Consider the following 230,686-nt stretch of genomic DNA (forward strand, 5'->3'; position numbering starts at 1 on the left):
GGCATTATACGGTTTATTTCAGCTTCCAGGATTTGTTCTGCCCTTTCTTTCATCTTTTCGGAACCAAAATAATCCGCAGTTCTTCGCAGGGCTAAGGAAATATCTTCAATTCCGAAGAAACTTGCGTTTAAGTAGGGAATTCCATATTCCGCCTGCATCCATTTTGCAAGATAGGTCATGGACCCACTGCACTGGACAAGGTTAAGGTCAGCTTCAGCTGCTCTTGATATGGCTTTTGTGGTTGAGTCCCCTGTCAGTGAGACTATAACCTCAATTCCCATCTGCTCAAAGAGAGGCTTTACGAGCCAGACATCTCCGGCTACGTTAAAATCCCCTAAAATGTTAATCTTTGGCTTTATGGTTTCAGGAACTCTGGGGCCTTTCTTCTTAATATCCTCTTCTGAAGGCCTTTTGATCAACCTTTTTAAAGCGTCACAGGCAGCTTTGTATCCGTCAGACTTGTTGCCTTTGAAGCCTTCGGATTTTACGGGAATTACAGGAATGTTGTGCTTCTGGCTTGCGGTTTTGCATACGGACTCAAGGTCGTCCCCTATAATTCCGACTATGCACGTGGAATACACAAAAACAACAGGAGGGTGATAGAGCCCTACCAGTTCGTCTATTGCTCTGGAGAGTTTTTTCTCTCCTCCGAATACCACGTCGAGCTCTTTCATATCCGTGCTGAAGCTGGTGCGGTTCGTTTCAATCCCGCTGGATTTTGCACCTCTTATGTCCCATGTATAGCCTGCGCAGCCGATTGGGCCATGGACAAGATGGACAGCATCTGTTACAGGGTTTAAGACAACCCTGGCCCCGGAATAAACACAGGCTCGCTGACTGATAGCTCCAGCAAGAGAATTATTATCGCAGGCAAGAGGAATTCCCTGTCCTTCCTGCCCCTTTTCCTGTTTTCTGGTAATATATGGCTTCCTTTCTTCGAGAGTATCCACTATTCCAATTTTCTCTTTCATTTCCTTCACTCCCCTCTGCTATGGTTTTCAGGTTTGCAGCGGCAGTTATCCAATTAACCTTTTGAAAAAGGGTTTACTCGATGGTCTCAAGTAGCCAGTCTGGAGCATCCCTGTCTTTCCTGTCAAGGAGGGTATTTCCTATACGCTCTACCAGTCTTGCAGCTCCTGCGTATCCCATGATCGGGAAGTAGTGCAGGTTTGCCCTGTCCATAATCGGGAAGCCTACCCTGACCAGGGGAACATCCTCTGCCCTTGCTATGAATTTCCCGTAGGTATTGCCGATAAGGAGATCCACGGGCTTTCTCTTGATTATCTGGTGAAGGGTAAACAGGTCTCCTCCGGAAATTACATCAGCTTCAGGGTACTCCGGACCTATGAGTTCTTCTACCTCTTTTTCGAACTCCGAATTCTGGGTTCCTGTAAGTACTACAGCAGGTTCCATACCCATTTCCATCACAAGACTGGTCAGGCCTGTAAGGATATCCGGATCCCCGTAAATAGCTACCCTTTTTCCGTGGTAGTGTGGGTGAGCATCAGTCATCATATCCACAAGCCTTCCCCTCTCATCTTCAAGTTCGGGGGGAATTGCCACATTAGCAAGTTTTGCCGCATTCATTACAAAACGGTCGGTATTCCTGATCCCTATGGGAGTAGGCCCTATTTTTGCCGGAACTTTGTAGCGGCTTTCAAGAATCTTTGCAGCCGAGCCTCCTGCCATCCTGCAGAGAGCGATTGTCCCAACAGAGTTTGCAGAATCCTCGATGTCTCCTATCGGAGTCCCACCTTTTGGATACATCCCGGGTTCTCCGGTAAGGGGAGCGTCAAAGACGTCAGTCGTGTCGGGAAACACAATACTGGAAATTCCCATTATTGAGAGTATGCGTTTCATTTCCCGTATGTCCCCAGGTTCTACAAAGCCGGGGATGAGATTTAGTTTCCCGTTTGGTTTGCTTTTTTTGGCAAAGGTGGTTACAAAGGCCTTTACCATGTTGTCATAACCGGTAATATGGGTGCCCACATAACTCGGGGTAGAAGCTGCACAGACCTTAATAGAAGGGTCTATGAGTTCTTGATCCTTTACATCTTCTAAGATAACCCCTACGTCGTCACCTATTGTTTCGGCTACGCAGGTGGTGTGAATAGCAATTACTTCGGGGTTGTAGATTTCAGTCAGGTTTACGAGGGCTTCCTTAAGGTTTGAAGCTCCTCCGAATACTGCGGTACCTTCAGAAAAACTACTGGTAGTTGCCATTGCAGCTTCTCGGTAGTGTCTGCTTAAACACATACGCAGATAGGAGAGGCATCCCTGGGACCCGTGACTGTGCGGCATGCAGTTGTGTACACCAAGAGCTGCATAAACTGCACCTATTGGCTGGCAGATTTTTGCAGGGTTGATGGTTACTGCTTCTCTGGTTACTTCTTCACATGGGGTATAGTCAAGCATTTTTATCACCTCTTACTTTTTTGTGCCTCTCAGTCCACTTCTGCAGCTTTCCATGGAGGGCGTATGAACCTCCAGGTTGGACTGTGCAAAGCCATATCAATGTCCCTTGCGAAGTTCAAAACCCCGGAAAAGCCTGTATATCTTCCGCTGTAATCGTACGAATGGATCTGCCTTGAAGGGACTCCAAGCTTCTGAGCCCAGTACTTATCTTTGATCCCGGAGCAGAAGATATCGGGTTTAAGGGTCTTTACAAGGACTTCAGTCTCATGATGGTTAAGATCATCGATAACAATGGTGCCGTCTCTCGCTTCAGGGAAAAGGCCTTCATATTCCATAAGCCCAATTTTCTTTTTCAGCTCTTCAATCCTTTCCGGACTAACCGCAGGTTTAATATTTTCATCTCTCTCGTAATGCACATCTTCAAGAATTGAGCCAAGAGCTTTTTCTTTTATCTGAGGGATAATCTGTCTGCCTTCGTAGTCGTCTCTGTGGGCAAACTGGTAACCTGCAACAACTATTTTCATGCCAAGTTCCTCAAACAGATTTATGTAGTGATGGCTTCTGGAACCGCCGGCATAGATAAAGGCAGTTTTTCCCTGGAGTTTCTTCCTGTACCTCTCGATTTCATCCTTATACTTTGCTTTTTCTTCGGCAATGGTTTCTTCAGTTTTCCTTGTAAGGTCCGGATCGTCAAAGAACTCTGCCATTTTCCGAAGGGATTTTTCAGTACCTTTCGTGCCTATATAATTGACCTTCAGCCAGGGAAGTCCGTATTTTTCTTCCATCATACGGTTCGTGTAGTTGATAGATCGATGACACAGCAAGATACTGAGCTTTGCCCTGTGAGCCTGTGCAATTTTATGGAATGAGCCGTCTCCGGTGAAAGTTGAGACAATCCTGTATCCTATTTTTTCGAGGATTGGTTTGATTTCCCAGAAGTCTCCTCCTATATTGTATTCTCCAAATACGTTAATGTCAAAGGGTGTCGGATTTTCGAGTTCCTCTGTCCCGATCAGGTTTTCCATCAGGGCATTGCTTGCAATGTGGTGTCCGGCTGACTGGCTAACCCCCCTGTATCCTTCACAACGTGAGGGGATGACCTTGATCCCATGCTCTATTTCAGCCTGCTTGGCAACGGACTCTATATCGTCTCCAATAAGCCCTACTGGGCATGTCGCAGAGATGCTGATTGCTTTGGGATTAAAAATCTTTACAACTTCATCAATGGCTTTCTTTAATTTTTTCTCTCCACCAAAGACAATATCAGTTTCCTTCATGTCCGTACAGAAGGAATAGTTAAGGAAGTTGTCTTCACCTTCCTCTGCTTTTGCAAGGTTTCGCCTGGTTCCCCAGGTAAAATACGCACAGCCTATAGGGCCGTGAACGAGATGTACCATATCTTTGATAGGCCCGAAAACCACACCTTTTGAGCCTGCAAAAGCGCATCCGCGATTTGTAAGGATGCCTGGAATTACCTTGTCATCAGCTTCGATATGTTGTTCGGAGGAACAGTCCCTGACAACTATGTGTTTTCTTCTGTTCCTTGCAGCTTTTTCCGGGAGCACTTTTAACATTTCATCGACAAGCTTTTGTTCTTCTTCAATTCTGGATTCTATTTCTGCTCCCATTATACCAGCTCCTTATTTACTGTCGCCTCTCCGCTTTCTCCAGTCCGGATACGGATTGCTTCAGTAACGTTTGACACGAAAATCTTTCCATCTCCTGCATTTCCGGTCTGGTTAACTTCTATGATTTTTTGGACCACTTCACTTACATTTTCGTCATCCACAACGATTGTGAACATTCGTTTTGGGATGAAGCGAATACAGGTCTCAGCTTCCTTTTCCGGATCTGGCAGAGGGGGATTGAATTCATGGCAAAGCCCTCTTTGTTTTCCGCGGCCCATAACCCTTCTTACGGTAAAAGAAGGAAAGCCGCATTCAAGCAGGACATCTTTAGTTCTCTGGGCTTTGTTCATCCTGATTATCGCAGTTATCTCTTTCATAGGATTTTCCTCCGAAAATCCGGCTTTAAAGCCCTGGTTTTCCAGTCCTTATGGTATATGCTTCTTCCACAGGGGTTACGAAGATCCTACCGTCTCCGTATTTTCCAGTCCTGGCGGACTCCATTATAGTCTGTATAGCCCTGTCTTTATGTTCGTCTTCTACTACCATCAGAAGCATGGTCTTCTGCAGTTCGTCATAGTTGATGTCTGCTATATGGATCCCTTTCTGCTTCCCTCTTCCGAAGACTTCCATTTTTGTAAGAGAAATACAACCTTCTTTTTCAAGGCTCTCGATAACTTTGGTTTCCATTCCTGGTCTGATGATTGCACGTATCATCTGCATAATTTTTAACTCCTTTTCACTCAATAATTATATATTTACAGTTCCGAACTCAACCATCAGATCTCAACAATTCCGAATTCAACCATCATGGCCTCTAATTCTTCCATTGGAAGCGGAGTCGGGACAACAAGTTTGGTGTTGTTCTGGACGTTTTCGGCAAGGGTCAGGTACTCTTTTGCCTGGTCGGATTCAGGGTCAAAGTCAATTACAGTCTTTCTGTTAATTTCTGCTCTCTGGACAATGTTGTCCCTGGGCACGAAGTGAATTAGATGACTTCCAAGTTTCTTCGCGAAAGCTTCGAGGAGTTCACGTTCTCCATCTACCTTCCTGCTGTTGCAGATGATGCCTCCCAGACGGGCTCCACCCTTGGCAAACTTAGCAAGTCCTTTACAAATGTTATTTGCAGCATAGATAGCCATCAGTTCTCCACTGGCAACTATGTAAATCTCTTTTGCTTTTCCTTCGCGGATAGGCATTGCAAATCCACCGCATACGACATCACCAAGTACGTCGTAGAATACATAGTCAAGGTCCTCGGTATATGCTCCAAGGTTTTCGAGTAGCCCGATTGAAGTGATAATTCCCCTGCCTGCACATCCGACGCCCGGTTCAGGCCCTCCGGATTCCACACACTTTATGCCACCAAATCCCGGCTGTAAGACAGTCTCAAGGTCAACTCCCTCATCTCCTTCACTTCTAAGTGTATCAAGTACAGTTTTCTGGTTCAGGCCGCCAAGCAGCATTCTGGTGGAATCTGCTTTTGGGTCACATCCTACAAGCAAAATTTTATTGCCCATAGTCGAAAGGGCCGCAGTCAGATTTTGCGTGGTAGTGGACTTTCCTATTCCACCTTTTCCGTAGATTGCTATCTGTCTCATTTTTTCCTTGCTCCTTTATTCTTTCTTCGGCACAGGAAGCCGGTAACCGTTGTACTATGTAATTGTATTTATATCTTTCCCTTTGTGAGATCTCTATTATAACTAATTGACTTTATTTGTGAGTTTCAGGAAAGAATTAATAAACAATTCCCTGTAAATTGCAGAGCTAAAAAGAATAACAGGAAGACCCTTTGATGATCCCTGAAGCCTCTTATGATGTAATCGTTGTTGGCGCAGGCCCTGCAGGTTCTACAGCCGCAATGTATGCTGCAAAGAAAGGCGCCTCGGTGCTTCTTCTTGATAAAAAAAGAGAAATAGGGAGCCCTATTCAGTGTGCCGGCTTCCTCCCCGATGCTTCGGAAGTCCAGGCCCTGATCCGTGAAGCCAGGCTTCCAGACACACTGAAAAACTACCCTGATTCCTGTGTGCTGCAGCGTATTGATACTCAGCGTATTGTCACTCCAAACTGTAATATAAAAGAGTTCGCTGTCAGGGGGACAGTCCTCGACCGGCGCAGGTATGACCAGTTCCTTGCCGAACAGGCAGCAAAAACAGGAGCGGAACTGATGATTAAAACCCGCGTAACGAAAATTGAGGGAACAACTGTTGAAACTTCAGGAGTCTTTGGGAAACACAGAATTAAAGCAAAAGCGATTATTGGAGCTGATGGTCCCAATTCCCTTGTAGCAAAATCAAAAGGTCTTGCCCTTAAGCCCGAATCAAGGGAAACATCGGTTGCTCTCGAATACCAGGTCAGAAATGTGGATATTGATCCCTCTTCCCTGGAAATGTATTTCGGAAAGGATTTTGTGCCTGGTGGCTATGCATGGATTTTTCCCGAAGGTCAGGACCGGGCAAATGTTGGAATCGGTATCCGAAGCGGTATGGCTGAGAAAGGTGTTTCTGCAAAAGAGTACCTGCACCGTTTTATGAGGGACCATCCGCTTGCAGGACCAAAACTGAAAAACTGCATAATTATGAACGTTATTGCAGGAATTATCCCTGTAAATGGCGCTCCTGAAAGAACCGCAACTGAAAACACACTGATTGTAGGGGACGCAGCAGGCCATGTTTTTGCAACAAACGGAGGTGGAATTCCTCCTGCAATGATTGCGGGAAAAGTAGCGGGAGAAACTGCAGCTGAGTTTGCAGCCGGGATGTGCCGGCTTGAAGAATACGACCGCCGCTGGCGAGCTCAGTTCGGACCCGCACTGGAAACATCGGTAAAGGCAAGGAAGCTTATGGATGGGATTATGAAATCCGATACTCTGATGAATGCAGCTTTCAAACTCATTTCTCCTGAACATATGAAAGTCATGCAATGCGGTAAACTCCCAGGGCCCGTAAAAATTGGACTCCAGGCGCTGAACCGCGGAAAGAAATAATCTGGATGGAAATATGGAGAAAAGAATAAGTTGTGTGAAAAACCGGAGAAAGGAATAAGTTGTACGAAAAACCGGAGAAAGGAATAAGTTGTACGAAAAACCGGAGAAAAGAATAAGTTGTATGAAAAACCGGAGAAAAGAATAAGTTGTATGAAAAACGAAGAAAAGAAGAATAGGTGCGCAAAAGAGCGATTATTTAGTCGTGTCTCGCATACACCGTTCCAAGTTTTGCCTGTAGAATAATTTCTCTACAGAACCCCAGACTCAGAGTTCAATAGCAAAGTCAAGCGGCTCTTGTAGCATTTGCAGCTTCCAGAGCAAAACTTGACAATAGAATACAGATTTCTATTGTCAAGTTTATATGATTAAAAACGTCATCAGTAAATGTAATCTGTTGCAGTTGACGGATTTATCCCACCAATAAAGTAGTGGGGATTCTCCTTCGCTGTTTTAAAATTAAGTTACTTCCTTTACATTTCTTTCTCTTCTGTAATTGATTCTCCTCCTCTTTCTCCGGCTTTTGCTTCGGATACCCTCATCTTTCTTAATTCGGTTTCTGCATCTTCTTTATTGTACTTTGCTTCCGGGTAGACAGGCCGTATCTCAAGGGCTTTATCAAAAGAGGCAATAGCTTCTTCGTATCTTCCGAGAATTACATATTCAAGTCCTCTGAGGTTCCAGACTCCTGCAAAATCAGGTTTCAGCTTCAGAACCTTATCAAAATACTCAATCTTTTTTTCGGGATCGGTTTCGCTGGTCGCAAGCCTGTACCATTCCTCTGCGGTCTTGCCCTCAATTTTCTTTTTGAATAAGCTGTCTAGAAAGCCCAATAATATCACTCCCTATTTAGAAGATTGGTCTGGAGGTAGAAATAGATGATTCTTCTTTTAGCCGAAGTAGCAAAAAGAAAATTAAATAAAAAGCTGGAATAAAAATAGTATATATGAAATAAAAGAAGGATGTCAAACCGAAACATTAAGGATGAAATATCTAAACATAAACGGGGTCAGGCACCGGAAAATAGTATTGAAAATGCAAAATGTTAACAAATTAAGGACATTTAAAAATAAGGACATTTAAAAAAGAAAAAATTTAGGAGTTTACTGTGAAAGCATTTCTGTTTCATTAAGTAAGCTTCTAAAGTCGGAAGTAATCATCATTTTGGTAATGTTTCCTGAGGTAGTTACGTTATAGGTTACTCCGCGTTCGGTGGAGTTTGCTTGCAGAGCCTTAATCTCATCAGTGAAGTTGGATTCGGGATTAAGGTAAAGGAACGTCTGACTGTAACTGCCATCATCCAGTTTTTTGATATCCATGTAGCGTTGATCGGCCGGAAGAGTAGAATTATTCGTCTTTACGGTCAATTCCTGGTAGAGGCTTCCTTCAGTATTCGCCTGGCTCAGGAGGTTATTGTATTCGGTTGAAGCAGTTGCGTTTCCTTGCAGCACGTCAATCACATCTTGCACGCTCTGGCGGGAACCAAGGATCACAGGGCTTCCGGCTACATTCCAAATGTCATAGGTATTATTTGTCCTTGCAAGGAGACTGTAGTTATCGTACTGGACTGCTCCCCAGGGCATTATCATTTTACGCTCCGGAATCTGGTGGAGTTCGAACCCATTACCATCAGCATAACGTGCCCCATAGCGTTTGGTTACGTCTGCCCCATATAGAGAATACATAATTGTTTGATTCCCAAAGAACTGTTCAAATGGAGTTCCTGTCGTTCTCTGAAGGTCTACGTATGAAGCGCTTACTACCCCTTCAGGGGACATGTTTAACCCGTCGGCAATGGAGTTGAATTCATGGTGGACCTGTCTGCCAGGAATTTGAGAAAAAGCGATCGTATTATTTTCCTCCAGATTTCCGGAAGAAGAAGCATTATCACTCTTATCTTTATTTGAGTTACCTGAAAAGAAGATCGCACCGGCTGACAAAAGCATTGTTAATGCCAAAAAAACAGCCAGATATCTCTGGTTTTTTGTTACTGGGTCCTTTTGTTTCATCAATGAAACCTCATTACATAAAGTTAATTTTTCGGACAGTAGAAATCATGCATATGATATCTAAACATATTGTCTTAAACATTTGACCATAGAAATCATGCACCTGATATCTAAACATATTGTCTTAAACATTTGACCATAGAAATCATGCACCTGATATCTAAACATATCGGCTTGAACATTCTGACAGTAAAAATCACGTACTTGATATCTAAGCATATCGACTTAAACATACTGGTTTGAGATTTGTTAAGATAAGAACTTTTCCTGATATTTTTCTCATAAAACCGAGTACTGAATCTAAGATCTGGAATTGGGTTTAAACTGGGGTTGTTTGCCACGAATGGATAGACCGACTTTTTCACTCAAGGGTGAGGATTTTAAGCATATTTGTGCCTCCGGGTTTTCCTGAAGACGGGCCCTGGGTGAAAACAACAATGTCTCTGCTTTTAACAAATCCAAGTTCTTTGGCTTTCTCAGTAGTCTCTTTTTCCCAGCTTTCAATATTTTCTTTTACAGCAACAGGATAAACACCATAGGATAAAGAGAGGAAGCCGCAGGTTCTCGGGACGCGGCTGAAAGCAAGGATCCAGGTATCAGGCTTAAAACGCGAGATCCTGCGGGGTGTTGCTCCACTTCGGGTTGGGGTCAGTACGGCTGCAACCGGCAGTTTTTGCAGGGCTTCATGCACCTGGAGGGGTATTACCTCATCCACTGACATCTCTCTTGCTGTTATGCCCTTGAGAATAGTGTCAAGTCCCCATTTTGTCCTGGAACGCCAGTTTTCTGTGGTTTTTGCAATTTTTGCCATCATTTCAACAGCTTCCACAGGATAATTCCCAACTGCTGTCTCTTCCGAAAGCATGACCGCATCCGTGCCATCAAGGATTGCGTTGGCAACATCGGTTGCTTCTGCGCGGGTAGGCCTTATATTATCAGTCATTGAGGCCAGCATTTGAGTGGCTGTAATTACCGGAATTCCAAGAAGTTTTGCGCTATAGATAAGTTCCTTCTGGACTGAAGGAACTTCCTGGATAGGTATTTCGACCCCAAGATCTCCTCTGGCAATCATGAGAGCATCGGTTTCTTTTAGAATTTCCTGGATGTTCTCGACAGCCTGCCTGCGTTCGATTTTAGCAACAATATATACAGACTTTTCTTTAGCTGCAGCAAAATTCTGGACCTTACGAATATCTTCCGCACTTTCTATAAAAGAAATGCTGAAAGTGTCGATCCCCTCGCGAAGGGCAAAATCAAGAATTTCAAGATCCCTTCCCGTTATAGGATCAACTAAGATCTTTGCTCCTGGTAGATTTAGCCCTTTATGAGAATAGAGTGGACCCCCTATAAGGACCTCACAACGCACATCTTTTCCCGAAATTTCCAGGCAGCGAAGCTGGATAAACCCGTCGTTTAAGTAAATAAGGCTCCCTGGAACCACGCTTTCCGGAAGCTGCTTGTAGCTTACAGGAATGCGTGTATCATTTCCGGCAGTCTCGTCAACCGTAAGGGTCACAGAGTTTCCTTTATGGAGCACGATAGGTTCTTTTTCCAATTTGCCTATACGGATCTTAGGGCCTGGCAGGTCGGCGAGAATCGCAACTGTCCTGTCAAGTTCCTCTGCAACCTTGCGGACTCTCCGGATTACTTCGCCATGGCTTTCGAAACTCCCGTGGGAAAAATTGATCCTCGCCACGTTCATGCCAGCAAGCACAAGTTTCCTGATCATTTCCTCGGAAGAGGATGCAGGACCTATGGTGCAGACGATCTTTGTTTTATGGTCCGGAATTTGCATATTTTCACGACCTTTTGTGTTCAACCTATTATCAATGCAGCCTTAAGAATTCGTATTGATATTCTGCAGGCTTCTATATATATTATTATTTGCCCTTATAGATATTAAGGGCATCTGCGACGCTTGCATCTTCAACTGTTATTGCATAGACAGCATTACACATGCGGACAGCTTCATCAAGAGGCTTCTGGTGAATGTTTCTTCCGGTTGCATTTCCCTGTGCTCCGGAAACATGAATCTGGTCATAGAGCTTTTTCAGGAAAGCTTCAGCTTCGTCACTGGAACCGCCTGCGCAAACGACCTTAGTACGCCCTGCAGCTTTGATAGCTTCCTTAAAGACCTCGGCAGACTTTGCCCCTTCTTTTTTCGGGTAATTGACCTTTACAAAGTCCGTACCAAGGCAGGCTCCGACTCCTGTTGCTCCTGCAATAAGGTGTGGGTCTTTTTCATCTTTTACAGCTTCACCGCGTGGGTAGATCCAGAACACGGATAACAGTCCATGCTGGTGAGCATCGTAAATTACCTGAGCGGCCTGAACAAGCATGTCAGCTTCGAATTCGCTGCCAAGATAGATTGTATATCCTACGCCAAGGATATTGAGCCCACTGTTTTCCTTAAACTCAACGACCTGGTCAATGTCATACCAGAGGTTGCTAAAAGGATCAGCCTGTGCAGTCTCGACGAGATTGGTCTTGGAGTTTACCTTTACAAGATATGGCAAGTCCCTATAGTCCATGCCGTAGCGGGCAATAAGTCCGAGCTGGGTTGCAAAAACTCCGATTTTTGCCTGGGACGCTATCCTGAAAAGGTGTTCGGGATCAGCATCATCCACAGGGACCCCTTCTCCGTAAAAATCATCGTTCAGATGCTCTACTTTCTGGTCGCCTGCAAAAAGCATTAATCTACCGGTTCCCCGGGTCATCTCCATATAATTATTCACGTACGTTTCACGCATTGCTTTAGGGACATCCAGAGGTACGGTTACATCCTCTTTATTAATCGAAACCATTGTATAAACCTCAGTTTTATTGAATCGTAATTAGTTGGATGGTAGTAATACTGTTAAAGTGTATTTATGTATTATCTCTAATTCTTCTTACTACCTTATCCCTCTCAGGAAATTTATAATTTTTCCGCTCAGTATTGGCGCATGTCTATTCAGGAGTCGAATTTATTAATATTCTGCTGAAAATTCGGACTCCACAAAGTGATTTATAAAAAAGAATTTGACTATGAACTGGACTCAGAAAATCTAAAATTTAATTAATAGGCAGGCGAAGATAAGATAAAATCTAAAGCCGAGTTTAGAAAAAAATTTTCAACTTCAATTGACAAAAAGCAAAACAGCAAGAGAATAATAATTTGAATTTAATTAAAAACGTAAGAGTCTTACGCCGCTTGCAGGGCTCGAACCTACGACATTCTGGTTAACAGCCAGACACTCTACCAACTGAGTTAAAGCGGCTTTTAGATAGGAAAGTTATTATTTTACTCTCAAACCTTCTTATACAAGAGATTCTTTGGATATATAGTTTATGGGCCTGACCGGATTTGAACCGGTGACCGCTCGGTTATGAGCCGAGCGCTCTAACCTGACTGAGCTACAGGCCCTTATTGATTCTATGATGTTATTAGTAGCTTATAGTATGGCTTAAATAATAAAGTTTTTGCATATGTTATATCTATTCTGGGAAGAATCGTGTAAGAAACAAGAAATGCAAAAATTTACGCCGCTTGCAGGGCTCGAACCTACGACATTCTGGTTAACAGCCAGACACTCTACCAACTGAGTTAAAGCGGCTCATACAATCGGATGTGGTCGTTTTACCCACCTCATCGCGAACACTCCTAAAGCGATAATATTATTTATATATTTCGCTTTGAGAGGGTTCCACAACCATTTATGCGCCGAGAAATCTGATGAAGCAGGTGTTTGTTAACTCAGAATAGTACCATCTGGTTAGAAATATTGTATTCCAGTCCGTTTATTTGGATCATACAGTAGTTCCGATCAGACTGACTTCCGAATGATAAAAACAAATTGAACTTACATTTTATCCATTAATTTTCAAAGTAGACTATATTATTGATCAGATTTTAAAATTCTTAAGCTATAACTTTCACTTACATTTTTCAAAAAATCAGATCACATTGAGTAATTTTATAGCATACGCTATTAGGTTCTTAAATTTTAATTTGAGATGAGTTCATTGGTCATCGGTTAAGGATACATATCCGTTCTCTGTTACTCTTTTTTAACCCAATTCTTTCATTTTTTATTCAAACCATTCATCTCTAAATCTTTCTCTGTTTACATGCGGATCTAATGCTTGACTTTCAAATACACTCATTATCGTTTCAAAAATTCTTTGAATTCCACATATATGCAGAATTACTGTCAATAAATCTGATGCATTCTCTGTAAATATTGTACTCCAACGTAACTGCGTATATCTAGCCATTTTTTCAGGCTGAGTTATTGAGTTTCTGACAAGATAATAAATTCTTCTGCTAACGATTAGTGTCAATATTGCTGTCCAGATTAGAGCTTCAATTACCTGCACATTCTTTGTTTCAAGAACGTCCAGCGCATATTTACTTTTCAATTCCTTAAATAGTAGTTCTATTTCCCATCTTGCCCCATATAAGTTTGCAATGTCTCTTGCATTCAAAATATCTTTTTGAATATTTGTGATATAAATGTGGTACTTTTTATCTTCATCATTGTATACCGCTACAAGACGTACAATCATCTCATCCTGTTTTTGCCTACCTTTGTATGCTCTTCTTTTAAACTTTATTTTCACAACAGCATCAAGATCTTTTCCAGAAAGTTGCTTAATGCATTCACTAACAGTTTTTCCAGCGAACTCCTTACTTTTTGTCTTAGAAAGTCCCTCTTCAACAGAAACAAGAATAGGATCCATACTTTTCTTTATTCTTGAAACAAAATATCCTCCATTTTCCTCAACCCTTGCAAACATATGAGTTTTGTAGAAACCAAGATCAACAAGCAGAATACGATCTTTGATCCAGGGACCTATTTTTAATGTTTTTATCTCAGCTGTTTTTTCAGAATACAGAGCAACTGTTTTAGGTCCGTTAGCAACTGCACTTACCATAACTCCCACTTTTATGCCTGCAGCTACTGTTCTTGCTCTTGCTGCTGGAAACTTATCTGCTAAAGAAGAGTGAAGACGAACAATTGTACTGTCCTGAATGAGAACATCCTAGAAATTTTTGAGTTTTTTACTAAGTTTTCTTCCAGGATCTTTTGCAAGCTCCTCTATGCCGTGAATAACACACTGATGAAGAAACTCAACAAGTTCTGGAGTGAAACGATAGTACCAGCTGCTGTCGCTTAGGGTCTTATTTGCTTCTTTTTCATATTCTCTTTTCAAACTGGCAAGTGTACGCTGCAAGCGTACGCCAAAACTCAGAGTTAAAACCCAAAAGATGATGACAGGGTCAATTTTACGTTCACGTACTATGAGACCAGTTTCTTTGGCAGTTTGCCTTAACCACTCCTCGGAAAACATTTTACAAAGAGACTCTTCAAGAATAGATGGGAAACAAGGAGACATAGATACAGAGATAATAATATTATTATAAAAGCATGTGCAGGAGATGGAATTTAATGCTTAACCGATGACCAATGGAGATGAGTTATATTATAGTTAATCGAGTGCGTAGCACTCGATTTCTTTCTTCATTGACCCATCTCAAACAATCCAGTAACACACTAACAGGAATAAAATTCAGCGACCTTAGTCCATATCTTACAACTTTTTTTATGTCTTCATTTATTAATGATTTTAGCTCATAAGCTGTAATTTCTAGAACTGACTTTAGCATATTTAGCACATTGTACATGATGCATTGAATAATAAAGAACAATACTCTTGCTACTGGAGATTTTGTACATGATCGTATCTTGAACTCGTTTTTCACTCTATACCCAGTTTCTATATTCCATCGTTTTCTATATTCTTCAGGAATCATCTTTTCAAATTTCTCAATTGATTCTGCTTTTTTGTTTGTAGCAAACAGAAGATACTTTTTCTTTTTATCATTATATATTGCCACAACATTGAAAGAAGGTCCTCCTTTCTGGAATCGATATTCAAAAATAGTCGAAGTATTTCCATACTCTTTTTGATGATTTTTAAGTTCTCTATTGATAACCTGAGTCGATTTAGCTGCTATAACAAAATTGCCTTTAAGTTCATCCAACTTTGAAATTACATCTGTGTTAAAAAATTCTTTATCAAGGTATGTTGTTCCTGTTTTTACACCTATCGTTTTAAGTCTTTTGAATAAAGATTCGATTAAAAGAGAATAATTCTTGTTCAAACTATTGATGTCTATTACGTCAAGTGTTAAGTGAGAAGTTCCAATTATATCAAGAGTACAGAACGATTTACCCCATGAACTACCATTCTTTAGTTTTATTCCTCTAATACCAGGAGTATTTTTGTCTCCATAATACGAAATGTCATGAAAATCAATAGCTATATCATGAATATTGTTTTCAAGTTTCATCATCTTGAAAAGCTCAAGATTCATTTTTCTAAAAGAGGAAAGAATATCTTCAATTTTATTTTCTTTGATGTAATTGAAAATAGTATCTGCTGAAGGTATTCTTAAGTCAGGATTTTTTCTTTGCAAATCATTACTTGCAGATTCAAGAGAGTCTGTAGAGGATGTTGCGGCATGCAGCAATATGTTTAAAGTGTCCTGACATTCATAATTTGCAGATTCTGGCAAAGTTATTATATTATATTTGCTAATCAATTCAGAGGATACAGCCAGCAAGCTGGCTGTATCTGTGGTCATGGAATCGTTTTTTGTTGGCATTAAAAATAAATTCCATGATCTAATAAAACTTTTTTTCGGCTAATTCTAATTAGTTACTAATGTTCTAAATTCAGCATTCGGAACTTGGGTTATTCGGAACTACTGTCATATTCAATACATTAATATTCAATAATATTCAATATATTATTTTTTTTCATTTGTATACTTTTCATTTGTATATTTTTCTTTTTTGCTATTTGCAACCGTTAGGTCGTCCTTTATTATTTGGTTGATATTATTCCCAAGATGCTCGTAAAGTAGTTTTTAGGTCATTTTGTTCCGATCCTCAGTGCAACTGAAGCTGACTTGCGTTCCTTGCACAAAAACGCAAGTATTTGTCATTGAATACTTAACCATGGCAATATCAACCATATAACACTGGACGACCGAAATTGCCTATAACTTCTTTTTGTAGAGAATCAATTTTTATCGAATTAATATTATATATCTAAAAATTTATATGGGTCTTCGTCATTCCCTATGGATAAGATGATTTTCAATTCAAGACCGCATTGGTTTTTATGAGAATATTATGAGGATATCCACACAAAACAACGAAGAACCTTATATATTTATACTATTGGGAAACGAGGTCCAAAACCACGATTCATTAACGTTGCTTGTACGAACAAAAACTGCAAACTCTATGGTCTTACTAACCAAGGCAATGTTGTTGGAAATGGAACTTACATAAGTCGTGGAGAAAAAACAAGAAGATATCTTTGCCGCAATTGCAGTAAAGTATTCAACGACCATACAGATACTTTTTATCATAATCTTCGGAAAGCTGAGAAAACTATTGATTTAGCTTTAAAAATGTCTATGAAAGGTATGAGCATTGAAGACATTGCCGATGTTTTAGAGGTAGAATCTGCCAGTGTAAAACGATGGTTAGCTCGTGCAGCTAACCAATGCGATAAAGTAAATGACAGTATGTTGCGGATAAGTTAGTTGAGTCAGTTAAAAACATCTTTCTGATAAAATCCCTCTTTTAGGCAGGATAACAACAGAATTTCAAGAAAAACAATAGGGTTTTCAAAAACGAAAAAATGGTTAGAGTATCAAATGAGGTTATATTGCACGCATTTTACCTTCTGTAGAGGTCATGGAGGATTAAGGTACAAAGATGAAAGAGGGGTTGAATGAAAAAATACACCTGCAAGAGAGGCAGGAATTGTGGACTCAATATGGACTTTAAAGGAACTGCTGACATTCAGGTGTTTTAAAACGCCAATCAAATAAAAATAAACCATCAAAAAGTTCATTGAGTGTAAATTAAAGGATTTCCACTCAATTTGAGAGGATACAAATTTTCTGCCCAGTAACTTCTTGAGATTTGTGATTTTACTGAAAAATCGGCACTTTCTTCCTTACTTATGTAGAAATCGGTATTTTTTTAGCTAAATTCTCAAAATATATATAAAATTATTTTAAATTATTACATAATATTAATTTAAAAAAATTTATATACGGGTATACAAATGTTTACACTATGGCAGATGATAATTAACAGGATAAAAACGATAAAGCTGACATTCTAACTCCCTTCCAAATTGAGATAATAATCACTTGATATTGGTCATTTTGCTAATGGATAACCATCCTAACTATACTTTTGTGATTTAAAATTGTACAAAAGTATTATAAATCGGAATTTGGGATAGAGTTTCGATTTGTCTGCCTGCTTTCCTGCTGGATAAATTCACTTGCAAAACAGGAATATAGTCTATATTGATACCGATGGGAAAATATTATAATGAGACCAAAAATAACTTTTCAGCCTAAATAAAATAATATCAATAGCCTTCAGTAGAAGATTTAGCAAGAACTTCTTTTTGAAAGGATTTTCTTCAATTGTTGGTTATTGATTGCGTTTTTATCTTGATCAGTTATGACTCAAATTACATGTTTCACCAAAATCAGTATCGTTCAACTGATTTATTCAGGCTGAATAGTTACAACTGAAAAAGAAAAATGGAGTGTAAGGCGTTGAACAAAATTATAAAAATCATTCTTGGAATTTTTGTCTTAGTTTGTATAGTTGGTCTTTTAGTATCCGGTGGAAATAATAAGTCCGATGATAGTGCATCAAATCAGGTTCAAGAACCTGCTACAACTTCTGATTCCGCTGCTGCTACAACTTCTAATTCATCTGCTGCCACAACTTCTGAAGCCGCAACTGAACCAACACCTGAAACTTATAAAGTTGGTGACAGAGTTGTTGTCGGCGATAGGGCATATACAGTAACAGATATAAGAACTTCAAGTTCTGTAGGGGATGATTTTACAAAACAAACCGCAACCGGTATTTTTGTCATTGTAACCATGACTGTAGAAAACATTGGAAAAGAATCTGCAACGATGAGCTCTAGCGATGTAAAAATTATAGACTCTGAGGGGAGAACATTTGAAAGCGACACAGAAGCTTGGGCTGCTTTAAATGAAAATATTTTATTGAAACAGATTCAACCAGGACTTCCAGTTGTGGGGCAGACTATATTCGATGTACCAAAAGGAATTACTGCCAATCTGCAAGTATCTGAAGGGGGCTGGGGCACAGATAATAAGTTAATCTCTTTAGGTACAATTCAATAAAATTAAACTGTGAGGGTAAAATTTCCCCTCACTTTTTGGTTAGGGAATGATAAAAATATAATTTCAATTTTTAGTTCAGGAATTGGCCCATAGTTTCATTTTCCCAAATAATGATTCATGGCAACAAACTCCTTGATCCTACTTTCGGCAGCAAGCACATTCTAATATATTAATATATTTTAATTGCCATCTATTATAAGTTTAATTGAAAATCGTGGTCATGCGGATTGAATGTCTAATCCTATTTGTCATTTTTCCTTCTAGTCATAAATATATGATTCTTCGTCATTTCAAATGGGTAGTTTGAAATCTAACTTTCTTAATTTTAGATAGATCCTAATAATAAAATACAAAGTGTTTCGATACCCTCTAGCATTTCTTTTTATCAACTGTACAATACTGTTAATACCTTCCACAATTTCGTTAGTGACTCTGGAATCAAAGTAGTTTAGAATTCCATCCCAATGACTTTTAATGGCTTTAGCAACCTCAATTATTGCCTCTAATCTGCTATGAGAGTTGAATGCATCGCATGAATGTGTTTCTCAGATTTGGCTAAATTCTTAAATTTTCAGCAAATACATAAAATTTACTTTTACTCATACAATTTGAAGAGGATACGAAATCTGGGCCATGGAAAATTATTTTGAGTTTTGGGATCAGCTCAACCAAAAATTAAATATAGAGGAATTTTGTAGTCCCATTTCGATCAGGGAGGGAAAAACGACCTTGCTAAAACAATTTTCAATTATTCTTATCATTTATTTCCTTGGTGACCTGATGCAGAAAGCTTTAGGATTGCCAATTCCGGGCAATGTCCTGGGAATGCTCATTCTTTTCTTTAGCCTGTATACAGGTGTAATTAAACTCAATATGATAGACAAAATAAGTGATTTTTTACTGGAGAACATGGCTTTTTTCTTTCTTCCCGCAGGTGCCAGCTTAATAACCTGTTTTGCCTTGCTTGAAGGAAAAATGACTGATATTCTTGCAGTTTCCCTTATTTCTACCTTTATAATACTGGCTGTAACAGGGCTTACTGTGGAACTTGTTCAAAGGTTTTTCAGGAGAAAGCCGGTAAAAAGGGCCTGTCAAATAGAAAATATAGGCAATAAAGCTAATAATAACGAATCTGGAAGGAATACAAAAAGTGTGCATGCCCGTGAGAATAGAAGAGAGGAGGTGATCTGAAGTTGCAAACCGATTTTTTGAATGAGTTTGTCAATATGCCTCTGTTTGGGATCTTACTCTCTTTAGTAGCTTTCCAGATAGGCACACTATTATATAAAAAGACCCAGTTTTCTATTCTTAACCCTCTGCTTGTGGCTTCTGTACTTGTAATGGTTTTCCTGCTCTTCTTTGGAATCAATTATGAAACTTACAACCTTGGAGGAAATTATATTTCTTTCTTCCTGGGGCCTGCAACTGTGGTTCTTGCAGTACCTCTCTATAAAAAGATCCAGCTATTGAAAAGTAATGCACTTCCTATCCTTGCAGGAATAATTGCAGGCTGCATAGCCGGGATCTCAAGTATTCTTGCTCTTTCCAACCTGTTAGGGCTTGACGATACCATAAGCAGATCTCTTGCTCCCAAGTCCGTAACTACTCCTATAGGAATTGAAATCTCAAAACAGATAGGTGGCCTGCCTGCAATAACAGTAGCTGCAATCGTATTTACCGGAATTATAGGTGCTATTTTGGGCCCGTTTATCTGCCGCTGCTTCCGAATAAAAGATAAAGTTGCAGTTGGTGTCGCAATCGGCACCGCATCCCATGCGCTTGGAACAACAAGGGCAATAGAACTTGGAGAAACCGAAGGGGCAATGAGCGGACTTTCAATAGGAATCGCAGGCTTAATTACGGTTTTTCTGGTTCCCCTGCTGCTTTATGTCTTTGGGCTTATAACTTGAATGGCAAATGGCAGATTTCAAACAGATCAAAATTCATTTTCGGATGCAGATATTAAGTAAAAATTCTAAGTAAAAATTCCGGTTTCAGGGCAAAATATTACACTACAATCAATTTTTCCCGATATTTTAAATGACGTATCCGGGATCATCGGAAATCCGTGTACATTCTCATCTGCCACTGACCGTTCTGTATCTTTTTTCTTATAACCCCTTTTGCCATTTCCACATAGATTCCTCTTATCTGCGGTATGAGCATGGAGAGCCCTATTATATCGGTCAGAAAACCCGGAGTTATAAGGGCAAAGCTTCCAACTAACACAAAGAACCCATGCAGGAGCTCGTTTCCGGGCATATATCCCATGCTTGTTGCTTCCTGTATCTCGCGAAGCACGCGAAGACCCTGGGATTTTGCAAGGTAAGCGCCCAGACTTGCGGTTGTCAGAATAATAAGCACGGTGTTTAAGGCTCCGACCATTCCCCCGATCTTGATGAGCAGATAAAGCTCAATAACGGGGATGATTAGGAAAATCGAGAAGAGTTTAAAAAACATGCTAATCATTTTCAGAATTTTAAATTTATATCTTTATTGTTGATTAAGTACTTATTAACGTTTAATACATGTTAGTAATAGTTAAAATATGCTTTTAAATTTTGGCCTGCCTTATTGATGTTACATTTTCCTGCTTTTTTCGTTCTGAGATTCTATTTTCCTGATTTCTCAATTATTCTCCTCTAAAGTCGATTTACTTCCATTCCCTTTCAGTTTTTCTACTGGAACTTTCTTTTCAATTCCAAACAATAATTATTATATTTTTATAAATTTTCATTTATTTTTCATCTATTCCCTGCCTTAACAGGTCTATTTCTATCATGAAAAGTTCTCTTTGTCAGGAAAGCACTGTTGCTTTAAGAGAGCAACTATTTTATTTAGCGATAAAAAGGGATAGGCTGTTATACGATTGCTATAATATTATGTTCGTGATCTAACGCACTATTTAATGAAATAATATTATACTAAAGATTGTACGCAATACTAGCGCACTAATATATTCTATAAAACGTAAAATATACTCCGGATGTTACAAAGATAGTTTCGCCTATCCCCCTAAAAAGTGTTTGTTTTTCTGAGGTGCCGGATATATGGACTTCGATGCAATTGATGACTTTGTATATAAAGTAATTGGGACTATAGGATCCGATCAGAAGAATCTGTGTTCTGCGATTGATTTTGCCCTGGATCTTGCGGAAGAAAAATCGTTTTCCCCCTATGATTTGCTTGACCTTTCGAATGCCTGTAAGCAGCAGAAAATGGTTATGGAAGAATATGTTTTCGCAAAAGCCTGCTTCATAAGGGCTTCCGGAAAGCTTCGTGAAGAAGCCTGTTTTGCGCTGGGCACTGCAGCGCAAATTCTGGGATTTTCCCTTGAGGCTGAAGCAAGCTATCTGGAGGCTCTAAAAGAAAATCCAGAAAATGGAGATGTAAGGTGTGCCTATGCCGAACTTCTTTTAGAACTTGGAAGGACAGAAGCGGCTGAGACGGAATATAAAATTGTACTTGAAGCTTCTCCAGAACATGTAAAAGCAAATACAGGATATGCTTACCTCCTGACCGAGTACGGGTATGTAAGGGAAGCTGAAGAGTGCTACTCAAGAGCGCTTACGACAGATCCTGACTATGTCCCTGCCAGAGGAGGGTATGCAAACATGCTCTTTGAGCTGGGAAGGCTCAGGGGCGCGGAAAAGGAATACAGGCTTGCAATAGAACTGGACCCTGAAGACCCAAGCCTCCACCACAATTTCGGAGTTTTACTTTCTTTTCTGGGGCGCTCTTCAGAAGCCGAAGTTGAATACAGACAAGCTCTTTCTCTTAACCCGCGACACAGGAGAACTCTTTTTAACTACGGAAATCTCCTTGCAAGAGAAGGCAGGGTTTCAGAAGCCGAAGCACAATACATGGAAGCTCTTTCCCTTGACCAGAACGATGCAAAAGTCCATTCCAATTATGCAAATCTTCTGGCCCGCTTCGGAAGAAGATACGAAGCTGAAATGGAATACAAGAAAGCACTCAGTCTGGACCCCGAGAGTGCCGAAGGACATTACAGTTATGGAAACCTTCTTTCGGAGATCGGGCGCCTTGACGAAGCTAAGAACCAGTATGAACAGGCTCTTGTCCTGAATCCCTATTATCCCCCGATTCACTACAGTTATGGCCTTCTTATGAGAAAGATGGGGCGCTTTGACGAAGCCAAAAAGGAATATACGAAAGCCATGCAGCTCGATCCGGATATCGGAAGCAAAATGACCGAAACCTGGATTATTCTGGACTAAAAAAATGTCTGGAATTTTGTCTGATCTTTCCCTAACTTATTCTGATCAAAATAACATCCAACCCGGCATTTTCTTTTTTACTTTTTATTAATCCTTTGAATATGTGCTGACATATTCGAAACAAATTACAGTAGAGTTTTTTGGTAAGCTTTTTTTTGGTAAGCTTCCTTTCATTCATACTGCTTTCCAAAGACAAAAAGTTTAATCTCTTCTTTTTCAAATAGCGCAAAAGCCGCCGCATTCCCCAGTCCAACATAGTCAGGGCAGGAAAAAAGGGAGAGCAATTTCTCATCAAACCACCATTTGTACCCATTTTCAAGGGCTGTGTGGCCTCTTATAATCCTTTTCAGGTTATTTGTCTGTAAAAAACCATCTACAATATCTGGCCCGAATTCTTTTACAGTCGAACCCCGGGTCGAAGCGGTGATTCCGGGACGTTTTGAAGGATCGTTCCAGAGATAAGAAAAAGCGAAGGCTTCTTCCTTCCTGATGCTATCAATGCTGCCGGTTCCGTTAATTCCGCCGTGTACGCAAAATGTATGCCCCGAAAGTACAGCTGCTATCGGCATTTTATCATATGTCTGGCTGGCCCTTAAAAGAAAACCCTGATCGAAACCGATTTCCTCATAAAAGCCGTAGTAGAGGTTCATATCCACAGTTTCGTGATTTCCCCTGAGTAAGAATATATGCTCAGGCTCTTCAAGCTTCAGTCGAAAAACCCTTGTAAGTACTTCGACACCTTGAGGTCCTCTATCCACATAATCTCCAAGAAAAAGAATGTTCTTACAGTTCATTTCTTGCCTTTTTTCTATTATGAATTCAAGGGCCTGAAGGTCCCCGTGAATATCTCCAATAACCATTATAGGCTCGGCGCCAATTCGAAGCACGGCTGGTTCCGACTCCAAAACTCGGTCTATTTTCGGAAGAATAAGAAGTAGTTCTTCTTTTGCGGTAATTTTTCTGGAGACCTTTCCTGATACCATGGGTTCACCTCTGTTCAAGTTCTTCTTAGAGAGCCGATCTGAAATTTTCTATATGTGCTCTCTTAGGGAAGCTAATCTAAAAGCGTTCTTTAGATACAGGGAATTTTTATGCGATAAACATTTCCAGGCTTCAAGAAGAAGTCCTTCCAGGATTCTTATACCAGCAAATTCTCAATTTTTGTTCGTGAAGGCAGGCTTATAGTGTCAAAGTCTAAAATCAAGTATGTAAACTTAATAGCTTAAGCAGTAAAAGTTCAAGCAGTTAAAAGTTCAAGCAGTTAAAAGTTCAGGCAACTTAAATTTCAGGCAACTAGGTGGACAACAAAAAGTTCAGACAAAGAAGTTCAGACAAAGAAGTTCAGACAAAGAAGTTCAGACAAAGAAGTTCAGACAAAGAAGTTCAAACAAAGAAGTTCAGACGACAAGGCGTTTGGACAATTAAAAATCCATAAATTACATCTATTTATAAAATTCTTTATTCAGCATATACACGGAGGCAGATTTATGGAACTTGATATTAATGAGCAGGGTCCTGAAGATATGGATCTTACAGATGTTGTGCTTGAATACGATGATATTGTCTCTGCAATCTCAGTTCTGGAAAAGCGCAGAGAGGAATTGAGAACTCATATCCTCAACACCTTCAAGGAAAAAGAGATCGATGTATTGAGAGTTGGAGATGTGGAACTCAGGCGGCAGAAGGTTGACTGGAAACTCTGGCATATCAACAGGTTAAAACCCTATCTTACGAAGAAAGGTCTCTGGGACATAGTTGAATCAGTTGACAGGAAAAATCTCAGCAGATTGATAGAAAAAGGAATCCTGACTGAAGAAGAACTTCAGGGTACATATGATGTAGAAACGCGTTACAATTTACGTGTAAAAAGAGCCTGAACAGATCGGAAGAAGTAGTCTGAAGGAGCAGGAACGAATTTTTAGGTGAAGGATCGGGTACTATACAGTGTACACGTAGGCAGGTTCCGAATGAATGAAATTAAGTAAAATCTAAATGAATAGAGAAGCCTTCAGGTGAAAACTCGAGAAAAGTAATTTTTTTCATTTTCTCTTTTTCATTTTCTCTTTTTCATTTTCTCTTTTTCATTTTCTCTTTTTCATTTCTTCTTTTTCATCTCTTCTTTTTCATTTTCTCTTTTTCATTTCTTCTTTTTCATTTCTTCTTTTTCATTTCTTCTTTTTCATTTCTTCTTTTTCATTTTCTCTATTTCATTTTCTCTATTTCATTTTCTCTATTTCATTTTCTCTATTTCATTTTCTCTTTTTCATTTCTTTTTTTTCATTTTCTCTTTTTCATTTTCTCTTTTTCATTTTCTCTTTTCGATTCTCTATTTCTCTGAATTTCGAATATGGCAGCTTTTTTAATATATTATAAAATTGTTTTTTTAATATTTCATCTGTCGTTTTTTATTCAGATAGGGAGACGGCCAACTATATATATCCAGCCGAATAAAATCTCTTTAAAGGTAAATTTCAGGAGGTTTTTAGACATGGAGATTGATGCTGTAGACGAGCTGGTGTTTCATGTAATCGAACAGGTTGCAGCTGATAACTGTGACTTCGATAAGGTCGTTGAGTTTGTCGTTTCTTTCTCAGATGAGCATTCGCTTTCCCAGGAAATCCTGCTGAAACTTTCGTCTATTTTTGAAAAAGATTCAATGTGCAGGGAGAAATATGTAATTACCAGAGCCTGTGCTTTGTTATTCTCAGGAAAAGCCCAGGAAGACGCCCTTATGGAAGCAGGAAAAACAGCTTATTCACTGGGACTTGATGAACTTGCTATACGGGAATTCAAAGAACTCCTCCAGCAGAACCCAAAAAATGTAGAAGCACTTTGCGGGTATGGGACAGTTCTGGTGAGAGAAGGAAAAAACAATGCTGCACGAGTTCAATACGAAAAGGCTCTGGAAGTCAATCCTTCCCACGTAGATACGCTTTGCAATTACGGCTGCCTGCTTTACAGGCTCAAAAAACTGGATGAAGCTGAAGAAGTATATAACCGAGTTTTGATTCTTGACCGAGATAATGTGAGCGCCCACTGTGGATATGGGATTCTACGTTCCAAACGCGGGAAAATGACGGAAGCAAGTTACCACTATACTCGAGCTCTTGAACTTGAACCTGGTCATGTGGAATCCAATTTTCGCTATGCCCGTCTCCTTGAAGAAAAAGGAGAACCCCTTGATGCCGAGAAACATTACATAGTAGCCCTCAAAGCCAATCCTGATGACCCGCGCCCGCACCTTTTCTATGCCCGTTTGCTTGCAGAACACGGGTTTATTCACGGAGCAAGGGTGCACTTCAGGTGTGCTCTTAAACTGAACCCTGAGGATGTTGAAGCTCATTGTGAATATGCCAGCCTGCTTGCCAGATTTGGGCACAGGCACGAAGCTGAGGTGCAGTACAAAAAAGCTCTTGAGCTTGACCCCGGGCACTTCGGAACCCTGAGAGGGTATGCAGATTTGCTAAAAGAAAAAGGGCAGTATACAGCCGCCGAAGAAATTTACAGGCAGGCCGAGTTCTTTAAACGGAGCGCCTGAAAAAGGAATGCCTGACAACCGATTAATATAACTGATAACCGATTAATATAGCCTGATCGGTTCGATTCCCATTTTTTCCATAAGGCAAGCAGGGATGTCGAGTATCTCCAGGGCCGAATCTATAATAATCCCATCGGAAGTTGCCAAAACTATCTTTTTTTCAGAATTTCCTCCCTCATTTTTCAGCTCAAAGTCCGCGATTTTTGAGGTTTTTGCCTCGCCTAAAATTCCGTATTCTTTCATTTTGTGGCGAATGAAACCTGCAAGCTCTCCACTTCGGCTAATCTGGGCGTCAAGGAGAAAAACAACTGATTTTGGACCTGTTTCGGAAAAAAACTTTAGGACTGCATTGATGGCTTTTTCGATATCTTCGGCCTGTTTTGCTTTGCTAAAATAGTAGCGTGTATCTCTTATATACCCGTCATCACAGAACCACATGGGTTCTTTTTTTAGCAGGCTGTCCACACTTAGCAGGACATTGTACCCGTCAAGGAGAAGATCCCTATCTTTTATGTCTGTGCATGATACTTTTTTATTTATTCTGGAAACTATCCTGTCCGGGGGCATGATCACTCTTGTGAGAATGTATCGTTCTTCCAGACTGAGCTGGAAGTGGTCAGCCACAAAGCGGATGGTCGCAAACTTCGGATAGCTCCACCGGAGTATGCTCCGGATATCCCGTGCAGGTTTGAGTAATTTTTCTTTGAGTAATTCCTCTTTCAGACAGGAACCAGAAAGATCGGCTGAACTTACATGCGTATCTCTCATTAATGGTTTTCTCCTTTTGGGAAGGGAGTTCTTTAAATGAGTGAAGATATATGTTATATATACATATTTGCAGAAATAAAAATACTAATGTGATCTCAGGCCATCGGTTTGCCTCTTTGGTTTTTATTTCGGTTCTGTTCAATTTTGTCTTGATTTTCAGCTGTGGGCCAGCTCACGGTTCCAGCTGGAGGGTTTAGTATGGAAATATTATGGCTGGCTCAGGAAGAAGTAACAAGTGTTATAGATATGAGTTCTGATATGCAGGTCGTAGAAAGGGCTTTCAGGCAGCATGGGTTGGGCAGAGTTCAGATGCCTCCCAAGTCCTACCTTTACTATACGGCATATAACGGAGACCTGCGGACAATGCCTGCATATCTTGAGGAGGAGAATATTACTGGCGTGAAAATTGTAAATGTCCATCCCGGAAACCCAGATCGTGGGCTTCCCACGGTAATGGCGCTTATTGTCCTTATTTCTCCGGAAACAGGTGCTCCTATGGCAATTATGGACGGAACCTACCTGACTGATATCCGGACAGGAGCTGCAGGGGGAATTGCTGCAAAATACCTTGCAAGAAAGGATTCAAAGGTTATAGGCCTTGTTGGGGCCGGAAATCAGGCAAAGACCCAGTTAAAAGCTCTCTGCGAGGTTTTTGAGCCCGAACTGGTAAGGGTTACTTCCAGGACAAAGGAGAGCTCTGAACAATTTATCCGGGAAATGGCAAATATTACTCCCTGTGAAATCCGTTATGAAGAAAACATTAAGAAGGTCTGCGACTGCGATATCCTTGTTACGACCACTCCTTCCAGAAAACCTATCGTAAAGGCCCAGTGGATCAATGAAGGCACTCACATAAACGCAATAGGGGCTGATGCAGTAGGAAAAGAAGAACTTGATCCCGAACTTTTAATCAGGTCCAAGATAATTGTGGATGATATTGTCCAGGCCCTTCACTCCGGAGAAGTAAACGTTCCTCTCTCCAAGCACTATATCTCGGAAAACGATGTTCATGCCGAGCTAGGTGAGGTAATTGTCGGCCTGAAACCAGGCAGGACAAGTGATGAAGAAATTACAATCTTTGATTCAACAGGCCTTGCCATTCAGGACGTTGCAAGCGCACACCTGGTTTATGAGAGGGCTGTCAGTAAAGGGCTCGGGAAGCATGTTCTTATGTTCTAACCCCCCGAGTCCCGTCTCGGGAGGACGGGTCCGTTTCGCTCACTTCGTTCGCTCAAGCGGGGCAATTTCTAGAGATATACACGAATTTTGCTTAGGGAGAACTGTCCAAGTTGCACTTTGGGTCACATAATATAGCCTTTTGAAGAAACTGCTTGCCCGCAAGCTTTTTCAAAAAAGGCTTGAGCGAAAACCCGAGAAACGTTTGATTTTGAGGAAACTATTCTCTAACCCTATCGGCGTGATCACAAGCCTTTTGAAAAAAAGCTTGAGCGAAAAAAAACCAAGCAACGAAGTTATCGGCGTGGTCAACTGGCCCAAAGGTTGCAGCCAAACGGTTACGGGTCAACGGTTGCTCTGAAGAGACAATTTTAGTTGAACATTGCTTTCCACCCGGCAAGCGGACTAATTTTTAGAGTTAAGGCTATTCGCGTCTTCGATATATCTGGTCGCTATAGAGGTTGTAGCGGATTAAAACCAGAGCTGTTGCGGGTGAGAAATGGTGAATATAAGAAGGGCGGGATTATTTTTCCCACACTTTATTTCTTTTTCGTGGTTGTAAAGTCCGAATGGGGATTCCCTTACACGATGGTCTGTAGTGTAATTAGTTAGGACCATTGAAAGCTAAAAAAGAAAACAAATAGGTCACAGGTATTCCTTCCTGGTTAGAAGCGAGAGAAGTTTAACATGAATCTTTAAATTCGAAACTATAATAGAACAAATTCACAATGCATAAATAACTAGCAGTAAACCATATATTATTGAGTGGTTTCTGGAGACCGGTTATACCCCCCACGAATACTGTACTTTGTCCCCAAATATTCCAGGTTTTTAGTTCCGACTATTATTAATGTTCTCCTGAAACCACTCAATTCTTTTTTTACGGTCAATACTCTTTTTACGCACAATGCCTTTTCTAAAAAAGTTTAATCAGGTGCTCTACCTTGTACACCTGAATATTCTGGTGCCTGCAGTTTTCAGATCCTTATTTTTCAGATCCTTATTTTTCAGATCCTTGTTTTTCAGATACCTATTATTTCGTAGAGTTTTTCCATTTCAAGGTTCTGCTCAACTACATTTGCAAGTTCTTCGTAGGCATCGTTTTCGGTCATGGCGTTTTCAGGGCTGTACTCAAGTCCTTTTTTCTCGTAGAGGTATTGCATAAGAGCGTCTCTTATATTTTTATTGTCGAAGAGTCCATGCAGGTAAGTTCCGATTACCAGACCTGTCTCATCGATTGCTCCGTCATTTCCGAAGATGTTACGGGAAGAGTCGGTTATGCCCATATGGATTTCATATCCTTTTATTTCCTCTCCGTCTATTGGAGCTAGTATCGGGCCGTAAGCATTCACTTTTTTCGTGACCTGGATTGTCCTCTTTTTGTATTCTCCGAACTTTGTCCCTATGTTCAGAAGCCCCAGGCCTTCGAATTCGGCTTCGACTCCGTTTTCAACTCCGGAATCATAAATTGTCTTTCCGAGCATCTGGTAGCCGCCGCAGACCCCGAAAATTGGGATTTTTCCTTTATATGCCTGGATTTTCTCTGCCATGCCGCTTGCTTTAAGGTCGAGAAGGTCATTAACCGTGTTCTTTGTGCCCGGAATCATGATCGCATCCGGAGTTCCTAGGTCTTCGTCAAGTTCCACATAGCGGATTTTAGCAGATCCTTCCAGGGGTTCGAAGTCCGTAAAGTTCGATATTCTTGGCAGGCGGATGACTGCGATCTCGATTTCTTTTTCGTTTTTCTCGGCTTCTTTATCTTCAAGTGAGACCGAGTCTTCAGAAGGAATGTTAAGCTTAAAATAAGGAAGGACTCCAAGTACTGGAATGCCGGTCTTTTCTTCAAGTTGTTTCAGGCCTGGCTTCAGGATTTCCAGATCGCCTCTGAATTTGTTTATAATAAATCCTTTGACGTTTTTCCGTACATCTTCTGGAAGAAGTGCAATTGTACCGTAGAGGCTTGCAAAAACTCCTCCTCTCTCTATGTCTCCAACAAGGATTATGGGAGCCTGTGTAAGCCTTGCAGTGCCGATATTTACAATATCCCTTTCGTAGAGGTTAATCTCGGCGGCCCCTCCCGCTCCTTCCATGACAATGATATCATGTTCTTTGAAGAGCCTTTCAAGAGCTCCTTCAAGTACTTCATTCATTTCTGCGATGGAATCGTAGTATTGACCTGCGCTCCTGTCGGCGTAAGGTTCTCCCAGCAGGATTATCTGGGAAACGCAGTCTCCTTTGGGTTTTAGAAGAACGGGATTCATATCGGCAGTGGGCTCAGTGCCTGCGGCTTTTGCCTGAATTGCCTGGGCAATGCCTATTTCCTTTCCGTCTTTTGTAATCCAGGAATTCAGGCTCATGTTCTGAGCCTTGAAGGGGGCAACCCTGTATTCTCTTGAAAGGATTCTGCATATGGCAGTCACGACTGAACTTTTCCCAACATGGGAAGCAGTTCCCAGGATCAAGACGCTTTTCTTTTCCATTTTTACCACACCTTCTGCTCGAACGCTTCTTTTTTAAACTTACTTTTATAATTCTTATAAATTGGCTGTTATTTTTCTCCTGAGGATGAAAATCAAGTAAACTTGTTTATTTTAAATATTTCTTTTCTTATACTTCAACTAAAGAATAAATACTTTCGGATTAACTGAAGGTCTTGTTTATCTGCTTTAAAAAACTGACCGGATTTCAGGCTTTTACCTTTTTTGGAGCAAGTTAAGCACATGACAAAAAAACCACAATCTTGCAAAGCACATTCTTGATGCTACCTGGAGTAAACTTGTAACTTATACTTCCTACAAAACTGAAAACGCTGGTAGAAACGTAATACTTGTTAACCCAAAGAATACCTCTCAAATGTGCTCAGTCTGTGGTCAAATAGTCAAAAAAGGGTAGTGGGTTTGAATCATTGAAAACCGAAAGCGCAAGAATCTCTCAATATATTCATTAAATACGTGAGATGTACTCGCTTTTTCGGAATTGATCAATAACTCAGGGACACGACCCAAAAAAGAACTAAGAGAGAACTCATAATTGTCCTTTCTGTGGATTATCTATTGACCGTGATCTTAATGCTGCTATAAAGCTGCTATAAATGTTCTCAGATTGGGATTACAATCTGACCGTAAAATCGGAAGATGCCCGTCACTTCAATGAGAGGAGTAGGCACCTGATGTTTACATAATAAAGCATAGCGAACAAGAGCGAACAAAAACCTTGTGCCGGAATCCTCATTAACTGATCACTGTATTATCGTTCTCTGTTAACTTATTAATTCTACTTAATATCTGAAATAAGCTGCAGGAAAAGGCTCCCATAGGGTACATCTATAACATATTTTAATTCCTAATATTTTTTAATTGAATCCCAATACAAATATTTATATTGATTGGCAGATATTTATAATGTAATGGAAAACAGTAGAGAATATCAGCTTTACCTTGAAGCTCTGGACACTGAAAGATCGGCGTGGGGAAGACGAACGGCAGTAAAGCGGCTCTGTGACTGTAAAACCGAGGAGTCTCTATACTACCTGAATGAGCTCATAGTTGACAGATATTGCATTGTGCCTGATTGGCTCAAGAAGATCGCAAGAGAGTATTACGTATCTCTATGCCTCGAATTTCTCTGAGATTAATCTTTTACGAATTTGGTTTTTTCGGGGCGTTTTTCGGAAAAACACATATAGGAGAAGTAGTAACTTCAGTAATTCACTAAAAATCCTTTCTCTATGTGTTTCGTTTTTTAATAGGAAAGATATCAGTGCATAAAAGTACCTGATAATTGCGTTTTTAGATGAGGTCTCTGGTTTAACTACAATTCTCATCCTGTATGAAGATTCAATAGCAAAATCTTCTTCTGTAAACTGCACTAACCCCCTGGAGACCATTTGACTTCAAAAACGACAAAATTTATATCTGCACATTCTCGTTTTTTCTTTTGCATTTAAGATACTTAACGTCAATCTCACATTCGACCCACTCTCGAAAATGAAACTTATTCATACTGCAAAAAAATTTGAAAATAAGATTTTCTGCTTCGTGAAATCACTATTCAGGAGAAGCCTCACAACATCTAATGTTGTAAGGCTTGATCCCACGTTACTGGTTAGCAGCTAATGGTTTTTCCTTAATTACTCTTTTGTCGGGATTCTCATTCTATAGAATGAACGCCAGACAAAGAACAGACCAATCAACAGGAATATGCCACCTGCATAGGGAGCTATGTTCCGGAAGGACTCGGAAATAGCGATTTCCATGGCTAACAGGCCAAACAGGGTGGTGAACTTGATGATTGGATTGAGGGCAACTGATGAAGTATCTTTGAAAGGATCGCCTACAGTATCACCTACCACAGTGGCTTCATGTAAATCGGTACCTTTCTCCTGAAGGTCTACTTCCACTACTTTTTTTGCATTATCCCAGCATCCTCCGGCATTTGCCATAAACACGGCCTGGAACAGTCCGAATACTGCAATGGAAATCAGATAAGAGATAAAAAGCGCCACCGAATCATTTCTGGATATTGGAGCCGAGAGACAGGAAAATGCCAGAGTAAAGGAGAATATAACGATAAAAATATTGAACATGCCCTGCTGTGCATACTGGGTACAGATTTTTACCACTTCTTTTGACTTTTCCGTGGATGCCTTCTGGCTGGCGTTTTCATCAAGCTGAATATTTCTCTTGATATATTCGACTGCCCGGTAAGCTCCGGTAGTTACGGCCTGGATTGATGCTCCGGTAAACCAGTAAATTACACAGCCGCCTGCTAATAATCCGAGGATGGTATAGGGATTAAGCAGGGTCAGGATTTCTTCAGGTTGTACTCCAAGCACATTTTTAATAACAAGAATCAAGGAGAAGATCATCGTTGTAGCGCCAACCACAGCTGTACCTATTAAGACCGGTTTGGCTGTGGCTTTAAAGGTATTTCCTGCTCCGTCATTTGCTTCCAGATAATGTTTGGCTTTATCAAAATCCGGTTTGAAGTTGAATTCTTTCTGGATCTGTTCCTTTACTTTAGGAATGGTTTCTATAAGCGACAGCTCGTAAATGGATTGAGCATTATCGGTCACAGGTCCGTAACTGTCAACTGCTATGGTAACAGGGCCCATGCCCAGCATCCCGAAAGCCACCAGTCCGAATGCGAATATGGAGGGATAAATCATTATCTCGCTCAAGCCGTATCCACTGACATAATAGGCAACGAACATTAGCAAGAAGAAGACCATACCGATCCAGAATGAACTGAAGTTACCTGCAACCAGTCCGGAAAGAATGTTAAGAGACGGGCCACCTTCTCGGGAAGCTTTGACAACTTCGGCTACGTGCTTGGAATTTGGGCTGGTAAAGACTTTAGTAAATTCGGGAATTAAAGCCGCTCCCAGGGTACCGCAGCTTATTATTATTGAGAGTACAAGCCAGAGATTCTCCAACTCTGCAGGCACTCCGGACCCAGGTCCCAGAATATAATAGCTTACGGCAAAGGTTCCAATTATAGAAAAAATAGAGGTAATCCATATTAGGCTGGTCAGAGGTTGTTCAAAATCAAAATCTTCTTTGCTACTGAATCTTGCCTGGCTGAGTGCCCTGTTGATGTAGAAAGAGGCTACAGAAGTAATAATCATGAGTATACGCATGACAAAGATCCAGGTAAGCAGGATGCCGGTCAGGTCAGACTGTACAGCCAGAACTATGAAGGAAACAAGGGCAACTCCGGTCACACCATAAGTTTCGAATCCATCTGCTGTTGGCCCTACACTGTCACCTGCATTATCTCCAGTACAGTCGGCAATAACACCGGGATTACGCGGGTCATCCTCCTTTATTCCAAAAACTATTTTCATAAGGTCGGAGCCGATGTCGGCGATTTTGGTGAATATCCCGCCTGCAATACGTAAGGCGCTGGCTCCCAGAGATTCTCCGATTGCAAAGCCTATGAAGCTTGCGCCGGCCAATTCTCTGGGAACAAACAGCAGTATAATTAACATCATTATCAGCTCAACGCAGACCAGAAGCACACCTATGCTCATCCCAGCGTCGAGAGCGATGTTTAATAGTTTCAGGGGTTTTTTCTCCAGGGAGACAAATGCGGTTCTGCTGTTAGCCAGGGTATTCATACGAATTCCGTACCAGGCAACAGTGTAAGAACCCAGTATCCCTAAAATGGTCCAGGCCAGGATGAGCAATACTCCACTCAGAGGCATTTTCTGAAGGAAGCCAAAGTAAAAGGCTATACAAAGACCGATAAAAACAAATAATATACACAGCAGTTTACCCTGCTGGATAAGATAGGTTTTACAGGTCTCGTAAATTATGTCGGCCACGTCCAGCATTGACTGATGGGCCCTGATTTTTTTTACCTTCGTAAACTGGTAAAGACCAAACAGCATACCTAATATACAGACTACGATACCCCAGAGCAGCAAATTGTTTTGCTCCTGGCTTAAATTCGGAATTTTAAGATTCGCCTCACTGGCAGCTGCTATTGCCGGTGTTAGCGACATTATGGCCAGGCTAAAAAGGCTTTCTAGTGTTGCCTTGACCGCCTTATTTTTGGTTATAATCTCCATTTAGCCGATCACTTCTCTCATCACATTTTTGACAGATAAATTGGTTAAAGGTTAATCTCAATGAAAGTGTAAGCAATTATCTTTATGATTTTGTGCAGTTTGTGGGGAATTAAGGTCTTTTAAATGCGTTGAACCTATATAACTGCCATTCTCCGGTATACCTTAAAATCCAGAATATTATTTATATCCTGGAAGATGAATTAGGCTAAACTTTCCGGCTTTTTTTTGGTTTGTGTATTATAAGTCAGGGTGCGTATGTCTGCACTACTACGATGCACCTCATAACAAAGCCTTCAAAAATAAGCCTTAAGTCTATTATTTGATGTGCATTATTACTGATGCGCGTCATAATGGAATTACCCCAATCGAAAGGGCAGTACAAGGCGATTCATGACGTACTCCTTGTCGCAAAGAGTATGCTTATGCACATCACAGAAATTATAGTAGTGATAGGTAGTCATGATCAGCAAAGTTAGCTCTAAAACTAACTTATAAACGTTCATGAGTCCTGAATCTATCATTTAATCCGGCTCGCGGTTTTCTGATAATAAATTGTAAAGTAAATTGAATTTTGAATTGTTAAAGCCTGATTTTGACAAAAGCGTAATCAGTTGCTTTTATATAAGTATTTTTACCTTTGTCTGAGCGATAACCTTGAAATTATTTTTACAGTAAGTTGTTTCTTTATCAATAATATAATGTTTCCAATCTAAGAATCCAAACAAGACACAAATATATAGCATGTTGCCTGGACAATATAAAGAAGTGGAACTGTGGCAATAGGAGTTTGCTGGGAGATAAACTCTGAGTATTCTACAATTTAAAGGGTTCGTTCCACGTTTTTTCAGTTATGTCCCGATCTATGTTTTTTCAGTTAAGTTGCTACATATATAAAGATATCGACAAATCTCTGGTAAAAAAAAGCAGTTCTATTTGTAAATTGCATTTTTTAAATATTTATATACCTAGTCAACAAGGTAATAAGTTTCCGAGTTCCTATACAAAACTGCAAAATCAAAATTTTTTACCAGATCATTAGACTGATCGTATTTGAGCAACCCGACTGAAGTGAGCATTCCCCTGCCTGCACATCCGACACCTGGTTCAGGCCCTCAGGATTCCACACATTTTATGTTGCCAAAAACCGGCTGCATGACAGTCTCAAGGTGAACTCCTGCATCTCCTTCACTTTGCAGAGTCTCGCAAAGGTCTTATGGTTTAAGCCACCAGCAGCACTCTGGTGGAATCTGCTTTCGGATCACATCCTGCAAGTAATATTTTGTTGCTCATGGTTGCAAGGACCGCAGTCAGATTTTGCGTGGTAGTACATATTCCAATTTTACCTTTTCTATAGATTGCTATCTGTCTCATCTTTTTACCTTGTTTCGTATTTACCCTATCAGAGTACTCGGAGACCGGTATCCGTTGTACTATTTTATAATATATATAGATTTCCAATATTTGAAATTTATATTATTGGTTCGTTGTCATTCTCTATGGATAATACTATTTTCAATTCAAGACCGCGCTGGATTTTATGAGAATATTATGAGGATATCCACACAAGAAAACGAAGAGCCATATTATTTCATAACCACTTTCCATTTATATGCCTGAAGAAAGCCGTTGTACTATGTGCCCATTTCAAACAATATATTGATAGAAAATAAAATGCTACTTCTAAAGCTAGTTCCAAAACTCAACCTTGCTTCTTCAAACATAATATTCGGAATAATCAAACAAACTTTGGACCTTGAAAATTAAAAATAGGAAGCATGAAAGAGTTAAAAGGACAAAAACTGCTATCCATATTTTTCCGGCCAAACCAGAAAATAGACAGACCAAAGTTAAACAGGTCAGGAGAGGTCAGTTAACTCCCCTTACCTGCAGTAGCTGAAACTCGATCTCATCCGGGACTGTGGCTAAGAATATAAACGTATTGTACCCGAGTTTTTGAACTTCTTTTATTGCATTTGCCTGAGCTTCATTCAAGTCCCTTGTATCGCTTACTATGCAGAAAGACTTCCGGTTTCCTGTATTTACAAGGAAATTAAAGGCATTTCCATGAGTGTTCAGGAAAGCAACAAGATTTTTAAGTTCTTCCCAGGTGCTGCACATGTGAATATACTTGGAGCCCATATTTTCCACGTACCAGTCCCTGCTTACGTATGAGTAGGAGGCATACTGTTCATTCAGCTCATCAAAAGCTTTGAGGATTTTGTTAATATCCTTCCTCAAGTTAACCCATTTCCAGCTCTGTGTTGTGAAATAGCGGGCTGCCACTATCTCAAAAATTGCCTGTTTATCTTCATCTTCGAGTCTCATTCTTTCACTTCTTTGTTTTGTCTGTGTTTTTGCACTCAGAAAGCATCGTCCTGGGCATAACTTCTATTAAACTGCAGGGAAAGTTCGGCTTTCTCCAGTTCCCTTCCCAGATATGCGGCATGGTCCAGACGGGAGACAAGTTCCAGTTCAAGTAGCGTGTCCATAACTTCCCTGGCATTTTTTCCCACGACTGAAGCTTTCTCGTGTTCGGCTACAATCAATCCGCCGTTTCCACTCGTCCTGTCCGGTACTGTACGGATGCGGATAGGACCTGCGGGATCTACACGCCAGCCTTTCGAAAGCCTGGCTTGAATTGCATTTTCCGGAAGCGGAAAATCCGGGCGCCTGCGTTTTTCTTTAATGCAGAGTAGATCAAGCCCGAGGTCTTTTGGTGAGCTTTCTCTTATGCCGGAAAGCAGCATCATCTCGGAAGCCCTTTTCAATTCCATAATTGAACCCTGCGCCTTGTCACTGAACTCGGGGGTGAAAAGGATGCTTGCTCCTACCTCTAATCCAATTCCACATAGTGTGGCATTGACTCCTATGGTATCCACATCCATAAGCTCAGTGACATTACCAGCCCCAAAGAACACGGGGACCTCAGGGTATATCCTGTGAAATTCATGAAAGCGTACAATGGATTCGGTGATATTGTGACCCACAGGATCAAGCACAGGGTCGGCTATAATTTTTTCAATTCCAAGCCTGCAGGCAGCTTCGACATTCCTGATGAGGCTTTCCAGACTTCTGTCCTCGTCCGGAATTATAACAGCTGCAATCCCTGCCCTGGCAACGACCGGACCTGCAGTTTCAAGATTCGTGCTGTTGAGACTCAGGACAAGGTCTACCCCTGCTTCTACTCCTTCTCTTATCAGTTCAGGGTCGAGGGTATCTATGCTTACTGGAGTCTCTGTAATGGTTTTTGCAAGGGATACGGCTCTTTTAGCCTGCTCCGGCAGGGTGTTAAGGGTAGCCCCAAGGTCGATTATATCTGCTCCCCGGGCGATAAAAGCTTCGATTTTCGTCTGGAGGGTAGCAGCGTCCATTTCCAGAGCCCCTACAATTTCTCCCATAACCTTCATGCGAGCCTTTCCTCCGAGTTTTACATCTCTGAGTGTAAAGGGAGAGGAGGCTTCTGCTTCGTTTTTCTTTATTAACTCAAGAGCCATCTCTTTTCGAACATCAGCAAGGAGCTCACATGCAGGGACTTTTTCGGAAAACTCGATTTTTCCGGCAAAGGAAAGCACAAATCCAAGGTCATAGGCGTGCTTTGGCCCAAGCCGGATTTTACACCCCAGTTCTTCAGAAGCTTTTGAAAAATCTCCTGCCACAAGTCCTGGAAGCAGAATAAGGTCATAAACTTTCGAAAACCCAGCTTCCTGAAACGTGTTAATCAGTTTTCGAGGGGTGATGAAGGCAGCAATATCAATGTCGGCTACGAGGATATCTGCTTTTTCCCCGATTGCTTTCCTGACGGTATTTTCCGCAAGCCGCCCTGTTGCAATCAAAATATTCATGTTTTTTAGATAGAAGCGCTAATAAAAAAGAGTATCTGTTTGAAACGCATCGATAAAAAAGTATAAGGGAATGAAAAGCCCGAAGTATTCAGCTTTGATAATCCGGGCTTTTACCTGAGCTTGATTTAATTTATAAAATCAATGATTGACTCATCATGTTTCTTTCTAAAAGACCCTGCAGAATTCTTTAATCGGTCTGCTGTCATTCTTCCAAATCTTCTTTCCTGCATAGGATCAGCTTCGGCTCTGGACTCAAGAATTCCGCCTGCTGCCTGAGGGCCCAGGATCTGTGCAGACTGCACACCTGTCATGATGGCCATTACCCTGACCTTGCCTTCATAATCTTCTCTGATCCTTGCGCCCCATATAACATTTGCACTTGGAGATAGTTCATAGGTGAGCATGGATGCAATTTCCTCAGCTTCCTTGAGGCTCAGGTCAGGCCCGCCGGTTACATGGACAAGACTTCCGGTTGCGCCCTTGTAGTCAACATCAAGCAGGGGATGATTTAGGGCAGTCCGCACAACTTCAGTGCTCTTGTCCTGGTTTTTTGACTCCCCTACAAGCATAACTGCAACCCCGCCGCAGCTCATGATAGTCCTTATGTCGGCGTAGTCAAGGTTTATCAGAGAGGGCACTGTGATGGTCTCTGTAATTCCCTTTACGGTTTCGGCAATTAGCTGGTCCATTACGGAAAAAGCCTGATCTATAGGAAGGTTTGGCACGTAATTAAGCAGCCTGTTATTATCAAGGACAATTACGGTATCCGCTGCCCTGCGCAGATCTTCAAGGCCTTCTTCGGCTTTGTAAATCCGAGCTCTTTCAACTCTGAAGGGACTGGAGACCATTCCTACAACGATTGCTCCCTGCTCTTTTGCTACTTCGGCAACTACAGGTGCAACTCCTGTACCGGTACCTCCGCCTAACCCTGCAGTGATGAAAACCAGGTCAACGTCCTTTAACACTTCTTCAAGTGTGCCCCTTGCAAGTTCTGCAGCTTTCTTTCCTGTCTCGGGGTAACCACCTGCTCCCAGCCCCCGCGTGAGAGTTTTTCCCACCAGGATTTTCTTGTCAGCTCTTACATTGTCAAGGTGCTGCTTATCGGTATTTATACAGACCGTTTCCGCACCTTCGATTCCCATATTATAAAGACGGTTTACAGTGTTGTTTCCGGCACCCCCGCATCCGACAATCATGATTCGCGGTTGCCCGAATTCTTCAAAATCTTCATCAGAGGAAGAATTCTTTCGATATTCTTTCTCTTTTTCGCTGAATTTCATTGCTTCCTGTACTATTGACTGCAATTCTATCCCCTCGACCGGATTTGTGTCTTATTGTTACATTTGACTCCCCACCCTTTACATCGGGGGTCACATATCTTTTCAATACTCTGAGTGGAGTTATGCGATAACCTTCAGAACCTATCAAAGATTTTCATCCGTCATCTTTAATAAGTTGGCACTCTGCCGAACTTAAATGTTTCGGACTTATTTAAATAATACTTTTAAATTGTTTATTAAGTTTAAATATGTCACCCATAACTCTAATATACTCACTCTTTTACTTCCTTTAGTACTTAATTCTCAAAGATGAAGGGTGAGGAACTACCAAAATGTTTATATATATAAGCATAAAATTTTATTGAAAGTCTTATTTCTCTCAGCAAAGCTCTTCTGATTATCCAAGTCAGGGCAATTTTTATATTTTCTTTTATTTATTCTTTTGATGCCATGCTTGACTTCAGAGGCTGACACTGTAGTCCTGATATTCGTTTTGATAAAACTTTCTATCAGAGTCTTGCAATTAAATCAGACTGTTTATATTATTACTTTTAACTAGAATTCCCCTCTTAAAAACTGTTTCGGTATTGTTCTGGGATTTAGAGTCTCTTACTTAATTTTTTGAATTAATGTTTTTAAATTAATGTTTTTAAATTAATATAAATGTTTCCATATTTATAATTCACAGGAAATAAGCTCCAGATTCTCTCCTTAATTTTATTTGCTTAGAAAGCTTCGAATTAATTTCTTCAGTGTGCACGGTTTGGAAATTGCCGATAAGAAGGCACATTAAAAAGTAATAAAGTGACAACATCATAAAAAATATCAAATCAATAAGAAAAGTCAATAACATGTTAAAAGCACATGATATTCTTCGAATAACAGGCACAACGAAATGAAATTACTTTTCACCTTACCCTTCTTTGACTATTGATCTCGTCATTAGAACTTCTTTGAATTAAATTTATAAGATATTTAAATTCACGATAAACTTGTAAATTCATGGAAAAGGTGTTAGAAGATATAAAAAACACTTAAAATCTTTGATATATGGGTTGAAATCATGGTGAACCACCCCTACGCTAAAGACTCAGGAATTTTACGCTTCGTCACATAAACCTTCTAAATTTATAAAAAAATTATTTAATTCATGACACGGGTTTAGAAATATAAAAATGATTTAAAACTAAGGTTCTGCCGGAGATTTTCCGGGAAAACTTTAAAGCCTCAAAGCTATTTTTATCTTAATCCTCAAGGGTCTCAGTTACCTTGTATCTCAGTTACCTTGTATCTCAGTTACCTTGTATCTCAGTTACCTTGTATCTTAGTTACCTTATCCCAGGGATCCTGATTACCTTAATTCCCAGGAATCTTGGTTACTTAATTTCCCTAGAACCTTTATTTTAATCACTAATCTTTAATTCTGGAGTCAGAACTGTGTTAAAGGCATTAATTTTCGATATGGATGGCGTTCTTGTGAACTCTATGCCCTTCCATGCAGCAGCCTGGAAAAAAGCTTTCCTTGATATGGGTATGGAAATCCAGGACCAGGATATTTATGCAATCGAAGGTTCAAATCCCAAAAATGGTCTTCCTTTGCTTATCCGAAAAGCCAGAAAAGAACCAGAAGCATATGATTTCGAAACTATTACCTCAATCTACAGGAAAGAATTCAAAAGGGTATTTAAACTGAAAGCCTTCGACGGAATGAAAGAGTGCCTCGAAGTCCTTAAAACGCGTTTTCTGCTATCAGTAGTCTCGGGCTCTGACCATCTTATTGTTCACGAGATAGTTGACCAGCTTTTCCCCGACATATTTGATATTGTGGTTACAGGAGACGATATCACAAATTCAAAGCCTCATCCCGATCCTTTCCTTAAAGCTGTTGAACTCCTTAATGTGCAGCGGGAAGAATGCATAGTAATAGAAAATGCCATTCTGGGTGTAGAAGCTGCAAAAAAAGCCAAAATCTACTGTATAGGGATTCCCACATATCTGGAACCTTCACAGCTTGGCAGGGCAGACCTTGTGGTAGGAGATCACAAACAGCTAATGCAACATCTTCTAAGCCTTGAGCCAGCTCACGGGTTCGGGGTATGATAAAATTTAGTTACTTCCAAAAAAGAATTGGGCCCCATATGGGGTCACAGTAACCTTACGGTTTCAAGGTTTGTAAGCGCCCTGGTTTCAATTTTCAGTTTCTTATAAATCGAACTTGCCAGGTCAACACAGGCCTTTTCATCTCCATGCTCGGTAAATACCCTTTCCGGACGGGGCTGCATCCTCTTGATGTAATCCATAAGCTGTCTCCTATCGGAGTGACCTGAGAAACCGTCAACTACCTGGACTTCCATGTTTAACTTCAGGATTTCAGTGCTTCCGCCCTTTCCTGCCATAGGGATCTCTTTCCATCCTTTCTGGATTCTGCGCCCGATTGTTCCATCGGCCTGGTACCCTACAAACACCAGAGAATTGCGTGGTTCGTCGGCAAAGGCTTTGAAATAGTCCATAACCGGCCCTCCGTTCATCATGCCTGATGTCGAGATGATTACACAGGGGTGAGGGTTCTGAATTATCTTCTGGCGCATGTCATGGGAATCAACAGGCTTGAAGCATTCGGACAGGAAGGGGTTCTGGCCTTTCTGGAATATCAGTTTCCTCAGATCATTATTCAGGTACTCGGGATGTGTAGCATGAATTGCCGTCGCTTCCCAGATCATTCCGTCCAGATAGACCGGAACTTCAGGAATCAGCCCTTTTCTTATAGACTCTTCAAGTACTATCATAACTTCCTGGCTTCGACCTACTGCAAAGGCCGGGATGATGCAAATTCCTCCCCTTTCCACAGTGTTCTTAACTACCATCTGCAGGTGCCTTTCGGAGTCCTTAAGTGAGGGCTGGAAAGCATTGGAATTCCCATAAGTAGCTTCACTGATAACAGTTTCGACTCTCGGAAACTTATTGACAGCAGGGTCGAAAAGCCGCGTCTTCTCATATTTGTAGTCTCCCGTAAAGACGACATTATGAAGCCCGTCTCCAATATGGAAATGAGAAATAGCCGACCCCAGAATATGGCCTGCATTATGGAAAGTCAGTTTGATATCAGGAGCTATATCCGTTACTTCCTCATAGTCCAGAGGAATTGTGTGTTTGAGAGTCTTTGCTACCATGCCTGACTCATAGGGAATCTTTTTCCCTTCTTTTGCTGCCACGTCGATGTAGTCAAGCTGGAGCAGCACCATTAAATCCCGAGTCGGAGGCGTACAGTAGACCGGTCCTTCATACCCGTATTTAAAAAGCAAAGGAACAAGACCCTGATGATCCAGGTGAGCGTGAGTAACTATCACGGCATCGATCTGGTTTAAAGGAAAAACTTCCGGAACATATAGGTAAGGAGTCATGTTTTCGTCCGAACCTACATTGACTCCGCAATCGATCAGAATTCGAGATTCAGGAGTCGAGAGCAGGAAACAACTCCGCCCTACTTCTTTGCAGCCCCCAAGCGATGTAACCCTTACCCACTGATCTTTAGAAGTACACTCTTTGTGAATCTTCCTCCCCACCGATTTAAGGATCTCTTTTCTTTCCTTGAGGTTGTTTCTCATAAATTCCCTTACATTCTTTACTGTACGGGATTTGATAGGGGGAGTACGCACAACCTTTGGAATCCAGCCAATCTGCTTTGTGATTTCACGGAGAGTAGCGCCGTGCTTTCCGATCACAAGACCAGGCTTTTCAGCTTCAATAATTACTTCTCCGGAATCTGGGTCAAAATAATAGCTTGAGATTACGGATTCTTTTGGAACAACTTCTTCGATTATAGAAATAGAGTCTTCAGGAGTTGCAAGCACCCTGGGGTCAGGGCGCATTGCAATCCGCGTTCGGAGTTCTTTTGCGAGGTTGCGAATAATGTTCCCATCGTCTGCGAATTTGCGAGGCTCTTCGGTATATAGCACAAGCTGAGGCCCTTCAAATTCCACATCGGTAATTGTAACTCCCGCGGGTAGATTTTTCTCAATTTTATGTTTGAGGTCTAATAGTACATCTTCAATAGGCATCAAGAATCTTCCTTTTTGTCAAAAAATGGAAAAGTATATAGATATTGGAAAAACGATAGATTGAAAAAGATGTTAGTTTAGTGTTAGAATAAAAAACCAACAGTTTAAGTTATTTAGGTAATGAAGCTCTTATGGATTTTACTTCTTCAGGGTCCAGTCTCCTGAACGCCTCCTTAGTAATCACAACTACATCGATGTTCTCTCCAGACGCTGAATCCCTTTTAGTTGCATTGTGGATCGCTCGGATAGCAAGGTCAAGACCTTCTTTTATAGTCATGTCTTCCCTGTACTGGTCTTCAAGCACTCCATATGCCATGGGAGAACCGGAACCTGTAGCCGATATCCTTGTCTCTTCGATACTTCCTCCAAGAGCGTCAAGTGAGTAGATCCCAGGCCCATTTTTGTCAACTCCCCCTATAAGGAGCTGGACCATCATGGGATAGTAACGGTTGGCATTTAAGAAGTTTGACATTAAAGTTGCAATACCTTTTATTGTCATCGACTCGTTTCTACGCATCTTATAGAGCTGTGATTCTACATTTACGAGCCTCACAAGCTGCTGGGCATCCCCTACCGAACCGGCAGTGGTCATTGCTACAAGGTCGTCGATCTGGTAAACCTTCTTTGCAGTTTTACTTGCGATGAAATTCCCCATTGTGGCTCTCTGTTCACTTGCGAGCACGATACCATCGGTACAAACTACTCCTACGGTAGTTGTGCCCTTTAGATATTTGTCATTATCCATAAACATACCCTCATAATAAGTTAAAAATGAGAAAATGTCGCTAAAAAAAATGTTTTAGTGAGGTAAGTATTTTTAACTTAAATAGCAGGATTTAGCACTTCATTATCTCATTATTAATATCGCTATATATAAGTTTTCCTTCTCTTTTTTATTGAACGCGTCTAAATTTAAATTCGAAGGAAGATTTGGTAAAATAATTTTTCATTTACAGGAGATTCAAAACTCCTGATATCCCGAAAAATCCAAAATTTAAAGAAAAAGTCTCTCGACCTCTTCAGCAAGTTTATTTACTCTCTGAATCACATTTTCGGGTACCTCTTGCTTACGCATGAGCTCAATTCTCTCAGCTACAGTAATCCTGCTCGTTCCCTTAACAAGGTTATCGGCATGAGCAACTATTTTTTCCTCAAGGCTTCGTGGAAAATAATCGTCCTCCGGAAGCCCTAAAGCCCTTGCCTCTTCTTTTGAGATCCCTGCTCCGATATGTCTTTTTATTATTTCAGAAATCTCAGGCTTGAGTCCCTCGATCCTGGCTAGCCTGTACCCTTCTACTGCATGAGCGATTTTATGTGTTTTACATCTCCCAAGATCGTGAAGAAGAGCCCCGACTTCCACCAGTTCCGGGTTTACATCATGCCCTGCTGCTTTTGCCTTTTTTGCAATTTCAACTGCGAGTAATGCGACTTCCTTACAGTGTTCTATCACATTTGGAGCACATCCGTTTTCCTCAAGCAGGTTTATTGCTTCGGCTCGGGTAGTCAAGGTAGATCACTTACACTGAACTGAGAGCATCTACACGCTTTCTCAGGACATCAATAAAATATGAGTTATCGTAGAAGACCAGGTCTTCTCCACACATGGGGCAGAGAAACTCTGTTTCTGTAGCTTCGTCAAAAAGAAGGCGAACACAACCCTGAGGGCACATATAGAAAACATTGTTTTCTTCGAAATCAAGGCGAGTCTTCAGGTTGCGGAGCAATTTTTTCTTTTCTTTCATGAGCTGGTGCTCTATATCCGAAAAATCCAGGCGCCAGAGATATGTTAACCATCCACTGTTTGAATCTCTCTCCCTACGACATATTGCAAATTTGTTTTCGTTTAATATGAAGAGCGTTCTCCTCACGGTGTTCAACAGAACCTCGGTCTTTGCCGCAATTTCTTCATCCGTAACCTCGCCTTCAGGCATTTTTTCAATCATTTGTAGCCCTTCTTCCCCTACAAGGCTCAGGAGGTATCCTCTAATTACCTTGTCATTTATATCAACCAATATGTTCACCTCGCAAATGCCAGTATGAATTGGATATACCAGTATTAAAATTTACATTCCCCTTTTCCGGAAACATTTCTTAGCCAGAATAAATTGAACATTCTTAACATTCTTAACTTTTAATTTTCATATATTCTCGGCAAATCTCAGGTATCTTCTCTTTTCAGCTGGTTTTCAATAAAAGCCCTTATCCTGTTTGCCCCTTTTTCAAGCGATAGAACTGCCTCTTCTCTTGTAGAGGTACACGCGAAAAGGGAAGTAAGAGGCCCATCAGGCTCTATAACGGTTCCCTGGGAGGGAATGTCAGCGCCTTTTTCCCTCAGAATGAGCTCCATGAGCTTTTGATCTATAAAAAGTTCTCGATCCGAGTAAATAACTCCTCGTGCAGCAAAACCTTTAGCTTCGGGTTTCTCAGGAAGTTCTCCTCTAAAGCAGCCAGCATGAGCCTCAAAAAGGTTAATGTTCATTGCCCTCTCGACAGTATCAAGACTTCCCTGGAACCTTGGGTTTATTTCAAGTACTACAGGCCCTTTTTTTGAAGCCAGAAAATCCACTCCGTTTGAGCCGAGGAGCTTGAACTCAAGCACCAGTTCTTCAGCAAGGGCTTCCATTTCCTCAGCTTGATCGGTCATGAAAGGGGTTATATTTCCACAATAAGCAAAGGGCAGCCACGAAAGCCAGGGTATTCCTATAAGCTGTTCGTTAACAGCCACTGACAGGGCTTCGTTCTTTGTAGAAAGCAAGGAAACACTTGAAGGCGTTCCTTCCAGAAACTCCTGAATAACAATGGTATCTTCCGTAAGCTCTGGATTCAGCCCGTGTAATTTCTCAAGGATGGCTAAAAGCTCCTGTCTGCTCCTGGCAATTCGGTTGAAAATTCCTCCTCCGCCTGAAGCTGGCTTAATCATAACTGGATATTCTATTGCGTCCAGTTCTTCCGAGGAATAACAGCGTGGATGAGGGATTCCAATGGCTTCAAGCTTTTTCGAGAGATAAAGTTTGTCTGAGGCCTTCTGCATCGCATCCGGACTGCTGGCAAGTACAGGGCAGGGAAAATCATTGTGGTCAAGCATTTCCAGTCCCGAACCTGGGACAAGGGCATCAAACTCAAGTCCAAACTCAGCCATCTGAGCCTTAATCCTGGAAGCCTTAAGCTGGTGCAGTTCCTGTATAGTTCTGCACTCAAGAAATGCCGTGGCATGGGCACATTCCCGCAGGTCAAGGTCACAGAAAGCATCTATAGAGCAGACCGTATAGCCAGCCCGGCTTGCAGAACAGACAACATTCCGGGTATCAAATCCGATTACAAGGATATTCTGCATGTTTCCTCTTTCTGGACCATTCATTTCGCTTGCGGAATCTCAGAATGTGCCAGTGCAAAGATTCCATATGGGGTTTTCAGGACAGGAATTTCACTTCCTGCTTCTGCGTTGAATGACATAGGTTTCTTTATGGCAACAGTCTCATAAGTTTCAGGGTCAAGCACCAGAATTGCATTGTCTTCGATTGAGACCAGCACTGCTAAAACCGCATCCCCCATATTGCCTATTTTCTCTGCACCTTTTAATTCTTCAGGAGTTGAAAGAAATCTTGAGCCATCCTCAAGGGAGGTTCCGTTAACTTTTTTTCCTGAACTCTTGATCTGGATAATCTTTCCTCTGAATCGAATCACATCTCCTGGCCCGAATTCGGGAAGACGTACAGCAAAAGTAATCCTGTAAAGGTTCTTTCCATCTTTCATTCCGACAAGAGTAGGAGATTCTGAAAAGCTGCCTCCTAGTTCGGAGGTAATTAACCGGCAGACCTGCCTGCTGGCATTCATAGAACCCATGTAAAGGTCTATTCCTTCCTTTTGCTCCACTTCTTCACTTATAAACGCAAGCCGATCACCCTTTTTTCTCATGCTTGCCATGGCTTCTCTGGCAATGGACATCGAGCGCCTTTTCTCTTCTTCGGTAGGAAACCTGCCTGCTGCCCTGATCTGGATAATAGCTTCAAAGTACCCTCCAGACTCCCTGCTGCACATATCGCAAGCTGTCCGCTGAATCCGTACCTCGGTCTCAGCTTCTGCGTGCACTGGTTCTTCTCTGACCACTGCATCGACTTCAGCTCTTACCATATACATATAAGGCGTAATCTCTCTGGGTTCAAGGTAGACTTCCACATCTCCGGCTTCGTTGTGGATGAAAAGGGCATCTTCTACAGCCTTTAGCACCACATCTTCAATATTACCAACATCTTCCCACCGGCTTCTATGGAAGTGTGCTCCACAAGCTGAACATATCCTTACATGAAGAACATGGGGCAATTCAATCAGTTTGAAAGTCTCAAAAAAGCAGTCCTTGCAAACTGAATCAAAGAGCCTGTAGCATTCTCTGCCGCATCTAGGGCATGTAATAAAATTCATCTGTAATCCTTACTTCATAATGTTCTTATAATAGTAAAATTTTCTTGAACAATAGTCTTCCTGGAATATTAATTTTTGAAAATATCAGAAAGGAAAATTTCTGCGGTATATTTAAGCAATTGACCTGTTAAGCTTACTCATGCTATTTAAAAATAGCTGGATTTTCTAATTTCTTTTTAGCATTCAGACTCCCCAAAGTTATAGAGTGCAAAATTAGCAAAGAGCTCATATCTTTACAATGTAATAAAATTATAATTCAGGTATAAAACGATTTAAAATTATATTTTAGATGTTTAGTAATTAGTATTTGTCTTATATAAATATTTCTTAAATTTAAAAGGTATCAGAAAATACTAGAAATTAATTTTCACAGGTCTCGTTTTTCAGAAAGCTAAAAGCTATTTTATTACAAAACTGTCTCAAAAAATACTAAATATATAATTTCACAATTGTTTAAAAAAGAAATTTCCGTGTCCTTTTGACACGGAATATTAATATTCAAATTTATTTTCTGATTATTTTGGAGGCCAGTTCTTTTCCATAAATCCAGGGAGCCTTCCTGAGTCCATTGGTCCCACAAGAACCTTTGCACCGAGTTTGTCCTCAATGTCACCCTGTAGACGGGCAGCAAGACCCGGAGTAATTACCGTGTTGTGGGTAACATCTTTCTTGAGGTCAAAGCCTGACTTCTCAAAAGCTTCCTTCACTTTATCAGCGGTCAGCTGCCCACCGGCAACAGATGCTTCCACACCGATACCGTCTGTGTTAACTGCAAGCAGCCAGCAGTTGATGCCGTTTGAGGCAAGATCGCTCTCTACTGTGTAGTAGGTAAGAGCAAAGTTTGTTGTGAAGAGAACTGGGGAGTTCTCATCTGGAGTTCCTACCTTGTACATCTTCGAGTCCACAGCGACAGGAGACCTCGGGTCGGTGTAAATTGTCTCGGCCAGGTGCACTTCGGGCATGGTGGCGTATGGTTCCATGCTGTGGAGAAGCATAATGTCTCCGTACCTGATGGTAAAGACCGAGGAAAGAACTGTTTCCCAGTAGGAGGCACTGACAGGGTCCGAAATTCCAGACATCCAGGCAGTAAGCGGCATAGCCATGATTGGATATGCGATCTCGGTATCGCCCATAATGCCTGCTCTCCTAATCTTCAGGAAGTTGGTAAAGGTGTCTTTCAGGCCTTTGCCACTTGGGTAGGTTCCTGGGTCGAGAACAATGTCCTTGATACCTGCTTCTGCAAAGGTTTTTGCGAGGCTCTTAAGGGTATCAAGGTCATTGAAAGCTGAGACTACGACAGGCACCTTATATTCAAGGGCCAGTTCTCCTACTTCCTTCCAATTGTCTTTGTTTGCAGCATAAAGCAGAGGGTTCTTGTCCTTTGCAACCTCAAGTCCTGCCTTCAGGACTGCAGGGTTAAAGGAACAGAGAATCACTGGCAATTCTGTGTTTTCTATAACTTTCTTGACAGCTGCTGCAAACTTTGCAGGGTCATTGGATGCAGCTCTTATTGCTACACCGTCAAGGAGCAGGTTGCGTCCGACGTAGAACTTTTTGTAGTCAGTAATTTTCTTAACTCTTTCAACAAGGGCAGCTTCCTCCATTGTATCAGTAACATCGAAGAACATCTTTGTCTTGTTGAAGAAGGTCAGCTTGTGACGGTAAAGCACATCGTCGCCACCAATCTTGGCTACTCTGTCGCCTACACCTATTGCAACTTCACGAATTTCCGGGGCAAGGAGCTTGTCAAGCTCTGCGAGTTTCTTTGCAAACTTCTTCTCCTTTACGAGGGGTGGGCAGTCTGTTGTCTTCCCGGATCTGTCGATCAGCTTGGAGGCAAATGCCATACAGGTAGGCTCACCACATTCTCCACAGTTGGTCTGAGGAAGGTATTTGTAAGCTTCTAATGGGCTGTTTATTTTCATGTTTTACACCCCCGATCCAATCCAGTTAGCAAGGTCAATAGGCTCTGCCTCAATTGAACCAAATAAAGTCTGGGTAATGTGCTTCAGGACAGCAACCGAGGTTGGGTGCATCATCATGAAGAGGTCGTTTCCTGCAATAGCAAGAGAGAGACCTGTAACGATTTCCCAGATTGGTCCTCTGTATTCTCTGGGGCCCCAATCCGAGTCTTCCTTAAGTGGTGAGCTAACCATCCAGGACTCACGGGCACCCCATGCATTGGTGGTACCGGATGACATTGGGAAGGTCAGTTCTTCGTCACCCATAAGGGCTGCGAGGCGGATACGCTCCATGTTGGTGTAAGCGTAGTCGAGACCATAGCCGAGTGCTGCAGTGGTTGGGTCCATGATGATCCTGTCTCTTGGGACGTTGCACTGCTTCATGAGCTTCCTGTTAAGCTCCTTCTGGGAGTTCATATCCAGCTGAGTCCATGAAAGGACATCATGGTCGTACTTTAATGCAGCCTCTGCAATCTTTGCGTAGTCAAGGTTCAGGCTTGCAGATGCAATCAGGCAGCGCTCGCCTTCTGCAACTTCTGCAGCTCTTGCAAGTACTTCAGGGTCTTTCTGTGGGTTCCCGGAACCGCCTATTGCGATTGGGACATCAACAGCCTGAAGTACTTCTTCTACAGTCTTTGCTGCTTCCTTAGCAGGTGTGTCTTTAACCAGTGGGTCGGTTGAAATCAGGTGGATTGTGATCATGTCTGCGTTGAACTTTTCAACGTTCTTCTTTGCCCATTCTCCTGGGCTGTCCATGACCTCATCATAGTTCTCCTTGACAGCTTTTGCAAGACCGATTCTCATATCGAATACATCAATGGTAACCTGGTTCCTGTTGGGCATTACGGCGTCAGGGAAGAATGGAAGGGCTTTTTCGCCACCAACCAACACTCTCTTTCCACGGCTTCCACCATCTGCAGAGGTGTTACCTATTGGGACTTCCTGAATAGGGGTTGCCCATTCTGCAAAGTTTTCAAAACTGAATTTGGCAGGAATGAGATCCTTAAACTTAGGAGCTGCCAGAGCAGGGGAAATAGCAGGGGCAGCAGGGGCACCAGCCGCAGGGGCACCAATGCCTACAGGAACGCCGAATATGCCAGCAAGTCTTGCGAAGTGCTGTGCAAGTACTGCATTCTCCTGTCCGAGGATAGCAGCAAGCATCGGGTCAAAGCCGCCTCCAAGTCCATCGAGTTCAATCTCAATGTCCCCTTCTATAGTTACACCTTCAAGGGAGAGTATATCTACATCCTTGAACATGTCTGTCATTTCTGATAACTTAGCTTTCTTTGCCATGTAAACCTCACCTTTTCTGTAAGTTTTCCGTTTTGATGAGTGACTGTATAAATAAAGAAATAATACAGATTTTACTTCCAGATTCTTCCCTGATATGGAAAGAAAAATTGAGGCAGAAGTAAACTCTGCCACATATTTCACATGATTTTGAATATCATTTCAAGCCCTTACAAAGGACAAAGGGATCCATATCTCATTTCCGGCACGTTTTTCTGCAATATTACAAATTCAAAAGAAAACCGGGATTAGAATCCCAGTTTTTTCACAATACTTTCGATTTCTATTGCAGCAATTGAGTCGTCCGAAATTTCGAAGAGAGGTATGCCTTTTATATCCATTTCCTCGATTTTAGGGTCGAGTGGAATCATACCTATCATGTTAAGTTTCAGGTCCTCTGCCAGTTTGACAAGCTTGTCGCGGTTAGCATCTGTAACCTTGTTTGCAATAACGTGAATTCTACCAATGTTTGAGTCCAGTTCATCCACAAGTTCATGAATTCTCTCAGCAGTCCGAAAACCCCTTCGAGAAGCGTCTGTTACGACAATAAGGTCATCTATGTCCCGTATAATCTTCCTGCTGAAATGTTCAAGCCCGGCCTCTGCATCAATAATAACTACATCATAATTCATGATCAGCTTGTCCATGATGCCACGGAGAAGATTGTTTACATAACAGTAACATCCTGAACCTTCGGGCCGGCCCATGACCAGGAGGTCATAGCCAGGCATTTCTTCGATGATCTCATAAACCTTGCTTTTTAGTACTGACTCTTTATTCATATCGGGATTGTCAGGCCTTGGTTTTGTGATCTCAGCCTGTAAATACTCCTTTGCATCCCCGATTGTTTTTACGTCTTCACAGCCAAGAGTCTCAGGCAGGTTAGTGTCTGCATCTGCATCAACTGCCAGGAGAAACTGACCTTTTTTGGAAAGGGAGCGGATCAGAAGAGCCGCTACCGCTGTTTTACCAGTCCCACCTTTTCCCGTTATTGCAATTACTTTTGTCACAGAATACCCCATTGGATTGTTTTTCGTCTTAGGCGATTACTTAGTCACCCAACTACGTTTAGTCCTTCTTCTCGCTGATGACCATTCTTTCAATGGAGATCTTTGCCTTCTTGAAGGTGATCTTAATTCCACCAGCCTTACCAGCAGGCATCATTGGCATTGAAGCCATTGCAGGCATCTGGAATCCGGCTGCAGGCATCATCATTGGAGCGGCTGCAACAGCGACTTCCTCTTCTTCTTCCTCTTCCTCTTCTTCCTCTTCTTCCTCTTCTGCAGCTGCCCAGCTAGCAACTACCGGGTGGTTCTTCTCCTGCAGGAAAGCCTTCAAGGAATCAATGTCAGTTGCATCGTTCTCAGTTGCGATCTTATCTTTGATGTCTTCTGGAATAGTTTCGGCAATCTTTTCCTTGAGCATGGATGGGAGCCAGACAACTCTGTTCCAGCCACCATCAGCCTGGATAAACTTGGGGGAATAGAAGTAGGCGACACCGATACCGAGGAAACCTACGATCTGCTTTCCACCGCCTGTCTGACCTGCCATAGAGGAGAAACCAAGACCGTTAGGGGCCATTCCCTGGTATTCTCTGCTAACCCAGCCAATACCGTCAACCTCAGGGATGTAGAATCCGACAACTTCAAAGCAGCCACAGGAGGTGTGTGGGGAGTCGAAGAAGGAGTGGAGTTTAATCTTGCTAAATTCGCCACTTGAAAGCTTTACAGCAATGTCATTGACACCGGAGTATTCCCCGGTATTGGAATCGAGGAGTTCACCCTTCTCGATTGCAAACTGAGGTCCTTCTGGGTCTACCTTTGCTGCTGCACGGCCGTCGAACCAGTTGATTGCACCACAAAGAGAGACTCTGTCAGGGGAAACTACACAGACGTTGGTTGGAGCAAAAGCCTGACAGAGGGTACATCCATAGAAAACGTCAACATCTTCGTCATGGAGGTTCTTTGTCCTGGCATCTCTTATCTTGAAAATTTCCTTTGCTTCTACCAGCTTTTTCTCAACTTCAGCCTGGTCGGTGTAGAAGGTCACCTGCATCTTCTCAATAAAGGGAAGCTCGGTCTTGAAGAGCATCATGACAGCTTTTCCGAAAGAATCAAGGGAGTCCATCTTTGCAGCTGTATCCTTGGAGATTCTCATCCATACATCATATCTCTGGTTCAGGTGCATAATGCCCTGGCAGTAGTTGATGAAATCGTGGATACGCCTCTCGATGACAGATTCAAGGTCAGCCTCTATGAGTTCTCCACCGATGTTGAAGACCATTGCCCAGGGGTAGGTTTTACCCTCTTCCATTTCCTTGAGATCAGGGCCGATAATCGTAACTTTGTCATCTTCGATCTCGTCCATGGGTTTTGCACGGACAAGTTCCAGACCCAGGGACTTTGGGCCACCTAGTTCAACAAACATTCCTTCCTTTCTTACTCTTTCTCCTTCAAACATTGGGGAAATCTCAAATGGGAATTCTGCCATTATATTTCGCCTCCTAAATTAAACTTATAAAAGGTCAATTACCTCATCCAGTGCTGCGATGTGATCTGCTTTGCTAAGGTTTCCAAAGGACATCGTTGCATTCTGGATATAGCTCTTGTCTATCGAAATTGCTTTTACATCACTGAAGTTTTTAGTTGCTGACAATACCTGGTTGATGTAGTACTTCTTGTGGCCCAGGAGTATGATTGTGTCATAGTTACCATTGCCATCAAGTCCTGGCCAGTTAGGATCTGTCAGATAGAAGCCAAGCGCGTGCAGGTTGATGTACTTGGCATTGACACCCTTGTCCACAAAACCAATCATTGAGCTACCGGTTGCTGCAATCGGGATGTTCTTTGCTTTTGAGATCTTCACTGCACGGTCCAGAACCTCGGGGTCGAGAACTCCGGTTCCAACTACAAAAAGTGGCCTCTTAGCCTTTGAAATAAGCTTGGCGGCTATTTCTGTGCTTATAGCTTTTGAGGTCTTTACACCGTAGGTGGTAAACAGTTTTGTATTCTTGGTAGTGTCAACCATCTTCAGGCCTCCTTGCAAAGTCTCTTAAGGTTAGTTGGCTGTGAAGAGACATCGAACTTAATTGCCGGACCGGAAATGATCTTCTTCTTCTTCCAGTCGATTTCCCAACCGCGTTCGGATTCAAGCATCTTCAGGAGCATTTCACGCTTGGCGAGTGGGAGATCAGCTTCGTTCCTGACAAACTTCCACCAGTCATCGGGTAGCACACCAAGATACTTTTCACTGATTTCCAGCCAGTGGGTCAACTTGATGGATCTGCCCATGTTATTGTCAGATACACGGATACAGTTCTTTGCCAGCATTACACAGGCTTCCTGCCAGGTTTCTGCAGTGGTAATCAGGAACTCTGGAGATGGCGGGATTGCCATTTTGGAACCGTTTCTGCTGTCGTAAAGTTCCCATTTGCTGTCGTCGTAGGTCTTTGCGATCAGAGCTCTCCTGTATTTACCGCTGTGGGGACCAAGTACTGCAGGAATACCATACATGTTACACCCGGTACCGATAGCTGCTGCCTTCTGTGAGTAAGCACCCCATGCAAGCCCGACTGCACCGACACGGTTGATTGCGTAGTCAGCAATCTCGGCAAGGTTGCCTGAAAGGTTCCTGCTTGCAAAGATTGCAGCGACCTTGTGGACTGTACCCGATATGTGGGCATTCGAGACGCATGATCCGGTGTTAAGGATGTTACCTTTTTCGAATCTACCTGGGTATCTCTCGTACAGAGTCTTGCCGTCAGCATCCTTGTACATACCGATATCCATTGCAGAACATCCTGAAACTGCAACGATGTAGTTCCTGTTAAGGAATTCTTCTGCGATGCTGTATACGTCTTTGGAGCCTGCAGGATAGTTGGCACATCCGATAATTGCGATGACACCCGGGGTGGTACCCATAACCAGATTCAGGCCTTCTGCCCTGATTTCTGGATCGCTTACCTGACCTCTTCCTGCTCTTACAAAGCCTTTCTCTTCGGCAATGGCCTTCTGGGCAGCCTTCTCGATCAAGCTCAGAATGGGGATTTCCTTGTTACAAACCTGCTCGCACCTGCGACAGCCTACACAAAGGTCATGCAGCTCTTCCAGAGCAGAGTAGTCTTCTCCCTTAGCCACTGCAATTGCTGCAGGGATTCCAAGCTCTTCTGGACATGCCAGTGCACATTCTCCGCATTCCACACACTTGGAAACAAGGGCTTTCATTTCGTCGTCTGTAGGGATGGCTGAGAGCCCTTCGGCTTCGCGAATCGGGGCCATCTTCAGAGCGACCTTGGGCACAAGTTCTCCCAGTTTCTCGTAGTCCAGCATTACACAGCCAGGAATCTTGCCAGTTACCAGGTCTTCTACGATTGCATCCACATCATCATTGGTCCTGTCATCCAGGCCGTACATGATCTTTTCATTGGATGCGATGATCGGGATCTTAAGCTTCTGTCCTTCCATGACGAGGTCAGCTCTTACGCACTGTTCGTCAAGAACGATTACATCAGGAATTCCGGAGCGTACGATCTTCAGTTCCTTTGAAATGGTACCGACAATCTTTGCATAGGGGGCTTTCCGGTCTTCTCTCTTGTACCTGGTCATGTCGAATGCAGTACAGCAGAGACCTCCGATTTCCATCTTGTCAGTCAGACCATTGTCTTCCATGTAGTCCATGATGTAGGTGACACCGGCAACGTTGTGCCCAATGGCAATGATGACTGGCTTGGAAGCATCAATTGTTCCCATACCTACTTCAACAAGAGGAGCCTCAGGATCGGATTTCGGGAAACCGAGTGCAGTAACCTGAGCAATATCGGAAACTTCCATACCTACGTGGTCAAGAACTCCAGCAAACATTGCCTTGTTATCATAGTCAATTGCTGCTGCTTCCTGTCCTGCGTGTACAGTTGCAAGTAACTGGCCTACCTCTTCTTCAACATATTCCATTATTGGTTTGAGTTCGCCGAGGGTCTTCGGCTGCCGACCTGTGACAAGCTGAATATTGGGGGCAATAACATTCGAAGCGCCCATGTTAATCGGCATATCTCCCCCGAAGAGGTCAACAATGTGATTAAGCAGGTGGCGGCCGTGGGCACTGTGACATGCACAACCAGTTAGGCAGCGCAGGAAGAACTCTCTTGCAGCCTGACCTTTCATATCAATACCACAGGCACCTCTCTTGTTTCCTTCCAGGTTACACGGTCCAAAGGTACAGTAGCAACACTGGTCACACATGGGGGTGTAGACCGGCTCGTAGCGGTCAAACAGTGTAAAACTCCAGTCCCTTAATGTGGCGATTGTGGGGAAGGGGGTCGGACCCATCGGGCCAAGTTCTTCTTCTGCTCCTTTTACTTCTTTGGCAACCTCCTTTGCTGCCCCTACAATATTATTGATAGTGATCTGAACGGATTCCAGATCTTCTATAGAAAAACTCCCGGTAGTTAGTTTGCTCATTTGAGCTTTACCTCCTAAATTTGTATAAAGTCGACTTCACCAAGACGATTGCAATTTCTAATTTTTCGGCATATTTGTAATTATCAAACACTCCTTGCCGTCTGCTTAAAGTTACAACCGTGTAAGTAAATGCGCTTCTGGTAAAATGCTATTAGCTACTTTTTTTCAAATAGCAAATATTTCACCAGCGTTTTTTCAGCTAAAGTCGTTTTTAGAGGAAATATTTCCACATAAAAGTCGTTTTTAGGGCTTAACCGCTCTTCAAATCCATTTTTACGCCCTTTATCTCAAAAAAACCGTTTTTGCCAACGATTGAGACCTAAATGATAAGCAGAGGTCGCTACCGATGGATAATAAACACTAATTAAATGTCTTAACGTACCAAATCTATATAATATTTTCTAATTTGTAACACGCATTTCGAGATGGGTAAAGTGGGAATGTTCAAAATCAGTTGACTTTGTGAGTTTATTTTAACTATGTATTCAAAAAAGAAGTTAGTGTCTTTAGACATGGGTTTTTTAGAAAAAACCATTATAACCCTGGTGTTTTATCTCTTTGTGCTATTACTTGTTAACAATTATACTTTTTCCTCATATTTACAACAAGTGATTATGTAAATATTTGTTATCAAATGAGGTAATAATCCTTAGCCAAAACTTATCCTTACGGGAGATATAAATATGAATAAATGTTTTCAATTTTATAAATGTTTGTTGAATAATTAAATCGAAAAATATTTATAGGTTTAGCATTGCCATACTGCTTTACACAGTAAACGCCGTAAACTATTTTTGTATTTTCACAGGCAACATGTAAATATAATATCTATATTAAGATATTAATTTGTTTATTTTTTCATTAAAATATTATATAATCAGATAAAATATAACATAAATTCATTCTCTAATAAGCTACTCTTGAATAGGTTATTCTTGAACATAATGAGAACAACTTTTAAGAAATTGATTTTGAGTTTCCCACGAGCTTTAGCCTCCGATTTATTTCATCTAAAGTTTGGACGAGGAAAAATTGGCTTAGGAATGATTCAAATATAATATCAAAGGTTTTTGTTGCCGAAAATGATTATTTGGGAAAATAGAACTATAGGTCAACTCCCAGACTCAAAAGATGAAGTCAGATTTTTATCATTCCTTAGTTAATAGACCTCTGAAAAACGGAATTTTAAATAAGGTGAACGTCTAAGCCATAGTATTCGAAAATTTACTGGCTTACACATAAAGCAATTAAGCAGACACTCAATTAATTCATGAGCAGTTCTACGAATAAGGAGTCAGTTCTAAATTAAGAGTTTTAAAATGATATAAAATATGTATCCCTCTTCAAATTCAATGGAGAATTTTCCAACTTGAGAAATACACAGTAATTTTATCATCTAGTTGTAAAGTTAATACATCTCTTGGTATTGTTTTTCAGACCTGGTTAAATTCTTAAATTTTCAGCAAATACATGAAATTTACTTTTACCCATACGATTTGGAGAGGATACTAAAATATCAATTACCAGGTCAAAAACGATATTGCCGATATCATTCTAAGCTGAGATTCTTTATCTGAGATACAGGTGAAATACTCTAATAATACTCTAGATACTCTAAATACTCGATACTCTAAATACTCTAATGATACTCTAATCGCCTCAAATTCTATAATTGCTTCAAATTTAAGGTGTGATGAGATTAAATGAGAATAATTAGAATATAAACCGGAGATAATTAGAATACAAACCGGAGAATGATTAGGATATAAACCGGGGAATATAGAATATAAACCAGATAATTATTAGAATACAAACCGGAAATTGATTAGAATATAAACCGGAGATAATTAGAGTACAAACCGGAGAATGATTAGAATATAAACCTGAGATTGATTAGAATATAAACCTGAGATTGATTAGAATATAAACCTGAGATTGATTAGAATATAAACCTGAGATTGATTAGAATATAAACCTGAGATTGATTAGAATATAAACCGGGGAATATAGAATATAAACCGGAGAATAATTAGAATATAAACCGGAGAGTAATTGGAAATATGTTTGACCTTAATGCAGCTTACACCCCTGGAGGCGGAACAGGTGGCAAGTAAAGATTCTGTTTTCGCAAGCCCTTCAATGGTAATCATTGCCCTGTGCACGCTTTCATTCTTCCTGGAAATGATTCCGGGCATAGGTGATGTTTATTATAGCATTTTTTATTTTGACCCCATTTATCTTGTAACAAGGCCCTGGACGCTTGTTACATACATGTTTCTGCACAATGGTTTATTCCATCTTTTATTCAATATGCTCGTCCTGTACTTCTTCGGAACTGCACTTGAGCGGCGGATAGGGAACAGACAGCTTCTGGCAATTTTTTTCACCGCCGGAGTTCTATCGGCAATAGGGTATACGTTTTTAAGCCAGCCAATATTCAATATCTCGCCTGGTCCAATGGTTGGCGCAAGCGGAGCAATCTACGGGGTCTTTGCAGCCCTTACAATACTTGAGCCTGATATTCGTGTTTATGTCTACTTTGTCCCGATGAAGCTAAAACATGCCCTGGTGCTTTTTGCTCTGTTTGATTTTCTGATGGTAAACTCATCTGACATGATAGCCCATACAGCTCACCTTAGCGGTCTCTTTGTCGGTCTTTATATGGGCTTCCGAATAAAGAAAATCGAGGAAAATTTAAGACCGGGATATATCGGCAGGTGGTGACTCTGGAAGGAAATGACCTTCTGGAGGGCACATACTACTATCCAAAACCCGATCCAGGAGAGAAAATTCCTATCCTGATTTTAAATTTCAGGAGACTATTTGCAGCATGGTCTCCGGATTTTAAAAAGACCCTATACTTTGAAAAAAAACCCGAGAATGAAAACCTCAAAAGGGTGAGGGAAATTAATCTTCTCCATGTCTATGACTGGCTTGCGGGCAGAGAAGGAATGATAGAACTTACTGACCCGGAGTTTGAGCAGTTTATGGAAGTTTATGAGGCTTTTCTGGAAAGGCTTGGAGAAATCCAGTACCTCAGGCGTAAAAAAGGAAGAAGAGCGGAAAACATCTTTGAACTCAAAGAATCTCCATACGTTATTCGAGAAGTAAAAAAGGGACCCTTTTCCGACAATTTATAAATAAAATTACTACGTTTTATAGATCTACGATTTTATAGATCTACGATTTTATAGATCTACAATGTTACAGATCTACGATGTTACAGATCTACGATGTTATAGATTTACGATGTTATAGATCTACATATTATAGATCAGGATTTTTGTTTTGCCGGAGTTTCTTCCTTCCTGTTCGCAGGAAGATTCTCAGGGTTTTCAATCCAATCGTTCATAGAAGGATAGAGTTGCAAACGTTGATTGCCTTAATATGCAAATGTTTTACTACAGAAAAGCAGATATAAGGTATCATCGGATTGAATGCAAAATTGTAGTATCAAGATATAAATCTTAGAAATTCGGAACTTTAAACCTCAAATACTGATCGCGGAAGCATAAACTCTGTACCGGCAGATTGGAGGGCTGCTGGTAGTGTAGCTTCCCCCAGAGTTAGTGCTGTATTGCATATGGCGCAAACAAATAAGGTACAGGTTCCGTGAACTGTAAGATCACAGAGGACATTGATAATGAAACCTGTAAAAAGCGGAATCGACTCAATATCAAAATATCTCCGCTCGAAAAAAGAAGTTGGCAGGCGGAAAATAGGGCTTTTAGTGGATGGTCCAAATATTCTCAGGAAAGAATTTGATGTAAATCTTGAGGAGATAAGGGACGTCCTGAAAGATTATGGAAATATCAAAATTGGGCGCGTTTTCCTTAACCAGTACGCCTCTGACAAGCTTGTGGAAGCTATCGAAAATCATGGACTTGAACCTATAATTTGTTCGAGCGATGTTGATGTGCGCCTCGCGGTAGAGGGCATGGAGCTAGTATATAATCCTAACATTGATACTCTTGCAATCGTTACAAGGGATGCGGACTTCAAGCCGCTTTTGAACAAAGCAAATGAGCACGGCAAAGAAACTATTATTTTTGGAGTCGAGCCCGGTTTTTCCACAGCACTAAAGAATTCGGCGGACTATGTTATTCTTATGAAGAAAGACAGAATGAGCAGTTATGATGAGTCCGATGGAATAGGACCAGGTGAAGGAAAAATTGATACATCGGAATATCAGGACAGTATGTATGAAGAATCCATAGAAAAGACCTGATTTATGCCTGTCCTTTTTTGATATTCCTTTCTCACTTTTTTAAGAGTAGTTAACCTCTACGCCAAGGATTTCTTTCTCTCCTGCAAAAACATCCCGTGCGATCTCGGCACAGCCTATTGCAGCATGCCACTTTCCAAGGCACTGACATTCTTGCCCCAGATGTGCATGGATTTTTTTCTGCACATATTCGAATTCGCCTACGGACCCTGCAAGAAAAACCTCTCCGATTGTTCCATAGTCCTTAAGAAGAAGCTGCATTGACGCAATTTCCATGGCTGCAAACAGCGAAATAGTATCAAGGGCCAGGAGGGCAGGCCTTTCTTCTTTTTCGGCTGCAAGGAAGAGTTCTTCCCGATCTTTATATGGAGTCATTTTCAGAGCTCCGGCTTCCATAAAAGCCTGGTTGGCGGTAAAGTGCCCGTAATCCACGTCCCTGATAGCTTGCAGGTCAAGGGGCCCGTGATGAACACCCGGGGCAAATATGCAAGCATCGATTGCCCCAATTACCTTTCTATCGGCAACGGCAAGAGTAACAGTGTTTGAACTTATATCGGAAACCACGAAGTTATTATAACCAAGGCACAGGATATGGTAAGCAATTCCCAGTTTTTCGGGACTTGTAAGATGGGAAAACACCTTCATTCTGGAATCGACTTTGCTCTCCGTATGAAGGCCAGGGATTGCTATTGCCGGGATTCCGGAGTTCCGAATGGCATCAAAAACTCTTGTGCCCCCTCCTGTCTTTTTTCCCGCCCCTTCAATACTCTTGAGCCCTCTTCCTTCAAGGTTTCTAACATCCTTAATTGTGGAAAAACCGTCTCCCATCGAGTACGTCAGTGCAATAAGGTCGATTGTCTCACGCCGAATTCCAAAATGCTCCTCAAGTGAGGTCAAAATCTCATTTTCGGACATGGCTGCTGCCTCAGCCCTCTCAAGCTCAAAGGTAAGGGTATTTTCCCCTTCGATGAGAGCAAAACGCATTGCAGTGGTGCCATGATCAATCCCTATAAAAGCCAATTACCTGTCTCTCCTTTAACGCCTCAGAAGGCAGTTTTCAAGATTTCATTCAGTTCATTCATAATTCTATCTCCCTCTTCAGCGGTCCCAACTGTTGTTACCAGTCTTATTTCCTGAAAACTTCTGCCTTCAGAGAGCAATAGCCTCAAGTTCCCTCTCGCATCCGCACGCAGTACTTTTCCAGTGAGGCTGCCTCCAGCAATGCCTTTTACGGAAATTACGGTTGGGATTACCTTTTTTACTTCAGGGTGCTGGCTCACAAGCTTTACAAGTTTTTTACCAGCCCTTCCCCCAATAATTGTTGTATGAGCTCCACCAAGCTTATTTTTTGAGGAACTTTGTGCATTTTCCTGTAATTTAATTTTATTTTCAGTCATTGTAGTCAAATCGGTAACCTGTTTCTCTGGCACCTTTTTCCTTTTCTTATTTATCGTTTTTATATTTATCACGTATATCTATTTATCTGGTCAGAATCTCAAAGAAGTGGTTCAGACTATAAACCTTCTTATCAAGGTTTTGTCCTGAAGCCAGAAGCTGTAAAAAGAAGATCTCCAGAATTCCAGGAACACAAATACTCCAGATTCTGGATAATTTCGTTTTTCTCTAAAAACGCTTTTTTTGTGAAAGTCCGTTTTTTCGTTAAAATCAGATCTTTTCAAGTTCCTTCATGCTTATGAGCTTGATGCCTTCTTCTTCAAGTGTTTGAATTGCCTTTTCAATGTCGTTGACCCTGACTATTAAAAGGGCTTTCTGATCCCTGGTGACAAAGGCATATGCATAGTCAATGTTGATCTTGACTTTTCCGAACACTTCTGCAATACGGGACATGCTGCCAGGGACATCATCCATTTCGATTCCCAGAACATTGGTTTCGGAAACGGTAAATCCTGCATCATGGAGTATGCTGTGAGCATAGTCGGACCTGTCCACAACCATGCGAATTATTCCGAAATCTCCGGACTCGGCAATGGTAAATGCCCTGATATTTATGCCGGCGCTTTTCAGTTTATTTGCGACGTTTGCAAGTCTGCCAGGTTTATTTTCCGCAAAAAGGGAAATCTGCTTTATAATTTTGTCATCCATTCCAGCACCCATGTCCTTATATTGCTTGTTCTTTGTCCTTATACTGTTTATTCATATTCTCTCTTACTATTTTTTATAGTCTTCTTACCAGAGTATAATATAAGTCTCTATGTCAAGTAACATCTCCATATCAAATATAATATAGTCTCTATGTATACTTTAAGCTTACATACAGTTTTTAAGCTTATAACCAGTTATAATCAATTCAGCAGTAAATCGCCTTATTTAGAGTCCTATTTAGAGTGTTATTTACTGATATTGTTCTTGTATATAATCTAAATCTTTTCTGTACTGGCTATTTTATTCTTCACTGGCTATTTTATATTATATCTGATAACTTTACTTTATTCTGGCTCAGCATGGTAACAGAAACTCGAGAGATTGTCCCCAGAAAAGTGAAACCTGCAGAATAGTAATATTTGCAGGTTTTGTTTTCGCTCTTTGAAGCTTTCAAATCTTTCTCTTGTCGATAACTTTCTTTGATTTTCCTTCAGAACGGGGCAGAGAGCCGTGCTCCACCAGTTCCACCTCGACTGCAAGATTCAGTACGCTTTTAAGTGCGCTCGAAATCTTCTTTTTAAGTGCCATCATGTCTGACATTTTATCACTAAAGGCAGACTCATGCATTTCGATCTGGACTTTCATGGAGTCAAGGGGTCCAATCCTGTCTACAATGATCATGAAATGGTTCCCTACTTCAGGAATCTTCATAAGGACCGATTCTACCTGTCCTGGGAACACATTGATTCCGCGCACGATAATCATATCATCCGAACGCCCACTGATGCGTGTAATCCTTGGATGGGTTCTTCCGCACACACAGGGCTCCGAAAGCTTTCGGGTAAGGTCCCGCACTCTGTAACGGATTAAAGGAAGAGCTTCTTTATTAAGAGTAGTGATTACGAGTTCCCCAATCTCGCCATCAGGAACAGGCTCACCTGTTTCGGGATTAATAATCTCAACAAGGAACTTGTCTGCCCATATATGAATTCCGCACTGTTCCGAGCATTCGGTAAAGAGAGGACCGCTCATTTCTGACGTCCCGTAAATATCAATAGCTTTAATCCCTGATTCGTCTTCTATACGTTTTTTGAGTTCTTCGGACCAGGGCTCGGCCCCGAAAAATCCCATTTTTAATTTAGTATCGTCCCTGATACTAATACCTTCTTTCCTTGCAGTCTCAATCATATAAAGGAAGTAAGAAGGCGTGCAGGCTATAGCAGTGACGTCAAGGTCTCTCATAAGCTCAAGCTGGCGCTCGGTGTTTCCGGAGCTTGTAGGAAGTACGGTTGCGCCCAGTTTTTCGCTTCCGTAATGAGCACCAAGCCCACCTGTAAAAAGTCCGTACCCGTAACTTACCTGAAGGATATCATTTTTTCCCATTCCAACAGAAGTAAATCCTCGTGCAAGGGACTCTGCCCACTCATCAATGTCATTCTGGGTATATCCTACGACTATTGGTTTGCCTGTTGTACCTGAAGAAGCGTGGAAACGGGCGAGTTTTGAGTTCGGGACGCAAAACATACCAGTTGGATAGGTATCTCTGAGATCCTGTTTAACTGTAAAAGGTAACTTCCTGATATCTTCAAGAGTTTTGATGTCTTCCGGCTTAACCCCGTGTTCATCAAACTTTTTTCTATAAAAAGGAGAGTTTTCATACACATAATGTACAAGTTGCTTCAACTTTTCTTCCTGCAGCTTATTCAAATCCACTACAGGCATTGTCTCTATCTCAGGATCCCAGTATTCTGGCATTTTTTCACACTCTGTATATCTTATATTCTGGGCTCTCGATATCAGGCCCAATAGATTCTAGCTTTTTTCCTGCATATCTCATTTCATGCCGCTTTAAGGTCATGTTTCAGTTCTCTGTAATTGCTTTTTTACTCCGATTGCTTTCTTACTACGGAGTTTATTATTTTCGAGTTTATTATTTTCAAAGGAGATATACTTCCGGCAAATATAATATGAAGATTAGCTGGAGTAATATGAAGTTTAAGCTAGATTCTCATATAAATAAGCTGTTAGGACGAAAAAAGATTTTATAAGTAAAACTAAAAGTTTTACCAGATGCAATTCCCTGATGCAATTCCCCGATGCAATTCCCCGATGCAATTACTCTATGCAGTTCCCCTCTGCAATTCCCAGATGCAATTCCAGATATAATTTCCAGATCAGTTATCGAACTCTGGTCATATGAAACAAAATAAGATCTTAATTATACTACGAATTAAGGGATTTTTGAAGTATATTCTGAAAAATGAATCCATTTTGGTTATATTCTAAAAAATGAACCTATTTTGGTTATATTCTGAAAAATGAACCCATTTTGGTTATATTCTAAAAAATGAACCTATTTTGGTTATATTCTGAAAAATGAACCTATTTTGGTTATATTCTGAAAAAGAAAACTTTGTTTTACTTTAAGAAATCACTCATTTTCAAACTCTTCGATATCATCTTCAAAAGAGATCTCTTTTGATGTTCCTCCAAGAGAAGCTTCAAGAATCTTCTTTGTTCTTTCCCTGCATTTATCCAGCACTTCTTTCATATCACCGATCACATCGATTCCGGCAGCTCCGGAATGTCCGCCGCCTGTACCGTTGTACTCGTTACTTATATCTTCCATTAGCTGGCCAAGGTTGACCCCGGCACTTACGGCGTCACGCTTTGCTCTTGCACTTATCCTGACGCTTTCACCTTTGGATGTGCCAACAAAAGCGACATCTGCACCGATATTAATGAGCATGGAAGATGCAGAACCTCCGAAAGAGCTGACATGGGAAGATGCTATCAACATATCCTGTACTCTATCGAGCTCGAGGCGGCTTGCGGCTTTCAGGATAGCTATGCGCATTGAAATATCCTGTGGGGTAGCAGCCATAAGATCCAGCACTTCCCCATACTCAACGCCGCTATCCTCTATAATTTTGGATACTACCCGGAACGTATCTGCCGATGCATGTTTGAAATGCCCGGTATCCGTTACGATTCCTGTGAGCATCCCGATTCCCACGCGCCGGTTAATAGGTGCTCCCATTGCTTTTAAGATATTGTAAACTATTTCTACGGTAGAGGTACTGTTCCTGTGCAGGTAGAATTCGGCATTTTCTGTCAGAGCAGTAGTTGTATGATGATCGATAACGCAATACCTGGTAAGTTCCAGGTCATTTAATTGTGCTTTTGTGGAGGTATCAACCACAACGACAAAACCGTAATCAGCCGGATTGGGTATATCAACAACCTCAATGCCAAGTCTCTCTATAAGCACAGCAGCTACACGGTTGCAGCCGTCCACAAGTCCGACAGTGCCTCCAATAGCTTCGGAAAGAGCAAAAGCACTGCTAACCGCGTCCGGATCTGCATTCCGGTGACACAAATACAAAATATTTCGATAGTCAAGGAGCCGGTTGAAAAACTCCGCTTCATTAACTTCCATTGTCCACTCTGGCTATCGTTTTTATAGATATTGATCTCCCTGGATTCAAGAATTTCGAGATTTCGGCATGGCTTATTTTATGAGTTTTGGCAAAGCTATAATTTATTTAATATTCCTTTATGCTGGAATAAAAAATAAAATTATTGTGCTCTGGCGCCTAAAGCCTGCTGAATCTGCTCTTGAAGCTGTTTAAAGCGAGATGTGAGCCTTTCTTCCTGCCTGGAAATGGACTGAAGCCTGAGTGAGAGTGTTTCTTCCCTGTCTTTCAATTTTGTAATGGACTCTTCCTTGCTCGTTTTTATTACTAACTCCCCTACATTGCGGTAGACTACTGCATCGTCAGTAAGTCTATCTAATTCGTCCAGAGCCATCTTTGACTCTTTTTGCATAGCTTCAATCTGTGATTTTTGCATAGCCAGAGCCTGTATCTGCTGCTGTATCTGCTGAAGCTGTGCTATCTGATTCTGAACTTGAGGAGGTAATTCTGCGGTCATATGATTTTCACCTGAGTCCTCAATAAACCTAAAGGGATTTTAATGTTTCTGTTACAGCTTTCGAAAAGTTTCCCTTCGCCATTGAAATTAATCTGGAGCCCTCCTGCCAGAAACTCAAATAACAGATTAATCCTAAATACCAAACAGTATAATATTTATTGATCTGAAGGATATCTGAGTATAAATGATCTGAAGGATATCTGAAGTATAAAATGATCTGAAAGTTATCTGAAGTATAAAATGATCTGAAGGATATCTGAGTATAAATGATCTGAAGGATATCTGAAGTATAAAATGATCTGAAGGTTATCTGAAGGATATCTGAAGTATAAATGGCTGGTTAATCTCCAACTCGATGGTCTAAAGAGAAAATTGCTTGAGAAGGAATAATTATAAAAGAACCGTTTATCAAAAAGAGACCATAAAAAACCATTTATCAAAGAGTTGTTGTAAAAAAACCATATAATAAAGGGGAATAATAAGAGGATAATTATAATTAACCTTATTAAATTATGATTGTTCTCATTAAGATCAATTTGAACTTTAAATTTATTGATATTCAGGAGATATTCAAAGATGGAAAAAGGCGGAAACCTTAGAGAGATTAAATCTCTGCTTGAAAAATTCACCAATGCACACGGGATCTCAGGCTTTGAGGATGATATTCGAGAACTCCTTGAAAAGGAACTTGAACCCTACGTTGATACCATGCGCAGAGACTGCATGGGAAACCTTATAGCCCTCAAAAAAGGAGAAGGCCCTTCCATAATGCTGGCTGCCCATATGGACGAAATCGGGCTTATGGTCAGGTATATTGACGATAATGGCTTCCTCAGGTTTGTCGGGATCGGGGGATGGTTTGACCAGACCCTTCTTAACCAGAGAGTTGTACTTCACGGCAAAAAAGGTTCAATTCCCGGAGTCATCGGGTCCAAGCCTCCTCACGTAATGAAAGAGGAGGACAGGAAAAAACCCGTGAAGCTGGACGATATGTTCATCGATATCGGAGCAAAAGACAGGGGAGATGCTGAGAATCTTGGAATTGAGATAGGCACGGCAGTTTCTATTGACCGGGACTTTGTGCCTCTGGCAAACGGAAAGATAACCTCAAAGGCCCTTGACAACCGTGCAGGCATCGTTATCCTTATTGAGGTTATGAAGCGGCTTTCCAAACATAAAATCGGAGCAAATGTCTATGCCGTAGGTACTGTCCAGGAAGAGGTAGGGTTAAAAGGTGCAAGAACCTCTGCCTTTGGGGTTTATCCGAACCTTGCGCTTGCCCTTGATACAACTATTCCTGGAGACCACCCGGGCATTACTAAAACCGATTCTTGCCTGGAAATCGGGAAAGGCCCTGTAATTACATTAGCCGATGCGTCCGGAAGAGGCCTTATAGCTCACCCGCAGATTATTAAGTGGCTTAAGGAAACTGCCACTGAAAATGAGATCCCTTACCAGCTCGGCGTTGGTTCGGGAGGCACAACAGATGCGACCTCAATACACCTTACAAAAGAAGGTATTCCTACAGGTACAGTCAGCATAGCCACTCGATACATCCATTCACCTGTTGAGGTCCTGGATATGGCGGATATTGACGCGTGCGTTTCACTTATTGTAAAAGCAATAGAAAACGTAGGTAAATATTTCTGAAGCCCTTTTGAAATAACTGCAATAGGTAATTTTACGCAAGAGTCGCATACACTTTGCTCTGTGTGTTGCGGGAAAAACTCTTGCAGCTTTGTTTTTCTGACTTTTTTTCCGTTTTTTTTCTGCATATAATCTGTGTTTGTCGGTGGCTCAGTCACCGGTATGAATATTTATTGTTTCAGCTTTCAAGGGGTGACTCGCTTAAGAGTGGAGCCTTAAAATGAAACGAAAAAAGTTAAAACTGTAATTAAACATATTTCATTAAATAATTCTAAAACGGTGCTATTAAGGGCTAAATAAAATTCTTATTGTGAAACTCCAGGCAAGCTACAGAGAACAGACTTCATATATCATTTAGATACAGAGAACAGACTTCATGTATCATTTAGATACAGAGAACAGACTTCATACAGCATTTAGATGCAGAGAACAGACTTCTCATATAACATTTTATATGTTCATCAATACCGGCAAAAAGGGAAAAGCTCTTGATCCTCGATAACAACCATACATAATTAAGCTAGTACAATTCCTGCATGTTCACATTTAACGATCCAATCAAGCGAATACGATTCTAGGTAACAATTGAATAATTCAAGGTTTGCGTAACATGGCTCTTAAAAAATCCGAACTTTACTCTTCTCTCTGGTCCAGTTGTGACGAACTGCGTGGCGGAATGGATGCCAGCCAGTACAAGGACTATGTACTCGTTCTGTTATTTATCAAATATGTCAGTGATAAATACGCCGGTGTGCCTTTTGCCCCTATCACCATCCCTGAAGGTGCAAGTTTCAAGGACATGGTCGCACTCAAAGGCAAACCAGATATCGGCGATCAGATCAACAAGAAAATAATTGGTCCCCTTGTCAATGAAAACAAGCTGTCTGATATGCCGGACTTCAACGACGCTACCAAGCTCGGCAGTGGTAAGGAACAGGTGGACAGGCTTACCAATCTCATTTCCATTTTCGAGAATCCTGCCCTTGATTTTTCGAAGAACCGCGCAGACGGTGACGATATCTTAGGCGACGCTTATGAATATCTGATGCGTCACTTCGCAACGGAAAGCGGCAAAAGTAAAGGACAATTCTACACTCCGGCCGAAGTCAGCAGGGTTATAGCAAAGATACTCGGTATCCGCCAGGCCAATACGACAAGTTCGACCACGGCCTATGATCCTACATGTGGTTCAGGTTCGTTGCTTTTGAAGGTCGCAGATGAAGCAAAAACCAAGATAACCCTGTACGGGCAGGAAAAAGACGCAGCTACATCCGGTCTTGCTCGCATGAACATGATCCTGCATGAGAATCCTGAGGCACTTATTGTGCAGGGCAACACCCTGACAAATCCCAGGTTCAAGGACGGCGAAACACTCAAGACTTTTGATTATGTTGTCGCCAATCCGCCTTTTAGTGACAAACGCTGGAGCACTGGCCTTGATCCAATGAAAGATCCCCATGAGCGTTTCAAGCCTTTTGGGGTTCCGCCTTCCAAGCAGGGAGATTACGCTTATCTGTTACATATCGTTCGTTCGCTAAAGATCACAGGAAAAGGAGCCTGCATCCTGCCGCACGGCGTGTTATTCCGTGGTAATTCCGAGGCCGATATCCGCCGTGCCCTCATACGCAGGGGTTACATTAAGGGAATTATCGGTCTTCCAGCCAACCTTTTCTACGGCACCGGCATCCCGGCCTGTATCGTTGTTATCGACAAGGAGGACGCACAAAACCGCAAAGGTATCTTTATGATTGATGCCAGTGCGGGTTTCATGAAGGATGGTCCCAAGAACCGTCTCCAAGCTCAGGATATCCGCAAGATTGTGGATGTTTTCAATAAGAAAGCTGAGGTCCCGAAATATTCGCGGATGGTCAGTTTTGAAGAGGTCGAGAAGAATGAGTTTAACCTCAACCTTCCGCGCTATATCGACAGCCAGCAGGCTGAGGACTTGCAGGATATTGAGGGACATTTGCATGGAGGCATTCCTTCTGCTGATGTGGATGCTCTCCAGCGGTACTGGGATGTCTGTCCACAGCTTCGGCAAGCCCTGTTCAAAGAAAATCGACCTGGATATCTGGACCTTGCTGTGGACAAGGCAGATATCAAATCCACAATCTACGAGCATCCAGAGTTTGTTGCTTTCACAGCCGGTATGAATGCGCATTTCGCTTCCTGGCGCACTAAGAGTTCTGCTCTGCTACGGCAGTTGCAGGCAGGCTGTCATCCAAAGGAAATTATAGCTGCGCTGGCAGAAGACCTGCTTGCTCACTATGAAGATAAGCCTCTCATCGATAAGTACGATATTTATCAACACCTGATGGATTACTGGGAGGAAACGATGCAGGACGACTGCTATCTCATAGCTGATGAGGGATGGAAGACTGAGACTTCTCGCATTATTGAGAAAGATAAGAAGGGAAGAGAGAAAGACAAGGGTTGGACCTGCGACCTTGTGCCAAAGCCGTTTATTGTGTCCCGTTACTTCGCCAGAGAGCAGGAAGCTATCGATAAACTCGCTTCTGAGCTGGAAAGCATCACTGCCAGCATGACAGAGCTGGAAGAGGAACAGGGCGGCGAAGAAGGCGCATTCTCCGAACTTGATAAGGTGAATAAGGCCAATGTCGCTGCACGCCTGAAGGATGTAAAAGGCGATACGGAAGCAAAGGACGAATCTGCTGTCCTCAATGACTGGCTGAAACTCGCCAATAAAGAAGCAGACCTGAAAAAACGTCTTAAGGAAGCCGAGTCCCTACTTGATTCAAAAGCCTGTTATTACTACCCCAGGCTGACCGAGGATGATGTCAAAACGCTGGTTGTGGAAGACAAATGGCTTTCTTCACTGGATACGGCTATCCACGGCGAGATGGACCGGATCAGCCAGTCTCTTACCCAGCGCGTGAAGGAGCTTGCCGAACGTTACGAAACCCCGATGCCGCAGATGAACGACCGCGTGGCTGAGCTGGAGGTAAAAGTGAACCGACATCTTGAGAGGATGGTGTTCAAATTATGAGCAGGAACAGGAGATTCCAGAAAGAAGGGGTCCAATCATGAAAAAGACCAGAAACACCAGCATTGACGTCAGGGGAACTGCGGTCTCTATCGTTTCCCAGGAAGATGCGGACTACATTTGCCTGACAGACATTGCCAGATATAAAAACCCGGATCATACCGATGACCTCATTCGCAACTGGCTCAGGAACCGAAACACTGTGGAATTTCTGGGGATATGGGAACAGCTCAATAACCCGGATTTTAAACCCGTCGAATTCGACGGGTTTAAAATGCAGGCAGATCTGTGGAATCCCAAACTCGAAAAGGAGGAACAGCAATGAGCGCGGAATGCAGCGCCGGGAATATTCCACCGGGATATAAACAGACAGAGGTGGGGGTGATTCCTGAGGATTGGGATACAGCAACACTCAGCCAGCATTGTTCTAAGCTAAACGTTGGGTTCGTCGGTGTGTGTGAACCTTACTATACTAGTGAAAGCAATGGAGTAATGCTGATAAGAACTGGCAATTTATATGGTCAAAAATTTAAATTTCAAGATTTGAAGTATGTTACTCACAGTTTTCATGAACTGAACAAAAAATCTCAAACGAGAAAGGGTGACATATTAATAGCCAGACATGGTAGTTCAGGAAGTGCTGTGCTTGTTCCCTCTAGTATAGAAGAAGCAAACACTCTCAATATTGTTATTATTCGTACAATTGCCAATGAACTCGATAATATCTTTGCACAATACGCAATAAATTCAGATGGGGTTAAGAAGCAAGTACTGGAGGTCACAGCTGGATCAACTCAAGGGGTCATAAACACTGGAGAAATAGCTAAACTAATAATTCCCAAACCCACAATCAATGAACAACATGCTATCGCTGAGGCTCTCTCCGATACGGATGCCCTTATCGAATCCCTTGAGCAGCTCATCGCTAAGAAACGACAGATCAAACAGGGCGCCATGCAGGAATTGCTGACTGGTAAGAGACGGCTGCCGGGGTTTAGTGGGGAGTGGAAAGTGAAGTTGCTTGATGACCTATTCGACTTCAGTGGTGGACTGTCAGCTTCTCGTGATCAGCTTTCCATGGAAGGATATTGCTATCTGCATTACGGAGACATTCACACATCGAAAAAAAACTTTATTGATGTTAGATCTGAACAACAGGACATACCAAAACTCAATATCTCTTTGAAAAAAGTGGCCTCTCCATCATTGCTTAATGATGGAGACGTTGTCTTTGTAGATGCTTCCGAAGACGACGAAGGCACGAGCAGACATATTGTAGTTTTCAATAAAGATAAAATCCCTTTCATTTCAGGCCTGCACACTATCGTTGCAAAGAGCAAGAAAAACGAATTGGATAAACAGTACCTACGGTACTGTTTTCAAACTGATGACGTAAAAAAACAGTTTTATTTCTTTGCTGTTGGAACCAAGGTTTCTGGGATTAGCAAGACGAACATCGTGAAAATCACGCTTCCGGTTCCTTCACTATCCGAACAAGCCGCCATCGCAGCTATCCTCTCTGACATGGACTCAGAAATTACCGCGCTGGAAGAAAAGCTTGCTAAGGCTCGCCAGATCAAGCAGGGTATGATGCAGGAACTGCTTACAGGGAGGATTAGATTAGTATGAACATTGGAAAACCCGAAAGAGCCACCCAGGACCGAATAATCTCTCTTTTTCATGATGAGCTTGGCTATCGCTACGTAGGCAACTGGATTGACCGGGACGGTAACAGCAACATCGAGGAAGGACTACTCAATGCCTACCTGACAAAAAGCGGCTACACCCCCACCCAGATAGGCGTTGCTCTCTACAAGCTGGACATTGAAGCGAACAACCACAACCGAAGCCTCTACGGCAACAATAAAGCTGTCTATAGTCTGTTGCGCTATGGCGTTCCTGTAAAGACTGAGGCTGGAAAGGTCACTGATAACGTCTACCTTATAAACTGGCAGGAGCCGGAGAAGAACGATTTTGCCATTGCCGAAGAAGTAACTCTCAGGGGTAACCGTGAACGTAGGCCTGACATTGTGCTCTATGTGAACGGCATCGCAATCGGTGTGCTTGAACTGAAAAACAGCCGCGTAACCATAGAAGACGGAATCTGCCAGAACCTGTCCAACCAGCGTCCAGAGTTCAACGAATGGTTCTTCAGCACCGTGCAGTTTATCTTTGCAGGCAACGATTCCGAAGGCTTAAAATATGGCGCTATCGGCACGCCTGAAAAGTACTTCCTTGAATGGAAAGAAGACGAAAAGGACAATAGCCGTTTCAAGCTCGATAAATACCTGCTCAAGATGTGTAATAAGGACCGACTTATAGAGCTGATGCATGACTTCGTGCTCTTTGACGGCGGCGTCAAGAAACTACCAAGGGTTCACCAGTATTTTGCTGTCAAGGCAGCACAGAAATATATTATGCAGCACAGGGGAGGTATTATCTGGCATACACAGGGCAGTGGCAAAAGTATTGTCATGGTGCTGCTTGCCAAGTGGATACTCGAAAACAATCCCAATGCCCGCGTGGTGGTAGTCACAGACCGCGACGAGCTGGACAAACAGATCAAAAGAATCTTCATTGATGCAGGAGAGGCTATCAAACGTACCACCAGCGGCCGCGAACTGATAAGCATGCTCGGCCAGGCCAAACCGCGTCTGCTCTGCTCTCTAGTTCACAAATTCGGCCGTAAAGGCGTTGACGATTTCGATGCGTTTATCAGAGATCTGGAATCCCAGCCAGGTAAAGCCGTAGGCGATATTTTTGTCTTCGTGGATGAGTGCCATCGCACTCAAAGCGGCAAATTGCACCGGGCTATGAAGGCGATCATGCCAAATGCTGTCTTTATCGGTTTCACAGGTACACCACTGCTCAAGAAGGATAAACAGACCAGCCTGGAAGTTTTCGGCGGCTACATCCATACCTACAAGTTTTGTGAGGCGGTAGAAGACAAAGTAGTGCTCGATCTAGTTTATGAATCACGCGACATCGATCAGCGCCTTGGCTCCGAGACAAAAATAGATGCATGGTTTGAGGCAAAAACCAGAGGACTTAACGACTGGCAGAAAGACGAACTCAAAAAGCATTGGGGCACCATGCAGAAAGTGCTCAGTTCACGCTCTCGCATGGATCAGGTGGTAACTGACATTATTTTTGATTTTGGCGTAAAAAAGCCTCGCCTGACCAGCGAACGCGGAAATGCTATTCTGGTAGCTTCAAGCATCTATGAAGCTTGCAAGTACTTCACCCTCTTCCAGAAGACACTTTTCAAAGGCAAATGTGCCGTGGTAACCTCCTACAATCCGCAGGCTCAGGACGTAACAAAAGAAGATACAGGCGCAAATACCGAAACAGAAAAAGAGTTCATCTACAACACCTACACCGAGCTGCTCAAAGATATAGAAACCAGGCCAGGAATGACAAAAACCGAGACCTATGAAGAGAAAGCAAAGGACCTGTTCACTAAAGAACCGGCGAACATGAAATTGCTTATCGTTGTGGATAAACTTCTCACAGGCTTTGATGCCCCTCCCTGTACATACCTCTACATAGACAAGTCAATGAAAGATCACGGCCTGTTTCAGGCAATCTGCCGCACTAACCGGCTGGACGGAGACGACAAAGAGTTCGGTTATATTGTGGACTACAAAGACCTTTTCAAGAATCTGGTCAATGATAAGGGGACCGGAGCGCTTCAGGTTTATTCCTCCGAGCTTGACTACAGCGCTGGCGGCGCTAGTCCGGAAGTGTTGATGCAGGACCGCCTGAAAAAAGGTAGGGAGCGCCTTGACAATGCTTTAGAGGCATTGGCTATACTCTGCGAGCCTGTTGAACCGCCGAAAGGAGAACTGGAGCACATTCACTACTTCTGTGGAAATACGGAAATCCCGACTGACCTCCAGGAACGCGAAACTCAACGTGCTGCTCTCTACAAAGCTACTGCTTCACTCGTTCGTTCCTATGCAAACATTTCCGACGAACTGGAAGCTGCAGGATATAGTAGCTCAGATATTTCTCGCATTAAACAGCTACTGGAATATTACCGGAATATCCGTGAGATCATCCGCAGGGCTAGCGGTGAAAGTCTTGATCTGAAAGCTTATGAAGCAGATATGCGCCATCTTATCGACACTTACATCGAGGCAGCCGAGCCCAGAAAGGTTTCATCCTTTGAAGATATGCCTCTTCTGGACTTGATCGTAAAAACGGGTATTGACAAAGCCATTGCAACTCAGCTTGATAGACTGAAGGGCAACAAAAACGCTGTTGCTGAGACTATCGAGAACAATGTCCGCAGCAAAATTATCAAGGAACAACTGAACGACCCGGCATATTACGAGAAGATGTCTGCCCTGCTGGAAGAAATTATAGCAGCCAGGAAGGCAAAAGCCATTGAATATGAGGAATACTTAAAACGGATTGCGGATCTGGTAAAGCAGGTGGAGGCAGGACATGAGGACGATATCGTCGATGTACTGAAGAAAAGCCCTGCTTTAAGAGCACTCTACAACAACCTGAAAGACTGCGGGAAAAAGTTAGAGGACCAGATAAAAGAAAACGACGAATACGGCGAATATATATTACCCAGCGATCCGACTCTTGACCTGGCACTGAGACTCGATGAAACAATAAAAAGGGTAAGGTCCGATGACTGGCGTGGTGTTGAACCACGTGAAAGGACTATAAAGCACGCCTTGTACGAGGTCCTGCATGACGAAGCAGAGGTTAACCGTATCTTCTTTATCATCAAGGCACAAAAGGAATACTGATGAATACCCAGATCGAACTTGGTGATATCACAGTAGACGTAGTTTTCAAGGATATCAAGAACATTCATCTGAGCGTGTATCCTCCAGCCGGTAGGGTAAAAATCTCTGCTCCTTTGCGAATGAATATTGATACAATTCGTGTTTTCGCCATTTCCAAATTAGGCTGGATCAAAAAGAAGCAGAAAAAATTCAGGAAACAGGAGCGTGAAACTCCCCGTGAGTACCTGGACCTTGAAAGCCATTATGTGTGGGGAAAACGCTATTTGCTTAAAGTTATCGAAGTTGATGAAGCACCTTCTGTCGAATTGAAACATAATAAGATGATATTGCGAGTGCGACCTGGAGCAGATGACAAAAAGAAGCAATCTGTTATTGATGCATGGTATCGTGAACAACTCAAAAAAGCTGTGCCACCGGTAATTGCCATGTGGGAACCACTATTGGGGGTGAAGGTAGAGCGGTTCTTTGTGCAAAGGATGAAAACAAAATGGGGAAGCTGCAACCACAAAGCACGTAATATTAGACTCAACACTGAACTTGCCAAGAAGCCAAAAGAATGTCTTGAATATACCATTGTACATGAAATGGCACATCTGCTGGAGCCAACACATAATTCTCGCTTTATAACGCTAATGGACCAGTTCATGCCAAAATGGCAGTTCTGCAAGGATAAACTGAACCAGTTACCGGTCAGCCATGAGGAATGGGCTTATTGATACAATTCCTTTGTACCCAATTACCAGTTTCTATGTATCCTTTTCAAATTTAATTCCTTATGACTTCTTTAAAGTCACATTCAAGTTGGTTCAATGACTTGCTTGCTTCATTTTTGTAAAATAAGGGCATTCTACAAGCCCTTCATTAATCAGTTATGTAAACTGTTCTGAGCCGTGAAAGGAATCTACCTCGTTTTTGTTAACTGTAAACTAAAAATACTATGGTATACCTATTGAGGAAAAGTTTCAGAGAGCCACAGCGTAAACCAGGAAATCTTCCTGAAAAAGCCGGGTTCCTGAGAAAAAATATATGTAACATTTGTATTAATACATTGGAGCTTACAAAATAGGACATAATATTATAAAATGACAAGTATTATATAGATATTATTTTCCTGTTTTGCCGAAAGAATCTATCTCAATAAAACAAAGACTGAGGGATTATATTATTCGAAAATGTCCGCTTTCTGGATACTACTTTGAGAGACGGTGAACAAACACCTGGCGTTGCCCTTACAAAGGACAAGAAGCTTTTAATCGCCCGAGCGCTTGATGAGATGGGAGTCTCGATAATTGAGGCCGGTTCTGCCATCACTTCCAAGGGTGAAAGAGAGTCTATCAAGGCTGTTGCAAATGCAGGGCTTAAAGCTGAAATTTGCAGCTACTGCAGGATTGTAAAGTCCGATGTTGACCATGCTCTGGAATGCGATGTTGACTCTATCCATCTTGTAGCACCTGTTTCGGACCTTCATATAAGGACGAAAATCAAAAAGGACCGGGATGCAGTACGGCAGATCGCAGTTGAAGTCACGGAATATGCCAAGGACCACGGCCTGATTGTGGAATTGAGCGGGGAAGATGCCTCGCGTGCAGACCCTGAGTTTCTAAAGGCCATCTATGCCGACGGAATAGCTGCAGGCGCTGACAGGTTATGCTTCTGCGATACTGTAGGTCTTCTGGTACCTGAAAGGACAACCAAAATTTTCCGGGACCTGACTTCCTCGCTGAAAGCACCTATCAGCATTCACTGCCACAACGATTTCGGTTTTGCAACTGCGAACACGGTTGCTGCCCTGGCTGCAGGGGCAAAACAGGCCCACGTAACTGTTAACGGGTTAGGAGAAAGAGCTGGAAACGCATCCCTTGAAGAAGTAGTAACGAGCCTGGAATGGCTCTACAAGTACAATACAGGTATCAAGCATGAGATGATCTACCGGACTTCAAGGCTTGTAAGCCGGCTTACAGGAATTCCCGTATCACCAAATAAGGCTCTTGTAGGTGGAAACGCATTCACTCACGAAGCAGGTATTCATGTCCACGGTCTTCTTGCCGATAAGGCGACCTATGAGCCGATGAGTCCGGGATATATCGGAAGGCAGCGTCAGATCGTACTTGGAAAACATGCAGGACGCAGCTCGATTACTCTTGCCTTAAAGGAAATGGGGCTTGTAGCTGATGAGGCCCAGACCGAAGAAATTTTCAACCGGGTCAAGCAGATGGGTGACCAGGGAAAACACGTAACTGATGCTGACCTGCACACTATTGCAGAAACCGTACTTGATATTTATAAGGAACCACTGGTAAAACTGGAAGAGTTTACCATTGTGTCCGGAAACCGTGTGACTCCAACGGCATCGATAAAACTTAACGTAAAAGATAAAGCTATAGTACAGGCAGGAATCGGAAACGGGCCTGTAGATGCTGTAATCAACGCAATCCGGAGAGCTGTAAGTTCCTGTGCGGAAGATATTATCCTTGAAGAGTATCATGTAGACTCGATCACTGGTGGAACCGACGCCCTTGTTGAAGTAAGGGTGAAACTTTCCAAAGATGGAAAGGAAGTTACTGCAAGCGGAGCCAGAACGGACATAATTATGGCCTCCGTAGAAGCTGTAATGAACGGCATGAACCGCCTTATCCGGGCCGAGTGATTTCAGAAAATGAATTATAAAAATTTTTCAGGAGGGCTGTTCTGTCCTCTCCTCTTTTTCCTGCTGGAAAAATTCTTGAAATCACGCACCGCTGATATTTCTGGATCAGGAAAAACCTTATCCATTATATAACATGATCGATTATGATATATTTACAAAATTAATAACTAGAAAATGTGAGTGTGAGAGATAAATATTTTTAATGAACACACCCTTACTGGAAATGTACTCATCTCTAGGTGAGTGCCCAGTAAAATCACCGTTAAGAAATAAAAAGGAGTTAAATAATGACAACCGGGTCAACAGAAAAAGTTAATGGCGCAAGGGCTCTGATCAAGTGCCTGGAAAAAGAAGGTGTTGACACCATCTTCGGATATCCAGGAGGGCAGATCATTCCCTTCTATAACGAAATTTATGATTCTAATCTGCGCCATATACTTGTGCGTCACGAACAGGCAGCAGTTCATGCTGCGGACGGGTACGCCCGTGCGACTGGAAAGACCGGGGTCTGTGTATCCACTTCAGGTCCCGGAGCAACCAACCTGGTAACAGGGATTGCTACTGCATATATGGACTCAGTACCTATTGTAGCCTTAACCGGCCAGGTTCCGACCTTTCTGATAGGTAACGATGCTTTCCAGGAAGCCGACATTAAGGGAATTACCCAGCCCATTACCAAGCACAACTACTTAGTACAGGATGTAAACGAACTCCCGAGAATCGTAAAAGAAGCCTTCCATATTGCTTCTACCGGAAGGCCTGGCCCGGTATTAATTGACCTTCCAAAAGATGTACAGAACGCGGAGATCGACTTTTACTATCCTGACAAAGTAGAGCTTAGAGGATATAAGCCAACTTACAAAGGCAACACCCAGCAGATCAAACGAGCCGCCGAGGAAATTGCAAATTCCTGCATGCCTATTATATACGCAGGTGGCGGTGTGATAAGTTCCAATGCTAGCGCCGAGCTTGTAGAGCTGGCTGAGACAATTAACGCTCCGGTTACGACTACTCTTTTGGGAATCGGTGCAATTCCTACCGAACACCCTCTGCATGTTGGGATGCTTGGAATGCACGGGACCAAATATGCGAATTATGCAATTCAGGAATCCGATCTCATTATTGCCGTGGGCGCAAGGTTCGATGACCGCGTGACCGGAAAACTTGAATCCTTTGCACCCAACGCAAGGGTTATCCACATCGATGTCGACCCTGCAGAGATCTCAAAGAATGTAAAGGTCCAGATCCCAATTGTCGGAGACGCAAAACAGGTACTTAAGTCCCTTAATAAATATATCAAGCGCTGCAACTCCGAAGCATGGATTGAAAAGATAAAACAGTGGAAGAAAGAATATCCACTTACCTATCAACAGATGTCACCTGATGTTGTAATGCCCCAGTTTGTCATCGAGCAAATCTCTGAGGCTTGCAAGGATGCAATTATAGTTACTGAGGTCGGACAGCACCAGATGTGGGCTGCTCAGTTCTTCAAGTATAAAAAACCCCGAACTTTTATTACATCAGGCGGTCTTGGCACGATGGGCTACGGTTTCCCTGCAGCCATAGGAGCAAAGGTCGGCAAGCCGGATAAAACAGTTATCAACATTGCAGGCGATGGTTCTTTCCAGATGAACTCTCAGGAGCTTGCAACTGTAGTCCAGAACGACATTCCTGTTGTTTCCGTGATCCTCAATAATGGTTATCTGGGCATGGTCAGGCAGTGGCAGGAGCTGTTCTATGACAAACGGTATTCTCACACATTTATTAAGGGCAGTGTCGATTTCGTCAAACTTGCCGAGGCCTATGGGGCTCTTGGACTGCGTGCGGAAAGGCCGTCCGAAGTAAGACCTGCAATCGAAGAAGCTGTTAACTCAGGTAGGCCTGCTGTTGTTGATGTGATTGTTGAGTGCGAGGCAAACGTTTATCCTATGGTGCCGGCAGGGGCTGCAATTAATGAAATCCTTGATGTGGAAGAACATGCAGACACTCCCTGCGCCATGCCAAATTTGCGTAAGGCAAAAACTGATAGAGTTCTCGACCTGGAGGAGCAGTAATGAAACATACACTGGCAGTCCTTGTGGAAAATAGGTCAGGAGTCCTCTCAAGGGTGGCTTCGCTCTTCTCAAGGCGCGGATACAATATCGAGAGCCTGGCTGTTGGAGTCACTGAAGACCCAAAAACCTCCAGAATGACTATAGTAGTTGATGGAGATGACCATGTTCTCGAACAGGTTACTAAACAGCTTAACAAGCTCGTTGATGTGATCAAAGTTTCTGATATCGGGGGAGACGAAGCCGTAGAAAGGGAACTAGCTCTTATTAAAGTTGCAGCTGACGTGAGTGCGAGAACCGAAATTATCCAGATTGCGGATATTTTCAGGGCAAGGATAGTGGACGTAGCTCCTAAATCCATAACTGTCGAAGTAACTGGAGACGAAGCCAAAATCCAGGCAATTGAAAAACTCCTCAGGCAGTTTGGGATTAAGGAAATGGCCAGGACAGGTAAGATTGCTCTGGTCCGCGGCCCAAAGAAGGTTTAAATAATAAGGGCAGGTAAAGAAAGGTAGCTGCTTAATTATTTTTACAGATTGGGGCAGCCGGGGGCGTTTTAACCCCCCAAAGCTTCACTAAGAGTAAGCCTGAGGTTTCAGGCCTCTGCTAAAACTTCAAAAGCTGCCCTATCCGAAAAAAGCAACTTTCCATGAATCAACTCAAGTCGACTTAATTCACAGGGAAGTGAACGGATTTAATAAGGATTTAATAATAATATGCTTCCCACAAAATATTAGGAGCTTTGCTCAAAAACTGAAAAATTCATCAGGAGAATCTAATATGGCAAATATAATTTATGATAATGAAACTACTTTTGATGCACTTAAGGACAAAACTATCGCAATAATGGGCTACGGAAGTCAGGGTCACGCTCACGCCCGCAACCTCCATGAGTCAGGGCTTAATGTTGTTGTTGGGCTCAGAAAAAGCAGTTCAAGCTGGGCAAGAGCCGAGAATGACGGCCTGAAGGTCATGACTGTGGCAGAAGCTGCAAAAGCTGCAGATGTTATCATGATCCTCCTTCCGGACGAAAATCAGGCATCTGTTTATTATTCTGAAATCGCACCAAATCTGGAAGCCGGTAACGCACTTGCTTTTGCACACGGTTTTAATATTCACTACAACCAGATTGTCCCCCCGAAAAACGTTGATGTTTTCATGGCTGCTCCCAAGGGCCCTGGTCACATTGTCAGAAGAACCTATACCGAGGGTATCGGGGTCCCGGCTCTGATTGCAGTCTACCAGGATGCAACCGGAAACGCCAGGGAAATTGCTCTGTCATATGTCAAAGGTATCGGTGCAACCAGAGCAGGAGTCTACGAAACTACCTTCCGTGAAGAAACCGAAACCGATCTTTTCGGAGAACAGGTTGACCTTTGCGGAGGACTTTCATCTCTTATCAAGACCGCTTTTGAAACACTTGTTGAGGCAGGATACCAGCCTGAGATGGCTTATTTCGAAACCTGCCATGAAGTTAAGCTCATTGTTGACCTTATCTATGAAGGCGGGCTTGAGAGAATGTGGCATTCCGTTTCCAACACCGCAGAATACGGCGGTATGACAGTCGGCCCCAGGATTATTAATGATGAGTCCCGCGAAGCCATGCGTGAAGCCCTGAGAAGAATCCAGAACGGCGAATTTGCCAAGGAATTCGTGCTCGAAGGCATGGTCAACCATCCCGTACTCAAAGCCATGGAACGCCAGGAAAAGGAACACCAGCTTGAAGTTGTCGGAAAGCAGATCCGTGCAAACATCCCCTGGCTCAACAAGAAGATTGATGATGACTGATTCTACAGTAATTAACAACCTGTAGACAGAAAATTCATAAATCTGGAAATCTAAAACTCAATCCGGAGGGAAAGTAATGCCAGTAAAAGGAGAAAGCAAAGTCATTAACACTATCCTTAACAGACGGAGCGTCCGGGAGTTTACGGACAAAACTGTTAGCAAGGAAGATATCAGCATAATCCTGAACTCAGGGCACTGGGCTCCTTCCGGATTGAATAACCAGCCCTGGCGTTTCATTGTTATTCGGGACCGTGAGACCATCCAGAAACTCTCGGAATGCACGCATTATTCAGGTATCGTGGCAGGAGCTCCTCTGCTTATTGCGACTTTCCTGGATAATGAAACTTCTTATAACAGGACAAAAGACCTCGAAGCAATAGGGGCTGCAGTCGAGAATATGCTCCTCACCTGCTGTGATCTCGGCCTTGGCGGGGTCTGGCTTGGAGAAATCCTTAACCAAAAAGAGAAGGTCAACTCCATTCTTGACTGTCCTTCCGATCTTGAGCTAATGGCAGTTCTTGCAATCGGAGAACCGGTTCCAAAAGAAAGGACTTCAACACGTAGAGCTCTCTCCGAAATAGTGTTTGATGAAAAGTACGGCCAGAAATGGGAAGAGTAAAACATCCTGAGATTCTCAGGTTAAGTTTCCTTTTAATGATTTTTAAATATTAAATACAAAAGGATATTTTAATATTATTAAGGATTAAGTTTATAAGCTATTTAGCACTATAACCAGCCAGTTAACTGATTATGGTTTTATCTGTTAACGAACTGATCTTAACTTTTTCATAGTGAAGGTCTGTAGTGTAGAGGATATCACTGGAGCCTCCGGAGCTCCGAACCTGGGTTCGATTCCCAGCAGACCTGTTTTTTAAAAAATCTGGTAAGGTCTGGTTTTATTTTTTATATTATTTGCCGGGCAGAAAGTATAATACTGAAATAAAACAGAATATAAGTTAGAAGGTGTAATTTATGGCTAGAGGATTTAATCGTCGCTTCCTGCGTGCTGGAAGAAAGATATCTTTAATTCAGTTAATTCTCATAGCGATAATACTGTATTTTTTGCTGCGTATACTTTTGCCGCTTTTGTGGACTCTGTTTTTGATTGTCGTTCTGATTATACTCTTGAAAGTAGTTCTGGAAAACTTCTAATTAATTGTTGACTCATTTCAGATATTTCTGAACTTCTGGATGTTGGAACGTTTTATCTAGTATATCGATTCTCAAATATATACATAATAATAAAATAAATACAGTTTATGACACAAATATTATTTTAAAGTCACATGGAGTAACACGGAAAACGCAGCCTGTCGCATAGTGATTCGCTCTGGATATTACAACCTGGATATTACAACCACGGAAAACACGGAAAGCACGGAAGAAGCACGCCTTTACTACTGATTTCCGTGTCTTCCGTGCTTTTTGCCAGCTTCTCAACAACTGGGTCATATGGACCTATATCAGACTTATCGTATGTCCTCTAATCCCGCAGTTCTCGTTCTAAATGATTTCTTGAGGCTCTTTTTCTATATTCTCAAAATCTAGAAAATGGTAACATACTTTTAGATTTTATCAAACATTCTTATCGGATTTAGGTGTTCATCTATACAACGATTTGTGCATCTCTAATAAATTTTATCATGACTACGTTCAGACGACCTCGATGTTGTAAAAGATGCAGGGAATCTTTTTATTGGAGAATTGCTTTATAATTTCCAATGTTTCTATAGCTTTATTCTTTATGCCCTTACGAGGAAACTCATGTAACTAAGAGGAATTGGCGTGAAAAACAGGAGATTTTTTCTAAATTCCATATATAGCATGTTTTTGGGTTCAACAATTCTTGATGTAAATAATCCTTTCAGAACTTTTTTTTATAACTATATAATTATAAATATAAAAATACAGTTTAAACTATTCCCAAATATGCCTGAAAAATGAATAATGTTTCATAGTGTTTAGTAAAAAGTCATAAATTTCAAGGAGATGTATACACGTTATTTGACCAATATCTGTCTATTAAGAATAATAATGAATTTTATTATGATCTCCTCCAGGTGACGCCATTGTTAACACGAGAATTAGGGATCTTTTTATTGGTAGGTTTTCTTCTTCTTGCAAGTGTTCCTACAGCTTTATGCGCAACTAGCTCATCAATAGTGTACGTTGCGGGGGATGGCACTGGAAAATATAACTGTGATGGAAAAGACGATCATATACAGATAAATCAGGCCCTTAAGTTTGTAGCTGGTAACTCTAAATACACCACTGTCCACCTCAAAGGTCCTTTTACATATGTTATTGACGATACTCTTTTAATCGGTAGTAATACTATTCTTGAAGGGGATTCAAGTGCTGTGATCAAACTTGCTAATAATGCAGGCTGGGTTGCAATGAAACCCTTGATCAAGCAGATGAGTAATTCCGGGAATAATAACATTGTAGTAAGAGGTTTCAAGGTTAATGGAAACCGTAAAGGCAATTCCAAAGTTTCGTTGGGTGGCGGGTACTATAATATAATGTACTTCACTAACTGCAACAATATAAAAGTATACAATATGTATATGTATGATGGTCTCGGCGATGGTCTGAGGGCAAATTCCTGTAAAAACATTCAGTTTTATAACAACAAGATAGACAAACTGGGGCACGATGGCCTGTTTGCTATTCGTAGTCAGTATGTACAGGCCTGGAAAAACAGGATAACCTGCAGGACTAACAGCGGTCTTAGAATCTGGAACTCAAACGGTGTAAGACTCTATGGTAATGTGATTGACTCTTTCTATGACTGGACTGCAGGCGGTCCGGGGATTCAGATAGAAAAAGGCGGGACTGGTACAGGTACTATGGATAATATTAGTATATACAATAATGTTATCCATAACACCTATGGCCCTGGGATCTGGATTTTCAATTATGATACTACTTCTTCTAGTAAAGATCTTGGAAAAAATATTCGTATTCACCATAATGTCTTTTACAGAACAGGCACCAATCCCAGCATTAAATGGGTTGGCGGTATTGTAATTAGTGGATTCCACAATACTTACATTGAAAATAATGTCTTTGATGGCATATATCATGTGGCTATTGCCAATTTGTATCCAGAAAATTATTCTCCAAATTACGCGTCTACATCTCCATACATAACAATTGCCCGCAACAATATAATTGTAAATACCCTGAAACGTAAAAAGAGTCCAAGTGGGACAGGGTATGGTGTGATGAATTATCTTATCAGTAACAACCATAAATTATATATGCAGTATAACTGCCTCTACAAAAACGCAGTAGGAAATTATAAAAATTGCACATCGAAAACTGACATCTATGTAAATCCACTATTTGCGAGCCAGACAAAACATGATTACCATCTGAAGTCAAAAACTGGAAGATGGAATGGAAAAACCTGGGTTAAAGACACAGTAATCTCTCCCTGTATTGATGCCGGACATCCATCGTGGGGTTATTCTCAGGAACCGAAACCCAACGGAAGCAGGATTAATATAGGCAGGTACGGAAATACAATATATGCATCAAAATCAAAGAGTTAACGCATTATATCTGCGTTACTCCTTTTTTTGAGTTGGAAAATTCTCCCTTGAATTTGAAGAGGATACTGAAAAAGAAATCCTGTAAATTCTTAAAATTTGAAAACAAAACATGAATTCTGAATAAATTGTACTCTTTTCCCGGAAAGGAAAAGAGTATTTCAAATCAGTAATTTCTAGAGCTCAGATTTCTAGAGCTCAGATTTCTAGAGCTCAGGAATAAAGCGATATTATTTATAAAACGTCTTTAAAGTTGAGAGCATCAGGTTTCGGAAAAGTCCTTCGGTTTCCACCTTTAAAGAGTCGTCATTCATACATTTTACGGCTTCTTTTAAGGGCTCTTCCGAATCAAGCACTTTTTGTATGGTTTTTTCATCGGTTTCCACTGTAATGGAAGGCCCAAACTTTGAATTTGGATCAGTAGGAGTTTCATAGCTGTAGAAATCTCTTATTTTTCCTCCTCCCATAAGTAAGGTCACGTAAAGCATCTCGCCGTTCTCAAGTTTGATTTTCCCGGCAATTTCCTCACTGGCCACAAGTCTTTGCAGAACTTCAGGAACTTTATCAAAATTATTGTTATAAAGCTCGGCTTTTGCACTCAATTCTGCAAAGAGAGCATTTTCGGTAGTAGTATTCTCTGGAGCATTATACAGGTCGGCTTCTTGGATATTGCCTGCATTCGAGACCGCTCCTGCTATCGGGACAAATAAAAGCATAACAAGAATGAAAAGACTTAAAACTCTGGTTTTGCTGCAAGGAGACATAGCTGAAAATAAGAGGCAGGTATATAAAAAAGTTATTGATACAAATATTACACTGAAGTAGGACAAAAAAACTAGAAAATAAGACTTACTCAGTTGAACTGAAAAATCAACAGCATCCGATCATTAACTGTCTAAAGCTTAACTTTAATACACAGTCTTTGACGTAATTGAGATTTTATTCCTCAAGTAAGTAAGTCCTGTGAAGTCATTAGATATTTATCCAAAGTAAAGTTAAATTGTGTATGAAACAAAAAATAAAGAGAAAACGAAAAAAATAAAAATGGAGGTTATTATTAGATATTGAGCCCGTTTTTGGAGGCCTGAAAGACAGGCAATAAAAATGAATTAAAGCAATAAACTCAATTAAATTTGCTTTAACAATTAAATATTGTACCAGGAATTATATAAAGATATCTTTTTTGCTCTTCGCCATTTCCTATGGATAAGATGATTTTCAATTCAAAGCCGCATTGGTTTTTATGAGAACATCATGAGGATAGTCACACAAAACAAGAAAGTGTCTCAAATTTGCTGTAAATTTGAAGTCAAGTTTTTGCGTACTATGGAGAAAATTAATTTTTCGATATGTAATTTTCTACCTAATAACTTCTTGAGATTTATGATTTTACAGAAAAATTGGCACACTGTCAAACAAGCAGAACTTTTTTCTTTGTAACTAAATTTTCGATCCTATATTATGATTTTTGGCTCTTTGCCTTCCTATGGATAAGATGATTTTCAATTCAAAGTCGCATTGGTTTTTATGAGGACATTATGAGGATAGCAACACAAAACAACGAAGAGCCTGATTGAGCAAAAATTAAAATCAATATCAATAGACATGTTTTGATAAACTGAATAATTACGTTAATAGTTAGACATTTTGGTAATATAAAATATATAGATGATTATCAGTTGTAATTTTTGGAATTCAATCGGTGTGAAATTAACGATTGGAATCAAAAATCCCGAAAACAGGAGTAAAAGATATGGTGAAAATTCGTATAGCCAACGGCTCAGAGTTGCACAATACGGAATTAAAACGAATAGCTGATGATATTGCCAATCAGGCTGGTCTTGCAATGGATAAAATTGCTTTAAATTATTCAGCACCAAATGAGTTTCTACTCCCACCTGATGGAGACTCCTTTGAGTCAATCTTGAAACCAGCTTTTTACAGACTTTCGAATGATAAAAAACAAGCTTCGTACACGCAAGCTAAATCTCGCTTGAATGCTGACCTTCCTTTGAGAACAGCACGTTTGCATGAACTGGCAGAAATTGATCTTCGAAAAGCAGAACCAGTTGAACATCTTGCTAAAACGTTAATTCGATCTGAATCTGTCCGAATTACACCAGAAGATATTTTGAAAGAACAAGAGGCAATCCTCAATACTGAAATACATACTCCTCAATATGCAGAAGGGTTCATAAAAAGCCTTGAAAACAGATTCCTGTCTGTAAATACTCTCCCGGAACTTTCAACATCTGTAGATTCTTTCTCGGAACTTCCAAAAGAAAATTTCCCTGATATAAAGACAAATAAGCAGCGTATTGATGAGAAATACAACTCAATGGGTGGTGAAAACGGGGTTCTTGGTAAGCAATTGGACTATCATGACAACATGGCTCACTATGAACATGGGGCCATTTATGCGAACGGAATGAATGTCGTTGAAGTGCATGGTAACATCTGGAGTAAATACTCTGCGCTTGGGGCAGAAAAAAGTGTTCTTGGTTACCCGATCACAGATGAAAACACGACACCTGATAAAATAGGAAGATACAACCATTTCCAGGGTGGTTCAATATATTGGACCCCAAAAACAGGTGCACATGAAGTTCACGGTAATATTCGAGAAAAATGGAAGTCATTGGGCTGGGAAAAAAGCGTTCTTGGTTATCCAATCACAGATGAAAGCACGACACCTGACAAAATAGGGAGATACAACCATTTCCAGAATGGTTCAATATATTGGACCCCTAAAACAGGTGCACATGAAGTTCACGGTGCTATTCGAGAAAAATGGGAGTCATTGGGCTGGGAAAAAAGCGTTCTTGGTTACCCGATCACAGATGAAAACATGACACCTGATAAAATAGGGAGATACAACCATTTCCAGGGTGGTTCAATTTATTGGACCCCTAAAACAGGTGCACATGAAGTTCACGGTGCTATTTGGGATAAATGGAAATCGTTGGGCTGGGAAAAAAGCGTTCTTGGTTACCCGATCACAGATGAAAGCACGACACCTGATAAAATAGGGAGATACAATCATTTCCAGAATGGTTCAATATATTGGACCCCAAAAACGGGTGCACATGAGATTCATGGAACAATCCGTGACCTTTGGAAAAGTCTTGGCTGGGAAAAAAGTAATTTGTGCTATCCGATTACAGATGAATTAAACCTCCCGGATGGTAAAGGAAAATACAGTCGGTTCCAAGGCGGTGAAATTCACTGGTATCCAGAAATTGGAGCCTACCAGGCATCACCTAAAGCAATTACTACGTTGACCTTGCGTTGCGTTTCACTACATTGCATCGATGAGACCAACCCAGAATATTTAGGAAGCGATGAAATGAGAATGGCAGGCTGTCTTTTCGATATCAGTTCAGCTGGTGAAAAAAGCTATAAGTTCGGAAAGATTGACCTTGAAGACGGCTGGGATGACAACGAGTGGAATAATTGGACAAGTCCACCCCATTTAATTTCTGTTCCGATTAATACCGATAATGTTTGGCCTAAAGGGTATCTAGCCACTTGCATTCTAATTGAGTCTGATGGCGGTGATTATTCAGAGGAATTAAATAAACTTGTAGATAAATTAACGCCTATTGTCAAAGAAAAGCTTGAGCAGGCTTTAGAGAGTGCAGGTGAAGCATATTTAGGAGGCATAGGTGCGGTCATTGGGCATGTGTTAGGGCAAATGGTCGGTTATATAATTGAGAAGATCTTTAGCTGGTTTAAAGGTTGGTGGAACGACGATCCATTCCCACCGGTGACTGTTTCCTTGCAAATACCAGGCCCTGATGCCTTGTTCCCCGGAGGATTGTATGATTCTCCAGATGTTTATGGGAACGTAGGGGGCTATGGTGGACAATACGAATTTTATCTGGACTGGAGAGTCTCTTAACGGTTCGGTTGCAAAAATTCATAATCAAAGTTGCGCTGGCACACCCCGTTGCAAGCAACGGGGTATGTTCACGCCACAGCTGCAAATTCCGTTGAAAAAAATAATAACCCTAAACAATTTAGTTTGAGCAGGAATTAATAACCGAAAATGGAATTGAGAAATCATATTTAGGACTTACGCAGTTGAAATGAAAAATCAACAGCATCAGACCATTAACTGTCTAAAACGTAACTTTAATTCACAGTCTTTGCTGTAATTGATTTTGTTCCTCAAGTGCGTAAGTCCTAATATTATCATCAACGGTTACCGGGGAAGTTTTTCATCCCCGCAGTAAGCTAGTGGGGTATTCGATTGAAATAAATTGGATATAATCGGAAACCGTAAATCAATTGCTGAAAAAAGCTGTCAGATAAGCAATAGCAAAATACCGTCCGAATTTCCCAAGGAAAACCAGGATAGAAAAGTATCGAAAAGGAAGCTGCATCAGCCCGGCAACCATGGTAATCGCGTCTCCGATACCTGGCACCCAGGTAAAAAGAAGAGTGTAAAGACCATATTTTTTAAAGAGCCTTTCACTTTTCTCAAGCTTCTCCGGAGAAGGAGAAAGGAACTTCTCAAGTATCGGACGCCCTTTAAGCCCGAGATAATAAGTTGTGCACGATCCGAGATAATTGCCTGAAGTCGCTACCAGAACGACAGCAAATGGGTTAAAGCCCTGATAAATGAGAGCGACTACCAGTGCTTCCGATCCTAACGGCAAAACCGTGGAAGCTAGGAAGCTAAGGACAAAGAGGTTCAGATAACCATAATTGGTAATAAAGGAACTCAAAGCTTCAAGCATTCAGTTCTACAATCGTAGTTCAGTATTTTAAGCTGTCGTCTAGACCATCAAATCAAACACTATTTTGTAGCATTTCTGCATCTAACTAAGAATTTTCAGTCAAAGCAAAAAGGAATTCCAATCAGGATTAAAACAGAAAAAAGAAGTGGAGAGCCAGAAATCCGAAATTTGATTTCCAGCTTCTACCGCAGCACAGGTATTAAAGTTATATTAAAGACGGGTTCATTTTTTGGAATGAACCCATAAAGCTATAATACAAGCTTTAATACGAAAGCCAGATGCGTTAATTAGTTTCTTCTCTTCCGCAGGATAACAAATGCTATGGCGAGTATTCCAAGTGTAGCCATCCCACTGAAGAAAGGAGATTTTTTTGTCACTTCATAACTTTTGTCCAGTCCTCCGACTTCAACAGTATACGTCCCTGGCTCACCCTCAGTGTGTGAGAATTCGATTGATTTGTTCTCACCCGGATTAAGGGTTATATTCTGGGAATCAACCGATTCGTTATTAACCAGCAACTCCACTGTGGAGTTTCCTGTGACGTCTCCATTGTTCACAGCATTCACCTTAATATTTACCGCGGTTCCGGCTTCAACTGAAGCAGGCTGTATCGTGAGATCTGAGAAAGCGAACTGTGCGACTTTTTCCGCCACCTCTACCTGGGTTTCTCCTTCTTCATAACCGGTCTTTGTGGCATTTATCACATACGTACCCGGAGAAGTAACCAGGTAAGATGTGATACCTTTTGCGTCTGTCTGTGCGTCAATTATCTGTCCGCCGAAAAAGACATCTGCCCCGGAAACTGGCTTGTTTTCCTCAGAGTCCGTGACCTTTATATCAATCTGGTCTCCTTCCCGGACAGTTTCGGGAGAGACTGAAACCAGAAGTTTCAGGACACCCTGTGCGAGGACATCCACATCCTTAGTTCCGGAAACATAACCTTCCCGGCTCGCAGTTACAGTGAAGCTGCCTTCATTGCTGGGGGTAAAGGTGAGATTTCCGCTGTCTCCGGTAGTGCCTATGCTTTTGTTTCCAACAGACACTTCAGCACCAACGACTGAAACATTTCTCGCAGTTACCAGGATTTCAGTCTGCTTACCAACTACAAGTGCGTCGGGCATTTCGATATCCAGTTGATCTCCTGCTGCAGTCTCGGTTTCGACAAAGGGATAAAAGCGCAGGACTGAAGAATCGGCAACCTTGAATTTGACATTGCCCATCAGGTCTACAACCTCATCCTTTGAAAGGGAGATTGAATCCTCGTTTTTCATTGTGATGCCTGAGTCGGAAATCGAAGTTATTTTCATTTCACCGAAAGAATCTCCCCCAGAGATTTCCAGGTAATCATCCGAAATCTGGAAAATTCCCTCCACAAACACGGCATCTGTTTCTGTGGAACGGAAGACCGTACTTACATGGACCGCAATCATCGGAACATTTTCAGCCCCTCCTATATCGGTTTCATAAATATAGTCCCCACCCTGGGAAACTATTCCAGAGTCAAGGAGTTTTCCATTTTTGTAAAGCTCGAAGAGTACGTTTTTCCCATTAACATCGACCTCGGTTGCCTTAAGGGAGTAGCCGTTCTCCAGGGCTAAAGAAGAACCAGTGAACAGGGATTTTTTGTCATTGTCATCAATCAAAACTTTTGCAAGGACACTGTCAGAAAGTACACTTATGCCCTTCGAATTTCCAAGAGTGTTTTCAGGATATCCTGCAAAATATTTCTCTGCCATAAATCCGACAACTTCATAACTTCCCCAGCCCTCATGTTCAAATTTGACATTTTCAGGCTTTGTAGAATAGACGAGGGCTTCATCATCAATTGTCCTGCCATCAAGCTTTTCAATGACAAGGCTTTCAGTGGAAATATTTTCGTCGATGTTATAATAGAAACCTTCGAAGTTAAAAGGCGTCCAGACCATGGTATCAAACTTATCATCGTGTACCGTTCCCCTTAATTCGTAGGTTCCGGGTTCGGATGTTTCAACTATTGGAGCAAAACGAAGTTCATTGGCATCAGCCACAACAAAACTCAGTTTACCCATGATGTCAATAGTGTCGCCCTTGCTAAGCGAGATAGCGTCGCTGTTGCTCATTTTTATGCCTGAACTTGAGGTGGAACTTACCTCCATTTCCCCAAAATCATCACCATTCTGAACTTTCACGTACTGGTCCGATATCTGGAAAATTCCGTTCACGAAAACCGCATTTGTCTCTCTGCCGCTAAATATCTGGGAAAAATGGACTGCAATTATGGGCACATCTTCGGTATCCCCGAGGTCGGCTTTGTATACATAGTCGCTATTAGAGGACAGGAAAGCTTCGTCAACTATATTGCCGTCCTTTTCAAGCTGTACCCAGACGCTATTTCCATTAATATCAACCTCAACCATATTCAGGGAGTATCCTTCGTCAAGAACAAGAGAAGAGCCCGTGTACAGGGATTTCCTATCATCGGAGTCTATCAGGACTTTTGAAAGCTGCCCGTCCGAGATGACGCTAATCTCTTTATCTGCAAAACTTGAGTTTGCGGTGTACCCTGCAAAGTAGCGCTCTGCCATAAACCCTATAACATCATAAGAACCCCAATTTCCATATTCAAAATCGGTCTTTATGGGTACTGTTTCATACTGCAGATTTTTCTTTCCAATTGTCCGGCTGCCCTTACTGAGTTGGACTGTCAGATTCTCGGAACCTTCTCCAGTATCCAGGTCATAATAAAAGCCCGAGTAAGTCTGAGGAGTCCATGTGTAGGTAAGGCTCTCATTTGCCTTTTCATCCCAGATACGGTTGCCTGTTGCATCTGAAGCCTGGGCAGCTGCACTTAGGCACAAAAGCCCAAATGCCAGAAATAAACATAAAATCTTGATGTAGCTTTTAATCCCCATATTAAACCTCCTCTATGCTGTATTAACCGGGAGCGTAACTTTCAGACATCCGAAATAATAAATCGGAAAAAGTTTCCTGAACATCCGGAATACACCCTGAACAGAATACCCCCACCTATCTGAGTTATATCAACTATATTTAACTATATGTATTTTCTAATATCACAGGCATCAAATAAAAAATTTTTGGGCATAATCTAAAGTATTTTTCAAAAATCGGAAATAAAAATATTGAATATAGCAAAATAAGGAATTGAATACCTTGAAATCCGTAAAGCTATTTTTTATTGATTTTACACCAGAATAAATGTCAGGCAGCGCCTTTCAGGAAGACAATTAGGTACATTCCGAAAATATCTTTTACAACTGGTTTTACTCAGAGCCAGTTTTTATTCCGAACCGTATTTATTCAGAACCAATTTTTATTCTGAACCATATTTATTCAGAACCATATTTATTCAGAAGTAACTTTGCATTAGAACCATATTTATTCAGAAGTGACTTTTCATTAGAACCAGATTTATTTAGAAGTGACTTTTCATTAGAACCAGATTTATCTAGAAGCGACTGGTTAATTACGTTTAAATAAAAATATGAAAGTATATCCAGAAACTCCTTTTCCTCGAGAGTCGACTTGCTATACGCAAATTATAAGTTTAAAGAAGCGATTTCTGACACTTATAAGCAGAAATCAGCGTAATAGGATTTATTAAGATCCATTATAAGATTCATTAAGACTCATTCTGCAAAGTAAGACCGAGTAAATATATGGAGCCGTCTCTGGCATGGAAATGTGTACAGGTATTCCCGAAGAATTAAAATTTGCAGTCCTTGAAAGAATAAAACCCACTGAACCTGAAAGAGAAAAACTTTTTACGATCCAGGAAGAGCTCGCCTTGAAGGTAAAAATGGCAGCAGAAAAACTTGGCATATCAGGCGTTCTTGTAAAAATGGTGGGCTCTGCTGCTCGAGGCACCTGGCTTTCAGGCACTCATGATATTGATGTTTTTATAAGCTTTCCTGAAGAAACTTCCAGAAAGGAACTGGAAACTCTGGGTATGGCAGTTGCAAGAGAGGTGGCAAGACACGCCGAGCATGCCGAAGATCGCCATGCTGAGCATCCCTACCTTAATATTACATACAAAGGCTTTGATGTAGACCTTGTCCCCTGCTTCAGGGTTGCCTCGGCTTCCCAAATCAAATCTGCAGTTGACAGAACGCCTTTTCATAATGATTTTGTCAAACCCCGCATAAAAGGACATGAAGACGAAGTCCTGCTGTTGAAGCAGTTTATGCGTGGGGGCGGAGTCTATGGCTCGGAACTCAAGACCCAGGGCTTTTCAGGCTATCTGACCGAACTTCTGGTAATCCATTACGGCTCTTTCAAAGACACCGTCTATGCAGCCTGTTACTGGAAGCCAGGCGAAAAAATTGATATAATGCAACATGGGGAAATCAAGTACGAAGAGCCTCTTGTAGTGGTCGACCCGACCGATCCCAGGAGGAACGTGGCAGCAGCCCTTTCTCTAGACAAATTCTGCATGTTTATAGACCATTGCAGAGAATTCCTGAAAAGCCCAGAGCTCAGTTTCTTTTTTTCACCCTATCTCCTACCCCTTGAGGATAGTGAAATCCTGGAAAAGCTTGAAAACCGAAAAAGCTCCCAGCTTGCAGTCGTTTTCAAAACTCCGGACGTTGTAGAGGATGTCCTCTTTCCGCAGCTCTATAAAATGGAGCAGGCAGTTAGCGCCCTTCTAAAAGAATATGATTTTACAGTGATAAAAACCGGCGTCTGGTCAGGCAAAACCGAAACCGCAGTTGTGCTGGAACTTATTTCAAGTACCCTCCCCAACGTGAAAAAGCACGTCGGTCCCCCTGTCTGGGTAAAAGTACACGCTGAGAAGTTCAAGGAAAAATATCAAGCAGCAGACGATGTTTTTGGAGGCTATATCGAAAACGGGAAATACGTCTTCGAAATCCGGCGCAAGTACCCGACGGCAAGAGAACTTCTCGAAGACCGGCTCATGAGCTGCTCCCTTGGAAAACAGGTGCATCAAAGCGTAAATGAGGGTTTTGAGATTATTGAGAATGCTGAGATTTGTAGATTAAAAGATCCAAACTTTAGAATTTTTTTGAGTGGTTGGATGTAAAAGAGATTATTATGTGAACAACGTCGTGGCCAATTAACTGATTCTACAAAAAGTGGAATTTTTCCGCAAAAATTCTTTTTTGATGGGTCTGTTCAATTGACCAATTATAAGTCTGCAGTTGTTTCACCCACAGTGTTGCCATAATTAAATAATCTATTCAGAAACATAACCATGTTTGGAGAAATAATTACAATTGATATAATGATTCTGGCATAGTATTCGAAGATTAGTAGAATATACGAATTATCTGAAAAATAGTCTCTACTATTAATAAAGAACTTCATTTGAAGTTTTTATTTTGTGTAAGCATTATTAGTAACATAGCATAGATTTCAAATACTTCGTTGTGATATGACAGACTATTTTGGCGAGATATAAAAACAAATTTGGCGAGATATAAAAAACGAATAAAATTCCCCCAACATTTACAAATATATTTTTTCTGGAGTGCATCTCAAAACTTGGCATTTTAGTGTCTGATTTAATATAATGCGTTGATGGAGGCAACTGAAGTCCATGCTGACTGAACCTGAACAAATAATCCAACTTATATCGAGTTTATTAGCGTTAATCCTCTTTGTTATTTCCCATCTTGCATATCGTAGAGAGCATAGAAAGAAACTTTTTATTTTATCTTTAGCATTTTTTTTCTATTCGGTAATGAATTTTCTGGATGCAGCAGATATTTTTTTCCCTCAAGCAGGTGAATACCCCGAAATTTGGGGAAGTTTACTAAATTTCGTAGTGCTTGCATTGTTTTTTCTTTCCATGATAACAAAAGAGTAAGGTAAAATGGAATTCGAGCTAGAGACTAGAAGAAGAATTTACGAACAAATTAAAAAATCTCCTGGTATTCACTTCCGGGAACTTGAGCGGAGGCTGCAGATGGTAGTTGGCAACCTGCAGTACCACCTTCAGTATATGGAAAAGAAAAATCTGATAAGGGCTTCGAATGATGGAGATTATGTACGTTATTTCATAAAAGACAGGAGCTTAAGCGAAACCGAGAGAAAAATAATGTCTTTCTTAAGAAGATCCGGTTGCAGACACATCCTTATTCAGCTTCTCAATAATCCAGGCCTGAATAACAAAGAACTCTCCCAAGCCGTTGGTCTCTCTCCTTCAACTATTTCCTGGAACCTGAACAAACTTGTAGAAGCCGGAATAATTGAAAGGGAAAAAACCGGCAGGATAAGTAAATTCACAGTCATTGACTCTCTCGCGATTGCAGAACTCCTTATATGCTACAAAGAAAGTTTTCTCGATACTCTGGTTGATGGTTTTATTGAAATGTGGGAATTCAAGAACTCTAAATAATTTGATTGTTCGTCGTTTGATTGATATTATTCCAGTATACTCGAAATACAGCTTCTAGCTATTCTTTCTGTTAAACGTGATACTTTTTTAAGAAACTTATAATCTGACATTTAAACTGAATCGTGAGCCATGTTGCAGGTAACGTAAGGAAAGCGTCAATAAGGTATTGCTGGGTGATCAAAGTTTTGAGTTAGTCTCGTTATTCTGAGCTCTACTTCACTGTTTTTAAACTCTATTGAGACCTCCTGATCAGTTAATGAGATATCGTGGTCAGTTAATGAGACCTCCTGATCAGTTAATGAGGCCTCCTGATCAGTTAATGAGACCTCCTGGTCAGTTAATGAGACCTCCTGGTCAGTTAATGAGACCTCCTGGTCAGTTAATGAGACATTCTGGTTAGCTAACGTGTATGGATCTATACACCAGATTCAAAATACGTTTCCAGAGAATATTGAATTACAAACTCAAATTTCATAAAGAAGTCAGCTGAAATTTAAGTTCTTAAAAATCAGCCGGATCAAAAAGGACAGAAACTCTTACGTTTACTGAATAAAAGTTGAAAATATTTATGGTGGCGGGAAACATGGAAGAAACTTGGAAAACCCGCCACATTCTCCTATGGAAGAAGGTTCCGCCACATTCTTCTAGGGAGGAAGGTTTGAAATATTTTGTAGTGTTGATCCCGATTATTCACCACAATAACCTTCAGTTTTCAGTCTTCATTAGACATAATAACGATTCTGGTACATTATTCGAAGATTAGTACAATTGTCGAACATTAGTACAATCTTCGAATAATCAAATTTTTATGTAGTCGACGAGTTTAATCTCAAAATTACGTAGGTGCATATCGAAAATATGCCATGTTTCCAGATACTGCATAAATTCCGGACCAAAAAAGATTTATAAGACTCGATTTTATAAAACGCTGTAAACCAATTTTCGGGATGAGGAGAAACGAAACAATCTTCGACAATAGACGTAATACCTAACTCTAATTGGTGAAGAGTAGTGAACCCCCTTAAATTATTGATCCCGATAATTCTTCTTACATATAGATCTTAACAAATATGGAGGAAACAACAAAATGAAGAGATTTGTGGCCAGTGCACTGGCAGCTCTCATGCTTCTGACTGTATTTGCATCCGCCGCAATGGCTGATGATAATACAACCTCAGCAGCGAGTACAGTTGAGATCCGCGGCCCTGTGTACAATGGCTCAAGTTTAACCGATATCCTTGCAAATAATGCATATGGTAACGGTACAGCTATTACAATGGATGCTAACAAATTTGCAGCATTCTATTACGACATTGACAACAACGTGACAACCGAGTCTCTTACCATTAAGAACGTTGCTGGCACTTCTGGCAGGACTATAGGAGATAACGGTTTAGTATACAAGACAACAATCGGAAACGCCGAATACCAATATGACGACTGGGGCAACTACAGTGTGATTGGCTTCTTTGCAGACAAATATATTCCACTGAAGTCCAACGCTGCTGACAAGCTTGCCAAACTCGTACTCGACAGTGACGACAAGTATACTCTCAAGACCGGAGACTCCCTTGACCTCGGTGACGGGTACTCTCTCCAGGCCAAGCAGGTCGATGTTGACGGAAATAAAGTCTGGCTTGAATTCGACAAAGACGGAGCATACGTCGATGACGAGATAGTCTCAACTGACTCTGGCGATCATACCTGGACTTGCAAAGTTGACGACGTTCAGGGCGAAGACGATGTTCCTGTCCTGAAGGTACATGTCAACCAGGTCTTCCAGGGCGCAGTCGACAGCATTGCACAGATTGATGCTATCTGGCTCATTGACTACGCAAACGCAATAAAGATCAACTCTGACGATGAATTCGGCAAACTCAACGATGTTTCCATCAACGGCCCAACTATTACCATCAGCAATGATGATACATTCAGCCTGACTAAAGACTCTGATCAGGAAATCGGGCAAGGGTTATACTTCAAGGTTGCTGACTCCAATGATCTCAGGTTCTATGCTTACAAGCAGCAAACAACTTCTGGAACCTATGATGTAAGAGGAACCGTTGTTTCCGGCACACAGTCTTACACCTGGACTTCAGACAACTTTGCTGGATTCTTCTACGACCTGAAGAAGAACGTTGGAACCGAAACCCTGAGTGTCTCTGGCGTTAACGGAAGAACTATTCCTAAAAACGGCCTCAACTACAGCACCACTGTAAGCAAGGTTGATTATAATGCCGATGATGCATTCAATGGAACGTACCCTGTTCTCGGCTTCTTTGCACAGAAGTATGTCCCGCTGAAATCCACCGACGCTAGCAAGCTTGCCAAACTCGTTCTTGACAGTGATGACAAGTACACTCTCAAGACCGGTGAAACACTCGACCTTGGTGAAGGATACTCTCTCCAGGCCAAACAGGTTGATGTTGACGGAAATAAGGTCTGGCTCGAACTCGACAAAGACGGAGAATACGTCGATGACGAGATTGTCTCAACTGACTCCGGTGATCATATCTGGACTTGCGAAGTTGACGACGTTCAGGGCGAAGACAATGTTCCTGTCTTGAAGGTACATGTCAACCAGGTATTCCAGGGCGCAGTCGACAGCATTGCACAGATTGATGCTATCTGGCTCATTGACTACGCAAACGCAATAAAGATCAACACTGACGATGAATTCGGCAAACTCAACGATGTTTCCATAAACGGTCCAACCATTACCATCAGCAATGATGATACATTCAGTCTGAATAAAGACTCTGACCAGGAAATCGGAGAGGGAATGTACTTCAAGGTCGCCGACTCCAATGTACTCAGATACTACCCATATGTTGAGGAGACCATTGGTAACGGAACGGCTACAACCACTCTGGGTAACACAACCAGCATCGATAACACAACAGTTACCGATAACATGAGTGTTACTTCAACTCCAGTTGTGAACAGCACTGAAGAAACTCAAGATGTAAACGCGAGCACTCCTACAAACATGGAGACCCCAACAACTCCAGATACATCAGCTGCTGCAAACAACACCACTGAAACACAGAACAAATCTCCTGGCTTTGGGGTTATCCCAGCAGTCTTCGGACTTCTGTTAGTCTTCTACATCGTCAGGAAGAACAGGTAAATTCTCTGAGTGAAGGATTTTCTTAATCCTTCTTTTTTTTAATTTTTTTACTAAAATCCCAATTAATTGTTGTGTATCTAAATTCCGCATTTTTAGGCGATAAATGTCTCCCGATATCAGTGTATGCGCTTAAATTTAAGCATATACCCATGCCGCAAAATTCTAAAATCGTGATCAATTAACCTCACAGAGTTTCATTACTCACATGTGCGCTTAATATTTGGGAACCAGGATTGTATCCTGAAATAATTTCGCAGATTTAAAACGTTTGAAAGTCCAATACACGATACAACAGTAGGCGCCGCAAAAGGTTAAACACTGGTAAATTCTATTCCATTCTGGTACTGTGGAATGATCGTGTAAAAGAAACAGGTTCGAAGTTGAAGTAAAATAGTGGGTCGCCTGCATACAATATACAACTGTAATAAAGAAACTAAAAAACAAAATCGTTTTGGGATAAAACGGGAATTGACAGAGAAGTGAATAAATTACTCATAAAAATAAATCGTACTGGCCAACATGACAGAGAAGTGAATAAATTACTCATAGAAATAAGCCGTACTGGCCAACAAATACAATCATATTAAAAAAGATGAAAGTGTAGCTTTTTTCTCCACAATTAATATATAGTTGTTTTATTCTATGTAAAAAACCTAATGAACCGAATAACAGTGAGAGATATTTCATAATTATCTGTTTTTAGATTAATGTATTCAAACATTGAGGCGCACATTAAATGACATTCTTAAATCACTTAGACTTTATGATAATGCTGTCTCTTATATTTTCAGTACCTGCAGGCTATTATATTTTTGTGCCGGAACCTCTTCGGCCCAAATATTATTATAGAAACCTTGGGTCGTCTGGAATTTCAGATATTCTACCTTATGTAGCTTCGGCGACACTCATCTTTATACTTATGGATTCACAAAGAGAAATTTCAAACTTCCTGGGTCTCAGTCCCTCTCTTAATTATGATAGATATATGTTGATGCTGGAAGGTACTAAAGTGAGTATTTTCCAGAGCCTGGCCAATCCAACACTGACATACTTTTGCGGAGCAGTTTATCTGGTCGGATTTCCGTTTCTTCTAATCTTTACATTTATATTATTCCTGTTTAGCCAGGATGATGAGACTCTTAAAGAATATGTAATTTCTTTCACGCTTATATATTTGATAGCTTACGTTTTTTACATATTTTTCCCAGTAGATGTGACAGGGCATGTGTTGCCAGGAATGGTTCCTTTGCTATATCAATTGAATCCGGCCATCCTGGGGATAGTAACTATCTGTAGTCCCGGTCTTAACAATTGCTTCCCAAGCCTGCATGCTGCACTCTCGGTAATGGCAACGATGTTTATACTTTTCAAGACCGATCTCAGGCGTTACAAGGTTTTTGCGGTAGTAACAACCATTTTCATCCTTTTTTCAATACTGTATCTTGGCATACACTGGATCACGGATATGATTGGCGGAATTCTACTCGCTTTTATTTCTTATTTCTTAGCTATTCGAGTTTTTAAAAAGAGGTTCAAGGATGAAAGTACTCATTTTTATATGCGGTGAAGGGTTAGGTCATACCAGTCGCTGTATCGCATTGGGCCGGGAGTTGTTAGCTGCAGGCCACGAAGTTTACTTAGGAGCATATGGTTATTCAAAGGAGTTTATCGAGAGAAAAGGATACAAGGCCGTTGAAATACCCCCGGAAATAAAGCTTGTAGGTGAGTCCGGTTCTCTGAACCTGAAAAGATCAATTATATCCACCCTGAAAAACGGGAGTGTTTTTGCCATTTTCAAGGTCCTGAGCTTATTAAAAGAAAAGAAACCTGATATTGTGGTTTCAGATAGTTATTTTACAGGAGTAGTTGCCTCTAAAGTCAGCGGAATTCCTGTTTACCTCATAGTTAATCAGTCAAACATGGAAACTTTCTTTAAAAATGGGGGCATTGCCCTAAGAACTCTGGGCGGAATAATTAAACAGTTTTATAGCTACATTTTCAGAAGAGTTGACAGGATAGTAATTCCGGATTTCCCAATGCCTTATACCGTATGCCGGCTAAATCTTGCTTTTGAAGAAAAGGTTTCCAAAAATCTGTTTTTCAGTGGCCCTCTGATCCTTGAAAAATTTAGCGATGTGAAAGCTGAAGTCTTGCAAAAACCCCATGTATTATCTTTAATCGGGGGATTTGGATATCGAGAGCCCATATTCAGAAAGGTTATCGAAGTTGCAAAACTTGACAAAAGCATAAATTACACTCTCCTTTCGGGACCGAGCCTGAATCCTGATGTTTTCTCAAACCTTCCAGAAAATGTTACAATTAAGCGTTTTATTAATGACCAGTTCCCTTATCTCAAGGCTTCTGATCTTGTGATTGCCCCGGGAGGACATAGCACTATAATGGAAGCTCTTACTTTCGGGGTTCCAGTACTTTCGTTTCCGGATATGAACCATAGTGAGCAGGAAAGTAATGCTGCTGTGATTGGCCTTGAAGGTTATGGCAAATGTTTGGATTACAGCGCATCTCCAGAAGAGATCCTTCGGTCGATAAAAGAGCTTTTAAAAGATGAAAAGATCCACCAGAAGGTTGAAATTATGAAACAACTATCTAAAGAACTCGATCCTACTGCAACGTTCAAAGAACTCCTTGAATCAAACAGTAAGATAAGTCAAAAAGTATAATTAGGGTGTTGTAGTGGACTATTGCAGTTGAATAATAGACTATTGCAGTTGAATAATGGACTGTTGCAGTTGAATAGTGGACTATTGCAGTTGAATAATTCTGAATAAGGTCTAATGGATTGTGTTTTCATGAAAAATCACACAAAGTGGATAACAAGCTCAATTTTGATCAGTATAATTTCAATAGTGTTTGTTCTCATCTTTACTCTTGATAAGACAACAATTGAAGTTGTCAGGGAGATCAAGCCCGGATATGTGATAGCTGCGCTTCTTATCCACCTGTTTTCTTTTTTTATCTGGGGACTGCGCATAAAATCAATGGCATCTGCACTGGGGCATGAAATAGATCTTAAAACTTCTATAGAAATGGTAATTTCCGGCACTTTTGTTGCAGCGCTTACGCCTTCTTCAATAGGTGGAGAACCTTTGAGAATTCATCTCCTGAGACAGAGAAATATGCCGGTTGGACAGGCTACTGCAGTTATTCTGGGAGAACGTGTACTGGACGCTCTATTGATCCTGTTAGCTGTGCCTTTTTCGCTGTATTTTCTCCGTGGTGTACTGTCAGATCCCAGAACGGATACTGTGATTATACTAGGAGAAGTCCTTTCAATAATTGTCTTTGCCCTCATGATATATGCAACCATGAAACCTCGCTTTATTAAGCTCGTAATAAATTGCCTTATGAAATGGATTGGACGTTTTAGTGGTAAGAAAATAGGAGACAAACTGCAGAAATTATCAGGATCGATTGACAGGGAAATTGACGAATTTCATTCAAGCATAAATGTCTTTCTAACAGAAGGGCGTAAAGGCCTGTATTATGGGCTGATATTCACAGTCATATACTGGATAGTGGAGTTTTCCTCGCTCCCGGTAACTCTTATGGGCCTTAATCAGGCTCCTTCAGTCCTCATTTCTTTCGCAGTACAGGTCCTGCTCATGATTATTATAGTCATGCCTTTGACCCCAGGTGCAAGTGGTGTGGCAGAACTTGCTGCAATTTCCCTCTTTTCAATCTTTGTGCCAGCAAGTATTCTCGGAATTACAGTGGCAGCATGGAGAGCTTTTACATTTTATACGAATATTATTGCCGGAGGATTTGTGAGCTTTAAGTTGCTTAAAGACACGGATCTGGTGAAAAAGTACTTAAACCAATCCCAAAGTGAAACTTAATGTTTTATCCCTAAATTGTTTCGCGGTTTTAATTTCTTTTATTGCAGTTATATATCGAGCCGATCCCAAAACTCAAAATTGCTTCTCTGAATATTGTATTCTGGATTATCAATAGAGCTTATGATTCTGAAAAATAATCCTGAAACACTTACTGATGTGGAAATAATATTGGTTTTGGGACGAGCTCATCTTGTACATATGACTCACCATTTTATTCAACTTCGAATTTGGTTCATTTTACATGATCATTTCATTCAATTTCGAATTTGGTTCATTTTACATGATCATTCTATAGTATCAAAATGGAATTGGAATTAACTCAAGTTTAATTTTTTGAGTCGCCTGCTGTTGTATTGTATATTAAATTTCAAGTAGTCTTGAATCTGCGAAATCATTTCAGGATACAACGAAGAATTTACAATACAATATACTATATATTATTGCCATTAGTCGTAACCTGATGGTTGTAGTAAGTGGAATAGAGCCTAATTCCATTGGTTTTACAGACTTGCATGTCCACGTTGAGCCCGTCCAGGTCCAGCCTGAAGAAGTCTGATGAGTTTCAGGATCTCTAAAATCGGCATCAGAAATACTTGTTTGATACACATCCCCGTTTTCATTATTGTAAAAAGAATTGTTAGTTACAGAAAGGTTTGCTCCTGCAAGATCAGCAATCGCATATCCTGTTCCCGTCTGAGAAATTGCAGCATGTTGAATTGTACTTGTAAAAACATTATCTTTTATTACTGTACCTTGCCCTCCAGCTTGATTTCTAAAGGCGTTATTTTTCACCCCATCAAAAACATTGTTATAAATCTGAGTGCCCTTGAACCCATCATTGACTATGCCTCCTGTAGATGGAATATTATAACTCTGTCCTGTTTCATAGAATAAATTGTGATGGATCAGAACCTCCTGAGTGTTTGAGACTCCTGAATCATAGGCAACTAACCAGACACCTTTTCCCCATGTTCTATTAAGGACATTATTATAGATCTCCACGTTACCTACAGTGCCGTTGGAATCTTCTATCTGGATGCCAGGATCACCCCCGCCAGCATCCAATTGTGCATCTATAACATTATCATGGAATCTGACATTTGCAGAGTTCCAGATCCTGAGGCCGCTGTTTGTTCTTGTAGTTATTCGATTATTGAAGCATTCAATATACTGGCTCTCAATACCAAAGAAACCATCATGTCCGAGTCTGTAAACAAAATTATTATAAAATTCAATATTTTTACTTCTTTTAATTCTCAGGCCATCTCCCAGACCATCGTGAAAAGTGCAGTTATAAACCTGTACATTATCACAATCGATCATATAGATGCAGTTATAATACCCTGCACCATGCGGAGTTTCGGAATTTCCGTTACTGTTCGCATTAATTTCTAAATTTTGAATTGTGATATTTTGAACACCATTTCCTGAGATTAATGGTTTCCATGCAGGCCATCCGGCGTTGTCTGGAATTGTGATTACAGTTCCGGGTTCACCTTCTAAAATAGTGTTAGATTGAAGAATTATTGAGTCTGTCAAAACATAAGTTCCAGCAGGAAGGTGAATTATACCTCCCTGCTGAAGCTCCTGGTTAATATCATTTTGGTTTGCTGCTCCAGCTATTCCAGGTGACAGTAACATAAATAGGATGGTAAATGAAATGATAGATAGAATAATAGCGGAAAATATTTTCATTTTTTAGGTCCTTAAGATATGCTGTGAGATGAGTAGACAAACCAACGATGTAATCCAACAACGAATTATCAACGAATTATCAACGAATTATAGTAGTGTTTAATCAATTTAGTTATGGGTCATTATAATTAAGAACGGGACTACAGATGAAGTATTGGCTATGTATTGATGTATCATAACTAAGTTGCCATGATAGTAGCTGCAAATTCTTGTAAATTCTTTAAACGATTCCATTATGTTGATTGACAATTCCATTATGTTGATTGATAATTCCATTATGTTGATTGACAAATTCATTATGATATTGATTAACAAAAACCTTGTCCCTAAACTCAAAATAGCGTCTCTTAATTCTCAAATCCCAGATGATCAATCATTGGTTGTGCATGTTATTCGAAGAATATCATGTGCGTTTTGGGAAAGACTTGCTATAATATGGTCAACGCTCTTACCTGAAGAGATTCCTGATAATATCATTAACCATTCTTGCCAAATATATCTATCAGCATAAAGATTAAACATTTCAGGAGCGAGTATAGCATGAGCTTTATTACAACGGGAGCGCAGAGGGTCACGAATAGAAGATACAATAAAGACTTTTTTTGCTAATAGACTGTCTTGCAGCACTATAATGAAAGTAGCTATCAAGAGCCCTGAGTTTTACAAATTCCTTATTCTTCAGCTCCCATCCTATCTTCGGCAGGTAAACATATAAGTTAATATAATTAATTTTCGTATCTCTTTTCTTGATCTTCCATGGCAGCTAAAAACAACAGTAGAAGAGTTGAATCCTCAATAAAACGTACAGGCTTCTGAGGTCACCCTGGCCTCATTGCTGGAGTTTTCCGCGAGCTTGAAGTTGACAAATTGATCGATGAGAAACTTCCTAAAGAACGAGATCACAATGTTCCTCACTCCGTCTGTATCCTTGCCATGGTACTCAATGGTCTTGGTTTCATGGGGCAACGTCTGTACCTTTTTCCTGATTATTTCAGGACTATTTCCATAGGAAGACTTTTTGGAGACAGCGTCACACAAGAAGACCTGAATCAATATGCTATTGGAGAAACTCTTGACAGGATCGTAAAGTATGGTCCTACAAAACTGTTTACGGAAATCACTCTTCACATTATGAATCGTCTGCCTATTCCTGTCCATTGTTTACACGCTGACACTACAAGTGTCAGCGTTTATGGCGATTATGAAGACGAAGAAACTGAGTATATTGATATTACTTTTGGAATACCAAAAAACGGAAGATGGGATCTCAAACAATTTGTTTTGAGCTTGATTGTTAATCAGCATGGAATACCACTTTTCATGAACACCCATTCAGGGAATGCTTCAGACAAAAGCACAATTCTGGAAGCAATCAAGTCTCTCAAATCATCTTTAAGACCTGAAAGCAAAGCGTACTACATAGCTGATAGTTCTTTTTACACTGACAATAATATCAAGAACATAGGAAAGTCATTCTGTATAAGTCGTGTTCCTGCAACAATTACTGAAGCAAAGGAGCTGCTAAATGCAAACTTGAATCTGAAGCTACTGAAAAGTGACGAGAGATACTCATTTTATCAAACTTTTGTGGACTATGGTGAAGTCAAACAAAAGTGGGTTTTGTTACTCTCTCATAAAATGAAAGAAAAAAAGAGGTAACTCTCAGAAATAAGCTTGAAAAAGAGCTTGATAAAGCCGAAAAGTCGCTTAAAAAGTTGGCAGGAGATGACTTTTTCTGTGAAGAAGATGCATTAAAAGCAGCAGAAAAATGGATTGCAGATTTCCCTTCAGTTCTTTTTGAAAAAGTAGATTTGAAAACCATTAAAAAACGTGAAGTAGGTAAAAGAGGAAGCCCTCTGAAAAATGAAAAATTAAAGACATATTATAAGATTGATGGAATTATAAAGGTTAATGATGCTTTTGTTTTAAAAGAAATGGAAAAAATGGGACTTTTCATTCTTGCAAGTAATGATATCAGTCTTTCTCCTGAAGAGATGCTGAAGTATTACAAAGGACAGGATAAAGTAGAAAAAGGATTCCGATTTTTGAAAAGTGATGCCTTTAGCATATCGAAGGTGTATCTCAAGAATAAATCAAGAATTGAAGCGTTGACAATGATAATGGTTCTCTGCTTAATGATTTATGCAATTGCAGAATGGAAATTAAGGACAAAGTTAGAAGAAGAAAATGAAACGGTTCCAGATCAAAAAGGGAAACCAACAAAAAGACCAACAATGAGATGGATATTTTTCAAGTTTCAGGGAATTACAGAACTTATAACGCAGAAAAAAGGGAAAAAAAAGTCAGAAATACTGAATATGGAAGAAATTCACTGGAAAATATTGAGTCTAATGGGGGAGGAATATGAAAATATATATCTCTAGTTGCGTTAACCTGCCGAAGCTAGGTTTTATAGAAAGCAAGTTTCAATGAAAACAGGCGGAACTAAAAGAAGAGTTCCTCTGTTAAAAGAAAAATAAGAAAACAAATTTAATGTCCTAAAGGAAAGGAATTTTTGTCCCTTTCCTCCTATTTAGTTTATTTTTGCTTTCATCTTATCTATTATTATATAGTCTTTAATGGCACTTACGGAATCGAAAGGAATGAGGATAAAATTATCTGCTTTCCTGTACCTGGAAGGATCTAAATTAACATTTGGGGCAACCACCATGTCAATAATATTTCCCCCTTTAATCTCGACTACAACGTTACTCAACGTTCCTATTTCTGTTCCGTCGGTAGCCATTACCTGCTTGTTAAAGAGGTTCTTTGCAAATTCCTTAGACATTTTTATCGTATCTCCGTTGGCAGTATGTTATCGGTTTGGGTAAAATTGGCTTTCCACTTCGAATATTTTATTCCATTTGAAACCAGGATCTTTAAAACTTTTTCCTTTTAAAACTAATCTTCTAAAGAGTTACTGGATTAAATTCTTACCTTTAATTCTTACTTTTAATTCTTACCAGTAACCCTTACATGAAATTCTAGTCTGTAACTTTACCTGTAACCGACATAGCCAGCTGTTTCTGTGAGTCTCTGGCCTCCCTTGAACTGCGCCTCGATCTTTTCGTAGAACTGAGCAATATTCTCCGTAATTGTGGGTTTTACCTTCTTCAGAGCTTCTTTGAAGTGTCTCATTTCTACATATTCTGCATCGAAGTTCTCTCTCAGGGCAATCATTACGGCTTCCCTGCTAACTGATTCAATATCGGCGCCTACGTAACCCTCAGTTTCATCGGCAAGGGCTTCAAGGTTCACATTTTCATAAAGGGGTGTACCCTTTGTATGGATTCTGAATATCTTGAGCCTGCCTTTCCGGTCAGGAGAACCGATGTAAACCAGCCTGTCAAAGCGTCCTGGACGCAGGATTGCAGGGTCCAGAAGGTTAGGGCGGTTGGTTGCGGCAATCACTACCACATCTCTAAGGGACTCAAGCCCGTCCATCTCGGTCAGGAGCTGGTTAAGCACCCTCTCTGAAGTGTGGCTGTCCGTGGATTCCATTCCTGGCATAGAAGCAATCGAATCGATTTCATCAAAGAAAATCACACAGGGAGCGACCTGCCGGGCTTTCCTGAAGGTCTCCCTTATAGCTTTTTCCGATTCTCCAAGCCACTTTGAGAAAATCTCAGGCCCTTTGACGCTTATGAAGTTCGCATTTGACTCTTTGGCAACAGCCTTTGCTATCAGGGTCTTTCCGGTTCCTGGCGGGCCGTAAAGCAGGATTCCTCTTGGAGCTTTTATGCCCATACGAGCGAACTTTTCCGGATTTTTGATGGGCCATTCCACAGCCTCAGTAATGGACTGCTTTGCTTCATCGAGCCCTCCAACATCATTCCAGCTAACGTTGGGCATTTCCACATAAATTTCTCTAAGAGCCGAGGGTTCGGCCTCCATCAGGGCATCTTCAAAATTTTTCTTGGTTACAACGATTTTTTCCAGTCTCTCAGGCGGAATTGCTTCCTTTTCAAGATCAAGGTCAGGCAGATTTTCCCTGAGGCACCGCATGGCAGCTTCCTGTACAAGAGCCAGCAGATCTGCGCCTACAAACCCCTGGGTTCTTTCAGCCAGAGACATCAGATATTTATCTGCCTTTTCTTTCCTTTCCCTCTCCAGGGCAGCCTCATCAGCTTCGGTTTCGACTTTTTCGAGCTCCTCTGGTTCCTCATCCCTTTCTATGGGCATACCCCTGGTATGGATTTGAAGGATTTCATACCTGTCTTTAGTATCAGGCACACCGATATGGATTTCTCTGTCAAAGCGGCCTGGTCTCCTAAGTGCCGGGTCAATCGCATCCACACGGTTTGTAGCTCCTATAACCACGACCTGACCTCTCTCTACCATCCCGTCAAGCAGAGTCAGGAGCTGGGCGACCACACGCCTTTCAACTTCCCCTGTTACATTCTCTCTTTTTGGTGCAATGGAGTCAATTTCGTCAATAAAAATGACTGATGGAGCATCCTGAGTTGCTTCCTCGAAGATCTTCCTTAGCCTTTCTTCACTTTCTCCATAGAATTTCCCTACAATTTCAGGGCCGGCAATATAATGGAAACTTGCTCCAGATTCATTGGCTACGGCTTTCGCAATCAGGGTTTTTCCGGTTCCGGGCGGGCCATATAGAATAACTCCTTTCGGAGGCTCAATATTAAGGTGAGCGAAAAGTTCAGGATGCTTCATGGGCATCTCTATAATTTCCCGGACACGCATGATTTCAGCCCCGAGGCCTCCTATATCTTCATAAGTAGTCACGCCCCGGGTTGCTTTTTCGTACCCCTGTACCGGTTTTTTACGAAGTTCGATAAGTGTTTCTTCCGTAACAAGGACAATTGTGTTTGAAGGTTCAGTCTCAACAGCAACCAGAGGGATTACCTGGCTTGTAGTAAGGGATTCTGTCATTGGCTGAGACATCGAGTTTATTATAGGAATTATATCTCCTCTAAAAACCGGCCTTTTGAGGATATGCCGTTTTATGATTTCATTTGCATGTTCCCCGAACTGAAGTTCAGGTCCCCCCTGTGTCATGCTTTCCGGAAGTGCCAGAACAAGTTTTTTTGCTTCCGGGGCTTCAACCTTTTTGATAGTTACCTTCTCTCCTATGGAAACACCTGCATTTTGCCGGATGAAGTTATCAATTCTTACGAGTCCCTGGTCCCAGTCCTGCCTGTCAGCTCTCCATACCTTTGCCGTGGTCTTTTTTTTACCTCTTATTTCCACGATGTCGCCTGGCGAGAGCTGAAGCTTCAGCAAAGTTGTAGGGTCAAGTCGGATAATTCCTCTTCCAAGGTCGATAGGATATGCTTTTTCAACCTTCAACTGTATTTCTTCCATAGATCATCCCGAAAATAGTTGTCTTTTTGATTAGAACTTTTACTTTAATAATTGCATAAAATTGATGGACACCGGGTTTTTCCGATTTCTCCGGACTGCATATTATGGAGCTACCCGTTTTGTATATTAGATGTCTTTTTATTTCAATGCCTTTGGTCAGGTAGATTTTCACCCCGAAGGGTTTGTAATGGAATTTTTATGCCTTGAATTTTCTGTCAAGTCTTCCTATCCAGAGAAACCCCCTTTATAGCCTGTAACCTATCCGAATAATAATTTGTCGGTTAGAGACATATTTGATAATCAGTTATTGGTTAAAAGTGCGTTTGATGACTAATTATTGTTAAAGGCATAATTATTGTTAGAGATACATTTGATAATCAGTTATTGGTTAGAAGTGCGTTTGATAACTAATTATTGTTAGAGGCACATTTGATAATCAGTTATTTATATTATATTACCTGCATATATTATTCCCTATACCTTCCATTTATTAAATAAGTTTACCATAACTCTATTTTTTCCTCTGAGGTTTTATATATCTGGAACTTCTGTGTATAAAATTGTTTAATCCTCAAAATAGTCATTTAAATCTGAATAGTCATTTAAATCTCAATAGTGATTTAAATTTGATGTATTTCGAATCTCCGACCTCAGGATCTTGAATTCTTAGGATCTTAAGGTCATTTTGAATTATATGCCTGATGAGTACCAAGGAATTGACAGCATGAACCTTGAAATCGCGCAGAACAGAATTATTGATTTTATCCGGAATGAAACCCGTAAAGCAGGTGTAGACGGAGCTGTTGTAGGCATTAGTGGGGGAATAGACTCAGCCCTTGCCGCAACGCTTACCGTAAAAGCTCTGGGGAAAGATAAAGTGCTCGGAATCCATATGCCCGAATCCGGTCTTACCACTTCTGAAGACAGCAAAGACGCAAAAACTCTTGCAGACTGGCTGGGAATTGAGTTTCAGACTATTGGCATTTCAGGAATTATCTCAGCTTTCATGGCTGCAGTCCCTGAGAGTGAATCCGCAGACCGGCTCTCCAAGGGCAACCTGAAAGCAAGGATCAGGATGTCTCTTCTCTACTTCCACGCAAACCGTATGAACCGTATGGTTATAGGAACCGGCAATAAAACCGAGATCTTGCTCGGCTACTTCACGAAATACGGAGATGGAGGCGTTGATCTCGAACCCATTGGCGGACTTTACAAAACCGAGGTATGGGAGCTTTCTCGCAGGCTAGGGGTTCCCGACTCTCTTATCACCAAAAAACCCTCAGCAGGTCTCTGGGCAGGCCAGACCGATGAAGCCGAACTGGGAATCTCTTACTTAAAAGTAGATGAGGTACTCAAAAGGCTTGAGCAGAACGAAGACCCTGAGACTATTCTGAAGACTCCAGGGATTTCTGCAGAACAGCTGAATTCAGTCATGAACCGTATAGAGAGAAGTGAGCATAAAAGAAATGCTCCTCCGGTGCCACCCAACTAAGTTACTCCTAATCCCCATCTGGTTTCCATGACCTTTTAAAAACTGCTTTCGTGCAAGCCTTTTCAAAAAAGGCTTGAGCGAAAACCCTGAGCGACGGCGTGATCAAACGGTACGCGGGTGTGGTCAAGCGGATTGATTTAGAAATTGGCAGCTTTTCTGTGGTTATAATTTGTTGAAAGGGCTTTTTTAGCTCTGGCTTTTTTAGCTCTATTTTTTCTTAGCGGGCAGGGTGAATCTCGATATCAGATTTCTGCTCCCTTACCAGGGGTTTTGCAAGATGTCGGCGGGCGCAGGGTGGGACTTCATATAATCCTGCTGTAAGGTTTCTTTTTGTTTCACACCGGATTTTTGAGGTGGCTTGAGTTCCGCATTTTTTACAGCGGAAACCCTGGTTTTGGCCTGATGATTTCATATGTTTTCCGCAGGTCGGGCATACAGGGTTTTCTTCCCTGTAAAGGGGGGCGAGCTTTTTTATTTCTATTTTTTCGATGTTGAGAGTTCTGGAATTTACACTTCCAGATACCACAATTCTATCTCCGGGCCTGAGTTTCCTTATAAGCAGCCGGAAGTTCTTTGTGGGTTCGAAGGCTGCACAGTCAATTTCGTTTTCTTCCTTGTCCTGGATGGGAAAAATAACGTGTCCTCCGTGAATAGTTTTTGGAGCTGTTGAGACTGTACCTTCGAGCGTGTAAGAGTGCATATCCCTTATTTCTGCAATGCTTTCTGCGGAAATCAGGTGCATATCAGTACCCTGATTTGTTCTGTATATGGCAAAACGTTCAACAGGCTCAGCTCTTATCAGGGATGCAGCTTTTGTAACTATGGTCGGATTTTTCCCTCTGATCCCGAAGAGTACGGGATCTGCCGAGTGAGGTACACAGACAACAAGTCTATTTTTAAGGTCTACAGTGTCCCAGGTATCAGGATAAGTCTTCCTGTCAGCCTCAAAGAAACTTCCCTTTTCGATCTCGCGTGGGGTTCCCCATTTTCCCTTTTGCCTGTATGCCAGGTACTCGAAAGTATGATCCCATTCTTCGAGGTTAAGCATAGCCCCGCATGCCGCAAGGGCTCCTATCAGTCCTCTTCCGTTTTTGAAGCCCTTTGAAGGAACTCCGGATTCCGAGATAAGGCTTTTTGCCTCTTCTATTTCAATCACGTCCTTTACGGCTTTCTCCAGAAAATTCCTGAGGACGGGCTTGAGCTTTCCGTAAGCTTTTTCCGGGATAAAAACCGCGCCGGGATTAGTTTTTTCGCATTCCATACGTGCAAATTCTTCTATTCTGGACACAACATGAGCAATTACTTTTTCAGGGCAGTCGGTCTTAAGTTTCAGCGCTACTGCAGCATTTCCTCTTGTTTTATAGGGAATAGTCGGATTCAGGCGTATAAGGAGTGGACGGGTCTCTACAGTTCCGTAGGCCTGAAGTTCTTCCAGCAGCAGAGCCCCAAGATACGTTGTGCACATTCCTTCGTTTGAGTCGGTATCATCAATTCCGATAATCATTTTTTCGGGTCCAGTTTTTGCCTTTTAATTTTCCAGATGCGCTTGGGACAATAACAGTTTTCGTTACTCTCCGACGTATTTTTGCACTGTGAGGATTGTCAAAAGTAAAGAAAAGTATATATAGATGTTCAAACAGAGATTGATACTGGAATGACAAAAGAGGTTCTCATACATCAAATTATCGATGTATTTTCACATGCAGGTTTTGCACTTTCCGATCGCTGCAATATTCGTCCGAGGAGCTTTGACGTTGCCGCACGGAAAGATGAAACACTATTACTTTGCAAGGTTTTATTTAACATTGACGGCCTGAATGAAGAAACTGCCAGGGAGATGAAGTACCTTGCCGAATACCTTGGAGGCTCTGCTATTGTCGTGGGCGCAAAGACCAGAGACCAGATGCTTGAAGATAGCGTTGTGTACATGCGTTATGATATTCTTGCCCTGAACGTACAGACTCTTTATGACTACTTTATTGAAAATGTTCCTCCTCTCGTTTCAGCAGCTCCGGGTGGGCTGTATGTCTCCATAGAAGGAGATATCCTAAAAAAAGCCAGGATGGGTCAGTCAATGTCTCTTGGGACACTTGCTTCCATGGTAGGGGTTTCGAGGAGAACTATCAGCAAATATGAAGAAGAAGGCATGGATGCGTCAATAGATGTCGTACTCCAGCTAGAGGATATCTTTGGGGTTGAGCTTGCAAGGCCCATAAATATTCTGAAATCCTGCGGGAGCAGGAAGCCCCGGAAGAAAGCAGAATCCAGGACCGAAACCCAGGAAAAACCCTATACGCTTTTACCGGAAGATTTGATCCTTAACACAATTTCCATGCTTGGCTATGACGTCCTTCATACTGCCCAGGCTCCTTTCAAGGCCATTTCACGGGACGAATCCTCAGTTATCCTTACAGGAGTCAGTGAATTCAATACGACCGTGGTCAAAAGGGCTCATTTAATGAGCAGTATTTCCTGCGTCACTGAGACCCAATCCGTATTCATCATCAACGGGCACTCAAAAATAAAATCCGTAGAAAACACGGTTATGATCGAGAAAAAAGAACTTGACAAAATAAGTGATTCTCAGGAACTCCTTACCTTTATAGAGGAACGTAGAGAAACTCACGAAGAAAAGTAAAAGCCAAATTCTCGCCGCCCGCGTCCCATACTTTTTCAAAAAACTGTTTGCCCGCAACCCTTTTCAAAAAAGACTTGCCCGCAACCCTTTTCAAAAAAGGCTTGACCGAAAACCCCGAGCAACTTTTGAATTTGAGTACCTTATCCCCGAACCCTATCGGCGTGATCAACCGGCGCAACGGTTGTTCCAAAACCCTAATATAGCACTGTTTCAATCTAAAAGCTTCGATGACTGTAAAAATTGCAGTGCTGGTTTCTGGAAGGGGTTCGAATCTCCAGGCGGTTATGGACAGCATTGATAAGGGTTACATAAAGAATGCTACTATTAATGTGGTTATTTCCAATAAGGCAAATGCTTACGCGCTCGAACGTGCAAGAAATCACGGAATAAACGCGGTTTTCCTTGATCCGGGCGAGTATGGCCGGGATGAATATGATAAGGCTATCCTGAATGTCTTAAGCCAGTATGATACGGATCTTCTTTTGCTTGCAGGCTACTTCCGGATTTTAGGAAATGAGATAATTAAGGCCTACAGGAACAGGATTATGAACATCCATCCTTCTCTTCTTCCAGCCTTCAAAGGGCTTCACGCCCAGAAGCAGGCTTTCGAATACGGGGTAAAAGTTGCAGGTTGTACAGTGCATTTTGTTGACGAAGGGCTTGACTCAGGGCCAATAATCCTCCAGAAGTGCGTGCCTGTGCTTACCGGGGATACAGAAGAAACCCTTACTGCCAGAATTCTGGAGCAGGAACATGTTATTTACCCTGAAGCAGTCAGGCTTTTTACCGAGGGTAAACTTAAAATTGAGGGTAGAAACGTAGTAACCGGTACTTGAGCAAACGCTTAAGATCATATAAAACCGGAACAGATTTTACCGATTAATAACTTCTTTAATCCCTGATAGTTATAAATATTCCAACCTTATAGGTATTCCACGAAACCATATAGACCATAAGGGCTTTTCAGGTTTCGAAATCTCCTATCTTCAAGATATTCAGGAGCTTTTTGCCGAAAGTTTTGAAACTTCAGAACGAAAAACCCATCAGGAAGGTTATAGAGTCTGTTTAATTACACTCCCCATTATTCGGCGGTTTTATCGCTGAACGCCGGCCTCTTGAGTAAGTATCCAATCTGGAAGGTAGCTCCTGTATACACGCACATGTTAGCATTAATCAACCCATCAATCCAAGCCACAAAAACTCTTGATTTTGAAAGATTTTAAAGGAATAGGTTACAGGTGACAGTAATGTCTTATATTGAAAAAATTGATCCAGAATTGTTCGAGGCTATAAAGAAAGAAGCTGAGCGCCAGGAATATAAACTGAACCTTATCGCATCTGAAAATTATGCGAGCAAAGCCGTTATGGAAGCTCAGGGATCTATTCTGACCAATAAATATGCCGAAGGATATTCCGGCAAACGGTACTATGGCGGCTGCGATTTCGTGGACATTGCCGAAGACCTCGCAATTGCCAGGGCAAAGAAAATCTTTAACGCAAATTACGTAAACGTCCAGCCTCACTCAGGTTCTGGAGCTAATATGGCTGTCTATTTCTCGGTTTTGCATCCCGGAGACACCATCATGTCCATGGATCTCTCTCACGGCGGACATCTTTCTCACGGCAGTCCTGTGAGTTTTTCCGGAAAGCTCTTTAATATTGTGCCTTACGGAGTCAGTAAAAAGACTGAGATGCTGGACTATTCCGAACTTCTGAAAAAAGCAAAGGAAAACAAACCGCAAATGATTGTTTGCGGGGCTTCAGCCTATCCTCGTGAAATCGATTTCAAGCAATTCCGCGAAATTGCTGACGAGGTCGGAGCCTATCTGCTTGCAGATATCGCTCACATTGCAGGGCTTGTAGTTGCAGGTGTGCACCAGAGTCCTGTACCTTATGCGGACTTCGTTACCAGCACAACCCACAAAACCCTCCGGGGCCCAAGAGGCGGAATTATTATTTCCAGGACAGAAGAACTTTCGACCGGAATTAACAAAGCGGTTTTCCCCGGCCTTCAGGGTGGACCTCTCATGCACATCATAGCTGGAAAAGCAGTAGCCTTTAAAGAGGCAATGAGTGAGAAGTTCAAACAGGATCAGATTCAGACCGTAAAGAACGCAAAAACCCTCTGTAAATGCCTGAAAGAGAAGGGTTTTGATATGGTCTCTGGCGACACGGATAATCATCTTATGCTTGTCAATCTCAATAATATGAATATAACAGGTAAGGATGCAGAAGCCGCCCTGAGCAAATCCGGGATTATTGCAAACAAAAACACGGTGCCCTTTGAGACCCGCAGTCCTTTTATCACAAGCGGTGTAAGGCTTGGAACCCCTGCCTGTACCACAAGGGGTATGAAGGAAACGGAAATGGAATTAATTGCCGATTATATTGAGACCGCAATCACAAACTCAGAAAACGAGAAGATCCTGTCGGAAACAAGTGATAAGGTCAGAGAACTCTGTTCAAGGTTCCCGGTTTATTGTTAATCGAAGAAGTGGGATGTTTTACCAATGTTAGATGAAGGGTATGAATCACGAATCATAGATGGGAAAGTTCTTGCAAAGCAAATTGAAGCTGAAGTGGCATCTGGAGTTGAAGCTCTTGTAAGTGGCCGGGGAGTTACGCCTGGACTTGCTACCGTCCTTGTTGGCGACGACCCTGCTTCCAAAATGTATGTCCGCCTGAAGCACAGAGCCTGTGAACGTGTGGGCATTCGAGCAGAAGACCACTTTCTTCCGGCAGAAACCAGTCAGGAGGAACTTATCTCCTTGATCAATACCCTTAACAAAGATAAGAATGTTCACGGAATTCTGCTTCAACTTCCACTTCCGAGACACCTCTTCCCTCAGGAAGCAATGGAAGCCATAGCCCCTGAGAAAGATGCTGATGGCTTTCATCCCTACAACATGGGAAAGCTAATGATCGGTGATGAAGGGCTTGTTCCCTGTACTCCGCATGGAGTTATCCGGGCGCTTGAAGAGTATAATGTGCCTATCAAGGGTAAAAACGTGGTTATTGTCGGGCACAGCAATGTTGTCGGAAAACCATTGGCAGCAATGTTTCTTAACCGGAATGCAACAGTTTCGGTTTGCCATGTATTTACAGATGACCTTAACAAATACACTCTTGATGCAGATATTCTGGTGGTTGCGACTGGAGTCAAACACCTTATTAAAGCCGACATGGTAAAGGAAGGAGTAGTAATCTTTGACGTGGGTATTACCAAGGAAAAAGATGGCGTATATGGAGATGTAGACTTCGAAAATGTGGTCAAGAAGGCATCCCTCATTACTCCTGTCCCTGGAGGCGTAGGACCTCTTACAATTGCCATGCTTATGAAGCACGTACTTAGATGTGCAGAAACAAATTTTTGAAATTTCTTTAGTAAGGCCTTTTTATCGGGCCTTTTAATCTTTTATGAAATTTTTGTTTTTGTGAAATTTTTGTTTTCTGGTATGGTTTCTAGTGATATTTTTGTATTATTTTTGTATCCTTGTTCATGCGTTTTCGGTTAAGTGAAAAATCATGATAATTGTTTCAATTGAGTCAATTTCTATAACACTTATTAAATATATTAACAGACTGTGCGCTGGGACAAGGTATCGATTTCATGTAAACAGGCCAAAATTTAAGGCCGGTTTCTAATGTAAAATCGATAGTTTTCAGGCAAGAAAATTCCTTAACCGATGACAAATGAATAACTTTTAGAGTTCCTGCTCAATAACCTGGAGATACAACCGGAAATAGTATAAAAGAAAAAATTATATAAACAAATTACATGAAAACGCGCAGGGGAAATAAGTGATAACCGAAAACTTCGGGTTTTTAATTCACGTTTTCACAATTATCTTCGTTGTTGTCAATCCTATAAGCGGAGTGGTAACTTTCATCTCTTTGACCAGTAAGGTGATGGATGAGGAAAAAAACGAAATCGCAAAAAAGTCAGTCATACTTGCGTGCGTAATTGCCCTCTTTTTTGCAATTGCAGGAAATATCATACTTAACCTGTTCAGCATTAGCGTGGATTCGCTGCGGGTTGCAGGAGGAATCCTGCTTTTCAGCATTGCTTTTGATATGATGCATGCTAAAATCTCAAAGGGGAGGATTACTGAAGAAGAGATTTCTCGCTCTCAGGAAAGAGAAGATATCTGGATATTCCCGATAAGCCTTCCACTCCTGACAGGACCCGGTACGATCAGTACAGTGATTGTCCTGATGGGAGGAACAGAAGCAATTGTGCAAAAAGTAATAATTCTTGTATCAATCATACTGACGTTCATTATCTGCTATTACATCTTCCATTTCTCAAGGGGTATTCACAAGCTTATAGGATATAATGGGATGCTGGTCTTTACAAGGCTGATGGGACTTTTGCTTGCTGCTCTTGCAGTGGATTTAACTGTTAAAGGTATAATAAATATATACCAGTTAACAACTTGAGACAGTCGGTTTTTCGGACTGTCTTAATACTCAATCTATTTTCTAAACCTTTAATCTCCCATGATTGCCAGGTTTCCTAACTTTTACAATATTATTAAAACACATATCTCCGGGTAAGGTATTTATTGGGAATGAAAATCCAAATCATAGTTTTCCCAAATCATATTCTTCCCAAATCATAGTTTCTCCAAATCATATTCTCCCCAAATCATATTCTCCCCAAATCATATTCTCCCCAAATCATATTCTCCCCAAATCATAATCTCTGCTCGAGTACAACTTCGCCAATAAATTAATAGCCCTATTTTCCGATCTGTCGAAAAAACTTAATACACTTAAAGATAAATTAAGAAGTTGATAGGGAAACGGGGGTTTGATTTGAATATAAAGGCAAAACTTCAGGATGCTGTCAATGCCCTTAATTATGGCAGTCTTTCTGTACCGGATAAAAAGGACGAAGAAACCTGCTCTTACCGGATAAAGCAGACTAAAAACCGGAAAACCATCATTATCAATTGCAGGGAATGTGATTCGGGGTCTTCCCTTAACGATATACACTGCAGAAAAAATATTCTCAGCATCCTGCAAAAAGAGGTTAAAGCTGACTGTCTGGTACTCTCAAGGCTATATGAGCGAGACTACGAAGGAGAAGCCCTGTTTTTACTTTATACTCTTGCAGGTTTTGAGGAGATCGTAACAGCGTATGAAAGCGCGGAAAAAGTACCTGGAGACTGTACTTTGTCCGAAAAGAAAGCCTGCGAGCTGGAAAGAAAAGAGATAATTGCTTCTTTTGCTAAAACCGTAGAAAACGATCCCTTAAAAGCCAGGCTGGAAATGAAGCGATTTATTCAGGGAAAAATGCTGAATAAAACTTCAAACAGGGATACAAGGAAAGTTACAGGAAAAGTTACAGGAAAAGTTACAGGAAAAACCCTTAATAAAATTTCAGAAAAAATTCCAGTAAAGAGTTCGGAAACCCTTCCAATTTGCAAAGCTTGCTCCGAGCGTTTTTATCATATGCTTTATGAAATTGAAGAAAAACTATCCGGCTTTCCTGAAGTTCCTGTTATTAAAAAATCCGAAATTAGAGGGACGGTAGAAAATTCCGAAAAAGGAATTGGGAAGACGATTGAAAATACACTCGAAAAAATGGAAGGGAACCTTATAAAGGACACGTCGGGAGAAGTAACCCTGGCAGAAATCTCCAGACATTTTCCGTTTCTGGCAAGGGCAATCTGGAAGGAAAAAATGGAGAAAAGTGAATGCGCTGTAGGTGAACTTTTCGACTACGAAAGCAGCATTAAGCCCCATGTTCGACCCCCTTTTTCCAGCTCAAGAGTCTATGCAGACGCGCCTGAAAATACTGAATTCCTTGAGTGCTACGATATAGACGGCAGGGAAGGCAGGAGACTTGAAGTTTCGATTTATCGCTACATTGACAGGCCGGAAAAACTTTACATGATCAGGCCTCCGGAGTATAATCTCAGGGTAGAAGACCTCAGGCTACTTGAAAAAGTTCGAATGCGAATGATCCGGCACAGGCCAAAAGACCTTGCCTTTACAGATCCGGTCGTAGCAAGGGAATATTTCCGGCGCATGGCAAAAAAACTTCTGGAAGAAGAACTGCTAGCAAGCGGGAAAGTCTGCAGTCCTGATGAACTGGAAAGCTATGCCGATCTGCTTGCAAGGTATACTAACGGGTTAGGGATAGTTGAAGACCTTCTTTCTGATGCCAGGATTACAGACGTGTATATCAATGCCCCTGCCGACAAAAATCCTGTCCACGTTGTGCTGGAGGGAGAGGAGTGTGTAAGTAATGTTTTTCTTTCGCAAGACGACCTCGATTCCCTGGTCTCCAGGTTCAGGATCATCAGTGGCAGGCCATTTGGAGAAGCTATTCCTGTGCTGGAGCTTAACCTTGAGGATTTTGGGGTAAGAGTTTCGGTAATCGGAGATCCACTCAGTGCAAGCGGGCTTGCCTACGCCTTCCGAAAGCATTCCCTTTCACCCTGGACCCTGCCTAAACTGATCAATACAGGTTCGGTTTCTCCATATGCAGCCGGTCTTTTAAGTTTCCTTATGGACGGACAGGCTTCAGTCCTGGTCGCAGGAGAAGTCGGAGCCGGAAAAACCTCCCTGCTGTCTGCCATGCTGCTTGAGATTCCGCAGAAGTACAGGATTCTTACAATCGAAGATACCCATGAGCTCCCTATCGAGAAGCTTCAGGTCCTGGGCTGGAAGGTTCAGGGAATGAGTTCGCAGTCCTCGGTTTTGAAATCAGGTGCTGAGATGAGCCCTGAAACAGCACTTCGAGCAGCTCTGCGCCTTGGAAATTCCGCCCTGGTGCTTGGAGAAGTCCGGGGGGAGGAAGTAAAAGTGCTCTACGAAGCCATGCAGGTTGGAAAGGCAGGAAACTCGGTTATTGGAACCATTCACGGCTCGTCCACGGAAAACGTATACGAGAGAATCGTGCATACACTTGGGGTTCCTCCGTCCTCTTTTAAAGCAACAGATGCCGTAATTATCTGCTCAGGCATAAGGCTTGAGGGAAGCATGAAAAAGCTAAAGCGAGTGAGCCGTATTGCAGAAACCACCAGTGCAGTAATCGAAAATCCCCAGCCCTCGGATATCTTTACGGATATAATGAAGTATGATGCATCTCAGGACTGCTTGCTCGCAGGAAAAGCTCTGGAGCAGGGACAGTCCGAACTTATAGAAAAGATTGCCAGGAAATGGGGGATTTCCATAGACAGGGCCTTAAAAAGTATCGAGCTTCGGGCGAGGATAAAAGAAAAAATCGCAGTTGAAGGACTAAAGAAACCTTTCCTGCTGGAAGCCGAAGCCGTTAGCCAGGCAAACAACATGTTCTGGCTGCTTTCAAACTGTATGACGAAAAGTAGGCCGTTCGGGAATGAATACGCAAGTAATCCTGTAAATAATCCCGTGGGAAATTTTGCAAATAATTCTGCAGACAATTCTGCAGACAATTCTGCAGATAATCTTGTAAATTATTCTGTGAATAACTCTCTAAATAACAATACAAACAATCTTGCAGATAATCTGGAGTCCGATTGCAGGGATGATCTGGATATGCTTTACAGGCAGTGGGAGATCTGGTTTGAGAATTTTGCCAGAAAAGGTCAGGGTATAGGAAAATAATTGTCAGAGAGAAGTTGTTAGAGAGAAAAGTTGTCAGAGGGAGAAATATGGAAGAAGAGAGCAACTGGTATGTGCAAGCCTGTAAAATCACAGCAAGGCAATGGATATGGGTTGTCCCTGACCCTTCAGCCTTCCGAAGGCGCTGTGAAAAGAGTGTAAGCCGGGAGTACAGGGATGCCCTCAGGTTTACTGGTTATGACCTTGAAGCCTTCGAAACTGTGCTCTTTTCTTATGTGGGAACCTTTGCAACTTTAATCCTGCTGGCAATGGTAGACCTTTTCTTGATTATGTCAAGAAGTTTTGATGTCAGAGTGCTTACTATAATGGGAATTCTTACTTTTATCATTCCCCTGCTTGCACTCTTTTACCTTAGTGAGTATGTGAAGCTCAGGGCAGGGTTTATGAAAATCTCGTCTCTTGGAGACATTCCTGAGATCCTGAGTTATATAGTCATGTCTATGAAACTTGTTCCTAACCTGGAACACGCCGTGCTTTTTGCAGCCAGGAATTCCGAGAGGCCGCTTGCAAAGGACCTTAGAAAATTGGCCTGGGACCTGAACCTCAGGATTTACAGCAGCATGGATGACGCTCTTCTTTCTTTTGCCGACCTGTGGGGAAGGAATAGTGAATACTTCAAGCGTTCCCTTCACCTTATAAAGAGTTCAACTGCCGAACCTGACGAAGCTCAGAGGGTTATAACCCTGAACCGTTCCCTGGACATAAGTCTCGAAGGCACGGAAAGCCTTATGGACGCCTTTGCAGCAAAGCTGAAGACACCAAGTTATATTCTCTACTCGATTTTCATCCTGATCCCGCTTGCCCTTGTAGCTCTCCTGCCTGCGGTTACAGTTGTAGGGATGAAACCTGAAATAATGGACCTAATCTTTCTCTACGACCTGATTTTTCCGGCTCTTGCTGCCCTCTACTCCGAATATATTCTTATGCAGAGGCCGGTTGCTTTTACTCTCAGGCAAATTCCGGATTCCCACCCTGACCTTGTAGATATCAAGCAAAAGAAACGCTTTGCTTTTACGCTTTCAGTCCTGGTATTCTGCCTTATAGCGCCTTTAGGATATCTCCTGCTGAGGTTAGGAAACCCGGGAGGAATAGTAGCAACCGCGCCCCTTGAAGGATATTTTTCACCTACACTCCCGTTAATTCTGGGCGGAACAGTCGGGATTTCGGTTTACCTTTATTTCTCGGCTGTTCCTTATAAGAAAATAAGAGATCGGATAAAAAAGATGGAACAGGAATTTTCAGATTCCCTTTTTGTGCTCGGGAGGAGAATTTCGGAAGGAAAGGCCCCGGAAGAAGCTTTTGCTCACACTGCCAGGACTATGGAAGGCTCAAAAATTGGGGAAGCTTTTCAGGAAATTTCAATGAACCTGCTCAGTATGCGGACAAATCTCAAAGCCGCAATTTTTGATGAAGATTTCGGAGCCTTCAGGCACGTATATTCAGAAAGAATCCGGAACACAATGCTCCTTTTTACGGAAAGTGTCCACAAAAACCATGAAGCTGCAGGCGCCTCGATTATAAAGCTTGCAGACCATCTCAAAGAGCTCGGGACAGTCGAAGAACGAATCCGGCGCTCCCTTTACGACGTCACTTCAACCATGCGCTCTACAGCTGTGATTTTTGCTCCACTTATTGCAGGAATTACCCTTGCCCTGTCTGAGGTTATTACGAAAATCCTTAGCCAGGTAGCCGAAAGAGTAAACCGAATTCCTGCCGATATGTCAGGAATGCCAGTAGAAATCGGGCAGGCTGCTTTTTCCCAGTCAATTCCTCCTGACCATTTCCTGCTTGCAATAGGGGTTTACATTGTCCTGATCAGCTCTATCCTTACTCATTTTGCAGGTTCGGTGGAATATGGAGGAGACAGGACGCAGTTGAAATACGACCTGGCCTGTATGCTCCCAATTTCAATTGCAATATTTGCGGTGTCTACTGCAACTTCAAGGATTATATTCAGGGGATTGGTGTGAGTAAAGGAAAAGCCAGAAAATAATAAAAAGTCTCTTTTTTGAGACACAAAAAACAGTATTTGTATCTTCCAGAATTTGTATCGTTTAAGATTTGTATCTTCCAGGATTTGTATCGTTCAGGATTTGTATCTTTTAAGATTTGTATCTTCCAGGATTGGTATAATTAGGACTGGTATAATCTATTACACTAATTCAAGGTATTGCAAAATAAGCTGTATACCATTATCTACTCCTATTTTACTTGTATCTATTGAAAGATTATATTGCCTTGCATCAGTCCATTCCTTTCCTGTAAGCATATGGTGATAACGAGCCCTTTCGCTATCGCTTTTAGTAATCATTTTACTGGCCTCTTCTTGCGAGACATTGTATAACTTTTCAATACGCTTTTTACGGAAATCAATGTCCGCATGTAAAAATATGCTGGTATGATTAGGGTAGGCATGTAAGATATGAGAGCCACATCTTCCTATAATTACCGCTGAACGTTCATTAACGACGTTTTTCATGATTTCTGCTTCAGTTTTAAAAAGCTCTCGATCTGTTGGAGTAAAAATAGGTGGTGGTATATACACAGAAGAGCTAATATATCCGCCTGATTGTAAAAACGATTCCCAAAAAGACAGTTTTCTTTCATCAAGGGATTCCAATTCATCTTCTAATACTGAAAGTTTTTTAGCAGCCAGTCTAATGATTTCGCGATCCAAATAATAAATATCCAATTTTTTAGCGAGTTCCTGCCCGATGTACGCTCCCCCACTCCCTAGCTGGCGGCTAATTGTAATTACAATTTGTGAATTCTTTTTAATTTTTTATACCTCCTTGATGACTCAGTTCCAAAAATCTCTTTTCGATGCAAATTGGTACTTCCATATTAATTAGTTGATATTTTAAAGGATTTATAATTTAACAATTTTGTTAATGTCCATTTACCCTTAGTAATTAATGAATTCACCTTTACAAAAATTATCTAATAAAGTACCATTCGATCATTGAACACTCTACCAAATTCAATGCAGATATATTTGCTAACTCTCTTGTTCTTGATTTGATACGTACCGCTGACAACGATGTTTCCTTTTCCAGTGATATAATAACATTTACAATTTTGATCAGGACATGAAACATCTTTGAATTTTTTAGTCCTTGTTTTCCCATTGAATAATTATAGTAATTTCAATAGACAATACAAACTAAATTAAATTGCAGCAGCTATTTTTTACAAAGCCAGAAACTCAATCTCGAAGCCAATTCCAAAATATTTTCACCAAAAAAGGAAAGGGGCTTTAATTACCCCCAAAAAAATTAAAAGTTATATTCGACAAATTTGCATTCTTAAAATCAAACCAGTACTGTTCTATAGTGCCGATAATACCTTGATTATTCACAGTATTGGTAGATCCATTTACAATGTTTTGTGCTCCTGAGTCATTCTTCTCGACAGGCTGCGTACTTTCCGAATCTGGCGGTACAGGGTCGGTTGTCTGTTCAGATGTGTTCCCAAAGTAACTTTTCACAATGTTATAACTGGTAACCCCTGTAATTCCACAGTCAAACTTCCTGGTAGATCCCCAGTCTCTATACGACATGGTTTTATTCTTGTTATTAAAGGCTATTACTTCCTTCCTTTGGGGTCCGAACCAGCCATAATATGCCTCATATCCTTTTTTATTATTGGCTGCTGGATAGAAGACATTGATATAAATAGGAGCATGTTTTGTGAAATTAAGTTCTCTGATATCACAGTTCCAACTATATTCTTCTGAAACATATTGACCGATTTCGCAAGCTAGTTGGTAGGAATTATTTTGGTTGCTGAGGTTGTAATCGAACATGGTCTGGGTGACTTGCTCTTTTGTGGGAGTTACATAATTTCCCGTAGCCGAAGCCAATGGAATTGTGAGCATAGCAACAAAAAGAATACTTAGCAGTTTCAGTTTCATAATCAGTTCTCCCTAATTTCATAAAAGTTATGCAGTTGGCTCCTAGCATATCATTTTTTTCAATTTTTAACTATGTTCTTTAATTTGCAATGTTTATAAGATTCTTTAAATATGCTGTCACTGCCACTCTTCTAATTTTCATAGTATTTTCAAACCAGAATATTCCACTTTTGATTCTTTGTAATTCTATTATGAGGAAAGCTCTTAATGAGAACATTATATGTGCTCTTTGTAACTCTTCCTTTCATGCCTGGCATTTTTCCACACCACAAAACTGCTTTATCCCCCTATGATATTCCTAAATTTTCCATGACTTTTTTTGCCAGGTTTTCACGTTTTGATTCATCCATCTCCTGTACATATGTAACCCAGTGTTTCTTGTCTCCTTTTTTTTGGAACCATCCGAAACACTTTTACGAATCCATATGCTTTGAGGTGAACCACACGTCCTTTTGGTGGAATATCTACTGTTTCAAGTGGTACATTTCCTTCGTTTTCAGGGCTCTTATCAAAGGGTTACTTTTTAACCTTGCAAGGAAATGCCATTTTTCTTCTTTATATATTCAGTGCAGCTAAAAACGTTAGAAGCCGCAATGAAAATATTAATGTAGTCAATGCCATTAACATTTAGGTGGGTTTATGTCCATAACTCCGTACGTTTTTAGAGAATCACAAAAATAGAATAAGATTTTTAATAATATCAGGCTTTCGGTATTTCAACGGCATGAGCCCTATAAAGGATACAAAGGTTTCCAGATTTTTGTCCGGAATAAATATCATCTCTCGGTTTCCAATTGAATTTGCCACAGTTGTCGAGTTTGCCGATGTGCAGCAGATACCTTACTCGGCTTTTACGGACGCCGAACTGTTTTCCTTTTGGCTTTAAGCTTTTTTATTTCTTCAATGATTAACTGCTTTTCCAATCTCGTTTTGACAGATAGTCTCACTTTGATCTTATTTTGCTCAATCTCACTTTGCTCAATCTCATTTTGCTCAAACTTATTTTGCTCAAACTTATTTTGCTCAAACTTATTTTGCTCAAACTTATTTTGCTCAATCTCATTTTGCTCAATCTCATTTTGCTCAAACTTATTTTAACCAGATAGAATAAGGGTTTCCTAAATTCTCGGTCAGGTAGTGAAGCATCTCTTCGACAACTTCTCTTCTTACAGGTGTTGTAGCAGAGTTGTCCATGTAAATGGTCTTGTTTTCAATGGTCACACCCGCACCTTCTCAACTGTAAATATTTATAACAAGTGTGACGGTCTAAGTTTTATTGTAAAATCTTACAGAAAAACTTAGAGATACATGCAGGAGAAATCCCTGAATTTTTTTGGAAATTTTGTAAATTGTTATAAGTCAAGCCATTTTTTTGTAAGTTTTACTTCTTCAAGGACAGGCAGAGAATCTTATTATTATTTTTGTTACTGAAAATAATATATATGTACATAGAATATATTCTCTCTTAAGTGTAAAATCTCAAAAAGTGATGGTAATTATGGAAACTCCGTGTCAGAAGATTGTGTGGGATCTGGTCCCTGCAATAAGGGCCAGTCTCGCAATCGAACTTGCAAAAAAAGGACAGTCACAGGCAGCGTCGGCAAAGTTGCTGGGGATTGCCCCGTCGGCAGTTTCCCAGTACATTTCGGGAAAAAGAGGCTACAGGATTGAGTTTCAGGGCGAGACGAAAGAATTGATCGAAAAGCTTGCTCAGGACCTTATCGATAACAAAGTCAGCGACTTTGTAGCAAGAATCTGTGAGATCTGTGTAAGTGCCAGAGGAATTGAAAATAAGTGTAATAGTGGATGTGTCAAGGAAGAGCAAGCCATTTATATAACAGAAGACAAAGCGGGCGATAATGAAAAATCTGAAGCATAAAGCAGGATTTTATCAATATATCTACTGCTTTCAGAGCTCTATTATTGTTTTTAGTCCTTCTACTGTTTTTTCAGTTTCTTAATTTTTTCAGTTTCTTAATTTTTTCAGTTTCTTAATTTTTTCAGTTTCTTAATTTTTTCCAGTTTCTTCACTATTTTTTACATTCGGCTGCCGGATTCTTTTTTGTTCTTAAATACGGTTTTTAAGTATGGGGACTTCTCGATAACTATATTAAACATAAAATTAATTTCACAATTGTGAATTTACTATGAATTGTCTGTATGTTGACGTATCTTGCTGTATATTGCAGCAGGGCTGACCACTCAAAATACCATCTCAGGTTGATTGAAAAATCATCCGATAAAAACTGTAATGAGGCTGAAAAGGTTTGAGTGTAAAAACATACGTTATTGGCAGCTTACAAGATAGCCGAGTTAATATGATCTAATTAATATATTCTTATTAATATAATCTAATCAAATTAAAATACATGAAACCTGAAAAAAGTAAGTTGCAGGAGACGGTAAAAGTATGGGGCGAATATATTCCGACATAACCTGGACAATTGGTAATACTCCTCTTGTCAGGTTAAACCGCATAACAGAAGGTCTACATGCGGATGTTTTAGTTAAAGTTGAATCCTTTAATCCTATGGGAAGTGTGAAGGACAGAATAGGGCTGGCAATGATTGAAAAAGCCGAACTTGAAGGGAAAATCAAAAAAGGTACCACTGTTATTGAAGCAACCAGCGGCAACACCGGTATCGGACTCGCCTGCGTCTGCGCTGCTCGTGGCTATAAGCTCATACTGGTTATGCCTGAGACAATGACAGTAGAAAGAAGAAAACTGCTGAAAGCCCTGGGAGCAGAGCTGGTTCTAACCCCCGGAACGGAAGGAATGACAGGAGCAGTTAATAAAGCCGAACAGATGGCTGCTGACGATCCTTCACTTTACTTCATAGCCCAGCAATTCCAGAATCCTGCAAATCCAGAAATTCACAGACGGACAACAGCTGAAGAAATCTGGAAAGATACTGATGGTAAAGCGGATGTTGTTGTAGCAGGCGTGGGAACAGGTGGAACTATCACAGGCATTGCCAGCGTAATAAAAAAACGGAAACCGTCTTTTAAGGCGATTGCAGTCGAACCTGCCGAATCTCCTGTGCTCAGCGGGGGAAGCCCTGGACCACATAAAATCCAGGGTATCGGTGCAGGTTTCGTTCCTGATGTACTCCGGCTTGATCTTGTTGATGAAGTGATCAAGGTAACCGGAGACAACGCCGCTGCCACGTCCCGGCGTCTGGCAAAGGAAGAGGGCATCCTTGCAGGCATATCTTCAGGCGCTGCTACCTATGCTGCACTGCAGGTCGCAGCCAGGGACGACATGAGCGGGAAGACGATTGTTGTTATCTTGCCGGATACGGGAGAACGTTATTTGAGCACTGACCTCTTTGACTGATTGTCAGCAACTTTTGACCAATTTATCAGCAACAGTTTGACTGATTTCTCGGCAACAGTTTGACTGATTTGTCTGAGGCTGGCCGACCGATTGATTTGACAATTAATACCGGAAGATTTCGAATGGGAATCAGGGAAGATATCAGGACTGTTTTTAAGAAAGACCCTGCAGCAAGGTCTACGCTTGAGGTAATCTGCTGCTATCCGGGCCTGCACGCTGTCTGGATACATCGGGTATCTCATTTTTTCTGGGAGAGACATTTTTATTTTCTGGCCCGTCTGCTCTCTCACATTTCCAGGATGTTAACAGGTATTGAAATCCATCCCGGGGCAAAGCTTGGAAAGAGAGTTTTCATAGACCACGGATCTGGAGTGGTGATCGGAGAAACTGCTGAGGTAGGCGATGACGTTTTGATATATATGGGAGTTGTGTTAGGCGGGACAGCTCTGGAAAAAGTAAAGCGTCATCCTACTATTGAAAGTGATGTAGTTATTGGTTCAGGAGCATCTGTACTTGGCCCAATTACTGTTGGAAGGGGCGCTAAAATAGGCGCCGGCTCGGTTGTGATCCGGTCAGTCCCAGCCGGAGCTACTGTTGTGGGAGTCCCTGCAAGGATTGCAGAAACACATCCTTCGGTTTCTGCAGGTCAACTTGACCATGATAAGCTGCCTGATCCCGGACTTATTGTAATAAGCCAGATACTTGACCGGCTGAGCAGGCTAGAAGACGAGTTCCAGGCACATGAAGAGTTAGCTTCCGGACATGGAAAACCTCTAAAAGGAGCAGTGCTTAAGGATGAACAAATTTATTCCCTGCTAAAAGACGTGGTCGACCCTGGGGTGGGGATGGATATTGTCAAAATGGGCATGGTAAAGGAAGTAATAGTCGACGGACCAAATGTAGACGTAAACCTTGTATTGACAACAAGCGCCTGCCCTATGATCGATTACTTTAAGGAACAGATCCGGCGAAAGGTCCTGACTGCGGAAGGGGTAGAAAAGGTTAATGTCAATATCCTTGATGAGCCCTGGAGCTGGGACCGAACCCAAAAAAAGGTCGTTCATTAAAAGCAAAGGTCCGCTAAGAACTTTTTAACTCACCTCTGTATTTTTTTGTTTTCAAGGCCAGGACTTGGAGGAAAGCTCATCAGGTAATCCAGAGGATAGACCTGGACTCATGCCTGGATTGAAACAAAGTGATTTATGCTCTCTATTCTCGAAAACCAAAAAGGACTCTGTTCCTATATTTTAAAGAATTTTGAAGGGAAACCTATAAATTACATCTTTCTATACATAATAATACAGTTTGCCGGTAATTTTTAAATTTTATGGGATACGGTCATATGTTATCGATAAGTGTTAAAGACTCACCTGGAAAAGGTAGAGGTGTGTTTGCACAGCGGAATTTTAAAAAAGGAGAGGTAATAGAAACCTGTCCTGTCATAGTTTTACCTGCCGAAGAGATAGACTCACTTGAGCTTACCCAGCTCTATAATTATTATTTCGCCTGGGGTTCTGACTCAAAAGATGCAGCTATTGCGCTGGGCTATGGTTCCCTTTATAATCACTCATACAACCCGAATGCAAGGTATTACAAAGACTTCGATAACAGCCTTTTAAAATATGTTTGTATAAGAGATATTCAGGAAGACGAAGAAATAACAATAAACTATAACTGCGACCCTGAAGACAAAAACCCTGTCTGGTTTGATCTTGCAGGCCAGGAAGATCTTGGAATTTTATGAAAAGGATTATTGGATGTAGCCATTTACTGTTCCTGAAAAATAATGTATTTCACTCTTTCAAACTTCTTTCAGCTTTTTTTATTTTGTATGTGACTGGCGCGAAGTTTATATTTTCTTCAGCCACTTTATTATAAAAAGCTAACCTATAAGCTGACCTATAAGCTGACCTGTAAGCTAACTTGTAAGCTGCCTATAAGCTAACCTATAAGCTGACCTATAAGCTGACCTGTAAGCTAACTTGTAAGCTGCCTATAAGCTAACCTATAAGCTGACCTATAAGCTAACTGTGAAATTCGATCTCGGGTCAATTCAAAGCCAAAACTTCTCCTGAAGTTATAAAAAGGAGTCCAAAATGGAAAATACATTTTTTACTGTTTTTCGGGTAAGCCTGTTTGACACCTTCTATGTCACAGGCTCTCTGATTCTTGTCGGGATGATACTCGGCCTTCTTGAGAACCGGGCTAACTTTTACGTCCAGAGCGCTTTTGGCAGGAAAGGAATTCTGGTTACAGCCTGGATAGGCACTCCGATTCATGAACTTGGCCATCTGCTGATGTGCTACGTATTCAGGCACAATATAACTAAACTCAAGTTGTTTTCCCACAAGGAAAAGGACGGAACCCTTGGATACGTCAACCACAGCTGGAACCCTAAAAGCCTCTACCAGAACATAGGAAACTTTTTCATAGGCATGGGCCCGATTTTCAGCGGGACCGCGGCTCTTATCATCGGCATGAAACTGCTGCTGCCGGATTCCTTTGCCAGGGTTACCGACTATCTTACCCTTGAGCCCGCTCAGCCGGACCAGTATATTTTGACAAAAATCTTCGCCCTTACCGCAGGTCTCTTTCAAAGCATATTCTCATTAGAAAACCTGTTTTCTCTCAACTTCTGGATTTATTTTGCCCTGGCAATCGCAATCTCATCACATATGGCCCTGAGCAAAGAAGACCTTAAAGGAGCAGGCAGGGGTTTTGTAACCATACTCTTTTTCATTTTGCTGATAAATTTGGTTGCTCTCGTTTTCAATGCTGATTTTTCCGGCCTTTTTGCGGAGATACTGGCTCTAAACGTATATCTTGTGGCCTTTTCAATGATTTCAATTGTTTTTTCTTTAATCAGGCTGGTTTTAAGTGCTTTTGCGTATTATCTGGTATAAGATTTCCTGATTTGAAAAGTGAAAACTTGTTTAACGTAGCGGTAATTAGTTCTTATTTTGTAGAGTTAAATAGCATATTAAAATAAGAAAAAGAATCAAAGTTACTTAATATTGAAGAATGTCCACGAAAATTGAAAAAGATTCAGTAAATAAGTATCTTTGCTTCAGCTTGCTTAAAGAGATCAGGCTTTTCTGTGTGAACTGGAATAACATTTTCAGGTTTTATTTCATTTATCATTTCTATAATTTCTTGACCAGATGCGTGACCTGAAGCATGTGCCGAATATTTTACTATTTCAAATCGATCCAGCCAATTTTGCTTTCTTTCCTCATCCAGCTCCATTTCCTCACAAAAAGGTTCACACGAGGATTTTATCCAAATAGCATTTTGTGGTTGAATATCTATAAGGTGGTTTATTTCCCATAAGCTCATGGAAACCACATAATTTAGGGGATTCTGCTTTAGTTCTTTACAAGTTATTGAATTTGATCGATAAATGTAATCTCGTTCCCATGATTCATAATCGTTGTTAATTAAACTTTGTTCATAACCTTCTTTATAAATTAATCCCCAACTTTTCCTTGGCACTAAAATTTTTACATCTTCAATGCAAAAGGGGCATAAATTCCCAAGTGCTTCAATTAAGTAAGCAGCTTTTAGGGGTACTACAAAATCTCTGTGATTTTCTCTTGCTGATTCAAAGATGCTTTTCATTCGGTCAATATCTCTGATTGGGTGCTCAACAAAAACAAGCCCACTAGATTCAGAAATTAGTTTTGTTATTTCTCCTCTTACCCCTTCCTCACTGTCTACTTCACTGCTACCTATTCTTGTCCCTTCGCAGATTAATAATTTTGGATTTACAGATTTCGCTTTTTGCACAAATTTTCTGCTCAATTCCTGATTGGAGCCATGAAAGCGGATATCACCTGTATAAACCAAATTTCCTTCATCTGTATAGATTATGAAACCACAAGCTCCAGGGAGTGAATGGTCAACAGGAACCATTTCTACTTCTAAACTGCCGACTTTAACTTTTTTTTCTTGTTCCATTACTTGGAAATCTCTTTCGTGTATATACTCCTTTTTTTTTCTGTCAACTCTAGATAATTCCTTTTTTGAATTTCGATAAAATTTGAAGGACTCACATGCTGTTATATAGTCAGACAGTGTGTTTCTACTAGTTTCTTCCAAGCATTGCAATATTATCTTCGTCTCTGCCGTGCAGAAAATTGGAATATCAAATCTCAAAAAATGTATATATTGAGCATGATCAGCATGGGCATGGGTAAGAAAAACGGCATCTAAATCTTTTTCTTCTACTATTCTTCCCATATGTTCAAGATAATCAGTTCTATAAACTCCCTTTATATCAGGAAGAAGACCCATTTCAAAAAAGTCAGTTAAAGCGGAGCATCTACGAGGTTGTAAAAATTCAGAAAAGTATCTAGAGTTTTGACCAAAACTCATTCCAAAATCTAATAAAATTCTTGTTCCTTTATGTTCTACAAGAATTTTATTTCCACCGATCTCTTTTTTTCCTCCAAGTATGCTTATCTGGACCAAATTCTAAAACCCCTGCTAAGTTAAGTTTTAAAAACCTCCTTCAAAATTGACTTTTAAGTGTATAAATAATTTTTTATTTTTCCCTTTTCTGAAGATTTGATATCTTAATCCCTTTTAAATAAATCTCACCAAGAACACTTCTATTTACGATCAAATTTTTTTCTTTTTTCTCTGTCTCAACAAAATTCGATTCTTTTAATTTCTTAATATGATGACTTAATCTAGAGCGTTCGTTGTTGTATTTTGGATCCTCTTTTTTGAGATCTGGTTTCAATCGTGATATCAATGTATCCAGAGAATCTACACCTTCTTCTAACTTTTGTAGAATATATAACTGCTCTTGTGATATTTCCTTTATAGGAAATGTAGGGATCTCCAGAACTCCTTTTAGTACATAACTTTCATCATTTCCAGATTCTGGTATGTCAGTATATATGCTAACTTTTGATACAAGGGATGCTATATAGGAAGATATTCCTATGTTTCTTAAACCACCTGAAATATTTATCTTTACTTCTCTTCCATTCTCAATTTGGTCTTCTATTATCCCTAATATTTCTATAGTTGCCTGGAAGATATTTTCTCTTGCTACAATCCTTTCTTCAATTTTTATTCCTCTAAATGCCTCTTTAATATCATTCGATTTTTTTTGCACTTTTTCGATCTTTTCATCGCCTTCCACAGTTATAAGAATAATTCTATGAACAGGATATTGTCGGATGCTTGCGATTAGTTTGTCCGACTGAAAACCTATTGGCACTATATGAACAGTCTCTTTTGCTTTATCCATAATTGATAGACTAGATCAATTGAATAAATATTCTTTGATCCTATATTTTACTAATAGATAAACTTTAATTTCATACTTGAAAGAAAAGTTTAAGTATAATGATGCATTAATATTTATTGCACGTTAAAAAATTTAAGGTGACCGTGAATTGGGCTACAAAATAGGTTTTTTAAAATACTTAGTAAAAACTCCACATACATTTATTGGTTTAATGGCAATGTATGTATTTGGCGGCGCTGTTGTAACTCTCTTGAACATAATTTTAAAATTATTTTCTGGGAATTATGTAGAAGCTTTTCTTGAGCACTTTCTTTATAGTGCAGTTTCTCCAACTTCGATTTTAAAGGTACTTTTTCTGGTTACTACAGGAACAATTGTTGCGGGTTTGAAATGTATTGGTCAATATGAGCAACCTAGTTGGTTTTTAATTCAAGACTTGTGTCGGTGAGAACATGAAAACATACAATTTGTTTATAAGCCACTCATGGGCTTACAGTGATGCATACAATGGTTTGGTCACTCTCTTAAACAAAAGACCATATTTTGATTACAAAAACTATTCCGTGCCCAAAGAAAATCCTATTCATACAACTGGGACTGACAGAGAGCTTTATGAAGCAATTCAAAATAAAGTAGTTTTTTGTGATATAGTAATAATTCTTGCTGGTGTCTATTCTTCATACAGCAAATGGATTAACAAAGAGATTGAGATTGCAGAACACTTCGGGAAACCTATAATTGCTGTTGAACCTTGGGGATCTGAGAAAACATCGAAAATTGTAAAAGAGCATGCTGATAGGATTGTAAAATGGAACACTGAATCAATAGTCAGTGCCATAAGGGACTTAGCATAAGGTGAGCACATATGAGAAAGGCATTGGTTATAGGAATCAATAATTATCCAGGTGCTGTATTAAAGGGTTGTGTAAATGATGCTGTATCTGTAGCCAGTATACTGGAAAAAAATGGAGACGGATCTCCAAATTTTGATGTCAGACTAATTACGAATCCTTCAGACACAACGGATATTCCCGGAACAAGGCGGTTAATTGAAGAATTATTTGAAACACATAGTGATGTTGCATTATTTTACTATTCGGGTCATGGTTTGCTAAAATCTACAGGCGGGTATATTGTCACGTCAGATTTCAAAAGATATGATGAAGGGATAGCCATGAACGAAATTCTTGCGCTTGCAAATAATTCTAGAGCCAGAAGTAAAATCATTATATTAGACTGTTGTCACTCGGGGTCCTTTGCGGAATCAAATCTTGGCAACTCAAGTGTTTCTAATCTATGTGAAGAGTTAACAGTAATTACCGCTAGTCGTAATATAGAGTCTGCAATTGAATTAGATGGGCATGGAGTATTTACTTCATTGTTAGTAGATGCGCTTCAAGGGGGGGCTGCAGATATTCGTGGGCATATCACAGCTGGAAGCATATATGCTTACATAGATTCTGCACTTGGCGCTTGGGCACAGAGGCCAATTTTTAAAACAAACGTCTCCAGATTTGTGCCAATAAGGAGTATAAATCCAAAAATACCACTTGAAAAGCTGAGAAAAATTCCTAAATACTTCCCGCAGCCTGAAGATGAATTTAAACTAGATCCTTCTTATGAGCCTACATCCGAGAAAGCTGTTGCATTAAAATGTGCAATATTTAAAGATCTGCAAGATTTTGAATCTGAAGGGCTTGTAAAACCTGTGAATGAGAAGCATATGTATTATGCTGCAATGAATTCAAAATCCTGCAAGTTGACAGCCTTAGGATACCACTATTGGAGATTAGTTAAAGAGAACAAGCTTTAATTTCATTTGTTTGAAATCTTTCACTTCTTAAGTGTTAACAGCAGTTCATTGAAACCTACCTGTGAAAATAAAGGAGATATTAAAATAATGAATCTTGGACTTGACTTATCATTCTTGATACCAATTGATTTTTGGGATTACATGTTGTACGCTGTTTTTTTCGTTTTGATCGCTACAATCCCTGCAATATTGAGTTTAAGATATGATAATAAAAGATCTGTAATTCAGTTTTTACTTTCCGTGTTTGGACCAGCTGGAATTATTTACAGCTTGTTTAAAGCATGGTTCGCCGTCCCTTCTAATGTTTCTTTGCATTACCTTGTATTTACTGGCTTCTCGATTGCGCTCGCTATTCTCGCGGGTATCAATTTTTGGTTAAAATCCAGATACAGTGAAGGGATATCGTCTAATGAGTGCTTCGTTAGCTTATTTGGTTGTGCTATTTTCGTCATCGTGGCATTTATATCTTGGTTGAAAGCATGGTTTGTCATACCATCAGATGGTTTTATGGATTACTTACGGTTCGCTTGTATTTGGGGGATACTTGCTTTAATATGTGCTGGAATTTTACCAGTTTTAAGATTCACGCATAACAATTTCAAAGGAGATTGGCTAATTTTTGGAGGCACAGGTTTCTTTTTTTTAATGGAAATGATTTACAGCTTGCTTAAAACATGGGGTGCTATGCCAAACAGTGTAAAATTAGGAATTATAGCAACAGTAGCTGTAATTATGATCCTACTGACAGGCGGTGCAGCTGACACAGGTACGTCTGGATATCAATCAGAATGATCCGTCAAAGTAAAAGTCCAGAATTTGGCCGAGTTTATCATAGCAAATAAAATTGCTTGCGACCACCCCAATCTAAACAAGCTGTCCGACAATTTAATTTCAGGACAAAAGCATGTAGAAGATAAGGCATATAAGCCTTTAAATCGAAAAAAAAGATTTGGTTATTATCGGAAGTAATGTTGGACAGCTTATGAAGGACGAAGTATTTGTGACCCTCCACGCTCCCATAATAATAACAAAAATAAAACTTCTTTATTTATTAAATAAAACACTCTGTTTAATAAAGGAAAAATACAAGAAATTGTAAGAATACAATTGTTTGTAAAAAATTAATTTCAATATACTTTTTCAAAATCCATGCTGCTTTCCTGTCATCTCTTCAATCTCAATCTTAATTACGCACAATCTGTTAACTTTCCATTCTTCAAACTCAAAAGGCCCTTTTTTCTCGTAATGCTCGGACAGGACAGTAAGCCCCTCTACTTTTTCATCATAGTCTTCAACAAACCGTGCCTGTCCGTTCCCTACAACACTTCTGTAACGGACATTATATTTGCAGATGTCTTCATTGGTGATGATTTCAGCTTCAGCATCGGCTTCGAAAGCGACTCTGGGGTTTCTGTTAAGGATATCGATCTTCTTGCCTTTGCTGGAACAGTGTAGATAAATTTTGTTATCTTTGTATCCAAAAGCCATTGGGATAATGTAAGGTTTGTCTGAGTCCGAGAGGGCTATACGAAGGAATTTTGCCTTTGAGAGAATCTCTTCTATCTGCTGATGATCCTGTATCAGGTCTTTACTTCCCATTTTTTCACCTTAAAGAAATTCATTTGCTATAGAAAACCTGTAAATAAATATTTATTCTTGGGATAAAAGTTACTTCCCGTCTGAGTATATATACTAACACCAGTTATTTTGCATTTAATTTTAGTTTCATTCGGAACTATTATATACCTCACAAGCCTATAGAGGTCGGATCAGTTTCATTTGTAACGATTTTCACAATGGTGTATTAATAAACAAACCATCCAGCTCATAAAATGTGAAGGATAAAATTATGGAAGACCCAGGAGACAGAAACTTAAGAGAAACAGACCCAAGAGAAATATTAGGCCCTATTGCCTACATTTATCGGAGCCATCTGGCTTACATGGTAAAGGAACTCGAAGCTTACAGGGTCGGAAGCGGACAGTTTGAGTTTTTACTGTTTTTGTATCACAAAGATGGAGTATCCCAGGAAACTCTTGCAAAGGAACTGAAAGTTAGCAAAGCAACAAGTGCCAGAGCAGTCCAGAATCTGGAAAAAGAAGGTTACGTTTACAGGGAAAGAGACGAAAGTGACCTTCGAGCTTACAGGGTTTACCTGACTGAAAAAGGAAAAGAAATGAGAAATATAATTTTTAAAAAGTTGATGGCTTTTACAGAGATCCTCTTTTCGGATTTTACCTTTGAAGAAAAAGAAATCTTCAGGCTGCTCATTCATAAAGCTGCTATTAAACTTTTTGAGCCTGGATTCGAGCCTCCATCTGACAGGTCAGATGATTGAGGTGAAAAACGGTGGAGATAAAAAAAATATGGATGAAAAAAGTGAGTTTCTCGGCAAAGATAACATAAAGAAGCTCCTGTTTAAGCTCTCAGCCCCCATTGTCATCGGAATGCTGGTCCAGGCTATTTATAACGTAGTGGACACCTTTTTCGTGGGAATGGCCTATGGGGCAGATGACGTCCAGGCCATAGGCGGACTTTCGATAGCCTTTCCAATCCAGATGATGGTGATGGCTTTTGGAATTGTGCTTGGGACAGGAGGTTCTTCCATAATTTCACGTGCCCTTGGAGCCCGAGAAAATGAAAAAGCCGAAAGAGTACTTGGAAATGTTTTTTCCCTGAGTTTAATATTAAGTGTGCTTATAGCCATCCCAGGTCTTTATTATCTTGATCCGATCTTGAAGGTTTTCGGAGCAACTGCTGGTGTCATGCCCTATGCCAGAGAATATCTTAAATATATAATACTGGGAGGAACTGTCTTTGTCTTTGGAGTGGCTGTTCAGAATATTGTCCGGTCTGAAGGAAACGCCCGTTTTGCAATGAATGCTATGCTTGTAGGAGGCGGCCTCAATATCTTCCTTGACCCGCTTTTTATGCTTGGTTTTGGAATGGGTGTAAAAGGAGCTGCAATTGCAACTGTAATATCACAGGCAATAGCTTCGATCTGGCTTCTGCTGTACTACCTCAAAGGAAAAGGGGCAGTTCATTTCAGATCAGAAACCTTGAAACCCGATTTGGAAATTGATAAGGAAATTGGGGCTATTGGTATTGGGTCTTTTGTAATGCAATGCTCGAACAGTGTCATGATGATCTTTGTGTTCAATGCACTTGCAACTTATGGAGGAGATAGCGCAATTGCCGTTTTTGGTGTAATAATAAAGGTCAACTCCTTCATTTTCATGTCTCTTCTGGGTATGGGCTTTGGCCTGCAACCGGTTGTCGGGTTCAATTACGGAGCAAAAAAATATGAAAGGATAGCCGAAGCTGTGAAATTATCGCTCGCAGCGACAACAACTATTGGAATTTTTGGCCTTCTGATCATTTTACTCTTAAAAGAACAAATTCTCGGCTTATTCAGTGCAGACCCGCAATATCTGGAGATCGGAAAAAAAGCTATGACTATCATGCTTCTGGGGATGCCTCTGGTAGGCATGAATGTGATCACATCAATCCTGTTCCAGGCCCTGGGAAAAGCAAAACCTGCGTTCCTTCTTTCCATTAGTCGGCAGCTTCTCTTTCTGATCCCTCTTGTTACCCTCCTTCCCCGGTTCTATCAACTGAATGGAGTCTGGGCAGCTTTCCCGGCAGCGGACTTTCTGGCATTTCTGCTTTCCGGGTTCCTGCTTCTCAGGGTCTATAAAATTTTCAAAGAAAATAAAGAGTTTTCAAAAACAGCATCAGGATCAGAAATTACAGATAAAATGTCTAATCTATAACAGTTCACTAGGACTATACGCACTTGAGAAACAGAATCAATTACAGCAGAGACTGTGGATTAAGGTTCTGTTTTAAACAGTTAACGGTTTGCTGCGGTTGATTTTTCAGTTCAACTGCGTAAGCCCTAATCTATAACAGTTCAAAAAAGAGTTTTCGTTTCATATCAAAAAAGTCTTCATGCCTGGTCACAAAAGTCTTCATGTCTGGTAACAAAAGTCTTCATGTCCGGTAACAAAAGTCTTCATGTTCGGTAACAAAAGTCTTCATGTCCGGTAACAAAAAGAGTCTTCAGTTATGGTCATAAGAAAGGGTCTTCAGATCATCATAAAATAATTTATGGAATAACGTATATTATAAAAAAAGAAAATCCAATTCAGGTTCTTTGAAAAAATTCAGTTCAGAGGCAACTAACTTTTTAGGGGATATGTATGACGCTTACTGAAATAATAGATTCTTTCAAATCAAAACTGAATGTCTCAAAACTTGTTGATTCGCTAGAAAGAAAGGCAAGTTTCTATGAAGAATCCGAGAATGGTGCTGATGAGAATGGCTCAGTTGGGGATTTAAAATACAATCCATACTTTAATTCCGGAAACAGTGATGCTAATAATTCCAATGCGGGAAAGATCTCTCAAAACAAAGATGAGCCTCTTATCAAACTAATCAATGTGTGGAAAATTTATCAGATGGGGGAGGTTGAGTTTGCAGCCCTTAAAGGAATAAATCTTGAAATTTACGAAGGTGAATTTCTGATCATTCTTGGGCCCAGTGGAAGTGGAAAAAGTACGATGATGAATCTGCTGGGCTGTCTGGACATGCCATCAAAAGGCACAGTTTGCCTGAATTCTAAAGATATCTCAGAACTTGATGAATCCGAACTCGCCATTATCCGAGGAAAAATGATTGGCTTCATATTCCAGAGTTTCAATCTTCTTCCAACCCTCAATACTGAAGAAAACGTGCTTTTACCTATGGAATTTCAGGAAGAGGATAGAAAAATAGCCCGAGAAAAAGCCTCATATCTGCTTGACATTGTCGGACTCTCAAATAAGAAAGGAAACCTCCCTTCCCAGCTTTCAGGCGGACAGAGGCAGAGAGTTGCAATAGCTCGTTCCCTGGCTGTAAACCCGCCTATAATCCTGGCAGATGAGCCTACAGGAAACCTGGACAGCAAAACTGGTGATTATATTCTGGATTTTCTGGATGGGCTTCACCAAAGAGACGGTAAGACGATTATTATTGTTACTCATGACGTCGAACTTTTAAGATATGCAACAAGGGTTGTGTACATAAGAGACGGTGAGATTGAAAAAATCGAGACCCGTCCTAAAAACGAACCAGATATGAAAAACGAACGAGGTACGAAAAATGAAGAAAATCGGAGTTGAGGAATTAAAATGAAAAAGTTCTCTTTGCTAAAAATTATACTGTTGTTTTCAGTATTCATATGCCTCGGATCTGGAACAGCACTTGCTTCTAATGGTGATATAAAATCTGCATATTTGGAGGTAAACCTGACAAATCAAAACCCTGATGCTGCCCGTCCGGGAGAACCTGTTGAACTCACTGTTAGCGTGCAAAACGCAGGAAACGCTGACCTGAAAGATATTGCTGTCACGGTTAACCCTGAATATCCTTTCAGTAAGGTTTCCGGAGAAGACCTCACAAAAAAGGTCTCTTACCTGAATGCACGGCAGGATGATGACGATGCAGCAGTCCTTAAGTTCAAGCTTATGACAGATGCCAATGCTTCAGAAGGCACATATGATATCGATATTACTACTACTGCTAAAGAAAGTGGCTCTTCGTCAAACACGATTACCACTACAAAAACCATTCATCTCGAGGTAAGGGGCAAGGAATACGCTCAGATTGTTACCATAAATAAGGCAAGTATTGACATTGCAAAAGAAGAGCCTCTGGAATTCATAATAACAAATACCGGAAATTCACCTTTGAAAAACATGGTGGTTTCCTGGAAAGACCCAAAAGGGGTAATTTTGCCAGTATATTCGGATAACACAAAGTACATCAAATATCTGGCTGCAGGAGACTCTGTAACAGTTGCTTACTCGGTAATGGCAGATGTAAATGCAGACCCTGGACTCTATACTCTGGACGTAAACCTCAGTTTTGAAGACTATAATTCAAATGAAAAAAGTATACAGACTACAGCAGGGCTTTTCGTTGGTGGAGAAACCGACTTTGATGTTTCTTTTTCGGAAAGTGACCAGGGAGAAATTTCTCTTTCAGTTGCAAATGTAGGAAACAACATGGCGTATTCCGTTAAAGTCTCGATCCCTGACCAGGATGGGTACCGGATTTCAGGAAGTTCCTCAACAATTGTAGGAAACCTTGAGAAAGGAGACTATACAATTGCATCTTTTAACATTGCAAGTACACAGCAGGATGCTATGAATGCGGAATCCTCATCCGACAATATAAAGTCCAGCGATGAAGGCGAAAATGTAACTTCTACTTCCATGGATTCTAATCCTCTGAAAGTCCAGATTGAATATACGGATGCAAAAGGAGAACGAATAAAGGTTGATAAAGAAGTAAAGCTCGAAATGGATTCCGGGAACATGACTGCGCAGGGATCAGGAGGGTCAGGCAATAAGAGTAGTGGATTTGGGTCATACTTATCCTATATTGTGATAATAGCTCTTGCAGGAGGAGCATTCGTATACAGGAAGAAAATCAAGGAAAAACTGCAGGGCAGAAAAAATAAGTAATCCGGAAAAAAAGGCTCTTCGTTGTTTTGTGTGGATATCCTCATAATGTCCTAATAAAAACCAATGCGGTCTTGAATTGAAAATCATTTTATCCATAAAGAATGGCGAAGAGCCGAAAAAAACCCCTGAGACTCCTAAAGTCTGAATAAGCAGCATCACAGAAGATATCATCATTAACAAATACAGGACATGGGATTAGAAACACATGGGATTAGAAACACAAGCCTTCTCAAAAAGGGTTGATCGAAAACCCGAAAAACATTTGAATTTTATGAACTTATCCCCAAACCCTATCGGCGTTATCAACCGGCGCAACGGTTGTGGCACAATCATTTTCAAAAAAGGGTTGATCGAAAACCCCAAGAACCGTTTGAGTTTTATGAATATCCCCAAGCCCTATCGGCGTTATCAACCGGCGCAACGGTTGAGAGCCAAACAAAGGAAGAATGCAGAATGAGAAACTCAACCTACCTGAAAATGGGTCTGAACATGCTTGTGCATAGCAAGCTCCGAAGTTGGTTGACCATTATCGGGATAGTTATAGGAGTCGGATCTGTTGTTGGCATTGTCTCTTTAGGGGACGCCATGCAAGAGCAGGTTCAGAGCAGGCTTGCCGAGATGGATCTGACAAAAATTACAATAAGCCCGGGGTATACCAAGGCATCATCCAATGTAAATGGTGGTCCTCCTGGTATGAGAAGTGTTTCATCGATAGATTCCGAATTGACGGACGATGACATTGATGCACTCCAGGGTCTGGATAGTATACAGTATATATCCGGAGAAATTTCCGGCAGTGAGGAGGTTAAATATGCAGGAGAAACTGCAATCCTCCCGATTAAAGGTGTTGACCCTCAGGTCTGGAAGTATACGACTACTATGAAAACACAATCCGGAAGATTGCTTGAACCGGCTGATAAGTATGTTGCAGTCATAGGAAGCAGTGTTGCCAGTGAAACTTATGACCACGACATTGGAGTCAACCAGGTAATAACAGTGAACAACAAATCCGTTCGAGTTGTCGGAATCCTGGAAGAAGAAGGCATGGGAGATTACTCAAGGATCTACATGCCAATCGATGGAGCAGTAGATCTTATTGAGGATGCCGAAGACGATGTTTATGATAGCATCACGGTAAAAGCCAAGAATGAAGATCTTGTGGACGAACTAACGGATGATATTGAAAAAAAGCTCATGGTCTCAAGGCACATTATCCAGAAAGATGACCAGGACTTTTCCGTGACAGCTTCAAAGTCCATGGCTGAGTCTGTTACCGAAATGATGAGTTCAATGACGCTTTTCCTGGGAGCCATTGCAGCTGTTTCCCTGCTTGTGGGAGCCGTAGGCATTGCCAATACCATGTTTACCTCTGTCCTTGAAAAAACAAAGGAAATAGGGACTATGAAAGCCATTGGGGCAAAAAACCGGGATATCCTTATGATTTTCCTTTTTAATTCCGCAATGGTAGGCCTTGTTGGTGGTATCCTTGGAGTTGTTCTGGGATCCTTTGTTTCATCTGGGCTCCAGATGATGATGGGGGGCGATATGACTGGAGGGGGTAGCGGAGTAAGCTTTTCTTTGATGCTTGAAGGCCTGACTCTTGCAGTTTTGATAGGAGTCATCTCTGGAGTAGTACCAGCGTACAGGGCCTCGAAATTAAAGCCTGTGGATGCATTAAGGTACGAGTAAATGGAAACAGAAGGACTAAACAGAAAAGGAAGGACTAAACAGAAAAGGAAGGGCTGATTCCCTTTCTCATTATTTGCTTTACTGGAATCAGTGGATTTCTGCTAGCAAGGAAAAAAGGTTGTGGTATAGGTTGTTAAAAGTCATAACCTTTGGAAGTTCTTTTATATTTTTTTAAAAAACAGGCGAAAGTGCTCGTTTTTCAGAATTGACCCGTGACTCATGTATACGACCTCTTTATCCAGCAATTGAGACCTGACGCGACACTGGAATGAGTCCTGAGATTTTAATTTCAGGGACATTTCTCTTTGTTTTTGAGCAGCCATTCGGAATATTTGTCAGGGTCAAAAGAAATGTCTCTTATTTTAGGCCTTAAGCTCCTTTTGAAAAAAATTTTCCCACGAATAATACTTTATTGAGGATTTATTTAACGTCTAACGGAGAATTAAAGATTAAATTAACCAAATACCTCTTAGAAAAGCTTCATTAATAAATTAATTCTCTAGATTTCCCTGTTTTTAGCTAAGTATGCTTATATTATTAAACGCCAATGAGGGGATCGGTTGCCTCCAATCCTGTTGAGCGGCTGGAAAATAAAATGTCCTATATAAGACAGGTGTTTTGCCCATCTCAGACACCTATCTCGAATAGGTTTTCAACCCCATGTAAGAGTTGCTCAATTTAGTTAATTACAGTGAAAGTAAAAACTGAAATGGAACACCCAAAAACAGGACCTCGCCACAAGGGACATCAAGTCTATCACTTGAAAACCAGGTGTTCCTCATTGTAATAACGAAAGGAGGCAGCCAGCAAAAAGCCTACACTCCAGAAAATGAGGTACTATGCATTTCGGTGGTGCCTCAAAAACGAATCAAGCCACAGGTCTAATTGGATCATATAGGTGATCTGATTAGGCCCGATTATACCCACTAGGCAGATAGGCCGTAGCATAACTCATAAAAATAACTCCTAAAATGGACATTTAATATCAACCTGAAAATAGAATTTCAGTCTTTAAAATTTACCAAAAAACCTTTCGACTGCATCATAAAATCAGTCACGGGAACGATGGAAATCATGCATCAGAAAAATAAAAACTCAAGCTACTTTGAAAAGGTCAAGCTCAAATATGACTAACTTTTAGAGGTTTTGTATGACACTCACTGGAATAATAGATTCTCTTAAAACGATATTGAATCCCTCAAAAATTATAAACTCGCTTGAAGAAGCAGCGAGTTTTACTGGTTCATCTGAGAGTGATTCCGAAGAGGATCTAAAAATCAATCCTTACTTTGATTCCGAAAACGGTGCTACTAGCAGTTCCAAAGCGGCAAGGATCTCTCAAAACAAAGATGAGCCTCTTATCAAACTAATCAATGTGTGGAAAATTTATCAGATGGGGGAAGTTGAGTTTGCAGCCCTTAAAGGAATAAATCTTGAAATTTACGAAGGTGAATTTCTGATCATTCTTGGACCCAGTGGAAGTGGAAAAAGTACGATGATGAATCTGCTGGGCTGCCTGGATATACCATCAAAAGGCACTGTTTGCCTGAATTCTAAAGACATCTCAGAACTTGACGAATCCGAACTCGCCATTATCCGAGGACAGATGATTGGTTTCATATTCCAGAGCTTTAACCTCCTCTCCACACTCAGTACAGAAGAAAACGTGCTCTTACCGATGGAATTTCAGGAAGATGATCGACAAATGGCCCGACAAAAAGCCTCATATCTGCTTGACATTGTCGGACTCTCAAATAAGAAAGGAAACCTTCCTTCCCAGCTTTCAGGCGGACAGAAGCAGAGAGTTGCAATAGCCCGTTCCCTGGCTGTAAACCCGCCTATAATCCTGGCAGATGAGCCTACAGGAAACTTGGACAGCAAGACTGGTGATTATATTCTGGATTTTCTGGATGGGCTTCACCAAAGAGACGGTAAGACGATTATTATTGTTACTCATGACATCGAACTTGTAAGATATGCAACAAGGGTTGTGTACATAAGAGACGGTGAGATTGAAAAAATCGAGACCCGTTCTAAAAACGAACCAAGTATAAAAAATGAACCTGATACGAAAAACGAACCAAGTATAAAAAATGAACCTGATATGAAAAATAAACCTGATACGAAAAACGAACTTGATACGAAAAACGAACTTGATACGAAAAACGAACTTGATACGAAAAACGAACTTGATACGAAAAACGAACCTAATACGAAAAACGAACTTGATACGAAAAACGAACTTGATACGAAAAACGAACTAAATACAGAAAATGAACCAAGTATAAAAAAAGAACCAGATCTGGAGTGAGGAATAAAAATGAGAAAATTTTCTTTGCTAACATTTTTACTACTGCTTTCAACGTTCCTATGCCTGGGAGCAGGCACAGCGTTGGGAGCATCAAACGGTAACATAAACTCTGCCGCTGTGCAGGTAAATGTAACTAATCAAAACCCTGATACTGCCAGGCCTGGAGAGCCTGTTGAACTTACTCTCAGCGTGCAGAATATAGGAAACAATAACCTCAAAGACATTAAGGTTACACTCAATCCGGAATATCCTTTCAGTAAACTTTCCGGAGAAGACCTTGAAAAAAGTATCTCTTATCTAAATGCAAGACAGGAAGATGATGATGCTGGAGTTCTTAAATTCAAACTCATGACCGATTCCAACGCATCTGAAGGCACGTATGATCTTGATATAGTCACCACTTATACGAGTGGATCAGGGTCTGATGAAAAGACTTACACTACTACAAAAACAGTTCAGTTAGAGGTTCAGGGTAAAGAATATGCTCAGGTTGTGACCGTAAGCAAGGCTGATATTGATATAGCAAAGGAAGAACCTCTAGAGTTTATTGTTACGAACACAGGGACTTCCCCTTTGAAAAACCTGGTTTTCTCCTGGACTGATCCTAAAGGCGTGGTTTTGCCTGTATACTCTGATAACACAAAACACATCAAATATCTGGAAGCAGGTCAATCAGTAACCGTTTCTTACTCGGTAATGGCCGATGTGAATGCAGATCCGGGACTTTATACCTTGAATGTGAATCTTTCGTATGAAGATGCTGACTCTAATTCGAAGAATATTCAGACCACAGCAGGACTTTTTGTAGGAGGAACAACGGATTTCGATGTTTCATTCTCGGAAACTAGTGCAGGAGAGACTTCCTTTTCAGTTGCAAATGTAGGTAATAACATAGCATATGCTGTGAAAGTATCCATTCCAGATCAAGATGGGTACAAAGTTTCAGGAAGTTCGTCAACAATTGTAGGAAATCTGGAGAAAGGAGATTACACAATTGCTTCATTTGATGTTTCGAATTCACAGAGTGGTGCAGGAGGAAATACAACCGAAAATAGCCCAGGAACGCCTCCAGATTCTTCACAAGATAGTGCTAACGGTGCAAGCTCAACCTCTATGAGTTCCTCCGATCCACTGAAGGTCCAGATTGAGTATACGGATGCAAAAGGGGAAAGGGAAACTGTTACTAAAGAAGTTAATCTCGAGACTACAACATCAGGAAATATGACTGCAGCAGGAGGCCCAGGAGGTCCAGGTAGTAGCGCTGGAATTAGTTCTTACCTGCCATACATCGGCCTGCTTGTCCTTGCAGGTGGAGTATTCGTTTATCGCAGGAAGATACACGAAAAGATACAGGCAATGAAAGCAAAAACAGCCGGGTACAAAAAGCCTGAAGACCAGAAGATCTGAAAAACAGTATCACTAGCAAATGGAAGGATGCAAGATGAGACAATCAACCTACCTGAAAATGGGTCTGAACATGCTTGTACACAGTAAGCTCCGAAGCTGGCTGACCATTATCGGGATAGTTATAGGGATCGGATCTGTTGTTGGCATCCTCTCCCTCGGGGACGCTATGCAAGAGCAGGTTCAGAGCAGGCTTTCCGAGATGGATCTGACAAAAATTACAATAAGCCCTGGTTATACCAAAGCATCCTCGAATATGCCTGGGCCCGGAGGAATGGGAGGTACGACAACAGATGTTGAATTAACTGATACGGATATTGCGGCACTTCGAGGGTTGAATAATATATCATATATAGAAGGAGAGATTAGCGGCAGTGTGCCAGTGATATATGCAGCGCAAAATGCAACCCTTTCAATCACAGGTGTAGACCCACAGGTCTGGCAATATATGACCACTTTAACGACACAGTCTGGAAGATTGCTCGAGCCATCTGACAAGTATGTCGCAGTCATCGGAAGTGGCGTTGCAAGTGGAATTTATGATCAGGACATCGGAGTTAACCAGGTAATAACTATAAATGGTAAAGCAGTGCGTGTTGTTGGGATTCTGTCAGAAGAAGGTGAAGGTGACAGAAGTATCTACATGCCTATCGATGGAGCAGTAACCCTGATCGATGATGCAGAAAATGGTGTTTATGATTCCATTTCTATAAAAGCTAAGAGTGAAGATGCAGTAGACAGCCTGACCGAAGATATCGTGGATAAGCTCATGATCTCAAGGCACATTGTCAGTGATGATGATAGAGACTTTTCGGTTTCAGCTTCTAAATCTATGGCAGAGTCTGTCACTGAAATGACGAGTTCAATGACGCTTTTCCTTAGTGCCATTGCAGCTGTGTCCCTGCTTGTGGGAGCTGTCGGGATTGCCAATACCATGTTTACCTCTGTCCTGGAAAAGACAAAGGAAATAGGGACTATGAAAGCCATTGGGGCAAAAAACAGGGATATTCTCATGATTTTCATCTTTAATTCCGCAATGGTGGGTCTTGTTGGCGGTATCCTTGGAGATGTTCTTGGAGCTTGTGTCTCAACTCTCTTCCCTATGCTGGGTTTGCAGATGATGGGAGGAGGAGGGAGTTCAAGCATATACTTTGCTCCTGACCTAATGGCTATGGGGCTTGGCCTGGCAGTTTTAATTGGTGTGATCTCAGGAGTAGTCCCTGCATACAGGGCTTCAAAGTTAAAACCAGTAGATGCACTGAGATATGAATAAACGGAAAAGAAATTAAAATGGAATAGAAAGGAAATGGAAACGAAAGGACAATGGAAAAGAGGGTCAGTTTCCTTTCTTAATTCCCTATTTTTTTGTATCGAGATTTTGTGAAAACTAATTTTATTGCCTTGATCCTATTTGAAAACTGGCTTATTTTAAAGATGGATAACTGGAGAGAAAGCAGTTGAGTAAAAGGACCCAAATTTTGCTGTTATTGGGAGTTATATTAGTGATCATAGGTGCACTCCTGAAAATTGCCATAAATCCGTTTTTTTGGGGTACCTGGGCTGTAACTGCATTATTCGTGATTTTGCTTTTCATAATAGATCCTCTAAATCCAGGAGGTAAAGATTAAATGAAATCTTGAATAACCCTGGACATATAGTTAATTTTTACGGGCAAAGCAGGCTTTGTGTGTTTTTAGTATCGTGTGTTTTTTAGTATCGTGTGTTTTTTACTATAATTTCATCATTTAGTATTTTTACTAATTCCGGAAGATTGCTTTAACCGGTTGATAAATTTGTAAATTGATATCTTTAATTTGGTTTCTTAAGCAACTGATATATGTTTTTGTAATCTATGAAAATTGGATTAATTTCTATATTATGCTATATGCACAAATGTAAAATTTTATTGATTTTATTCATTGTTTTTTTGTGAGGTACTATCACTTAAACCACCATTATATGAGGCTAAAGATGTTGTTTTTACTGTTCTTTCCCTCTAGTTTACAATTAGTCTCAATTAATGTAAACTCTTCAAAAATACTAACTTTATTGTTTATTCTTGTTTAGATATTTTATCTAAAAAGTAATTATTTATCGTTTTAATTTCGTCTCATACGAAACTATTATATACTCATAAATCTATTAAGCCTCTGATAGTGTCATATGGAACGATTTAACGCATATATATCATATCCGTACAAAATGTCCAGACTCATAAAAAGTGAAGTACGGGCTATACAAGATCAAAAAATAAACTCTTCCAGGCAATAAATCTGTTTTATATGCAACTATCACTTCAATACCTTCAATTTAGACACCAATCACTCAGTTCCTAAAATGTGAAGGATAAATTTATGGAAAATTTTAGAGAAATTAACTTAAAGGAAATAGACCCTAGAGACATATTAGGTCCAATTGCCCACACCTACCGGAGCAATCTGGCATACATGGCAAAGGAACTCGAAGCTTACGGGGTCGGAAGCGGACAGTTTGAGTTTTTACTGTTTTTGTACCACAAAGATGGAGTCTCACAGGAAACCATTGCAAAAACCCTGAAAGTGAGCAAAGCAACAATTGCCAGAGCGATCCATAATCTGGAAAAAGAAGGTTACGTTTACAGAGAAAGGGACGAAAAAGACCTTCGAGCTTACAAGGTTTACCTGACTGAGAAAGGCAAGGAAATGAGATCTATAATTTTCAAAAAGCAGGCTTCTTTCATGGATCTTCTCTTTTCGGATTTTACCTTTGAAGAAAAAAAAATTTTCAGGCTACTCATTCATAAAGCTGTGATTAAACTTTTTGAGCCTGGGGTCGAGACTCCATCGGACAGACCTGATGGCATGAAGTAAAAGCGGTTGAGATGAAAAATAAGGATAAAAAACGGTTGAGATGAAAAATAAGGATAAAAAACGGTTGAGATGAAAAATATGGATGAAAAACGGTTGAGATGAAAAACGGTAGAGATGAAAAATATGGATGAAAAAAGCGAGTTTCTTGGCAAAGATAACATAAGAAAGCTTCTGTTTAAGCTTTCAATTCCTATTGTCATCGGATTGCTGGTCCAGGCTATTTATAACGTAGTGGACACTTTTTTCGTGGGAATCGCCTATGGAGCAGACAGTGTCCAGGCTATAGGCGGGCTTTCTATAGCTTTTCCAATTCAGATGATAATCATGGCTTTTGGGATTGTGCTTGGGACAGGTGGTTCTTCCATAATCTCGCGTGCCCTTGGAGCCCAGGAAAATGAAAAAGCCGAAAGAGTTCTTGGAAATGTTTTTTCCCTGAGTTTAATATTAAGTGTGCTTATAGCCGTTCCCTGCCTTTATTATCTTGATCCTATTTTGAAGGTTTTTGGAGCAACTCCTGGAGTTCTGCCCTATGCCAGAGAATATCTTAAATATATAATACTGGGAGGAACTGTCTTTGTCTTTGGAGTGGCTACTCAGAATATTGTCCGGTCTGAAGGAAATGCCCGTCTTGCAATGAATGCTATGCTTGTAGGAGGCGGCCTCAATATTTTCCTTGACCCAGTTTTCATGTTTGGTTTCGGGATGGGTGTTGAAGGCGCTGCAATTGCAACCGTAATATCACAGACCGTAGCTTCGATCTGGCTCATGCTATACTATATTAAAGGAAAAGGGGCTGTTCATTTCAGGTCAGAAACCTTGAAACCCGATTTGGAAATTATTAAGGAAATTGGAGCCATTGGTACCGGGTCTTTTGTGATGGAAAGCGCGAACAGCATCATGATGATTTTCGTGTATAATGCACTTGCAACTTACGGAGGAGACGTTGCAATTGCCGTTTATGGTGTGGTAATGAAGATTAATTCTTTCATTTTCATGACCCTTCTGGGTATGGCTTTTGGGCTGCAACCGGTTGTTGGGTTCAATTACGGAGCAAAAAAATATGAAAGAATAGTCGAAGCTGTGAAATTATCGCTCGCAGCGACAACGACCATTGGGCTTCTTGGATTAGTTATTATTTACTTCTTAAAAGAACAACTTCTCGGGTTATTCAGTACAGATCCGGAATATCTGGAGCTTGGGAAAAACGCTATAATGGTTATGTTGCTCGGAACGCCTTTGATAGGTATGAATGTAATTACTTCAACCCTTTATCAGGCCCTGGGAAAAGCAAAACCCGCTTTCCTTCTTTCCATTAGCCGACAGCTCCTCTTTCTAATCCCTGCTGTTGTTCTCCTCCCCCGTTTATATCAGCTGGAGGGAGTCTGGGCGGCTTTTCCGGTGTCGGACTTTCTGGCATTTATGCTGTCCGGGTTTCTGCTTTTAAAGGGATACAGGATCTTCAAAGAAAGTAAATATTCTTCAAAAAAAGGTGCAGGGTCAGAAACTGCAGATAAAATGTCACCTATCTGATATTTCATTGCGGAACTAAGGTTGGAAATTAAATCGAAAAGAAAGAAAGATTTCTCAACTCTTTCTTAATTAACCTTTTCTTCTTGACCTTTTCTTCGTAACCTTTTCTTCGTAATTATTTCTTCGTAACCTTTTCTTCGTAATTATTTCTTAGTAATCTTTTCTTAACTTCATGCTTTATTGGAATCTGTAGCTTTCGTGTTTTTCTCTTCTGTAAATTTGATTAGTCTCACAAACTCACTGCTGCCCTCAGAATCCATTTCCATTTCTACAAAATAAATATAATCCGAGATTTCAGATAGCCCTCCTGCTCCGCTGCTGCCTACAATCAGCGAATAGACCTTTGCGTTATACTTCTTTTTTGCTTCTTCCCAGCTGGCCAGGATCAGTTCGTCAGAAACTTCGGACTTGCCATCGGTTATAAAGAGCAGGTCTGCACCCTGAAAATCCTTTTCTCTCAGGGACTTAAGGCCTGAAGCAAGGGCGGTATTGAAGTCAGTTCCTCCGCCGAAGGTATAAAGAAGGAAATTCAGGAACTTTTCGGACATTTTTTTCCTGCTGCTGAGTTCGATTTCCAGGTGCTGGCTTGTCGAGGCAAAAAGGATAACTTTCATGTCCCTCTGCTGAGAAAGCATCCTTTTTGCCATAGCCAGCACAGCAGACTTAGCTAAAGTTTGGGGAGCTCCGTGCATCGACCCGGAGGTATCCACAAGCACGATCATCGGGCCTCTGGGTTTTATACGGGGAGGGCCTGTGTAGTGCTTTCCGAGGAGCTGGTAGCTCAGGAGTTTTCCTTCAAGCATGTCCGCATAGAACTTCTTTTTCAGAGAGGGATTCAGGAGTTTTGCGGCTTCCATGGGCAGCAGGTTATTGATAGAGTCCGAAAAGCGCACGGTCTGAATCCGATTTTTTCCAAAAGGTGAAAGGCGTATGCGGTCCGATGGCGGGTCAAACTCCCGCCTGCCTATGAAATCTACGATTTTTTTCAGGGCAGGGCTTTTTTCGAAGAAGGCCGAATAGTTTTTAAGCATTTTAAGCTGCACATAGAATGGCTCTTTTTTAAGCTCTTTTACGGAATAACTCCAGTTACGCTGGGGAAAAAGCAGGGCAAGGGTATCAAATAGCTCCAGGTTTTCTTCCATTTCCGTAACGAATTCGTTCATTCTCCGGTATAGCCCCTCCATAATTCTTTCCAGAAACTCCTGGTACCCGCCTTTCTGCATGAATGCTAAAACAGCATTGACAAGGACAAATTCTCCGGAATTTCTAATTGCCCAGTCTTTCCTGCCTGAAAACTCCGTAAATCCCGAATTCCCCCACATGAGGAGGGTTTCTTTAAGGATTTCTTCAAATTGCCTCAGGATCTCAGCCATTCCGGCATCAAGTTCCTTAAGATATCCTGAACCTGAAATGCTGTTTGATTCTGAAAAGCGTTCCAGGATTTCATAAATCAGAGGCAGGAGGATTTTCAAGCCTGCAATTCCGGCTCCTCTGCTTTTTTTTGCAATTTTTCGGAGTTTAGGCCAGGGTTTTGAGTTTCTCAGAGTAAGAAGGATTGGGTAAAAAGCTCCGAAAGTCTCAATAAACCTTTCAGGATCCTTTATCTCATAAGGCTGGCTAAAGAGGACCTCAAGGGTTATGATTTCAGCTATTTTTTCTCGCATTGGGCGGGGGATAGTTCGAGGAAAGGCTATTGTGCTCCTGAGATCACGTTCCAGCACGGTCGCAGTCTGATTCTGGAGCAGAAGCAAATCCCGCAAGCCTTTGTTTCCTGAGGCTTTATTTTCTGAAAATGAGTAAGTTTCATATGAGGCTGCACCTGGATTATTTGGGAAATCCTTAGAGCCTTCCATATCAAAACCTCATTTAAATTGTCTGATTTTAGGTTTTCTTGTTTAAAGATATCTGGTTTTAAGCTATCTGGTCCGGGTTTTTTATCTGAATTTGAACCGGGAGCCAATCCCTTTCATTAAACTATTGACACCGCTGCCCGAATCGGATACGGAAATTTTTTCCATCTCTCTTTTTCCTGTCTCTTTTGCAGGCTGAAGTTCAGACTGGGGTTCAGGTTGTGCTTGCCTGCTATGAATTCCGAGCATTAACCGGCTTTTTGATATAAGATCATTGAGCTCGAATAGTTCGGTACTTCGGGTATCGTGAAGTAGCAGAGCTTCGTTTCTATCAAGCGTCGAGAGCCAGATATTTGCATCCATCAAGTTTTTGAGAAGTTCTCGCTCTGCTTCAAGCCTGTGTTTTACACGTTCCACACGATCGGACAGGGCTTTCAATTCAGTTTCAAAAACTTCTTTCTGGGCCTGGGGCAGTGTGTTCGTTTTTCCAGCGGCTTCCTGGAGCGAATCAATTTCTTTCACAAGGTTGTCATAGGGATAGATCCTTGAAGGCCCTTCCATTTTAAGAGTATAGCTGTGATTCGGGTGGGAAATATGGTGGGTTTCGATTTCCTGTCTCAGCCGGAATTCTTCTCCGCAACTGTCGCAGATGATTTTTATAGGAAGTTCGTTTTTCAGGGCGATGCTTACCGCAGCCTGAAGGTCTTCGGCTTCCTGGCGAAGTTTTTCCGTGCTAATTCCACCTGAAATTGCGAACTCAAAGACGATTTTTCTTATGGTTTCCCGCTCTTCGGGCAAATTCCAGAGCATATGCTGAAGCAGGAGCACCATTGTCCTGTCCACTGTCGGGCATCCGCTGCTGCAGGCTGCAACCTTCAAGACCTGAATAACTTTTTTCCAGCGCCGGTCCGAAATTTCAATTTCCTGGAGCTGAAGGCTCTTTCTAAGTTCAGTTATAATGACCTCAACGTCAGGGTCAACAGGCATATCCTTTGCACGTGCTCGGAGTTCGTATATTGCGGAAACCCTGAGGCTTGCAGCAGGTTCGAATTCGTCAGGGCTCCTGAAAAGGAGGTCCCGGAAATTTTCATCATCCTGAATGTAGGAGAGCCTGTACCTGAATAAAAAGCGGTCATAAAGGGCTTCAAGGCTTTCGTTTTCGTCAGGAAGCTCATTAGATGCCCCGAAAACCGAAAGCAGAGGCACGTCTACAAGTTCTCTGCCGTTATGGTATTTGTGCTCATTGAGGATTGTCAGGAGGCTGTTCAGGATCGCACTGCTTGCTTTGAAAATCTCGTCCAGCAAAGCAATATGCGCAGTTGGGAGACAGCCATCGATTTTCCGGCGGAACTCGTCTTCTTCCAGGGCTTTTAAGGAGAGTGGGCCAAATAGCTCTTCAGGGGTGGAAAAACTCGTCAGGAGATAATTGAAGAAATTTCCGCTTTCGATTGACTGGCAGATATTTTTTGCAAGCTGGGTTTTTGCCGTTCCAGGCGGCCCGAGAAAAAGGAGGTTTTCCCCGGACAGCACAGCAAGAAGAGAGCCATTGATCTCGGTTTCTCGCTCTTTAAAATAGGCCATAAATGCGGATTTGATCTCAAGAAGCTTTTCTTTCAGGGCCAGACCTCCAGTTAAAGGGTGATAGTGGGGCAGATCAGGATAAAATCAATTTGCAGCCAGGTTTTAAGTCTTTAGTCTGATTATATTTTAAACCTTTTAATTGTATTTGGCCTTCTGAAAAATTAGTTTCTAGTGCATCGATTCCAAATTATGTCAGAAACGAATTTTTTGAAAACCACTGAAAGCACGGAAGACACGGAAATCAGTAGTAAAGGCGTGTTTCTTCCGTGCTTTCCGTGTTTTCCATGGTTGTAATATCCAGATCGAATCACTCTGCGACCGGCTGCGTTTTCCGTGTTACAAAATTCCATGTGACTTTAAAATAATATTTGCGTCATAAACTGTATTTATTTTCTTATTGTGTGTATATTTGAGAATCGATATACTAGTGTCGAGTCAATCCTCAAGGATTCAATAATTCCGAATAATTGCAATCGATTTTATACGACATTTTGCGGTTGACCCGACACTAGAAATATAACTTCTTATTTTGTGTTTTAAAAGATTTCTGTAACTTTTTCTTCCAATTGACTCTTTGTTAATGAGTTTTTTGAGTTCAAAGGAACATAAAATTAGATTTTTCACAAAACAAAGAATCAGTTTTGTACCTTATACATTTTTTGTGTGTATGTAAACCGTGAAGCTTAAATATGTTCATGATATTGTTGATTTATCAACTATTGATTTTTCAATTATTTAATTTCGTATAATTGAAAAATCAATATTATTATAATTCATTATATTCGGAAATTACTCCCTGAGAATATGCTTTTGATTGCAAAATCAGGTGTAAAAAGGAACAGTGAATAAAATGGATGAAGCAACCCTGAAGAAAATAATTCTTCTGATGATGGAAAGAGATGCTCTTGACAATTTTATTTTTGAACAAACTTTTCAGAAGAAAATCATTAGCAAATTCAAAAATTTAAGCAAGAATCAGCCCGTGGTAATCAAGATCATAGGTATGGAAGGTGAAATCATGCCCTCAACCATAGGGAGGTATACAGGTATGGATAAAAGCAGCCTCACTCGAATGGTTGATGATCTGGAGAAAAAAGGGTTGGTATTTCGAAAAACTGACCCTGAAGACCGAAGGAAAGTGCTTGTTTCTCTGACTGAAAAGGGATTAGAGTGTTATAATTATTCTAACCAGATCGTCGATGAGCTGCTTAAGCTTGTAGATGAAAAGGATATAGAGGACTATGTTCTGAGTCTCGAGACAATGGTGAGGATTTTAAGAAAGGCGGTTAGTCAACAAATTAAATAAATCTAATTATAAGGTCGATGAAAGGAGGAGGAGGAAGTGACTCGTAAAATTATAGAAAATCTTCAAAAGCTGGGTTTTACCAGAAATGAAGCTAAAATCTACGCAGTACTTGTCTGCCTTAAACAAGCGCGAGCCAGTGAAATTGCAGAAAGTTCCGGAGTCCCCAGATCTAAAGTTTATGGAACGCTCAGAGGAATGGAGAAGAAGGGGTATGTCCGGATAATCGAGGGTGAACCAACACTTTTTTGCTGCGTAGAGCCTGAAGAGCTCATTTTCAGGATAAGGACTGACTTTATGCTTTCTCTAAGCGAGACTGCAAATGAACTTAACGCCTTGAGTCCTGCAACAAATGGATTTTCAGTGGGAAGTTTTCGCAAATTAAAAGTACGGGTCTAAGAAATATAAGCAAGAAAATGTATGAGACTTTAAAAAAGATTTAATGTAACCTGAGGTATTATTTAATTTAACCTGTTTTTAATTATTATAAAATTGACACTATATTCCAGAATTACAGGTACTGGTTTAATTCTAAGTTCTCCAATCTCGTGAACTACCTCTCCCTTAATTCTTCGCCTTTTGGGTCAGTTTTAAGGGAGCAGCTTTCCTGGTTCTCTAATCGCCTTGCAGTGACAGTATAGTATATATAATAGTGGTTGAATGACATGGTGAGATGAGATAACTAAGTTTACAGATAACGAAAATTGGTACAGATAATGCTGAGATAATGCTGTATCCACCATTAAAACATGTGGAATTTTATATTTAACTCTCATAAAATTTGTAATTTTACAGAACTCGGCACATTGCCTGAAAGTTTACTTTAAACATTTGAGAACGGGCAGGTAACCCGAAGCAGTCCTGAATTTTTCTGAATCACTTTGAGGCTTTTGCGAGTTTTCTTTCACATCCTTTTCCTCTAACCTGCACCGCGAAAGAACGATATCAATGCTTTTTTCCAGATCTTTTTCATCAAAAGGTTTCACAATACATCCAGACCCCACATTCCAGATCTGTTCGAGAAGCTGGCGGTCCGAACAGGCAGTAAGGTAAACAACTGGAATACCGAACCTGGTAATTATCTCCTTTGATGCTTCTATGCCATTCAGGTTACCTTTTAACATAATATCCATAAGCACAAGATCAGGTCGGGTGCTTTCAGCTTTGCTAATAGCTTCCTCTCCGGATGAAACTACACCCGTAACAGTATGTCCCAGATTCTTCAGCATTATCCGTATTCCCATTGCAACGATATGATCGTCCTCAACAACCAGAATTCTTCCTTCTACCATATTACTGTTACACCTTTATTCAGCTTCAGAGAACTGAGTTTGAAACAGGTCTCCTAACTATTTAAGGCTTAAATCCTCCAATCTGTCAATGAAATTATAGGCCGGAACAGAAGCATTCGAACACATTCGATCTCTAAGTTATGAAAGCAATTCAAAAATTTCAATAATTACGATTTCAATAATTACGATTTCAATACTTATAATTTTAGTAATTGTGATTTTACTAATTACGATTTCAATAATTACGATTTCAATATTTATAATTTCAATAATTACGATTTTAATAATTGTAATTTCAATAATTATGATTTCAATAATTACGATTTCAGTAAGTATGATTTCAGTAATTACGATTTCAATAATTATTTACAAACCTGGGAAAGAAGGCAAACTTCTCTATTACTTCCTGCATTGAACCCTATATAAATTAAGGTATATAACCCACCCCGTATGGTACTTACAAAAGAATAGGAACTTTAAGCTGGCCCTGTCCATGTCGAAGGGGAAGAACTTTGTCCGGGGGCAAGGGATATTTTGATCCAATTAAAAATTTCAATAGTACTGTCTGGCAAAATTAAAAGAGATCTCGGGAAAAAGGTGCCGGAAGAATAGGAGGGCGCCTTTGCCTGTAAAGAAAAAGAAGTAAACTTTGGCGGTCCGGAAGATTTCAGGATTTCTTAAATAACCCGGGAAAACAGTTTTCTGCCAGATACGAGTTTTTTCCTGGGCATCTGACTTTCTTATTTCTTTGCTGTTGGCCATTCAAGCTGTTTTTTCATTCTGTATTTCTCTTTCCCGGAATATCTTTCGTTCTGCTCTATCTCGTCCTGAATCATTCCGTTTTTTCTTTTTCCTTCCTGTGCCTGTGCAGGGCTATCTCAATGCTGCTGTGCAGATCTTTCTCATCAAAAGGTTTTACTATATAACCAAAAGGTTCAGTTTTCTTAGCCCTTTCAAGAATCTTATTATCAGAATAAGCAGTCAGGTAAACAACCGGTACATCAAATCTTTCCCTGATTTCACCTGCAGCTTCTACGCCGTCCATATTACCTTTTAACATGATATCCATGAGCACGACATCAGGGAAAGTACTCTCAGCCTTGCTAATGGCATCTTCTCCGGACGAGGCTACACCGGTAACCGTGTATCCCAAACTCTTTACCATTTTTTTTATTCCCATTGCAACGATATGCTCGTCCTCAACGATCAGAATTCTTCCTTCCGCCTTTTTTCTTTCTTCTGCCATTTTTCTTCCTTCCGACAATCACACTATTTAGAATTCATCTCCTGAAAAAACTAATCTCGAAACCTGTTCCCCTGCTCCGGTCGAGTCTAATATCCCCTTCAATCTGATCTACAAGCGTTGTTACCAGTTGTAGTCCCAGGGAAGTTGTATTCCGGAAGTCCAGTTTCTCAGGGAATCCCCTGCCGTTATCTCTAACTATAAGGGTTAACTTCTCCTCCCTGTCCTCAGTTACGCCGTTAAGGCCAGTCTGTTCATTATTCTGCGGCATGGCTTTTGTATTTCCGGAGTTATCATAATTCTTTTCCTGCAAGGTAGAGTTTTCTCTATTTCTGTGTAACTCAATATATATCTCTCCTTCTTTCTCTCCGGCAAAAGCATGTTTCAGGGAATTCGAGACCAGCTCATTGACAATTATTCCCAGGGGAACAGCCGTATCCATTCCCAGAAAAACCTTTTCGACATCCAGCTTCAAACTCACTTTCCTGCTGTCCAGGGAGTATGACTGGAACAGGTAATCTACAAGATTCTTAATATAATCCGCAAAGTCCACACTTACCATATCCTCGGACTGGTACAGTTTTTCGTGGACAAGAGCCATTGATTTGACCCTGTTCTGGCTGTCCCTGAAAGCCTCGATCACATCCCTGTCCGTAAAATTTCCGGACTCAAGATATAAAAGCATAGAAATCACCTGCAAATTATTCTTGATGCGGTGATGGATTTCTTTTTTGCGAATTTCCTCCATCTGGAGAAGTGCATCCTCGGCTTTCTTATGCTCGGTTATGTCCAGAATAATGCCCTGAAGATGGACTTCGCCGTCCTTGCTGCGCTGGATAACTGTCCTTTCGTCAACCCAGCGGACCTCCCCGGATTTTGTGAGAATCCGATATTCTGAGGTATAGTCCGTGCAGCCGGCTTCAACGTTCATCTCAAGTTCGACAGCCATCTTTTCCAGGTCTTCGGGATGCACAATATCTCCATAAAGAAGCCTGTTCGAGGTAAAATCCTCCACCTCATAACCCAGCCGAGTAATATTTTCCGAAACAAACTCTGCAGGCCACATGGGTTCATACTTCCATAGAAACACGATTACAGGACTTGTATTAACAACCCTTTCCAGATCCTCTTTAAGCTTGTTGGAACGCTCAAGTTCTTTCGCATAGTCCAGAAGGGCTTTTTCCGCTTCTATGCGTTGGGTTGTAATCATATCAAGAGCCTGGCGGGTTTCTTCGATCCCGTCAGTAAGTAGCTTGAAATCTCCCTTCCCGTGGATACTGATGGGTCGCTTAAAATCATTCTGCTGGAATGCAGTAAGGACTGCATTTGAATCATCGATAATACTGTTCAATGTTTCGGAGAATTTATCAAGTGTATTTCCGAGTTCTCTGAACTCTCCCTGCACATCTAAATTGACCCTTTCTTTTAATTCTCCTTCTGCAAGAGCATTGGTCACTCTTATACTCTCTCTGACTGGAACAATTACAGCTTTAAGAATTTCATTCAGGCCCATAGGGATTTCCCTGAAGTCTCTCTCCACATCCGTATCTGCCCTGACATCAAGCTTTCCTTTAACTGCGTCCTGTGCGATACTCTTGAAATCCTGAACAATTTCATCTATCGGCTTTGTGATAGAAAGGGCAATCATATAAGAAAGGGCAGCCATGAAGAGAATTGAAATCGCAGAAATAACCAGAAGCCTGTTCCGAAGATCAACAACACCTGCAAGCATTTCTTCTTTTGGAATTACAAGCACAAAGGCGAGATCACCGGTTCGCACAGGCTCGTAGAACATTACAACAGGTTTGCCTGTAGTAGAGTCCACGGTCTCAATATATCCGCCAGTTCCATTTTTTATGTCATCTGCGGCTCTGGCTATTTCTTTCGAATTAAAATCATAAAGACTCTTTTTCCCGATCCATTCCTTGTGTGTAGGGTAAGAGAGCAGGACACCTGTGTTACTTACCATGAAGGCATATCCCGTATCAAATGCCTTGACCTTACTCACCACCTCGTCCATATATTTCAGAGGGACATCCGCCCCCGCTATCCCCACGAACTTTCCATCCTTGAAAATCGGGGAAACATGGCTGACCATGAATATGCCTTCATAAAAGTACGGTTCTGTAAGGACATCCTCTCCTCTGGCTTTGGGAAGCTGGTAATAATCAGAAGAATCATAATTAACAAGAGGCGCTACCGTAAGATTGCCTTTAATCTTATTACAATAGGGGACAAACCTGCCTGTTGCATCGTGTCCTGGGGCGTTAATATATTCTGCATCTTTGCCATCAAAAGCGTTTGGCTCATATCCCACATAAACCCCAATCAAATTCGGATTTTTTTCAAGGATATTCTTAAGGATGCCAATTACCTCAGTCCTGTTGGAAGCCTTGTAATTTTCCATTGTAAGGGCAACCGTATTTGCAACCGCGCTGTTAGCTTTCATGTCGGCGTCGAACTGGTTTGCATAACTGCTTGCCATTTCGATTGATTTCTGATAAGCCAGCTTTTCTTCCTGGGAAGTGACCGTACTGATGATCACAGCCGTAGAGACTGCAAGAACAAGAAAAACCCCGACAACAATATAGATAACTAGCTTTGATTTCAGGGGGAAATTATTAAATCTCATAGTCAAAACTCCAGCCAGTTATGAAAGAAAGGTGAAAGGCCTGTTTCTGTCTTGCCTGTAAAGACCAGGCATGCTTCAGATTTCGATTACTTTTTGAGACAATTCATTATAATGTATGAAAAGCTCCCTTCCCCAGCGAAGAGCGCTTGCATCGAAACTCATCACTTTTCTGTGGTCGTATTTTCCCTGCTTGTCGAAGAGGCAGATATACATGAATTTTTCAGTAACAGCAATTGTCGGAAGCTTCAGGTTTTCCTCGCAGACTTTAACAACCGTATTCTCGGAGTCGAGCAGGGTTTCCAGCTCGTCTCTGCAGTCATTTTTTAGCCTTTCAAGTACGGCTTTTGTAAGCACTATTTCCATTTCAGCTCCGCTTTTTGCAAGCCTGGAATAAAGCGACGAATAAAGAGGATGATAATAAGAAAGCGAACTCATGATGCATCTGGATTTTATAAGATTTTCAGTAAATTCCCTTGGAAGGTCAAAAAGATGGTTAAGATCAGGTTCGATTACCATGCACTCCCCCAGTTCTCCAAGCCGCATAAATTGCTCCTGGGGTATGACACTTGTATCCCGGCTTGTCCAGTATTCCTTGTTTTCCTCGAGGACCTCAAGTGTATTAAGGAGAGGGAGCATGTTTCCTACGACAAGTTTTCCAATCTCCGAGAGCATATAAGTGTTCTCTTTCTGAAGGACCAGGCCCTGTTTTTTAAGGATCTTAATCTGGGGCATCATCGCCTTTGAGGTCACGTTGAGAGAGGTTTTTATTTGCTCAATGTCCCTGGGACCTTCCATAAGCAGTAAAAGGAGATTTTTTCTTTTTTCAGAAAGCCAGATAGTATCACACAAAGATGAGCTCATTGTTAACTCATATTTATAGAAAGTACTTTTATTAAAAGATTATGTTATATCCAATTTATATTTAAAAATTTTTGAGTTTGAACACATTCTGAAATAGATTTTGAAAGAGGTTCTAAAAGGATTCATGAGTCTTGGTAAATTCGATTGAAAATTTTAATGCCATTAAAAAATCACTCTACCTTAGGACCTGCATGTAGCTCTTTCTTTTTCCCGAAACTTTTGCAAGAGCAACGCGGATCGGGCTATATATTATTGAAACCATAGATAAGTCACTTGCCAGTTAACAAGAACAAATCCAACAAAAAAGAATTGCCTGAAAGAACAATGAATACTTCCGAAAGGGCAAGTAATAAATTAAAAATGGCGTTAAAAACGGGATAAGTGATCACGTAATAACCAAATATGGCAAGAAAAATCGGATAAAGTGACCACTAAAATAATTAAAAAATTATACGAAAAAACGGGATAAAATTACCACCAATAATAAAAACGGTGAAATAAAAAACGACATAAAAATGAACTAAAAATGGCACATTAAAAACGGATTAAAATACAAACATTAAAAAACGCTAGAAATTGTTTCATCCTTTTGAGATGAAATTACAGAGTACTGCTGGATTCATGCAGAATCTATGTGAATATCTGGCTGAAACTCACGGTACTTCTGGAAAACTAAAAAAGAAAATTTCAGGCTTAACCGAAATATTCTTTACTCCAAACTCCAGCAAATGCATTAAAAATGTACCAGAACTGTGGTATGTGGGAATGCCATAGCTTCTGGGTACCTCCGTATTGAATTTTTTCTCATTGGTCATGGATTAAAGAATTTTCTTGCCCGATAGCTGTCGATTTTGCGCCTGATAACTGTCGATTTTGCATTAGAAGCCGGCCTTAAATTTTTGCCTCTTTACATGAAATCACTATTTTGTTCCAGCTCATAATTTAGTAACATATTTAAAAAATGTTGAGAAAATTGATGCAATTTGTCACGATTCTTCACTTAATTGAAGACGCATGAAGCAAAGTTATAATCTCAGGAAAACTTCCTTTAGCTAAATTATTCACTAATCGCTTCAGTATTTTGAAGGGTATGAGTGCATCTTTTTACGCAACTTCTTATTTTGTTTTATACGATTTTAGTGTCTAATATGTACTCTTTGTTAATTCTAATTTTATTTGAAAAGATCAACTGAGGGCTGTTTCCAATTTATTTCTGGCAATTTCTTTTTTTTTCGAGCCGTAATAGAGAACTTGTCCGTTTAAATCTTTTTTCTTTATAACTTGACATTATATATAGAACTGAAATTGTTATATAGAAAGGAGAACGATAAAGATTTAGAATCTTTGTTACCTACAAAAAGATATGCTTTAATATTTTTAAAGTGTAACTACTTGCAAAGATTATTTATAAACTACCGTGGGGGAGTCAGTATTAAGAGAAGGAGCAGGACTGATATCGCAGTAGATATTTTAAGAGTCGCAATGAACGGGGCCAAGAAAACTCATATTGTATATGAGGTAAATCTGAACTTCAATATCGCCCAGAAATACCTTGAAATGTTAAAAGAAAAAGAGCTTATCAGACATGAAAATGGGCTTTTCATCACTACTGACAAAGGAAAAGTCTTTCAGGAAATGGCTAAGGAACTCAAGCTCTAAAAGATTTTTATCTTTTTACTTTCTATTAAATTTTCCCATCTTTTTTATTTTCAATTTTTCATTTTTACTATCTTAAAATTACACTTGAAATCGACTTTTTCCGTGTCCATCTTTTTTCTTGAGTTACTCTTATGTAACTCAGCCCAAAGATCAGGTGAGGATAAGCGCCTGGTGAGTAATTCGAAATAGCATTTCTAAATTATAATGCGCCCTCATATAAATAAAAGCAGTTTGGAAACATATATACTATGGTGATTAAGGCACTTTTTTTAAACTGCACTCTGAAAAAATCGCCTCGGGTATCAAATACTCGCGCTCTTGTTGACAAGGCAGTAGCTATCTTCGATGAACTTGGTGTTGAAAGTGAAGTGATAAGGGTTGTGGATCATAACGTGGCTTTTGGGATTTCCTCAGATGAAGGAGGAGGCGATGAATGGCCCTTGATCCTTGAGAAGATAAAAGCCTGTAATATTCTTGTTATAGCAACTCCCATCTGGTTTGGAGTTCTCTCATCTGTGGCAAAGATGGTAATTGAGAGGCTGGATGGAACTTATATGGAAGGGGATCCCAAAACCGGTCAGTATCCTCTTTATGGAAAGGCTGCAGGAGTCATAGTTACAGGAAACGAGGATGGGGCACACGATGTCTGTTCAACTATACTCTTTAGCCTTACTCATCTGGGCTGCACTGTCCCTCCAAATGCAGACTGTTATTGGGTTGGTGATGCCGGTCCGGGTCCAAGTTACATAGAAGCTGGAGGAGATAAGCATCTCTATACAAATCGGACAGCCAGATATATGGTACACAATCTGGCATATTTTGCAAAGCTGCTCAAAGAAAACCCTATCCCTACCAATTTAAAGAAACTTGATGAGGAGGCAAAAAAGGTAAGCGACTGATGCTGACCTATCCGAGGGCTGTTGATCTTTTCACAAAGTCCTGACACTTTTACTGCTAGATGGGGGTATTATTTGGTCGATAGCGATAAAAAGACGATAAAATTGAAAGTTGCAGAAGCCGATCAAAGGGATGTTGGAAAAGGCATTAACCGAATAGGCGATAGTTGAGGTCTTTTACACGGGCAAGGCAGGGCGCTCTTTAAATAATTTTTTGGAGGAACTTGACTCACTTGCGCCCACTCGCAGGGTTTCTATAATTGAGCTTCAGGTTACGGCAAGAATCCTTAATCAGCTTCTCTCAGAAATAGATGGGTTTGAAGAACTCAGGGCTGAGTAGTAATTGGTGCAGCCAATCGCCCTGACGTCATTGATCCTGCACTTATCCTGCCAGGACATTTTGATGAACTGATCTTTTTTCCGACCTCTTATGAGGGAGCTTGCAGGGAGATCTTCAAAGTCCATACCGAAAAATGGAGCCTGTAGAGGATATTGATATCGAAAAGCTCGTTTCTATGAACAATCAGTATACAGGTGCAGACATTGCAGCCGTATGTAAAAAGGTGAGAAGGTTTGTTCTGAAGGCTTGTTCTGGTGAGGATCTTCATACAAAAAATGTTAAGCAGAAACACTTCCTTAAAGCAATAAAAGAAACTGGATCTTCAGTCACAACTTATTTAATTTTTTAAATACAGTGTTTGCATTATCTGTTTTTAAACTGAATATTTTTAACTTCCATTTTTACCCAGTTATGTCATAGAGTTTTTTCGAGAAAAATCCTCTTAATTTAATATCACCTGTTATGTTGTGGAGTTTTTCCGAGAATAATTCTCTGAATTTAATATCAACTATTTTTTAACTTCACAAATTATGTTAACCAATGATATTAAATATAATAATTACTATCGGTAATATACATGCAGCTTCCAACACCCGAAGATCTTAAAAAAAGAAGAAATGAACTCGGGCTTACCCAGAGCGATCTGGCTAAAAGGGCAGGAGTAAGTCAGCCCCTTATAGCTCGTATAGAATCGGGAGACGTAGATCCCAGGCTTTCGACTGTCAGGAAAATCCTTGACGCTTTTGAGGAAGTTGAAAAGGAACAGCAGATTATTATAATAGATCTTATGCATTCCCCTGTAATTCATGTTTCTCCAGGCGATTCTGTGGAAGAAGTAGTAAACTTGATGCAGAAGCATGGTTTTTCACAGGTCCCTGTACTTGATGGTGGCATTCCGGTTGGAAGTGTTTCCGAAGACATGATAGTGAAATTGATGGCCGAAAGTAAGAAAAAATCAATTTCCCAGATGAAAGTCTCTGAGATAATGGGAGAGGCCTTCCCAACAGTGTCTCCAGGTATCTCTATCTCAGTCGTGTCGCACATGCTGGAAGGAAATCCTGCCGTACTGGTCGTAGAAAAAGGGGCAGTTATCGGCGTTGTGACAAAACATGATGTAATGACGCTTCTCCAGGGCTGATTGGCAAAATCCGTTCTCCTTATAGAGCGGTATTCGGGATCAGGGTTTGAAAAGCACATAATTATATACTAGAATCCAATTAAACCTGATCTCTAACTCGGAATAATGCTTAACCATGCAAAATAACTTAACTGATATAGTCCTGTGACAAACTACTTGAATAAGATACTGCAGGGCCTTTTAAGTATACCGTATCACAACGATATTACTCTGAATTATTTCAAATTTGCAGTATTTTACTACTGTAAGTGTAATACAAACTCTTTAAACAGATATAAACGGAAATATTAAAACACTTTATAACTACAATCTAATATTATATTAACTCAAAAATAATTTGAATTAGATTTAAGGACAAATATTAAATTCTATTAAAAAATAAACTCGGATTAATTTAATCAAAAAATAAACTTGGATTAAATCAAAAAATAAACTCGGATTAATTAAATCAAATATTAAAATTTAATTATATACTAAATTAAATTTTTAAAAAATGTGGAGCATGATATATGGATCTGGAAGATACCCTTCTCATGATGCCTGGCCCCGTAACTGTTACACCCAGAGTCCTTAGAGCTGTGTCAAAACCGATGAGCAACCATCGAAGTGCGGAGTTTGCCGGAATCTATACAGATTGCGGGGAAATTCTTTCCAGCGTTTTCCAGACAAAGAATGATATTTTCGTGCTAAGCGATTCGGGAACGGCGGGAATGAAAGCTGCTGTAGGTTCTCTGGATGGGAGCGGAGACAAAGTTATTCCCATAGAAAACGGAAAGTTCGGAGAGCGGTTTAAAGATATTGCAGCTATTTATGCGGACGTTGTCCCAGTTGTATTCTATGAAGGCTCCCACAAGTGTTAACGGTGAGGATATAAAGAGTCATATGAAGGTAAGAGGAGTAATTATTGCAGGCGTGAAGGAACGTCTTAAAAACAATATTTTCAGAATAGGCTGCATGGGTAATGCAACCGGAAGAGATGTGCTTTCGACTGCCCAGCAGCTGGAGATCGTGCTGAATAAGCGTGGTTACGTTGATCTCCTGGGAGCAGGTACAGAAGCTGCAACCAGGGTTCTTGACAGAGCCTGAAAAGGATAATTATGGATTTGATACAGGTAGAACAATATCTACCAGCTCTTTTCAGGAAAACCCTTATAAGATTTTAACCGAAATTCCGATCGGATTTACATGCCCACAATAGGAATTGCAGATACCACATTCGCACGCTATAATATGGGACGTGCGGCAATTGATGAGATACAAAAAAATGTGTCTGTAAAAATCAAAAGAGTTACTGTGCCAGGGATAAAGGACCTTCCGGTCGCAGCCAAAAAACTTATTGAAGAAGAAGGGTGCGATATCGTTATGGCTCTTGGTATGCCTGGAGCTAAGGAACAGGACAAAATCTGTGCTCATGAAGCTTCTCAGGGCATTATTATGGCCCAGCTCATGACCAATACCCATATTATCGAGGTCTTTGTCCATGAAAATGAAGGAAAGGATGAAAAGGAACTTGCTTTCCTTATGGACAGAAGGACCCGAGAGCACGCTTTAAATGTAATCAAACTGCTCTTCAAGCCTGAAAAGCTAATTCGAGAAGCCGGTACCGGCCAAAGGCAAGGCTTTGAGGACGCAGGCCCATTATGAACGTGAATCAATTTATGTAAAAACAAGACTGGAGACCTTATCAGATGACTATCAGCCTAGGATTTGTTGTAGCTGAATTTAACAGGGATCTGACCTATCAGATGGAACTGCTTGGAAGAGAACATGCGGAGTTCCTGGGGGCAACAGTTAAAGAGACTATTCTTGTCCCAGGAGTCTTTGACATGCCCCTTGCGATCAAGAAGCTTTGCCAGAGGGAAGACATCGATGCCGTGGTTACTATAGGATCTGTAATCGAAGGTGATACCGACCATGACCAGGTGGTTATGCAGCACGCTGCAAGGAAGATCATGGATCTTTCTCTTGAGTTCAATAAGCCTGTAACTCTTGGAATTCCTGGCCCAGGTATGACCCGCATGGCGGCTCATGAACGTGTGGACTATGCAAAGAGGGCCGTTGAAGCTGCAGTAAAGCTGGTGCGGCGGCTGTGAATGTTATATTATCTAAATAAACTAGCAAATGTAATAAACCAGGACCATCCCTATGTCATCCGCAAGGCTCAAGCGTGTAGAAGAATCCGCAACGATAAGGATCTCCAATATTGCAACCAGAATGATTAAAGAGGGTACAGACGTAATCAATTTCAGCCTTGGTGAACCTGATTTCAATACCCCTAAGAATATCTGCGATGCTGCGGCAAAGGCTATGTATGAGGGAAAAACCCACTATGCCCCTTCTGGAGGTATTCCTGAATTAAGGGCCGCCATTGCCGAAAAATTGAGAACGGAAAATAACCTCGATGTAACCGAAGCAGGTGTACTTGTCACCCCCGGAGCAAAACAGGGAATTTTTGAGGTAATGATGGGCGTTCTCGATGATGGGGACCAGGCTCTATTGTTTAATCCTTCATGGGTAACTTATGACGCATGCATACGTTTTGCAGGGGCGGAAACAGTCTGGGTTCCGACAGTCCCTGAAAAAGGTTTCATCCCTGACAATTTTGAAGAATACATCACTGATAAAACCAAGCTCATTGTTGTAAATAGTCCGGGAAATCCAACAGGTGGAGTTTTCGGGAAAAAGACTTTGCACTGTATCGCGGATCTTGCAATTGACCATGATCTCATAGTAGTTTCAGATGAGATTTATGAGAAAATTATCTATGACAGGGAGCATATCAGCATTGGTAGCCTTGATGGAATGCAGGAAAGAACTATCACCGTAAATGGTTTTTCCAAGGCATATGCCATGACAGGCTGGAGACTCGGCTATCTGACTGCTCCTCCTGAAATTCTCAAACTTCTACTTAAAATTCAGTCTCATTCGGTAAGTAGTGCGACTACGTTTGTTCAGTACGGTGGACTTGAAGCCCTTCAGGGCCCTCAGGACAGCGTTAAAGCAATGGTTGACCGTTTTAAGGTACGCCGCGATGTCCTTATCGACGGCCTGAATAAGATGGGGTTTGAATGTAAAAAGCCCGATGGAGCTTTCTATGCTTTTGCTAATGTCAGCGAGTATGGAAACGGGACTCAGGTTGCAGAACGTCTCCTGAAAGAAGCTCAGGTGGCAGTTACTCCTGGAATTGCTTTTGGTTCGTCTGGTGAGGATTTCGTCAGGATTTCCTATGCAACATCGATTGACCGAATCAGGGAAGCTCTTGAAAGACTTGAAAAGGTATTTTCCTGAATTAAATCCAGTAAATTATCTTTCTGAAAAAAGGTATGAGTAAAGGATAACAGGTGCAATCAAATCGAGAAACGGTAGGGGGCAAATTTATCCATACCGTTTAAGCACCTCTTTTATGATTGCACCTGTACTGCAAAGTGGGCATTCTTTTGAAAGTGGAATTCTTACCACATTTGCAGGAAGCCCTCTTTTAGCAAGTTCTTTTTCCAGAAGTTCGGCGTCAAAACGCTGGTCGTAACCCAGGGCAATTATATCCGGTCTGATCTGCTTCAGGGGTTCAAACATATCTTTTTCGCTTCCAAGAAGCGCTTTATCTACTATTCCTAATGCACTTACCATCTCCAGCCGCTGCTCCTCGGGCACAATTGGTTTTGGCTTGTGAGTTACATTTGAGTCTCTCGCAACAATAACGAAAAGCTCATCTCCAAGAGCTCGGGCCTGGGTCAGAAAATAAATATGTCCGGGATGGAGAAGGTCAAAAGTCCCGGTAGCAAGTATACGTGTCAACAGATCACCTGGCCTCGGGTATATCCTTTAAGCATAAGAAACTTACTGAAATTAACCTTCATGGAGTATGAGAAGAACTACTGATTGTTCAAACTGTTTGCCACATGAACTGTTATATCATTTATAGTTTGACTTTATAGTAAGAGAATTTCCAAATTATCGCAAGTAATATATATGGCTCATAATTATGAATATTATTTATTGAGCTCAGGATATAAACTTGAAAACCTGATAATAAATCAAATTCAGGCACAGCTTTTTACGTCTTCCGACAGGGCTGTTACCTTTACATTATCACAAGTAATATATAATTATAATAAATATTACAATTCATATAAATCTGCAAAAAGAGGAGACCCCCAATGGTTAAAAAATCGGTTCATGAGATTAATAGAAAAATTGAAGATGGAAGCGTCAATGTAGTGACAGCTGAGGAAATGGTCACAATTGTTGAGGAGCTTGGCGCTGAAGGGGCTGCAAAAGAAGTAGATGTGGTTACTACAGGCACATTCGGAGCTATGTGTTCATCCGGCTTAATGCTTAACCTGGGTCATTCCGAGCCTCCCATAAAAATCCAGAAGATCTGGTTCAACAATGTGGAAGCATACAGCGGACTGGCAGCTGTAGACGCTTACCTGGGGGCTGCCCAGATATCAGATACACGAGGAATTCAGTATGGTGGAGCTCATGTTATTGAAGACCTCCTCAGGGGCAAAGAGATAGATGTTCATGCGACTTCATATGGGACGGACTGTTATCCAAGGAAAGTGCTTGATACGATAGTCTCTCTTGAAGACCTTAATGAAGCCATTCTTCTTAACCCCAGGAACGCTTATCAGAAATATGCAGCAGCAACCAACAGTTCCAAAAGGATTCTAAATACTTATATGGGTGAGCTTCTGCCTAATTTTGGAAATGTAACTTATTCGGGGGCAGGCGTACTCTCTCCTCTCTCAAATGACCCGAGCTATGAAACTATAGGCATGGGAACAAGGATTTTCATGGGAGGAGCCCAGGGCTATGTTATAGGGAATGGAACTCAGCATTCTCCTTCTTCAGGTTTTGGAACTCTTATGCTTAAAGGTAACCTGAAAGAGATGAACCCTGACTATTTGAGGGCTGCTTCCTTTACCGGATACGGTGCCACTCTTTACATGGGAATCGGGATTCCCATCCCTATCCTTAACGAAAAAATTGCTGCTGCTACTGCAGTTCGTGATGAAGATATTGTTACCACCATCCAGGACTATGCTGTGGGAAGCCGGGACAAACCGATTGTCAGAGAGGTAAATTATGCTGAGCTCAGGTCAGGCTCGGTGCAGATTGACGGAAAAGACGTGCCCACATCTTCCCTTTCCAGTTTCAAGAATGCGAGAAAGATTGCAAATGAGTTAAAGCAGTGGGTTAAGCACGGGAAATTCTTTGTCAGTATGCCCGTGGAAAGACTATGTGCTGAAGGGTCTGCTAAACCCATGAAAGAAACTCAGGCAGTACCTCTCGTAAAAGATGTAATGTCCAGTTTTTTTGTGACCATCAAAAGAGATCAAACTGTCCAGGACGCTGCAAAGAAAATCTGGGAGAATTCTTTCAATCATCTGACTGTGATTTCAGATGCCGGGGAACTGGTTGGGATCCTGACTGCTTGGGATATCTCAAAAGCCGTTGCAGAGAATTGCTTTGATTCGGTAGAGAGCGTTATGACGAAAAAGGTGCTTACCTGTGCTCCGAACGAGCCTGTAGATCTTGCAGCCAGGCGGCTGGACCGTTACGGGGTATCTGCAATGCCGGTGATCGATGCGCAGAGACGGGTTCTTGGAATAATAACAAGTGACAATATCAGCAAACTTCTTGCCAGGAGGTACTGAACATGAAAATCAAGATCACCATTCCTACCGAAAGAATCCATAACCCCATTATTTCCGAGTCCATAGTCGAAACCGGAATCCTGATTAATATAATGGTTGCAAATATCGACTCAACCTATGGGGAATTGATAGCCGACGTAAACGATCTCAAGTTCGATAGAATCAAAAATGCCCTGGAATCGAGAGGAGCTATCGTTTCCATCCTGGACAGGCCTATTCACAGGGACGAGGAAGAATGTATCGAGTGCGGAGCATGTATTTCGGTCTGCCCTATGAATGTGTATTCTTTTGACAATTCCTGGAGTGTCCTGGTAGATGAAAAGAAATGCATCCAGTGCGGTGTGTGCATCAAGATGTGCCCTCATGGGGCTTTGAAACTGGGAGAATGAAGAAAGGAAAGACCGAATGACTATCCTTTCCTTGGCAATCTGTTTATTTCTCTTTCTTCTTTCCCTTTTCCTTTCCTTTTTTCTTTCCTTTTTTCTTTCCTTTTTTCCCTTTTTCTTTCCTTTTTCTTTCCTTTTTCTCTCTCTTTTTCTTTCCTTTTTTCTTTCCCTTTTTCTTTCCCTTTTTCTTTCCCTGTAACTGTATATCGAGATTTAGATATGGATACTGATTTCTATTTCGAAACTCCTGCTATTTATACATTGAAACAAATAATAATATATCATACAAAAATTACATAGAAAATCGGATAGACATTAAAGGAGAAGGTACCAGAACTGAACATTAACAGCTTCTCAACCAATTTTCCAAAAGTCTATTCGCTGATTTCGTTTCCCTATTATTTCTTTTCCAGGGGGAAAAGTAATTCGGATTTCTATCTACAATGAAATGAAAAGACGCAAACATAATTCTTACAGTCTTTAAAAATAGGGGTAAATTATGAAGATCCTCGTACTATACTCAGGCGAACTTGGTAAAAAAGTTATCCAGAACCTCATCAATCCTGGAAATTTCTGCGTGTCCTGCGGAGAACTCTGCAACCACTGCAGGCAGGCCAGGAAGTCGTATGCTAACCTGATTGTAGGAATTCATGAATTTCCTCAAGACCTGCCCACGTTTATAGAAGATCCCGAGCAGTATATGCCTCAAAAACTTCCGGAATGCGATCTGATACTTGCTATTGGCATCCACCCAGACCTTCTTATAGCCCTTCCGGACGTTGTGAAGAAAACAAAAGCAAAAGCCGTAATCGCGCCTTCCGAAGACTCAAAGAAAACTCCTGCAGGAGTTCTTGAACAGCTTAAAAAAGAGCTTGAAGCTATTGGAGTTGAGTTTGAAGGTCCAAAGCCTTTCTGCGCCCTTGAAAAAACCGGAAAACCTGTAATAGATGCTTTTGTTGACCTTGGTTTCGGGAAGCCTGTGCTCAGAATTGAAATGAGCCCTGATGGGAAGATGTTTATCGGAGCAGGCGTTCTCAGGGATGCCCCCTGTGGTTCCACCTGGTTTGTGGCAAAAAAGCTCGGCTGGACTGATACGGTTGAATATAAGGAGACCATCTCAGGTGCTCATCATTCCTATCCCTGTACCGCCAGCATGGACAAAGATCCTCAGCTTGGGGATACTATCCTTCACAAGGCCGGGTATATCATCAGGGAAGCTGTTGAAGACGCAATGGAATGTGCAAAAAAGGAAAAAGCCCGATTGTCCGCAGTTTGTGGGGACGAAATCTCAAGTTCGAGCTTCTGAAAAGTGCTATCTGAAAAGCTTCCTAAAAATATTCTTATTAAAAACCAAAATTTAAAAAACCAAAATTCATTAATCTGAGCCCAACAAAAAAAAATAAGCATAAACTTCGCGTTTTGGCAAAATTAAGGCCGAAACAGGATACTGACAAGCATTAAGGGATTTGGGATTAAATCCCTGGAAGTTAAAACTTCCTTATCCCTTTATGCGTTTAGTTCAAATAAATGCACCTACTGGAGCAAGTACCTAATAAGTACTTTAGCAGGTGGGGCATTTGAGTTTCAGGGTAACCTTTGCACAATCGGTTTTTCCATCCTTACCTTTTATCTTGTATGTGAAGGTGTCAGTGCAAGTACAACATTTTTTGGAGCAACATGCTGCTGATGCTTTATAGCAGAATTTACCATCACTATAAACTGTCACTTTTCCGCCCAGTGTGGTCTTGTAAGTTCCGGTAGTCGTAACTTTAAGGTTGCATCCTTTATCATTATTAAGTAAAGTAGTATATTTAAAGCAATAAACAGTATTTGGACATGATTTAAGGCTAATACTATAAGAATCATTTATTGCATCTGTTTTACAATTGTTATTGCATGCTGCTGCTCCTGTCATTGACAGGACAAAAAAGACTAATGTGAAAATACAGATTGTTTTAAGCATAATTTTTCGCATTACTTTTCCTCCGTATTATCCTATTATATTTTATTTTCTCGGAGGCGGTCTCTTTTGATCCGAGAACACCTATTATCGAAACCCACTGGGAAATATTATCATATAAACATACTTATTTTTTTATCTGTGAATAAAAATAGAAAAATGAATTTAAAACTTGATAATACTTTATCTTAAAGATCAGAAGATCATCATACTATTAATGTCTGTAACTGCACTTATTAAAGATTAGAATAAAAATATAAAGCTCTTGATGAGTTTGTGTCATATAATTTCTATTGTTAAGTCTTCATGTGGAAAAATACTAATGAATACAATTTTTTTTCTTTAAAAACAGGATATTGGAGTCTTTTATGCTTCTAAAATAGCGGATTTATTCTATTTATTTAAAATCAGGCCTGTTATTCGTAATTAAGATATGTTATTTGTTCACATTGTCACACTTTTCTATCCGGGGATTTTTTGAATTCCAAAATTCCGCACTTATTCGTCCTTGCAAAATGATGCATATAGGGTTACATTTTTGTTATCTGATAACTCGTCTACCTGCTTACCATTGAACTTAAAAGTTGGCAGGATAATCTTTAACTGCTTATGGCAGATTTTGATCATAGTGCCTAATGTACCTGATTTCATTCTTCAAATATGTAGAGCCCTTCTCAAGTATATTATTTTATCAGATTGCCCTGTAAGAGTCAGAAGTATATGAATGGTTATATTCAGACATGCTTATGGCTTGAAAATTTAATATTCAGGGCATATCTGTTAATTATATGAAGCATGTACAACTATTATAAAATAGAAAATCTTGTTTTCAGTTTCAATTTAAGAGGTGAACCATGAAGCCAAAGATTGATTCCACGAGTTTTGGTTCTATTACTGTAAACGGAGAGACCTTTAAATATGACATACTTATTCGCCTTAATGGACAGGTCGAAAAAAGAGAAAAAGGATTGTCAAAGGAGCTCTACGGGACTTCCCATAAAATCTCGCTTGAGGAAGCAAAGCACATTTATGAGGAAGGGACTGAAAAAATCCTTATCGGAACCGGGCAGACAGGTTTCGTTAAACTGTCTGAGGAAGCTGAAAATTTTTTTGCAGAAAAAAAGTGTGGAGTAGAACTTTTTCCAACACCGTGGGCAATTGAACGCTGGAACGAGCTTGAAGGAAATATCACTGCCATGTTCCATATAACATGTTAAGTCCATAAACTAAGTCCATGTCTATGTTAAGTCCATAAACTAAGTCCATGTACTATGTTAAGTCCATAAACTAAGTCCATGTACTATGTTAAGTCCATAAACTAAGTCCATGTACTATGTTAAGTCCATATAACTTGTCAAGTGTAAAAAACGCGCATGAAATTCTTCTAATTACAGGCACAAAGAAATGAAAGTACTTGAAAGAATTTTCATGCCAAGAGATATGATGGCCAGGGAAGTATAGACCGGTTTTCAAAAGAAAGACTGGTTTTGCTTAATATAGTCCTTCCACGTTGTGTCCCTCTTCAAGTACAATTCTTTCTTCCTGTACCGTTATATTCTGTCCTGTGGTGTGTTTTCCACCTTCTTTTGGTTCCATTTTTTTTATATTTATATCCATCTGGGGGAACGGAATCTCAATTCCTTCTTTCGTATAAGCGTCAAATATTCCTGCAACAAGGTCATTCTTTACGATTCCCATTTCTCCGGTTTTTGCCCAGGCCCGTAGCTGCAAATTTATTGAGGAATTGGCAAGCTCAGTGGTTACTACTGCGGGTTCGGGTTCTTTAAGGACAAGAGGGTGTGTTTTCATTAGATTGAGTGCTATCTCTGTAGCTTTTTCGAGGTTTGAGGAGTAACTTATTCCTACATCAACCGATACTCTTCTTGTAGGCATCCGTGTCATATTAACAATAGAGCTTCCCCAGACAAGCTTATTCGGGATTGTTATGAGCTGGTTGTCAAGAGTTAGGAGTTCGGTTGACATAATCCCTACAGATTTCACTTTTCCGGTCTGTCCGTTCACGGTTACAATTTCTCCCGTGTCAATAGGCCTGATTGCGGCAACACATACTCCGGCAGTCAGGTTTGTAAAGGTATCCTGCAGGCCAAGTCCAAGAACAATGCCTATTGCTGCAGAAACTCCTACTATATAACTGTCCACGTCAAAATTGAGACTCTTCAAGAAAATAAGAATAATAATTACATAAAGGAGGATACTTAAAAAACGAGTGAGAAATTGAACGGTAAGGTCCGGAATCTTTGTTTTCTGTATTCCTCTTCTGAAAACACGAATAATATACTTTGATAAAACGAACCCCATAACCAGCACCATTGCTGCAAAAATCAGCCTGGATATCGTGATGTCCGTATATGGAATTACCTGCTTCATTACTGTCTCAAAGCTCATTTTTACCTGCCTTCTTTCTTCTCTTCGTGGAGAAGCAAAAGATTCTCATGTAGCTTATCCGGTATAACTTATTAACAGTACAACTTATTAAAAATATTCGCTATTAAAAGTAGAACTTACGAAAAATAGGACTTATGAAAAGTAGAACTTATAAAGAATAGAACTTATGAAGAGTAGGACTTATGAAAAGTAGGACTTATGAAAAGTAGGACTTATGAAAAGTAGAACTTATGAAAAGTAGAACTTATGAAAAGTAGAACTTATGAAAAGTAGGATCTATGAAAAGTAGAACTTATGAAAAGTAATTTATGAAAAGTAGGACTTATAAAGAGTAAACTTCTGAAGTAAAGTGCAGGATTATACTAATCCTCTGGCTATCAGTTTAAAAAGCATTTAATCTCTATATGTCATAGATTCTATCTTTCTTTTATTCTGTCTTTTTAGTCCAAAAACGTCTTTTACAGAATAATTATTTCACATAACAAGTTTCAAAAATATACAGAACTAAAGAAATAAGTTAAATAATTTTATCAAACTCAGGGAATGTCAAGGTTGAAGTGGATTAAAAAGCTCTTTGGAAAAAAAGAAGGTTCCAGTGTGGAGACTGATCTCAAGGAGATTAATTTTGAAGACCTTCCAGCATGGCTGGATACAAGATCTCAAAAAATCTCTTCCAGGGTGGAAAAGGATGTATCCAACCTTTTGAGAGAACTTGAAGCTTCGCTTCTGGCACTCAAGGAAAGTAACTCAATGCTTGCGGAGGCTAAAGTCGAAGGAGACTTTGATATTAGGGCTGTAAAGCGAGCGAAGAGCAACAGAGAAAATGTGACAAAGCAGGTCACAATGTTGATAGATAAAATCAGAGTGAAGGAAAATAAGGATTTCAGGGCTCTTGAAAGTTTCTATGGGGCAGCTACGCAGAGCATCAATACCTGTCTGGAGCATATGAATCAGAGTTTCAGGTATACAAGAGGCGTTTTTCCTGAAGAATCTAAAGAAGTTAGTGACAACCTTGCCAGTCTGGGTAAGATTTTTAACGAGCTCGGAGAGGTAATTCAGGTAAATAAGAAGGAAATGGACACTATAGAAGCAGCTCACTCGGACATCAATAAAATACAGGAACTTTTTGCTTCAATATCTGCCGAAGAGCTGGAATTTGAATCCAGAAACCAAAAAATTCAGGCTTTAAAGGCTGAAACTTCCGAAGCCAGCCAGGCTCTCGAAGACTTCAGAAATGGCTCCGTCTGGCAGAGTTTACAGAACCTTCAGGCAGAATCCATTGCCGCCAGGGAAAAACTCAGGAAAGCCGAAACAGGCTTGAGTTCTCTTGTTCTCCCGCTTTCAGGACATTTCTCAAGGATTAAGAAACTTCATGAAAGTGGCAGGTATACCTTAAAGCCAGAAGTAAAGAAACAGCTCGATATTTGCCTTGAAGCTCCTGTACACGTAAATCCTTCTTTTTTCCCGGAACTCCAAAAAATATTCGAGGATAATGCACTGGATATGCAGGCCCAGAAAAAAGAAAAAGCTCTTTTACAGGTCAAAGCTGCAATCTCAAACTTTCCAGAGCGGAAAAAAGAGTATCTTGAAGCCCTGAAAGAGTTTGAGGCAAAGAAAGCTGAACTCGAAAGCTCGGATACCGGAAAGCTGGTTGAACTCGAACATAAGGAAGCTGAACTCCTGAGCAGGACTCGCTCGCTTGAAGAGGACATTGTGGATTCTGAAAAGAAGCTGGCTGCTTTAAAGGAAGAGCTGGAACACCAAAAGAAAAATCTTCTTTCCAGTCTCAGTTTAATCAATAGCGATTTGCATGTGACCTTCCCGAGTCCTGTTTCGGGATAACGGCATGAACTCAGTTAAGGCAAGGTTGCAACTCCCGAGTCCCGTCTCGGGAGGACGGTGCCCTTTTCGCTCACTTCGCTCGCTCAAGAGGACTGAATTAGGGGTAGAAAAGGCCATATTTTCAACTCACTCAGGCGGCTGATTTCCTTATTTCAGTTTGGGTTATCAAATGGGAATGATCACAACCCTTTTCAAAAAAGGCTTGACCGCAACCCTTTTCAAAAAAGGCTTGACCGAAAACCCAGCAAACGTTTGAATTTGATGAACTTAGCCCCAAACCCTATAGGCGTGATCACAACTCTTTTCAAAAAAGGCTTGACCGAAAACCCGATAAAAGTTTGAGTTTGAGAATCTTATCCCCAAACCCTATCGGCGTGATAAACCGGCGCAACGGTTTGTGATCAGCCGGCGCAACGGTTTCGGGTCAACGGTTGCGCTCAAGAAGGCTGAATTATAATGATAATCGTGAGCGTATAGGAGGAATTAGAGTGAAGTTCATTTGGCATCGGTTAAGGAATTTTCTTGCCTGAAAGCTATCTTTTTCACTAGAAACCGGCCTTAAATTTGGACTATTTATATGAAATCGATGCCTGTTTCCAGCTTTTAATTTATTAAAATATTTGAGGGGGGTTGAGGAAATTAACGCAATTTGTCACGATTTCTCACTTAACCGAAGACGCATGGAGTGAAATTACTGAATCCACCAATCGTCGTTCATCCCGTAGTCACCATCGGGAAATATAACCGAAGGCGCATGGGGTGAAGTTACTTAGCCAACAGGGACAATTTTATGAACTACAACTTTCTCATGGCTGTTGTTCTGTCCTGGATTGTCGGATAGTAATTGGGTAAATGCAGACATTTACATCCAAAACTGCGTTTTCAGGTCTGCGTCTGGAAATAAACTTCCTCGTAAGGCTGAACCACTACAAATCCCTCTCCTTTGAAAGCCATCTGGAATGACTCCCCACTGCTTCTTCCAACCAGGGTTTTCAGGGAAATGTCAGTTTTTATTTCAGGTTCCAGGTTTCCTGACCAGGCAACTGTAGCATTGGGGTCGGTAAAGACCGGGTGACCTGGGCTTACCTGGAGAGTCAGGGGGTCCTGGTGAGTTGTAATGGCAGCCATACCGGTTCCTTCCAGTTTTATGTTGAAAAGCCCTCCTGCCATCATTCCTGAAACACTTTTCATCATTTTTATGTTCCAGTTTAGCGAGGTCTCAAAGGCAAGTAGATCGTTTCCATTTACAAAAATGGAATCGTTATCAAGTTTCAGGACTGATACCTTTTTTCCTTCATCTGCGAGGTAGAGCTTTCCTTTGCCTTCGGCTTTTGTGAGGCTGACTCCCTCACCTGTAAGCGCCTTCTTCACAAAGGTGCCGATTCCGTGTTCGAAAACTCCTTCCCTCGTAAAAACGATATCTCCTGTGTACGCGACCATTGAACCTCTTTTTGTCCAGACAATTCCTTCAAGGTTAACTTCAAGAAGTCGGTCTCGTTCCAATTCAAAAATTCCCTGATTAAGGTCTTTTTCTTCTGTACTTTGAATGAAATCCTCTATTGAATAGCGTCCCAAACTCTCATCTCTTTTTATGTTCTATTTTCTTAATTGTTTAATAATTCAATTATCTATACAGTTATAAAGTATTTATCTCAAACTGTATTATCACGTTGACAAGCCCGAGTTCCGTATCGGAAGGACGAGTCCGTTTCGCTTGAGTTGAATTTTCAATAATTATAAGTGGTTGAAATAGGTTTTTCCATTGTTACTTATGCACTCCTGGAGAATCAGATTGGTAAGGCTGGATTTTTACTCAAAACTGCATAGTTTATGTACTCTGACAGTTTTTATCTCCTTTAATTAAGTTTAAGAAAAGAGGTTTGGCAATGACAGAGGCGCTTTACTTCCTTGATTGTTATCTGAAAGAATTCGAAGCAACTGTCGAAAAAGTTACAGATAATCGATTTGTGGTTCTTGACCGTACCGCCTTTTATCCCGAAAGCGGGGGACAGCCCAGCGATGCCGGAAAGTTGGTTCGTGAATCCGATGGGGCTGAGTTTAATGGCCTTTATGTGGGTAAGTTCAATGGAGATATCAGTCACGAGATAGATGGTGAAAATGTTTCTAACGGATTAAAAGCAGGGGACAAAGTAAAAGGATTCATAGACTGGGATCGACGTTACAGGCATATGCGTATGCATACGGCGACTCACGTAATAGCAAACGTAATTGAAAAGGAGGCCGGGGCTCAGATAACCGGAAACCAGCTTGGTCTTGACCAGAGTAGGGTGGATTTCAGTCTTGAGGTCTTTGACAGGGATAAGTTTGCTGAATATGAGAAAATTGCCAATGACATAATAGCCCGGAAAAATCCTGTTAATTTCTACCTTGTAAGCCGCAAAGAAGCCGAAGAAAAGCTCTCAAGGTTAACCACGCTGGCAAAAGGCTTTTCCGACGAAATAAAAGAAGTGCGCATCGTTGAAATCGAAGGAGTCACGATTGAAGCCTGTGGAGGGACCCATGTTAAAAATACTGACGAAATAAAAGGCATAAAAATCATAAAACTTCAGAATAAAGGGAAGAGCAACAGGAGAATGTACTTTACACTTGTGAATTAATCTCAAGAACAAACCTGAGCTTTTTCTTCATTTTTATTTTCTTTTTATGACCTTAAAAAGTTTGGAATTTTTTGTAAAAAAAGCAGAAATTTAAGCCTGAATCTTTTTTTCGGGAGATTTCAGTTTTCGACTTTTCCTATACTTTTCCTATACTTTTCCTATACTTTTCCTATACTTTTCCTATACTTTTCCATACTTATTTAGCCCATCCTGAGCAGTACTATTAAAAAAGATGCATAAAAGGCTACTAAAGTCATTCCTTCCCACCTTTTTATTTCCCAGTCTGTGCTGATAAACACAAGGAGTATTATACTTATCAAAATCATAGCCGGAGTCGTAAATAATAGACTTATCTGTTCAATGGCTACCGGATAGATCAACCCGGAAAATCCTAATATTAAAAATATGTTTGCGATATTTGAGCCTATAACATTACCAAGGGCTATGTCCCCTAAACCCTGCTTTGCTGCAGATAGTGTCACTACAAGCTCCGGAAGGGATGTGCCAACTGCTACTAGAGTGGTACCTATTATAGTTTCAGGAACTCCAAGGAGTTCTGCAAAGAAGATTGATTTGCCTACAAAGTACTTTGCCCCGATTATAACTGCTCCACAACTTAATACCAGGGTCAGTATATCTTTTGTGAAACCTTCTCTGGACTGGCAGTTTTCGCCGTTAGCGTTTCCATTTTTTATACAATTGATCTTTTCCCTTGCACTGCTTATATACTTACACTTAAAAAAGTATATCAAAAACTCTTTAAAATGCAGTTTCCCTTCGTATTTCTCGGCTTCTTCAAACAGGAAAAACACATACGCGATGAAGACAAGTATGAAAAAGGCTGCCTCCAGTATTGAGAGTTCCCTGTTTAGGATAAAAACAAAGAAGAGCACAGATGCAAAGAGCATGACATAGCCATCTCTCCTGAGCATCTCTATTTCGGTTTTCACTGGAGAGATAACTGCAGCCAGCCCGACAACAAGCCCTATATTTGCGATGTTTGATCCAACGACATTCCCTATTACGATACCGCTTGCATGCTGGAGAGAAGCAGCTATTGATGAAGCAAGTTCAGGGATTGACGTTCCAACTGCAACAAGTGTCAAGCCTATAACAAATTCGGAAACACCGAGTTTCTCTGCAATTGCTGAAGCTGATTTTACAAAGTAATCTGAACCTTTGACCAAAAGAACAAGGCCAAGTAGAAAGATTAAAAGATTTTCTGCGATCATAATTACGTCCGGTCTGTTTGTTCTGGATTTACTGATATTGATCTGGTCTCTTATCTGGAAACTCCTATATTAAAGGTTTTCAATTAGAAGATGAAAAAAATCTCGGCTCTTCTTTTTTTGTGTAGACATCCTAATAATGTTCCCATAAAAACCAATGCGGCCTTGAATTGAAAATCCTCTTATCCATAGGGAATGGCGAAGAGCCAGAATCTCTTCCATATTCAGGCAATTGAGTATTTTTCCGTAGCAGGCAAATTATTTATCTGGTGCTTTTATAACTTGCATTTCAACATCTTCCAAAAAATGCAACTTCATTTCATTAGTTTTATATTATAAAATTACTTTTCAAAACTATAAACTGAAATCATATTGATTTCTTTCATATTGATTTATTTTCATATGATCAATCTGAGCTTCGGTAGCTTTCAAGAAAGTTTTTCTATATATGTTGCGAACTTATTTCCTCATGGAGTAGTTTTTCGGTATTGACTTACTCTATTGAAGGGGATCTTTTCTTCAATTCACCTGTTTTAAATCAAGCTATTATGGGGGTCTACTTTTCAATAGGTGCTAACCAAAAACCCTGGTTTGCAGACACATCCATTCTTCAATTCTAAAATTAATATCTAAGTTGCTAGATCTAAATAGTCATCTTCTATCAAACGTTTGAGTTGAATTCTTTTTTATATTATATTTTACATAATACTCAATGGTGGGTGGGTTACTAATTGGGAAAGGCGATAGCTACCTGAATTCAGGGAAGTGAACTTGAAATAAGTAATCCACGTCAGGCTGAAGAATCTATAACCGGCGGGGAGTAGATTATCCTGCAAGCAGAGACTGCCTTGTAAAGTTTGCCAAGGGTGAACAGGCAAGTAATAATGTTCTGGATCTTCTGAATGGATAATAAAGCATAACAGCTTTGAGTGGTTACCAGATAAATCAAGCGTCTGAAAAGCGAACGCATCAAATCGCCAAACCCAAAAGAGTACTGATTCACTAAATGGGTGTTTTAGAACAGTACCTCTAGTTCCAGATGGTATCGAAATAGTGGCTTACCCTCTGCAAGAGGCAGGTTATTGAACATCATATAGTCAATATAACCGAGAAAACTAGATAAAATCTACAGAAAGTGGAGGGGAATTTATGCAAACCAGTCCAATTGAAGTTCAGAAGGCTTTAAAGGATATAGATTATCCCGTAAATAAGAAGCAGCTTATTGCGCACGCTAAAAAGCACAATGCTAGCGATAAGGTAATTGAGGTTCTAGAAGACCTTCCTGAGAAGAAGTACACAAATGCTGCAGCTGTCAGCAAGGAATTCCAAGGAAAATAAACATAAAGGGGGGAATTTATGCAAACCAGTCCAATTGAAGTTCAGAAGGCTTTAAAGGATATAGATTATCCCGTAAATAAAAAGCAACTTATTGCGCACGCTAAAAAACATGACGCCAGCAATGAAGTAATTGAAGTTCTCGAAGATCTTCCAGACAAGGAGTATACCAATGCTGCAGCTGTCAGCAAGGAATTCCAAGGAAAATAATCTTACTTTAAGGCACTAAGGCACTAAATGGGGGGCGAGTAGAAAAGGCTCTCCCTTTATCCATAAAAAAGGAGGCTAGTAAACCTCCTTTCTTTCTCTGGAATGCAGTATTTGATCAGTATTTCTGTGATGATTTCCCGGAATGCAGTATTTGATCAGTATTTCTGTGATGATTTCCCCGGAATGCAGTATTTGACTATGATTTCTGTGATGGCTCCAGCGCTAAAATTTGAAGGATAAAAAGTACTGTTATTTGTATTTGGTTCAGATACGATCTATAATAAATGTGTTATTTTTGTTGCTTTTTCTGTATTGAATAAATTACGAAACACTCGGTTAAAAATGAAAAAATTTGTTGAAGCTTAATAAAGTTTAATGCAGTAAGAATAAATATCATTATACTAGATATTAATAATTCAATTAGTTCATCGAGATCCCCAGATAATAACATGTTCATAAATGAGGTTCTTTTTGAATTATTTGATACTTCTCTTTGTGTGAGCTTTAACGAGATATCAAATAGGGGAAATGATAATGGAAAGAAAAAGTTCCCAGAGTAGGGATCGGGGTTCCAGCAGAGAACGCAGCTATGGTAAAGGGCCACAGACGATGTACAAAGCCAAGTGCTCAGATTGTGGCGAAGAAACAGAGGTGCCTTTCAAGCCGGACCCTGATAGGCCGGTCTACTGCAGGGAGTGTTACGCAAAGCGCAAACCAAAAAGGTATTAATTTATTCGCATCAAGCCTTATGTTTTCATTTTGATTGATGATCATTAACTTGCTGAGGTTACACTTGCTGAGGTTACGATTCTTACTTCAGTTTTTATCTTTTTACTCTGCTTTATTTTTCTCTTTTCTCCTGTTTTCTTGTTTTCTTTGTTATGTCACTCTGAAAACACTATAAGCTTGTTTATATATTAAAATATAAATAAAATCTAAAAGTGACACAGCTCTATATTCTAAGAGTGTTATTTCAGTTCCTGTGTTTCGAGTTCTCTTTCTAACTGTGTTATATCAAGAGACACCCGAAAGAGAGCATCCCTTCCTACATCCCTTACATCAATTTCTACTGGTTGAGCTAATGTAGCTTTGATGGTTCTCCAATTTTCCCTGAAGACATCAACAATTTCCCATGGGCCGGCAGAACTATCTTTAACCTTATCTCGGGAAAGTTGTAAAAGCAGGTGTTTCTTTTCTGTCGGGGTGAGATTTTCGATTCCTTTTACCTCTAATTCACTTACAACCGCTTCACCCATTTTGGATCGAGCTGTCATTGGTTCTCTAGGCTCATCTTTTATCTCATTTGTTGCTTTTCTTCCCATAATTTGCCCCTTTCTTCCCGTCAATTTACCCTCTTCTCTGTTCCTAACCTGGTTGCTAAATCAATATTCCCAACCTGGTTGCTAAATCAATATTCCCAACCTGGTTGCTAATCAATAATTAAAATATAATTAGAGTATAATTAGAGTATAATTAGAGTATAATTAGAGTATAGGTCTGAAAGTTCTGGGGTCCAGGTAAATATTTTTCTGGCAGTAACTGCATCTTGTCTCAAGGTGCGTCCCCGCGAGAAGAGCTTTCTCTACCTCTTCCTGAGGTGAGATGTACTGCGTCATCTCCTCTCCGCAATAGGGGCACTTTATCTTTAGCCAGTCAAGCCTTGTCAGTTCTCTCAGGTTCTGTATTATTTTTCCCAGAGCATCCTCATAAGTTTCAGGAAAAAAGACAATGGGCTGGAGATGGTGTATCAGGATAGGTAATTCGACTCCCGACTCTACCAGTGGAATTATAAGTGGTTCGGCTCCGACTGCAAACCCAATTTCCTGATTTACTTCTGGAGACCCTGCACCTTTCTGTGTGAGAATCGGGATAAAACAATCTGATTGGCGAATACCAAAACGTATCCTTTCACCCCGGGAAAGAATTCTAGCTTTCCTGTACAGGGATGAAAAACTTTCCATCTCCACGGCCCATAAAGCTCTGGCAAGTTCCTGAGCAAGTGGTTCGTCCTGCTCGCAGTGAGCTACATAAATTTTCGAGATCATAGCTGCCGCACTTTACAGGAATTACTCTATTTTCTTTGGTTTCTTATCGTGTTCAATTTCCGGTTCCGGATGAGGTATCGGCTCAGGTGGAGGAACAGGTTCAGGCTCAGGTTCAGGTATCGGTTCAGGCTGGAAAGATGGTTCTTTGTCTTTTTCTGGCAAAATAAATCCCCCTTTATAATAATAACTTCTCCTCTATAAGTACTATAACTTTCAAGGAATTTACTTTCTAATTACTTTCTAAATAATTTGTTTAATATGAAAATGCTGCCATCTGCAAACACTTTTATTGGTCGTGCATATTATTCAAAGAATATCATGTTCGTTTTCTTAGGATGTTTCTTTGTTATTAATTCGCGCTGCCAACTTTTAAATTTGAAAGGTTTCAAATGAAAACTTAACTGGATTTCAATAGGATTTTTATGGTAGCCCTAACTATCAGATATAATCATTTTTAGCTTGGGTGTGATAATTGATATATTGCTGATGAGAAAAGTAGGAGCCCGATAGTGACAGAAAACAGCATACAACCTGAAAAATTCTCATTATATGCACGCCTGAGGGATTTAAATACCTCAGACTTTTACGACCTGGTAAGCACACTGCTGATTAAAAAACCAGAATTACATCAACTGGTCCTGGAATGGTTCAAAGAAAAACAGGAATCAATGCCGGAAACCATAACAGATGAAGACATAGTCTCCATAAATGATGGGCTATTGTTTGAATACTGGGAAGATGCCAGGAGCATCATCTCAGAATTTAACGAGCTTGGAGGCGGCCCAGAAGATGATGAAGAGGAGGCATTCGGTTATCTGGAGAATATTTCGGAATTGATTAAAGAAGGTGGCCTGTCAACTGCTGCAAAGCTTGAATTTTTAGACGAAGCCTTTGAGGAATACAATCTCAAAAATTCAGGTTTTGAAGATGGCTTGCTGGATATTTTTTTTGAGATCTGCCAGACAAAAGAAGAATGGGAATATCTAGTGAAAAAACTTGATGAACATCCTTCTGACTGGAGAAAAAAACAGATTATGAAAATCCAGAGAGAATACCTTCATGATGACTCAGCTTATCTGCAGGAGCGCATGCAAATCCTAAATTCTGGAATGGATTACTGGGACCTGGTTGAATATTATGTAGAAAAAGGGGATCAGGTTAAAGCCCTGGAAACTGCAGAAATGGGTATCCTGAAAGGGGAAGGCTGGGTTACTAAGTTATTTGAATTTCTGTGGGAATATTATTCCAAAAAAGGAGACACAGCTAACCTTGAACGACTTGTGCAGGCAGCATTATCCCGCAATACTGAACAGAAGAACATGCTGGACAGGTTATTTGAATATTACAGGTCAAAAGGAGCCTACGAGCAGGCAAAATCTGCACTGTTAAAGTCTTTTGAGTTTACCAGAAAGAAATACTATGAAGAGTACAAAAAGCAGAAAGAATTTCTGAAAGTACCTGATTGGAAATCTATTGAGCCTAAAATATTCAATAGGATCAAAGAAAAAGACTTTCACGATTATTTGCGAATATGTCTGGATAAGGGTATGAAAGAAACAGTTCTCAAATCAATTTTCAATCCTCCTAAAAACAGGTTCGGTTATTCATTTGAAGACAATTTTGATGAGTTTGCAGATAAATTGGCAAATGATTTTCCGGATAAAATCATCGAATATTACTGGCAAAAAGCCTATCAAAACATACCGAACGGGAATAGAAAAACATACAGTGTTGCAGCTAAATATCTTGGAAAGGCCAGAGATATCTATATCAATATCTTAAATAATGAAACCGGTTGGATAAAACGTTTTTCCGACCTGAAATCTGAATTTAAGAAGCGGCCCGCTTTTCTTGAAACCGTGAGCGGGTTATAAACCTTCTTTTTTTATTTCAGTTGAATACCCTGAGAGCTTGCTGCGGGGTTCCACAGCTCAACTCTGTTTTTTTCGGGGAAAGTTCAGTTGCTTAATAACTGTAGTTTTATCTCGACTGGTGTTTTCTCCCTGAAATCTTCGCATAACGCTCAGTTTTTAGGAAACTTTCTTCGAGTACATTCATCATCTATTTTTCCTTTCTACTCCACCGATTCCAACAACTTTAAAAGCAATGCCTATAATCAAAATGTGAATTTTCATGATGACAAATTGGGGTTTACAATTCCCGGTTTGTTCCTTATAAAAAGCCGGGATATTCTTCCGGCTTTTAATTTAGAAGCTTTACGAGAGATTAAAATGGAACTCGACGAAGTCATAATCACACGAGCAATTTTTGATGAGTACTCTAAAACTTTCCTCGACTACACGGAAGTTGATGTGGCACTTATTGGAGGAGGGCCTGCAAACCTGGTGGCTGCAAAGTATCTTGCAGAGGCCGGAGCAAAGGTTGCCATTTACGAACAAAAGTTATCGCTCGGAGGTGGCATGTGGGCTGGAGGCATGATGTTCCCACGTATCGTTTTACAGGAAGAAGCCTGCCGCATCCTTGACGACTTCGGGATCAGGTATAAAGAGTACCAGCCCGGGTACTATGTGGCGAATTCCGTAGAGTCCGTTGGGAAGCTGATTGCAGGTGCGACTTCAGCCGGGGCTGAGGTTTTCAACCTTGTAAGTTTTGAAGATGTCATGATCCGGGAAAACGATAGGGTTACCGGAATTGTCATCAACTGGGGACCTGTCACGGCACAGCGCCTGCATGTCGATCCTCTCATGATCCGAACAAAACTCGTAATTGACGGTACAGGGCATGAAGCGGTTGTATGTAATACAATTCTCAGGAAAATTCCCAATGCAAAAATCGGAAACCTCGGAAAGCTAGGAGAAAAACCTATGTGGTCAGAGGTTGGCGAGCGCCTGGCTGTTGACGCAACCAAGGAAATTTATCCGGGCCTAATCGTTGCGGGCATGGCTGCAAATGCCGCAACCTGCTCTCCAAGAATGGGCCCAGTTTTCGGAGGCATGCTTCTTTCGGGAGAAAAGGCTGCAAAACTTGCCCTTGAAAAGCTTAAGGAACTCTGATACTAATCCAGAAAGAACTTTTAGCTAAATTTTGTGCGTTTTGAGAGCCGGAAAACAGAAGATGTTCTTTTCCTGAGAAGGGTCTCCTGCCTTTTCCGGCAAAAACTTTATATAAAAAAACTCCTTCTATAGCTTGCTTCAATCTGAAGTACCAGACCCCTGTGGCCGGGGTAGGGTAGAGGTCCATCCTGTGGCCCTGTGGAGGCTACGACCCGAGTTCGATTCTCGGTCCCGGCCCTAATTATTTTTTAAATTTTCATTCTCTTATCTTTTAACAGATTATTTTGTTTCTGTGAAAGTGTTTTTTACTTTTTTATTCTCTTGAATAGATATCTTTCAACTGTTTTAACATCTGTAATTCACCTGTAACTTATATCTGACTGGACTGTATACTTTCGACTATCAAGCAAATGGAAACAAGAATTTACATGAAAACACTTATTATAGACGGTTATGTGGATGAACCTGCCTGTCTTGGGGTTCCTCCTTACCTTTCTCCTTATCCGCGTTATATAGCAGGCGCTCTCAGAGAACGCGGGATTGCCGAAAAGGACATTCATTACATTACCATTGACACCCTGCGAGAAAACCCACCTGGAGCAGGGGAACTTACAGGGAAAGCAGACCTTGTTATTATTATAGCAGGCACGACGGTGCCAGGCAAATATCTTCGGGCTTCCCCAATTACACTCGGGGAAATCGAGACAATTTTCCGGACAGCGCATGGGGTAAAAGTTATAGGCGGGCCTATCAGGCTCGGCTTCAGCGGCGAAGGCGGGAGGGCCGCAAAAGGTACTGAAAGCAGGATAAACTTTTCAGGTGCAGTGCTTGCCAGAATGGACCTTGAAGCTTTTGTCTATGATCTTTTTAAGGACGGCTTTACCGGAAGTTCTGCTGTGAAGCTCAGAAACCCTGAGGCTGTAGAGCAACGCTTCAGGACAACAGATGAAATCGGACGTTGGGGGCTCAGTGGTGCCTTTTTGATTCAGCAGCACCCTGATTATCCTTACTGCATGTGTGAGCTTGAGACCTACAGAGGTTGTGGCAGGCAAGTTCACTGTTCTTTCTGTACAGAGCCCTTTTATGGGGCTTCCGATTACCGGCCCATAGACGATGTAATTTCCGAAGCATCCGCTCTCTACTCCCACGGAGCCCGCTACTTCAGGATAGGTAGGCAGCCGGATCTTTTTTCCTATCATGGCAAGGACGTTGGGGGGCCTGTTCCAAAGCCTGATCCAGTCGCTATTGAAAGGCTCTATAGAGGAATCCGAAACTCGGCTCCAGAGCTGTCTGTGCTTCATATGGACAATGCAAACCCGATTACGCTTGCAACTTATCCTGAAGAATCTGAACAGATCCTGAAGACGATAATTAAATATCATACAGCAGGGGACGTGGCAGCTTTTGGGATGGAGAGTGCCGACAGGGCAGTAATTGAAGCCAATTCCCTTAAGGCAACCTCTGAAGAGGTCTTTGAGGCGATCAAACTTGTGAACAGGCTTGGGGCCGTTCGAGGAGTTAACGGGCTTCCCGAAATCCTTCCGGGCATCAATTTCGTGCATGGGCTGATGGGCGAGTCCAGGAAAACTTTCCAGCTCAATTACGATTTCCTGAAAGAAGTACTCGACTCGGGCCTGCTTCTGCGCAGGATCAATATCCGCCAGGTTATGGCTTTTCCAGGAACCCCAATGTACGGAAGAGACGAAGCTGCGAGGAAGCACAAGAAGCTCTTTCTGGACTACAAGGAACGGGTAAGGAAGAATATTGACCTCCCAATGTTGCGGCGTGTTGTGCCTGAAGGTACTGTGCTCAGGGATGTAATGTGTGAGGTTCGGGAAAAAGGAATTACTTTTGGGAGGCAGCTTGGCTCATACCCATTGCTGATTGGAATTCCTGCTTCTCTGCCTTTGAGGAAATTTACTGACGTTACGGTCACAGGACATGGAATGCGCTCGATTACTGGCATACCTTATCCTCTGCCTATTAACGCCGCTTCTCCCAATCTTATCCGGGAACTTCCCGGGCTTGGAAAGAAAGCTGCGGATTCAATAATTGCTGGAGTTCCCTATATTGACAGAGACGACTTTCTCAGGCGTGTGAGTGAAGGAGATAAATTGCTCCGGTTTATTGATATTTAATACTCCGTTGGATTCGAGTTATTAAATTTCAATACTTATAGGATCAGCCTACGTTTCTGGAGTTATCATTCATGCTACCTGATATCCATGCTACCTGATGTTGGATATAAAGATTCATTATGCTGGATACTGAAGATTCGCAGCATGTAGCATTATCGGGCTCAGGATTACCGGGATATCAGGTAGCTCTTTAAAGGGAGATGTTTTACATTCCGATTTTTTGAGATGTCTTTTGATCGTTCTTTTTGACAACACTTATTTATCCAATCGGGAATCATTTTTACTTGGGATTTCGAAGGGATTCTTTAAGGGGGATTTTGTTGAGCGAAAGCGCGGAAAATTTATATAGAGTAAAAATTGCTCTTCAGCTCAGTTTCATTGTCTGGGTCATGCTTGTGGTTTTCATATTCTATGCTACGTTTGAGACAACGATCAAAATGTACGGCACTTTTTTGTTGCTGTTTACGGTAGTTATCTTCACTCCTTTTCTGCCGGATGGGACAGGTTATGATGACGGCAAGCCTGAGTAACTTCAAGGTAAACCAGGTTTTCTCCTGTCAGCATAGCTGTCAGTACAGGTAGCTCTTAAAATTTTACTTTTTTATAAAAAATTCTCTTTATCGCCTCAGCCGTAATGATATAAAGTCCTATTATGGCTCCAAGAATTAAAATGACCTGTAAAGGTAGGGGTTTGAACCCAAAGGGGGCTGCAAAAGGCGTGAGTGGAAAGCAAAGAGTAAGGACTACAATGAGAATCGTGGCCACCAGTAGATATTTTCCTGGCCTGCTCTTGAAGAAAGGCTTTCTGCTTCGGATTACCAGCACTATCATTGATGCCGAAACAACGGATTCTATGAACCAGCCTGTTCTGAATTGTTCTATAATACCCGGTAGCAGGAGAAGCAGAGTACCGAAGGTCAGGTAATCGAAGACCGAACTGGTAAAGCCAAATACCATCATAAACCTGCGGATGAAATTTATGTCCCAGCGGTGTGGTTCTTCAATCAGTTCTTTATCAACGGTATCCGTGGCTATAGTCATTTCCGGAAAATCAGTCAATAAATTGGTTAGCAGGATCTGTGTGGGCAGCAAGGGAAGAAAGGGAAGGAAAAGGGATGCTCCTGCCATGCTGAACATATTCCCAAAGTTGGCGCTGGTAGCCATGAAAACATACTTCAGGGTGTTGGCAAAGGTTTTTCTTCCGCCTTTGACGCCTTCTACAAGTGCATCCAGGTTTTTTTCCATCAGCACAATTTGTGCAGCTTCTTTAGCGACATCTGCGGCGCTGTCAACTGAAATTCCTACATCGGCTGCATGAAGAGCAGACGCGTCATTAATACCGTCTCCCAGATATCCGACAACGTTCCCTCTCTTCTTGAGTGCAAGGATAATACGTTCTTTCTGGTTTGGCTCTACTTCAGCAAAGATATCAATGTCATTTACTTTTCCTATAAGGGCCTCGCTTGTCATCTGGTAAATTTCGCTTCCGGTTAGAATTCTTGAGGCTTTAAACCCTACCTCCTTGCCAATACTGGCAGCCACAAGCCTGTTATCCCCGGTAATTATTTTCAGAGAAATTCCAAGTTGCTCCATGTTTTCTATCGTTTTTGCAATGTCTGGTTTCAATGGGTCAAAAAACAAGAGAAATCCGATAAAGGTCATTCCTTTTTCCTGGTCTTTTTCGATTTTAGTCTGCTTGTCCATATCCCTGTATGCAACACCAAGTGTTCGAAACTCTTTTTCGCTGAACTCCTTATATTGTTGCTCTATTTTTTCCTTGACCTCTGATATTTCTACAATTTTTCCAGGCTCTACTTCTGCTAAGGTGCAGATCTCAAGAATATTTGAGAGCGCACCTTTTGTGATCATCAGGCTATTCCCGTTTTTTGAGACAAGGACGCTTAATCGCTTGCGTATGAAATCATAGGGGGCTTCATCCAGACTCTTATATTCTCCCACATCTAGTTTGTTATGTGCCAGGATTGCTCGGTCTATAGGGTTTTTAAAACCTTTCTGGTAATAGGCATTGAGACTGGCGTAAAAAAGGATTTTTTCACTCTGGTCTCCTTTCACATCCCGAATAGAATGAAGCTGAAGTTCTCCTTCGGTCAGAGTTCCGGTTTTGTCGGAACATAGTAGATTCATGCTGCCAAGATTTTCAATAGAGGCTAATCTCTTGACAATTACCTTATTTTCCGCCATCTCTCTTGCGCCGTGAGAAAGGTTAACGCTTATAATTGCAGGTAGAAGTTGAGGTGTAAGCCCGACTGCAAGCGCAAGGGAGAACAGAAAAGAATCCAGAATCGGGCGCTGAAGATAAACATTGATTGCAAAGATTGCAATGACCATCAACATGGTAACCTCCATCAGAAAATGGCCAAACTTTGCAACACCTCTTTCAAATTCCGTTTCAGGAGCACTGGTTCTTAACTCTTCTGATATTTTCCCAAACTCTGTTTTTTTCCCTGTAGCAACTGCCAGTGCTTTCCCACCTCCGCTTTCCACACTGGTTCCCATCCAGAGGGAGTTTTCACGCTTTGCAAGAGGAGTTTCTGCTTTCAGGGTTTTTGTTGATTTTTCCACCGGGTAAGTTTCTCCGGTGAGAGTAGCTTCATTGACAAAAAGCCCCTTTGATTCCAGAATCAGGCAATCTGCAGGAACGATATCGCCTGCACCGAAGATTATTACGTCTCCAGGTACTATTTGTTCGACAGGAATTTCCTTTCCTTCTCCATCTCTTAATACTGTTGACTTCACCTCGACTGAACTGAGCAGTTTTTCAAAGGCATCTGCAGCTCCTTTCTCCTGCCAGAAACCAAGCAAACTGCTGATCAGGATAATGGTTATAATAATTACAGTATCCGTAGCATCTCCAAGAAAGAAAGATAATCCTGCTGCAAAAAGCAAAATAAGAATAATTGGACTCTTAAACTGGGAAAGTAATATTTTAAGGGTATTTGAACTTTTTTTTGGTTTAAGGAGATTGGCACCATATTTTTTAAGGCGTTCACTACTTTCAGAGCTATTCAAGCCTTCGCAGGTTGTTTGGAGCCTCTGGAGCATTTCTGGCACAGGAACGCTCCAGAACTCAACGTTACGGCCTTGCGTCAACAGGATCTCTCCATCTCGCCTGTCTATCTTTTCTTAACCCTCCTTAACCCTCAGGAGTGTAGCCAGATCTTCTCCTTCCCTTCCGATAGTTGACAGGTCTTTCGAAATTTCCGATTTTTCAAGATATTTTTCTGTCCTCGTCCCACCTGGCTCTTCAATTTTGATAGTTATTTCCCCTTCAGTATATCCTTTTTCAAGGCATTCCGTTACCAGTCTTCCGTATATGGAAGCAATCAGTTTCAGACATTCAAAAACTCTGTTTTCTTCCATCACGTTTTTCCCGTCAAATGTGATATTAATGAGCTTCTTCGATCCCACAAATTCGGTGAAGAACCCTTTTAGCTTTGTTATGAACGAATCAACCGATTCCCTGTTTAAGGCGGCAGCCAGTTCCTGGTCCCGTGTTATCTCGTAGTCCCTGTATATAATCAGAAAAGCTTTCTCGTCCGAGGAGATTGTGAACTTATTTTCCGCATCCTTATCTTCAAGTACGGTTTTCAGGTTATTTTTCTCATACTTAATGTTCTTTATATAAAAGTCGGATACATCGATTTTTTTTACTTTTTCCTCTCTGGATAGGATTCCGCCCTTTGACCATATCGGCAAGGTCAGGTTTTGCAGGTCTTTTACCTTCAAGGTGTCCTGTGTAAAAAGAAGTTCAAACTCATACTGCAGGTTGTCAACAAAACCAACTTGCTTTCCATTCAGTGTTTTATCTTCTATGAAGGCATAATATTCATTTTGGGCTCCATATATGCTGTCTTCAAAAAAGGGGCTAAGAGCTGCGAGTATCCTTGTATCAAGCTGCTGTATTTCCATGAGGTCCAGTTTATTCTCGCTGTCAATCTCGGCAAGTTTTTCATTTTTCTTTGCCAGCGCCACGCTTGAGGAAGTCTCAAGAGTTTTCTCTTTTACCTCAAGAATCTCAGGTGAATCTACTCCGGCTGCGAGGGTCTCAATACATTCCCTCATTTCCTTCTCAAACAGATCTATTTCTTGAATCATTTTTTCGAAGACTGCACGCCTTTCTTGGTTTTCATTTTTTATCGTTATAGCTGATTTTTCCAGAGGTATGACTTCCTTTGAAATCGCTATAAAGTCCTGCATATCCTGAACAAAGTCTCTCTGAACTGAAAGTTCGGTAGAATTCTGGAAAGTATATCGAATTTTACAACCCCCGCTTTTTTCGCATAAAAAAATGTTTTTATTTAAATATGCGCTTTCCACATTTTAAGGTTATCAGCTTTGATTTCAATAAAGATAACGTGGTTTCTTTCTCTCAGGAGTTTCTTTGCTTCCCGCCTTGAAAAATCTCTAAAATGTCTTTTAAAACAAAAATTTTTAGTTTCTGAATCTTCTACCCCTTGTATTTTTATATTTTTCATACATTACTTTTTTAAGAACCAATATTTAATAATTTTGGAATGTGCTTCGAAAAATCGCAATCTTTTCACCATACATTCTAAAGAATTTTTATTAATATACATTAAATTCTTTTTTAACACTAATTAAATTTAATTATTCTATTCTGTCAGAAAGATTTATATTAGTTATCGTGTAATCTTAGCTATATTATCATCCTAAGATAATATACAAAGATGTGTGCCATACATTAAGATCAAAATATTGCAGTCGGTGGAAATTTAGCTCACAACAAATTTTCACCTTTCGCTAGCGGGCACATATATGATGTTCAGGGCTGTACAGTCAGCACTGATGCAAAAACAGGATTATCACTTCCCTGAGCAGCAAGAACAGAGAGGCTAATACTTGCCGCATCAGGACCAAATGTTACCCCACTTCTACCAAAAACGATTTCGGAGAAGCGTTGGGTTTCTTGTCAACCGAACAGATAATAATATCAATTTAATTATATAGAGGGGGTTGGGTTGAAAAATAGGGGTAAAATATAATTTATAGTTATCAAACAGTACTAATTTATTGACCTATTGAGCGTTCAACTATCTCAATATTAATATACTGTTTGTCGAGATCATTTAAATAGCTGGGATCTGCTATATCTTTCAACTCAAAAAGATTATTTATAAAGATCTATTCAATGTTTAAACTGGAAGAAAATTGGATATTTGCGGAATCTAGGTGTAAAATATGAAACAAAGATTAATACTATTTAGTGCGATGTTCATTATATTCCTTTTATCAGGAATAGGATGCGCATTTGCAGAACCAATACATTTTGATATAGGAAATGTGAGCGCTAATGTCACCTATAGCAAAACCAATGTTATACCGAGTGACGTTGTAAATATCACGGTCGATTTCAATAAATCCGTTGATCACGCCAATATATCGATCACTAATAATACTGGTTCATTTTTAAAGAATGACGACTCAATGACAAAACTGGGTGAGGAAGGTAAAACCTTCTGGTACAAATATACGATTCCAGCGGATGCGAGTATTATAATAAGTGATCCTTGGGGTGTAAATATATCTGCATATGATGAGGGTGACACGCTGTTGGGTGGTAAACCTTTGTCAGATCCTGATGCATTTGTGTTTGATCCTCAAGGAGATTATTTGAACATCAGTATTGGATATAACAAAACTGGTCCTTTTAGACCCGGAGATGTTGTAAACATCATCGCAAACTTCAGCAAGCCTGTTGATAATGCCACTATATCGATTAGTGACGGTTTATCCGGAGTTAGTAATGTAAACTTAGTAGGCACTGATTTTGTGACTGATGATCCGATGGATCAAATAGATGGTGACACCTTTGATTATGACTATCAGATTCCAGATGATGTAAGCGTTCCTCTGGATATAGACATATCTGCCTTTGACGAGTTAGGTAATCAGTTGGGAGATGAATCTTTTGATGATGGGTTTGACGTTAGTGACCCATACATAACGATAGTTAGCCCTACCTCCGAGTTTGCTGCCAAAAAGTGTGTCGCCTTTAACTTCACTGCATACGATTCATACGGTCAGTCTGGGAGTCAACTTACCTACGCTTTCTCTCTCGACGGCGCCCAAAAGAGTAGTGGGGTTATAACCTCTGGTGCATATAAAAAACTTGAGTTTGAACTCGCTGACGGTTATCACACCTGGGAAATTAGTACCAGAGACAGTTACGGAAACACACACACAACCGGGTCTCGTGCTCTGTATGTGGACACTAAATGTCCCAGTGTGACACTTATTTCTCCTCAGGATTGCTACAAAGAGGTAATAGGTGCTACTAAGTTCAACTTTACCTGTAAGGATGATTTAGCTGCTCAATATAATCTTGATCTGTCATACCAGCTGTATGTAGATGGACAACTTGCTGAGAATTTTTCTGCCTATTCCTGGGATGAATTTTCTGGGACTGCAAAGGCTGGCGAATCCATATCTAAGGAACTTGAACTTCCTGATGGCGTCCACAACTGGTCGGTTTCTGTTGAAGACGGAGCTGGAAACAAAGCTACAAGTGAAGTTCGGGACTTTTATGTGAGCCTTAACGGGCTTAGTGTCTCTCTCGTTTCTCCGGATGGAGGATACGTTTCCTCAAACCCGACATTTACCTTCACTGTTGCAGGACAGAATGGGGAGGGGGCAGGACTGCCTTTCAACTACAAGCTTCTCATTGATGGTAAGGAAGTAGATGCAAGTTGCGACCAGGAAGATGAGGACTTAAAATGCAGCACTGATGAAAATTGCAACTGTGGTGACTTCATTGTCGGTGAAGACAACTATTCAATAACAGCTTCAATAAAAGATGGAGTGAACAAAAACTGGACAGTAGTTATCACCGACTCTACAAGCAGCAGGACTTACCAGCCTGATGTGAAGTCTTTCTCAGTTGACAGTGTTGCTCCGGCTTGTGTTGCAAACCTGAATGTTGTAGATGCACTTGGTTTAACTTACTGGCAGTATGTGAATGATTATCCAGGGCTGATGGTTAGCTGGAATGCAAGCACTGATGCAGATCTTGCCGATATGCCATATGAGGTTTATATCAGCACATCTAAGCCAGGCTGTATTGAGGATATGCAGAAGGTAAACACAACCGGGTTAGAAACTCATACAGATGGGTCACAGACTCCAAACCAGAAATTAGAAAACTCAAGTGTTACGGATCTGTGCATTGAAGCAATCGACGGGAAAGACCTTATTTACGGCAAGGACTACTGGGTGGCTGTAATTGCTCGGGACAACGCAAGCAACTACAACTCTAATTTCTCAATGTGTGGGCCTATAAGGACATATGAAGATATGACTATCACGCTTGAGGAAGGCTGGAACCTGAAATCCGTGCCGAAGGCACTTGTTTCTTCGAAAGCCTGTACTGAAGATGTCTTTGGCAATGGCAGCACAGTCCTCTACTGGGACGGTTCATGCTGGCAGTTCCCTGAGACTATTGAGCCGTGCAAGGGTTACTGGGTCTACACTGAAAAGTCTCGCGTGACCAATGTCCAGTTCAAGGGAATGTCATCTAGTACTGACCCTGGTGTGCCTGCTTCTCTTGAGCTCACTCCTGGATGGCACATGATAGGGCATACCTCTTCGTATTATGCACCCTGGTCCACAACTTTGTCTTCGCTCAATGACTTTGAGCTTCTTGGAGACTACAGGTTCTCCAACCTAATGACTTATGGTTCCAGTGAGGGTTGGGGCGGCATAATTCCTAGCATGACAGATAGCCTACTTGGAAATGGATCTACGTCTATTCAATACCTGAGTAGCACTGATCCAAGACCAGTTGGAGCACTTCAAACCGATGGCTGTATGGTACCCGGACAGGGTTACTGGATCTTCATGAAGGATGCAGGTACCTACGCATCCATCGAAAACTCGTACAAACCGGAGATGTCCGACTATTCGAGTATGGAGTAAGTGCAATTACTGAAACAGTTGACTGTTCAGCCTGTTCAGGCTGAATAGCTCTTTTTCTTTTTGTTGTTCACATATAACTGGAGGTCTACAATGAATCAAAAATTAAAAAATGGACTTTTAGGAACATCCATGCTACTGTTTTTTTTCCTGGCTTTCTCCCAGGGTTGTATGGCAGCTGAGGACGTCCCTCCATCCCCCCCGATACTTCCGATGACAGTAATAGGAGTTGCTCTCATTGACGGTACGCCTGCTCCCGACGGGACTATTGTTGCAGCTTATCTTAATGAAAAGGAGTATCTAGCAGATACTTCCTCCGGAAATTACTCCCTATTTATTCCTGGTACTGCTGAAGATGAAGGAAAAACGATTACTTTTAAGGTGAACGGAAAGGATGCTGCAAGCAGTGTTGCCTGGAAATCTGGAGTTATAGTTACCCTTGAGCTGCCTGATGGTAAGGCAGTATATTCCGAGACTACTACTGTAAGTAACTCAGGTAGTAATTCAGATAGCAATTCAGATGGCAATTCAAATAGCAATTCAAATAGTAACTCAAATAGCAATTCAAATAGCAATTCAAATTTAAAAACAGATTCAGAACCTTTGACAGATAATGAAGAACAGATAATTTCCACAGAGGATTCCAAAGCTGATGCCGTTGAAAGTTCAGTCCTTGAGCGGGACATGACGGCTTCGGAAGGTTCAAGCGAAAATTCCGAGGCTAAAGAGGCAGCAGGATCTTCCAAAAGTTCTCTTAAATCCGAAAGTGCTCCAGGTTTCTTTATTGTCTATGCGGTTGTAGGCATACTTCTGCTTGTTTTCGGGTCCGATTTCGGGAGGGGATCTAGAAGGAATCGCTGAAGGACTTTTTCAAAAAAAAGTCTACATGATTAACGGTAAAATTTCAAGGTGACATGATGACGATCAAGGACAAACATTTAAGAGTTTTATTATGCCTGGTTATTCTGATACTGGGCATGTCCCTTGTTCCGGCCGCATCTGCCAGTTCTTCTTCTACTATTCCTTCTCTCCCCAACGCGTTTGAAGGAAGTTTGAAAGGAGATGCTGCACAAGCGGGTCCCGGACTCGTAATCTCTGCATATATAGATTCAAAGCTTGTTGGCTCGTACACTCTTACAAAGGTTGGACAGTACAAGGTGTCAGCTAATGGTACCGAGCAAGATAACGGAAAAGCGATAACCTTCAAGCTGGGAGGTATTGCATCCGAGCCTGTTTCCGTAACTTATGAACACGGAGCTAATCCAGTTAAACTTGACCTTGCATTTTATGGAGACTTTATACCTCCTGAAATACAGGCTTTATCTGCATCCCCAAAATACATCCTGAATGACGGAGAAGATTTCTCTACTGTCACGGCAAAGGTTGTAGACTACTCTGGAATCAAATCAGTGACGATCGACCTCACCAGTATAGAACAGGGCGTGGTTTCATTAAACTCAGAGGGTGGAGATCAGTATACCTGTAATGTAGTCAGTACTGTACCAGGCGAGTTCAAATTCAAATTCACGGCTTCGAATCCATCAGGAAACAGTGTTGTAGATACAGACAGCATTTCCATAATTGTGCTGAATGAAAGTCAACTCACAACAACGTTTGGAGGTTCTGATGGGGTTTTCTCTCCTGAGGAAATTGAGGCTCTTGTAAACAATAACGACGTATCTAGCGGGATCAAATATGCAGTTCTGGGTGCGTATTTTGCTGATGGGTGGGATCGGATATGAAACGGCCTGAGTTAAAATTTGTTGTTATACTGCTCCTGGCCCTGACTTTGTTTACTGTCCCGGCTTCTGCAGGCAGTGCAGAAAGGACTTTCCCTTCCTCGGTTAGTCCCAATCAGGAATTCAAGGTAACAGTCAATGTATCGGACTACGGTGCTGCCGGACAGGTACTTGAAAAGCTTCCTGCTGATTTCACATTTGTTAGTTCTACCCTGCCGGAAAGAGCTGTAACTAAAAATGGCAGCGAAGTTTCCTTCCTGCTCATGACTGAAAAGAGTTTCAGCTACACTCTGAAAGCTCCAGCAACAACCGGTACGTACAAAATTGTGGGAATTTTAAGAGATATCAACAAAGCTGAGTTTTCTGTCCTTCCTGCCGACTGTTCCATCACTGTCAGTGGTAGCAGCTCAGGTGGCGGTTCAAGTGGCGGTTCAAGTGGCAGCTCAGGTGGCGGAGGCGGTGGAGGCGGTTCTGCTGAGCCTCAGAGTAATGTTGCGGCCAAAGAACTATCTAAAAAATCTGTCAACGCTGGGGAACGTGTTAGGTTCGAGTTCACACAGGGTGTAACCTGTATAAGGTATGTGGAGTTTGATGCCAAAAAGAGTTTGGGAAAAGTAACTACTATAGTCGAAATGTTGAAAGGCCAGTCCAAGTTGGTTTCGGGCCTGCCAGAAGGTACGATCTATAAGAACGTGAACATCTGGGTAGGTTCTGGAGGAATTGCAAACTCCAATAACATTGCAAACGCAGTTGTCGGCTTCAGAGTTGAAAAGTCCTGGCTCGAGAAATGCGGAGCTGACGAAACTTCTGTAGCTCTCTGGAACTACAACAAAGCCTGGAGCAAACTTGAAACCGCAAAAGTTGGTGAAGACAGTACCTATGTCTTCTTCGAGTCCAAAACTCCGGGTTTCGGACCCTTCACAATTGTAGTACCCGATAAGAGCATAGAACTGGAACCTGATGACCAAGTAAATGCAACCACTCCCACCACAGAAAATGTTGATACGAACCCTGCAGCTAACGAGAAAAAACCTTCCGGCTGGAGATCTATCCCGGGCTTTGAGTCTGCAGTATCTGTGGGAGTCCTTGGTGCTGTGTACTATATCATAAGAAGAAAGTAAAGATAGAGTACTGAATCTCAAAATATATTTCAATTTAAAGCAGCCTTCAAAGCTGCTTATATTTCTTTTTTAAAACAACCGTTGCGCCGGTTGATCACGCCGATAGGGTTCGGGGAGAAGATTCTTCAAATTCAAACGTGAATCGTTTTCAATCAAACTTTTTCTAACAAAGTTTGCAGGCAAGCTTTTTTGGAAGGCTTGTGATCACGCCCGCTGGTAATCCTCTACGAAATTTGGATAAATAGTCCCATGAAGGAGTTAAAAATCAGTTTATCTTTGCCATAATTCAGCCCTCTTGAGCGAACAAAGTGAGCGAAAAGGGCACCGTCCTCCCGAGACGGAACTCGGGTGACGGAACTCGGGTGACGGAACTCGGGTGACGGAACTCGGGTGACGGAACTCGGGTGACGGAACTCGGGCAATACATCAGCCGGGATTCGAACCCGGGTTCGAGCGTTGGCAACGCCCGGTGATGACCGCTACACTACTGATGTTCTAAGTTTACAGGATACCCTGCCGGCTTTATACTATATTTTTTCTAACTAATTAAGTTGATCCTTAGGAGATTTTCGGGGGATGTGTTTTATATCACCTATATCCGAGGGACAGAGTATATATTTTCGTTTTTCTCTTTAAAGAGATCTTTTTAGTTTATTTTCTTTTGCAGTGATAATGAAATGGAACTAATCTGACGGGTTTCCATATAGAACCCTCGATTAAAATATGTGGAGTTTCTAAATTAGATTATTCCCGAAAACCAAATAGCAGTTTGTCTCAAGACTCGACCCGTTTCTACAATTGGATAATTGGAATTGTTGACTTTAAATTCAGATCGAAAATTATTCTGAATTTCACGTATGTATTTGCCTTGAAGTATAGCACATTATCCTATTTGTAGAATCAAATGTAGTTTTTAGACAGCTTGATAGTAATATTTTTAAACGTTAACTTTTATTAAATTTATGGTGTTTGACAGTTGGTCGATCAGGAGAAAATTCACAATAGATGTCTAAGCAATGATCCAGAGGCGCGTATATATGCGTTTGAGGAATTGAATAATTTCTTTTCTTTCATGCCAGATAAGCAACAGGCATGGAATGATTTACTTAGACTAACCGGCGATAAAGATCATGATGTTAGATCTAGTGCTTTTAGAGCTCTTTATTCTGCATTTTTTGATATACCAGATAAGCAACAGGCATGGAATGATTTACTTAGACTAATCAATGATAAAGATCATGATGTTAGATCTAGTGCTTCCAGAGTTCTTGATTATGTATTTATTCAAGTGCCAGATAAGCAGCAGGCGTGGAATGATTTATTTAGACTAGCTAAAGATAAAGACTGGCTAGTGAGGTCTAATGCTGCCGAAGTTCTTGGTTCTGCGTTTTCTCAAGTGCCAGATAAACAACAGGCATGGAATGATTTACATAGACTGATCAATGATGAAAACATTTTTGTGAGGATAAGTGCTACCTTAGCTCTTGAATCTGCATTTTCTCAAATGCCAGATAAACAACAGGCGTTGAATAATTTACTTAGATTGATCAATGATAAAGACCATGAAGTTAGGTCTAGTGCTGCCTATGCTCTTGGTTCTGCGTTTTCCCATTTTTCAGATAAGCGACAGGCATGGAATGATTTACTTAAACTGACCAATGATCAAAACAGTTATGTGAGATCTTCCTCAAATCATTCTCTTGGAAGAGTTTCAATATTCATGGCTTCCCAGGCAGAAACAGAGGAAAATTACAAAAAAGAATTAGAAGAGGCAATAAAATTTTTCGAAATTGCAACAAAGGAAGTATCTTATAATAACCCTGCTAAATTTTGTCTCCTTTTTTATCGTTCATTCTATACGATAATTTCCAAAAGACAGGAAGCTAAAGAAGAAGTGAACAAATATCTGGAAGAAGCTAAAGCTGCAATTGAAGATTCTGAGGGCAAAAAACAGCTTTTTGAAGCTGTTCAATACCTCGCAGAAGCATTAAAAGAAGTCCAGAATATGGGAGATCTAGACTTGTCTGAAATGAAAGATGAGCTTAGTTTCTACAGCAAATATTGTGATTACGCCGCAGAACTGATGAGTCGCACTGACGAAAAAGCACCGTTTGCGACAGAAGTTTTGAGAAAGGCTGCTAATTCCAGTACATATATTCTCAAATAAACACATAATAAGAAAATAATTGCAGCTTATGGCGTAAATATTATTTTAAAGTCACATGGAATTCTGTAATACGGAAAACGCAGCCGGTCGCAGAGTGATTTTATCTGGATATTTACAACCACGGAATACGCGGAAAGCACGGAAGAACCACGCCTTAACTACTTATTTCCGTATCTTCCGTGCTTTCAGTAGTTTTCAAAAAATTCATTTCTGACATACTTTGGAATTATTTCTGACATACTTTGGAATGATACAGTAGTTGGCATTTTTTGTTGAAATCTCATTTTGATTACAAACCACGGAGATTGGCACAGATAAATGTAGATGGATTATCTACGTGCATATGTTTTTATTGCAGTTTCAGTTGAAATGTAAGTTTTCTACAGAGCCATAATACTATAAGTTTTTATGTCATGAATGCAAGTTTAAATAGTGATATGAAAAACAGCTTCAAACAGAAATCATCGATTCCTAATAAATATTTAATTTTGATTGCAGGCATCGTTTGGATGTTTGCTGGAACAATGGTAATAGAGACTGGATTACCATATTTTATAAATCAAGGGAGATATATTTTTAGTGTTTTTTTAGCTGCTTCGGTATTTTCAGTATTTTATTTTTTCATTTTCTCTAAATTAGTTGAGAAGCACACGACTCGAATAAGTAAAGATAATCGAAAGAAAATGTTTGTTCTGGAATTTTTTGATAAAAAGTCATACCTGATTATGGTAGTAATGATATTAGGTGGAATTATTATTCGGAAATTTAGTCTTTTGCCAGCTTTTGACATAGGATTCTTTTATGTTGGGATTGGTTTGGCACTGTTCTCATGTGGCATGAAGTTTGTGTATAAATTTACGACTTCGTCTTTTTGATTGAATAACCTGGAAGAACTATCTACCCTATCTTCCGACTTTTTAGGCGCATATATTCTTTTCCGTATCTCTGTGAGGTCAGATGATTGCTATTTATAAATTCCTTGCATATGATGTGCTTAAGTCTAAGCACATGTATCGATATCATGCGACATTTATGTGCTTAAAAATGCGCAACTTTGATTTTAACTCCATTATATTTCGCAAAAATTTCATTGGCACTTAATACCATTGATACAATATCCCTGAACTCAGGTTCTGGAATGAAGAAATCGGGCACATGGCAAGCCCCATAGCCCTATTAACATCCTGAATATAATATAAAGAATTAAAAAAGGTTACAGCGGGAAGAATAAAATTCTAAATTGAAAATTGAATTCCCAGTCTGGCTTTAAACTTCCAGCCCTTCTTCTTTAAGGAAATGGTCAATCAGCTTCCTTGCAATGCTTATTTTCCCAGGCAACCCAGGCAGGTTTTCAACCGAAAACCATCCGGCATCTTCGATCTCAAATCCATCGGGCTGGATATCCCCTGAATCGTACTCCGCAGTAAACCCGATCATAAGAGAATTCGGAAACGGCCAGGCCTGTGTTCCAAAATAATTGATATTTTTGACCTCAATTCCCACTTCTTCCCTTGTTTCCCTGACTACCGCAGCTTCGGCTGATTCTCCTGGTTCAACAAAACCGGCTATCAAACCGTACAGGCCTGGCATAAAATTCGGTGACCTTGCCATTAAAACCTCATGACCTTTTCGGATAAGTACAATAACGGCAGGCGAGATTCTCGGGTAGAAAAGCTCCCCGCAGTCAGGGCATTCCTTTCCTCTTTCGCCGGGTTTTTGCGCGGTCTTTGCCCCGCATCGGCTGCAATACTGATTTGTTCTATCCCACTCCATAATCTGGACGGCTTTATTCACAAGTGCAAAGCACTTTTCACTCATTTCCGTATACGCCTGTCTGAGGTCTGCGAATTTCATTCCCTCAGGTGCCTGTGCATCTTCAGGCAATTCCACGGAATAGCAGTGAGTTCCCTCAAGTGTTCCAAGATACTGTTCCCGGGTTCCTGGAAGCCCGAGCTCTCCAAAGTCCAGCATTTTTGGAATTGCTCCTGGATTTTTATTAAGCTTGAGGAGAACCTCGCGGCCCCGGAAAATAAACCAGAGCGCTTTTTCCGTCCTGTCAACTGGCGGCTCGATGCCTATGATAAATTCCGGGAAGAATTCCGGGCAAATGGGATTTTCCCTGTCTACTGGGGTCATAATGTACATACTTATTGTTTTTGTTCTATATATGGTTACAGGAATATTTTATTTCAGGAGCAATTTGATTTCAGGACATCTAATTTAAAACCACTTATTATTTCCGTTTTTTTCGGCTACAAGTGTTTCGTTTACTCCAGTTTGTAAAAAAGAACCAGAAGAATAAATCCATGCACAAAATCCAGACAAAGCGGTGGATCAAACGAGTGAGCGTTTGTGATCGAGCGAACGAGAGTTTGTGATCAAGCAAACGAGCATCTGTGGTCAAGTGAGTGAGCGTTTGAATATTAAAGTAAGTCAAAAAAGCCTTCAATGTCTGGTAATCTAAAGAAAAAGAAAAAGAAAAAGAAAAAGAAAAAGAAAAAGAAAAAGAAAAAGAAAAAGAAAAAGAAAATGAAAAAGAAAATGAAAATGAAAATGAAAAAGAAAAAGAAAAAGAAAATGAAAAAGAAAAAGAAAAAGAAAAAGAAAAAGAAAATGAAAATGAAAAAGAAAAAGGATATGCTTGAAAACAAACTCTATTTATTGGTTTTACTGTTTTGTTCTTTTGATTTTACCTGTGAGTTCTCCATTCCAGATACTTCATAAACTCCATGGCTATAAGTGTGGTCGAAGCCAGTGGAATTATCATTGCCCAGTCGGAAAGCGAGAGGGGAACAGTCCTGAAAGCCGTCTGCATAATAGGCACGTAAACCGCTGCAAGCTGCAGGAGTACAGTGCTCAGTACGGCATAGATAAGGGACCTGTTAGTAAAGATTCCCAGAGAGAAGACCGAATACCTCTCAGAACGCCAGTTAAAGGCGTTGAACATCAGGGAAATAACCACCAGGGTAAAGATCAGAGTCTGGATTTTTGGGAGGGAAACTCCATTATTGAGAGACTCATAAAGGACCCAGATAGACTGGATTGCAATCAAAGCTCCTAATCCAAGGCTTGCTGTAAGCATTTTCCTGGAAACGAGCCCTTCTTTTGCCTTAGTTGGTTTTTGCTTCATAAGCCCTCTGTCAGGAGCTTCCATGGAAAGCGCCATTGGAGGCAGGCCATCTGTTATAAGGTTGATCCACAGGATCTGGACCGCAATGACAGGCAGAGTATGCCAGGCAAGCACTCCTACAAGGACAATGATAACAAGGCCTATGTGACAGGTAAGACCGTAGGCAATAAAGTTTTTAATGTTTTTCAGGATATTCCGGCCCTCTTCGACTGCTGACACGATAGATGCAAAGTTGTCATCAGTCAGGATCATACTCGAAGCTTCCTTGCTGACGTCCGTGCCTGTAATGCCCATTGCAATGCCCATATCTGCGGCTTTCAGGGCAGGAGCATCATTTACCCCGTCTCCGGTCATTGCAACTATATATCCTTTTTTCTTTAGAGCCTCAACCACTCTCAGCTTATGCTCTGGATAAACCCTTGCATAGACCGAAACTTTCTCCACGATCTCCTCAAATTCCCTATCGCCAAGTGCCTCCAGTTCGGTACCTGTAAGGACAAGGTCTCCTTCCCGGAAAATCCCAAGTTCCCTTGCAATCGCAAAAGCCGTGGTCTTGTGGTCGCCTGTAATCATTATGGTTCGGATTCCTGCACTGGTACAGGTGGCAATTCCAACCTTTACTTCTTCTCTTGGTGGGTCACGCATACCCGTGAGCCCTGAGAAAACCATCTCTTTTTCAGCTTCCTCAGGAAGGATGTCTTCTGGGACCTTGCGGTAGGCAAATCCCATAACCCTGAGAGTCTGATTTGCCAGGTCGTTTACAACATTCAGGATTTCCTGCTTTCTTTCAGGGGTTAGCTTTTCCTCATGTTCTCCAAGGAAAATTTTCGTACAGGAAGCAAGAATGACCTCAGGAGCTCCTTTGGAATATGCATACAGTCCATCTTCGGAACTGTTCAGGGTAGTCATCATCTTCCTCTCGGAAGAAAAAGGAACTTCCCCTTTACGCTCGTGTTTCTCCTCAAGGGCTTTTTTCCAGATGCCTTCTTTAGCTGCTGCGACTACAAGAGCACCTTCGGTAGGGTCACCTGTGATATCCCAGACACCTTCGTTCTCAAACAGTCCTGCATCGTTACAGAGGGTTCCTGTAGCCAGTAGCCTGTGAAGGTGAATATCTTCAGAAACAGGTTTGTCTCCATTGAAAAAATTTCCTGTGGGTTTGTACCCTTCGCCTGTAACTTTTAAGAGGGTTCCGTTTACGTACACCTTTTCAACAGTCATCTTGTTCTGGGTAAGCGTCCCGGTCTTGTCGGTACAGATTATGTTAGTTGAGCCAAGTGTTTCTACCGATGGTAGTTTTCTTACAAGGGCATGCCTTTTTACCATTCTTCGGACACCAAGGGCAAGCCCGACTGTCACAACTGCAGGAAGAGCTTCCGGAATTGCCGCAACGGCAAGGGCAACTCCCCAGAGGAACATCTCAAAAGGATCAAAACCCTCTATGATTCCGAGTATAGCCACAAAAGCCACAACTATAAGGGTTGCAATCCCGAGCCAGCGCCCGAACTGGTCAAGTTTTTCCTGAAGGGGAGTTCTTTCCCTTTCAATTTCTTCAAGAAGCCCGGCCAGCTTTCCGAAAGCCGTGCTCATGCCCGTTGCCGTAATAACGGCTTTTCCCCTGCCGTAAGTGACCGAGGTTCCGGTATAAGCTATATTTTTCCTGTCAGGCTGCGGAGTTTCAGGAGGGAAAATCGCGGTGCTTTTTTCTACAGGAACGGATTCTCCGGTAAGGGAGGATTCGTCTATCTGCAAGGAGAGCGCTTCAAGCAATCTCGCATCAGCAGGAATCCTGTCTCCTGCTTGCAAAAGCAAAATATCGCCCGGGACAAGCAGGGAAGAAAGGACTTTTACCTCTTTCCCGTCCCTCAAAATCAGGGCTTCAGGACTGGTCAACGATTTCAAAAGTTTGATTGACTCTTCGGCCCTGTACTCCTGAACAAAACCGAGCACGCCTGCAAGGATTACAGTAAACAGGATAACAAAAGCGTCAACAAACTCCCCTAGAAAAGCGGAAACCAGTGCTGCAGCAATTAAAATAATAATCAGAAAACTCTTGAACTGGGAAAGAAAAAGTTTTACAACTGACGTCTTTTCTTCTTCTTTAAGTTCGTTTTTTCCGTATTTTTCAAGCCGTTTTTCCGCCTCTTCCGAACTCAGCCCTGTTTCTTCGGATGTGTTCAGAGTTTTTAGAACCGCATCTGCGGCTTCATCATAATACATCTAGTCTTTATCTCCAGTCAATCAGACAATCGCTTTAATTTTAAAGCGTCCATAACTTGCCAGTTCTAAATATAATATTCAAGGTAGTAATAATATTAATAGAATATAGAACTTGGGATGTAAAAAATTAATAATGATATTCATTTTCTGAGAACGTCCTTAAAGGTATCCTCTTCAAATTGTATGGGTAAAAGTAAATTTCATTTATTTATTTATTTATTTATTTATTTATTTATTAAAATTTTAAAAATCTGAGTAAGTCTGAATCACAATACCAAACAACGCATTAAACTTCATAACTGTATGATAAAATTGTTGCACATTTTTTTGAGTTGGAAAATTCTCCATTGAATTTGAAGAGGATACATTCTTTCAAAAAACAAACATTGGTTGCAAATATTGCTTTTCCCTCCAGCTACTCCATATAGAAGCACAACAGAATATTACTGAAAAATGACAAGAGAAGACTTAACGTCAATAAAATCATTCAAGAATGGTAAAGTATTGAAGGAAGATAAACCCGCTAGATGGAGACTACATATTTATAAAATAAGTAAAGAAAATCACTTTCCTGAATGTACTACTTCTCAGAATGTTGGAAGATGAGCAAAAAATAAGAAATGGGGCAAGTTTTAATTCATAATAAATTGGCAATTCCAATTAATATCATGATCGTTATTATTAACGCACCCATTATATCCCAGAAGTTTTCCCATAAATTAGTACGTGACATATTTCACCCCCTCAGAGTATAATGCGAAAATAATTAATAAAGTTAGTTGTTCCCGCCTGTTTTTTGAAAAGAGTTTTGAACCTGTATTTCCGCACAAATTAACCGCATTAGAGGAAATCGTTTATCGAGGTCCGTATACATTGTGTCTTCGGTTAAGTGAGGAATCATGACAAATTGCGTCAATTTTCTAAACATTTATTAAATATTGTAATAGATTCCAAAATGGAACATGGGGGATATGGTATCGATTTCATGTAAAAGGCAAAAGTTTAAAGACGGCTTCTAATGCAAAATCGATAGCTTTCAGGCAAGAAAAAAACCATGGTTAGGAAAACCTTACTACTCAAGGTATGACGAGATCAATAGTCAAAAAAGGATGGGTGAAAAGTACTTTCATTTCTTTGTGCCTGTTATTAAGAATATCATGTGTGTTTTGGTATTAATAATATTAAGGCATTAACACATTCCCAGAGCCATAAAGAGCTTCTTTAAATCCGCTTTTGACTTATCAACAAAAACCCCTCTCGTTCCCGAGATCATAACGGTCCAGTCTCCGCCGCTGTACATCCAGTTTTGCTGAGGTACCCAGTTCATCTTGTAGAGTTGCGTGTAAGCGCTGGCCAGAGCATCGAACATCAGGTTCACGGCTCCGCAGAATTTTGCAGTCATCTCGGCCATTTCTTTTGGCATTTCATCTCTTGACTTATACTCCACAAGCTTTCCTTCGGGACTGAAAATCCCGGCTGCCATTACCCCGTCAAACTTCAGAAGTTCATCTAACGATAAATTGCATTCCTGTACAATCATATACTAACCCCCAACTAAATTCAGTATATGCCAATCAGCTGTCTATGCCTGTGAACTTATACCGTGAATTGTTTGCTAAATCTCAGGATTTTCCTAAATTCCTGTTTTATCCTTTAAATTGCTTTTATATATATGCAGGCTTTTCCTCATGCCTCTGTGCATGACTCACTCAGTTCAGTGAATAATGTTCAGTTCAGCAAGATAGTAATTCCTTCAGGCCTGTTTTTTGCGTAAAGGAATAAGAAGGGATTGGCATGATATTATATAAAAATATCAAATTAAAAAAAGAAAATTGAAAATTTAATTTAAACCGACCCCCCTCAGATATCTTCAAAAAATAACATTTTTCTTGTTATAACTTTTGGAGAATAAATAGAAAATCTGCATATATTATCTCAAATTAAGCTTATCTCAAATTAAGCTTATCTCAAATCAAGCTTATCTCAAATTAAGCTTATCTCAAATTAAGCTTCGGGAAGAAAGGTAACGGAAGATTTCAACGGGGGCAAAAGGTCGAAATGCACGTTTGTTATTGTAATGTTATTGTAATTCCAATTAGAATTTGTTCATTTTGTTTTTGAGCTCATCCAAAACCAGATTTTCCCCAGGTTTGAACTCTTTCTGAAATCTGGCTGTTAAGAGTGAGAAGCTTATCATTTTTGCATTTTGTTTCATGTAATGTAAAGTTGTCTTCGAGAACCATAGTTTCTCTAATTAGCATATTGGAATATGAAACATTCAACACTTTTTTGTTGATTTTCTTGAGAACTCATCCTCTGCACTCCAAACTAAGAGCGAACAAAACTAAATTTTCCAGTATTCTCTAGCAGGAGGCAACAAGCAAATGCTCATCCAAATATATAACACTAAATATAATTAAATCACTATTTAATGTAAAAACGGAAATAACATAAACATCCCCAGGGAAAATCTGCAGGTTGACGGAGCTTATGATAAAAGCAGGTAGTTCTTTTTTTCACAATGGAAAGCGCTGTACTACTGGTGCGGTTATCTTACTCAAAGGATTACCTTACATGGTTACGGTTTCTCATATATTTCGGGGTGAAGGAGACAATCTGACAGTTGACGGAATGAAACTCGTTGTTACAAGAATTTTAAAAGGCTACGATATAGCCTTGATAAAGCTTCCCTCTGACACTGCGGTTGAGATCACGGAATTTGGCAGTCCGGCCGAGCTGGAGCTAGCTGTTCTTGTTAACGATACTCGCACTATTAATTACTGCAGGGTGGCTAATTCTGGAGCTTCCTTGCTTTTTCTGGGCTTCCAGTGCCATGATATGCCTGATCCTGAGGATAGCGGCACTCCTGTCCTGCAGGGAGAAAAGGTAATAGGAATGATGACCTCAACAACCCTGGATACATGCATGGGAATCGCGGTTTCATCGAAGATTCTACGCAGCCTGCAAAAAATAAAAAATTATTACTAGTAACAACTATAAAACTCCTTATTTTTTGATTTAAAGGCTTTAGATACTTTATTTTTCCGTGCTTTCTCTCTGAAACTGAATTGGCGGACAGCATGTTTAGGGTGAGGTGTTCGCCCGCAATTTGATTTTTTACTTTCTCATCAAGTACCCCAGGGCTTTTGAAGCTTCAAAAGTTGCTGCAAAAGTTGCTTTTTATCATATTTTTTAAATATCGACAAATTTGGAAAACTATTTATCAAGTAACTGTATCATAAGTTCAACAAGGAGATTTAGTAACTATGTTTGAGTTAAAAGTTGTTACCCATTTTGCAGCAGCCCATCAGCTTAAAATGGTGGCCAAAAAGTGTGAAAACCTGCACGGACACAACTGGAAGGTCGAAGTTTGTGTGGCTGGCGAAAAACTCAATGAAGCCGGAGTACTTGTGGACTTTGGAGAATTAAAACAGAATGTATCCGAAATCATGACAAGACTGGATCACAACTTTTTAAATGAGCTTGAATACTTTAATGACAGCAATCCACCATCTTCGGAAAACATTGCCCAGTACATAGCAACCTCCCTTCAAACCATGATACAGAATCCAGAAATCAGGGTTACCAGTGTCACAGCATGGGAATCGGAGAATGCCTGTGCAACATATTTAACGTAATTCTTTTAAAGGTCAGTCATCTAGTCATTATCTCTTTGGGCAGACGTATATTGAACTCTCAAATGGTTCTGAATCTGCGAACTCATTTCAGGATACAACAATAATATCTGCTATACAATATAACTTTGAATCGGCGCTACTGGTTGTATTCATGTTCTCTGCAGATAAAACGCTATTGGAAACCCTATTATTGTTGGGATCCAAAAAGAAAATACCCTGTAGCTGAGTACAACAACAACTGCAATTGAACCAGGCACTCCCAGGCCTGTATAGAGAGCAGCCATAGAACTCTCCACAACGCCTATTCCTCCTGGCAGGAGAAAAGCTATTTTTCCTAAGAGAATAGGGAGCCCATACCCAACGACCAGGATCTCAAACCCTACAGGAAACCCTGCGGCTATAAAGAAGAAATAAAGGGTCAGCATATCAAAACTCGTAAAAATCACAGCCCCAAGAAGCGGGCGCTCCCAGCCTCCATTGCTTAAAGTTTCAAGGGCTGCAAAAATTCGGCTTACTGAAGCCTGAGTTGGAGCAGGCGTGTAGGATTTATGCAAGAGCCGAGCAAAGTAAGCTGCTATTCTGACAACAATAAGTGTGAAAGCTGTCCTGTTTTTTAATCCCCAGTGTACTGCTGCAAAGCCCAGGCCAAGTAAGGTGAGGATTAGAATAAAGGCAAAAAACTGCACTGAAGAAAGGCTATGGGCTATCAGAAGATGGAGAATTCCAGATATAGCCAGTACTGTCAAGATCGTATTGTTGAAGATAGTGGGCAGGGTACCAGCAAGCCCAGCTCCTTCGGCACTAATACCATATTTCCGTGCCCATCGATAAGTCGCTGCAGCATTTCCGAAAGGACCCCCTGCCAGCATGCCTATACTTGAAGCTGCAAGCGTTATTATAGATCCTTTTAATATCGGGATTGTCTGTTTTACTCTTGCTACAATGGAATTCATAAGAAAACCCGCTCCCAGGTAACTGACAACCTGGCCAAGGGCAGCCAGTAGCACAGCCCACGGAATCATTGTTTTGATAACATGCGCAGACGTTTCAACCGAAGCAAGCTGCGGAAGAATAAGGTTAACAGCAAGCCCTATAAGGATAAGCGTTGGAAAGTAGCGGCCTACTTTTAAGACCAGGGGTGGGGGAGATAGCAGACTTCTGTGGACATTGTTCTCGCTTTTATTCCCTGATTTACCTTCGATCCAGCCTGTACTCATTTAAAATCCTCAATACTATACGTTCTCATTCGAAAATTTTATCCCACAAACTATCAGACACATTTTATACGGCTATACATCTGGGCAGTCACTTATTTATAATTTATTTAATACTGTAATTATATTTATCTTTTTCAAATAAGTATAATCAAGTAAAATTTCACAGCCTTTAATTATTATTAGGGAGAATTATTTCCCATGACAGAGACTGTATATCTTCTTTTTCCCATTATTTATGCTCTTATTAATGCAGCTTCGTATGCCCTGTATGGAATTGATAAATTTAAAGCAAGAAGGGATAAATGGAGAATTTCAGAACAGAGCCTGTTGATAGTTTCTTTCTTTGGACCAATCGGTGCACTCCTTGGAATGCAGCAATTCAGGCACAAAACCCAGAAGCCGATTTTCAGATTCCTGGTGCCTGCATTTGCAGGAATTCACATCCTGTTAGTGCTCTGGATCAATCTCTAAAATTGAAGAGATCTCTCTATGTTGTTAGTAATTTCTTTGTCCCCTTGATTAAAGGAAAATAAAGAAAAGTCCGAAAAAGTAAAACTGGCTCTTCTTTGTTTTGTGTGGATATCCTCATAATGTCTTCATAAAAACCAATGCGGTCTCGAATTGAAAATCGTCTTATCCACAGGGAATGACGAAGAGCCGAAAAACTGAAGTGAGGCTCTGCCAAAATTGATAAAAATGCTCTAAAATCTAAAAAATATATTAAAATCAAGTATTTTGGCATAAAATTACTTTTTAAGCCTTTAAAATAATACTTCAAAATATCTTTGAATACGCGTTAAGTTCAAAAATTGATATAATATTACATTTACTTTCAAAATTAGAATTTATTGCAATTTATTTTTATAACTTGCATAAAAACATAAATATTTATTATGTTTTGAAAGCTCAAATAAAGTTTATTTCCTAATTAATAAGCTATTTATTACTCCAACTCCAACTTTAGATAAAAACAAAGAATTAAACGGATTTTAAGTAATTATTATATAAATTTTTAAAGAAATAAGCTATTTTATTAAATATTAGCGGAAATAAAGGGATTATGTGAAAAATGGCAAAACCTCAAGTAAAAAGAAAACTGAAGTAAAAGAAAACTGAAGTAAAAGAAAACTGAAGTAAAAAAAAACTGAAGTAAAAGAAAACTTAAGTATATGACAGGAAGACTTATGGAACAATCTTTCTGGCTTCGATATAATACCTCTTCTCGTTTTCTTTTCCAAGGGAAAATGATTTTCTTGGAAGAACCCCCTTCTTTCTAATTAGAGAAAAGAAATCGCTCTTTTTTAATGGGGGCAGGAAGAAGCCGATATTGCCCTGTTTTTTTCCAAGTTTTTCCACGACTTCAGGATCATGTTCATATTCGATTGAATAATTACCAATTATCTCGTCAAGGGTTTCGACCTCAAGATCGTAAACGGGATTATCAAAAATCAGCACATCAGACCTATCTTTTGTAATAAACCCTATTGAATGTCCTGCAGACGGGAAATCGGCATTTGAGGGAGAGGTACTGGTTTCTTCGATCCTTGCATTGAATTTTTTGAGCAGTTCTTCAGGCTCAATTCCGCTTACGACCCTGTGAATAGGTTCAAAGGAAAGCCCTGGGTCGTGAACATTTACAAGCTCGACCATTGCATACCTTGCAGGATGATCGTCCGGTGCGGTCCCTTTAATTTGTTCCCAAAAGCTCTTTGCAGCAGCAAGGCTGTGGTTTCCATCGCCGACAAGAAGGGTTCCCAGGTTAAGGATTTTTTCCGAAATTTCTTTAATTATCTTTTCATTACTGATCCTGTAACCCTTGATGTGGCCGCCGTTTTCCATCAGATCAAAATCATAAACCTTGTTATCTTCACAAACAAAGTCATCAGGGTTTCCGGGGATAACCGAGAAATAAGGATCATCATATAACACTAAGATATGCGATAGTTCCAGTTCTGCGTTTTCCCTTATCCTGACTCTTGCAGGAAGCCTTTCTTTAATAGTGCCTTCCGTTGGTTTGATAAACGAATCGGATCCGTTAAACTGGTATTCTTCCAGGTCTATTGCAGCAACAAGTCCTGTTCTTTCCTTACCTGAGACCAAACGCCTTACGAGAATAAAACAGGGGCCCTGGTCAACGAGAAGTTTTTTGTAGTTACTTATGGTTTTATGAATCTTATTTACTCGATTTTCATCTAGCGGAAGATATATTTCCGGATAAATTAAATTTAAAGTAGAAGGGATATCTCCAATAAATTCTTCAACTCTTTTCCAGTATTCCGGATCCTGAGTGTGCTGATCACAGGCAATCACTGCCCACTTTTCCCAATTATCTTTAGGAAGAAGAATGCGTGGAACATGTAAAACCATGGTATGTTAAAAAAAGAGAGAGAATATAAAGATTTCTAAATTCCTTTTTTGAGTAGATTTCCAAATTTCCTTTTTGAGTGCACAGCTCTAAGAAAAAATAAGTTTATAAAAGTGAATTCATAAAAGTGAATTCATAAAAGTGAGCTTACAAAAAAGTTTATTTTACTGTGTCGTATCCGGCATTTTTCCATGCAGTCATGCTGCCAAGCACATTATATACATTATTATAACCATGCTTTTTCAAGATCGAAGCTGCTATATTGGAACGCCTGGAACTGTCACAATAAACAATTACCTGAGAGTCCTTTGAGACCTTATCCAGATTTTCTTCAAGCTCTCCAACGTATATATTTTTGGCTCCCTGGATGTGCCCTTCATCCCATTCCTTCTTCTTCCTCACATCCAGTAGTGTCATCTCCTCTTGCTTCTCCAGTTTATTCTTCAGATCGTGGACCGATATAAAACTAAGTCCGTCTGCAGGTAAGGCTTTCATATACCAGGCTGAAATTCCGCCATTCAAAAAACCCGCTATATTATCATAACCCAGACGGACCAGATACCTTACAGCGGTTTCAAGCTGCTCTTTTTCCTCCAGCACGAGGATTATGGGTTTATTATAAGGAAGAAACCAGCCAGCAAATGAAGGTACTCCTCCGAGCCAGATGCTATAGGAGTTTCTTATATGCGCTCCTCCAAAAGAGTGAGGCATGCGCGTATCAACGACCACTGCCCCTTTTTCCATTTCCTTCCTGAAATCCACGGGTGAAAGCGGCTTCGGAACTGGCAGGTCCTGCAGCAGAGGAGGTCCTTGCAGGTTGTACTGCTCCATTTTCTTGAAGTAAGGAGGAAAATCAAGCTGCTCTTCAAGTTTGAACTTGATAAATTCTTCCCTGTTTGTTTTTTGCAGAGCATGATTCTGTACACGCTCAAGTCCAAGCGTACTGTAGTCACGTTTGGCGATAGCTCCCCCACAAACCGAGCCTGCACCATGCGCAGGACATAGTATTACTCCATCTCCCAGGGGAAGGATTTTATTAAATATGCTTTCATAGAGGTTTGCTGCCAGCCCTGGAGCTTTCTCTGGGCCATAGAGATCGGTCCTCCCGGTATCGCCTACAAACAGGGCATCTCCTGTAAAAACCATTACTGGCTCTTTTCCTGTATCAAGGTCGGTCAGGACGTAGGACATACTCTCATCGGTATGGCCCGGAGTGTGTAAAGCCGTCAATCTCATTGAGCCGAAATCGACCTTCTGACCTTCATTCACGTAGTTCCCGTATTTGAAATCTACTCCATGACCATGATAAATCTCTGCATTTGTAAGTTTCTTCAGTTCCAGGGAACCAATTACATAGTCTTCATTTCTGTGGGTTTCAAAAATATATTTTATATTCATACCCTCTCTTCTGGCAAGCTCGGCATAGACATGACAGTCTCTTCGAGGGTCGATAACTATGGCTTCATTTTCCGAACCAATGAAATAGGAAAGATGAGCCAGACCTTCAGATTTAATGCGTTCAAATTTCAAGCTAAGCCCCCTCAGCTCTATATTATGTTTTATGAAATAAATTTCTGCCTGTTGCAGATTTCTCTTTATCTAATTATATAACCGTATATTTCTATTTTGGCTCTTCGTTGTTTTGTGTGGATATCCTCATAATATTCTCATAAAAACCAATGCGATCTTAATTGAAAATCATCTTATCCGTAGGAATGACGAAGAGCTCATATTTATGAAAAAAACATACTCATATCTTTATGAAAAATATAACCTTTCATATAGGTATACAGAAAGTAAAATTCCAATGTAATATACAAATATAATGGCAAAAGGAAATCTAAATCTAAATCTAAATATAAATACAAATATAAAAAGTAAGTAAAAATCTATTTGTAAAAATATAAAATGTGAAAAATTAAAGAGCAGCAGCAGAACCTGAAATAACTAAAAACCAGTCCTGTCAGCTTCTCTTAACTTTTTCCATTTCAAACCTCATTTTCTGTTTTTTTGTTTGGGTTTTTACTCTGACTCCCCGACAGTTATTGAATAGTCAAAATTGTTTGTGTTTTTCGGGAGAATTGTAAGTTCCCATGTTCCAATTGCTCCGGCTGCTCTATACGTTTCGGTATATTTCCTGCTGCCACTCTGATAGCTTGAACTAGTTTCCGTTGCCCATATTGGGAAGATGTATCCTTGAGAGTATACGGCACTACTATCAACGGTTTTTACAAGGGATAGATTAACAGGGTTGGAATTGCATGTCAGGTTTATTTCAAAACCTGGTTCCTCCTTTTCAGGGGAGATACGTACAGATGCACCCTGGTCAGAAGTTTCAGCCGAAACTTCAATTGTTATCGGGTCGGCCGTTGTGGTATTAAAGGTTTTTACATAAGGGACTTTAGGCTGTTTATCAACCGTAAAGCTCAGGCTAATTTGTGGGACGGATCCGTCATTCTCTTTCCCATCAGCATTCATTTCGATGTAAGCATCATAACTCCCGCTCGCACTCTCTGGGACTGGTACCCTGATGGTCATATTAGCAATTTCACCGGCTTTTATGGTTGAAGGTGCGGAGATCTCTATTATATCATCACTAAAAGCGGATTCGTCAAATGAATAGTCATATATTTCGTATCTCATTACCTTCGGATCGATAGTAACATCTTTCCCTGCTACATTTTTAATTTTTATGGCGTATATATATTCCTGTCCAGGCTCAACGGTGTCAGAAACATAACTTGTCTGAAGTTCAAGTTTCGGATTGACAGGGACTGAGACCCAAAGGTGCATTGCATTGACATACCTAGGGTATATATATTCTTCATCTGATGTAGAATCACTATATCCTTCAGCAGAGATAGAATCACTATACCCTTCAGTAGAAACAGAATCACTATACCCTTCATCTGATGTAGAATCACTATATCCTTCAGCAGTTTCCTGGATATATACAGGAGCATCGTATTCTTCTGGATAAGTATCATTTGTGAAGGCTATCTGGGCTTCATACTCTCCACCTTCCGCATCCTCGGGAACACTTACATCAATGGTAAAGTTCTGCTCTACGCCAGGGCTTAAAGTTACGTTTTCAGGTGAAATCGTAATCCAGCTTTCGTTTACAACATCATAGTAATCGTTAGATGGAGCTACAACTTTCGGGGTTATGTCAAGTGTTTCATTACCTTCGTTCCTGAAGCTGACATTGAAAGTTTCACTTTTTCCCTGCATGAGATATATCGAATAATAGTTTGGTTTTATATCATGTACGGTGTAATTGCCGTAAGCCTCTTCCAGTCCGGGAACTATATTACTTTCGTAAGTTCCGTTCTCGTAGGTAACTGTTCCGTTAAGCTCTTCTGTCTGAGCAAACGCAACTGGTAATAATATCAGGCAAAGCAATAAACTAAAAAACTTGGATGCTGCCTTCAATGCTGTACTTTTACTCATGTTTCTGGCTCCTTTCTTCTGGTGAGGAATTATACATTTCTAATCGATACACTCAGGTTCTCCAATCTCCTGCAAACCAGCAGTATAAGACTCCTGTGCCGTAAATCTATAATTTTTAATTTATCAGAGGGGATGAACATTTTTTATAATGTATATAATTTCATTATATGTCCCCCTATAAAGTATTTATGGAACTTGCAAATATTTATGAAAATTACAATGGAGCTCGCAAATCTGCACTGAGTTTGTTTCTCAAAAACTTTGAATTTTAACTCAGAAGAGACTTTTTATTATTTTCTGGTCTCTTCAGATTTACTTTAAATCGTGCAAAACAATAAAATTTTAATTTTATTAAAATAAATTCTTTTTTATGACAAAAGGAAACAAATCAATCAATAAGTCAATGGTAAAAACGGTATTTGAAGGCAACATAACTTCAATAAACTGTATTTTTGCACTGGAAAATGGGTAGGATTTTCACCATTGATGAGGTGAGATTTCAGTATGGATAAATAAAGTGCGAATAGAAAATTCAATTTAAATTTGAATGAAATTCTATTGTTCGTTTGAAATTGGAGAGGAACCAGAATAAATTAAAAAGACTCTACTCCCGAGACGAAACTCGGGTAATTCAGCCATCTTGAGCAAGAGAAATTAGAAAAAAGGAACCGTACTCTGAGACGGAACTTGGATAATTCAACCATCTTGAGCAAGCGAAATCAGAAAAAAGGGCCCCTCCTCCCGAGACGGGAGGACTAGAGCACCGGGACTTGAATAATGAATTGGCTGGATCAGATTGCTGGTTCGGTATCCAGCTCTTCGGAAGAAGTGGAAAGGCGTTTTTCTTCGATCATTTGCATGAGCCTGTTCATTACGTCTTCAATTCCTTCTCCGGTAACTGTGGAAATATTAAATTCCACTTCATCCAGTTTCTTAAACTCGGACCTGTCAGCCTTGTTTGAGACCACAAGCAGGGGAAGTTTGAAGTTCTCTCGAATTTCTGCAAGCAGGTGTTTCTGAGCTTCGATTTCGTATCCACAGCTTTCACTGGGATCAATCATAAACATCACAACCGCGTCGAGGTAATGAATCGCGGTAATTGCCTGCTTTTCGATATCGTTTCTCTCGGACATCGGGCGGTCAAGAAGTCCTGGAGTATCCATAACCTGATAACGCACACCGTCCTGCATGAAATGCCCGATTGTTACGCCTTTTGTCGTAAATGGATATGGAGCGATTTCAGGGCTTGCACCTGTAATTTTTGAGACGAAACTCGACTTTCCTACATTCGGGTAGCCAGCAATTACAATTGTGGGCTCATCCTGCACATCAGGAAGTTTCCGCAAGATGTTTCGGGCTTCGTTCAGGAAGAGAAGATCCTTGTTAATTGACTTGATAATCGAAGCAAGCCTTCCAAATGCTTCTTTCCGGATAGGCTCCGGGAGATCTGAATTTCTAATTTTTCCAACATAGCTTCTTGAAATCTCATGAATTTTCCTGCTGGCCCAGTCCGCGGATGCAAGGGACATCTTGAGTTTTTCTACGCCTACAAGGATGTCTGTGAGTTCATAATAAAATCTAGGTAATTGTTCGAAACTTGGGAATCGCCTTACTATGTTTGCAAGATTATCCGTCAGAATGTTTGCAGCTGTCAGCAGCATGGATTCATTGGCCCTTAATCGGCTTTCCCTGCTATCTATGGTTTTCCCGGACATAGCTCGCGCTGACCGTTTAAAGGCTTTATTGATTAATTCCTCGGAAGTAGGGACGGTATGAATTTTCTCAAAGATCATTATGTTCTAACCCTCTGGGGACTCTGCTAAGTTATATAAACGTTATTATAGACGAAGTATTTTTAGCAAAATAAATTCGCAAGCGAGAGTCTCACAGAGATTCCTGAAGGCGATTCCCTGAGAGAAAATTTATTGCTCGGCTTTGAATTTATAATCATAAAATCTGGTGATAAACTGATCTAAAATGAAAAACCAGGTAAATATTTAAAGCAGAACCGGACTGTATTTATATTTGTAACATTAATTTGTAATAAGATTTATAATCATTAATTATGGTAAATATATGCGTCAGCTTACATTATCTATTTATCGATTTTGTACATCATTCTTATAAAGGTATATGAAACTAATGGTGGTAATATGGAACTTACTCCGATTCAAAAAGATATTATTATTGCATTAATCAACCTTCAGCGGCAAAAGGACCGGGCAATAAAGGGAGAAGAAATAGCCGAGGTAATCAAGCGTAATCCTGGAACTATCCGCAATCAGATGCAATTGTTAAAGGCCCTTGGTCTTGTAGAGGGAGTACCAGGGCCAAAAGGAGGCTATAAGCCCACAGGGGCAGCATATGACGCATTAAGAATCCAACAACTGAAAAATGAGTCCGTAGTTCCCCTTTACAGGAACAATGCGTTAGTTAGTGGAGCTACAGCTGCCGATATTAGTTTTACTACGGTTAGGAGTCCGGATGCCTGTAGTGGAGTCGTCCGCGTAATTGGAAACACAAAAGATTTCATAATGGACGATAAGCTCCAGGTAGGCCCCACGCCTGTAAACCGTCTGATAATCCGTGGAGAAGTTACAGGAAGAGATGACACTAACAATTCAATTCTGTTCAACATTACGGAAATGATCTCACTTCCTAAAAAACATGTCAAACACTATATGAAGTATCCCCCTTTGCTTGTAAATCTCAATGCAAGTATCCAGGAAGCAACGAGGCTTTTTATCCGGAATAACGTTCATGGAGCTCCTGTAGAAGATAAAGGAAAAATCATAGGAATCGTTACCTACACCGATATTGCCCATGCTATTGCTCAGGGAAAACCCAATGTAAAAGTCAAAGATATCATGACAAAAGAACTTATCACGGTTGATGGTGATATGCAGCTCTACGACGTTGTAAAACTCTTTCATAAGTATAACGTAGGCAGGCTCATCGTAACCATTAATGGAGTGCCCAAAGGCACACTGTCAAAAACCGATGTTTTGAATGAACTGGCAGTATATTGAAAAATTAAGGTTTTTTGTGGCCCTTTAAATGAAAAGAAATGCACATGAAATTCTTATAATCACAGGCACAAAGAAATGAAAGTGCTTGAAAGAACTTTCATGCCAAATAAGTTAGTAAAGGTTATTACAGGTTAGTAAAAGTTAGTAAAAGTTCGTAAAAGTTAATGAAATTCATTAGAAGATAGTAGAAGGTAGTAGAATAGTGTAGTAGAAGGTAGTAGAATAGCTGGAAAACTCGATGTATATAAAATATCGAATTATCCGGGTTCTCAAACCAGGAGGTAAAAACCTCCAGGTCTTCAATCCCTTTTCATGCTTTCATGTCGGGCACTGAGCTCGGCTGCGATTTCATCAAGGGTAACATTATTTGCCGCAAGCATTACCAGAAGATGAAAAATAAGGTCTGAACTTTCAGAAACGATCTCTGCATGATTTTCATTCCTGACTGCGAGGATTGTTTCAATTGATTCCTCGCCTACTTTTTCAAGAATCTTGTTCATACCTTTACGATGGTTCAAAAGCTTGCAGACATATGAGCGCTCGTCATAGTTCTGTTTTCGGTCCAGTATGATTTCATATACCCTGTTTAAGATTGATAGGTCAGCATCCGGCATTTTAACACCTGTTTAATTAACACGGACAAACATTTTTAAAAATTCAAACAGAGAAAAAATATCCAAAAAAGTAAATACAGGAAATTTTCAAACTTTCCTTGGATCAGTGATTTCTCCGGTAAGGGCTGATGCTCCTGCAGTCGCAGGGGAAGACAGATATACAAAAGATTCGGGACTTCCTTCTCTGCCCTTAAAGTTACGATTCGAGGTTGCAAGGCCCACTTCTCTTGCGCCAAGCAAGCCGAAAGAGCCACCCATACAGGGTCCGCAGCACGGTGATTCTACGATTGCACCTGCATTCATGAGCTTTTCTATATACCCGGCTTTCAAGAGTTTCAGGTACTCAGTTCTTGAAGCAGGAACTACAAGCAGACGAACACCCCTGGCTACTGGCTCATCGCCCATGATATCAGCCATGATTTTAATGTCTTCGAATCTGCCGTTCGTGCAGGAACCCACAAATATCTGGTCAAGTTTCGTACCCTCTACCTCGGTTACGGGTTTTACATTATCCACATGGTGAGGGCAGGCTACCTGGGGTTCCAGGTCAGATACGTCGTAGTGCTTAACTCCCACATATTTTGCATCTTCATCGGATTTCCAATATGGATCGAACTCATAATACATAATCCGCTCTTTGAGGTAGTTTGCAGTTATTTCATCAGCTTCGATGATTCCTGCCTTCCCACCCATCTCGATTGCCATATTGGACATAGTCATACGTTCGGGAATCGAGAGAGAGTGAATTGTTGAACCTCCAAACTCGGCTGCCATATACCTGGCCCCTTCTACTCCTACGTCGCCTATCAGGTGGAGGATAAGATCTTTGGAGTAAACACGATCTGGCAGGTTGCCTTCCACCTCAAAGCGGAAAGTCTCAGGTACCCTGAACCAGAGTTTGCCAGTAGCAAAAACGGCTGCCATATCCGTAGACCCTATACCTGTAGAAAACGCACCGAGTGCACCATAAGCACATGTATGCGAATCCGAGCCAACGATAAGGTCTCCTGGCAGGACATGCCCTTTCTCGGGAAGAACCTGATGGCAAACTCCTTCGTATACATCATAATTTAAAATGCCCTGTTCTTCAGCAAATTCTCGGAGCATAATATGATTTGCGGTGGCGTTGATGGAGTCCGCAGGAACCTGATGATCAAATATGATCACTATTTTCTTTGGATCCCATACGTTCTTCTCTTCTTTGCCCTTCATAATCTCATAGAAGCCTTTGACTGCTAGCGGACCTGTAATGTCGTGAGTCATTGCGAGGTCTATATTTGCCAGTACGAAATCCCCGGCTTTTACGGGACTTCCGGAGGCTTTCGAAAAGATCTTTTCCGAAACGGTCATCGGACAACTTTCATTACCAGACATCCCGGTCATGGGGAATAACTGGCTCTTTCTAATAAATAAATTTAATTGATGATACAGGTCGAGAAAAACTAAAAAATCTTTCAAGCTTATGTAAAAACGGAGTTTTCTAACACAAGAGCATTTTAACTGGTAAAATTTGAAGGTCTGCCAATTTTTGCTCTTAACCACTAATTTCGGTGCTTCCTTTGCTGTCGTGAACTATAAAGGTAAATGTGCCATTTTCCAGGCTCTTTTTTGCAAGCTTGAGGCCCTGTTCACCTCTTCTGAAATCCACAAAATTCTCATACAGGTCAAGCGTATCCCCAAGTTCCGAAATATATCTGAAAAGAAGATTCTCTGCCATTTTTCGGCTATCTTCTATAGAAATAGGGGATCCAAGACCTTCACATTCGCAGGTCTGTAATTTCAGCTCTTCGATATAAAAAGGATAAGTGCTGCAGAGCATAGGGCGCACGGGATAGATCCGGCATTTGTACGTGTCTCTTTCAAGAAAAATACAATCTCCGTTCCTCTTCCGCCTGAGAATCCATCCAAAGGCATGTACCTTGCCCTCACAATCGATATAATCTTCAAAATATTCAAGACGGTCAGGAGAAAAAGACTCTTCGTTTTCTTCCAATGCCTCGAATGAAGTTTCCGGACGTTCTTCTTCAGATTCCTCTTCCCCATCCGGGATAGAGTCCTCAGTCACAAACGGTCCTGCAACTTCCAGTTTTGAGAGGTCGGTATATTCCCGGATTCTTTCAATTTCGGAAGGAATCACCGCTACTCTGTTGTCCCCGAAAGCCCGCCTGCAGCATTTTCCACAATGCTGGCAGGAGAATCCGATTTTCTGGATTTCGGATGCAAGCTTTTCGGAGTCAAGTTTGCGAGCCATTTCTATTTCTTTCTTGAGATCGACAATAAGAAGTTGCTGATAACTTGTTTTTTCGAACTCCGGCTTATTGTCTGTGCTGGAAGCTTCCATGCAAATACTCGTGCCCTGCTGGTACATCAAATTAACGCAAACTGCAATTGACGCCAGGAATATTTGGAAATCTCATCCTGAAGAACCTTTACCTTACTGACAACGGACCATAATAAGAAACTATATATCAGGGAACCCAGTTTAAACTTAAGTTTATATGTGGCAGACATTACTCAAAAAGTTTGAAAAATATCCTGCACAGGCAAAAGTGCTTAAGTTGCTCTTTGAACGCGGGTTTCAGGTAAATGAAGAAGGGAAGGTCACCTCCGGGAGTATTGAGATCGCGCATACCCAGCTTGCAAAAGAAGCAGGCGTTGACCGGAGAGTAGTCGACGCAACTACAAAGACCATTATTTCAGACGAGCTTCTGAGCAGAATTTTTAAAAATGTTCATTCCATCCCCTTCCTCAGAGACGTAGCTCCTTCTCTTGGCCTGGGAGTAATCATTATTATCCCGGAAGATGCCGCTGACGTGGGCATCCTTGCGGAGGTTGCAGGCCTGATTTCAGGAAGCAAGGTAAGCATCCGCCAGGCTGTCTCGGATGACCCATATCTAACTGATAACCCAAGACTTACAATCATTACCGACAAGAAAGTTCCTGGAGAACTCGTGGACAAAATCCTGGAACTGCCCTCAGTCAAAGGAGTAAGCATTTACTGAACCTTCTACCAGAAAGTAGGATACCATAACAAAATGGAAGCGAGATTGGAAACTCCACTTAAGAGACTGTTTTTTCAATTGAAATTGAGAAAAGTTCTTTCCTTGAGTTTACTGTGAATATCAATTGTGGATATCGATTGTGAATATCGATTGTGAATATCGATTGTGAATATCAACTGTGAATATCAATTGTGAATATCAACTGTGAATATCAACTGTGAACATTAACTTATTTTTTTCCCCTTCTAAATACGGAAAGTCCCAGAGCTATTCCAAGGAATCCAAGAAACATAGCATGCGTAGAAATATTTCTTACTTTACTTATGGATGCTGAGTCTTCTATAAAATTTTTAACAGAATCCGCAAGTCTGAGGATTTTGTACTCTACCGATGGTTCCACATCTGCAAGCGTCCGGGTTCCAGTAAAGTACATAACAAAGTTCTCAACAGGCTCAAGACTTTTCCGGTTCAGAAATTCCTCGGCACTCATACTCTCGTTTCTGCGGCTTGAGCCTGAATCTCCAGTATCTTTTGGATTAACAATGTATGCGGCATCTTCCGGAATAACAGTATTTTCGGCAGATGACTTGTTTGTCTGGTTCAGTACCTGAATAACAACGCAGGCTGAAGAACTGCCATTATCATTTCTTGCCGTAAGGGAAACGGTGTAATTTCCCGGGCAGCAGAAAGTATGTTTTGGTCCCGGGCAACAAGACTTCTTCCCATCCCCAAAGTTCCAGGAAAGCGAATCAGCATTTCCAGAAAAATCATAAAACTGAATGGTAAGCGGAACGTACCCGGTTGTCACATTGGCACCGAATTTAGCCTCAGGAAGTATTGGAACTGAGGGGTCAAGAGCTTTTAAAACATTTATGGTCACATTAGTAGAGTCGCTGCCATTCTCGTTCGTGACATTCAGGATAACCTTATTATTACCCTCAGTGACAAAAGTATGTAAAAAATTAGACGAGTTCGAAACCTCCTGGTCTCCAAGTCTCCACAACAGCGAGCTGGCGTTTTCTGAGATATCTGTAAACTCGACCGTAAGAGGCGCGTATCCTACTGTCACGTTGGAAGTAAAAATTGCTTCTGGCATCACGGGAAGTTCAGGAGTGAAATTCATCAACGGCCTGTAGTCCATATTCTTTGTGAGGCGATTTACGGCATATTCAGTATCGCCAATACCGTCTGAGTCCACATCCTGACCTGTATAATCACTCCAGCAGTTGCCCGAGGTCCGGTTCCAGGTATTGAGTTTATCGTCCCTGGCATTATTCGTATTATTAAAGAAATTATTGTATATCGTGTTGCCTGAAGAGGTAAGCAACTTGATGCCACAATCG

The 230,686-nt window shown here is 40.8% G+C and carries 184 protein-coding genes, 6 tRNA genes and 9 pseudogenes (2 of these 199 only partly in view); 107 read left to right on the forward strand and 92 right to left on the reverse strand.

Going from position 1 to position 230,686, the window contains the following annotated elements; all coding sequences use genetic code 11:
- The 6 genes from nifE to nifH all read right to left on the reverse strand — a co-directional run.
- Positions 1–971, reverse strand: the 5' portion of a protein-coding gene (gene nifE / locus MSKOL_RS04930; protein ID WP_048154059.1) for a nitrogenase iron-molybdenum cofactor biosynthesis protein NifE. 595 nt of this gene lie to the left of the window's left edge; the window shows 971 of its 1,566 coding nt (coding positions 1–971); it begins with the start codon at positions 969–971; the stop codon falls past the left edge of the window.
- Between the two features lie 73 nt (positions 972–1,044).
- Positions 1,045–2,415: a nitrogenase molybdenum-iron protein subunit beta gene (gene nifK, locus MSKOL_RS04935; protein ID WP_048154062.1), complete on the reverse strand. Its 1,371-nt coding sequence runs from the start codon at positions 2,413–2,415 to the stop codon at positions 1,045–1,047.
- A 29-nt stretch (positions 2,416–2,444) separates the two neighbouring features.
- Entirely contained in the window at positions 2,445–4,043 is a 1,599-nt protein-coding gene (gene nifD, locus MSKOL_RS04940) for a nitrogenase molybdenum-iron protein alpha chain (RefSeq protein ID WP_048154065.1), read from the reverse strand.
- Positions 4,043–4,420 (reverse strand): P-II family nitrogen regulator, encoded by a 378-nt coding sequence (locus MSKOL_RS04945; protein WP_048154068.1) that lies wholly within the window; start codon positions 4,418–4,420, stop codon positions 4,043–4,045. Before MSKOL_RS04945 ends, nifD begins: the two co-directional genes overlap by 1 nt.
- 25 nt (positions 4,421–4,445) lie before the next feature.
- On the reverse strand, positions 4,446–4,763 hold the full coding sequence (locus MSKOL_RS04950; protein WP_048154070.1) for a P-II family nitrogen regulator: 318 nt from the start codon (positions 4,761–4,763) through the stop codon (positions 4,446–4,448).
- 56 nt (positions 4,764–4,819) lie between these two features.
- Positions 4,820–5,641: a nitrogenase iron protein gene (gene nifH, locus MSKOL_RS04955; protein WP_048118840.1), complete on the reverse strand. Its 822-nt coding sequence runs from the start codon at positions 5,639–5,641 to the stop codon at positions 4,820–4,822.
- Between the two features lie 194 nt (positions 5,642–5,835).
- Between nifH and MSKOL_RS04960 the strand changes: the two genes are divergently transcribed.
- Positions 5,836–7,026, forward strand: coding sequence for a geranylgeranyl reductase family protein (locus MSKOL_RS04960; protein WP_048154074.1), 1,191 nt, complete (start codon positions 5,836–5,838; stop codon positions 7,024–7,026).
- A gap of 470 nt (positions 7,027–7,496) precedes the next feature.
- Here MSKOL_RS04960 and MSKOL_RS04965 read toward each other — a convergent pair whose 3' ends face one another.
- The 9 genes and pseudogenes from MSKOL_RS04965 to MSKOL_RS19100 form a co-directional block, all read right to left on the reverse strand.
- Positions 7,497–7,856, reverse strand: coding sequence for a tetratricopeptide repeat protein (locus MSKOL_RS04965; RefSeq protein ID WP_048118844.1), 360 nt, complete (start codon positions 7,854–7,856; stop codon positions 7,497–7,499).
- A gap of 270 nt (positions 7,857–8,126) precedes the next feature.
- Positions 8,127–9,032, reverse strand: a complete 906-nt coding sequence (locus tag MSKOL_RS04970; protein WP_048154077.1) for a hypothetical protein — start codon at positions 9,030–9,032, stop codon at positions 8,127–8,129.
- Between the two features lie 361 nt (positions 9,033–9,393).
- On the reverse strand, positions 9,394–10,827 hold the full coding sequence (gene pyk, locus MSKOL_RS04975) for a pyruvate kinase (protein WP_048154080.1): 1,434 nt from the start codon (positions 10,825–10,827) through the stop codon (positions 9,394–9,396).
- 85 nt (positions 10,828–10,912) lie between these two features.
- A complete protein-coding gene (locus MSKOL_RS04980) occupies positions 10,913–11,836 on the reverse strand; it encodes an aldolase (RefSeq protein WP_048154082.1) in 924 nt (307 codons plus the stop codon).
- 383 nt (positions 11,837–12,219) lie between these two features.
- Positions 12,220–12,292 (reverse strand) — tRNA-Asn (locus MSKOL_RS04985).
- 71 nt (positions 12,293–12,363) lie between these two features.
- A tRNA-Ile gene (locus tag MSKOL_RS04990) sits at positions 12,364–12,438 on the reverse strand.
- Between the two features lie 117 nt (positions 12,439–12,555).
- Positions 12,556–12,628, reverse strand: a tRNA-Asn gene (locus MSKOL_RS04995).
- Between the two features lie 475 nt (positions 12,629–13,103).
- Positions 13,104–14,411 (reverse strand): annotated as a pseudogene (locus tag MSKOL_RS05000) (IS4 family transposase).
- A gap of 82 nt (positions 14,412–14,493) precedes the next feature.
- Positions 14,494–15,684, reverse strand: coding sequence for an ISH3 family transposase (locus MSKOL_RS19100; RefSeq protein ID WP_082091035.1), 1,191 nt, complete (start codon positions 15,682–15,684; stop codon positions 14,494–14,496).
- 579 nt (positions 15,685–16,263) lie between these two features.
- Here MSKOL_RS19100 and MSKOL_RS19105 point away from each other — a divergent pair.
- Both MSKOL_RS19105 and MSKOL_RS05010 read left to right on the forward strand, forming a co-directional pair.
- Positions 16,264–16,926 (forward strand): annotated as a pseudogene (locus MSKOL_RS19105) (hypothetical protein).
- A 747-nt stretch (positions 16,927–17,673) separates the two neighbouring features.
- A complete protein-coding gene (locus tag MSKOL_RS05010; RefSeq protein ID WP_048118857.1) occupies positions 17,674–18,279 on the forward strand; it encodes a DUF4352 domain-containing protein in 606 nt (201 codons plus the stop codon).
- A gap of 290 nt (positions 18,280–18,569) precedes the next feature.
- Here MSKOL_RS05010 and MSKOL_RS19110 read toward each other — a convergent pair.
- A pseudogene (locus MSKOL_RS19110) lies at positions 18,570–18,797 on the reverse strand (transposase); the annotation flags it as partial.
- A 262-nt stretch (positions 18,798–19,059) separates the two neighbouring features.
- Here MSKOL_RS19110 and MSKOL_RS05015 point away from each other — a divergent pair.
- Both MSKOL_RS05015 and MSKOL_RS05020 read left to right on the forward strand, forming a co-directional pair.
- Positions 19,060–19,470 (forward strand): CidA/LrgA family protein, encoded by a 411-nt coding sequence (locus tag MSKOL_RS05015; protein WP_231592453.1) that lies wholly within the window; start codon positions 19,060–19,062, stop codon positions 19,468–19,470.
- Positions 19,471–19,472: 2 nt separating this feature from the next.
- Positions 19,473–20,189 carry an LrgB family protein gene (locus tag MSKOL_RS05020; protein ID WP_048118859.1) on the forward strand — a complete coding sequence of 239 codons (717 nt, stop codon included), beginning with the start codon at positions 19,473–19,475 and terminating at the stop codon, positions 20,187–20,189.
- Between the two features lie 145 nt (positions 20,190–20,334).
- Here MSKOL_RS05020 and MSKOL_RS05025 read toward each other — a convergent pair whose 3' ends face one another.
- Positions 20,335–20,739, reverse strand: coding sequence for an FxsA family protein (locus tag MSKOL_RS05025; protein WP_048154087.1), 405 nt, complete (start codon positions 20,737–20,739; stop codon positions 20,335–20,337).
- Positions 20,740–21,329: 590 nt separating this feature from the next.
- Between MSKOL_RS05025 and MSKOL_RS05030 the strand changes: the two genes are divergently transcribed.
- Positions 21,330–22,517: a lipopolysaccharide assembly protein LapB gene (locus MSKOL_RS05030; RefSeq protein WP_048118864.1), complete on the forward strand. Its 1,188-nt coding sequence runs from the start codon at positions 21,330–21,332 to the stop codon at positions 22,515–22,517.
- A 170-nt stretch (positions 22,518–22,687) separates the two neighbouring features.
- Here MSKOL_RS05030 and MSKOL_RS05035 read toward each other — a convergent pair whose 3' ends face one another.
- Positions 22,688–23,500 (reverse strand): serine/threonine protein phosphatase, encoded by an 813-nt coding sequence (locus MSKOL_RS05035; RefSeq protein ID WP_048118867.1) that lies wholly within the window; start codon positions 23,498–23,500, stop codon positions 22,688–22,690.
- A 504-nt stretch (positions 23,501–24,004) separates the two neighbouring features.
- Between MSKOL_RS05035 and MSKOL_RS05040 the strand changes: the two genes are divergently transcribed.
- Together MSKOL_RS05040 and MSKOL_RS05045 are read left to right on the forward strand one after the other, a co-directional pair.
- Positions 24,005–24,394 carry a hypothetical protein gene (locus tag MSKOL_RS05040; protein ID WP_197078836.1) on the forward strand — a complete coding sequence of 130 codons (390 nt, stop codon included), beginning with the start codon at positions 24,005–24,007 and terminating at the stop codon, positions 24,392–24,394.
- 611 nt (positions 24,395–25,005) lie between these two features.
- On the forward strand, positions 25,006–26,055 hold the full coding sequence (locus tag MSKOL_RS05045; RefSeq protein ID WP_048154091.1) for a lipopolysaccharide assembly protein LapB: 1,050 nt from the start codon (positions 25,006–25,008) through the stop codon (positions 26,053–26,055).
- A 42-nt stretch (positions 26,056–26,097) separates the two neighbouring features.
- Here the strand turns inward: MSKOL_RS05045 and MSKOL_RS05050 are convergent, their stop codons facing one another.
- Positions 26,098–26,823, reverse strand: a complete 726-nt coding sequence (locus MSKOL_RS05050; RefSeq protein WP_048154095.1) for a DUF434 domain-containing protein — start codon at positions 26,821–26,823, stop codon at positions 26,098–26,100.
- 198 nt (positions 26,824–27,021) lie between these two features.
- Between MSKOL_RS05050 and ala the strand changes: the two genes are divergently transcribed.
- Positions 27,022–28,002, forward strand: coding sequence for an alanine dehydrogenase (ala, locus tag MSKOL_RS05055; protein WP_048118876.1), 981 nt, complete (start codon positions 27,022–27,024; stop codon positions 28,000–28,002).
- 1,019 nt (positions 28,003–29,021) lie between these two features.
- Here the strand turns inward: ala and MSKOL_RS05060 are convergent.
- Entirely contained in the window at positions 29,022–30,479 is a 1,458-nt protein-coding gene (locus tag MSKOL_RS05060) for a cobyric acid synthase (RefSeq protein ID WP_048118880.1), read from the reverse strand.
- Between the two features lie 271 nt (positions 30,480–30,750).
- On the opposite strand from MSKOL_RS05060, the gene MSKOL_RS19120 reads away from it, so the two are divergent.
- Together MSKOL_RS19120 and MSKOL_RS19125 are read left to right on the forward strand one after the other, a co-directional pair.
- Complete coding sequence (locus tag MSKOL_RS19120; RefSeq protein WP_255351992.1) at positions 30,751–30,891, forward strand: transposase; 141 nt, start codon at positions 30,751–30,753, stop codon at positions 30,889–30,891.
- A 514-nt stretch (positions 30,892–31,405) separates the two neighbouring features.
- Entirely contained in the window at positions 31,406–31,627 is a 222-nt protein-coding gene (locus MSKOL_RS19125) for a hypothetical protein (RefSeq protein ID WP_197078837.1), read from the forward strand.
- A 108-nt stretch (positions 31,628–31,735) separates the two neighbouring features.
- On the opposite strand, the pseudogene MSKOL_RS21550 reads toward MSKOL_RS19125, so the two are convergent.
- The 7 genes and pseudogenes from MSKOL_RS21550 to ftsZ all read right to left on the reverse strand — a co-directional run.
- Positions 31,736–31,973, reverse strand: a pseudogene (locus MSKOL_RS21550) (ISH3 family transposase); the annotation flags it as partial.
- Positions 31,974–32,128: 155 nt separating this feature from the next.
- Positions 32,129–34,570 carry a sodium-translocating pyrophosphatase gene (locus MSKOL_RS05070; protein ID WP_156150971.1) on the reverse strand — a complete coding sequence of 814 codons (2,442 nt, stop codon included), beginning with the start codon at positions 34,568–34,570 and terminating at the stop codon, positions 32,129–32,131.
- A 965-nt stretch (positions 34,571–35,535) separates the two neighbouring features.
- Positions 35,536–35,646 carry a hypothetical protein gene (locus MSKOL_RS21480; protein WP_304413719.1) on the reverse strand — a complete coding sequence of 37 codons (111 nt, stop codon included), beginning with the start codon at positions 35,644–35,646 and terminating at the stop codon, positions 35,536–35,538.
- A 142-nt stretch (positions 35,647–35,788) separates the two neighbouring features.
- Positions 35,789–35,941 (reverse strand): hypothetical protein, encoded by a 153-nt coding sequence (locus MSKOL_RS20940; protein WP_231592455.1) that lies wholly within the window; start codon positions 35,939–35,941, stop codon positions 35,789–35,791.
- 495 nt (positions 35,942–36,436) lie between these two features.
- Complete coding sequence (locus MSKOL_RS05080; protein WP_048154101.1) at positions 36,437–36,895, reverse strand: hypothetical protein; 459 nt, start codon at positions 36,893–36,895, stop codon at positions 36,437–36,439.
- Positions 36,896–36,930: 35 nt separating this feature from the next.
- Positions 36,931–38,412 carry a dihydropteroate synthase-like protein gene (locus tag MSKOL_RS05085; protein WP_048154103.1) on the reverse strand — a complete coding sequence of 494 codons (1,482 nt, stop codon included), beginning with the start codon at positions 38,410–38,412 and terminating at the stop codon, positions 36,931–36,933.
- A 125-nt stretch (positions 38,413–38,537) separates the two neighbouring features.
- Positions 38,538–39,716 carry a cell division protein FtsZ gene (ftsZ, locus tag MSKOL_RS05090; protein WP_048118901.1) on the reverse strand — a complete coding sequence of 393 codons (1,179 nt, stop codon included), beginning with the start codon at positions 39,714–39,716 and terminating at the stop codon, positions 38,538–38,540.
- Between the two features lie 1,413 nt (positions 39,717–41,129).
- On the opposite strand from ftsZ, the gene MSKOL_RS05095 reads away from it, so the two are divergent.
- Positions 41,130–41,792: an HAD family phosphatase gene (locus MSKOL_RS05095; RefSeq protein WP_048118905.1), complete on the forward strand. Its 663-nt coding sequence runs from the start codon at positions 41,130–41,132 to the stop codon at positions 41,790–41,792.
- Positions 41,793–41,836: 44 nt separating this feature from the next.
- Here MSKOL_RS05095 and MSKOL_RS05100 read toward each other — a convergent pair whose 3' ends face one another.
- From MSKOL_RS05100 to cdhA, 12 genes are all read right to left on the reverse strand, one after another.
- The gene (locus MSKOL_RS05100; RefSeq protein WP_048154106.1) at positions 41,837–43,750 is read right to left on the reverse strand and encodes a beta-CASP ribonuclease aCPSF1; all 1,914 of its coding nucleotides are present in this window, start codon (positions 43,748–43,750) and stop codon (positions 41,837–41,839) included.
- 109 nt (positions 43,751–43,859) lie between these two features.
- Positions 43,860–44,495 carry an archaeal proteasome endopeptidase complex subunit beta gene (gene psmB, locus MSKOL_RS05105; protein WP_048118907.1) on the reverse strand — a complete coding sequence of 212 codons (636 nt, stop codon included), beginning with the start codon at positions 44,493–44,495 and terminating at the stop codon, positions 43,860–43,862.
- Between the two features lie 249 nt (positions 44,496–44,744).
- Positions 44,745–45,257: an HDIG domain-containing metalloprotein gene (locus MSKOL_RS05110; protein ID WP_048118909.1), complete on the reverse strand. Its 513-nt coding sequence runs from the start codon at positions 45,255–45,257 to the stop codon at positions 44,745–44,747.
- 10 nt (positions 45,258–45,267) lie between these two features.
- Positions 45,268–45,762 (reverse strand): transcription factor, encoded by a 495-nt coding sequence (locus MSKOL_RS05115; protein ID WP_048118912.1) that lies wholly within the window; start codon positions 45,760–45,762, stop codon positions 45,268–45,270.
- A 146-nt stretch (positions 45,763–45,908) separates the two neighbouring features.
- Positions 45,909–47,084, reverse strand: coding sequence for an ATP-grasp domain-containing protein (locus MSKOL_RS05120; protein WP_048158163.1), 1,176 nt, complete (start codon positions 47,082–47,084; stop codon positions 45,909–45,911).
- A gap of 20 nt (positions 47,085–47,104) precedes the next feature.
- Complete coding sequence (locus MSKOL_RS05125) at positions 47,105–48,169, reverse strand: 60S ribosomal export protein NMD3 (RefSeq protein WP_048154109.1); 1,065 nt, start codon at positions 48,167–48,169, stop codon at positions 47,105–47,107.
- A 515-nt stretch (positions 48,170–48,684) separates the two neighbouring features.
- On the reverse strand, positions 48,685–50,094 hold the full coding sequence (gene acsC, locus MSKOL_RS05130; RefSeq protein WP_048118925.1) for an acetyl-CoA decarbonylase/synthase complex subunit gamma: 1,410 nt from the start codon (positions 50,092–50,094) through the stop codon (positions 48,685–48,687).
- A gap of 3 nt (positions 50,095–50,097) precedes the next feature.
- Entirely contained in the window at positions 50,098–51,423 is a 1,326-nt protein-coding gene (cdhD, locus tag MSKOL_RS05135) for a CO dehydrogenase/acetyl-CoA synthase subunit delta (RefSeq protein ID WP_048122577.1), read from the reverse strand.
- Positions 51,424–51,668: 245 nt separating this feature from the next.
- Complete coding sequence (locus MSKOL_RS05140) at positions 51,669–52,430, reverse strand: AAA family ATPase (protein WP_048154112.1); 762 nt, start codon at positions 52,428–52,430, stop codon at positions 51,669–51,671.
- A gap of 58 nt (positions 52,431–52,488) precedes the next feature.
- The gene (gene cdhC, locus MSKOL_RS05145; protein WP_048154115.1) at positions 52,489–53,910 is read right to left on the reverse strand and encodes a CO dehydrogenase/CO-methylating acetyl-CoA synthase complex subunit beta; all 1,422 of its coding nucleotides are present in this window, start codon (positions 53,908–53,910) and stop codon (positions 52,489–52,491) included.
- Between the two features lie 24 nt (positions 53,911–53,934).
- Positions 53,935–54,447 carry a CO dehydrogenase/acetyl-CoA synthase complex subunit epsilon gene (gene cdhB, locus MSKOL_RS05150; protein WP_048154118.1) on the reverse strand — a complete coding sequence of 171 codons (513 nt, stop codon included), beginning with the start codon at positions 54,445–54,447 and terminating at the stop codon, positions 53,935–53,937.
- Positions 54,448–54,449: 2 nt separating this feature from the next.
- A complete protein-coding gene (gene cdhA, locus MSKOL_RS05155) occupies positions 54,450–56,876 on the reverse strand; it encodes a CO dehydrogenase/acetyl-CoA synthase complex subunit alpha (RefSeq protein ID WP_048154123.1) in 2,427 nt (808 codons plus the stop codon).
- Between the two features lie 2,103 nt (positions 56,877–58,979).
- Here cdhA and MSKOL_RS05160 point away from each other — a divergent pair.
- The 3 genes from MSKOL_RS05160 to MSKOL_RS05170 all read left to right on the forward strand — a co-directional run bounded on the left by MSKOL_RS05160 (position 58,980) and on the right by MSKOL_RS05170 (position 61,104).
- The gene (locus tag MSKOL_RS05160; RefSeq protein WP_156150972.1) at positions 58,980–59,600 is read left to right on the forward strand and encodes a rhomboid family intramembrane serine protease; all 621 of its coding nucleotides are present in this window, start codon (positions 58,980–58,982) and stop codon (positions 59,598–59,600) included.
- Positions 59,597–60,016 (forward strand): hypothetical protein, encoded by a 420-nt coding sequence (locus tag MSKOL_RS05165; RefSeq protein WP_231592457.1) that lies wholly within the window; start codon positions 59,597–59,599, stop codon positions 60,014–60,016. Before MSKOL_RS05160 ends, MSKOL_RS05165 begins: the two co-directional genes overlap by 4 nt.
- Positions 60,017–60,519: 503 nt before the next feature.
- Positions 60,520–61,104, forward strand: coding sequence for a TIGR00288 family NYN domain-containing protein (locus MSKOL_RS05170; RefSeq protein ID WP_048118952.1), 585 nt, complete (start codon positions 60,520–60,522; stop codon positions 61,102–61,104).
- A gap of 39 nt (positions 61,105–61,143) precedes the next feature.
- On the opposite strand, the gene MSKOL_RS05175 is transcribed toward MSKOL_RS05170, so the two are convergent.
- The 6 genes from MSKOL_RS05175 to MSKOL_RS05200 all read right to left on the reverse strand — a co-directional run bounded on the left by MSKOL_RS05175 (position 61,144) and on the right by MSKOL_RS05200 (position 67,137).
- Positions 61,144–62,121 carry a methanogenesis marker 12 protein gene (locus MSKOL_RS05175; protein WP_048154125.1) on the reverse strand — a complete coding sequence of 326 codons (978 nt, stop codon included), beginning with the start codon at positions 62,119–62,121 and terminating at the stop codon, positions 61,144–61,146.
- A 23-nt stretch (positions 62,122–62,144) separates the two neighbouring features.
- Positions 62,145–62,498, reverse strand: a complete 354-nt coding sequence (locus MSKOL_RS05180; RefSeq protein ID WP_048158164.1) for a DUF2103 domain-containing protein — start codon at positions 62,496–62,498, stop codon at positions 62,145–62,147.
- Between the two features lie 268 nt (positions 62,499–62,766).
- The gene (locus MSKOL_RS05185) at positions 62,767–63,204 is read right to left on the reverse strand and encodes an ACT domain-containing protein (RefSeq protein WP_048123724.1); all 438 of its coding nucleotides are present in this window, start codon (positions 63,202–63,204) and stop codon (positions 62,767–62,769) included.
- Between the two features lie 450 nt (positions 63,205–63,654).
- Positions 63,655–64,959: a phenylacetate--CoA ligase family protein gene (locus tag MSKOL_RS05190; protein ID WP_048158165.1), complete on the reverse strand. Its 1,305-nt coding sequence runs from the start codon at positions 64,957–64,959 to the stop codon at positions 63,655–63,657.
- A gap of 676 nt (positions 64,960–65,635) precedes the next feature.
- On the reverse strand, positions 65,636–66,643 hold the full coding sequence (locus MSKOL_RS05195; protein WP_048118957.1) for a bifunctional oligoribonuclease/PAP phosphatase NrnA: 1,008 nt from the start codon (positions 66,641–66,643) through the stop codon (positions 65,636–65,638).
- Positions 66,644–66,783: 140 nt separating this feature from the next.
- Positions 66,784–67,137, reverse strand: a complete 354-nt coding sequence (locus MSKOL_RS05200; protein WP_048118960.1) for a prefoldin subunit beta — start codon at positions 67,135–67,137, stop codon at positions 66,784–66,786.
- A gap of 576 nt (positions 67,138–67,713) precedes the next feature.
- On the opposite strand from MSKOL_RS05200, the gene MSKOL_RS05205 reads away from it, so the two are divergent.
- The 13 genes from MSKOL_RS05205 to MSKOL_RS05265 all read left to right on the forward strand — a co-directional run bounded on the left by MSKOL_RS05205 (position 67,714) and on the right by MSKOL_RS05265 (position 86,597).
- Positions 67,714–68,787, forward strand: coding sequence for a M42 family metallopeptidase (locus MSKOL_RS05205; RefSeq protein WP_048154129.1), 1,074 nt, complete (start codon positions 67,714–67,716; stop codon positions 68,785–68,787).
- Positions 68,788–69,394: 607 nt separating this feature from the next.
- Positions 69,395–71,791 (forward strand): type I restriction-modification system subunit M, encoded by a 2,397-nt coding sequence (locus MSKOL_RS05210; RefSeq protein ID WP_048154132.1) that lies wholly within the window; start codon positions 69,395–69,397, stop codon positions 71,789–71,791.
- Between the two features lie 37 nt (positions 71,792–71,828).
- Entirely contained in the window at positions 71,829–72,113 is a 285-nt protein-coding gene (locus tag MSKOL_RS05215; protein WP_082091220.1) for a KilA-N domain-containing protein, read from the forward strand.
- A complete protein-coding gene (locus MSKOL_RS18670; RefSeq protein WP_052725349.1) occupies positions 72,110–73,417 on the forward strand; it encodes a restriction endonuclease subunit S in 1,308 nt (435 codons plus the stop codon). Before MSKOL_RS05215 ends, MSKOL_RS18670 begins: the two co-directional genes overlap by 4 nt.
- A complete protein-coding gene (locus MSKOL_RS05225; protein ID WP_048154135.1) occupies positions 73,414–76,554 on the forward strand; it encodes a type I restriction endonuclease subunit R in 3,141 nt (1,046 codons plus the stop codon). The genes MSKOL_RS18670 and MSKOL_RS05225 overlap by 4 nt, the downstream gene beginning before the upstream one ends.
- Complete coding sequence (locus tag MSKOL_RS05230) at positions 76,554–77,270, forward strand: M48 family metallopeptidase (RefSeq protein ID WP_048154138.1); 717 nt, start codon at positions 76,554–76,556, stop codon at positions 77,268–77,270. The genes MSKOL_RS05225 and MSKOL_RS05230 overlap by 1 nt, the downstream gene beginning before the upstream one ends.
- A gap of 443 nt (positions 77,271–77,713) precedes the next feature.
- Positions 77,714–79,201 carry a (R)-citramalate synthase gene (locus MSKOL_RS05235; RefSeq protein ID WP_082091038.1) on the forward strand — a complete coding sequence of 496 codons (1,488 nt, stop codon included), beginning with the start codon at positions 77,714–77,716 and terminating at the stop codon, positions 79,199–79,201.
- Between the two features lie 287 nt (positions 79,202–79,488).
- Entirely contained in the window at positions 79,489–81,255 is a 1,767-nt protein-coding gene (locus tag MSKOL_RS05240; protein ID WP_048154141.1) for an acetolactate synthase large subunit, read from the forward strand.
- The gene (gene ilvN, locus MSKOL_RS05245; protein ID WP_048118983.1) at positions 81,255–81,740 is read left to right on the forward strand and encodes an acetolactate synthase small subunit; all 486 of its coding nucleotides are present in this window, start codon (positions 81,255–81,257) and stop codon (positions 81,738–81,740) included. The genes MSKOL_RS05240 and ilvN overlap by 1 nt, the downstream gene beginning before the upstream one ends.
- A 292-nt stretch (positions 81,741–82,032) precedes the next feature.
- A complete protein-coding gene (gene ilvC / locus MSKOL_RS05250) occupies positions 82,033–83,040 on the forward strand; it encodes a ketol-acid reductoisomerase (RefSeq protein ID WP_048118985.1) in 1,008 nt (335 codons plus the stop codon).
- Positions 83,041–83,116: 76 nt separating this feature from the next.
- Complete coding sequence (locus tag MSKOL_RS05255) at positions 83,117–83,659, forward strand: nitroreductase family protein (protein ID WP_048154142.1); 543 nt, start codon at positions 83,117–83,119, stop codon at positions 83,657–83,659.
- Positions 83,660–83,835: 176 nt separating this feature from the next.
- Positions 83,836–83,907, forward strand: a tRNA-Arg gene (locus MSKOL_RS05260).
- 1,232 nt (positions 83,908–85,139) lie between these two features.
- Entirely contained in the window at positions 85,140–86,597 is a 1,458-nt protein-coding gene (locus MSKOL_RS05265) for a right-handed parallel beta-helix repeat-containing protein (protein WP_231592459.1), read from the forward strand.
- 227 nt (positions 86,598–86,824) lie between these two features.
- Here MSKOL_RS05265 and MSKOL_RS05270 read toward each other — a convergent pair whose 3' ends face one another.
- Positions 86,825–87,358, reverse strand: a complete 534-nt coding sequence (locus tag MSKOL_RS05270) for a hypothetical protein (RefSeq protein WP_048158168.1) — start codon at positions 87,356–87,358, stop codon at positions 86,825–86,827.
- 953 nt (positions 87,359–88,311) lie between these two features.
- Between MSKOL_RS05270 and MSKOL_RS18675 the strand changes: the two genes are divergently transcribed.
- Complete coding sequence (locus MSKOL_RS18675) at positions 88,312–90,495, forward strand: LGFP repeat-containing protein (protein ID WP_197078839.1); 2,184 nt, start codon at positions 88,312–88,314, stop codon at positions 90,493–90,495.
- Positions 90,496–90,880: 385 nt separating this feature from the next.
- Here the strand turns inward: MSKOL_RS18675 and MSKOL_RS05280 are convergent, their stop codons facing one another.
- Together MSKOL_RS05280 and MSKOL_RS05285 are read right to left on the reverse strand one after the other, a co-directional pair.
- Positions 90,881–91,336: a YqaA family protein gene (locus MSKOL_RS05280; RefSeq protein WP_048119019.1), complete on the reverse strand. Its 456-nt coding sequence runs from the start codon at positions 91,334–91,336 to the stop codon at positions 90,881–90,883.
- A 287-nt stretch (positions 91,337–91,623) separates the two neighbouring features.
- Positions 91,624–94,227 carry an S-layer protein domain-containing protein gene (locus MSKOL_RS05285; protein ID WP_048154146.1) on the reverse strand — a complete coding sequence of 868 codons (2,604 nt, stop codon included), beginning with the start codon at positions 94,225–94,227 and terminating at the stop codon, positions 91,624–91,626.
- 785 nt (positions 94,228–95,012) lie between these two features.
- On the opposite strand from MSKOL_RS05285, the gene cca reads away from it, so the two are divergent.
- The 7 genes from cca (at position 95,013) to MSKOL_RS05325 (ending at position 104,681) form a co-directional block, all read left to right on the forward strand.
- Positions 95,013–96,377: a CCA tRNA nucleotidyltransferase gene (gene cca / locus MSKOL_RS05290; RefSeq protein WP_048154149.1), complete on the forward strand. Its 1,365-nt coding sequence runs from the start codon at positions 95,013–95,015 to the stop codon at positions 96,375–96,377.
- Positions 96,378–96,893: 516 nt separating this feature from the next.
- On the forward strand, positions 96,894–97,163 hold the full coding sequence (locus tag MSKOL_RS05295; protein ID WP_048154152.1) for a hypothetical protein: 270 nt from the start codon (positions 96,894–96,896) through the stop codon (positions 97,161–97,163).
- 6 nt (positions 97,164–97,169) lie between these two features.
- Positions 97,170–97,694: a winged helix-turn-helix transcriptional regulator gene (locus MSKOL_RS05300; RefSeq protein ID WP_048154155.1), complete on the forward strand. Its 525-nt coding sequence runs from the start codon at positions 97,170–97,172 to the stop codon at positions 97,692–97,694.
- A 1,087-nt stretch (positions 97,695–98,781) separates the two neighbouring features.
- The gene (locus MSKOL_RS05310) at positions 98,782–100,824 is read left to right on the forward strand and encodes an S-layer protein domain-containing protein (protein WP_048154159.1); all 2,043 of its coding nucleotides are present in this window, start codon (positions 98,782–98,784) and stop codon (positions 100,822–100,824) included.
- A gap of 763 nt (positions 100,825–101,587) precedes the next feature.
- Positions 101,588–102,391 carry a phosphatase PAP2 family protein gene (locus MSKOL_RS05315; protein ID WP_229397167.1) on the forward strand — a complete coding sequence of 268 codons (804 nt, stop codon included), beginning with the start codon at positions 101,588–101,590 and terminating at the stop codon, positions 102,389–102,391.
- Positions 102,363–103,505 carry a UDP-N-acetylglucosamine--N-acetylmuramyl-(pentapeptide) pyrophosphoryl-undecaprenol N-acetylglucosamine transferase gene (locus MSKOL_RS05320; RefSeq protein ID WP_048119042.1) on the forward strand — a complete coding sequence of 381 codons (1,143 nt, stop codon included), beginning with the start codon at positions 102,363–102,365 and terminating at the stop codon, positions 103,503–103,505. The genes MSKOL_RS05315 and MSKOL_RS05320 overlap by 29 nt, the downstream gene beginning before the upstream one ends.
- 129 nt (positions 103,506–103,634) lie before the next feature.
- The gene (locus tag MSKOL_RS05325; RefSeq protein ID WP_048154162.1) at positions 103,635–104,681 is read left to right on the forward strand and encodes a flippase-like domain-containing protein; all 1,047 of its coding nucleotides are present in this window, start codon (positions 103,635–103,637) and stop codon (positions 104,679–104,681) included.
- 396 nt (positions 104,682–105,077) lie between these two features.
- On the opposite strand, the gene MSKOL_RS05330 is transcribed toward MSKOL_RS05325, so the two are convergent.
- Entirely contained in the window at positions 105,078–106,322 is a 1,245-nt protein-coding gene (locus tag MSKOL_RS05330) for a right-handed parallel beta-helix repeat-containing protein (RefSeq protein ID WP_197078840.1), read from the reverse strand.
- Between the two features lie 465 nt (positions 106,323–106,787).
- Positions 106,788–106,928: pseudogene (locus MSKOL_RS19815) on the reverse strand (IS110 family transposase); the annotation flags it as partial.
- 279 nt (positions 106,929–107,207) lie between these two features.
- On the opposite strand from MSKOL_RS19815, the pseudogene MSKOL_RS05340 reads away from it, so the two are divergent.
- Positions 107,208–108,760: pseudogene (locus MSKOL_RS05340) on the forward strand (IS1634 family transposase).
- A gap of 149 nt (positions 108,761–108,909) precedes the next feature.
- Here MSKOL_RS05340 and MSKOL_RS05345 read toward each other — a convergent pair.
- Together MSKOL_RS05345 and MSKOL_RS05350 are read right to left on the reverse strand one after the other, a co-directional pair.
- The gene (locus tag MSKOL_RS05345; RefSeq protein WP_048119071.1) at positions 108,910–109,164 is read right to left on the reverse strand and encodes a PRC-barrel domain-containing protein; all 255 of its coding nucleotides are present in this window, start codon (positions 109,162–109,164) and stop codon (positions 108,910–108,912) included.
- A 209-nt stretch (positions 109,165–109,373) separates the two neighbouring features.
- Positions 109,374–111,701 carry a CDC48 family AAA ATPase gene (locus MSKOL_RS05350; protein ID WP_048154168.1) on the reverse strand — a complete coding sequence of 776 codons (2,328 nt, stop codon included), beginning with the start codon at positions 111,699–111,701 and terminating at the stop codon, positions 109,374–109,376.
- A 724-nt stretch (positions 111,702–112,425) separates the two neighbouring features.
- Here MSKOL_RS05350 and MSKOL_RS05355 point away from each other — a divergent pair.
- Positions 112,426–113,193 (forward strand): NAD+ synthase, encoded by a 768-nt coding sequence (locus MSKOL_RS05355; RefSeq protein ID WP_048123733.1) that lies wholly within the window; start codon positions 112,426–112,428, stop codon positions 113,191–113,193.
- Positions 113,194–113,410: 217 nt separating this feature from the next.
- Here the strand turns inward: MSKOL_RS05355 and MSKOL_RS05360 are convergent, their stop codons facing one another.
- Positions 113,411–114,697 carry a tRNA(Ile)(2)-agmatinylcytidine synthase gene (locus tag MSKOL_RS05360; protein ID WP_048154171.1) on the reverse strand — a complete coding sequence of 429 codons (1,287 nt, stop codon included), beginning with the start codon at positions 114,695–114,697 and terminating at the stop codon, positions 113,411–113,413.
- A 150-nt stretch (positions 114,698–114,847) separates the two neighbouring features.
- Between MSKOL_RS05360 and MSKOL_RS05365 the strand changes: the two genes are divergently transcribed.
- The 7 genes from MSKOL_RS05365 to MSKOL_RS05395 all read left to right on the forward strand — a co-directional run bounded on the left by MSKOL_RS05365 (position 114,848) and on the right by MSKOL_RS05395 (position 125,418).
- A complete protein-coding gene (locus MSKOL_RS05365) occupies positions 114,848–115,831 on the forward strand; it encodes a transcriptional regulator (protein WP_048119079.1) in 984 nt (327 codons plus the stop codon).
- Positions 115,832–116,058: 227 nt separating this feature from the next.
- Entirely contained in the window at positions 116,059–116,667 is a 609-nt protein-coding gene (purN, locus tag MSKOL_RS05370) for a phosphoribosylglycinamide formyltransferase (RefSeq protein WP_048154175.1), read from the forward strand.
- Between the two features lie 411 nt (positions 116,668–117,078).
- A complete protein-coding gene (glyA, locus tag MSKOL_RS05375) occupies positions 117,079–118,317 on the forward strand; it encodes a bifunctional serine hydroxymethyltransferase/L-allo-threonine aldolase (protein ID WP_048119084.1) in 1,239 nt (412 codons plus the stop codon).
- A gap of 24 nt (positions 118,318–118,341) precedes the next feature.
- Positions 118,342–119,205, forward strand: coding sequence for a bifunctional methylenetetrahydrofolate dehydrogenase/methenyltetrahydrofolate cyclohydrolase (locus MSKOL_RS05380; protein ID WP_048119085.1), 864 nt, complete (start codon positions 118,342–118,344; stop codon positions 119,203–119,205).
- A gap of 427 nt (positions 119,206–119,632) precedes the next feature.
- Positions 119,633–120,271 carry a MarC family protein gene (locus tag MSKOL_RS05385; protein ID WP_048119088.1) on the forward strand — a complete coding sequence of 213 codons (639 nt, stop codon included), beginning with the start codon at positions 119,633–119,635 and terminating at the stop codon, positions 120,269–120,271.
- 378 nt (positions 120,272–120,649) lie between these two features.
- On the forward strand, positions 120,650–123,430 hold the full coding sequence (locus MSKOL_RS05390; RefSeq protein WP_048154178.1) for a type II/IV secretion system ATPase subunit: 2,781 nt from the start codon (positions 120,650–120,652) through the stop codon (positions 123,428–123,430).
- A 47-nt stretch (positions 123,431–123,477) separates the two neighbouring features.
- Positions 123,478–125,418: a hypothetical protein gene (locus MSKOL_RS05395; protein WP_048119093.1), complete on the forward strand. Its 1,941-nt coding sequence runs from the start codon at positions 123,478–123,480 to the stop codon at positions 125,416–125,418.
- 182 nt (positions 125,419–125,600) lie between these two features.
- On the opposite strand, the gene MSKOL_RS05400 is transcribed toward MSKOL_RS05395, so the two are convergent.
- The 4 genes from MSKOL_RS05400 to MSKOL_RS21305 all read right to left on the reverse strand — a co-directional run bounded on the left by MSKOL_RS05400 (position 125,601) and on the right by MSKOL_RS21305 (position 128,582).
- Positions 125,601–126,227 carry a cytidylate kinase-like family protein gene (locus MSKOL_RS05400; protein ID WP_048154183.1) on the reverse strand — a complete coding sequence of 209 codons (627 nt, stop codon included), beginning with the start codon at positions 126,225–126,227 and terminating at the stop codon, positions 125,601–125,603.
- 477 nt (positions 126,228–126,704) lie between these two features.
- Positions 126,705–127,361 carry a hypothetical protein gene (locus MSKOL_RS05405; protein WP_048119099.1) on the reverse strand — a complete coding sequence of 219 codons (657 nt, stop codon included), beginning with the start codon at positions 127,359–127,361 and terminating at the stop codon, positions 126,705–126,707.
- A gap of 669 nt (positions 127,362–128,030) precedes the next feature.
- Positions 128,031–128,168, reverse strand: coding sequence for a hypothetical protein (locus MSKOL_RS21485; protein WP_304413720.1), 138 nt, complete (start codon positions 128,166–128,168; stop codon positions 128,031–128,033).
- A 282-nt stretch (positions 128,169–128,450) separates the two neighbouring features.
- Positions 128,451–128,582: a hypothetical protein gene (locus MSKOL_RS21305; RefSeq protein WP_255351967.1), complete on the reverse strand. Its 132-nt coding sequence runs from the start codon at positions 128,580–128,582 to the stop codon at positions 128,451–128,453.
- A 277-nt stretch (positions 128,583–128,859) separates the two neighbouring features.
- On the opposite strand from MSKOL_RS21305, the gene MSKOL_RS05415 reads away from it, so the two are divergent.
- From MSKOL_RS05415 to MSKOL_RS05435, 5 genes are all read left to right on the forward strand, one after another.
- Positions 128,860–129,240: a transcriptional regulator gene (locus MSKOL_RS05415; protein ID WP_048154192.1), complete on the forward strand. Its 381-nt coding sequence runs from the start codon at positions 128,860–128,862 to the stop codon at positions 129,238–129,240.
- 531 nt (positions 129,241–129,771) lie between these two features.
- Positions 129,772–130,698 carry a cysteine synthase A gene (gene cysK / locus MSKOL_RS05420; RefSeq protein WP_048154194.1) on the forward strand — a complete coding sequence of 309 codons (927 nt, stop codon included), beginning with the start codon at positions 129,772–129,774 and terminating at the stop codon, positions 130,696–130,698.
- A 122-nt stretch (positions 130,699–130,820) separates the two neighbouring features.
- A complete protein-coding gene (cysE, locus tag MSKOL_RS05425; protein WP_048154198.1) occupies positions 130,821–131,765 on the forward strand; it encodes a serine O-acetyltransferase in 945 nt (314 codons plus the stop codon).
- A 260-nt stretch (positions 131,766–132,025) separates the two neighbouring features.
- Positions 132,026–132,442 carry an SET domain-containing protein gene (locus MSKOL_RS05430; RefSeq protein WP_231592462.1) on the forward strand — a complete coding sequence of 139 codons (417 nt, stop codon included), beginning with the start codon at positions 132,026–132,028 and terminating at the stop codon, positions 132,440–132,442.
- A 352-nt stretch (positions 132,443–132,794) separates the two neighbouring features.
- On the forward strand, positions 132,795–133,601 hold the full coding sequence (locus MSKOL_RS05435) for a hypothetical protein (protein WP_048154203.1): 807 nt from the start codon (positions 132,795–132,797) through the stop codon (positions 133,599–133,601).
- A 142-nt stretch (positions 133,602–133,743) separates the two neighbouring features.
- Here the strand turns inward: MSKOL_RS05435 and MSKOL_RS05440 are convergent, their stop codons facing one another.
- Both MSKOL_RS05440 and MSKOL_RS05445 read right to left on the reverse strand, forming a co-directional pair.
- Positions 133,744–135,168, reverse strand: coding sequence for an MBL fold metallo-hydrolase (locus MSKOL_RS05440; RefSeq protein ID WP_048154206.1), 1,425 nt, complete (start codon positions 135,166–135,168; stop codon positions 133,744–133,746).
- A 73-nt stretch (positions 135,169–135,241) separates the two neighbouring features.
- Entirely contained in the window at positions 135,242–135,958 is a 717-nt protein-coding gene (locus MSKOL_RS05445) for a DUF6293 family protein (protein WP_048154208.1), read from the reverse strand.
- Positions 135,959–136,106: 148 nt separating this feature from the next.
- Here MSKOL_RS05445 and MSKOL_RS05450 point away from each other — a divergent pair, with 148 nt between their 5' ends.
- The 4 genes from MSKOL_RS05450 (at position 136,107) to MSKOL_RS05465 (ending at position 138,563) form a co-directional block, all read left to right on the forward strand.
- Positions 136,107–136,406: a hypothetical protein gene (locus MSKOL_RS05450; RefSeq protein WP_048154211.1), complete on the forward strand. Its 300-nt coding sequence runs from the start codon at positions 136,107–136,109 to the stop codon at positions 136,404–136,406.
- Positions 136,407–136,410: 4 nt separating this feature from the next.
- The gene (locus tag MSKOL_RS05455) at positions 136,411–136,812 is read left to right on the forward strand and encodes a TIR domain-containing protein (protein WP_048154215.1); all 402 of its coding nucleotides are present in this window, start codon (positions 136,411–136,413) and stop codon (positions 136,810–136,812) included.
- 11 nt (positions 136,813–136,823) lie between these two features.
- Positions 136,824–137,771, forward strand: coding sequence for a caspase family protein (locus MSKOL_RS05460; RefSeq protein ID WP_048154218.1), 948 nt, complete (start codon positions 136,824–136,826; stop codon positions 137,769–137,771).
- A gap of 87 nt (positions 137,772–137,858) precedes the next feature.
- On the forward strand, positions 137,859–138,563 hold the full coding sequence (locus MSKOL_RS05465; protein ID WP_048154221.1) for a hypothetical protein: 705 nt from the start codon (positions 137,859–137,861) through the stop codon (positions 138,561–138,563).
- 348 nt (positions 138,564–138,911) lie between these two features.
- Here the strand turns inward: MSKOL_RS05465 and MSKOL_RS05470 are convergent, their stop codons facing one another.
- On the reverse strand, positions 138,912–139,370 hold the full coding sequence (locus MSKOL_RS05470; protein WP_048154224.1) for a pyridoxamine 5'-phosphate oxidase family protein: 459 nt from the start codon (positions 139,368–139,370) through the stop codon (positions 138,912–138,914).
- Positions 139,371–139,620: 250 nt separating this feature from the next.
- On the opposite strand from MSKOL_RS05470, the gene MSKOL_RS05475 reads away from it, so the two are divergent.
- The 12 genes and pseudogenes from MSKOL_RS05475 to MSKOL_RS05525 all read left to right on the forward strand — a co-directional run bounded on the left by MSKOL_RS05475 (position 139,621) and on the right by MSKOL_RS05525 (position 154,063).
- The gene (locus MSKOL_RS05475) at positions 139,621–140,109 is read left to right on the forward strand and encodes a MarR family winged helix-turn-helix transcriptional regulator (protein ID WP_048119114.1); all 489 of its coding nucleotides are present in this window, start codon (positions 139,621–139,623) and stop codon (positions 140,107–140,109) included.
- 28 nt (positions 140,110–140,137) lie between these two features.
- Positions 140,138–141,544 carry an MATE family efflux transporter gene (locus MSKOL_RS05480; protein ID WP_048123734.1) on the forward strand — a complete coding sequence of 469 codons (1,407 nt, stop codon included), beginning with the start codon at positions 140,138–140,140 and terminating at the stop codon, positions 141,542–141,544.
- Between the two features lie 429 nt (positions 141,545–141,973).
- Positions 141,974–142,933 carry an ABC transporter ATP-binding protein gene (locus MSKOL_RS05485; RefSeq protein ID WP_048154226.1) on the forward strand — a complete coding sequence of 320 codons (960 nt, stop codon included), beginning with the start codon at positions 141,974–141,976 and terminating at the stop codon, positions 142,931–142,933.
- Between the two features lie 9 nt (positions 142,934–142,942).
- A complete protein-coding gene (locus tag MSKOL_RS05490) occupies positions 142,943–144,280 on the forward strand; it encodes a COG1361 S-layer family protein (RefSeq protein ID WP_048119119.1) in 1,338 nt (445 codons plus the stop codon).
- Between the two features lie 205 nt (positions 144,281–144,485).
- Positions 144,486–144,737: a hypothetical protein gene (locus MSKOL_RS05495; RefSeq protein ID WP_048119121.1), complete on the forward strand. Its 252-nt coding sequence runs from the start codon at positions 144,486–144,488 to the stop codon at positions 144,735–144,737.
- On the forward strand, positions 144,734–145,969 hold the full coding sequence (locus tag MSKOL_RS05500; protein WP_048154230.1) for an ABC transporter permease: 1,236 nt from the start codon (positions 144,734–144,736) through the stop codon (positions 145,967–145,969). Before MSKOL_RS05495 ends, MSKOL_RS05500 begins: the two co-directional genes overlap by 4 nt.
- 1,150 nt (positions 145,970–147,119) lie before the next feature.
- Positions 147,120–148,010 (forward strand): annotated as a pseudogene (locus MSKOL_RS05505) (ABC transporter ATP-binding protein); the annotation flags it as partial.
- A 279-nt stretch (positions 148,011–148,289) separates the two neighbouring features.
- Positions 148,290–149,687, forward strand: coding sequence for a COG1361 S-layer family protein (locus MSKOL_RS05510; RefSeq protein ID WP_048154231.1), 1,398 nt, complete (start codon positions 148,290–148,292; stop codon positions 149,685–149,687).
- 34 nt (positions 149,688–149,721) lie between these two features.
- Positions 149,722–150,957 carry an ABC transporter permease gene (locus MSKOL_RS05515; protein ID WP_048123736.1) on the forward strand — a complete coding sequence of 412 codons (1,236 nt, stop codon included), beginning with the start codon at positions 149,722–149,724 and terminating at the stop codon, positions 150,955–150,957.
- Between the two features lie 229 nt (positions 150,958–151,186).
- Positions 151,187–151,312 (forward strand): hypothetical protein, encoded by a 126-nt coding sequence (locus MSKOL_RS21310; protein ID WP_255351968.1) that lies wholly within the window; start codon positions 151,187–151,189, stop codon positions 151,310–151,312.
- Between the two features lie 726 nt (positions 151,313–152,038).
- Complete coding sequence (locus MSKOL_RS05520) at positions 152,039–152,533, forward strand: MarR family winged helix-turn-helix transcriptional regulator (protein ID WP_048154234.1); 495 nt, start codon at positions 152,039–152,041, stop codon at positions 152,531–152,533.
- A 123-nt stretch (positions 152,534–152,656) separates the two neighbouring features.
- Entirely contained in the window at positions 152,657–154,063 is a 1,407-nt protein-coding gene (locus tag MSKOL_RS05525; RefSeq protein ID WP_048158172.1) for an MATE family efflux transporter, read from the forward strand.
- Positions 154,064–154,233: 170 nt separating this feature from the next.
- On the opposite strand, the gene MSKOL_RS05530 is transcribed toward MSKOL_RS05525, so the two are convergent.
- The 3 genes from MSKOL_RS05530 to MSKOL_RS19830 form a co-directional block, all read right to left on the reverse strand.
- Entirely contained in the window at positions 154,234–155,916 is a 1,683-nt protein-coding gene (locus tag MSKOL_RS05530; protein WP_048154238.1) for a VWA domain-containing protein, read from the reverse strand.
- Between the two features lie 81 nt (positions 155,917–155,997).
- Positions 155,998–157,494: an AAA family ATPase gene (locus tag MSKOL_RS05535; protein WP_231592464.1), complete on the reverse strand. Its 1,497-nt coding sequence runs from the start codon at positions 157,492–157,494 to the stop codon at positions 155,998–156,000.
- Positions 157,495–157,655: 161 nt separating this feature from the next.
- Positions 157,656–157,844, reverse strand: coding sequence for a hypothetical protein (locus MSKOL_RS19830; RefSeq protein WP_156150976.1), 189 nt, complete (start codon positions 157,842–157,844; stop codon positions 157,656–157,658).
- Between the two features lie 500 nt (positions 157,845–158,344).
- Here MSKOL_RS19830 and MSKOL_RS05540 point away from each other — a divergent pair, with 500 nt between their 5' ends.
- Positions 158,345–158,800 carry a MarR family winged helix-turn-helix transcriptional regulator gene (locus tag MSKOL_RS05540; RefSeq protein ID WP_048119137.1) on the forward strand — a complete coding sequence of 152 codons (456 nt, stop codon included), beginning with the start codon at positions 158,345–158,347 and terminating at the stop codon, positions 158,798–158,800.
- 36 nt (positions 158,801–158,836) lie between these two features.
- The gene (locus MSKOL_RS05545) at positions 158,837–159,196 is read left to right on the forward strand and encodes a TrmB family transcriptional regulator (RefSeq protein WP_048119140.1); all 360 of its coding nucleotides are present in this window, start codon (positions 158,837–158,839) and stop codon (positions 159,194–159,196) included.
- A gap of 419 nt (positions 159,197–159,615) precedes the next feature.
- Here MSKOL_RS05545 and MSKOL_RS05550 read toward each other — a convergent pair whose 3' ends face one another.
- Positions 159,616–160,089 (reverse strand): response regulator, encoded by a 474-nt coding sequence (locus tag MSKOL_RS05550; protein ID WP_048119143.1) that lies wholly within the window; start codon positions 160,087–160,089, stop codon positions 159,616–159,618.
- A 168-nt stretch (positions 160,090–160,257) separates the two neighbouring features.
- On the opposite strand from MSKOL_RS05550, the pseudogene MSKOL_RS21725 reads away from it, so the two are divergent.
- Positions 160,258–160,515 (forward strand): annotated as a pseudogene (locus MSKOL_RS21725) (pentapeptide repeat-containing protein); the annotation flags it as partial.
- Between the two features lie 406 nt (positions 160,516–160,921).
- Here the strand turns inward: MSKOL_RS21725 and MSKOL_RS05560 are convergent.
- The 3 genes from MSKOL_RS05560 to MSKOL_RS05570 form a co-directional block, all read right to left on the reverse strand.
- Positions 160,922–161,335, reverse strand: coding sequence for a response regulator (locus tag MSKOL_RS05560; RefSeq protein ID WP_048123738.1), 414 nt, complete (start codon positions 161,333–161,335; stop codon positions 160,922–160,924).
- Positions 161,336–161,369: 34 nt separating this feature from the next.
- The gene (locus MSKOL_RS05565) at positions 161,370–163,964 is read right to left on the reverse strand and encodes a histidine kinase dimerization/phosphoacceptor domain -containing protein (protein WP_048154251.1); all 2,595 of its coding nucleotides are present in this window, start codon (positions 163,962–163,964) and stop codon (positions 161,370–161,372) included.
- 75 nt (positions 163,965–164,039) lie between these two features.
- On the reverse strand, positions 164,040–164,825 hold the full coding sequence (locus tag MSKOL_RS05570) for a winged helix-turn-helix domain-containing protein (protein ID WP_048119154.1): 786 nt from the start codon (positions 164,823–164,825) through the stop codon (positions 164,040–164,042).
- A gap of 1,281 nt (positions 164,826–166,106) precedes the next feature.
- On the opposite strand from MSKOL_RS05570, the gene MSKOL_RS20950 reads away from it, so the two are divergent.
- The 10 genes from MSKOL_RS20950 (at position 166,107) to MSKOL_RS05615 (ending at position 172,146) form a co-directional block, all read left to right on the forward strand.
- On the forward strand, positions 166,107–166,484 hold the full coding sequence (locus MSKOL_RS20950) for a winged helix-turn-helix domain-containing protein (RefSeq protein WP_231592465.1): 378 nt from the start codon (positions 166,107–166,109) through the stop codon (positions 166,482–166,484).
- A 248-nt stretch (positions 166,485–166,732) separates the two neighbouring features.
- Positions 166,733–167,383 carry a flavodoxin family protein gene (locus MSKOL_RS05580; RefSeq protein ID WP_048119157.1) on the forward strand — a complete coding sequence of 217 codons (651 nt, stop codon included), beginning with the start codon at positions 166,733–166,735 and terminating at the stop codon, positions 167,381–167,383.
- Between the two features lie 366 nt (positions 167,384–167,749).
- Positions 167,750–167,866 carry a hypothetical protein gene (locus MSKOL_RS21555; protein WP_332310044.1) on the forward strand — a complete coding sequence of 39 codons (117 nt, stop codon included), beginning with the start codon at positions 167,750–167,752 and terminating at the stop codon, positions 167,864–167,866.
- Positions 167,854–168,069, forward strand: a complete 216-nt coding sequence (locus MSKOL_RS20665; RefSeq protein ID WP_048119160.1) for a hypothetical protein — start codon at positions 167,854–167,856, stop codon at positions 168,067–168,069. The genes MSKOL_RS21555 and MSKOL_RS20665 overlap by 13 nt, the downstream gene beginning before the upstream one ends.
- A gap of 228 nt (positions 168,070–168,297) precedes the next feature.
- Positions 168,298–168,858, forward strand: coding sequence for a CBS domain-containing protein (locus MSKOL_RS05590; protein ID WP_048119163.1), 561 nt, complete (start codon positions 168,298–168,300; stop codon positions 168,856–168,858).
- A gap of 509 nt (positions 168,859–169,367) precedes the next feature.
- Positions 169,368–169,718: an alanine--glyoxylate aminotransferase family protein gene (locus tag MSKOL_RS21560; RefSeq protein ID WP_048119166.1), complete on the forward strand. Its 351-nt coding sequence runs from the start codon at positions 169,368–169,370 to the stop codon at positions 169,716–169,718.
- Positions 169,719–169,740: 22 nt separating this feature from the next.
- Positions 169,741–169,944 carry a hypothetical protein gene (locus tag MSKOL_RS21565; RefSeq protein WP_048154256.1) on the forward strand — a complete coding sequence of 68 codons (204 nt, stop codon included), beginning with the start codon at positions 169,741–169,743 and terminating at the stop codon, positions 169,942–169,944.
- 99 nt (positions 169,945–170,043) lie between these two features.
- Positions 170,044–170,502 carry a riboflavin synthase gene (gene ribC, locus MSKOL_RS05605; RefSeq protein ID WP_048119173.1) on the forward strand — a complete coding sequence of 153 codons (459 nt, stop codon included), beginning with the start codon at positions 170,044–170,046 and terminating at the stop codon, positions 170,500–170,502.
- Between the two features lie 44 nt (positions 170,503–170,546).
- Positions 170,547–170,951 (forward strand): 6,7-dimethyl-8-ribityllumazine synthase, encoded by a 405-nt coding sequence (ribH, locus tag MSKOL_RS05610; protein WP_048119176.1) that lies wholly within the window; start codon positions 170,547–170,549, stop codon positions 170,949–170,951.
- Between the two features lie 52 nt (positions 170,952–171,003).
- Positions 171,004–172,146: a pyridoxal phosphate-dependent aminotransferase gene (locus tag MSKOL_RS05615; protein ID WP_048119178.1), complete on the forward strand. Its 1,143-nt coding sequence runs from the start codon at positions 171,004–171,006 to the stop codon at positions 172,144–172,146.
- An 87-nt stretch (positions 172,147–172,233) separates the two neighbouring features.
- On the opposite strand, the gene MSKOL_RS05620 is transcribed toward MSKOL_RS05615, so the two are convergent.
- Positions 172,234–172,677: an adenylyltransferase/cytidyltransferase family protein gene (locus MSKOL_RS05620; RefSeq protein ID WP_048119181.1), complete on the reverse strand. Its 444-nt coding sequence runs from the start codon at positions 172,675–172,677 to the stop codon at positions 172,234–172,236.
- Positions 172,678–173,015: 338 nt separating this feature from the next.
- On the opposite strand from MSKOL_RS05620, the gene MSKOL_RS05625 reads away from it, so the two are divergent.
- The 3 genes from MSKOL_RS05625 to MSKOL_RS05640 all read left to right on the forward strand — a co-directional run bounded on the left by MSKOL_RS05625 (position 173,016) and on the right by MSKOL_RS05640 (position 176,210).
- Positions 173,016–174,518 carry an L-aspartate semialdehyde sulfurtransferase gene (locus MSKOL_RS05625; RefSeq protein WP_048119184.1) on the forward strand — a complete coding sequence of 501 codons (1,503 nt, stop codon included), beginning with the start codon at positions 173,016–173,018 and terminating at the stop codon, positions 174,516–174,518.
- Positions 174,519–174,520: 2 nt separating this feature from the next.
- The gene (locus tag MSKOL_RS05630) at positions 174,521–174,907 is read left to right on the forward strand and encodes a 4Fe-4S binding protein (protein ID WP_048119187.1); all 387 of its coding nucleotides are present in this window, start codon (positions 174,521–174,523) and stop codon (positions 174,905–174,907) included.
- A 496-nt stretch (positions 174,908–175,403) separates the two neighbouring features.
- On the forward strand, positions 175,404–176,210 hold the full coding sequence (locus MSKOL_RS05640) for a DUF166 domain-containing protein (RefSeq protein ID WP_048119190.1): 807 nt from the start codon (positions 175,404–175,406) through the stop codon (positions 176,208–176,210).
- Between the two features lie 255 nt (positions 176,211–176,465).
- On the opposite strand, the gene MSKOL_RS05645 is transcribed toward MSKOL_RS05640, so the two are convergent.
- A complete protein-coding gene (locus tag MSKOL_RS05645; protein ID WP_048119192.1) occupies positions 176,466–176,879 on the reverse strand; it encodes an Ig-like domain-containing protein in 414 nt (137 codons plus the stop codon).
- 839 nt (positions 176,880–177,718) lie between these two features.
- Between MSKOL_RS05645 and MSKOL_RS05650 the strand changes: the two genes are divergently transcribed.
- On the forward strand, positions 177,719–178,081 hold the full coding sequence (locus MSKOL_RS05650; protein WP_048119195.1) for an Mth938-like domain-containing protein: 363 nt from the start codon (positions 177,719–177,721) through the stop codon (positions 178,079–178,081).
- A gap of 274 nt (positions 178,082–178,355) precedes the next feature.
- Here the strand turns inward: MSKOL_RS05650 and MSKOL_RS05655 are convergent, their stop codons facing one another.
- Complete coding sequence (locus MSKOL_RS05655; RefSeq protein WP_048119198.1) at positions 178,356–179,270, reverse strand: mechanosensitive ion channel family protein; 915 nt, start codon at positions 179,268–179,270, stop codon at positions 178,356–178,358.
- A gap of 543 nt (positions 179,271–179,813) precedes the next feature.
- Here MSKOL_RS05655 and MSKOL_RS05660 point away from each other — a divergent pair.
- Positions 179,814–181,112, forward strand: a complete 1,299-nt coding sequence (locus tag MSKOL_RS05660; RefSeq protein ID WP_229393745.1) for a cell surface protein — start codon at positions 179,814–179,816, stop codon at positions 181,110–181,112.
- 882 nt (positions 181,113–181,994) lie between these two features.
- Here the strand turns inward: MSKOL_RS05660 and MSKOL_RS05665 are convergent.
- Entirely contained in the window at positions 181,995–182,687 is a 693-nt protein-coding gene (locus MSKOL_RS05665; RefSeq protein ID WP_048119206.1) for an AIM24 family protein, read from the reverse strand.
- Between the two features lie 311 nt (positions 182,688–182,998).
- Between MSKOL_RS05665 and alaXM the strand changes: the two genes are divergently transcribed.
- A complete protein-coding gene (gene alaXM / locus MSKOL_RS05670) occupies positions 182,999–183,730 on the forward strand; it encodes an alanyl-tRNA editing protein AlaXM (RefSeq protein ID WP_048154262.1) in 732 nt (243 codons plus the stop codon).
- A 200-nt stretch (positions 183,731–183,930) separates the two neighbouring features.
- On the opposite strand, the gene MSKOL_RS05675 is transcribed toward alaXM, so the two are convergent.
- Entirely contained in the window at positions 183,931–184,962 is a 1,032-nt protein-coding gene (locus tag MSKOL_RS05675; protein WP_048119211.1) for a calcium/sodium antiporter, read from the reverse strand.
- Positions 184,963–185,761: 799 nt separating this feature from the next.
- On the opposite strand from MSKOL_RS05675, the gene MSKOL_RS21570 reads away from it, so the two are divergent.
- From MSKOL_RS21570 to MSKOL_RS05690, 4 genes are all read left to right on the forward strand, one after another.
- Positions 185,762–185,869: a DUF2795 domain-containing protein gene (locus MSKOL_RS21570; RefSeq protein WP_082091221.1), complete on the forward strand. Its 108-nt coding sequence runs from the start codon at positions 185,762–185,764 to the stop codon at positions 185,867–185,869.
- Positions 185,870–186,108: 239 nt separating this feature from the next.
- Entirely contained in the window at positions 186,109–186,297 is a 189-nt protein-coding gene (locus tag MSKOL_RS05680) for a DUF2795 domain-containing protein (protein ID WP_048119213.1), read from the forward strand.
- An 18-nt stretch (positions 186,298–186,315) separates the two neighbouring features.
- Positions 186,316–186,504: a DUF2795 domain-containing protein gene (locus MSKOL_RS05685; RefSeq protein ID WP_048119215.1), complete on the forward strand. Its 189-nt coding sequence runs from the start codon at positions 186,316–186,318 to the stop codon at positions 186,502–186,504.
- 534 nt (positions 186,505–187,038) lie between these two features.
- Positions 187,039–187,233: a CxxC-x17-CxxC domain-containing protein gene (locus tag MSKOL_RS05690; protein ID WP_048119218.1), complete on the forward strand. Its 195-nt coding sequence runs from the start codon at positions 187,039–187,041 to the stop codon at positions 187,231–187,233.
- A gap of 239 nt (positions 187,234–187,472) precedes the next feature.
- Here the strand turns inward: MSKOL_RS05690 and MSKOL_RS05695 are convergent, their stop codons facing one another.
- The 3 genes from MSKOL_RS05695 to MSKOL_RS19835 all read right to left on the reverse strand — a co-directional run bounded on the left by MSKOL_RS05695 (position 187,473) and on the right by MSKOL_RS19835 (position 188,711).
- On the reverse strand, positions 187,473–187,826 hold the full coding sequence (locus tag MSKOL_RS05695; protein WP_048154265.1) for a hypothetical protein: 354 nt from the start codon (positions 187,824–187,826) through the stop codon (positions 187,473–187,475).
- Between the two features lie 162 nt (positions 187,827–187,988).
- Positions 187,989–188,549 carry a toll/interleukin-1 receptor domain-containing protein gene (locus MSKOL_RS05700; protein WP_048154268.1) on the reverse strand — a complete coding sequence of 187 codons (561 nt, stop codon included), beginning with the start codon at positions 188,547–188,549 and terminating at the stop codon, positions 187,989–187,991.
- A 21-nt stretch (positions 188,550–188,570) separates the two neighbouring features.
- The gene (locus tag MSKOL_RS19835; RefSeq protein WP_155400473.1) at positions 188,571–188,711 is read right to left on the reverse strand and encodes a hypothetical protein; all 141 of its coding nucleotides are present in this window, start codon (positions 188,709–188,711) and stop codon (positions 188,571–188,573) included.
- 347 nt (positions 188,712–189,058) lie between these two features.
- On the opposite strand from MSKOL_RS19835, the gene MSKOL_RS05705 reads away from it, so the two are divergent.
- From MSKOL_RS05705 to MSKOL_RS05730, 5 genes are all read left to right on the forward strand, one after another.
- Entirely contained in the window at positions 189,059–190,423 is a 1,365-nt protein-coding gene (locus MSKOL_RS05705) for a hypothetical protein (RefSeq protein WP_048154272.1), read from the forward strand.
- A 357-nt stretch (positions 190,424–190,780) separates the two neighbouring features.
- A complete protein-coding gene (locus tag MSKOL_RS05710) occupies positions 190,781–191,563 on the forward strand; it encodes a sulfide-dependent adenosine diphosphate thiazole synthase (RefSeq protein ID WP_048158173.1) in 783 nt (260 codons plus the stop codon).
- Between the two features lie 164 nt (positions 191,564–191,727).
- Positions 191,728–191,800, forward strand: a tRNA-His gene (locus tag MSKOL_RS05720).
- Positions 191,801–191,973: 173 nt separating this feature from the next.
- A complete protein-coding gene (locus MSKOL_RS05725; RefSeq protein ID WP_231592468.1) occupies positions 191,974–193,701 on the forward strand; it encodes a radical SAM protein in 1,728 nt (575 codons plus the stop codon).
- Between the two features lie 320 nt (positions 193,702–194,021).
- Positions 194,022–194,231: a hypothetical protein gene (locus MSKOL_RS05730; RefSeq protein WP_231592469.1), complete on the forward strand. Its 210-nt coding sequence runs from the start codon at positions 194,022–194,024 to the stop codon at positions 194,229–194,231.
- A gap of 55 nt (positions 194,232–194,286) precedes the next feature.
- Here MSKOL_RS05730 and mgtA read toward each other — a convergent pair whose 3' ends face one another.
- The 3 genes from mgtA to MSKOL_RS19840 form a co-directional block, all read right to left on the reverse strand.
- Positions 194,287–196,812, reverse strand: a complete 2,526-nt coding sequence (gene mgtA / locus MSKOL_RS05735) for a magnesium-translocating P-type ATPase (RefSeq protein ID WP_048119238.1) — start codon at positions 196,810–196,812, stop codon at positions 194,287–194,289.
- A gap of 33 nt (positions 196,813–196,845) precedes the next feature.
- A complete protein-coding gene (locus tag MSKOL_RS05740) occupies positions 196,846–197,919 on the reverse strand; it encodes a hypothetical protein (RefSeq protein WP_197078877.1) in 1,074 nt (357 codons plus the stop codon).
- Positions 197,920–198,020: 101 nt separating this feature from the next.
- Positions 198,021–198,197, reverse strand: coding sequence for a hypothetical protein (locus MSKOL_RS19840; RefSeq protein ID WP_156150977.1), 177 nt, complete (start codon positions 198,195–198,197; stop codon positions 198,021–198,023).
- 754 nt (positions 198,198–198,951) lie between these two features.
- On the opposite strand from MSKOL_RS19840, the gene MSKOL_RS05745 reads away from it, so the two are divergent.
- From MSKOL_RS05745 to MSKOL_RS05760, 4 genes are all read left to right on the forward strand, one after another.
- Positions 198,952–201,654 (forward strand): hypothetical protein, encoded by a 2,703-nt coding sequence (locus MSKOL_RS05745; RefSeq protein WP_052725353.1) that lies wholly within the window; start codon positions 198,952–198,954, stop codon positions 201,652–201,654.
- Between the two features lie 90 nt (positions 201,655–201,744).
- Positions 201,745–202,512: a hypothetical protein gene (locus MSKOL_RS05750; RefSeq protein ID WP_052725354.1), complete on the forward strand. Its 768-nt coding sequence runs from the start codon at positions 201,745–201,747 to the stop codon at positions 202,510–202,512.
- 53 nt (positions 202,513–202,565) lie between these two features.
- Positions 202,566–203,393 carry a hypothetical protein gene (locus MSKOL_RS05755; RefSeq protein ID WP_231592471.1) on the forward strand — a complete coding sequence of 276 codons (828 nt, stop codon included), beginning with the start codon at positions 202,566–202,568 and terminating at the stop codon, positions 203,391–203,393.
- Positions 203,390–204,511, forward strand: coding sequence for a PGF-pre-PGF domain-containing protein (locus MSKOL_RS05760; protein ID WP_048154287.1), 1,122 nt, complete (start codon positions 203,390–203,392; stop codon positions 204,509–204,511). The genes MSKOL_RS05755 and MSKOL_RS05760 overlap by 4 nt, the downstream gene beginning before the upstream one ends.
- Positions 204,512–204,933: 422 nt before the next feature.
- Here MSKOL_RS05760 and MSKOL_RS05765 read toward each other — a convergent pair.
- A tRNA-Gly gene (locus MSKOL_RS05765) sits at positions 204,934–205,005 on the reverse strand.
- A 482-nt stretch (positions 205,006–205,487) separates the two neighbouring features.
- On the opposite strand from MSKOL_RS05765, the gene MSKOL_RS05770 reads away from it, so the two are divergent.
- Together MSKOL_RS05770 and MSKOL_RS05775 are read left to right on the forward strand one after the other, a co-directional pair.
- Positions 205,488–206,678 carry a HEAT repeat domain-containing protein gene (locus tag MSKOL_RS05770; RefSeq protein WP_052725355.1) on the forward strand — a complete coding sequence of 397 codons (1,191 nt, stop codon included), beginning with the start codon at positions 205,488–205,490 and terminating at the stop codon, positions 206,676–206,678.
- 413 nt (positions 206,679–207,091) lie between these two features.
- Positions 207,092–207,553, forward strand: a complete 462-nt coding sequence (locus MSKOL_RS05775) for a hypothetical protein (protein ID WP_052725356.1) — start codon at positions 207,092–207,094, stop codon at positions 207,551–207,553.
- A 391-nt stretch (positions 207,554–207,944) separates the two neighbouring features.
- On the opposite strand, the gene nudC is transcribed toward MSKOL_RS05775, so the two are convergent.
- A complete protein-coding gene (gene nudC / locus MSKOL_RS05780; RefSeq protein ID WP_048158177.1) occupies positions 207,945–208,814 on the reverse strand; it encodes an NAD(+) diphosphatase in 870 nt (289 codons plus the stop codon).
- A 411-nt stretch (positions 208,815–209,225) separates the two neighbouring features.
- On the opposite strand from nudC, the gene MSKOL_RS19845 reads away from it, so the two are divergent.
- Complete coding sequence (locus MSKOL_RS19845) at positions 209,226–209,402, forward strand: hypothetical protein (RefSeq protein ID WP_156150978.1); 177 nt, start codon at positions 209,226–209,228, stop codon at positions 209,400–209,402.
- On the opposite strand, the gene MSKOL_RS05790 is transcribed toward MSKOL_RS19845, so the two are convergent.
- A complete protein-coding gene (locus MSKOL_RS05790; protein ID WP_048154289.1) occupies positions 209,368–212,028 on the reverse strand; it encodes a calcium-transporting P-type ATPase, PMR1-type in 2,661 nt (886 codons plus the stop codon). The two genes, MSKOL_RS19845 and MSKOL_RS05790, sit on opposite strands and share 35 nt — an antisense overlap.
- Positions 212,029–212,406: 378 nt before the next feature.
- Between MSKOL_RS05790 and MSKOL_RS20960 the strand changes: the two are divergent.
- Positions 212,407–212,634, forward strand: a pseudogene (locus MSKOL_RS20960) (hypothetical protein); the annotation flags it as partial.
- A gap of 583 nt (positions 212,635–213,217) precedes the next feature.
- Here the strand turns inward: MSKOL_RS20960 and MSKOL_RS05795 are convergent.
- On the reverse strand, positions 213,218–213,568 hold the full coding sequence (locus MSKOL_RS05795) for a DUF2173 family protein (RefSeq protein ID WP_048119253.1): 351 nt from the start codon (positions 213,566–213,568) through the stop codon (positions 213,218–213,220).
- A 583-nt stretch (positions 213,569–214,151) separates the two neighbouring features.
- Positions 214,152–214,289, reverse strand: a complete 138-nt coding sequence (locus MSKOL_RS20965) for a hypothetical protein (protein ID WP_231592472.1) — start codon at positions 214,287–214,289, stop codon at positions 214,152–214,154.
- Between the two features lie 217 nt (positions 214,290–214,506).
- Between MSKOL_RS20965 and MSKOL_RS05800 the strand changes: the two genes are divergently transcribed.
- Both MSKOL_RS05800 and queD read left to right on the forward strand, forming a co-directional pair.
- Positions 214,507–215,016: a serine protease gene (locus MSKOL_RS05800; protein ID WP_231592474.1), complete on the forward strand. Its 510-nt coding sequence runs from the start codon at positions 214,507–214,509 to the stop codon at positions 215,014–215,016.
- Positions 215,017–215,294: 278 nt separating this feature from the next.
- The gene (gene queD / locus MSKOL_RS05805) at positions 215,295–215,666 is read left to right on the forward strand and encodes a 6-carboxytetrahydropterin synthase QueD (RefSeq protein ID WP_048119255.1); all 372 of its coding nucleotides are present in this window, start codon (positions 215,295–215,297) and stop codon (positions 215,664–215,666) included.
- A gap of 149 nt (positions 215,667–215,815) precedes the next feature.
- Here queD and MSKOL_RS05810 read toward each other — a convergent pair whose 3' ends face one another.
- Positions 215,816–216,883: a YbhN family protein gene (locus MSKOL_RS05810; protein WP_048154292.1), complete on the reverse strand. Its 1,068-nt coding sequence runs from the start codon at positions 216,881–216,883 to the stop codon at positions 215,816–215,818.
- Between the two features lie 198 nt (positions 216,884–217,081).
- On the opposite strand from MSKOL_RS05810, the gene MSKOL_RS05815 reads away from it, so the two are divergent.
- The gene (locus MSKOL_RS05815) at positions 217,082–217,354 is read left to right on the forward strand and encodes a DUF1294 domain-containing protein (protein WP_048154295.1); all 273 of its coding nucleotides are present in this window, start codon (positions 217,082–217,084) and stop codon (positions 217,352–217,354) included.
- A gap of 711 nt (positions 217,355–218,065) precedes the next feature.
- Here MSKOL_RS05815 and MSKOL_RS05820 read toward each other — a convergent pair.
- The 4 genes from MSKOL_RS05820 to MSKOL_RS05835 form a co-directional block, all read right to left on the reverse strand.
- Positions 218,066–219,250, reverse strand: coding sequence for a DUF1015 domain-containing protein (locus tag MSKOL_RS05820; RefSeq protein WP_048154298.1), 1,185 nt, complete (start codon positions 219,248–219,250; stop codon positions 218,066–218,068).
- A 157-nt stretch (positions 219,251–219,407) separates the two neighbouring features.
- The gene (locus MSKOL_RS05825; RefSeq protein WP_048154301.1) at positions 219,408–220,778 is read right to left on the reverse strand and encodes a rhodanese-like domain-containing protein; all 1,371 of its coding nucleotides are present in this window, start codon (positions 220,776–220,778) and stop codon (positions 219,408–219,410) included.
- Positions 220,779–221,270: 492 nt separating this feature from the next.
- Positions 221,271–222,698 (reverse strand): hypothetical protein, encoded by a 1,428-nt coding sequence (locus MSKOL_RS18680; RefSeq protein WP_052725357.1) that lies wholly within the window; start codon positions 222,696–222,698, stop codon positions 221,271–221,273.
- Positions 222,699–223,489: 791 nt separating this feature from the next.
- Positions 223,490–224,491, reverse strand: a complete 1,002-nt coding sequence (locus MSKOL_RS05835; protein ID WP_197078842.1) for an NOG1 family protein — start codon at positions 224,489–224,491, stop codon at positions 223,490–223,492.
- Between the two features lie 360 nt (positions 224,492–224,851).
- Here MSKOL_RS05835 and MSKOL_RS05840 point away from each other — a divergent pair, with 360 nt between their 5' ends.
- A complete protein-coding gene (locus MSKOL_RS05840) occupies positions 224,852–225,727 on the forward strand; it encodes a CBS domain-containing protein (protein ID WP_048119272.1) in 876 nt (291 codons plus the stop codon).
- Between the two features lie 299 nt (positions 225,728–226,026).
- On the opposite strand, the gene hisE is transcribed toward MSKOL_RS05840, so the two are convergent.
- The 3 genes from hisE to MSKOL_RS05855 all read right to left on the reverse strand — a co-directional run bounded on the left by hisE (position 226,027) and on the right by MSKOL_RS05855 (position 228,682).
- Entirely contained in the window at positions 226,027–226,341 is a 315-nt protein-coding gene (gene hisE, locus MSKOL_RS05845; protein ID WP_048119275.1) for a phosphoribosyl-ATP diphosphatase, read from the reverse strand.
- 87 nt (positions 226,342–226,428) lie between these two features.
- Positions 226,429–227,715, reverse strand: coding sequence for a 3-isopropylmalate dehydratase large subunit (locus MSKOL_RS05850; RefSeq protein ID WP_231592619.1), 1,287 nt, complete (start codon positions 227,713–227,715; stop codon positions 226,429–226,431).
- A gap of 160 nt (positions 227,716–227,875) precedes the next feature.
- Positions 227,876–228,682, reverse strand: coding sequence for a YkgJ family cysteine cluster protein (locus MSKOL_RS05855; protein WP_048154307.1), 807 nt, complete (start codon positions 228,680–228,682; stop codon positions 227,876–227,878).
- A 157-nt stretch (positions 228,683–228,839) separates the two neighbouring features.
- On the opposite strand from MSKOL_RS05855, the gene MSKOL_RS05860 reads away from it, so the two are divergent.
- On the forward strand, positions 228,840–229,343 hold the full coding sequence (locus MSKOL_RS05860; RefSeq protein WP_048119286.1) for an amino acid-binding protein: 504 nt from the start codon (positions 228,840–228,842) through the stop codon (positions 229,341–229,343).
- Positions 229,344–229,572: 229 nt separating this feature from the next.
- Here the strand turns inward: MSKOL_RS05860 and MSKOL_RS05865 are convergent, their stop codons facing one another.
- Positions 229,573–230,686, reverse strand: partial view of a PKD domain-containing protein gene (locus MSKOL_RS05865; RefSeq protein WP_052725358.1) — the 3' portion only. It continues 467 nt past the right edge of the window; 1,114 of the gene's 1,581 nt are visible here — the last part of the coding sequence; its start codon lies beyond the right edge, outside the window; its stop codon occupies positions 229,573–229,575.

The organism is Methanosarcina sp. Kolksee (assembly GCF_000969945.1).
GTDB classification, from domain to species: domain Archaea; phylum Halobacteriota; class Methanosarcinia; order Methanosarcinales; family Methanosarcinaceae; genus Methanosarcina; species Methanosarcina vacuolata.

Bases quoted from the DNA above. Each gene is read 5' to 3' on its own strand.
- MSKOL_RS05365 (WP_048119079.1), top strand. From the start codon at position 114,848: ATGACAAAAGAGGTTCTCATACATCAAATTATCGATGTATTTTCACAT.
- MSKOL_RS05230 (WP_048154138.1), top strand. From the start codon at position 76,554: ATGAATACCCAGATCGAACTTGGTGATATCACAGTAGACGTAGTTTTC.
- MSKOL_RS05650 (WP_048119195.1), top strand. From the start codon at position 177,719: ATGAAGCCAAAGATTGATTCCACGAGTTTTGGTTCTATTACTGTAAAC.
- acsC (WP_048118925.1), bottom strand. From the start codon at position 50,094: ATGAAAATAAACAGCCCATTAGAAGCTTACAAATACCTTCCTCAGACC.
- MSKOL_RS20965 (WP_231592472.1), bottom strand. From the start codon at position 214,289: ATGCTAATTAGAGAAACTATGGTTCTCGAAGACAACTTTACATTACAT.
- MSKOL_RS05240 (WP_048154141.1), top strand. From the start codon at position 79,489: ATGACAACCGGGTCAACAGAAAAAGTTAATGGCGCAAGGGCTCTGATC.
- MSKOL_RS19100 (WP_082091035.1), bottom strand. From the start codon at position 15,684: ATGCCAACAAAAAACGATTCCATGACCACAGATACAGCCAGCTTGCTG.
- cdhC (WP_048154115.1), bottom strand. From the start codon at position 53,910: ATGGCAGAATTCCCATTTGAGATTTCCCCAATGTTTGAAGGAGAAAGA.
- purN (WP_048154175.1), top strand. From the start codon at position 116,059: ATGACTGTAAAAATTGCAGTGCTGGTTTCTGGAAGGGGTTCGAATCTC.
- MSKOL_RS05815 (WP_048154295.1), top strand. From the start codon at position 217,082: ATGACAGAGACTGTATATCTTCTTTTTCCCATTATTTATGCTCTTATT.
- MSKOL_RS05190 (WP_048158165.1), bottom strand. From the start codon at position 64,959: ATGCCAGAATACTGGGATCCTGAGATAGAGACAATGCCTGTAGTGGAT.
- MSKOL_RS05345 (WP_048119071.1), bottom strand. From the start codon at position 109,164: ATGTCTAAGGAATTTGCAAAGAACCTCTTTAACAAGCAGGTAATGGCT.
- MSKOL_RS05535 (WP_231592464.1), bottom strand. From the start codon at position 157,494: ATGGCCTATTTTAAAGAGCGAGAAACCGAGATCAATGGCTCTCTTCTT.
- ilvC (WP_048118985.1), top strand. From the start codon at position 82,033: ATGGCAAATATAATTTATGATAATGAAACTACTTTTGATGCACTTAAG.
- MSKOL_RS05855 (WP_048154307.1), bottom strand. From the start codon at position 228,682: ATGGAAGCTTCCAGCACAGACAATAAGCCGGAGTTCGAAAAAACAAGT.
- cdhB (WP_048154118.1), bottom strand. From the start codon at position 54,447: ATGGTTGACACTACCAAGAATACAAAACTGTTTACCACCTACGGTGTA.
- ribH (WP_048119176.1), top strand. From the start codon at position 170,547: ATGACTATCAGCCTAGGATTTGTTGTAGCTGAATTTAACAGGGATCTG.
- psmB (WP_048118907.1), bottom strand. From the start codon at position 44,495: ATGGATAATGACAAATATCTAAAGGGCACAACTACCGTAGGAGTAGTT.
- MSKOL_RS05745 (WP_052725353.1), top strand. From the start codon at position 198,952: ATGTTCATTATATTCCTTTTATCAGGAATAGGATGCGCATTTGCAGAA.
- MSKOL_RS05790 (WP_048154289.1), bottom strand. From the start codon at position 212,028: ATGTATTATGATGAAGCCGCAGATGCGGTTCTAAAAACTCTGAACACA.
- MSKOL_RS05850 (WP_231592619.1), bottom strand. From the start codon at position 227,715: ATGTCTGGTAATGAAAGTTGTCCGATGACCGTTTCGGAAAAGATCTTT.
- MSKOL_RS05750 (WP_052725354.1), top strand. From the start codon at position 201,745: ATGAATCAAAAATTAAAAAATGGACTTTTAGGAACATCCATGCTACTG.
- MSKOL_RS05810 (WP_048154292.1), bottom strand. From the start codon at position 216,883: ATGAGTACAGGCTGGATCGAAGGTAAATCAGGGAATAAAAGCGAGAAC.
- ribC (WP_048119173.1), top strand. From the start codon at position 170,044: ATGCCCACAATAGGAATTGCAGATACCACATTCGCACGCTATAATATG.
- MSKOL_RS05125 (WP_048154109.1), bottom strand. From the start codon at position 48,169: ATGAATTTTATTACATGCCCTAGATGCGGCAGAGAATGCTACAGGCTC.
- MSKOL_RS05500 (WP_048154230.1), top strand. From the start codon at position 144,734: ATGAGAAACTCAACCTACCTGAAAATGGGTCTGAACATGCTTGTGCAT.
- MSKOL_RS05205 (WP_048154129.1), top strand. From the start codon at position 67,714: ATGGAAAAAGGCGGAAACCTTAGAGAGATTAAATCTCTGCTTGAAAAA.
- MSKOL_RS05080 (WP_048154101.1), bottom strand. From the start codon at position 36,895: ATGAGACTCGAAGATGAAGATAAACAGGCAATTTTTGAGATAGTGGCA.
- MSKOL_RS05380 (WP_048119085.1), top strand. From the start codon at position 118,342: ATGTTAGATGAAGGGTATGAATCACGAATCATAGATGGGAAAGTTCTT.
- MSKOL_RS05680 (WP_048119213.1), top strand. From the start codon at position 186,109: ATGCAAACCAGTCCAATTGAAGTTCAGAAGGCTTTAAAGGATATAGAT.
- MSKOL_RS04960 (WP_048154074.1), top strand. From the start codon at position 5,836: ATGATCCCTGAAGCCTCTTATGATGTAATCGTTGTTGGCGCAGGCCCT.
- MSKOL_RS05435 (WP_048154203.1), top strand. From the start codon at position 132,795: ATGGAAAATACATTTTTTACTGTTTTTCGGGTAAGCCTGTTTGACACC.
- MSKOL_RS05215 (WP_082091220.1), top strand. From the start codon at position 71,829: ATGAAAAAGACCAGAAACACCAGCATTGACGTCAGGGGAACTGCGGTC.
- MSKOL_RS05025 (WP_048154087.1), bottom strand. From the start codon at position 20,739: ATGTTTTTTAAACTCTTCTCGATTTTCCTAATCATCCCCGTTATTGAG.
- MSKOL_RS05325 (WP_048154162.1), top strand. From the start codon at position 103,635: ATGAAAAATCACACAAAGTGGATAACAAGCTCAATTTTGATCAGTATA.
- MSKOL_RS05045 (WP_048154091.1), top strand. From the start codon at position 25,006: ATGGAGATTGATGCTGTAGACGAGCTGGTGTTTCATGTAATCGAACAG.
- MSKOL_RS05860 (WP_048119286.1), top strand. From the start codon at position 228,840: ATGTGGCAGACATTACTCAAAAAGTTTGAAAAATATCCTGCACAGGCA.
- MSKOL_RS05485 (WP_048154226.1), top strand. From the start codon at position 141,974: ATGACGCTTACTGAAATAATAGATTCTTTCAAATCAAAACTGAATGTC.
- MSKOL_RS18680 (WP_052725357.1), bottom strand. From the start codon at position 222,698: ATGAGTAAAAGTACAGCATTGAAGGCAGCATCCAAGTTTTTTAGTTTA.
- MSKOL_RS05550 (WP_048119143.1), bottom strand. From the start codon at position 160,089: ATGGTAGAAGGAAGAATTCTGGTTGTTGAGGACGATCATATCGTTGCA.
- MSKOL_RS05630 (WP_048119187.1), top strand. From the start codon at position 174,521: ATGAAAATCAAGATCACCATTCCTACCGAAAGAATCCATAACCCCATT.
- MSKOL_RS05760 (WP_048154287.1), top strand. From the start codon at position 203,390: ATGAAACGGCCTGAGTTAAAATTTGTTGTTATACTGCTCCTGGCCCTG.
- MSKOL_RS05015 (WP_231592453.1), top strand. From the start codon at position 19,060: ATGCAGAAAGCTTTAGGATTGCCAATTCCGGGCAATGTCCTGGGAATG.
- MSKOL_RS04950 (WP_048154070.1), bottom strand. From the start codon at position 4,763: ATGCAGATGATACGTGCAATCATCAGACCAGGAATGGAAACCAAAGTT.
- MSKOL_RS05540 (WP_048119137.1), top strand. From the start codon at position 158,345: ATGGATGAAGCAACCCTGAAGAAAATAATTCTTCTGATGATGGAAAGA.
- alaXM (WP_048154262.1), top strand. From the start codon at position 182,999: ATGACAGAGGCGCTTTACTTCCTTGATTGTTATCTGAAAGAATTCGAA.
- cdhA (WP_048154123.1), bottom strand. From the start codon at position 56,876: ATGAGCAAACTAACTACCGGGAGTTTTTCTATAGAAGATCTGGAATCC.
- MSKOL_RS05120 (WP_048158163.1), bottom strand. From the start codon at position 47,084: ATGCAGAATATCCTTGTAATCGGATTTGATACCCGGAATGTTGTCTGT.
- MSKOL_RS04945 (WP_048154068.1), bottom strand. From the start codon at position 4,420: ATGAAAGAGATAACTGCGATAATCAGGATGAACAAAGCCCAGAGAACT.
- MSKOL_RS20940 (WP_231592455.1), bottom strand. From the start codon at position 35,941: ATGAGACAGATAGCAATCTATAGAAAAGGTAAAATTGGAATATGTACT.
- MSKOL_RS05570 (WP_048119154.1), bottom strand. From the start codon at position 164,825: ATGAGCTCATCTTTGTGTGATACTATCTGGCTTTCTGAAAAAAGAAAA.
- glyA (WP_048119084.1), top strand. From the start codon at position 117,079: ATGTCTTATATTGAAAAAATTGATCCAGAATTGTTCGAGGCTATAAAG.
- MSKOL_RS05725 (WP_231592468.1), top strand. From the start codon at position 191,974: ATGGAAACAAGAATTTACATGAAAACACTTATTATAGACGGTTATGTG.
- MSKOL_RS05515 (WP_048123736.1), top strand. From the start codon at position 149,722: ATGAGACAATCAACCTACCTGAAAATGGGTCTGAACATGCTTGTACAC.
- MSKOL_RS05820 (WP_048154298.1), bottom strand. From the start codon at position 219,250: ATGGTTTTACATGTTCCACGCATTCTTCTTCCTAAAGATAATTGGGAA.
- MSKOL_RS05700 (WP_048154268.1), bottom strand. From the start codon at position 188,549: ATGATCTCGAAAATTTATGTAGCTCACTGCGAGCAGGACGAACCACTT.
- MSKOL_RS05170 (WP_048118952.1), top strand. From the start codon at position 60,520: ATGAAACCTGTAAAAAGCGGAATCGACTCAATATCAAAATATCTCCGC.
- MSKOL_RS05300 (WP_048154155.1), top strand. From the start codon at position 97,170: ATGGAATTCGAGCTAGAGACTAGAAGAAGAATTTACGAACAAATTAAA.
- MSKOL_RS05470 (WP_048154224.1), bottom strand. From the start codon at position 139,370: ATGGGAAGTAAAGACCTGATACAGGATCATCAGCAGATAGAAGAGATT.
- MSKOL_RS18670 (WP_052725349.1), top strand. From the start codon at position 72,110: ATGAGCGCGGAATGCAGCGCCGGGAATATTCCACCGGGATATAAACAG.
- MSKOL_RS05645 (WP_048119192.1), bottom strand. From the start codon at position 176,879: ATGCGAAAAATTATGCTTAAAACAATCTGTATTTTCACATTAGTCTTT.
- MSKOL_RS05280 (WP_048119019.1), bottom strand. From the start codon at position 91,336: ATGCTTGAAGCTTTGAGTTCCTTTATTACCAATTATGGTTATCTGAAC.
- MSKOL_RS05050 (WP_048154095.1), bottom strand. From the start codon at position 26,823: ATGAGAGATACGCATGTAAGTTCAGCCGATCTTTCTGGTTCCTGTCTG.
- MSKOL_RS05030 (WP_048118864.1), top strand. From the start codon at position 21,330: ATGGACTTCGATGCAATTGATGACTTTGTATATAAAGTAATTGGGACT.
- MSKOL_RS05200 (WP_048118960.1), bottom strand. From the start codon at position 67,137: ATGACCGCAGAATTACCTCCTCAAGTTCAGAATCAGATAGCACAGCTT.
- MSKOL_RS05060 (WP_048118880.1), bottom strand. From the start codon at position 30,479: ATGGAAAAGAAAAGCGTCTTGATCCTGGGAACTGCTTCCCATGTTGGG.
- MSKOL_RS19830 (WP_156150976.1), bottom strand. From the start codon at position 157,844: ATGGAATTTTGTAACACGGAAAACGCAGCCGGTCGCAGAGTGATTCGA.
- MSKOL_RS05070 (WP_156150971.1), bottom strand. From the start codon at position 34,570: ATGGAGATTATAACCAAAAATAAGGCGGTCAAGGCAACACTAGAAAGC.
- nifD (WP_048154065.1), bottom strand. From the start codon at position 4,043: ATGGGAGCAGAAATAGAATCCAGAATTGAAGAAGAACAAAAGCTTGTC.
- MSKOL_RS20665 (WP_048119160.1), top strand. From the start codon at position 167,854: ATGGAGCCTGTAGAGGATATTGATATCGAAAAGCTCGTTTCTATGAAC.
- MSKOL_RS05360 (WP_048154171.1), bottom strand. From the start codon at position 114,697: ATGATTATCGGAATTGATGATACCGACTCAAACGAAGGAATGTGCACA.
- MSKOL_RS05270 (WP_048158168.1), bottom strand. From the start codon at position 87,358: ATGTCTCCTTGCAGCAAAACCAGAGTTTTAAGTCTTTTCATTCTTGTT.
- MSKOL_RS05040 (WP_197078836.1), top strand. From the start codon at position 24,005: ATGGAACTTGATATTAATGAGCAGGGTCCTGAAGATATGGATCTTACA.
- MSKOL_RS05445 (WP_048154208.1), bottom strand. From the start codon at position 135,958: ATGGATAAAGCAAAAGAGACTGTTCATATAGTGCCAATAGGTTTTCAG.
- MSKOL_RS05710 (WP_048158173.1), top strand. From the start codon at position 190,781: ATGGAACTCGACGAAGTCATAATCACACGAGCAATTTTTGATGAGTAC.
- MSKOL_RS05695 (WP_048154265.1), bottom strand. From the start codon at position 187,826: ATGGGAAGAAAAGCAACAAATGAGATAAAAGATGAGCCTAGAGAACCA.
- MSKOL_RS05195 (WP_048118957.1), bottom strand. From the start codon at position 66,643: ATGGAAGTTAATGAAGCGGAGTTTTTCAACCGGCTCCTTGACTATCGA.
- MSKOL_RS05560 (WP_048123738.1), bottom strand. From the start codon at position 161,335: ATGGCAGAAGAAAGAAAAAAGGCGGAAGGAAGAATTCTGATCGTTGAG.
- MSKOL_RS19840 (WP_156150977.1), bottom strand. From the start codon at position 198,197: ATGAAAAATATAAAAATACAAGGGGTAGAAGATTCAGAAACTAAAAAT.
- MSKOL_RS19125 (WP_197078837.1), top strand. From the start codon at position 31,406: ATGGAAAACAGTAGAGAATATCAGCTTTACCTTGAAGCTCTGGACACT.
- MSKOL_RS05350 (WP_048154168.1), bottom strand. From the start codon at position 111,701: ATGGAAGAAATACAGTTGAAGGTTGAAAAAGCATATCCTATCGACCTT.
- nifH (WP_048118840.1), bottom strand. From the start codon at position 5,641: ATGAGACAGATAGCAATCTACGGAAAAGGTGGAATAGGAAAGTCCACT.
- MSKOL_RS05455 (WP_048154215.1), top strand. From the start codon at position 136,411: ATGAAAACATACAATTTGTTTATAAGCCACTCATGGGCTTACAGTGAT.
- MSKOL_RS05675 (WP_048119211.1), bottom strand. From the start codon at position 184,962: ATGATCGCAGAAAATCTTTTAATCTTTCTACTTGGCCTTGTTCTTTTG.
- MSKOL_RS05755 (WP_231592471.1), top strand. From the start codon at position 202,566: ATGATGACGATCAAGGACAAACATTTAAGAGTTTTATTATGCCTGGTT.
- pyk (WP_048154080.1), bottom strand. From the start codon at position 10,827: ATGCAAATTCCGGACCATAAAACAAAGATCGTCTGCACCATAGGTCCT.
- MSKOL_RS05840 (WP_048119272.1), top strand. From the start codon at position 224,852: ATGGAACTTACTCCGATTCAAAAAGATATTATTATTGCATTAATCAAC.
- MSKOL_RS05655 (WP_048119198.1), bottom strand. From the start codon at position 179,270: ATGAGCTTTGAGACAGTAATGAAGCAGGTAATTCCATATACGGACATC.
- MSKOL_RS05255 (WP_048154142.1), top strand. From the start codon at position 83,117: ATGCCAGTAAAAGGAGAAAGCAAAGTCATTAACACTATCCTTAACAGA.
- MSKOL_RS05415 (WP_048154192.1), top strand. From the start codon at position 128,860: ATGGAAACTCCGTGTCAGAAGATTGTGTGGGATCTGGTCCCTGCAATA.
- MSKOL_RS05475 (WP_048119114.1), top strand. From the start codon at position 139,621: ATGGAAGACCCAGGAGACAGAAACTTAAGAGAAACAGACCCAAGAGAA.
- MSKOL_RS04970 (WP_048154077.1), bottom strand. From the start codon at position 9,032: ATGAAACAAAAGGACCCAGTAACAAAAAACCAGAGATATCTGGCTGTT.
- MSKOL_RS05835 (WP_197078842.1), bottom strand. From the start codon at position 224,491: ATGATCTTTGAGAAAATTCATACCGTCCCTACTTCCGAGGAATTAATC.
- MSKOL_RS05580 (WP_048119157.1), top strand. From the start codon at position 166,733: ATGGTGATTAAGGCACTTTTTTTAAACTGCACTCTGAAAAAATCGCCT.
- MSKOL_RS05355 (WP_048123733.1), top strand. From the start codon at position 112,426: ATGAACCTTGAAATCGCGCAGAACAGAATTATTGATTTTATCCGGAAT.
- MSKOL_RS05640 (WP_048119190.1), top strand. From the start codon at position 175,404: ATGAAGATCCTCGTACTATACTCAGGCGAACTTGGTAAAAAAGTTATC.
- MSKOL_RS05530 (WP_048154238.1), bottom strand. From the start codon at position 155,916: ATGGAAGGCTCTAAGGATTTCCCAAATAATCCAGGTGCAGCCTCATAT.
- MSKOL_RS21560 (WP_048119166.1), top strand. From the start codon at position 169,368: ATGGATCTGGAAGATACCCTTCTCATGATGCCTGGCCCCGTAACTGTT.
- MSKOL_RS05310 (WP_048154159.1), top strand. From the start codon at position 98,782: ATGAAGAGATTTGTGGCCAGTGCACTGGCAGCTCTCATGCTTCTGACT.
- MSKOL_RS19845 (WP_156150978.1), top strand. From the start codon at position 209,226: ATGAAAATGAAAAAGAAAAAGAAAAAGAAAATGAAAAAGAAAAAGAAA.
- MSKOL_RS05185 (WP_048123724.1), bottom strand. From the start codon at position 63,204: ATGGATGACAAAATTATAAAGCAGATTTCCCTTTTTGCGGAAAATAAA.
- MSKOL_RS21565 (WP_048154256.1), top strand. From the start codon at position 169,741: ATGAAGGTAAGAGGAGTAATTATTGCAGGCGTGAAGGAACGTCTTAAA.
- MSKOL_RS05740 (WP_197078877.1), bottom strand. From the start codon at position 197,919: ATGCAGGACTTTATAGCGATTTCAAAGGAAGTCATACCTCTGGAAAAA.
- MSKOL_RS05525 (WP_048158172.1), top strand. From the start codon at position 152,657: ATGGATGAAAAAAGCGAGTTTCTTGGCAAAGATAACATAAGAAAGCTT.
- MSKOL_RS21480 (WP_304413719.1), bottom strand. From the start codon at position 35,646: ATGCTCACTTCAGTCGGGTTGCTCAAATACGATCAGTCTAATGATCTG.
- MSKOL_RS05210 (WP_048154132.1), top strand. From the start codon at position 69,395: ATGGCTCTTAAAAAATCCGAACTTTACTCTTCTCTCTGGTCCAGTTGT.
- ala (WP_048118876.1), top strand. From the start codon at position 27,022: ATGGAAATATTATGGCTGGCTCAGGAAGAAGTAACAAGTGTTATAGAT.
- nifK (WP_048154062.1), bottom strand. From the start codon at position 2,415: ATGCTTGACTATACCCCATGTGAAGAAGTAACCAGAGAAGCAGTAACC.
- MSKOL_RS05430 (WP_231592462.1), top strand. From the start codon at position 132,026: ATGGGATACGGTCATATGTTATCGATAAGTGTTAAAGACTCACCTGGA.
- MSKOL_RS05775 (WP_052725356.1), top strand. From the start codon at position 207,092: ATGAATGCAAGTTTAAATAGTGATATGAAAAACAGCTTCAAACAGAAA.
- queD (WP_048119255.1), top strand. From the start codon at position 215,295: ATGTTTGAGTTAAAAGTTGTTACCCATTTTGCAGCAGCCCATCAGCTT.
- MSKOL_RS05315 (WP_229397167.1), top strand. From the start codon at position 101,588: ATGATAATGCTGTCTCTTATATTTTCAGTACCTGCAGGCTATTATATT.
- MSKOL_RS05330 (WP_197078840.1), bottom strand. From the start codon at position 106,322: ATGTTACTGTCACCTGGAATAGCTGGAGCAGCAAACCAAAATGATATT.
- MSKOL_RS05590 (WP_048119163.1), top strand. From the start codon at position 168,298: ATGCAGCTTCCAACACCCGAAGATCTTAAAAAAAGAAGAAATGAACTC.
- MSKOL_RS05615 (WP_048119178.1), top strand. From the start codon at position 171,004: ATGTCATCCGCAAGGCTCAAGCGTGTAGAAGAATCCGCAACGATAAGG.
- MSKOL_RS05480 (WP_048123734.1), top strand. From the start codon at position 140,138: ATGGATGAAAAAAGTGAGTTTCTCGGCAAAGATAACATAAAGAAGCTC.
- MSKOL_RS05285 (WP_048154146.1), bottom strand. From the start codon at position 94,227: ATGGGGATTAAAAGCTACATCAAGATTTTATGTTTATTTCTGGCATTT.
- MSKOL_RS04980 (WP_048154082.1), bottom strand. From the start codon at position 11,836: ATGGTTTCGATTAATAAAGAGGATGTAACCGTACCTCTGGATGTCCCT.
- ilvN (WP_048118983.1), top strand. From the start codon at position 81,255: ATGAAACATACACTGGCAGTCCTTGTGGAAAATAGGTCAGGAGTCCTC.
- cdhD (WP_048122577.1), bottom strand. From the start codon at position 51,423: ATGGCAAAGAAAGCTAAGTTATCAGAAATGACAGACATGTTCAAGGAT.
- MSKOL_RS05625 (WP_048119184.1), top strand. From the start codon at position 173,016: ATGGTTAAAAAATCGGTTCATGAGATTAATAGAAAAATTGAAGATGGA.
- MSKOL_RS05460 (WP_048154218.1), top strand. From the start codon at position 136,824: ATGAGAAAGGCATTGGTTATAGGAATCAATAATTATCCAGGTGCTGTA.
- MSKOL_RS05085 (WP_048154103.1), bottom strand. From the start codon at position 38,412: ATGAATATTTTGATTGCAACAGGGCGGCTTGCGGAAAATACCGTCAGG.
- MSKOL_RS05405 (WP_048119099.1), bottom strand. From the start codon at position 127,361: ATGAAACTGAAACTGCTAAGTATTCTTTTTGTTGCTATGCTCACAATT.
- MSKOL_RS05510 (WP_048154231.1), top strand. From the start codon at position 148,290: ATGAGAAAATTTTCTTTGCTAACATTTTTACTACTGCTTTCAACGTTC.
- MSKOL_RS05180 (WP_048158164.1), bottom strand. From the start codon at position 62,498: ATGACTGAAAATAAAATTAAATTACAGGAAAATGCACAAAGTTCCTCA.
- MSKOL_RS05795 (WP_048119253.1), bottom strand. From the start codon at position 213,568: ATGATTGTACAGGAATGCAATTTATCGTTAGATGAACTTCTGAAGTTT.
- hisE (WP_048119275.1), bottom strand. From the start codon at position 226,341: ATGCCGGATGCTGACCTATCAATCTTAAACAGGGTATATGAAATCATA.
- MSKOL_RS05490 (WP_048119119.1), top strand. From the start codon at position 142,943: ATGAAAAAGTTCTCTTTGCTAAAAATTATACTGTTGTTTTCAGTATTC.
- MSKOL_RS05295 (WP_048154152.1), top strand. From the start codon at position 96,894: ATGCTGACTGAACCTGAACAAATAATCCAACTTATATCGAGTTTATTA.
- MSKOL_RS05690 (WP_048119218.1), top strand. From the start codon at position 187,039: ATGGAAAGAAAAAGTTCCCAGAGTAGGGATCGGGGTTCCAGCAGAGAA.
- MSKOL_RS05495 (WP_048119121.1), top strand. From the start codon at position 144,486: ATGGGATTAGAAACACAAGCCTTCTCAAAAAGGGTTGATCGAAAACCC.
- MSKOL_RS05320 (WP_048119042.1), top strand. From the start codon at position 102,363: ATGAAAGTACTCATTTTTATATGCGGTGAAGGGTTAGGTCATACCAGT.
- cca (WP_048154149.1), top strand. From the start codon at position 95,013: ATGGAAATGTGTACAGGTATTCCCGAAGAATTAAAATTTGCAGTCCTT.
- MSKOL_RS05660 (WP_229393745.1), top strand. From the start codon at position 179,814: ATGTCAAGGTTGAAGTGGATTAAAAAGCTCTTTGGAAAAAAAGAAGGT.
- MSKOL_RS05225 (WP_048154135.1), top strand. From the start codon at position 73,414: ATGAACATTGGAAAACCCGAAAGAGCCACCCAGGACCGAATAATCTCT.
- MSKOL_RS05100 (WP_048154106.1), bottom strand. From the start codon at position 43,750: ATGCCTATTGAAGATGTACTATTAGACCTCAAACATAAAATTGAGAAA.
- cysE (WP_048154198.1), top strand. From the start codon at position 130,821: ATGGGAATCAGGGAAGATATCAGGACTGTTTTTAAGAAAGACCCTGCA.
- MSKOL_RS05395 (WP_048119093.1), top strand. From the start codon at position 123,478: ATGGAAGAAGAGAGCAACTGGTATGTGCAAGCCTGTAAAATCACAGCA.
- MSKOL_RS05685 (WP_048119215.1), top strand. From the start codon at position 186,316: ATGCAAACCAGTCCAATTGAAGTTCAGAAGGCTTTAAAGGATATAGAT.
- MSKOL_RS05565 (WP_048154251.1), bottom strand. From the start codon at position 163,964: ATGAGATTTAATAATTTCCCCCTGAAATCAAAGCTAGTTATCTATATT.
- MSKOL_RS05520 (WP_048154234.1), top strand. From the start codon at position 152,039: ATGGAAAATTTTAGAGAAATTAACTTAAAGGAAATAGACCCTAGAGAC.
- nudC (WP_048158177.1), bottom strand. From the start codon at position 208,814: ATGACCCCAGTAGACAGGGAAAATCCCATTTGCCCGGAATTCTTCCCG.
- MSKOL_RS05465 (WP_048154221.1), top strand. From the start codon at position 137,859: ATGAATCTTGGACTTGACTTATCATTCTTGATACCAATTGATTTTTGG.
- MSKOL_RS05035 (WP_048118867.1), bottom strand. From the start codon at position 23,500: ATGGTATCAGGAAAGGTCTCCAGAAAAATTACCGCAAAAGAAGAACTA.
- cysK (WP_048154194.1), top strand. From the start codon at position 129,772: ATGGGGCGAATATATTCCGACATAACCTGGACAATTGGTAATACTCCT.